The organism is Isoptericola aurantiacus (assembly GCF_044769875.1).
Classification (GTDB): Bacteria; Actinomycetota; Actinomycetes; order Actinomycetales; family Cellulomonadaceae; genus Isoptericola; species Isoptericola aurantiacus.
Genome location: NZ_JBJBAE010000001.1, coordinates 1,310,161 through 1,480,295 on the forward strand (window position 1 = coordinate 1,310,161; position 170,135 = coordinate 1,480,295).

157 protein-coding genes, 6 tRNA genes, 1 other RNA gene, 3 pseudogenes and 1 other annotated feature are annotated in these 170,135 nt (G+C 73.1%); of the genes and pseudogenes, 101 read left to right on the forward strand and 66 right to left on the reverse strand.

Annotation, left to right across the window (positions count from 1 at the left end; translation table 11 throughout):
• Positions 1–24 precede the first annotated feature (24 nt).
• A complete protein-coding gene (locus ACIQLL_RS05880) occupies positions 25–741 on the reverse strand; it encodes an O-methyltransferase (RefSeq protein ID WP_402464279.1) in 717 nt (238 codons plus the stop codon).
• Between the two features lie 15 nt (positions 742–756).
• Here ACIQLL_RS05880 and sigE point away from each other — a divergent pair, with 15 nt between their 5' ends.
• The 7 genes from sigE (at position 757) to ACIQLL_RS05915 (ending at position 6,910) form a co-directional block, all read left to right on the forward strand.
• Positions 757–1,317: an RNA polymerase sigma factor SigE gene (gene sigE / locus ACIQLL_RS05885; protein WP_402464281.1), complete on the forward strand. Its 561-nt coding sequence runs from the start codon at positions 757–759 to the stop codon at positions 1,315–1,317.
• Positions 1,314–2,195, forward strand: coding sequence for a zf-HC2 domain-containing protein (locus ACIQLL_RS05890; protein WP_402464283.1), 882 nt, complete (start codon positions 1,314–1,316; stop codon positions 2,193–2,195). Before sigE ends, ACIQLL_RS05890 begins: the two co-directional genes overlap by 4 nt.
• Complete coding sequence (locus tag ACIQLL_RS05895) at positions 2,192–3,643, forward strand: S1C family serine protease (protein WP_402464284.1); 1,452 nt, start codon at positions 2,192–2,194, stop codon at positions 3,641–3,643. The genes ACIQLL_RS05890 and ACIQLL_RS05895 overlap by 4 nt, the downstream gene beginning before the upstream one ends.
• 48 nt (positions 3,644–3,691) lie before the next feature.
• Positions 3,692–4,084 (forward strand): Sec-independent protein translocase family protein, encoded by a 393-nt coding sequence (locus ACIQLL_RS05900; protein ID WP_402464286.1) that lies wholly within the window; start codon positions 3,692–3,694, stop codon positions 4,082–4,084.
• Between the two features lie 73 nt (positions 4,085–4,157).
• The gene (gene trpS / locus ACIQLL_RS05905; protein ID WP_402464288.1) at positions 4,158–5,210 is read left to right on the forward strand and encodes a tryptophan--tRNA ligase; all 1,053 of its coding nucleotides are present in this window, start codon (positions 4,158–4,160) and stop codon (positions 5,208–5,210) included.
• A complete protein-coding gene (locus tag ACIQLL_RS05910; RefSeq protein WP_402464290.1) occupies positions 5,207–5,755 on the forward strand; it encodes a 2'-5' RNA ligase family protein in 549 nt (182 codons plus the stop codon). The genes trpS and ACIQLL_RS05910 overlap by 4 nt, the downstream gene beginning before the upstream one ends.
• A 117-nt stretch (positions 5,756–5,872) precedes the next feature.
• Positions 5,873–6,910, forward strand: a complete 1,038-nt coding sequence (locus ACIQLL_RS05915) for a YihY/virulence factor BrkB family protein (RefSeq protein WP_402464292.1) — start codon at positions 5,873–5,875, stop codon at positions 6,908–6,910.
• Positions 6,911–7,065: 155 nt separating this feature from the next.
• Here ACIQLL_RS05915 and ACIQLL_RS05920 read toward each other — a convergent pair whose 3' ends face one another.
• Genes ACIQLL_RS05920 through sdhC form a run of 4 tightly spaced genes read right to left on the reverse strand, consistent with a single transcriptional unit; the run spans position 7,066 to position 10,582 of the window.
• The gene (locus ACIQLL_RS05920) at positions 7,066–7,839 is read right to left on the reverse strand and encodes a succinate dehydrogenase iron-sulfur subunit (RefSeq protein ID WP_402464294.1); all 774 of its coding nucleotides are present in this window, start codon (positions 7,837–7,839) and stop codon (positions 7,066–7,068) included.
• On the reverse strand, positions 7,839–9,674 hold the full coding sequence (gene sdhA, locus ACIQLL_RS05925) for a succinate dehydrogenase flavoprotein subunit (protein ID WP_402464296.1): 1,836 nt from the start codon (positions 9,672–9,674) through the stop codon (positions 7,839–7,841). The genes ACIQLL_RS05920 and sdhA overlap by 1 nt, the downstream gene beginning before the upstream one ends.
• Before the next feature lie 57 nt (positions 9,675–9,731).
• A complete protein-coding gene (locus ACIQLL_RS05930; RefSeq protein ID WP_402464298.1) occupies positions 9,732–10,184 on the reverse strand; it encodes a succinate dehydrogenase hydrophobic membrane anchor subunit in 453 nt (150 codons plus the stop codon).
• Positions 10,184–10,582, reverse strand: a complete 399-nt coding sequence (gene sdhC, locus ACIQLL_RS05935; RefSeq protein WP_402464300.1) for a succinate dehydrogenase, cytochrome b556 subunit — start codon at positions 10,580–10,582, stop codon at positions 10,184–10,186. The genes ACIQLL_RS05930 and sdhC overlap by 1 nt, the downstream gene beginning before the upstream one ends.
• 154 nt (positions 10,583–10,736) lie before the next feature.
• On the opposite strand from sdhC, the gene ACIQLL_RS05940 reads away from it, so the two are divergent.
• The 15 genes from ACIQLL_RS05940 (at position 10,737) to ACIQLL_RS06010 (ending at position 26,365) form a co-directional block, all read left to right on the forward strand.
• Positions 10,737–11,855 carry a mannose-1-phosphate guanylyltransferase gene (locus tag ACIQLL_RS05940; protein ID WP_402464302.1) on the forward strand — a complete coding sequence of 373 codons (1,119 nt, stop codon included), beginning with the start codon at positions 10,737–10,739 and terminating at the stop codon, positions 11,853–11,855.
• Positions 11,852–13,072, forward strand: coding sequence for an amidohydrolase (locus tag ACIQLL_RS05945; RefSeq protein ID WP_402464304.1), 1,221 nt, complete (start codon positions 11,852–11,854; stop codon positions 13,070–13,072). The genes ACIQLL_RS05940 and ACIQLL_RS05945 overlap by 4 nt, the downstream gene beginning before the upstream one ends.
• 156 nt (positions 13,073–13,228) lie before the next feature.
• Positions 13,229–14,326, forward strand: a complete 1,098-nt coding sequence (locus ACIQLL_RS05950; protein WP_402464306.1) for a BMP family lipoprotein — start codon at positions 13,229–13,231, stop codon at positions 14,324–14,326.
• Between the two features lie 114 nt (positions 14,327–14,440).
• Positions 14,441–15,961 (forward strand): ABC transporter ATP-binding protein, encoded by a 1,521-nt coding sequence (locus ACIQLL_RS05955; RefSeq protein WP_402464308.1) that lies wholly within the window; start codon positions 14,441–14,443, stop codon positions 15,959–15,961.
• Positions 15,958–17,346 (forward strand): ABC transporter permease, encoded by a 1,389-nt coding sequence (locus tag ACIQLL_RS05960; RefSeq protein ID WP_402464310.1) that lies wholly within the window; start codon positions 15,958–15,960, stop codon positions 17,344–17,346. Before ACIQLL_RS05955 ends, ACIQLL_RS05960 begins: the two co-directional genes overlap by 4 nt.
• On the forward strand, positions 17,343–18,638 hold the full coding sequence (locus tag ACIQLL_RS05965) for an ABC transporter permease (RefSeq protein ID WP_402464312.1): 1,296 nt from the start codon (positions 17,343–17,345) through the stop codon (positions 18,636–18,638). The genes ACIQLL_RS05960 and ACIQLL_RS05965 overlap by 4 nt, the downstream gene beginning before the upstream one ends.
• A 3-nt stretch (positions 18,639–18,641) precedes the next feature.
• Complete coding sequence (locus tag ACIQLL_RS05970) at positions 18,642–19,040, forward strand: cytidine deaminase (protein WP_402464313.1); 399 nt, start codon at positions 18,642–18,644, stop codon at positions 19,038–19,040.
• The gene (locus ACIQLL_RS05975; RefSeq protein ID WP_402464315.1) at positions 19,037–20,329 is read left to right on the forward strand and encodes a thymidine phosphorylase; all 1,293 of its coding nucleotides are present in this window, start codon (positions 19,037–19,039) and stop codon (positions 20,327–20,329) included. The genes ACIQLL_RS05970 and ACIQLL_RS05975 overlap by 4 nt, the downstream gene beginning before the upstream one ends.
• A 4-nt stretch (positions 20,330–20,333) precedes the next feature.
• Entirely contained in the window at positions 20,334–21,176 is an 843-nt protein-coding gene (locus tag ACIQLL_RS05980; protein ID WP_402464316.1) for a hypothetical protein, read from the forward strand.
• Positions 21,173–21,406: a hypothetical protein gene (locus ACIQLL_RS05985; RefSeq protein ID WP_402464318.1), complete on the forward strand. Its 234-nt coding sequence runs from the start codon at positions 21,173–21,175 to the stop codon at positions 21,404–21,406. The genes ACIQLL_RS05980 and ACIQLL_RS05985 overlap by 4 nt, the downstream gene beginning before the upstream one ends.
• A 76-nt stretch (positions 21,407–21,482) precedes the next feature.
• The gene (locus ACIQLL_RS05990) at positions 21,483–22,586 is read left to right on the forward strand and encodes an adenosine deaminase (RefSeq protein WP_402464320.1); all 1,104 of its coding nucleotides are present in this window, start codon (positions 21,483–21,485) and stop codon (positions 22,584–22,586) included.
• Complete coding sequence (deoC, locus tag ACIQLL_RS05995) at positions 22,583–23,308, forward strand: deoxyribose-phosphate aldolase (RefSeq protein ID WP_402464322.1); 726 nt, start codon at positions 22,583–22,585, stop codon at positions 23,306–23,308. The genes ACIQLL_RS05990 and deoC overlap by 4 nt, the downstream gene beginning before the upstream one ends.
• Before the next feature lie 38 nt (positions 23,309–23,346).
• Positions 23,347–24,006: an ABC transporter ATP-binding protein gene (locus ACIQLL_RS06000; RefSeq protein WP_402464324.1), complete on the forward strand. Its 660-nt coding sequence runs from the start codon at positions 23,347–23,349 to the stop codon at positions 24,004–24,006.
• 23 nt (positions 24,007–24,029) lie between these two features.
• A complete protein-coding gene (locus ACIQLL_RS06005) occupies positions 24,030–25,511 on the forward strand; it encodes a hypothetical protein (protein ID WP_402464326.1) in 1,482 nt (493 codons plus the stop codon).
• Between the two features lie 47 nt (positions 25,512–25,558).
• Entirely contained in the window at positions 25,559–26,365 is an 807-nt protein-coding gene (locus ACIQLL_RS06010) for a siderophore-interacting protein (RefSeq protein ID WP_402464328.1), read from the forward strand.
• Between the two features lie 10 nt (positions 26,366–26,375).
• Here the strand turns inward: ACIQLL_RS06010 and ACIQLL_RS06015 are convergent, their stop codons facing one another.
• On the reverse strand, positions 26,376–28,142 hold the full coding sequence (locus tag ACIQLL_RS06015) for a phospho-sugar mutase (protein ID WP_402464330.1): 1,767 nt from the start codon (positions 28,140–28,142) through the stop codon (positions 26,376–26,378).
• Positions 28,143–28,152: 10 nt separating this feature from the next.
• On the reverse strand, positions 28,153–29,004 hold the full coding sequence (locus ACIQLL_RS06020; protein ID WP_402464332.1) for a purine-nucleoside phosphorylase: 852 nt from the start codon (positions 29,002–29,004) through the stop codon (positions 28,153–28,155).
• Between the two features lie 47 nt (positions 29,005–29,051).
• Between ACIQLL_RS06020 and ACIQLL_RS06025 the strand changes: the two genes are divergently transcribed.
• The gene (locus tag ACIQLL_RS06025; protein WP_402464334.1) at positions 29,052–30,518 is read left to right on the forward strand and encodes an NAD(P)H-quinone dehydrogenase; all 1,467 of its coding nucleotides are present in this window, start codon (positions 29,052–29,054) and stop codon (positions 30,516–30,518) included.
• A 6-nt stretch (positions 30,519–30,524) separates the two neighbouring features.
• On the opposite strand, the gene ACIQLL_RS06030 is transcribed toward ACIQLL_RS06025, so the two are convergent.
• The 4 genes from ACIQLL_RS06030 to ACIQLL_RS06045 form a co-directional block, all read right to left on the reverse strand.
• Positions 30,525–32,603 carry an endonuclease/exonuclease/phosphatase family protein gene (locus ACIQLL_RS06030; protein ID WP_402464336.1) on the reverse strand — a complete coding sequence of 693 codons (2,079 nt, stop codon included), beginning with the start codon at positions 32,601–32,603 and terminating at the stop codon, positions 30,525–30,527.
• Positions 32,600–33,115 carry an NUDIX domain-containing protein gene (locus ACIQLL_RS06035; protein ID WP_402464338.1) on the reverse strand — a complete coding sequence of 172 codons (516 nt, stop codon included), beginning with the start codon at positions 33,113–33,115 and terminating at the stop codon, positions 32,600–32,602. The genes ACIQLL_RS06030 and ACIQLL_RS06035 overlap by 4 nt, the downstream gene beginning before the upstream one ends.
• 6 nt (positions 33,116–33,121) lie before the next feature.
• The gene (locus tag ACIQLL_RS06040; RefSeq protein WP_449768905.1) at positions 33,122–34,930 is read right to left on the reverse strand and encodes an acetyl/propionyl/methylcrotonyl-CoA carboxylase subunit alpha; all 1,809 of its coding nucleotides are present in this window, start codon (positions 34,928–34,930) and stop codon (positions 33,122–33,124) included.
• A gap of 163 nt (positions 34,931–35,093) precedes the next feature.
• The gene (locus ACIQLL_RS06045) at positions 35,094–35,771 is read right to left on the reverse strand and encodes a Maf family protein (RefSeq protein WP_402464339.1); all 678 of its coding nucleotides are present in this window, start codon (positions 35,769–35,771) and stop codon (positions 35,094–35,096) included.
• 71 nt (positions 35,772–35,842) lie between these two features.
• On the opposite strand from ACIQLL_RS06045, the gene ACIQLL_RS06050 reads away from it, so the two are divergent.
• The gene (locus ACIQLL_RS06050) at positions 35,843–36,457 is read left to right on the forward strand and encodes a CG0192-related protein (protein ID WP_402464341.1); all 615 of its coding nucleotides are present in this window, start codon (positions 35,843–35,845) and stop codon (positions 36,455–36,457) included.
• On the opposite strand, the gene ACIQLL_RS06055 is transcribed toward ACIQLL_RS06050, so the two are convergent.
• The 7 genes from ACIQLL_RS06055 to ACIQLL_RS06085 all read right to left on the reverse strand — a co-directional run bounded on the left by ACIQLL_RS06055 (position 36,450) and on the right by ACIQLL_RS06085 (position 43,026).
• Positions 36,450–37,373 (reverse strand): AEC family transporter, encoded by a 924-nt coding sequence (locus ACIQLL_RS06055; protein WP_402464343.1) that lies wholly within the window; start codon positions 37,371–37,373, stop codon positions 36,450–36,452. The two genes, ACIQLL_RS06050 and ACIQLL_RS06055, sit on opposite strands and share 8 nt — an antisense overlap.
• 1 nt (position 37,374) lies before the next feature.
• Positions 37,375–39,120, reverse strand: a complete 1,746-nt coding sequence (locus tag ACIQLL_RS06060) for a DUF885 domain-containing protein (RefSeq protein ID WP_402464345.1) — start codon at positions 39,118–39,120, stop codon at positions 37,375–37,377.
• A gap of 111 nt (positions 39,121–39,231) precedes the next feature.
• Positions 39,232–39,963 carry a tyrosine-protein phosphatase gene (locus ACIQLL_RS06065; RefSeq protein WP_402464347.1) on the reverse strand — a complete coding sequence of 244 codons (732 nt, stop codon included), beginning with the start codon at positions 39,961–39,963 and terminating at the stop codon, positions 39,232–39,234.
• Between the two features lie 127 nt (positions 39,964–40,090).
• The gene (locus tag ACIQLL_RS06070) at positions 40,091–40,648 is read right to left on the reverse strand and encodes a hypothetical protein (RefSeq protein WP_402464348.1); all 558 of its coding nucleotides are present in this window, start codon (positions 40,646–40,648) and stop codon (positions 40,091–40,093) included.
• Entirely contained in the window at positions 40,645–40,884 is a 240-nt protein-coding gene (locus ACIQLL_RS06075; protein ID WP_402464350.1) for an acyl-CoA carboxylase epsilon subunit, read from the reverse strand. Before ACIQLL_RS06075 ends, ACIQLL_RS06070 begins: the two co-directional genes overlap by 4 nt.
• Positions 40,884–41,423: a hypothetical protein gene (locus tag ACIQLL_RS06080; RefSeq protein WP_402464352.1), complete on the reverse strand. Its 540-nt coding sequence runs from the start codon at positions 41,421–41,423 to the stop codon at positions 40,884–40,886. Before ACIQLL_RS06080 ends, ACIQLL_RS06075 begins: the two co-directional genes overlap by 1 nt.
• A 25-nt stretch (positions 41,424–41,448) precedes the next feature.
• Positions 41,449–43,026 (reverse strand): acyl-CoA carboxylase subunit beta, encoded by a 1,578-nt coding sequence (locus ACIQLL_RS06085; RefSeq protein ID WP_402464354.1) that lies wholly within the window; start codon positions 43,024–43,026, stop codon positions 41,449–41,451.
• A 113-nt stretch (positions 43,027–43,139) separates the two neighbouring features.
• Between ACIQLL_RS06085 and ACIQLL_RS06090 the strand changes: the two genes are divergently transcribed.
• Positions 43,140–43,988 carry a biotin--[acetyl-CoA-carboxylase] ligase gene (locus ACIQLL_RS06090; RefSeq protein WP_402464356.1) on the forward strand — a complete coding sequence of 283 codons (849 nt, stop codon included), beginning with the start codon at positions 43,140–43,142 and terminating at the stop codon, positions 43,986–43,988.
• Positions 43,989–44,034: 46 nt separating this feature from the next.
• A complete protein-coding gene (locus tag ACIQLL_RS06095) occupies positions 44,035–45,072 on the forward strand; it encodes an adenylate/guanylate cyclase domain-containing protein (RefSeq protein WP_402464358.1) in 1,038 nt (345 codons plus the stop codon).
• A gap of 78 nt (positions 45,073–45,150) precedes the next feature.
• Here ACIQLL_RS06095 and ACIQLL_RS06100 read toward each other — a convergent pair whose 3' ends face one another.
• Positions 45,151–45,945 carry an SOS response-associated peptidase gene (locus ACIQLL_RS06100; protein WP_402464360.1) on the reverse strand — a complete coding sequence of 265 codons (795 nt, stop codon included), beginning with the start codon at positions 45,943–45,945 and terminating at the stop codon, positions 45,151–45,153.
• 96 nt (positions 45,946–46,041) lie between these two features.
• Here ACIQLL_RS06100 and ACIQLL_RS06105 point away from each other — a divergent pair, with 96 nt between their 5' ends.
• Positions 46,042–47,271 (forward strand): multidrug effflux MFS transporter, encoded by a 1,230-nt coding sequence (locus ACIQLL_RS06105; RefSeq protein WP_402464362.1) that lies wholly within the window; start codon positions 46,042–46,044, stop codon positions 47,269–47,271.
• Between the two features lie 121 nt (positions 47,272–47,392).
• Here the strand turns inward: ACIQLL_RS06105 and ACIQLL_RS06110 are convergent, their stop codons facing one another.
• Complete coding sequence (locus tag ACIQLL_RS06110; RefSeq protein ID WP_402464364.1) at positions 47,393–51,013, reverse strand: LamG-like jellyroll fold domain-containing protein; 3,621 nt, start codon at positions 51,011–51,013, stop codon at positions 47,393–47,395.
• 229 nt (positions 51,014–51,242) lie between these two features.
• On the opposite strand from ACIQLL_RS06110, the gene ACIQLL_RS06115 reads away from it, so the two are divergent.
• Positions 51,243–52,529 carry an LCP family protein gene (locus tag ACIQLL_RS06115; RefSeq protein WP_402464366.1) on the forward strand — a complete coding sequence of 429 codons (1,287 nt, stop codon included), beginning with the start codon at positions 51,243–51,245 and terminating at the stop codon, positions 52,527–52,529.
• Between the two features lie 91 nt (positions 52,530–52,620).
• On the opposite strand, the gene ACIQLL_RS06120 is transcribed toward ACIQLL_RS06115, so the two are convergent.
• Positions 52,621–53,553 (reverse strand): LysR family transcriptional regulator ArgP, encoded by a 933-nt coding sequence (locus tag ACIQLL_RS06120; RefSeq protein ID WP_402464368.1) that lies wholly within the window; start codon positions 53,551–53,553, stop codon positions 52,621–52,623.
• A 73-nt stretch (positions 53,554–53,626) separates the two neighbouring features.
• Here ACIQLL_RS06120 and ACIQLL_RS06125 point away from each other — a divergent pair, with 73 nt between their 5' ends.
• Positions 53,627–54,244 (forward strand): LysE/ArgO family amino acid transporter, encoded by a 618-nt coding sequence (locus ACIQLL_RS06125; RefSeq protein WP_402464370.1) that lies wholly within the window; start codon positions 53,627–53,629, stop codon positions 54,242–54,244.
• A gap of 13 nt (positions 54,245–54,257) precedes the next feature.
• On the opposite strand, the gene ACIQLL_RS06130 is transcribed toward ACIQLL_RS06125, so the two are convergent.
• Positions 54,258–55,478 carry an aminotransferase class I/II-fold pyridoxal phosphate-dependent enzyme gene (locus tag ACIQLL_RS06130; protein WP_402464372.1) on the reverse strand — a complete coding sequence of 407 codons (1,221 nt, stop codon included), beginning with the start codon at positions 55,476–55,478 and terminating at the stop codon, positions 54,258–54,260.
• Between the two features lie 87 nt (positions 55,479–55,565).
• On the opposite strand from ACIQLL_RS06130, the gene ACIQLL_RS06135 reads away from it, so the two are divergent.
• The 4 genes from ACIQLL_RS06135 (at position 55,566) to ACIQLL_RS06150 (ending at position 58,954) form a co-directional block, all read left to right on the forward strand.
• Positions 55,566–56,162, forward strand: coding sequence for a GyrI-like domain-containing protein (locus ACIQLL_RS06135; RefSeq protein WP_402464374.1), 597 nt, complete (start codon positions 55,566–55,568; stop codon positions 56,160–56,162).
• Between the two features lie 65 nt (positions 56,163–56,227).
• Positions 56,228–57,649, forward strand: coding sequence for a ferredoxin reductase family protein (locus ACIQLL_RS06140; RefSeq protein ID WP_402464376.1), 1,422 nt, complete (start codon positions 56,228–56,230; stop codon positions 57,647–57,649).
• 4 nt (positions 57,650–57,653) lie between these two features.
• Positions 57,654–58,139, forward strand: coding sequence for an FMN-binding protein (locus ACIQLL_RS06145; RefSeq protein ID WP_402464378.1), 486 nt, complete (start codon positions 57,654–57,656; stop codon positions 58,137–58,139).
• Positions 58,136–58,954, forward strand: a complete 819-nt coding sequence (locus tag ACIQLL_RS06150) for an FAD:protein FMN transferase (protein WP_402464380.1) — start codon at positions 58,136–58,138, stop codon at positions 58,952–58,954. Before ACIQLL_RS06145 ends, ACIQLL_RS06150 begins: the two co-directional genes overlap by 4 nt.
• 36 nt (positions 58,955–58,990) lie before the next feature.
• Here the strand turns inward: ACIQLL_RS06150 and ACIQLL_RS06155 are convergent, their stop codons facing one another.
• A complete protein-coding gene (locus ACIQLL_RS06155) occupies positions 58,991–60,106 on the reverse strand; it encodes a pectinesterase family protein (RefSeq protein WP_402464382.1) in 1,116 nt (371 codons plus the stop codon).
• A gap of 381 nt (positions 60,107–60,487) precedes the next feature.
• Between ACIQLL_RS06155 and ACIQLL_RS06160 the strand changes: the two genes are divergently transcribed.
• From ACIQLL_RS06160 to ACIQLL_RS06175, 4 genes are all read left to right on the forward strand, one after another.
• Positions 60,488–60,766 carry a hypothetical protein gene (locus ACIQLL_RS06160; RefSeq protein ID WP_402464384.1) on the forward strand — a complete coding sequence of 93 codons (279 nt, stop codon included), beginning with the start codon at positions 60,488–60,490 and terminating at the stop codon, positions 60,764–60,766.
• Between the two features lie 483 nt (positions 60,767–61,249).
• On the forward strand, positions 61,250–61,492 hold the full coding sequence (locus ACIQLL_RS06165) for a helix-turn-helix transcriptional regulator (protein ID WP_402464386.1): 243 nt from the start codon (positions 61,250–61,252) through the stop codon (positions 61,490–61,492).
• A gap of 1,098 nt (positions 61,493–62,590) precedes the next feature.
• On the forward strand, positions 62,591–63,100 hold the full coding sequence (locus tag ACIQLL_RS06170; protein WP_402464640.1) for a helix-turn-helix domain-containing protein: 510 nt from the start codon (positions 62,591–62,593) through the stop codon (positions 63,098–63,100).
• A complete protein-coding gene (locus tag ACIQLL_RS06175) occupies positions 63,100–63,534 on the forward strand; it encodes a hypothetical protein (RefSeq protein ID WP_402464388.1) in 435 nt (144 codons plus the stop codon). The genes ACIQLL_RS06170 and ACIQLL_RS06175 overlap by 1 nt, the downstream gene beginning before the upstream one ends.
• Positions 63,535–63,646: 112 nt before the next feature.
• Here the strand turns inward: ACIQLL_RS06175 and ACIQLL_RS06180 are convergent, their stop codons facing one another.
• Together ACIQLL_RS06180 and ACIQLL_RS06185 are read right to left on the reverse strand one after the other, a co-directional pair.
• Positions 63,647–63,841, reverse strand: a complete 195-nt coding sequence (locus ACIQLL_RS06180; RefSeq protein WP_402464390.1) for a hypothetical protein — start codon at positions 63,839–63,841, stop codon at positions 63,647–63,649.
• 418 nt (positions 63,842–64,259) lie between these two features.
• Positions 64,260–64,862, reverse strand: coding sequence for a hypothetical protein (locus tag ACIQLL_RS06185; protein ID WP_402464391.1), 603 nt, complete (start codon positions 64,860–64,862; stop codon positions 64,260–64,262).
• Positions 64,863–65,272: 410 nt separating this feature from the next.
• On the opposite strand from ACIQLL_RS06185, the gene ACIQLL_RS06190 reads away from it, so the two are divergent.
• A complete protein-coding gene (locus ACIQLL_RS06190) occupies positions 65,273–66,088 on the forward strand; it encodes a TIR domain-containing protein (RefSeq protein ID WP_402464393.1) in 816 nt (271 codons plus the stop codon).
• Between the two features lie 222 nt (positions 66,089–66,310).
• Here ACIQLL_RS06190 and ACIQLL_RS06195 read toward each other — a convergent pair whose 3' ends face one another.
• Positions 66,311–67,345, reverse strand: coding sequence for a hypothetical protein (locus tag ACIQLL_RS06195; protein WP_402464395.1), 1,035 nt, complete (start codon positions 67,343–67,345; stop codon positions 66,311–66,313).
• 862 nt (positions 67,346–68,207) lie between these two features.
• Between ACIQLL_RS06195 and ACIQLL_RS06200 the strand changes: the two genes are divergently transcribed.
• The 12 genes and pseudogenes from ACIQLL_RS06200 (at position 68,208) to ACIQLL_RS06255 (ending at position 81,336) form a co-directional block, all read left to right on the forward strand.
• Positions 68,208–68,573 carry an ankyrin repeat domain-containing protein gene (locus ACIQLL_RS06200; RefSeq protein ID WP_402464397.1) on the forward strand — a complete coding sequence of 122 codons (366 nt, stop codon included), beginning with the start codon at positions 68,208–68,210 and terminating at the stop codon, positions 68,571–68,573.
• A gap of 22 nt (positions 68,574–68,595) precedes the next feature.
• Complete coding sequence (prfB, locus tag ACIQLL_RS06205; RefSeq protein WP_402464399.1) at positions 68,596–69,705, forward strand: peptide chain release factor 2; 1,110 nt, start codon at positions 68,596–68,598, stop codon at positions 69,703–69,705.
• 186 nt (positions 69,706–69,891) lie between these two features.
• Positions 69,892–70,569 (forward strand): annotated as a pseudogene (gene ftsE / locus ACIQLL_RS06210) (cell division ATP-binding protein FtsE); the annotation flags it as partial.
• A gap of 243 nt (positions 70,570–70,812) precedes the next feature.
• On the forward strand, positions 70,813–71,724 hold the full coding sequence (gene ftsX, locus ACIQLL_RS06215; RefSeq protein ID WP_402464401.1) for a permease-like cell division protein FtsX: 912 nt from the start codon (positions 70,813–70,815) through the stop codon (positions 71,722–71,724).
• 14 nt (positions 71,725–71,738) lie between these two features.
• Positions 71,739–73,241 carry a peptidoglycan DD-metalloendopeptidase family protein gene (locus ACIQLL_RS06220; RefSeq protein ID WP_402464642.1) on the forward strand — a complete coding sequence of 501 codons (1,503 nt, stop codon included), beginning with the start codon at positions 71,739–71,741 and terminating at the stop codon, positions 73,239–73,241.
• Positions 73,242–73,340: 99 nt separating this feature from the next.
• Positions 73,341–73,847 carry an SsrA-binding protein SmpB gene (gene smpB, locus ACIQLL_RS06225; protein WP_402464403.1) on the forward strand — a complete coding sequence of 169 codons (507 nt, stop codon included), beginning with the start codon at positions 73,341–73,343 and terminating at the stop codon, positions 73,845–73,847.
• 185 nt (positions 73,848–74,032) lie between these two features.
• Positions 74,033–74,401: a transfer-messenger RNA gene (gene ssrA, locus ACIQLL_RS06230) on the forward strand.
• A gap of 240 nt (positions 74,402–74,641) precedes the next feature.
• Positions 74,642–76,366, forward strand: a complete 1,725-nt coding sequence (locus ACIQLL_RS06235; RefSeq protein ID WP_402464405.1) for a BCCT family transporter — start codon at positions 74,642–74,644, stop codon at positions 76,364–76,366.
• 65 nt (positions 76,367–76,431) lie between these two features.
• Positions 76,432–78,186 carry a beta-N-acetylhexosaminidase gene (locus tag ACIQLL_RS06240; protein ID WP_402464407.1) on the forward strand — a complete coding sequence of 585 codons (1,755 nt, stop codon included), beginning with the start codon at positions 76,432–76,434 and terminating at the stop codon, positions 78,184–78,186.
• The gene (locus ACIQLL_RS06245) at positions 78,183–79,784 is read left to right on the forward strand and encodes an N-acyl-D-amino-acid deacylase family protein (protein WP_402464409.1); all 1,602 of its coding nucleotides are present in this window, start codon (positions 78,183–78,185) and stop codon (positions 79,782–79,784) included. Before ACIQLL_RS06240 ends, ACIQLL_RS06245 begins: the two co-directional genes overlap by 4 nt.
• Entirely contained in the window at positions 79,781–80,923 is a 1,143-nt protein-coding gene (locus tag ACIQLL_RS06250; protein WP_402464411.1) for an alanine racemase, read from the forward strand. Before ACIQLL_RS06245 ends, ACIQLL_RS06250 begins: the two co-directional genes overlap by 4 nt.
• Positions 80,924–80,931: 8 nt before the next feature.
• Positions 80,932–81,336 carry a RidA family protein gene (locus ACIQLL_RS06255; protein ID WP_402464413.1) on the forward strand — a complete coding sequence of 135 codons (405 nt, stop codon included), beginning with the start codon at positions 80,932–80,934 and terminating at the stop codon, positions 81,334–81,336.
• 11 nt (positions 81,337–81,347) lie between these two features.
• Here the strand turns inward: ACIQLL_RS06255 and ACIQLL_RS06260 are convergent, their stop codons facing one another.
• On the reverse strand, positions 81,348–82,352 hold the full coding sequence (locus ACIQLL_RS06260) for a DUF4349 domain-containing protein (protein ID WP_402464415.1): 1,005 nt from the start codon (positions 82,350–82,352) through the stop codon (positions 81,348–81,350).
• A 189-nt stretch (positions 82,353–82,541) separates the two neighbouring features.
• On the opposite strand from ACIQLL_RS06260, the gene ACIQLL_RS06265 reads away from it, so the two are divergent.
• The 10 genes from ACIQLL_RS06265 to ACIQLL_RS06310 all read left to right on the forward strand — a co-directional run bounded on the left by ACIQLL_RS06265 (position 82,542) and on the right by ACIQLL_RS06310 (position 93,211).
• Positions 82,542–83,696: an ROK family transcriptional regulator gene (locus ACIQLL_RS06265; RefSeq protein WP_402464417.1), complete on the forward strand. Its 1,155-nt coding sequence runs from the start codon at positions 82,542–82,544 to the stop codon at positions 83,694–83,696.
• 73 nt (positions 83,697–83,769) lie between these two features.
• Positions 83,770–85,119: an extracellular solute-binding protein gene (locus ACIQLL_RS06270; RefSeq protein WP_402464419.1), complete on the forward strand. Its 1,350-nt coding sequence runs from the start codon at positions 83,770–83,772 to the stop codon at positions 85,117–85,119.
• Positions 85,120–85,210: 91 nt separating this feature from the next.
• The gene (locus ACIQLL_RS06275; RefSeq protein ID WP_402464421.1) at positions 85,211–86,152 is read left to right on the forward strand and encodes a carbohydrate ABC transporter permease; all 942 of its coding nucleotides are present in this window, start codon (positions 85,211–85,213) and stop codon (positions 86,150–86,152) included.
• Positions 86,149–87,048: a carbohydrate ABC transporter permease gene (locus ACIQLL_RS06280; protein WP_402464423.1), complete on the forward strand. Its 900-nt coding sequence runs from the start codon at positions 86,149–86,151 to the stop codon at positions 87,046–87,048. The genes ACIQLL_RS06275 and ACIQLL_RS06280 overlap by 4 nt, the downstream gene beginning before the upstream one ends.
• A gap of 1 nt (position 87,049) precedes the next feature.
• Positions 87,050–88,048: an ROK family protein gene (locus ACIQLL_RS06285; RefSeq protein ID WP_402464425.1), complete on the forward strand. Its 999-nt coding sequence runs from the start codon at positions 87,050–87,052 to the stop codon at positions 88,046–88,048.
• Between the two features lie 73 nt (positions 88,049–88,121).
• Positions 88,122–89,438, forward strand: coding sequence for an extracellular solute-binding protein (locus ACIQLL_RS06290; RefSeq protein WP_402464427.1), 1,317 nt, complete (start codon positions 88,122–88,124; stop codon positions 89,436–89,438).
• Positions 89,439–89,474: 36 nt separating this feature from the next.
• Positions 89,475–90,257 (forward strand): glucosamine-6-phosphate deaminase, encoded by a 783-nt coding sequence (gene nagB, locus ACIQLL_RS06295; RefSeq protein WP_402464428.1) that lies wholly within the window; start codon positions 89,475–89,477, stop codon positions 90,255–90,257.
• A gap of 38 nt (positions 90,258–90,295) precedes the next feature.
• The gene (locus tag ACIQLL_RS06300) at positions 90,296–90,628 is read left to right on the forward strand and encodes a DUF3039 domain-containing protein (protein WP_402464430.1); all 333 of its coding nucleotides are present in this window, start codon (positions 90,296–90,298) and stop codon (positions 90,626–90,628) included.
• Positions 90,625–92,484 carry a DEAD/DEAH box helicase gene (locus ACIQLL_RS06305; protein WP_402464432.1) on the forward strand — a complete coding sequence of 620 codons (1,860 nt, stop codon included), beginning with the start codon at positions 90,625–90,627 and terminating at the stop codon, positions 92,482–92,484. The genes ACIQLL_RS06300 and ACIQLL_RS06305 overlap by 4 nt, the downstream gene beginning before the upstream one ends.
• A 58-nt stretch (positions 92,485–92,542) precedes the next feature.
• Complete coding sequence (locus ACIQLL_RS06310) at positions 92,543–93,211, forward strand: helix-turn-helix domain-containing protein (RefSeq protein ID WP_402464434.1); 669 nt, start codon at positions 92,543–92,545, stop codon at positions 93,209–93,211.
• Between the two features lie 15 nt (positions 93,212–93,226).
• Here ACIQLL_RS06310 and ACIQLL_RS06315 read toward each other — a convergent pair whose 3' ends face one another.
• Entirely contained in the window at positions 93,227–94,672 is a 1,446-nt protein-coding gene (locus ACIQLL_RS06315; protein ID WP_402464436.1) for a nicotinate phosphoribosyltransferase, read from the reverse strand.
• A gap of 92 nt (positions 94,673–94,764) precedes the next feature.
• Between ACIQLL_RS06315 and clpS the strand changes: the two genes are divergently transcribed.
• From clpS to ACIQLL_RS06340, 5 genes are all read left to right on the forward strand, one after another.
• A complete protein-coding gene (gene clpS / locus ACIQLL_RS06320) occupies positions 94,765–95,085 on the forward strand; it encodes an ATP-dependent Clp protease adapter ClpS (RefSeq protein ID WP_402464438.1) in 321 nt (106 codons plus the stop codon).
• Positions 95,082–95,762 (forward strand): DUF2017 family protein, encoded by a 681-nt coding sequence (locus ACIQLL_RS06325; protein ID WP_402464440.1) that lies wholly within the window; start codon positions 95,082–95,084, stop codon positions 95,760–95,762. The genes clpS and ACIQLL_RS06325 overlap by 4 nt, the downstream gene beginning before the upstream one ends.
• A 122-nt stretch (positions 95,763–95,884) precedes the next feature.
• Positions 95,885–96,688, forward strand: a complete 804-nt coding sequence (gene murI, locus ACIQLL_RS06330; protein ID WP_402464442.1) for a glutamate racemase — start codon at positions 95,885–95,887, stop codon at positions 96,686–96,688.
• Positions 96,685–97,494, forward strand: a complete 810-nt coding sequence (locus ACIQLL_RS06335) for an MBL fold metallo-hydrolase (RefSeq protein WP_402464444.1) — start codon at positions 96,685–96,687, stop codon at positions 97,492–97,494. The genes murI and ACIQLL_RS06335 overlap by 4 nt, the downstream gene beginning before the upstream one ends.
• Positions 97,491–97,886 (forward strand): DUF3054 domain-containing protein, encoded by a 396-nt coding sequence (locus ACIQLL_RS06340; protein ID WP_402464446.1) that lies wholly within the window; start codon positions 97,491–97,493, stop codon positions 97,884–97,886. The genes ACIQLL_RS06335 and ACIQLL_RS06340 overlap by 4 nt, the downstream gene beginning before the upstream one ends.
• A gap of 151 nt (positions 97,887–98,037) precedes the next feature.
• Here ACIQLL_RS06340 and rdgB read toward each other — a convergent pair whose 3' ends face one another.
• Genes rdgB through ACIQLL_RS06375 form a run of 7 tightly spaced genes read right to left on the reverse strand, consistent with a single transcriptional unit; the run spans position 98,038 to position 104,328 of the window.
• Complete coding sequence (gene rdgB / locus ACIQLL_RS06345; protein WP_402464644.1) at positions 98,038–98,706, reverse strand: RdgB/HAM1 family non-canonical purine NTP pyrophosphatase; 669 nt, start codon at positions 98,704–98,706, stop codon at positions 98,038–98,040.
• Positions 98,703–99,473, reverse strand: coding sequence for a ribonuclease PH (rph, locus tag ACIQLL_RS06350; protein WP_402464448.1), 771 nt, complete (start codon positions 99,471–99,473; stop codon positions 98,703–98,705). Before rph ends, rdgB begins: the two co-directional genes overlap by 4 nt.
• Before the next feature lie 51 nt (positions 99,474–99,524).
• Positions 99,525–100,355, reverse strand: coding sequence for a LytR/AlgR family response regulator transcription factor (locus tag ACIQLL_RS06355; RefSeq protein WP_402464450.1), 831 nt, complete (start codon positions 100,353–100,355; stop codon positions 99,525–99,527).
• Between the two features lie 5 nt (positions 100,356–100,360).
• Positions 100,361–101,695 carry a sensor histidine kinase gene (locus ACIQLL_RS06360; protein WP_402464452.1) on the reverse strand — a complete coding sequence of 445 codons (1,335 nt, stop codon included), beginning with the start codon at positions 101,693–101,695 and terminating at the stop codon, positions 100,361–100,363.
• Positions 101,682–103,382, reverse strand: coding sequence for a sodium/solute symporter (locus tag ACIQLL_RS06365; RefSeq protein WP_402464454.1), 1,701 nt, complete (start codon positions 103,380–103,382; stop codon positions 101,682–101,684). The genes ACIQLL_RS06360 and ACIQLL_RS06365 overlap by 14 nt, the downstream gene beginning before the upstream one ends.
• A complete protein-coding gene (locus ACIQLL_RS06370; RefSeq protein ID WP_402464455.1) occupies positions 103,379–103,804 on the reverse strand; it encodes a hypothetical protein in 426 nt (141 codons plus the stop codon). The genes ACIQLL_RS06365 and ACIQLL_RS06370 overlap by 4 nt, the downstream gene beginning before the upstream one ends.
• Positions 103,805–103,863: 59 nt before the next feature.
• Positions 103,864–104,328, reverse strand: coding sequence for a hypothetical protein (locus ACIQLL_RS06375; RefSeq protein WP_402464457.1), 465 nt, complete (start codon positions 104,326–104,328; stop codon positions 103,864–103,866).
• 298 nt (positions 104,329–104,626) lie between these two features.
• On the opposite strand from ACIQLL_RS06375, the gene ACIQLL_RS06380 reads away from it, so the two are divergent.
• Positions 104,627–104,953, forward strand: coding sequence for a DUF4212 domain-containing protein (locus ACIQLL_RS06380; protein WP_402464459.1), 327 nt, complete (start codon positions 104,627–104,629; stop codon positions 104,951–104,953).
• Entirely contained in the window at positions 104,950–106,629 is a 1,680-nt protein-coding gene (locus tag ACIQLL_RS06385) for a sodium:solute symporter family protein (protein WP_402464461.1), read from the forward strand. The genes ACIQLL_RS06380 and ACIQLL_RS06385 overlap by 4 nt, the downstream gene beginning before the upstream one ends.
• Positions 106,630–106,680: 51 nt before the next feature.
• On the opposite strand, the gene hpxO is transcribed toward ACIQLL_RS06385, so the two are convergent.
• Genes hpxO through uraD form a run of 3 tightly spaced genes read right to left on the reverse strand, consistent with a single transcriptional unit; the run spans position 106,681 to position 108,757 of the window.
• Positions 106,681–107,874, reverse strand: a complete 1,194-nt coding sequence (hpxO, locus tag ACIQLL_RS06390) for an FAD-dependent urate hydroxylase HpxO (protein WP_402464463.1) — start codon at positions 107,872–107,874, stop codon at positions 106,681–106,683.
• A 5-nt stretch (positions 107,875–107,879) separates the two neighbouring features.
• Positions 107,880–108,215: a hydroxyisourate hydrolase gene (gene uraH / locus ACIQLL_RS06395; RefSeq protein WP_402464465.1), complete on the reverse strand. Its 336-nt coding sequence runs from the start codon at positions 108,213–108,215 to the stop codon at positions 107,880–107,882.
• Positions 108,212–108,757: a 2-oxo-4-hydroxy-4-carboxy-5-ureidoimidazoline decarboxylase gene (gene uraD / locus ACIQLL_RS06400; RefSeq protein WP_402464467.1), complete on the reverse strand. Its 546-nt coding sequence runs from the start codon at positions 108,755–108,757 to the stop codon at positions 108,212–108,214. Before uraD ends, uraH begins: the two co-directional genes overlap by 4 nt.
• A 314-nt stretch (positions 108,758–109,071) precedes the next feature.
• On the opposite strand from uraD, the gene allB reads away from it, so the two are divergent.
• The 5 genes from allB to ACIQLL_RS06425 are packed head-to-tail and all read left to right on the forward strand — an operon-like array spanning position 109,072 to position 115,799.
• Positions 109,072–110,466 (forward strand): allantoinase AllB, encoded by a 1,395-nt coding sequence (gene allB, locus ACIQLL_RS06405; RefSeq protein WP_402464469.1) that lies wholly within the window; start codon positions 109,072–109,074, stop codon positions 110,464–110,466.
• 20 nt (positions 110,467–110,486) lie between these two features.
• Positions 110,487–111,629, forward strand: a complete 1,143-nt coding sequence (locus tag ACIQLL_RS06410; RefSeq protein WP_402464471.1) for an acetamidase/formamidase family protein — start codon at positions 110,487–110,489, stop codon at positions 111,627–111,629.
• Positions 111,626–113,257, forward strand: a complete 1,632-nt coding sequence (locus tag ACIQLL_RS06415) for an AtzH-like domain-containing protein (protein ID WP_402464473.1) — start codon at positions 111,626–111,628, stop codon at positions 113,255–113,257. Before ACIQLL_RS06410 ends, ACIQLL_RS06415 begins: the two co-directional genes overlap by 4 nt.
• Positions 113,254–114,486 carry a pyridoxal-phosphate-dependent aminotransferase family protein gene (locus tag ACIQLL_RS06420; RefSeq protein WP_402464475.1) on the forward strand — a complete coding sequence of 411 codons (1,233 nt, stop codon included), beginning with the start codon at positions 113,254–113,256 and terminating at the stop codon, positions 114,484–114,486. Before ACIQLL_RS06415 ends, ACIQLL_RS06420 begins: the two co-directional genes overlap by 4 nt.
• Positions 114,486–115,799, forward strand: coding sequence for a Zn-dependent hydrolase (locus tag ACIQLL_RS06425; protein ID WP_402464476.1), 1,314 nt, complete (start codon positions 114,486–114,488; stop codon positions 115,797–115,799). The genes ACIQLL_RS06420 and ACIQLL_RS06425 overlap by 1 nt, the downstream gene beginning before the upstream one ends.
• Before the next feature lie 66 nt (positions 115,800–115,865).
• On the opposite strand, the gene ACIQLL_RS06430 is transcribed toward ACIQLL_RS06425, so the two are convergent.
• The 5 genes from ACIQLL_RS06430 to ACIQLL_RS06450 all read right to left on the reverse strand — a co-directional run bounded on the left by ACIQLL_RS06430 (position 115,866) and on the right by ACIQLL_RS06450 (position 120,411).
• Entirely contained in the window at positions 115,866–116,669 is an 804-nt protein-coding gene (locus ACIQLL_RS06430) for an ABC transporter permease (protein ID WP_402464478.1), read from the reverse strand.
• Positions 116,666–117,475, reverse strand: coding sequence for an ABC transporter permease (locus tag ACIQLL_RS06435; RefSeq protein ID WP_402464480.1), 810 nt, complete (start codon positions 117,473–117,475; stop codon positions 116,666–116,668). The genes ACIQLL_RS06430 and ACIQLL_RS06435 overlap by 4 nt, the downstream gene beginning before the upstream one ends.
• Positions 117,475–118,323: an ABC transporter ATP-binding protein gene (locus tag ACIQLL_RS06440; protein WP_402464482.1), complete on the reverse strand. Its 849-nt coding sequence runs from the start codon at positions 118,321–118,323 to the stop codon at positions 117,475–117,477. The genes ACIQLL_RS06435 and ACIQLL_RS06440 overlap by 1 nt, the downstream gene beginning before the upstream one ends.
• A 6-nt stretch (positions 118,324–118,329) precedes the next feature.
• Positions 118,330–119,454, reverse strand: a complete 1,125-nt coding sequence (locus ACIQLL_RS06445; protein ID WP_402464484.1) for an ABC transporter substrate-binding protein — start codon at positions 119,452–119,454, stop codon at positions 118,330–118,332.
• Positions 119,455–119,829: 375 nt separating this feature from the next.
• Entirely contained in the window at positions 119,830–120,411 is a 582-nt protein-coding gene (locus tag ACIQLL_RS06450; RefSeq protein ID WP_402464486.1) for a TetR family transcriptional regulator, read from the reverse strand.
• Between the two features lie 83 nt (positions 120,412–120,494).
• Here ACIQLL_RS06450 and ACIQLL_RS06455 point away from each other — a divergent pair, with 83 nt between their 5' ends.
• The 4 genes and pseudogenes from ACIQLL_RS06455 to ACIQLL_RS06470 all read left to right on the forward strand — a co-directional run bounded on the left by ACIQLL_RS06455 (position 120,495) and on the right by ACIQLL_RS06470 (position 126,104).
• A complete protein-coding gene (locus ACIQLL_RS06455; protein WP_402464488.1) occupies positions 120,495–121,448 on the forward strand; it encodes an aldo/keto reductase in 954 nt (317 codons plus the stop codon).
• Between the two features lie 475 nt (positions 121,449–121,923).
• On the forward strand, positions 121,924–123,057 hold the full coding sequence (locus ACIQLL_RS06460) for an IS110 family RNA-guided transposase (protein ID WP_402464646.1): 1,134 nt from the start codon (positions 121,924–121,926) through the stop codon (positions 123,055–123,057).
• Between the two features lie 37 nt (positions 123,058–123,094).
• Positions 123,095–124,381 (forward strand): annotated as a pseudogene (locus tag ACIQLL_RS06465) (ISL3 family transposase).
• A 446-nt stretch (positions 124,382–124,827) separates the two neighbouring features.
• Positions 124,828–126,104: pseudogene (locus ACIQLL_RS06470) on the forward strand (IS3 family transposase).
• Positions 125,097–125,231: a sequence feature (AL1L pseudoknot), on the forward strand. Its footprint overlaps the pseudogene before it by 135 nt.
• Before the next feature lie 24 nt (positions 126,105–126,128).
• Here ACIQLL_RS06470 and ACIQLL_RS06475 read toward each other — a convergent pair.
• The 5 genes from ACIQLL_RS06475 to ACIQLL_RS06495 all read right to left on the reverse strand — a co-directional run bounded on the left by ACIQLL_RS06475 (position 126,129) and on the right by ACIQLL_RS06495 (position 132,688).
• On the reverse strand, positions 126,129–126,449 hold the full coding sequence (locus ACIQLL_RS06475; protein WP_402464490.1) for an Abi family protein: 321 nt from the start codon (positions 126,447–126,449) through the stop codon (positions 126,129–126,131).
• 143 nt (positions 126,450–126,592) lie between these two features.
• Positions 126,593–129,373: a molybdopterin-dependent oxidoreductase gene (locus ACIQLL_RS06480; protein WP_402464492.1), complete on the reverse strand. Its 2,781-nt coding sequence runs from the start codon at positions 129,371–129,373 to the stop codon at positions 126,593–126,595.
• The gene (locus ACIQLL_RS06485) at positions 129,370–130,212 is read right to left on the reverse strand and encodes an FAD binding domain-containing protein (RefSeq protein WP_402464494.1); all 843 of its coding nucleotides are present in this window, start codon (positions 130,210–130,212) and stop codon (positions 129,370–129,372) included. The genes ACIQLL_RS06480 and ACIQLL_RS06485 overlap by 4 nt, the downstream gene beginning before the upstream one ends.
• Positions 130,212–131,570 (reverse strand): 8-oxoguanine deaminase, encoded by a 1,359-nt coding sequence (locus ACIQLL_RS06490; protein ID WP_402464496.1) that lies wholly within the window; start codon positions 131,568–131,570, stop codon positions 130,212–130,214. Before ACIQLL_RS06490 ends, ACIQLL_RS06485 begins: the two co-directional genes overlap by 1 nt.
• On the reverse strand, positions 131,567–132,688 hold the full coding sequence (locus ACIQLL_RS06495) for an XdhC family protein (protein ID WP_402464498.1): 1,122 nt from the start codon (positions 132,686–132,688) through the stop codon (positions 131,567–131,569). Before ACIQLL_RS06495 ends, ACIQLL_RS06490 begins: the two co-directional genes overlap by 4 nt.
• Before the next feature lie 71 nt (positions 132,689–132,759).
• Here ACIQLL_RS06495 and ACIQLL_RS06500 point away from each other — a divergent pair, with 71 nt between their 5' ends.
• Genes ACIQLL_RS06500 through ACIQLL_RS06520 form a run of 5 tightly spaced genes read left to right on the forward strand, consistent with a single transcriptional unit; the run spans position 132,760 to position 136,706 of the window.
• The gene (locus ACIQLL_RS06500; protein WP_402464500.1) at positions 132,760–133,332 is read left to right on the forward strand and encodes a nucleotidyltransferase family protein; all 573 of its coding nucleotides are present in this window, start codon (positions 132,760–132,762) and stop codon (positions 133,330–133,332) included.
• Complete coding sequence (locus tag ACIQLL_RS06505; RefSeq protein ID WP_402464502.1) at positions 133,329–134,498, forward strand: protein kinase family protein; 1,170 nt, start codon at positions 133,329–133,331, stop codon at positions 134,496–134,498. Before ACIQLL_RS06500 ends, ACIQLL_RS06505 begins: the two co-directional genes overlap by 4 nt.
• The gene (locus tag ACIQLL_RS06510) at positions 134,458–134,646 is read left to right on the forward strand and encodes a hypothetical protein (protein WP_402464504.1); all 189 of its coding nucleotides are present in this window, start codon (positions 134,458–134,460) and stop codon (positions 134,644–134,646) included. Before ACIQLL_RS06505 ends, ACIQLL_RS06510 begins: the two co-directional genes overlap by 41 nt.
• Positions 134,643–135,026: a type II toxin-antitoxin system death-on-curing family toxin gene (locus ACIQLL_RS06515; protein WP_402464505.1), complete on the forward strand. Its 384-nt coding sequence runs from the start codon at positions 134,643–134,645 to the stop codon at positions 135,024–135,026. The genes ACIQLL_RS06510 and ACIQLL_RS06515 overlap by 4 nt, the downstream gene beginning before the upstream one ends.
• Positions 135,027–135,056: 30 nt before the next feature.
• Positions 135,057–136,706: an ABC-F family ATP-binding cassette domain-containing protein gene (locus ACIQLL_RS06520; RefSeq protein ID WP_402464507.1), complete on the forward strand. Its 1,650-nt coding sequence runs from the start codon at positions 135,057–135,059 to the stop codon at positions 136,704–136,706.
• 205 nt (positions 136,707–136,911) lie between these two features.
• Here the strand turns inward: ACIQLL_RS06520 and ACIQLL_RS06525 are convergent, their stop codons facing one another.
• On the reverse strand, positions 136,912–137,481 hold the full coding sequence (locus ACIQLL_RS06525) for an NUDIX hydrolase family protein (protein ID WP_402464509.1): 570 nt from the start codon (positions 137,479–137,481) through the stop codon (positions 136,912–136,914).
• 149 nt (positions 137,482–137,630) lie between these two features.
• Here ACIQLL_RS06525 and trxA point away from each other — a divergent pair, with 149 nt between their 5' ends.
• Positions 137,631–138,008, forward strand: coding sequence for a thioredoxin (gene trxA / locus ACIQLL_RS06530; RefSeq protein WP_402464511.1), 378 nt, complete (start codon positions 137,631–137,633; stop codon positions 138,006–138,008).
• A gap of 61 nt (positions 138,009–138,069) precedes the next feature.
• Here trxA and ACIQLL_RS06535 read toward each other — a convergent pair whose 3' ends face one another.
• The 4 genes from ACIQLL_RS06535 to ACIQLL_RS06550 all read right to left on the reverse strand — a co-directional run bounded on the left by ACIQLL_RS06535 (position 138,070) and on the right by ACIQLL_RS06550 (position 142,224).
• Entirely contained in the window at positions 138,070–141,018 is a 2,949-nt protein-coding gene (locus ACIQLL_RS06535; RefSeq protein WP_402464513.1) for a glycosyl hydrolase, read from the reverse strand.
• 174 nt (positions 141,019–141,192) lie between these two features.
• Positions 141,193–141,468, reverse strand: coding sequence for a hypothetical protein (locus ACIQLL_RS06540; RefSeq protein ID WP_402464515.1), 276 nt, complete (start codon positions 141,466–141,468; stop codon positions 141,193–141,195).
• A 162-nt stretch (positions 141,469–141,630) separates the two neighbouring features.
• A tRNA-Leu gene (locus tag ACIQLL_RS06545) sits at positions 141,631–141,715 on the reverse strand.
• Between the two features lie 29 nt (positions 141,716–141,744).
• Positions 141,745–142,224, reverse strand: a complete 480-nt coding sequence (locus ACIQLL_RS06550; protein WP_402464517.1) for a peroxiredoxin — start codon at positions 142,222–142,224, stop codon at positions 141,745–141,747.
• A gap of 91 nt (positions 142,225–142,315) precedes the next feature.
• Between ACIQLL_RS06550 and ACIQLL_RS06555 the strand changes: the two genes are divergently transcribed.
• The 6 genes from ACIQLL_RS06555 (at position 142,316) to trmB (ending at position 144,520) form a co-directional block, all read left to right on the forward strand.
• Positions 142,316–142,678, forward strand: coding sequence for a GroES family chaperonin (locus tag ACIQLL_RS06555; protein WP_402464519.1), 363 nt, complete (start codon positions 142,316–142,318; stop codon positions 142,676–142,678).
• 159 nt (positions 142,679–142,837) lie between these two features.
• Positions 142,838–142,910: transfer RNA gene (locus ACIQLL_RS06560), tRNA-Lys, on the forward strand.
• A gap of 57 nt (positions 142,911–142,967) precedes the next feature.
• Positions 142,968–143,040: transfer RNA gene (locus ACIQLL_RS06565), tRNA-Lys, on the forward strand.
• Between the two features lie 57 nt (positions 143,041–143,097).
• Positions 143,098–143,173, forward strand: a tRNA-Lys gene (locus tag ACIQLL_RS06570).
• Positions 143,174–143,283: 110 nt separating this feature from the next.
• Positions 143,284–143,691: a pilus assembly protein CpaE gene (locus ACIQLL_RS06575; protein WP_402464520.1), complete on the forward strand. Its 408-nt coding sequence runs from the start codon at positions 143,284–143,286 to the stop codon at positions 143,689–143,691.
• A 46-nt stretch (positions 143,692–143,737) separates the two neighbouring features.
• Complete coding sequence (gene trmB / locus ACIQLL_RS06580; RefSeq protein ID WP_402464522.1) at positions 143,738–144,520, forward strand: tRNA (guanosine(46)-N7)-methyltransferase TrmB; 783 nt, start codon at positions 143,738–143,740, stop codon at positions 144,518–144,520.
• An 11-nt stretch (positions 144,521–144,531) separates the two neighbouring features.
• Here trmB and ACIQLL_RS06585 read toward each other — a convergent pair whose 3' ends face one another.
• From ACIQLL_RS06585 to ACIQLL_RS06605, 5 genes are read right to left on the reverse strand one after another with little or no spacing between them, the layout of a single operon-like run.
• Positions 144,532–145,152: an energy-coupling factor transporter transmembrane component T family protein gene (locus tag ACIQLL_RS06585; RefSeq protein ID WP_402464524.1), complete on the reverse strand. Its 621-nt coding sequence runs from the start codon at positions 145,150–145,152 to the stop codon at positions 144,532–144,534.
• Between the two features lies 1 nt (position 145,153).
• Positions 145,154–145,837 (reverse strand): energy-coupling factor ABC transporter ATP-binding protein, encoded by a 684-nt coding sequence (locus ACIQLL_RS06590; protein WP_402464526.1) that lies wholly within the window; start codon positions 145,835–145,837, stop codon positions 145,154–145,156.
• Positions 145,834–146,952 (reverse strand): thiolase family protein, encoded by a 1,119-nt coding sequence (locus ACIQLL_RS06595; RefSeq protein ID WP_402464528.1) that lies wholly within the window; start codon positions 146,950–146,952, stop codon positions 145,834–145,836. Before ACIQLL_RS06595 ends, ACIQLL_RS06590 begins: the two co-directional genes overlap by 4 nt.
• Complete coding sequence (locus tag ACIQLL_RS06600) at positions 146,949–148,364, reverse strand: class I adenylate-forming enzyme family protein (protein WP_402464530.1); 1,416 nt, start codon at positions 148,362–148,364, stop codon at positions 146,949–146,951. Before ACIQLL_RS06600 ends, ACIQLL_RS06595 begins: the two co-directional genes overlap by 4 nt.
• Positions 148,365–148,366: 2 nt before the next feature.
• Positions 148,367–148,963 (reverse strand): biotin transporter BioY, encoded by a 597-nt coding sequence (locus tag ACIQLL_RS06605; RefSeq protein WP_402464532.1) that lies wholly within the window; start codon positions 148,961–148,963, stop codon positions 148,367–148,369.
• A gap of 217 nt (positions 148,964–149,180) precedes the next feature.
• Between ACIQLL_RS06605 and ACIQLL_RS06610 the strand changes: the two genes are divergently transcribed.
• Positions 149,181–150,668 carry a dihydrolipoyl dehydrogenase family protein gene (locus tag ACIQLL_RS06610; RefSeq protein WP_402464534.1) on the forward strand — a complete coding sequence of 496 codons (1,488 nt, stop codon included), beginning with the start codon at positions 149,181–149,183 and terminating at the stop codon, positions 150,666–150,668.
• 58 nt (positions 150,669–150,726) lie between these two features.
• Entirely contained in the window at positions 150,727–151,644 is a 918-nt protein-coding gene (locus tag ACIQLL_RS06615) for an ATP-grasp domain-containing protein (RefSeq protein ID WP_402464536.1), read from the forward strand.
• Between the two features lie 131 nt (positions 151,645–151,775).
• On the opposite strand, the gene ACIQLL_RS06620 is transcribed toward ACIQLL_RS06615, so the two are convergent.
• The 8 genes from ACIQLL_RS06620 to ACIQLL_RS06655 all read right to left on the reverse strand — a co-directional run bounded on the left by ACIQLL_RS06620 (position 151,776) and on the right by ACIQLL_RS06655 (position 156,790).
• Positions 151,776–152,690, reverse strand: a complete 915-nt coding sequence (locus ACIQLL_RS06620; protein WP_402464538.1) for an ABC transporter substrate-binding protein — start codon at positions 152,688–152,690, stop codon at positions 151,776–151,778.
• A 118-nt stretch (positions 152,691–152,808) separates the two neighbouring features.
• On the reverse strand, positions 152,809–153,546 hold the full coding sequence (locus ACIQLL_RS06625) for an ABC transporter permease (protein WP_402464540.1): 738 nt from the start codon (positions 153,544–153,546) through the stop codon (positions 152,809–152,811).
• Positions 153,546–154,187 (reverse strand): ABC transporter permease, encoded by a 642-nt coding sequence (locus tag ACIQLL_RS06630; protein WP_402464542.1) that lies wholly within the window; start codon positions 154,185–154,187, stop codon positions 153,546–153,548. Before ACIQLL_RS06630 ends, ACIQLL_RS06625 begins: the two co-directional genes overlap by 1 nt.
• Positions 154,184–155,005, reverse strand: coding sequence for an ABC transporter ATP-binding protein (locus ACIQLL_RS06635; protein ID WP_402464544.1), 822 nt, complete (start codon positions 155,003–155,005; stop codon positions 154,184–154,186). The genes ACIQLL_RS06630 and ACIQLL_RS06635 overlap by 4 nt, the downstream gene beginning before the upstream one ends.
• Before the next feature lie 128 nt (positions 155,006–155,133).
• The gene (locus ACIQLL_RS06640; protein ID WP_402464546.1) at positions 155,134–155,619 is read right to left on the reverse strand and encodes a GyrI-like domain-containing protein; all 486 of its coding nucleotides are present in this window, start codon (positions 155,617–155,619) and stop codon (positions 155,134–155,136) included.
• A 99-nt stretch (positions 155,620–155,718) separates the two neighbouring features.
• Positions 155,719–155,796, reverse strand: a tRNA-His gene (locus ACIQLL_RS06645).
• A gap of 72 nt (positions 155,797–155,868) precedes the next feature.
• Positions 155,869–156,507 carry an oligoribonuclease gene (gene orn / locus ACIQLL_RS06650; protein ID WP_402464548.1) on the reverse strand — a complete coding sequence of 213 codons (639 nt, stop codon included), beginning with the start codon at positions 156,505–156,507 and terminating at the stop codon, positions 155,869–155,871.
• 4 nt (positions 156,508–156,511) lie between these two features.
• Positions 156,512–156,790, reverse strand: coding sequence for a hypothetical protein (locus ACIQLL_RS06655; protein ID WP_402464550.1), 279 nt, complete (start codon positions 156,788–156,790; stop codon positions 156,512–156,514).
• A gap of 187 nt (positions 156,791–156,977) precedes the next feature.
• On the opposite strand from ACIQLL_RS06655, the gene ACIQLL_RS06660 reads away from it, so the two are divergent.
• From ACIQLL_RS06660 to ACIQLL_RS06710, 11 genes are all read left to right on the forward strand, one after another.
• The gene (locus ACIQLL_RS06660) at positions 156,978–158,174 is read left to right on the forward strand and encodes an MFS transporter (RefSeq protein WP_402464552.1); all 1,197 of its coding nucleotides are present in this window, start codon (positions 156,978–156,980) and stop codon (positions 158,172–158,174) included.
• A 15-nt stretch (positions 158,175–158,189) separates the two neighbouring features.
• Positions 158,190–158,262: transfer RNA gene (locus ACIQLL_RS06665), tRNA-Arg, on the forward strand.
• Positions 158,263–158,394: 132 nt separating this feature from the next.
• Positions 158,395–158,715: a DUF3467 domain-containing protein gene (locus tag ACIQLL_RS06670; RefSeq protein ID WP_402464554.1), complete on the forward strand. Its 321-nt coding sequence runs from the start codon at positions 158,395–158,397 to the stop codon at positions 158,713–158,715.
• A 73-nt stretch (positions 158,716–158,788) separates the two neighbouring features.
• Positions 158,789–160,441 carry a GTPase gene (locus tag ACIQLL_RS06675; RefSeq protein ID WP_402464556.1) on the forward strand — a complete coding sequence of 551 codons (1,653 nt, stop codon included), beginning with the start codon at positions 158,789–158,791 and terminating at the stop codon, positions 160,439–160,441.
• Positions 160,438–162,021 carry a GTPase gene (locus tag ACIQLL_RS06680; RefSeq protein WP_402464558.1) on the forward strand — a complete coding sequence of 528 codons (1,584 nt, stop codon included), beginning with the start codon at positions 160,438–160,440 and terminating at the stop codon, positions 162,019–162,021. The genes ACIQLL_RS06675 and ACIQLL_RS06680 overlap by 4 nt, the downstream gene beginning before the upstream one ends.
• Positions 162,022–162,074: 53 nt before the next feature.
• Positions 162,075–162,704 carry a single-stranded DNA-binding protein gene (locus ACIQLL_RS06685; RefSeq protein ID WP_402464560.1) on the forward strand — a complete coding sequence of 210 codons (630 nt, stop codon included), beginning with the start codon at positions 162,075–162,077 and terminating at the stop codon, positions 162,702–162,704.
• A 102-nt stretch (positions 162,705–162,806) separates the two neighbouring features.
• On the forward strand, positions 162,807–164,489 hold the full coding sequence (ettA, locus tag ACIQLL_RS06690; RefSeq protein WP_402464562.1) for an energy-dependent translational throttle protein EttA: 1,683 nt from the start codon (positions 162,807–162,809) through the stop codon (positions 164,487–164,489).
• A 132-nt stretch (positions 164,490–164,621) separates the two neighbouring features.
• A complete protein-coding gene (locus ACIQLL_RS06695; protein WP_402464564.1) occupies positions 164,622–165,572 on the forward strand; it encodes a phosphotransferase family protein in 951 nt (316 codons plus the stop codon).
• Between the two features lie 156 nt (positions 165,573–165,728).
• Complete coding sequence (locus tag ACIQLL_RS06700; RefSeq protein WP_402464566.1) at positions 165,729–167,807, forward strand: dynamin family protein; 2,079 nt, start codon at positions 165,729–165,731, stop codon at positions 167,805–167,807.
• Positions 167,804–169,489, forward strand: coding sequence for a GTPase (locus ACIQLL_RS06705; RefSeq protein ID WP_402464568.1), 1,686 nt, complete (start codon positions 167,804–167,806; stop codon positions 169,487–169,489). Before ACIQLL_RS06700 ends, ACIQLL_RS06705 begins: the two co-directional genes overlap by 4 nt.
• A 70-nt stretch (positions 169,490–169,559) precedes the next feature.
• Positions 169,560–170,060: an acyl-CoA thioesterase gene (locus ACIQLL_RS06710; protein WP_402464570.1), complete on the forward strand. Its 501-nt coding sequence runs from the start codon at positions 169,560–169,562 to the stop codon at positions 170,058–170,060.
• Positions 170,061–170,135 lie beyond the last annotated feature (75 nt).

Below are 170,135 nucleotides of genomic sequence, written 5' to 3' on the forward strand. Positions count from 1 at the left end.
CGCCGCTGCGAAGCGCCGGCGTCGCTACCGCCGCACGGCCAGCAGCACGCCGTCGCCGACGGGCACCATCGCCGGGACCAGCCTCTCGTCGCTGCGCACGGCCAGCGTGGTCTCCCGCACGAGCGACGTCGACTCGTCGCGCAGCGCCGGGTCCGCGACCCGGCCACCGAGCAGCGCGTCGGTGAGCGCCAGCATCCCGCCGGGACGCAGCAGCCGCACCGCCGCCTCGACGTAGGCGCCCAGGACCGCCGGCTCGCCCGAGACCACGACGAGGTCGTAGGCGCCGTCGGTGAGTCGGGGCAGGACGTCGAGCGCCGGGCGGGCGATCGTGCGGGTCCGGTGCGCCGGGACCCCGTCCTCGGCGAACGCCACCTTGGCGGCCCGCAGGTGGGCGGCGTCGGCGTCGATGGTGGTCAGGACCCCGTCGTCCGCCATGCCGCGCAGCAACCACAGGGACGCCACGGCGCTGCCGGTGCCGAGCTCGACGACGGCACGGGCCTGCAGCGCCGCCGCGACGGTGCGCAGCAGCGCACCGGTGGCGACCGACACCGCGGGGCTGCCGAGCTCCGCGCCCCGGGCCCGGGCACGCAGGAGCGTGTCGTCCTCGACGAGGAACGACTCGCTGAAGTCCCAGGCGGCTCGCGGTCCGTCGTGGGCACCGGTCCCGATGAAGATGGAGGCCCCCTTGATTGCTGCGCCGATCGTACGTGGGAACCCTTCAGGTCGCTCACACGTTCGCATGGGACGATGGCCGTGATGACCGAGACCTCCGCCCGCACCGAGACCGCCGCGCCCTGGGTGCCGCCCACCTGGGACGAGATCGTCCGGGAGCACTCCGCGCGCGTGTACCGGCTGGCGTACCGGCTCACGGGGGACAAGCAGGACGCCGAGGACCTCACGCAGGAGACGTTCCTGCGGGTGTTCCGCTCGCTGTCGAGCTACACGCCGGGCACGTTCGAGGGCTGGCTGCACCGCATCACCACCAACCTCTTCCTCGACCAGGTGCGCCGCAAGAAGCGCATCCGGTTCGAGGCGCTGGGCGAGGACGTGTCCCGCGTCGAGGCGACCGACGACCGTTCGCGCCCCGAGCGGGGTTTCGAGCACGCGCACCTGGACCACGACGTGCAGGCCGCCCTGGACGCCCTGCGTCCCGAGTACCGGGCGGCCGTGGTGCTGTGCGACATCGAGGGGCTCAGCTACGAGGAGATCGCGGTCACCCTGGGCATCAAGATCGGGACCGTGCGCTCCCGGATCCACCGTGCTCGTGCGCAGCTGCGTGACGCGCTTGAGCACCGGCGGGGCGAGGTGGGCCGGTGACCAGGCACCTCGGGGACTGGGTCAGCCCGCTGGCCGACGGCCAGCTGGGGCCGCAGGACACCGAGCGCGCGCTGGCGCACGTGGCTGCCTGCGCCGTCTGCGCCGCCGAGCTGGAGACGGCACGGGCGGCGCGCCGGCACCTGGCGGGTGCTCGCGACGTCGCTGCCGCTCCGGACCTCACCGAACGCCTCCTCGCGCTGTCGGCGACGATCCCGTCGGCCCAGGGCGATCCGCTGCGCGCCCCCGAACGGGACACCACGTGGTCCTCGCCGGAGGCGTGGCAGCCCACCCTCACCGGTGACGTCGCCGCGGCCGCGCGCCGTCGGCGCCGCCGCCGGGTCGCCCTGGTCGGGGTCGGGGGCGCCGGCGTCGTCGGCTGCGCCCTCTTCGTGCTCGGGCAGGCTCCGGTGGTCTCGCCCGACCCGTCCCGTGCGGCGGCCCTGACCACCCTCGCCTCCGACGCCAGCACCGGGACGGCCACGGTCTCCGGTCTCGACGCGGCCGGGTTCGTGGCGCCCTCGCAGCTCCCGGCAGGTTACGAGGTCGCCGCGGTGCGCACCGCGGACGACGTCGTCGAGATCGACCTGACCGGGCCGGACGGTCCCGTCGTCGTGCGGGAGCTGCGGGGCCGTCTGGGCGACGTCGGGGACGCCCACCTCGCCGTCGAGGGCCGCGACGGCCCCGTCGTCCTCACCCGCGACCCCTGGCACGTCGCCTGGCAGTCCGGGGACGTCGTCGTCGAGGTCACCACCGACGTGCCTCAGGACGTCCTGGTGGACGTGGTCGCGGCCTTCCCGGACCGTGCCTACGATGCCGGGGTCCTGCCCCGGATCACCCGGGGCTGGTCCACCGTGACAGGAGCGCTCGCCCACCCATGACGTCCCAGGACCCGACCGACCTCTTCGCCACCCCCGAACCGCCCGCCCGCCGACCGCAGGGGCCTCCGGCGGCCCCGCACACCGCTGCGGGCGCGGGGACGCCGCCGGTCGCACCACCACCGGGCCCGCCGTCCTCGGTCCCGCCGTCGGTGGACGGTCCGGCGGCGGACGGTCCGGCGGTGGACGCGAGGCCGGCGGCGAGGCCGACCGGGACGTACCCGGCCTACCCCGGGCCGTCGGCCTCCCCGGCGCCCTTCGCCTCGGTGCGACCCGGTCCGGTGCAGCACGGTCCGACGGACGCACCGTCGGGCCCGGGTTCCCCGACCGCGCGGTCGGGCGCCCGGGGCGGCGGCGCCCGGACCGCGCTGATCCTGGTGCTCGCCCTGGTCGCCGGTCTGGTCGGAGGCGTCGTCGGGAACCGGGTGTCCGACGGCGGGTCGCAGGACGCCCCTGTCGAGGCGGACCTGCCCGTCGCGCCGGACGGCCAGGGCGACGGCGCCGACCTGTCCCGGCCGGCGGGGTCCGTCGCCTCGATCGCGGCCGACGTGCTGCCCTCGGTGGTCTCCCTCGAGGTCGCCGGTGACGACGGAGCCGGCGCGACCGGCTCGGGGTTCGTACTGCGCGAGGACGGCTACGTCCTGACCAACGCTCACGTGGCCGGCGCCGGCGGTGACGACGGCGAGGTCGTCGTCGTCCTGTCCGACGGCAGCGAGCACCCCGGCGAGATCGTCGGACTGACCACGGACTACGACCTGGCCGTCGTCAAGATCGACGCCGACGGGCTCACGCCGCTCGTGCTGGGCGACTCGGACGACGTCGTGGTCGGGGACGAGGTCCTGGCCGTGGGCGCGCCGCTGGGCCTCGACTCCACCGTGACCTCCGGCATCGTGTCCGCGCTGCACCGACCCGTGCAGGCCGGGGACCAGGCGACCACCGCCTTCATCGACGCCATCCAGACCGACGCGGCGATCAACCCCGGCAACTCCGGCGGACCGCTCGTCGACGCCGACGGCCAGGTGGTCGGCATCAACTCGGCGATCGCCCAGGCCCCGGGCGCCATGCAGGCGACGGGCAGCATCGGCCTCGGGTTCGCGATCCCCGCGAACCAGGCACGGACCACCGCCGAACAGCTCATCGAGACCGGGACGGCGACGTATCCCGTGATCGGTGTCCTGCTCGACACCGGCTACGGCGGCGAGGGCGTCAAGGTCGCCGAGGACAGCCAGCAGGGCAACCCGCCGGTCACCCCGGACGGGCCGGCCGACCTGGCCGGGATCCGGGCCGGTGACGTCATCCTGGAGATCGACGGCCGGCCCGTCTCCCGCAGCGACGAGCTGATCGTGGCGATCCGGGCGCGGCAGCCGGGCGACGCCGTCACGTTGCGCGTGCGGTCCGGCGAGGAGGAGCGCGACGTGCGCGTGGTGCTCCAGGAGTCCTCGGGCACATGACCGGGGACCTGACCGTGGCCCCACCGGACGCGGGCTAGGCTGTCGGTCGTGGGTTTCTTCGGGATCAACGGCGGTGAGCTCGTCGTCATCGTCGTGCTGGCGCTCGTGCTGATCGGCCCCGAGCGCCTGCCGCGCTACGCCGCCCAGCTCGGCGCCCTCGTCCGCCACGGCAAGGGCTACCTGCGTGACGCGAAGGCGCGGGTCGACGCCGAGCTCGGCGACGAGCTGCGCGACGTCGACTGGCAGAAGCTCGACCCCCGCCAGTACGACCCGCGCCGCATCGTCAAGGAGGCCCTCCTCGACGACGACCCGGCGCCCCGCACGGCCCCACGGCCCCCGGGTGGGCCAGGTCAGGCTGCCACGGGTTCCGCCGCGGCGACGGCAGCGGCCACGCCGCCGGTACCCGGCGCGCCGGCGCCCTACGACGACGAGGCCACGTGAGACCGGACCTGCCGGGCGCCACCCGTCCGACGCCGTTTCCGCCGCACCCCACCGACCTGTCAGGATGAGCACCATGTCCGCCGCCACCGTCCCGGGCACGCCCACCGCGTCCCGCCCCCGCATCCTCTCGGGCATGCAGCCCACCGACACGTCGCTGCACCTGGGGAACTATCTCGGCGCGTTGACGCAGTGGGTCGCGCTGCAGGACGACTACGACGCCCTGTACTGCGTCGTCGACCTGCACGCCCTGACGGTCAACCCCGAGCCAGCCGCGCTGCGCGAGCGGACCCGTGCGACGGCGGCGCAGTACCTGGCCGGTGGCGTCGACCCGGCACGCTCGACCTTGTTCGTCCAGTCCCACGTGCCCGAGCACGCCGAGCTCGCCTGGCTGCTGAGCTGCCAGACGGGGTTCGGCGAGGCCGGGCGCATGACCCAGTTCAAGGACAAGTCCGCCAAGCAGGGCACCGAGGGCACCACGGTCGGTCTGTTCACCTACCCCGTGCTGATGGCGGCGGACATCCTGGTCTACGACGCGGCGCTGGTGCCCGTCGGTGAGGACCAGCGCCAGCACCTCGAGCTCACGCGTGACCTGGCCGTGCGGCTGAACGCCCGGTTCGGTGCCGGCACGGCCGTGGTGCCCGACGCCCACATCGTGTCCTCGACCGCCAAGATCCAGGACCTGCAGAACCCCGCGGCGAAGATGTCGAAGTCGAACGCGGGGGGCAAGGGCGTCATCTGGCTGCTCGAGGACCCGAAGAAGGCCGCCAAGGCCGTCAAGTCCGCCGTCACCGACGCCGACGAGTCCTACGCGGTGTACTTCGACCGCGAGAAGAAGCCGGGCATCTCGAACCTGCTGACGATCTTCTCCGCCGTGACCGGGCGGAGCGTCGACGACGTCGCGGCGGAGTACGACGGCCGGGGCTACGGCTACCTCAAGGTCGACCTGGCCGACGCCGTCGTGGCGTTCCTCGAGCCGTTCCAGGAGCGGGCCAACACCTACCTGGCGGACCCGGCGCAGCTCGACAAGGTGCTGGACGACGGCGCGGAACGTGCGCGGGAGATCGCGAGCGGGGTGCGTGCGCGGTACTTCGACCGGTTCGGCCTGCTGCCCCGGGGGACGCGGTGAACCTGCCGGCCCGTGGTCCCGAGCAGGTGCGCATCGGCATCGCGGTCGCCGTGCCGGAGCCGTACGCCTCGCGGCTCCAGCAGGCTCGCGCCGACGTCGGTGACCCGCTGGCCGAGGTGATCCCGCCGCACATCACCGTCATCGGCCCGACCGTCGTCGACGGTTCGCTGCTGCCGGCGGTCGCCGACCACCTGCAGAAGGTCGCGGCCGAGACGGCCCCCTTCCGGGTCCACCTGCGCGGCACCGCGACGTTCCGGCCGATCTCCCCGGTCGTGTTCGTGGCCCTGGCCGAGGGCATCGCGGAGTGCGAGCTCCTGGAGGAGCAGACGCGCTCCGGCGTCCTCGCCCAGCAGCTGCGGTTCAACTACCACCCGCACGTCACCGTCGCGCACGAGGTCTCGGAGCAGGCGATGGACCGGGCCTTCGAGGCGATGAGCGACTTCGAGGCCGTGTTCGAGGTCGACCGCATCTGGCAGTACGAGCACGGCGACGACGGCGTGTGGCGGCCCCAGCGGTCCTTCGAGCTGACGGGCACCCCGGGCTGAACCGCGCCGTACCGACGAGCGCACCCGTCGGTGAGCGCCCCGGCGACATCCTGCGGCCTGCGACGACCCCGAGCGGCGAGCCTGCCGACCAGGCCCTCCGCGGTTAGGGTCGGTGCCGTGGCCGGACGCGTCGATCGACTCCAGACCCTGGCGGTGCGCGTGGTCGGCTGGGTCAGGGACCGCCGCGAGGTGCGCGCCGTGCAGTGGTACATGGCACGCCGCGGCAACCTGCTCTCGGGTGGGATCTCCTACTCCGCGCTCTTCGCGATCGGCGCCGGCCTGACGATCGGGTTCACGATCTTCTCGGCCGTCCTGGGCAGCCGGGAAGAGCTCATGGACGAGGTGCTCCAGCAGATCGACCTGTGGCTGCCCGGCGTCGTCGGCACCGGCCCCGACAACCTGATCAGTCCGGAGGAGCTGTCGGACCAGCTCGTCGTCGACAACTTCTGGTCGACGACGACGATCATCGCCGCCGGCGTGCTGCTCTGGACGGCGATCAGCTTCATGGGCGCGCTGCGGCACTCGATCCGCTCGATGTTCGACGCCCCCGTCGTGGGCGTGAACCCGGTGATGGCCAAGGTCTGGCAGCTCGTCGGGTTCGTCATCCTCGGCGGCATGATCCTCGTGTCGGCGGCGGCCAGCATCCTGGCCACCACGGTGGAGACGCAGCTCGAGAACTGGTTCGGGGACTCCCAGGCCCTCGGCGAGCTTCTTCGCTTCGGCAGCCTGGGGGTCGCCGTCGTGCTCGACGCCGTCGTGGTGTACCTGATCGTCCGCGTCGTCGGGCAGGTGCGGCCACGGCGCACCCGCGACCTCGTGATCGGGTGCCTCCTGGCGGGGCTCGTCTCCGGTGCGCTGCGCTACGCCGGGACGTCGTTGGTGACCTCGAGCGTGTCGAGCAACATCGTGCTCGGCTCGTTCGTCACCATCGGCACGATCCTGGTGCTGGCCAACTTCCTGTCCCGGATGCTGCTCATGATCTGCGCCTGGATGTACGACCCGCCGCGCATGGACGAGGTCGCCCGGGCCGACGCCGAGCTCGTCGCGCTGCGTCACGAGCAGGAGGTCGACCGCCTCGTGCGCCAGGGGGCGGGGTCCGGACGCCCCTACAGCCCGGTGGTGCGCGGCATCCGGCGCGGCATCCACGCCTTCTGAGTGCTCAGCAGCGGGCGGTGGACCGGCGGGCCAGGGCGACGACGAAGCCCGGTGCCGAGACGCTGCGCACGGTCGTCATCCCCGAAGTGGAGCGCCCCCTGGGGCGCGTGAACGCGATCGTGCGCAGCGTCTCGGCACCGGGCCGGCTGTCAGACTCAGAAGGCGCGGGTGATCATCGCCCGCTTGACCTCCTGGATGGCCTTGGTCACCTCGATGCCGCGCGGGCAGGCCTCGGTGCAGTTGAAGGTCGTGCGGCAGCGCCACACACCCTCCTTGTCGTTGAGGATCTCCAGGCGCTGCGTGGCGCCCTCGTCGCGGGAGTCGAAGATGAACCGGTGCGCGTTGACGATCGCCGCCGGGCCGAAGTACTGCCCGTCGGTCCAGAACACCGGGCAGGACGACGTGCACGCGGCGCACAGGATGCACTTGGTCGTGTCGTCGAACCGGTCCCGGTCGGCCTGCGACTGGATGTTCTCGCGGCTGGGCTCGTTCCCGGAGGTGATGAGGAACGGCATGATCTCGCGGTAGGAGGCGAAGAACGGCTCCATGTCGACCACGAGGTCCTTGACCACGGGCAGGCCCTTGATGGGCTCCACGGTGATCGGCTTGTCCGGGTTGACGTCCTTCAGCAGCGTCTTGCAGGCCAGCCGGTTGCGTCCGTTGATCCGCACCGCGTCCGAGCCGCACACGCCGTGGGCGCAGGAGCGGCGGAACGTCAGGGACCCGTCCAGCTCCCACTTGATCTTGTGCAGGGCGTCGAGCACGCGGTCGGTCCCGTGCGCGGTGACGGTGTGCTCCTCCCAGTACGCCTCGGCGGAGACCTCCGGGTTGTACCGGCGGATCTTCATCGTGACGTCGAAGGTGGGGATCTCGCCCGCCGACGACTCGGTCGCGGCGGAGTCCGCCGACTTCTCAGCAACAGCAGTCATCAGTACTTCCGCTCCATCGGCTCGTAGCGCGTCTGGGTGACGGTCTTGGACCCGAGGACGACCTTGTAGTCCCCGAAGTCCTCGACGTGGTCGAAGTAGCCCTCGACGTGCCCGTCGGCGGCGTCGGGGGCCGACGTCGGACGGCGGTACGCCATCGTGTGCAGCATGTAGTTGGTGTCGTCGCGGTCGGGGTAGTCCTCGCGGTAGTGCCCACCACGGGACTCGCGCCGGTTGAGCGCGGCGACGACGGTGACCTCCGCGATGTCGAGCAGGAAGCCCAGCTCGATGGCCTCGAGGAGGTCGGTGTTGAACAGCGTGCCCTTGTCCTGGACGGAGACCTTGCGGTAGCGGCTCTGCAGCTCGCGGATGTCGGAGGCCGCCTGCTCGAGCGACTCCCGCGTCCGGAAGACCTGGGCGTTGGCGTCCATGGTCTCCTGCAGGGCCTTGCGCACCTCGGCGACCCGCTCACCCTCGGGGCGGTCACGCATCTCGGCGAGCTGGGCCTCGACCCGGGCGGTGGGAGCCTCCGGGATCGGCAGGTGCTGCTCGACCGTCTGCGCGTAGGCGGCGGCGGACCGGCCGGAGCGCTTGCCGAAGACGTTGATGTCCAGCAGCGAGTTGGTGCCCAGCCGGTTCGAGCCGTGCACCGACACGCAGGCGACCTCGCCGGCGGCGTAGAGGCCCTTGACGACGTTGTGCCCGTCGCGCAGGACCTCGCCCTTGATGTTCGTCGGGACGCCGCCCATGGCGTAGTGGGCCGTCGGGTAGACGGGGACCGGCTCGGTGTACGGCTCGATGCCGAGGTAGGTCCGGGCGAACTCGGTGATGTCCGGCAGCTTCGCGTCGATGTGCGCCGGCTCGAGGTGGGTCAGGTCGAGCAGGACGTAGTCCTTGTTCGGCCCGGCGCCACGGCCCTCGCGGACCTCGTTGGCCATCGAGCGGGCGACGATGTCGCGGGGGGCGAGGTCCTTGATGGTGGGGGCGTAGCGCTCCATGAAGCGCTCGCCGTCCGCGTTGCGCAGGATGCCGCCCTCGCCGCGGGCCGCCTCGGAGAGCAGGATGCCCAGGCCGGCCAGACCCGTGGGGTGGAACTGGAAGAACTCCATGTCCTCCAGCGGCAGGCCCCGCCGGTACGCCAGCGCCATGCCGTCGCCCGTGAGCGTGTGGGCGTTGGAGGTGGTCTTGAAGATCTTGCCCGCGCCGCCGGTGGCGAAGATGATCGCCTTGGCCCGGAACACGTGGATCTCGCCCGTCGCGAGATCGTAGGCGACGACGCCGGTGGCGTTGACCTCGGCACCGTCCTCGATGTCCTCGGTCGTCAGGTCGTGGTCCGTCAGGAGGTCCAGCACGTAGAACTCGTTGAAGAACTCGACGTCCTGCTTGACGCAGTTCTGGTACAGCGTCTGCAGGATCATGTGGCCGGTGCGGTCGGCGGCGTAGCACGCGCGGCGCACGGCGGCCTCACCGTGGTTGCGGGTGTGCCCGCCGAACCGGCGCTGGTCGATCCGGCCCTCCGGCGTGCGGTTGAACGGCAGTCCCATGCGCTCCAGGTCGAGCACCGCGTCGATGGCCTCCTTGGCCATGATCTCCGCGGCGTCCTGGTCGACGAGGTAGTCGCCGCCCTTGATCGTGTCGAAGGTGTGCCACTCCCAGTTGTCCTCCTCGACGTTCGCCAGGGCGGCGCACATGCCGCCCTGGGCGGCGCCGGTGTGGGAGCGCGTCGGGTAGAGCTTGGAGATGACCGCGGTGCGGGCCCCCTTCGAGGCCTCGAGCGCCGCGCGCATGCCGGCGCCGCCTGCGCCGACGATGACGACGTCGTACTGGTGGGTCTGCATCGGTTCCGATGCCTCCTGCGGGAGTGGTGGTTCAGCGGGCTGGGGGGAAGCGCGTGCTCAGGCCGTGCAGAACGACGCGAGAAGCTCGGCCGGGGCGTCCGGCGGGCACGGGTCGAACGTGAAGATGACCAGGGTGCCGAGCACCACGGTGATCGTGAACGCCAGGTAGAGCAGGCCCTTGAGCACGCCGCGGGTGACGTCCCGCTGGGCGTAGTCGTTGATGATCGTGCGCACGCCGTTGGTGCCGTGGATCATGGCGAGCCACAGCATCAGCAGGTCCCAGACCTGCCAGAGCGGGCTGGCCCACTTGCCGGCGACGAAGCCGAAGTCGATGGCGTGCACGCCGTCGCCCACCATGAGGTTCATCCACAGGTGGCCGAAGATCAGCACGACGAGCACGACGCCGGAGGCCCGCATGAAGACCCAGGAGTACAGCTCGTAGTTGCCGCGCGTCGTCCTGCGCCGCGCGTACGGCGAACGAGGGGTGGGGATCGCGGTCTGGGTGCTCATCAGTGGCCACCTCCGAAGACGTTCATCAGGTGACGGGGCAGGAACCCGGCCATGGTGACGACGAACAGGCCGATCACCACCCAGAGCATCACCCTGTGGTAGCGCGGGCCCTTCGCCCAGAAGTCCACCAGGACGATGCGCAGGCCGTTGAAGGCGTGGAAGACGATGGCGGCCACCAGGCCGGCCTCGCCCAGCCCCATGATCGGCGTCTGGTACGTGCCGATGACGGCGTTGTACGCCTCCGGGGAGACCCGCACGAGCGACGTGTCCAGCACGTGCACGAGCAGGAAGAAGAAGATGAGCACGCCGGTCACGCGGTGCGCGACCCACGACCACATGCCTTCACGGCCGCGGTAGAGCGTGCCAGCGGGAGCAGTCGGCACGGGGGGAGCCTCCATTGGCGGATTCGGGCGGGTTACGTGAAGTCACTGTAGTGACACCGGGTCGCGATCGGGTCACGGAGTGTCCGAAAACGGCATCTCTGCGCACTTTCTGTGATCGATTCCACAGGGGTCACGTCATCGCCGGCGGCTGCGTCACTATGCTGCCCCCATGCCTTCTGCAGCGATCGCCGGATTCCGTGCCGTCGTGCCCGCCGGCGGCGCGGGGACCCGCCTGTGGCCCGTGTCCCGGGCCGACGTCCCCAAGTTCCTGCACGACCTCACGGGTGCGGGGCGGTCGCTGCTGCAGGCCACCGCCGACCGCCTCGCCCCGTTGGCGGGGGACGACGGCCTGTGCGTCGTGACGGGTGCCCGGCACGTCGAGGCCGTGCGCGCCCAGCTGCCGGGTCTGGCGGCGGAGCAGGTGCTCGCCGAGCCGTCGCCGCGCGACTCGATGGCCGCCGTCGGGCTGGCCGCCGCGGTCCTCGAGCACCGCCACGGCGAGGTGGTGCTGGGCTCGTTCGCCGCCGACCAGGTGATCTCGGGCCAGGCGGAGTTCGAGCGGTCCGTGCGCGAGGCGGTCGAGGCGGCCCGGGCGGGGTACGTCGTCACCGTCGGGATCGCCGCGTCCCGGCCGTCGACGGCGTTCGGCTACGTCCACGGGGCCGAACCGCTCGGCGTGGCCGGGGCGCCGAGCGCGGTGCACGTGCGCGGATTCACCGAGAAGCCGGACGCCGCCACCGCCCGCACCTACCTGGCCTCGGGCGAGTACCGCTGGAACGCGGGGATCTTCGTCGCGAGCACGACCGTGCTGCTGGGTCATCTGGCCGAGCAGCGGCCTGCGCTGCACGACGGCCTGCGCCGGGTCGCGGCCGCCTGGGACACCCCGGACCGCGACCGTGTGCTGGCCGCGGAGTGGCCGGGTCTGGAGCGGATCGCCATCGACCACGCCGTGGCCGAGCCGGTGGCCGCGGCGGGTGGTGTCGCGATGGTCCCGGGATCCTTCGGCTGGGACGACGTCGGGGACTTCAACTCCCTGGCGGCGCTGCTCCCGGCCGACGACGACGCCGGGTCCAAGGTGCTGGGGGACGCCGCCGACGTGGTGCGGGTGCACAGCGCCGGGTCGGTCGTGGTCCCCGCCGGCGGACGCACCGTCACGTTGCTCGGCATCGACGACGTCGTCGTGGTCGACACCCCCGACGCCGTGCTGGTCACGACCCGAGCTCGTGCCCAGCAGGTGCGCAGCATGGTGGACGCCGTGCGCGAGCACGGGCGCGAGGACCTGCTGTGACGCCGCCGCCACGCGCGCCGCGCGCCGACGCCGCCGCGGGAGCCCGCCTGGACGAGCTCGTCGCGGACCTCGAGCCCGAGCTGGTCGCGGTCCGGCGTGACCTGCACGCCCACCCGGAGACGGCCCGGCAGGAGTTCCGCACGACGGCGGTCCTCGCCGACCGGCTGCGCGCGGCCGGGCTGCAGCCCCGGTTGCTCGAGGGCACCGGGCTGACCTGCGACGTCGGCCCGGACGTGCCGGGCCGCGGACGGGTCGCGCTGCGGGCCGACATCGACGCGCTCCCGCTGGACGACCTGTGCGGGTGCGACTTCGTCTCGACCACGCCGGGCGTGGCCCACGCCTGCGGGCACGACGTGCACGCCGCCGTCGTGCTCGGCGCCGGGCTCGCCCTGGCCCGGCTCGACGCCGAGGGGATGCTCGACGTCGGGGTGCGCCTGGTGTTCCAGCCCGCCGAGGAGACCATGCCCGGCGGTGCCCACGAGGTCATCGCGCAGGGTGTGCTCGACGGCGTCGAGCGGATCGCGGCCGTGCACGCCGAGCCGAAGCTCGACGTGGGCAGGGTCGGCACCCGCATCGGACCGATCACCTCGGCGTCCGACCTGGTGACGGTCACGCTGTCCTCCGGCGGGGGGCACACCTCCCGCCCCCACCTGACGGGCGACGTCGTCTACGCCCTCGGCCAGGTCATCACGCAGGTGCCGGCGGTGCTCGGCCGCCGGCTCGACCCGCGGTCGGGGGTCAACCTGACCTGGGGCGCCGTCGAGGCCGGGCACGCGCACAACGCCATCCCCGCCACCGGCGTGGCCCGAGGGACGCTGCGCTGCCTGGACGTGCGGGCGTGGGAGAAGGCCGGCCAGGTGCTGCACGACGCCGTCGGCCAGGTGGTGGCCCCCTACGACGTCGACGTGAGCGTCCACCACGTGCGTGGCGTGCCACCCGTCGACAACGACGCCGGCGTCACGGCGCTCCTCGAGTCCGCCGGGGCCGAGGTCCTCGGCGAGGACGGCGTGGTCCTGACCGAGCAGTCGCTCGGCGGCGAGGACTTCGCGTGGTACCTGACCAAGGTCCCGGGGGCGATGGCGCGCCTCGGGACGGCCACGCCGGGGGAGCGTCGCTATGACATCCATCAGGGCGAGCTGGTCGTCGACGAACGCTCGATCGGCATCGGTGCCCGGTTGCTCGGGCGGTTTGCCCTCGGTCGTCCGGAAGCGGTGTGACGCACCTCATTCCAGCGGTGTACCCATTCGATAACGACTCGGCCACGGCACCCCTCAGTGGCTGATACCTCCTCGCGGCATCGCTAGGCTGTCCATCTCTGATCGTGAGACGGGTTGCGACCCGGTCTCACCGAACCTCATCGACAGGAGTGACTGGTGAAGAGTGCGATCCGTCTCACCGCCCTCGCCGGCGTTGCGGCACTGACCTTGGCAGCATGCGGTACCGCCCCGGAGGAGGAGGGCACCGGAGGGACGGACACGGCCGAGAGCGAGGCCGTCGACTACACGCCGTGCATCGTCTCCGACCAGGGCGGGTTCGACGACAAGAGCTTCAACCAGCTCAGCTTCGAGGGCGCCCAGCAGGCCGCCGAGGAGATGGGTGTCGACCTCATCGACGTCCAGTCGCAGTCCGAGACCGACTTCCAGCCGAACCTGCAGTCGCTCGTGGACCAGGGCTGCGACGGCATCGTGTCCGTCGGGTTCGCCCTGTCCGCCGACACCGTGGAGTCCGCGAACGCCAACGAGGACATCAACTACTTCCTGGTCGACGACGCCGCGGACAACGACTTCGACGGCGAGACCGACGCGCCGAACATCAAGCCGCTGCTGTACAACACGGCCGAGGCCGCGTTCCTCGCCGGCTACCTCTCCGCGGGCTACTCCGAGGCCGGCAAGGTCGGCACCTTCGGCGGTGCGCCGTACCCGACCGTGACGATCTTCATGGACGGCTTCAAGCAGGGCGTCGAGTACTACAACCAGGCCAACGACGCGAAGGTCGAGCTCATCGGCTACAACGGCGGCGAGGACGGTGCCTTCACCGGCGAGTTCGTGGCCAACGAGACGGCCAAGACCACCGCCAAGAACATCCTCGACCAGGGCGTCGACGTGATCCTGCCGGTCGGCGGTCCGATCTACCAGTCCGCCATCGCGGCGATCGAGGACTCGGGCCGCGACGTCGCCCTCATCGGTGTCGACGCCGACTTCTACGAGAGCGACCCGACGACCCAGCCGTACGTGCTGACCTCCATCCTCAAGAAGATGGACGTCTCCACCTACGAGGCCGTGCTGGCCGCCGGCCAGGGCGAGTTCGACCCCGAGCCGTACATCGGCACCCTCGAGAACGAGGGCGTCGGCCTGGCCCCGCTGCACGACTTCGAGGACAAGGTCGACCCGGCGCTGATGACGGAGGTCGAGGACCTGCAGCAGCAGATCATCGACGGCGAGCTCGAGGTCACGTCCTACCTGGACCAGTGAGTCGCACCTGACGTCAACCCGCCGGCGCGGCGGGACACGGAGCTCACCGTGTCCCGCCGCGCCGTGCGCCCTAGGCTGATCCCCAGAACCGGACGGAAGGACGGACGGACCGCGATGAGGCTCGAGCTGCGCGGCATCACCAAGCGCTTCGGCGCGCTGGTGGCCAACGACCACATCGACCTCGTGGTCGAACCCGGTCAGATCCACTGCCTCCTCGGGGAGAACGGTGCGGGCAAGTCCACGTTGATGAACGTCCTGTACGGGCTGTACGACGCCGACGAGGGCGAGATCCTCCTCGACGGCGTCGTCCAGGACTTCGACGGTCCCGGCGACGCGATGTCGGCCGGCATCGGCATGGTCCACCAGCACTTCATGCTCGTGCCGGTGTTCACCGTGGCCGAGAACGTCATGCTCGGGCACGAGACCACGAGCGGCCCGGGCGTCCTCGACCTGTCCGCGGCGCGGGAGACCGTGCGCGGCACCGCCGACCGGTTCGGGTTCCACGTGGACCCGGATGCCTTGGTCGAGGACCTGCCGGTCGGCGTGCAGCAGCGCGTCGAGATCATCAAGGCGCTGAGCCGCGACGCGCAGGTGCTCGTGTTCGACGAGCCCACCGCGGTGCTGACCCCGCAGGAGACCGACGAGCTGATGGCGATCATGCGCCAGCTCAAGGACGAGGGCAAGGCCATCGTCTTCATCACCCACAAGCTCCGCGAGGTCCGCGAGGTGGCCGACCGCATCACCGTGGTCCGCCACGGCAAGGTCGTCGGGGAGGCCGACCCGACGGCCCCCGACAACGAGCTGGCCTCCCTCATGGTGGGTCGCGCCGTGCAGCTCACGGTCGACAAGGAGGCGCCGCGGCGCGGCGACAACGAGCTCGCGGTGGAGCACCTCGTGGTGGCCAACTCCGAGGGCCAGGTCGTGGTCGACGACGTGAGCTTCGCCGTGCGCGGCGGTGAGATCCTCGTCGTCGCCGGCGTCCAGGGCAACGGGCAGACGGAGCTCACCGAGGCTCTGATCGGGCTGCACCCGGACCTGACCGGCTCGATCCGGCTGGACGGGGCCGAGCTCCGCGGCCGCAGCGTCCGCCAGGTGCTCGACGCCGGCGTCGGGTTCGTCCCCGAGGACCGCAACACCGACGGCCTGGTCGGTGAGTTCTCCATCGCCGAGAACCTCATCCTCGACCGCACCGACGGGCCGCCGTTCGTGCGGGCCGGCAGCATGCAGCTCGGCGTCCGCGACGACTTCGCCCGGGAGCGGGTCGAGGAGTTCGACGTGCGCACCACCGGGATCGACCTGCCCGTGGGCCGGCTGTCCGGCGGCAACCAGCAGAAGGTCGTCCTGGCGCGCGAGCTCTCGCGTGACCTCCGCCTGCTGGTGGCGGCCCAGCCCACGCGCGGCGTCGACGTCGGGTCCATCGAGTTCATCCACAAGCGCATCGTGGCCACCCGCGACGCCGGCATCCCCGTCGTCGTGGTGTCGACCGAGCTCGACGAGGCGGTGGCGCTGGCCGACCGCATCCTGGTCATGTACCGCGGCCAGGTGGTCGGCATCGTCCCGGCCGACACGCCGCGCGACGTGCTCGGCCTGATGATGGCCGGCATCGCACCCGAGACCGAAGGAGAGGCCGCGTGAGCGACGCGCCGCGCCGGCACGACGCCGAGCGGAACGAGGACGACCCCACCGGGACCGACGCCGAGCGCGTGGACCCGCCCGTCGATCCCGGTTCGGACGAGGTCGATCCCGGGCTCGTCGAGGAGATCGAGCAGGAGGACGCCCGCGAGGCGCCGCCCGCCGTCGACGAGACCGGGGACCGCTGGCAGGACGCCTTCCGGCGGATCGCCGCGGGCGGCTGGGCGGTCTCCCTGGGCGCGATCCTCCTCGCCGTCATCGCAGGGTCCCTGATGATCGTCGTCACCGACGAGGCGGTGCAGGACGCCGCGAGCTACTTCTTCGCGCGGCCCGGCGACACGCTCGCGGCCGTGGGCCAGGCCGTCGGCGGTGCGTACTCCGCCCTGTTCCAGGGCGCGGTCTACAACTTCCGCGCCGACAGCTTCGCGGCAGGCATCCGCCCGCTGACCCAGACGCTGAACAACGCCACGCCGCTCATCGCGGCCGGCCTGGGTGTGGCGCTGGCGTTCAAGGCGGGCCTGCTGAACATCGGTGGCCAGGGGCAGATGCTCATGTCCGCCGCCGCGGCCGGCTGGGTCGGGTTCGGGGTGACGGGGGTGCCGTTCCCGATCCACCTGATCCTCGCGATCGTCGCCGGCGTCCTTGCCGGCGCGCTGTGGGCCGGGATCGCCGGTCTGCTCAAAGCACGCACCGGCGCGCACGAGGTGATCGTGACGATCATGCTCAACTACGTCGCCTACTACCTGCTGTCGTACTTCCTGGCGACGCCGGGTCTCATGCAGGCCCCGGGCTCGGCCAACCCCAAGACCCCGCCGACGCCGGAGTCCGCCCAGCTGCCGCCGCTGCTGGGGGACCGGTACACCCTGCACTGGGGCTTCGTCCTGGCGCTCGTGGCCGTCGCCGTCGTGTGGTGGATCCTCAACCGGTCCGCCGTCGGCTTCTCCTACCGCGCGGTCGGCGAGAACCCGCGCGCCGCCCGTGTCGCCGGCATCGACGTGCCCCGGTCCACCGTCTCGGTGATGCTCGTGGCCGGTGCCCTCGTGGGGCTGGCGGGAGTCACCCAGGTGCTCGGCACGGTGACGACCGGGTTCGGCGCGGACATCGACGCCGGGATCGGCTTCGACGCGATCACCGTTGCGCTGCTGGGCAACTCGAACCCGATCGGGGTGCTGGGCGCCGGCATCCTGTTCGGCGGCTTCAAGGCCGGTGGTTCGGCCATGCAGGCCGCCGAGGGGATCCCGATCGAGATCGTCCTGGTCGTGCAGTCCCTCATCGTGCTGTTCATCGCCGCGCCGCCGCTCGTGCGCGCGATCTTCCGGCTCCCGCAGCCGGGCAGCGGCCCCAGGAAGAAGCGGCCGCGCGCCGCCCGGAAGGAGGTGTCGGCATGAGCGCCCCCACCGTCGACAGCACCCCGGCGTCGACGCCGGCCGCACCCCGCACCGTGAGCTCGGTGACGTGGAAGACGCCGATCGCGCTCGGCGTCGTGCTCGCCCTGGACGTGCTGCTCCTGCTGCTGGCGCCGCACGAGGGCAGCGCCCGGTTCGCGCTGTCCACCCCCACGGACTTCTTCCAGTTCCCCGTCTACGTCATCCCGGGCATGGCCACGGCGTGGGTCTGCGCCGCCGTCGGCGCGGTGATGCTCGTGCTGTCCGTGCTGTCCACCCGGCGGGGGCGGCGCACCCCGCTGTGGGTGCCGTCGGTGTACGCCGCGGCGCTGCTGGTCGGCTTCCTGGCCTGGGCCGCGGCGGGCAGCCCGCGCGACCTGTCGGTGGTCGGCCTGCTCGGCGGCGCGCTCGTGCTGTCGGTGCCGCTGGTCTACGGCGCGCTGAGCGGCGTGATCGGCGAGCGGTCGGGCACGATCAACATCGCCATCGAGAGCCAGCTCCTGGCGGGCGCGTTCACCGCCGCCATCGCCGGGTCGCTGACGAACAGCCCCTGGGTCGGGCTCGTCGCCGCGATGGCCGCCGCGGCCCTGGTAGCGCTGGTGCTGGCCCTGTTCACCATCACCTACCGGGTCAACCAGATCATCGTCGGCGTCGTGCTCAACGTGCTGGTGATCGGCCTGACGAGCTTCTTCTACTCGCTCGTGCTCGTGCCGAACACCGAGTCCCTGAACTCGACGACCCGGTTCGACCGCATCCCGATCCCGTTCCTGGAGCGCATCCCGGTGATCGGCCCGGTGCTGTTCGACCAGACGATCATCGTCTACCTGATGTATCTCATCGTGCCCGGCGTCTGGTTCGGCCTGTTCCGCACCCGCTGGGGGCTGCGCCTGCGCGCGGTCGGCGAGCACCCGCGAGCGGCCGACACCGTCGGCGTCGGTGTCCTGCGCACGCGGTACCGGGCGCTGCTCGTGGCGGGCGCCATCGGCGGCATGGGCGGCGCCTTCTACACCGTGGTCTCGATCAACCAGTTCAACCGGGAGATGACCGCGGGCGCGGGGTTCATCGCCCTGGCGGCGATGATCTTCGGCAAGTGGAACCCCGTGCGGGCCGCGCTGGCCGGACTGCTGTTCGGCTTCGCGACCAACCTGCAGAACGTGCTCAGCGTGGTCGGTTCGCCGGTGCCCAGCCAGTTCATGCTGATGCTGCCGTACGTGGTCACGCTGTTCGCCGTGGCGGGGCTCGTCGGCCGGTCGAGGCCGCCGGCGGCGCTGGCCACCCCGTACACCAAGGAGTAGCGGGTGCCCGACGCCTCGATCGACTGGGACGCCCTGCGGCGGGCCGCCCGTGACGTCGGCCGCCACGCCTATGTGCCCTACTCGGGCTACGCCGTCGGGGCCGCCGCCTACGCGGACGACGGCCGGCTCCTCGTCGGCTGCAACGTGGAGAACGCCGCCTACGGCGTCACCCTGTGCGCGGAGTGCTCGCTGGTCTCGGCGCTCGTCACCGGCGGAGGCGGCCGGCTGACGGCCTTCACCTGCGTCGACGACCGAGGCGACGTGATCACGCCCTGCGGCCGCTGCCGTCAGCTCCTGTGGGAGCACGGCGGCGCCGACCTGCTCGTCGAGACCCCCCACGGGGTGATCCCGATGGAGCGGATGTTGCCGCAGGCCTTCGGACCGGAGAACCTGGACAGATGAGCGAACCGTTCGACGTCGTCGACGTCATCCGCACCAAACGTGACGACGCCCGGCTGTCCGCCGCCCAGATCGACTGGGTCGTGGACGCCTACACCCGCGGGGTGGTCGCCGAGGAGCAGATGTCGGCCCTGGCCATGGCGATCCTGCTCAACGGCATGCACCGCGGCGAGGTGGCGCGGTGGACGCAGGCGATGATCGCGTCCGGCGAGCGGATGGACTTCTCCGCGCTGTCGCGCCCGACGGCGGACAAGCACTCGACCGGGGGTGTGGGGGACAAGATCACCCTGCCGCTGGCGCCGCTCGTGGCCGTGTTCGGCGTCGCCGTCCCGCAGCTGTCCGGACGCGGGCTGGGGCACACGGGTGGCACGCTCGACAAGCTCGAGTCGATCCCCGGCTGGCGGGCCGCCCTGACCAACGCCGAGATGCTGGCCCAGCTCGAGGACGTCGGCGCCGTGATCTGCGCGGCGGGCGCCGGTCTCGCCCCCGCGGACAAGAAGCTCTACGCGCTGCGCGACGTCACGGGCACGGTCGAGGCGATCCCGCTCATCGCGAGCTCGATCATGTCGAAGAAGATCGCCGAGGGCACCGGCTCCCTGGTGCTCGATGTCAAGGTCGGCTCGGGCGCGTTCATGAAGGACCTCACGCAGGCCCGCGAGCTCGCACGCACCATGGTCGAGCTCGGTACCGACGCCGGGGTGCGGACGGTCGCGCTGCTCACCGACATGGCGACGCCGCTGGGACGCACCGCCGGGAACGCGCTCGAGGTGCGCGAGGCCGTCCAGGTGCTCGACGGCGGCGGCCCGGACGACGTCGTCGACCTCACCGTGGCGCTGGCCGTGGAGATGCTGGCCGCCGCGGGGCGCCCGGTGGACGAGGCCGAGGTCCGGGCGGCGTTGGCCGACGGCCGTGCGATGGAGGTGTGGCGTCGCATGATCGCCGCCCAGGGCGGTGACCCGGACGCCGAGCTGCCGCGGGCGCGGCACACCCAGGACGTGCTCGCCGACCGGTCCGGGGTCGTGACGCGGCTGGACGCCTACGCCGTGGGCGTGGCCGCCTGGCGGCTCGGGGCAGGAAGGTCGCGCCGCGAGGACCCGGTGCAGGCCGGTGCCGGCGTCGAGATCCACGCCCGTCCCGGTGAGCAGGTCGTCGCCGGTCAGCCGCTCCTGACCCTGCACACCGACACACCGGACCGGTTCGGGCGTGCGCTCGATGCGCTCGACGGCGCCTGGGACGTCGCCCCGGACGGCGTGCCGCGGCGTCGGCCGATCGTCCTGGACCGGATCCACTGAGCTCATGGTCCCCGCGGTGCGCCTGACCGACCTGCTCGCCGCGACGGGCCTGTTCGGTGGCGCACCGCCTCCGGCCCCTCCGGCCGGCCGGTACCGCACGCCCGCCGTCGGGCCCGAGCTGCTCGCCCGGATCGACGCGCTGCCCGCCCGCTCGGCCTCCTGGGTGCGCGACCCCCTGGACCGCTCCGGTCCGGCGTCGGGCGAGGTCCGCACGCTCCGGCTGCCCGGAGGCACTCCGGCCCGCCAGACCTCGCAGGTCACCTGCGGAGCCGCGGTCCTGACCGTGCTGAGGTACGCCGGGGACCCGGCATCGGCCCTGCGCCTGGCCACCGCGCCCGATCCGGCGGCCGCCTTCGCCGCCGACCAGGAGGCGGTCCACCGCGCCTCCACCCGGGGTCCCCGCGGCCTGCCCGGGTGGCCGACCCGGTTCGGGACCCCGCCGTGGGGCGCTGCGCGGGAGGCCCGCTACGGGCCGGTGGCCTACACCCACCGCGTGGTGGGGGCACCCGGGAGCGGGGCCGCACGGCGGGTGCTCGACGCCGCCCTGGCAGCCGCCGCTGCCGGCGTGCCCGTGCCCCTGTACTCCGGCGGCGACCTGGGCCGGGGTGTCCCGACGGCGGTCCCGCGGCACGTCGTGCTGCTCACCGCGGTGACCGGCACGGGAGGCGAGGCGGCCGCCCGGCTGTACGAGCCGTCGTCGGGCACGCTGCACGCGCTGTCCGCCGCGCTGCTGCGCGACGGCGTGGTGACGGCGGCGCGGACACGGGCGCTGGGCGGGTGGCCGCACCTGGTGTGGGCGATCCTGCCGCGCGGGCGCAGCGGCCAGGGCCCACCATGGCAGACATGAGCACCACACCCTCCGACTCCTGGCGCGACGCGGGCCTGGAGGCCCCTGACGACACCACGAGCCTCGTGGACGAGGCCGACCGGCCCCCGACCCCGCCCGGCCGGGGCGGCGAGGCCGAGGACTATCACCCGGGTCCGGCCCGGCCCGACCTGGACGGCACCGCCGACGAGGCGGACGTCGCGGAGCAGGCCGGCGAGGTCCCCGACGACGACCCCGACGACGCCGGGTGAGATCCGCAGGGACGACCCCCACGCGGGCGCGCCCGCCGTGTCGGCGCGAGCACCCCGGCGCCGGTAGGTTGGGGCCATGACGCAAGCCCTCCTGGACGAGATCCCCGACCTGCCCAAGGTGCTCCTGCACGACCATCTCGACGGCGGCCTGCGCCCGCAGACCGTGCTCGAGCTGTGCGACGCCGTCGGGCACGAGCTGCCCGCCGGGGACGCCGACGCCCTGGCCACCTGGTTCCGGGACGCCGCCGACTCCGGGTCGCTGCCTCGCTACCTGGAGACGTTCGACCACACCATCGCCGCCATGCAGACGCCGGAGGCCCTGGCCCGCGTCGCTCGCGAGGCCGTGCTGGACCTGGCCGCCGACGGCGTCGTCTACGCCGAGCAGCGGTGGGCCCCGGAGCAGCACCTGCAGCGGGGCATGTCGCTGCCAGAGACCGTCGAGGCGGTGCAGGCCGGCATCGATGCCGGTGTGCGTGAGGCGGCCCAGGAGGGTCGCACCATCCGCGTGGGCCAGCTCGTGACCGCCATGCGACACACCGACCGCTGGATCGAGATCGCCGAGCTGGCCGTCGCCTACCGCGACGCCGGCGTGGCCGGGTTCGACATCGCGGGACCGGAGGACGGTTTCGCCCCCGACCGGCACGCCGAGGTGTGGCGGTTCCTGGCCGAGCAGAACTTCCCCACCACGATCCACGCCGGGGAGGCGGCCGGGCTCGACTCGATCGCGCAGGCGGTGCACCTGGGCCAGGCCGACCGGCTCGGTCACGGCGTCCGCATCATGGAGGACGTCCTGCTGTCCGAGCACGACCGCACCGCGACGCTGGGGCCGCTGGCGAACTGGGTCCGCGACCACCAGATCGCCCTGGAGGTCTGCCCGGTGTCGAACCTGCAGACCGACGCCGCACCGGGCGTCACCTCGATCGCGGACCACCCGATCACGCGTCTCAAGGAGCTGGACTTCGCGGTCACGCTCAACACGGACAACCGGCTGATGTCCCGCACGTCGATGTCCCACGAGATGCGGCTGCTCGTGTCCGAGGCGGGCTGGACGATCGACGACCTTGCCGACGTCACCCTGACGGCCGCCTGGAGCGCGTTCGTGCACCACGACGAGCGGCGCGCGCTCGTCGACGATCTGATCCTGCCGGGCTACCAGAAGGTCGAGGGGGCCCTCCGATGAGCGAGCACCCGACGCCCGCCACCGCGGTCGAGCTGGCCCGGTACGTGGACCACACGCTGCTCAAGCCGGAGGCGACCGCCGCGGACGTCAGCGCGCTCGTGACGGAGGGTGCGGCCCTCGGGGTGTTCTCCGTGTGCGTCTCGCCGACGTTCGTGGCGCACGCCGTCGAGGCGGCCGGCGGTCGGCTCGCGGTGGCGACCGTGTGCGGCTTCCCGTCCGGCAAGCACGCGAGCGAGATCAAGGCCGCCGAGGCGGCGCGCTCCGTGCTGGACGGCGCCGACGAGGTCGACATGGTCATCGACGTCGGTGCCGCGAAGGCGGGCGGGTTCGACGTCGTCCAGGACGACATCGCGGCGGTCCGGGCCGCGGTCCCGGCCGACAAGATCCTCAAGGTCATCATCGAGTCCGCCGCCCTGACCGACACCGAGGTGGTCGCGGCCTGCCGTGCGGCCGAGGCGGCGGGCGCCGACTTCGTCAAGACCTCCACCGGTTTCCACCCGACCGGCGGTGCCTCGGTGCACGCCGTCGAGCTGATGGCCGCGACCGTCGGCGGACGGCTCGGCATCAAGGCGTCCGGGGGCGTGCGCACGCTGGCCGACGCCCAGGCGATGATCGCCGCGGGCGCCACCCGGCTGGGCCTGTCCGGTACCGGCGCGGTCCTGGCCGGGTTCGACGCCGACGGCGGGGCGGACACCACGGCGCCGGACGGCGGCTCGTACTGACGCGCAGGTCACGCCGCCGGGCCGGTAACGTCGGCGGCGTGACCTCGGAACCCGCCGGCGACGTCCTGGTCGACGCCGTCGCCGTCACCCGTACCTACGGCACGGTGCAGGTGCTGGCGCCCACGTCGGTGCGGCTGCGCGCCGGGCAGGGGGCCGCCGTCGTCGGGCCCAACGGTGCCGGCAAGTCGACGCTCCTGCGACTCGTCGCCGGTGCGGAGGCGCCGACGTCGGGCACCGCCACCGTGCTCGGCGCGCCGGCGGAACGGGCCCGGCGGCGGTACCGGGACCGGATCGCGCGGCTCCTCGGGCCGGTTCCCGCCTACCCCGACCTGACCGTGGCCGAGCACCTGCGGCTCGTCCAGGTCGCCTGGGCCGGCCGGTACCCGGGCCCCGAGGTCGACGAGGCGCTCGCCGCTGCGACGCTCGACCGGGTTCGCGACCAGTACCCCGCGGAGCTGTCCTCCGGCGAGACCCAGATGTTCGCCCTGGTGGCGACGCTGTACCGGCCCGCGTCGCTCGTGCTGCTCGACGAGCCGGAGCAGCGGCTCGACGCCCGGTGGCGCGAGGTCGCACGGGAGCTCGTGCTGGGCGCCCTGGACCAGGGACGTGCCGTGCTCGCCGCCACGCACGACCCGGGGCTGCGCGAGGTCCTCGCGGGTCGCGGCCCCGTCGTCGAGCTCGCGGAACCGCGCCGGTGACGGCGGCGGGCGCCGCGACGTCCGTGACCGTGATGCCCTATGCGCGGTGGCGTCGGTGGGTCCGTGCGCTGCGGACGTTCCGCGGACGACGGCGCGCCGCCGGGTCCGGTGACCCGAGCGAGCAGACGTACCTCGCCTACGGGTTCGTCCTGCTGGCCCTGATGTACGGACCGATCCTGTGGTCCGCGCTCTCGCAGGTCGCCGGGCCCCTCGGCCTCGTGGGCGGTTCCGCGGGCCGCGAGGACGCCGTCGCCCTCGGGGGCGTCGCCGTCGGCGCCGCAGGGCTGGCGGGCGTCCTCGGCGCGCGGTGGGGAGTGCCGCTGTGGGTCACCGCCGTCGACGGCACCTACGCGTTGTCGGGTGTCTGGGACCCGCGCACCGTCCTGTGGCGGCGCGTCGTGGTGCTCATCGTCGCGGCCGGGGCTGCGGCCGCCCTGGTCGGATCGGCGCTCGCGGCCGGCGGCGGCCCGGCGGGGGACCTGCTCGGGTGGGCGCTGTGCGCCGCGGGCACGGCGCAGCTGCCGCTGGCGCTCGCGGTGGCGGCGCAGGGCCCGCGGTGGCGGGCGGCGGCCCGGGGTGTCGCCGTGGTGACCGCCGTGCTCGCGGCGGCCGTCGCGATCGCCCCCGGCTCCCTGCCGGCCGCTGCGGTCGGCATCGTGCCGGTCCTCGCGGTGGTCCTGGCGGTGGTGTGCGGCGGTCTCCTGCTCGTCGTCCTGCCGAACCACCTCGACGTCGACGACGCCGTGGCGTCCTGGCAGAGGACGGTGCAGGCCGGTGCCGCGCTGGCCGGCGGCGACGCCGCGGGGGTGGGTGCCAGGCGTGGTCCGGCGTCGGGCTCTCGCCGCCGCGGCTCGTTCCCCGCGTGGCTCCTGCAGCGGGCACCGCTGGTGGCACGTGATCTGGTGGGCCTCGGGCGGAGGGTCGGTGCCCTGACCGGGTCGGTCCTCGGAGGCGCCCTGGGTGCGGCTCTGGTCGCCGTGGCGGCCGACGGCGGGCCCGGGACTGCGGCGGCGGCTGTCGGCGGCGGCGTGGTGCTGTACGCGGCCTCGGCCGTGTGGGCGGGCGGGCTGCGGGACATGGCGGAGCAGCGGGACCCGGCCGGTTTGCTGCCGGGCGGTCCGTGGCGGGCCGCGCTGGGTCATCTGGGCGTCCCCGCGGCCCTGGCGGTGGTGGTCGGAGCGCTCGGGCTCGGCGTTGCGGCCGCCGTCGTCCCGGTCGACGGCGCCACGGCGGTGGTCGTGGCCGCCGAGCTGCTCGCGGTGCTCGGGGTGCGGCCCTGGGTGGCGGGGGCGACGCAGGCACCGCCCGAGCTGTTCACCCCGATGTCCGGTCCGGGTGGGGACATGAGCATGGTGGTGGTCGGCGGGTGGTTCGTGCGCGGCTGGCTGGTGGTGGTCGGTGCGGCCTGGACGCTGGCCCGCCTCGGCGAGCCGGCCGTGCCGCTCGTCGTCGTCCTGGCGGTGTGGCTCGCGGTGACGGGCCTGCGTCGACTCGACCGGGCTTGACGGCGGACGGACCGACCACCGGGTCAAAGAGGTTAGCCTTACCTACGATGACTGAGACCACCGAGCGCCGCGGCGGCCCGCCCGCCGGCAAGCGCACCCCGAAGACCGCGACCATCACCGCCGTGCGGTGGGTGACCGACCACATGGTGCGCGTCACCGTCGCCGGCGGCGACGTGCCGACCGTCGACCCGACCGGGTTCACCGACCGCTACATCAAGCTCGTCCTCGGCCCGCCGCCGGTCCCCGACGCCCGCCCCGTGGTCCGTACCTACACGATCCGCGCGGTCCGGGACGGCGAGTGGGACATCGACCTCGTCGTCCACGGCGACGACGGGCTGGGAGGCCCCTGGGCGGCCCGCGTGCAGCCGGGCGAGCAGATCACCTTCCTGGGACCGGGCGGTGGCTACGCGCCGGACCCGGACGCGCCCTGGCACCTGCTGGTGGGCGACGACGCCGCGCTGCCGGCGATCGCGGCGGCGCTGGAGGCGCTGCCCGCCGGAACGACGGCGCACGCCTTCGTCGAGGTTCCCGGACCGGTGGACGAACAGGCGATCGCGACCGCCGCCGACGTCCGCCTCACCTGGGTCCACCGGGGGACCGGGGACCTGGCGGCGGCGGTCCAGTCCGCGCACGCCGCCGGTGAGCTGCCTGACGGCGTCCCCCAGGCGTTCCTGCACGGCGAGGCCTCCTGCGTGCGCGAGCTGCGCCGCTGGGCCCGCGCCGGGCTGGGGGTGCCCCGCGAGCTGCTGTCCGCCTCCGGCTACTGGCGGCGCGGGCACGACGACGAGGCCTGGCGTGCCGCCAAGAAGGACTGGAACGCCGCCGTCGAGCAGGACGACGCCGCCCTGGCCTGACGGCGCGACGTCAGAGCCCGAGGTGGCCGGCGAGCTCCTTCTTGAGGTCGTCGAGGCGTTCGTGCGCCGCGACCCGCGCGCGGCCGACGTCGAGAGCGGACGCCTCGGCACCCACCGCCGTCACCGTCTCCAGGTAGCACTTGACCTTCGGCTCGGTGCCCGAGGGTCGCACGATCACCCGCGTGTGGTCCTCGGCGAGCAGCAGGATCCCGTCGGTCGGCGGCAGGCCGTCGTACCCGTCGGCGAGGTCCACCACGGTGTGCACGGGAGAGCCGCCGAGCGACCGGGGCGGCGCGGACCGCAGCCGGGACATGGTCTCGGGGATCTGCGCCAGGTCGTCGAACCGTCCGGCGAGCTGGTCGGTCACGTACAGCCCGTGCGCGCGGGCGACGTCGTCCAGTCGATCGACGAGCGTGCGCCCGGACACCTTGAGCCGGGCCGCCATCGCGGCGACGACGACGGCGGCACTGATGCCGTCCTTGTCCCGGACGTGCTCGGGGTCCACGCAGTAGCCGAGCGCCTCCTCGTACCCGAACACCAGGCCGGGGGTGCGGGAGATCCACTTGAACCCCGTCAGGGTCGTCGCGTGGGACACGCCCGCGTCGGCCGCCACGCGAGCCAGCGCCCGCGAGGACACGACCGAGGAGGCGACCGTCGCCCCGGAGCCTGCGGTGGCCCGGGACACGGCATCGTCGCCCAGCAGCAGGCCCACCTCGTCGCCGTGCAGCATCCGCCAGCCGCTCGAGCGTGCGGTCTCGACCCCCAGGTGGGTGCCCTGGGTGACGTCGAGGACGGCCACCGCGCACCGGTCGGCGTCCGGGTCGTTGGCGATCACCAGGTCCGCGCCCACCGCGATGGCCAGCCCGAGGGCGAGGTCCATCGCCCCGGGCTCCTCCGGGTTGGGGAAGGACACCGAGGGGAAGTCGGGGTCGGGGGCCACCTGCTCCTCGACCGGCGTGACGTCGGTGAACCCGGCGTCGGCCAGGGCGCGGGCGAGCAGGCGCCCTCCGACGCCGTGCAGGGACGTCGTGACGATCTTCAGGTGCCCGGCCGCGACCGGGTCGGCGGGGCGCAGGGGCGCCAGCGTGCGCAGGTACGCCTCCACGACGTCGTCGCCCAGCACCGCCCATCCCTCGTCGCTGCGCGGCACCTGGTCCGCGGGGCCGACGGCGGCGATCTGCTCGGCGATGTGGGCGTCGTGCGGGGGCACGATCTGCGCACCCTGACCCGCGTCGGTGACCATCCGACCGCCCAGGTACACCTTGTACCCGTTGTCGGCAGCGGGGTTGTGGCTGGCAGTGACCATGACCCCGGCGTCGGCGGACAGGTGGCGCACCGCGAACGCGAGCACCGGCGTCGGCAGCGGGCGGGGGAGCATGAGCACCTCCGCACCGGCGGCGGCGAGCACGGCGCCCGTGTCGCGGGCGAAGTCGGCCGAGCGGTGTCGCGCGTCGTAGCCGACGACGACGCGTGGCCCGGACCCCGGGCCCAGGGTCTGGGTCAGGTGGGCGCCCAGCCCGGCCGCGGCGCGGATCACCACGGCGCGGTTCATCCGGTTCGGACCACCGGCCATGGTCCCGCGCAGCCCGGCGGTGCCGAACTGCAGGGTCCCCGCGAACCGGTCGGCCAGCTCGGCGAGCGCGGTCGGGTGGCGGCGGCCCTCGTCGGCCGTGGCGAAGCCGACGAGCCGGGTGAGCTCGTCGACGTCCGCGTCGTCGACGTCGTGCCGGATCCAGGTCTCCACCTGCTCGAGCAGCGTGGGCAGGTCGGTCGTCATCACGGCCTCCTCAGATCGACCGGGCGATCGTCGCGAGCAGCTCGCCGATCCGCGGGGCCGCCGCGGCGCCGGCCTCGAGGACCTCGGAGTGCGACAGGGGGTGCGGGCTGATCCCCGCCGCGAGGTTCGTCACCAGCGAGATCCCCAGCACCTCCATGCCGCAGTGCCGTGCCGCGATCGCCTCGAGCGTGGTCGACATGCCGACCAGGTCGGCGCCCATCAGGCCCGCCATCCGCACCTCGGCCGGCGTCTCGTAGTGAGGACCGGGGAACTGGGCGTACACGCCCTCGGGCAGCTCCGGGTCGACGGACCGCGCCACCTCGCGCAGCCGCGCGGAGTAGACCTCGGTGAGGTCGACGAACGTCGCGCCCTCCAGGGGTGAGGTCGCCGTGAGGTTGAGGTGGTCCTTGAGCAGCACCGGCTGGCCGGGGCGCCAGGCCATGTGCAGGCCGCCGCACCCGTTCGTGAGCACCACGGCGGTGCAGCCCGTCGCGGCGGCGGTCCGCACGCCGTGCGCGACCCGGCGCACCCCGCGACCCTCGTACAGGTGGGTGCGCCCGCCGATGACCAGCGCCTGGCGCGTCGAGCCGTCCGGGCGCTCGATGCGGATCGAGCGCGTCGTGGCGGCGTGCCCGACGACCGACGGACGGGTGAAGCCCGGGATCTCGTGGGTGGGGATCTCGGCGACCACGTCGCCCACGAGCTCGGCCGCACCGCCCCACCCCGAGCCGAGGACGAGAGCGATGTCGTGACCGGGCACCCCGGTCGCTCCGGCGATGTGCTCGGCCGCCGCGCGGGCGACGTCGAACGGGTCGGTGCTCGGGTCGTCCAGGTCCGGGACCGGAGAAGCTGCGGTACTCATGGTGCCGAGACTAGCCCGGCCCGCGGCACCCCGCCGGGGCTGCGACAATGGCTGCCGTGGCTGCCTCGACAACTCTTCCTGCCGGACCCAACCACTCCGTCGTCGTCGTGGGCGGCGGCCCCGGAGGCTACGAGGCCGCGCTGGTCGCGCGGCGAGCCGGAGCCGACGTCACCGTGGTCGAACGGCACGGGCTCGGCGGCGCCGCGGTCCTGACCGACGTCGTCCCGTCCAAGACGCTCATCGCCACCGCCGAGTGGCTCACCATCGCCGAGTCCGCGCCCGAGCTCGGCATCCGCACCGGCGGCGCGCCCGTCTCGCCGGGTGACGACCAGGGCGTGCGCCGCAGCCTCGTCGACCTGCAGGCGGTCAACACCCGGGTGCGGGCGCTGGCCGCGGCCCAGTCCGCCGACGTCCGGGGGCGCCTAGAGCGCGAGGGCGTCGGCATCGTCGTGGGCGAGGGGCGCCTGGACGGCCCCAGCCGGGTGGTGGTGACCCCGCCCGACGGCGGTGACGAGGTCACGCTGGACGCCGACATCGTGCTGCTCGCCACGGGCGCCACCCCGCGCACCCTGCCGACGGCGGCCCCGGACGGCGAGCGCATCCTCAGCTGGACGCAGCTCTACCACCTGGACGAGCTGCCCGAGCGGCTGATCGTCGTGGGCTCGGGCGTCACCGGCGCCGAGTTCGCCGGCGCCTACCAGGCGCTCGGGTCCGACGTCGTGCTGGTGTCCTCGCGCGACCGGGTGCTGCCCGGCGAGGACGAGGACGCCGCCGAGCTGCTCGAGGGTGTCTTCCGGTCCCGCGGGATGACCGTCATGTCCCGCTCCCGCGCCGCCGGGGCCGAGCGCACCGCCGACGGGGTGGCCGTCACCCTCACCGACGGGCGCGTCGTCGAGGGCTCGCACGTGCTCATCGCCGTCGGCGGCGTCCCCAACACCGAGGGCCTGGGTCTGGCCGAGGCCGGGATCGAGGTCTCCGACTCCGGCCACATCCAGGTCGACCGGGTCTCGCGGACCTCGGTGCGCGGCGTGTACGCCGCCGGGGACTGCACCGGTGTGCTGCCGCTTGCCTCGGTGGCCGCGCAGCAGGGGCGCGTGGCGATGGCGCACGCGCTGGGCGACGCCGTCGCCCCGCTCCGCCTCGGCGCGGTGGCCGCGAACATCTTCACCGCGCCGGAGATCGCGACCGTCGGGTACTCCGAGGAGGGTCTGCGCAGCAAGGGCTCGCGGTACGTGACCACGACGCTGCCGCTGGCGCGCAACCCGCGCGCCAAGATGCACGGCGTGCACGACGGGTTCGTCAAGCTGTTCGCCCACCCCGAGGCCGGTGTGGTGCTCGGCGGCGTCGTCGTCGGACCGCGGGCCAGCGAGCTGATCTTCCCGGTCACCCTGGCGGTCTCCCACCGGCTCACCGTGGACGACGTGGCCGAGGCCTTCACCGTCTACCCCTCGCTGTCCGGCACGATCGGCGAGGCGGCCCGGGTGCTGCACAACTCGGTGGCGCCGACCACGTAGCGGGCGCTACCCCGCGTCGAGGCGCACCGTGGCCAGGAGCGGGCGGTGGTCCGAGGCCACGACGTCGAGGATCTCGAACGACGTGAACGGCGTCGCGGGGGTCGCGAAGACCCAGTCGACCCGGTACCGCGGCGTCACCGCGGGTGAGGTCAGCGCGGCGGGATCGCCGACGTCGTCCTGCCCGCTGACCAGACCCTGGTCGGTGACGGCCGTGATCTCCTCCCACCCGGGCTCCGCGTTGAGGTCGCCGAGCAGGACGTAGGGGCCGTCGACCGGCTCGGCGTCGAAGATCGCCTCGAGCTGCTCCAGGCGGGTGCTGTGGTTCTGCTCGCGGTGCTGCAGGTGCGTGGTGACCAGACGGACCTGGCCCGCCGGGCTGCGGACGGTGGCGGCCAGCGCGGACCGATCCTGCGGTCCCTCACCGAACGGTAGCTCGATGCGCTGGACGTCGGTCACCTCGACGCGGTCGGGGTCCCACAGCAGCGCGTTGCCGAACTGACGGTCCGCGGCGGGGGACCAGGCCACCTCCCGGCCGGTGGTGCGGGCCAGGTACGTCAGCATGTCCGCGCCGCCGCCGAGGATCCAGCCGCGCGAGACCTCCTGCAGGGCCACCACCTCGGGGTCCGACTCCCGGATCACGGTGGCCAGCGTGTCCAGGCGCACCGACGGGTCGGAGCTCACCCCGTAGTGGACGTTCCAGGTCATCACCGACAGCTCGTCGTCCGGCCCCTCGGAGCCGGCGTGCACCGGCGCCAGCACCCCGAGCACGACGGCGACCCCGGCCAGACCGGCGACCGAACCCGTGAGCAGGGGGCCACCCGCCGTGACCGACGGCACCAGACGGCGGGCGCCGACGGCCGCCGGCAGCGCCACGAGCACCGCGGCCGCCACCGGCACGAGCCCACCGGGGAACGGCAGCGGGACGTCGAAGTCGAGCTGGTAGACCAGCAGCGGCAGGGCGGTGGTCAGGCCGACGACGGCGGCCGCCGCGGCGAGCCGCGCCCCGCTGAGCGGGCGGGCCGGCCGGGTCAACGTCCCCGCCAGGGAGCGCGCGCCGACGGCGGGCAGCAGGCTCGCCGTGATCAGCAGGACCAGCGCCCAGGCCAGCGGGGGGTCCTGCGGCCGGGGCACCGTGAGGAAGAGCAGCCAGATCCCGGCGACGAACGCGATCCCGCCGGTCAGGGGCCGGCCGAGCGGACGCAGCAGGGACAGCGACACCCCGGTGGCCAGCGCCGCCACGACGAGCCCGCAGGCCGCCAGGACGGGCGGGAGCCCGGTGGTCGAGGCCACGAGGGCGGGGTTGGCGAAGACCTGCACGCCCAGGGCGAGGAACGGACCCAGGACCCACAGCCCACGAGCGCTCGGGGCGGAGGGCAGGGCCCGCAGCCGCCAGGCGAACCACACCGCACCGGCGCCCAGCAGCGCGGGCGGGACCCAGCCCGTGGGACCGGGGCGCCAGAACGCGTCCCAGGTCCCGAGCAGCAGTCCGAGTGCTGCGGAGCCGAGCAGCCCGAAGGTGACACCGCGCGCCACCAGCAGACCGTGCGTCAGCGGTGCGCCGTCGACCGCGGCGCGTGGTGGTGCGGCCTCGTCCGTCACGCGCGACGGCACGGCGTCGTCCGCCGCGGGCCGCACGCCGTCCGCCGCGGGCCGGCCGTCGTCGGGAGCGCCGCCCGCCGCCCGCGGCCGGCCGACGCCGGCGGCGAAGGCCGCGACGAGGACCAGCACGCCGATCGCGAGCGCCACCGTGGAGAGCCCTCCGTAGTACCGCACCGCGCCCAGCTCGGGCGCCAGGGGGACCGCGGCGATCCGGACGCCGAGCACCTGCAGGGCCAGGCGCGCGGCCACCAGCAGCGCGACGGCGACCAGGACGACGCGCCCGGTGAGGCGACGCCCCGCGGAGAGGGCGGCGACCACGAGTGCCGGGGCCGCGTAGGTCACCAGGGCGGTGACCGCGGCGATCGCGACACCCTCGGAGAAGGCGCGGTCGAGCAGCGGGCCGCTCGCGCGCACCAGCTCGGCGGTCAGCGCGCTGACCAGGGCGAGCAGGAGCAGCAGGGAGCGGTCCTCGGACGCCGGCCTCACGGCGGCGACGCTATCGCGAACAGGTCGTCCAGGGCGGCGGCGAACGCGGGGTGCAGCGGCAGGCCGGCGATCTCGGCGACCGGGACCCAGCGCACCGCGATGCTCTCGGCGTCCGTGGCGGCGGGTTCGACGCCGGTGCCGGGGCGGACGTCGGCGACGACGGTGGTGTAGGACCAGCTGCCGTGGTCCAGGAGGTGCTCGCCGAGCACCCGCAGGTGGACCCGGTCGAGGCCCGCCTCCTCGGCGGCCTCGCGCTGCGCCCCGGCGACGGCCGACTCGCCGGGCGCCAGCGCACCGCCCGGGATGCCCCAGGTGCCGCCCTCGTGGGACCACGCGGCGCGGTGCTGCAGGACGACGGCGGTCACCGGACCGTCCGTCCGGCCGTCGGGGGCCGGCCCGCGACGCACGAGGAAGAGGCCCGCGGCGCCGTGGAGTCCCCAGTGCCGGTGGTCCCCGCAGCGCACCCAGCCGTCACCGGGGTGGCGGTGGTGCTGCGACGGCGTGGCCGGCACGCCGGATCAGGCGATCTCGCAGATGGCGGTGCCCGCCGAGACACCGGCACCGGGTGCCAGGTCGAGTCCGCTGACGGTCCCGGCACGGTGCGCGGTGATGGGCTGCTCCATCTTCATGGCCTCGAGCACGACGACGAGATCGCCCTCGGCCACCTCGTCGCCGTCGGACACGGCCACCTTGACGATGGTGCCCTGCATGGGGGAGGCCAGGGTGGCGCTGCTCGCGGCCGCACCGTTCCCAGACCGTGCGGCGCGGCGCGCCGGACGACGGCCCGCCTTCGCGGCGTTGGCGCTGCGGGCGCGGCCGGCGGCCATGCCGAGACCCGCCGGGAGCACCACCTCGAGGCGGCGCCCGCCGACCTCGACGACGACGCGCTCCGGCTCCTCGGCGGCCTCCGGCTCGGGTGCCGGGGCCGGGGCGGCCGGGGCGAGCCCCTGCAGCTCGTCGGCGAACTCGGTCTCGATCCAGCGGGTGTGCACCCCGAAGTCCGCCGCGCCCGCGTCCTCCCCGGCGGCCGGGACGAACGCCTCGGCCTCCAGCACGGCACGGTGGAACGGCACGACGGTCGGGATGCCGGCGATCTCGAGCTCGCGCAGGGCGCGCCGGGCCCGCTGCACGGCCTGGGTGCGCGAGGCTCCGGTGACGACCAGCTTGGCGATCATCGAGTCGAACAGACCGGAGATCGCGTCGCCCTCGACCACGCCGGTGTCGACCCGGACGCCGGGGCCCGAGGGCCAGTGCAGGGTGGACACCGTCCCGGGTGCGGGCAGGAACCCGGCGGCCGGGTCCTCGCCGTTGATGCGGAACTCGAACGAGTGCCCGCGCACGCTGGTGGCGTCGTAGCCGAGCTCCTCGCCCGCCGCGATGCGCAGCTGCTCCCGCACGAGGTCGATTCCCGTGACCTCCTCGGTCACCGGGTGCTCGACCTGCAGGCGGGTGTTGACCTCGAGGAAGGACAGCGTGCCGTCCTGCCCGACGAGGAACTCGCAGGTGCCGGCACCGACGTAGCCGGCCTCGGCCAGGATCGCCTTCGAGGCACGGTCGAGCTCGGTCTCCTGCTCGGCGGAGAGGAACGGTGCGGGGGCCTCCTCGACGAGCTTCTGGTGGCGCCGCTGCAGGGAGCAGTCACGTGTGGAGACCACCACGACGTTGCCGTGGGAGTCGGCCAGGCACTGGGTCTCGACGTGGCGCGGCCGGTCCAGGTAGCGCTCGACGAAGCACTCGCCCCGCCCGAAGGCAGCCACGGCCTCGCGCACCGCGGAGTCGTAGAGCTCGTCGATCTCGTCGTGGGTGCGGGCCACCTTGAGGCCGCGGCCGCCGCCACCGAAGGCGGCCTTGATGGCGATCGGCAGGCCGTGCTCGGCGGCGAAGTCGCGCACCTCGGAGGCGTTCGCGACGGGATCCTTGGTGCCGGGCACCAGCGGCGCGCCGGCGCGCTGGGCGATGTGGCGGGCACTGACCTTGTCGCCGAGCGACTCGATCGCGGCCGGCGGCGGGCCGATCCAGGTCAGGCCGGCGTCGATGACGGCCTGCGCGAAGCCGGCGTTCTCGGACAGGAAGCCGTAGCCGGGGTGGACGGCGTCGGCCCCGGAGCGCCGGGCGACGTCGAGCAGCTTGTCGACGTCGAGGTAGGTGTCGGCGGCGCGCGAGCCGTTCAGCGCGAACGCCTCGTCGGCGAGCTGGGCGTGCAGGGCCTGGCGGTCCGGGTCGGCGTACACCGCGACGGAGGCGATGCCGGCGTCGGCGCAGGCGCGGGCGATGCGGACGGCGATCTCGCCGCGGTTGGCGACGAGGACCTTCGTGATGGTGGGCACGGCTCACGGTAACGCGCCCCGGACCCCGCGCCGGTACTCGTGCGGGCCCCGCCGGGAAGTCTGTGCCCGCTGCCAACGCGGATCGGGGCCGTTTGTGCACATCCCACATGGACTCGGCGCGCAGGGCCCGCGGACGGGACGGATCTTGGCGGAATCGACAGGCTCAGCCCGCCGGGGTGCTCCCGCGCAGGGTGCGCCACGGCACGTCGATCTGGTCCAGCAGCTCGCGCAGCAGCGGCAGGCTGACGCCCACCACACCGTGCGGGTCGCCCTCGATCCCCTCGACGTACGGTCCGCCGAGGCCGTCGATCGTGAAGGCTCCCGCCACCTGCAGCGGCTCGCCGGTGGCGACGTAGGCGTCGATCTCGGCGTCGTCCAGGTCCGCGAACCGCACCGTGGTGGACGACGTCGCGCCGAGCGTCGCGCCCGTGCCGCCGTCGTCCGTCTCCCGCACGTCCACGACCCAGTGGCCGCTGTGCAGGACGCCGCTGCGCCCGCGCATCCGCCGCCAGCGATCCCGGGCCACATCCGCCGTGCCGGGCTTGCCGACGATCTCGCCGTCGATCTCCAGCATGGAGTCGCAGCCGAGCACCAGCGCCGAGGACGTCGCGCCGAGCGCCCCGTCGGGATCGTCCTCGAGCCGCCGGGCGACGGACTCGGCCTTGGCCTGGGCGAGGATCAGCACCGCGTCCGACGGCGCCAGGTCCGGGAAGCGGTCCCGGGCGTCCGCGAGCACGGCGTCCTCGTCGACGGCGCTGACGACCACCGTCGGTTCGACGCCGGCGCTGCGCAGCGTCGACAGGCGGGCGGGGGACCGGCTGGCCAGGACGAGGTGCACCACGGACCAGACTCTAGCCGCCGCGGGCGGGAGGTTCGTCGGCGGTCCTGGCGGCACGTGGTGGGATGGGTTCCATGGCCATCCTGCACCGGGCGACGATCGCACCGACCAAGGCGCAGCTCGTCGCGGACTGGTTGCCTCGCCAACCGTGGTTCGCGGGCCCGGCGGGCCCGGTGGTACCCGTGGCGGCTTACCGCTTCGACGACCCGGACGGCGTGGTCGGGATCGAGTCGCACGTGTTCGATGTCGCCGGGCGGGCGGTGCACGTCCCGCTCACCTATCGCGGTGCGCCGCTCCAGGGCGCCGAGCCCTGGCTGGTCGGCACCATGGAGCACTCGGTCCTGGGCACGCGGTGGGTCTACGACGCCGTCGGTGACCTCGTCTACCGCGCCGAGCTGGACCGGGTGATCCGCGAGGGCGACGGCCAGGTCGAGCTGTTCGTCGAGACCCTGGACGGCCCGCAGCGGCGGGAGCCCACCATGCACGTCCGGGGCAGCGGCGCCGACGGCGTCCCGGCCGACGCCGAGATCGTCGTCGTCCGCGACCTGACCGCGGCACCGGCACCTGCACCGTCCGCGGCCTCCGCACCGCCGTCGGGCGTGCTGACCGGTACCTGGCCCGGGCAGCCGTCGTCGGTCGTGCTGGCTCGTCTGGCCGTCGCCGGCCAGGGCGGTCCCGCCGTCAGGTGAGCACCGCCGCAGCGACGATCATCACCACCGGCGAGGCGAGCGTCGTGACGAGCACGGTGTCGCGCGCCAGCACCTCCCCGCGCCGGAAGCGCGCCGCGTAGTTGTAGATGTTCTGCGCCGTGGGCAGCGCGGCGAGCATCACCGCGGTGACCACCCCCTCGGCGTCGAGCCCGAACCCGAAGCGCGCCACCAGGTAGGCGACGGCAGGCATGAGGACGGACTTGAGAGCGGACGCGACCACCGCCGGCGCCCGGCCCTCGTCACCGCGCAGCGGCGTCGACCCGTGCAGCGACATGCCGAACGCGAGCAGGATCATCGGGATCGCGGCGCCCCCGAGGATCTCCAGGGGCGCGAGCACGACGTCGGGCACCGTGGCCCCGGTCAGGGAGACCGCGGCACCGGCCAGCGCACCGAGGATGATCGGGTTGCGCACCGGCTGGCTGAGCACGAACCCCACGGAGACGCGCCGCTCGCTCGTGGCCGAGTCGAGCAGGAGCAGCACCAGCGGGGAGACGACCAGCAGCTGCAGGCCGATCACCGGGACCACCGCCGTGGGGTCCCCGAGCACGTACACCGCCACCGGCAGGCCGATGTTGCCCGCGTTGACGTACCCGGACCCGAGAGCCCCGATGGTGGCCTCCGGGACCCGCAGGCGCCACCACGCGAGGTTCACGACCACGAACACCGCCGCGGTGAGAAGCGCCGCGACGAGCTGCACGAGCAGCGGAGCGCCGAGCAGGGAGCCGAGATCGGCGTCGGCGACCACCGTGAAGAGCAGGGCCGGGCTCGCGACGAAGAAGCCCACGCGGTTGAGCGCCTCCCGGGCGCCCGGGCCGCCGATGTGCAGCCGGGCGGCCACGTAGCCGGCGGCGATGACGACGCCGATGATGCTGAAGCCGGTGAGGACCCCCTGCACGTCAGGCGAGCGCGTCGCGCAGCACGTCGAGCCCGACCGACCCGAGACCCAGGGCGCGGGCGTGGAACGCGCGCAGGTCGAGCTCCTCGCCGCGGGCGCTCGCGAGCGCGCGGGCCTCCTCGCGGGCCTGCTCCCACAGACGCTGCCCGATCTTGTACGACGGCGCCTGGCCCGGCCAGCCCAGGTAGCGCTCCAGCTCGAAGCGCACGAACGCCTCGGGCATGTTCGCGTTGGCCTGCAGGAACGTCCACGCCTTGTCGGCGTCCCACGTCCCGCCGCCCCACTCCGGCGGGCAGTCCTTGCGCAGGTGGACCCCGAGGTCGAGCACCACGCGGGCAGCACGCAGCCGCTGGGCGTCCAGCATGCCGAAGCGGTCGCCCGGGTCGTCCAGATGACCGAGGTCGGCCATGAGCCGTTCGGCGTACAGGGCCCAGCCCTCGCCGTGGCCGGACACCCAGCAGGCCAGCCGGCGCCACGAGTTCAGCGTGTCGCGGGCGGAGACGGCGGCCGCGCACTGCAGGTGGTGGCCCGGCACGCCCTCGTGGTACACCGTCGTCTTCTCGCGCCAGGTGCTGAACTCGGTCTCGCCCGGGGGCACCGACCACCACATGCGGCCCGGGCGGGAGAAGTCGTCGCTGGGCGGTGTGTAGTAGATGCCACCGGTCTGCGTCGGGGCGATCCGGCACTCGATGGTGCGCACCGGTCCGTCGATGTCGAAGTGCGTCCCGGCCAGGTCCTCGACGGCCTGGTCGGCGGTGGTCTGCATCCAGGCGCGCAGGGCGTCGGTGCCCTCCAGCAGGCGGTCGGGGTCGGCGTCGAGGGCGGCGACGGCGTCGGCCACGGAGGCGTCCGGTCCGGCGATCTCGCGAGCGAGTGCCTCCTGCTCGGCCACGATCCGGGCGAGCTCGCCCAGGCCCCACTCGTAGGTCTCGTCGAGGTCGACGGCCGCCCCGAGGAACTCGCGGGAGTACCGCGCGTAGGCCTCGCGGCCGCAGGCATCGTCCGTGGGCGCCTGCGGAGCGAGCTCGGCCTCGAGGAAGTCGGCGAGCTCCCCGTAGGCCTGACGGGCTGCTGCGGCGCCCCGTTCGAGCTCGGCACGCACCAGGCTGCACGCCGAGGAGTCGTCGAGCACGCGAGCGGCCTCGTCGCCGCCGATGAGCACGGTGAAGGCCGACTCGTCGCCGGCCAGGTCTCGGGACTGCTCGACGGCGGCGCGCACCTGACGGATCGCGGCCACGCGTCCCCGCCCGGCGCTCCACGTCAGGGACTCGCGGTACCCGGACAGCGCGTCGGGGACAGCGTTGAGCCGGGCGGCGATGTTCTCCCACGCCTCGACCGTCCCGGTGGGCACGACGTCGAACAGGTCGCGCAGCTGTTGGACCGGGGACTCGATGTTGTTCAGGCTCGCCTGCGGGTCGCCGGCATCGTGCTGCTCGACGGCCAGTCCGACGCGCTCGCGCATGGCGGCCAGGGTGACCCGGTCGACGTCGTCCACGGGAGCCTCTCCGGACGCCTCCAGCTCGTCGAGGCGGCGCAGGAGGGCGCGGTCCAGGTCGGCGCGGGCGTCGTGACCGGCGGGGGAGTAGTCCGGGAGCTCGTGGTCGTGCCCGGGCAGGCCCATCATCGTCGCGGCGATCGGCTCGAGGGCCGCGGCGTCGCGGACGTAGGCGTCGGCGACGGCGTCCAGCGCGGTCGGCGTGCGGAGGCTCGTGCCGGTGGTGGTGGCGTCAGCGGAGTCGTGGGTCACGTCCCGAGGCTATCCCAGGGGCGGGAACCGCTTCCCTGGGTTCCGTCGGCCGTCGAGCGTCTCTGTTCGTGTCGCATCAACCCCTGATGCGACACGAACAGAGACGCTCGATCATGCGGTGTCGGCGGTCAGGAGGTCGCGCAGCCGGCGACGGTAGCTCGTGGAGAGCCCGATCACGTCGAAGGCCTCGTCCGCACGCGTCGCCGCGTCACGAACCAGGGGCTCGGCGCGTCGGAGCCATGCCTCCACCTGATCGGCCGACCATTGCTGTTGCCGGTCCGCGGTCGGTGCGTGGGACGGTCTGCCGGCCATCGCCCGGACCGACACGGCGTAGTCGGCGGCGACGTCGTCCGGGGCGACACCGGCGTGGCCCAGGAGCAGCGCGCTGATCATGCCGGTGCGGTCGCGGCCCGCGCTGCAGTGCACGAGGACGCCCGGGGCGGCATCAGCGACCGCCTCGAGGGCGGTGCGCACTAGCGTGGGAAGGATGCGCCAGTGGTGCGGCCAGTACTCCGGGGAGTCGAGGATCGGGAAGCAGACCCGACGGAACTCGGCGTCGTCGTGGTCCTCCGTGGGGGCGTGGACGACGTCGATGTCGTCGGTCGCGACGGGGTCGACGTCGGGATCACCCGGGCGGGTACCGATCTCGGCCGCGCACCGCAGGTCGACGACGGTGGTCAGGCCCCAGGAGCGCGCCGCCGACCAGCCGGAGCCGGTGAGCTGCTCGCGGCGAGGCCCCCGAGCGATCCGGCCCGGCACGGTCGCGCCGGTCCGGGACCTCGGTGTGGAGAAGCCGCCGAGATCGCGGGCGTTCGGGTAGCCGTCCCAGTCGAGGTCGCGCACCGCCACAACATAGCGACCGGTTGGGTGCGCTGAACGGCGTCGAGCGTCTCTGTTCGCGTCGCACCAGGGGATGATGCGGTGCGAACAGAGACGCTCGATCGACGGGGTGCGTTCCCCGGCGTGGGTGTCAGCGGGCCCGACGGCGCAGATCGTCCGCCCAGGCCCGGTGGTACCGCGCCACGACGACGTCGGAACCTGGCGCCCACCAGACGGCGACCGGGTCGTCGGGACGGGGGCCGGGGGCGTCGTCGGCGTCGACCATCAACGACCAGACCTCCTCCGCGGCCTCGTCGCCGCGCGGATAGGTGAGCAGGCCGCGGAGCATGACGCCACGCCCGACGGGCCGCTCGGAGACCGTGACCGACCCGGTCACCGAGCGCGCGTCGCGACGCAGGGCCTCGGCCGCGGCGGTCTCGTGCGCGATCCGCCGGTCGTCCCGGTAGCGCACCAACGTCGTCACGGCGGTCACCAGGAGGCCGGCCATCAGACCCAGCATGAGCCACATCTCGGCCTCGCCGGACGGCGCGCGCCACAGCCAGCGCACCACGTACACGCCGACCGTCAGCACGAGCGCCGGCACCCAGAGCCACCGGCGCAGCCACCCCGGACGCACCGGGTCGGGTACTGCTCCGAGCGGGGCCTCGACGTCGCGGGCCGAGTCGACCTGCTCCCACCGCACGCTCACGAGCGCAGGCTCCAGCGCCAGGCGTCGACGTTGTGGCGGCCCGCGCGGCCGCCGAAGCTGCGTGCCGTGGCCGCACCGCTGCCGCGCAGGGCCCGGGCGCGGTTCGTCCACTCGTCCACGGGGGCGACGTCGTCGGGCAGGTCCTCCTGCGTGCCGACCGCAGCCAGACCGGCTACGAGCGCCGCCACCTCGAGGTCGTCGGGGGCGCCGCGCACCACCCGCACCTGGGGATCCATCAGTCCTCGTCCTCCTCGTCACCGTCGTCACCGAAGCCCGGCGCCAGCCCGCGCGACGCGGCCCACTCCAGCACCTGGTAGCCGCCCTCGACCAGGCGTGCCGCCGCCTGCTCGCCCGCCTCGTCCAGCAGCTCGATCACGCCGTCGAGCGTCATGGACGCCCCGGCGGGCGGGTCGGCCACGACGAACCCGAGGTAGAACGCCTCGGCCGGGATCGTGCCGTCGGGAAGGTCCTTCTCCTCCGGTGCCTCAGGCACCGTGCCCGGCTCCCACACCGACGTCGTGAGGTCGGGGTGCATGCCGAGCGCGTCGTGCAGCGTGTCGAACACCGAGGCGTTGAGCGTGCCGACCCGGTGCTCCAGGGCCAGGATCCGGGGATCCTCGTCGGCCTCGGCCGCGCCGAACTCGGCCCGTACCCCGACGGCGGCGTCCACGTAGGAGTGCAGCGCCTCCGCCAAGGAGTCCACCGCGCGGTGCATCGGGTCGGGGTCCACGTCGCCGAGCGGTGCCGGGCCGTGGGTCGCGTCCTCGTGGCTCATCGGTCGATCTTCTCAGACGCCGGGTTCACAGCGGGATGTTGCCGTGCTTCTTCGGGGGCAGGCTCGCCCGCTTGGTCCGCAGGGCGCGCAGCGCGCGCACGACCTGCACCCGCGTCTCGGACGGCTTGATGACGGCGTCGACGTAGCCCCGCTCGGCGGCGTCCCACGGGTTGACGATGCGCTCGGTGTACTCGTCGGTCAGGCGCGTCCGCTCCGCCTCGACGTCGAGGCCGTCGTCGCCGGCGGCCTTCAGCGTCCGCCGGTGCAGGATGCTCACCGCGCCCGAGGCACCCATGACGGCGACCTGCGCGGTGGGCCAGGCGAGGTTCACGTCCGCGCCGAGCTGCTTGGAACCCATGACGATGTACGCCCCGCCGTAGGCCTTGCGCGTGATGACCGTGACGAGCGGTACGGTCGCCTCGGCGTAGGCGTAGATGAGCTTGGCACCGCGGCGGATGATGCCGTCGTGCTCCTGGCCGACGCCGGGCAGGAACCCCGGCACGTCCACGAACGTCAGCACGGGGATGTTGAAGGCGTCGCAGGTGCGCACGAACCGCGCGGCCTTCTCGGAGGCGGCGATGTCGAGCGTTCCCGCCATCGACAAGGGCTGGTTGGCGATGATGCCGACGCTCTGCCCCTCGACGTGGCCGAACCCGACGAGCACGTTGGGCGCGTACAGCGGCTGCACCTCGAGGAACGAGTCCGGGTCGAGCACCGCCTCGACGACGGCGCGCATGTCGTAGGGCTGGTTGTCGCTGTCGGGGACGATCGCGTCGAGGGCCTCGTCGTCCGGTGTGACCTCGAGCTCCGGCTCCTCCTCGGGCAGGAAGGTCGGGGCGTCCGACAGGTTGTTCTGCGGCAGGTAGCCGATCAGGTGCCGCGCGTAGTCGATCGCGTCGTCCTCGTCGTCGCCGAGGTAGTGCGCCACGCCGGAGGTCGTGTTGTGCGTGCGTCCGCCGCCCAGCGTCTCGAAGTCGACGTCCTCCCCGGTGACCGTCTTGATGACGTCGGGGCCGGTGATGAACATGTTCGAGGTCTTGTCGGCCATGACGATGAAGTCCGTCAGGGCGGGGGAGTAGACCGCCCCGCCGGCGCTCGGACCGAGGATGAGAGAGATCTGCGGGATCACGCCCGACGCCGCGACGTTGCGCCGGAACATCTCGGCGAACTGGGTCAGCGCGGCCACGCCCTCCTGGATCCGGGCGCCGCCGCCGTCGGAGATGCCGACGATCGGCACGCCGGTGCGCAGCGCGAGATCCTGCACCTTGGCGATCTTCTCGCCGTGCACCTCGCCGAGCGACCCGCCGAACACGGTGAAGTCCTGGGAGAACACGCACACCTGGCGGCCGTCGACCGTGCCGTGCCCGACGACGACGCCGTCGCCCGGCAGCCGCTTGGCGTCCATGCCGAAGTTGCGGCTGCGGTGGGTGGCCAGGGCGTCCAGCTCGACGAAGGATCCCTCGTCGAGCAGGGCCTCGATCCGCTCGCGCGCGGTCTTCTTGCCGCGGGCGTGCTGCTTGGTCCGGGCGGTCTCCTCGGGCTCCGTGATCGCGGCGGCGCGACGGCGCTCGAGCTCGGCGAGCTTGGCGGCAGTGGTGTTCACGCCTGCGACCCTAGTTGGTGGGAAGCGACGGATCGATGCGCGACGGGCCCGCTCGACCGTGGCGATCTTGTCGGTTCCGCACAAAGGGCACGCCGAGGGGCCACGATGGTCCCATGAGTCGCACACCCCTCGACGTGGCCGCGCTGCGCCCGGCGCTGCTGGCCCCGACCGGCCCGCTGGGCGCCGTCGACGTGGTCGACGCCGTCGCCTCGACGCACACCGAGATGGTCGCCCGCGCCCGCGCCGGCGCGGTGGCCTCGGCGGTGCTCGTCGCCGAGCACCAGCGGGCGGGGCGGGGCCGCGCGGGGCGCACCTGGCAGACGCCGCCGCGCGCCGCGCTCACGGCGTCATACCTCCTGCGCCCGCACGTCCCCGCGGGCAGCCTGGGGTGGTTGCCGCTGCTCGCGGGCCTGGCGGTGGTGCGGACCCTGGGCCCCGGCGGGGTGCGAGCACGCCTGAAGTGGCCGAACGACGTGCTGCTGCCGGCCCACGAGGCGGTCGAGGGACTCGGTCGGTACCGGAAGGTCGCCGGTGTGCTGGCCGAGGTGGTGCCCGACGGCGGTGCCGGGGACGGTCCCGGCGTGGTGCTGGGGGTGGGGCTCAACGTGGACCAGGCGGCCGAGGAGCTGCCGGTGCCGACGGCGACCTCCCTGCGGCTGGTGGGTGGCGCGGGCCTGGACCGCGGCGAGCTGCTGGTGGCGTTGACCGGCGAGCTCTTCGCCACCCTGGCGCGCTGGGAGGCGGCCGGTGGCGACGCCGAGGCCGCGGGCCTGGCCGGGGAGTACGCGGAGGTCTCGGCGACGCTCGGCACGCGGGTCCGGGTGGAACCGGCCGGCGGGGGCGACGCCGTCGTCGGCGAGGCGCTGCGGGTGGCCGACGACGGCGCCCTGGTCCTGGCCACGGCGGACGGCGAGCGGGTCGTCACCGCGGGCGACGTCCACCACCTGCGGCGCGAGGAGTAGCGGAACGTCCAGCCGGCTCCCAGGTGGTGCTGGCTACAGTGTGTCGGTGACCAGCGACACCTCCGGACCCGGATCCTCGGCGCAGCGTGAGGACACCGCACGCCTGATCGACGAGGCGATCCTCGGCGGCCCCCGCACCTACTCGTTCGACGACCTCGTCGCCGGGACGGGGATGTCGCCCGAGTTCGTGGAGAACTACTGGCGGTGGCTGGGTCTTCCGGTCACCCCGAGCTCCGAGGCCCGGTTCACGGCGGCGGACCTCGAGTCGTTGCGCGAGATCGGTGGCCTCATCGAGGAGGGCCAGCTGGACGAGCAGGCGCAGATGACGCTGGTGCGGTCGCTCGGCCACACCTCGGACCGTCTCGCCCTGTGGCAGGTCGAGGCGTTCGTGGAGCACCTGGGCCGCCGGTTCCGGCTCGACGACGTGAGCGCCCGCCTCGCCGCGCTCGACCGCATCCCCGGTTTCGCGGACGTCCTCGCGCGCCAGCTCGAGCACGCGTGGCGACGTCAGCTCGCCGCGCTCATGGGGCGGTTCGCCACGGAGTTCGCGGGCGCCGACGGCGCCGAGCCGGCGCCGGACCAGCTGCCGCTGCGGCGCGCGATCGGGTTCGCCGACATCGTCTCCTTCACCAAGCGCACCGCGGGCCTCGGGTCGCAGGAGCTGTCCGAGTACGTCCAGCGGTTCGAGGGGCGCGCCCGCGACGTCATCACCGAGGCCGGGGGACGGGTGGTCAAGACCATCGGCGACGCCGTGCTGTTCGTGGCCGACGACGTCACGACGGGCGCCGAGTGCGCCCTGGGTCTGGCGGCGCCGCACGCCACCGAGGAGGAGATCCCGGTCCGGGTGGGCTTCGTGTGGGGCCGGGTGCTGTCGCGGTTCGGTGACGTGTTCGGCCCGGACGTGAACCTGGCCTCGCGCATCTCCGAGCTGGCCGAGCCGTCGTCGGTGCTGGTGGACCCGCCCACGGCCGCGCTGCTGAGCTCGTCCGCGGGGTACGCCCTCACGGCGCAGGCGCCCCAGGCGGTGCAGGGCATCGGGGAGATCACGCCGGTCCGGCTGCAGCGCGCCTACACCGGGGCGTAGCAGGCACAGCGGGCGCAACGGGCACGGTGCGGCGGCCCCGCAGCGAGCAACGGTGGGACGTCCCGGTGCACCGGGACGTCAGTCGGCCGTGCCGGCGTGCACGACATCGGGGTCGCGGGGGTCGGGGTCCGGCTCGAGCAGCGACGGGTCGTCGTTGCGGACGTTGCCCACCGCGGCGCGCACCGGCCGGGTCGCCATCGGCACCGGTCCGCCGGTGAGCAGCGTGTGCGCCTCCTGCGCGCCGACGGCCGGGTCGAGCCAGCGGTCCCAGGCCTCGCGGGGGAGCGCCACCGGCATGCGGTCGTGGATCGGCTCGAGCCCGCCGCCGGCCGCGGTCGTGAGGATCGTCGTCGACACCAGCCACCGGTCCGGGTCGTCGTCGCCGCGGCTGCGGTCGCGCCAGAACTCGTACAGGCCGGCGAAGGCCGCCACGCCGCCGTCGTCCGGGTGGATCCAGTACGCCTGCTTCGGCGGGGTGCGCGTGCCGGCGGGGGACTCCAGCCGGCGCCACTCGTAGTAGCCGTCCGCCGGCACGAGGCAGCGCCGCACGGCCAGCGGCTTGGCGAACGCGGACTTGTCGAGCACCGTCTCCGTGCGGGCGTTGATCATGCGGGCCCCGATGCCCGGGTCCTTCGCCCAGGACGGCACGAGCCCCCACCGGGCGAGCTGCATCGAGCGGGTGATCTCCCCGGGGACGGTGCCGCCGTCGGCCGTCCGTTCCCGGCGCGGCCGTTCGACGACGATCCGGACGTCGTCGGTCGGGGCCACGTTCCAACGTGGGCCCAGCACGCGGGCGTCCTCGGCGATCTCGGCGATCGCCAGGTCGTCCGCGAGGTCCTGGGAGTCGGTGAACGACGCGTACCTGCCGCACATGCCCCCATCTTCCCCGACGCCACCGACACGGGCGGTGAGGCGCGTCACCGAGAATCCCCGTGGCCGCCGTCGTATCGATTCGATACGATGTCCGCCATGCCCGAGAACTCCGCCGCACCCCCGCGCGCCCGCTCCTCGTCCCGCTGGGTCGTCATGCTCGGCGCGCTCGCGGCGATCCCGGCGTTCACGGTCGACATGTACCTGCCCTCGCTGCCCGAGGTCGCCGCGGACCTCGGTTCCGGAGCCTCGTTCGCCGCGCTGTCGGTCTCGATCATGCTCGTGGGCGGCGCCGCGGGCCAGCTCGTCATCGGGCCGCTGTCCGACCGGTACGGACGCCGTCGGCCCCTGATGGTCGGCCTGGCCATGCACGTCGTCACCTCGCTGCTGTGCGCCGTCGCCCCGAACATGGCCGTCCTGGTCGGCCTGCGGCTCCTGCAGGGGTTCTTCAACGCCGCCTGCGGCGTCGCCGCGATGGCGATCGTGCGGGACCGGTTCGTCGGGTCCGAGGCGGCGCGCATCCTGTCGCGTCTCATGCTCATCATCGGCATCGCGCCGCTGCTGGCCCCCACCTTCGGCTCGGCGGTGGCCGAGCTCGCCTCGTGGCGCTGGGTGTTCGGGTTCCTCGCGATCCTCGGGGTGACGATGGGCTTCGTCGTGTGGCGCTTCCTGCCCGAGACCCACCCCGTGGAACGGCGAGCGACCGGCGGGGCCCGCTCGGTGGTGGGGGGCTACGGTCACCTCCTGCGGGACCGGCACTTCATGGCCCTCGCGCTCCTGCCCGGACTCGGCATGGCGGTGCTCATGAGCTACGTCGTGACCTCACCCTTCGTCTTCCAGGAGGTCTACGGGCTCAGCCACGGGCAGTTCTCCCTGCTGTTCGCCCTCAACGGGGTCGGCCTGGTGGCCTCCGCCCAGCTCAACGCCGCGCTCGTGCGGCGCGTGGCGCCCATCCGGATCCTGCGCACCGCGCTCGTGCTCCAAGGATTCTTCGCCGTGGTGCTCCTGGTCGTGGCGGTCACCGGAGCCGGTGGGCTCGTGGGGCTGCTCGTCGCGCTGTGGTGCGTGCTCGCGTTCACCGGGCTCGTCCCCGCCAACGCGTCGGCCATCGCGCTGTCGCGGCACGGGGAGCGGGCCGGCACCGCCGCCGCCGTCATCGGCGCGGTGCAGTCCGGGGTGGCCGGCATCGTCTCCCCGCTCGCCGGGGCGCTCGGCGGAGGCGCCGTCGCGATGACGTCCGTGATGCTCGGGGCATGGATCTGCGCCGTCGCCGTGCTCGGGCTGGCCACGCCGGCCTACCGGCGCGGGGGATGGGTGCAGCTCGCCTGACGGCCGTCGGACCCCCGCCGGGGCGCCCGATCCCGCCCGCGACCCGCGGCGACCGTCGACACGAGGGCCGCCGTCCCGCAGGACGGCGGCCCTCGTGGTCGCAGCGAGAGGGCGGCCCCGCTCAGCCGCAGGTCCGGCCGTCGTAGGCCGCGGTCACCTCCTGCGGATCGGCGTCACGGAACGTCGTCGTGACGGTGACCTCACCGGCCGCCACCTCCGACGACCGCACGGGAAGCGTGCGCACGGCGTCGCGACCGGGCTTGACCTGGCCGAAGGACCTCCGGCCGAAGTCGGACTCGACGCGGATCTTCGCCTTCTCCTCGGCGCCGTTGGTCACCCGCACCTCCAGGAACGCGCGGTGCGCCACGCACCGGGTCTGCACGGTGACCTCCGTGCTGGACTCCGGACCCGACTCACCCGCCATCACGGCGGCGACCTCGTCCGCGTCCAGCGCACGGTCGAAGGTGCGCACGTCGTCGATCGAGCCCGGCCAGAAGTCGACCGGGTCCCCGCTCCACTGGCCGCGGCCGATCGTCAGCGGGCCGGTGGCGTCGAAGCCGCCGCACACGGACGACTCGCCCACCTGCTCCCCGTTGACGTACAGCGTGAGGGTCCTGGCCTCGGCGTCCCGGACACCGGTGACGTGGTACCACTGCCCGAGCACGGGGTCGACGTCCGAGATCGCCCGCGGCTCGCCGTCGTAGGAGAAGGCGAACTGGCCGTCCCGGTTGGCCTGGAGGAAGAACGCGCTCGTGCCGTTCGACGTCTCCTGGCCCAGGATCGTCCCCCAGTACGTGTCCGGCAGCCGGTCCAGGGACACCCAGGCCGAGACGGTGTAGCTCGCCTGCGTGTCGACCACGGCGTCCTCGGTGGCGGCGAACCCGTCGACGCCGTCGAGGTGCAGCGCGGTGGCCGCACCGTCGCGGCCGTCGGCGAACGCCGCCCCGCCGGACAGCGTGGCGGTGGCGCCGCCCACGCCGTCGGACGCCGTCGCGCCCGCACCCTCGTCGAAGGACCACCAGCCGGTCCCGGTCAGGCCGGGCGTGCCGTCCGGCACCTGGGACGTGCCGGCTCTCGCGGCCGCGACGACGCGCTCGTTGACGTCCCGGACCGCCGCCTCGTCCATCTTCTGCACGCTGCGGTCGTAGGTCCAGAACCCGTTCATCTCCCCCTCGACGTCGGAGATCTCGGTGTAGACCGAGCCCGAGAGGTAGCACTGCGCCGGCCGGATCAGCCGTTCGGTGTTGTCCACGTACGCGGCGGTGAGCGCGTCGCGGTCGGCCTCCTCGCCGTAGGGGTTGACCGAGCCGCCCGGCCACATGTGGCCCGGGACCGTCAGCGACAGCCCGCCGTGCTCGCCGTCGATCGCGGCGCGGGTGGCGTCGGGCTTCGGCGTGGCCGGCCCCTGGTAGGCGTGGTGGTCGATGATGTCACCCGCCCCCGAGTCACCCTTGGAGGCGCAGCAGTTCACCCCGGAGTGCCCGTCGACCAGCCGGGAGGGATCCTGGTCGGCCACGTCGTTCACGATGCGCCGGGTCTCGTCGAGGTCCCACTCGCCCCAGCCCTCGTTGAACACGACCCAGCCGATGATCGACGGGAACGAGCGGTGCTCGTCGACGATCTCGGAGATCTCCTCCTCCCAGAAGTCCCGCGACGCGGGGCGCGTGTCACCGTTGGCGAACCAGCCCGAGGGCATGTCCTGCCACACCATGAGACCCATCTCGTCGGCCATCGCGTAGAAGACGTCCGGCTCGACCTTGATGTGCTTGCGCACCGTGTTGAACCCGAGGTCCTTGTGGGACTGCAGGTCCTGGGCGAACGCCTCGTACGACGCGGGCGTGTAGACGCCGTCGGGCCAGTAGCCCTGGTCGAGCGTCGACAGCAGGAACGTGGTCTCGCCGTTGAGCAGGACCCGGTTGACCCCGTCGACCTCGTCGACCTCGATCGAGCGCATGCCGACGTAGTGCTCGGCGGTGTCGGTCGCGCCGGCGTCGGTGAGCTCGACGTCGACGTCGTAGAGGTACGGGTCGTCCGGGGTCCACAGGTGGGCGTCCGGGACCGGCAGCTCGAGCTCGCTGTTGGCAGGGCCGGTCACGCTCCCCACCTCGGTGCCGTCGGCGTCGCGGGCGGTCAGGGTGACCTCCGCGCCGTCGGAGGCCGTGGCCGACTCGACGGTGACGTCCACGGCGGACGCGTCCAGGTCCGGCACGGAGGTGACCTGGTCGATCGCGGCCACGGGGACCGGCTCCATCCACACCGTCTGCCAGATGCCGGAGGTCGGGGTGTAGAAGATGCCACCCGGGTTCAGGGTCTGCTTGCCGACCGCCTGGTTGGACCCGTCTGTGACGTCGGTGACGCCCACGACGATCTCGTGCTCGCCGGCGCCGTCCAGGGCGTCGGTGACGTCGAACGCGAACCCGTCGTAGCCGCCACGGTGCGTGCCGACCTCGGTGCCGTCGACCCAGACCGTGGTCTCGTAGTCCACCGCGCCGAAGTTGAGCCGCAGCCGGTTGTCCGCGCCGACGTCCCAGTCCGCCGGGACCTCGATCGTGCGCCGGTAGAACATGTGCTGGTCCCACCGCTCGATGCCGGACAGGGCGGACTCGACGGCGTACGGCACCACGATCTGCTCGTCGTAGCTCGCGTCGGCCGGGGTGTCGCCGGCCTGGGCCGCGGTGTAGTCCCAGTAGCCGTTGAGGTTCTCCCAGTCGTCGCGCACGAGCTGGGGCCGCGGGTACTCCGGCAGCGGGTTCGCCGGGTCGAAGTCGTCCGCCCACGGGGTGGTGATGCGGAACTCCGAGTCGTTGGTCACCGGCAGGAAGAGCTCGCCGACGTCCTCCCCGCCCACGGCGAGCGCGCCCTCGCCGTCGTAGGACAGTCGGGCGGTGGCGTCCCGGTCGATCGCCGCGTCGAAGGTGGCGGTGAGGTCGGAGCCGTCGGCGCCGAGCGAGTCGAGCGGCCACGACTGCCCGTCGACGACGAGGTCGAGGTGGTCGGCGAGGCCCGCGGTCCCGGTCACCGTGTCCTGGAACGCGACCGTCAGGTCGGTGCCCGCGGACGAGATGGCGGCCTCGGCCGGGAAGACCTCGAACCCGTCGGGGAGGCCGAACGCCTCGTCGGGCACGATCTGCCTCGGCTGGGACGGGCTGGACCAGCGCAGGTACATGTTGGCCCCGCCGGTGGCCTGGAACATCTCCATCCGGAAGGTGTGGGCCGTGCCGGCCTCGAGAGCGACGGGGGTCGACGTCTGCTCGACGTCCCAGTCGTTCACCCAGTGGTCGATGACGAGCTGGTCGTCGATCCACAGGCGCATGCCGTTGTCGCCCGTCGCGGCGAAGGTGTACTCCTCGCTGAACTCCGGGGTGATGGTGCCCGTCCAGCGGGCTGCGGTCTGCTCACCCTGGCCGGTGAGGGACTGGAACACCGGCACCAGGTTGGTGAACTCGATGCGCGGGTCCACGATCGTCGCCCGCCGGTTCGCCTCGTCGAGCGCCCAGCCGGAGCCCTCGCTGGTCACGAAGTAGTCCCCGCGCAGGCCGGTGCGGTCGTCAGGGACGGCTGCGGTGACGGGGGCGGCGGTGACGGAGGCGGCGGTCGTGCCGGCCGTGCCGATAGCGCTGTCAGTGGTAGCGCTCGCGGCTCCGGCCGTGCCGAGCACCAGGGCGGCGGCCAGGCCGAGGGCGACGGTGCGGTCGCGGCGGGTTCCGTTCGGGGGGTCAAGTGACGGCTTCGTCGTTGACATCAACTCTCCTCGTCGAGGTTCAGCGGCCCCGCCCCGGCCCGTCCGCAGGGATGCGGGAAGGCCCCCGGCCGCGTCGGTGCGGCGGGGTCGGTGCCACACGGACAGCCAACATGTTCCCGGTAACAATTGCAAGAGCAGCAGGTCGTGGGCAGGTCGTGTCGAGGCTGGAACGCGCCGGTCCCGACCCGCCTCGAGGGCATCTTCGCGGGAGTCGGCTTAGGGTGAAGGTGTGGAAAGCGCCAATCCCCGGCATGCGGGACCCCGGGCCGGGCATCCGGTCGTGCGCTGGGTCGCGCTCGTCCTCACCGGTGCCCTGAGCTTCGTCGGTGTCGGCGCGGTCGCCGCCTACGTCGACCTGCGGTCGCAGATCGAGGTGTCCGACGTCGACGCCCTCCTGGGCCGGGACCGCACGCCGGACGTGCAGGCCGAGGCCGACGACCCCGAGGAGCAGCCGGAGGACCCGACGGACCCGTTCGCCGGGGACTCGCTCAACATCCTGGTCATGGGCACCGACTTCCGCGACGAGGCCAACGCCGAGATCGCCGGGGACGGGGAGGAGTTCCACTCCGACTCCACGCTGCTGGTCCACGTCAGCGGTGACCGGTCCCGGATCGAGGCGGTGTCCATCCCGCGCGACTCGCTCGTGGACATCCCGTCCTGCCCCCGCCCGGACGGCAGCTCGACGGCTGCCCAGTACGGGGCGATGTTCAACACGGCCTTCGCGCTGGGGGGCGGGCCCGAGCAGGACGTCACCGGCGCTGCCGCGTGCACGATCCTGACCGTCGAGTCCCTGACCGGCCTGAGCATCGACGACCACGTGGTCGTCAAGATGACCGGCGTGGTGGACATCGTCGACGCGCTCGGCGGGGTGACCATGTGCCTGCCCGAGCCCGTGATCGGGGACTCCCGCTACAGCGACCTCGACCTGGACGCCGGCGAGCAGGTCCTCGACGGCCCGACGTCGATCCAGTTCCTGCGGGTCCGCAAGGGCGAGGGCATGGGACTGGAGTACGGCAGCGACCTCAAGCGCATCGAGCGCCAGCAGGCGTTCGTCGACTCCATGCTGCGTGAGGTGCTCGCGCAGAACGTCATCACCGACACGCCCAAGCTGTACCGCATGGTGCGTGCCTCCCTGCGGGCGGTCTCGACCAGCCCCGACCTGGCCAGCCCGGCCGCGCTCGCCGGTCTCGCCTGGAGCGTGCGCGACGTCGACCCGTCCAACATCACCTTCGAGTCCGTCCCCGTCATCGACGCTCCGTCGGATGCCAACCGGGTGGTGTGGACCGCGGAGGCCGACGAGATCTGGGAGCGGCTCGCCGCCGACGAGCCGCTCGTGGACGGTCCGTCGCCGGAGCCCTCGCCCTCGACCAGCCAGGGCTCCGGGTCCGGTGGCGGCTCCGGGAAGTCCGGCGGCAAGGAGTCGCAGAACGGCTCCGGGGGGAAGGACACCGACGCCGGCGACGCCGAGCCGACGCCGTCGCCCAGCGCGTCGACGCTGCCCGGGGTCTGCGCCTGACCCGAGAGGCCCGCGCCGGGACGGGAGGTCGCCGGGTCTGCCGGGAGCCCGGGTTGCCGGTCAGACCTGGTCATGACCGGTCAGGGACTGGTCAGACCTGCGGCAGCGTGCGCCGGGCGTGCTCGCGCAGCGTCGCGGCGACCCGGTCCAGGACTGTCGAGCGCAGGCGCCACTGCTGCAGGTACAGCGGCACGTCCACGGTCGCCTCGTCGAGGGGGACGACGTCGCCCCGTGCGTCCGCGAGGACGTCGAACCGTGCGCCGGGCCGGGGGAGCGGTCCCCACATCCCCCAGCCCAGTCCGTGGCGGACGGCCGCCAGGAAGTCCGCCGTGGACGGGACGTGGTGCCGCGGCGGATCGGGCACCTCCGCGTCCGCGGCCTGGGCGACGCGCCGCAGCCAGGCGTCCTGCAGGCCGTCCGCGCGGTCGAAGACCACGACCGGTGCCGCGGCCAGCGCCTCCGGGGTGACCCCCTCGGGGAACCAGCGTGCGGCGAACTCCCGCCTGGCCCGTGGCTGATAGCGCGTCATGCCGAGCGGGACCGACGTGCATCCCTGGACCGGATCGCGCTGGGAGGTGACGGCAGCCATGACCGCTCCGGCGGGCAGCTGGTCCACGGTGCGGTCCTGGTCGGCCAGGTGCAGGTCGAATGTCACGCCGTCGACGGCGGCCAGCGCCGGTACCAGCCACGTGGCGAGCGAGTCGGCGTTGACGGCGATCGGGACGGTGACGGGACGCGCGGCGCCGGTGCGGCCGTCGTCGTCCTCGGCCGGACCGATCTCCGCTGCCGCCTCCGCGCCGAGCAGGTCCACCTGGCGGGCCAACCGGAGCAGCGTGCGCCCGGGGTCCGTCGGGCCGACGGGCCGGGTGCGCCGCACCAGCACGGTGCCCGCCGCGTTCTCCAGCGCGCGCACGCGCTGGCTCACCGCCGACGGCGTGATGTGCAGCGTGCGGGCTGCGGACTCGAACGATCCTTCCGCCACCACGGCCGCGAGGGCGGCGAGCTGCCCCGACTCCCATCTCATACCTGAGTTGTACTTCATCAGGCGAAGAAACTGTAGATGGACTTCATCGCGAGGCCCACCTAGCGTCGCCACCGTGCTCACCCTCCTCGCCGGCCTCGGCCTCGGGCTGTCCCTCATCGTGGCCATCGGCGCGCAGAACGCGTTCGTCCTGCGTCAGGGCGTGCGGCGGGAGCACGTCGGCGTCGTGGTCACCGTCTGCGCCGCCTCCGACGCCGTCCTCTACGCCGCCGGCGCCGCCGGGCTCGGCGCCCTCGTCGAGCGCCACCCCGGCGTGGTGACCGTCGCCCGGTGGGCGGGCGCCGTCGTGGTCCTCGGCTACGGGGCGCTCGCCGCCCGGCGCGCGTGGCGCGGTCACGAGGAGCTGACCGCGGCCCGCGACGGCGAGGTCGCCGACGCCGGACGCCGGCTGCGGCCCGTGCTGCTCACCGCGCTCGCCCTGACCTGGCTCAACCCCCACGTCTACCTCGACACCGTGGTGCTGCAGGGCACGATCGCCGCCTCCTACGGCGACGACCGGTGGTGGTTCACCGCCGGGGCGATGCTCGCCAGCGTGCTGTGGTTCGCCGGGCTCGGGTACGGGGCGCGGCTGCTGGCGCCGCTGCTGCGGCGGCCCGGGGCCTGGCGGGTGGTCGACGGCGTGATCGCGCTCGTCATGGTGGCCGTGGCCGTCTCGCTGGTCACCGGTGGGTGAACGGACCGCGGTCCTACCCCGTCGCCGTCCGGAGTCCGGCCAACCGTGCCACGGCCTCGTGCAGCACCTCGGCACGCTTGACGAACGTGAACCGCACCCGCGAGCGTGACGCCGCGGCCGCCGTCGACCCCGGTGTGCAGAACGCCGACACCGGCACGCCGACCACCCCGGCCAGCTCCGGCAGCCGCAGGCACAGCTCGTGGCCGTCGGCCAGGCCGAGCCGATCGACGTACGCCGCGCCGTCGGCCACGACGAAGTACGTGCCGCGCGGCACCACGACCGAGAACCCGGCGCGCTCCAGCCCCTCGCACAGCAGGTCGCGGCGCGCGGCCAGCGAGGCCGCCAGCGCCCGCGGTGTCTCGTCGTCGTCCAGCGCCCGGGCGATCGCCGGCTGGAACGCCGAGCCGGAGGTGTACGTCATGAACTGCTTGAGGGTGCGCACCGCCGTGACCAGCTCGGCCGGACCGTGCAACCACCCCACCTTCCAGCCCGTCAGGCTGAAGGTCTTGCCGGAGCTCGACACCGTCAGCGTCCGCTCGGCCATCCCGGGCAGGGTGGCCAGCGGGACGTGCACCGCGTCGTCGAACACGAGGTGCTCGTAGACCTCGTCCGTCAGGACCACGACGTCGCGCTCGCGGGCCACGGCGGCGATCTGCTCCAGCTCTACGCGTGTCAGCACGGTGCCGGTGGGGTTGTGCGGGGTGTTGACCAGGATCATCGCCGTGCGGTCGCTCGCGGCGGCGCGCAGCGCGGCGGCGTCCAGACGCAGGTCGGCCGTGAGCGGCACGGGGACATGCGTGGCCCCGGCCATCGCGATCGCCGCGGCGTGGGAGTCGTAGAACGGCTCGAGGGTGATGACCTCGTCACCCGGTCCGGTGAGCGCCAGGATCGCGGCGGTCAGCGCCTCGGTGGCGCCGGTGGTGACCAGCACCTCGGTGTCCGGGTCGACGTCCAGGCCGTAGTGCCGGTGCTGGTGGCGGGCGACGGCGGTCCGCAGCTCGGGCACGCCGTCGCCGGGCGCGTACTGGTTGCGACCCGCGTCGATCGCCTCCTTGGCGGCCTCCTTGACGTAGTCGGGACCGTCGACGTCGGGGAAGCCCTGGCCCAGGTTGATCGCGCCCGAGCAGTTCGCGAGCACCGTCATCTCGGCGAAGATCGTCTGCCCGACGGCGCCGTCGGGTGCGAGCAGGCCGGTCGCGGCCGCGACGTTGCGCCAGCGAGGTTCGGACGTCATGGGCCGACCCTACCGAGCACGGCCGCGCCCGCCGGGCGCGCCGGCGCCCGCGGGCCGGCGTCGTCGGGAGCGGGCATCCTGGGACGCATGGCCTCCGTGGACCTCAAGTCGACCTACCGCGAGCTGTACTCCGCGCCGCGGGACCCGGAGCTCGTCACGGTTCCGCCGCGGCCCTACCTGCTGGTCGACGGCGCGGGCGACCCGGCGGGCCCGGCCTACGCCGAGGCGGTCGCCACGCTGTACCCGTTGGCGTACGCCCTGCGCGCCGCGATCCGCGACGCCACGGGGACGGCCTACACCGTGATGCCCCTCGAGGGGCTGTGGTGGGCCGAGGAGATCGAACGGTTCCGCGAGCTGCCGCGCTCGGCATGGCGGTGGACGCTGATGATCAGCCTGCCCGACGACGTCGCGCAGGTCGACGCCGTCGACGTCGTCGCGCGCACGACGACGGCACGCGACCTGCCGGCGTCCGTGCGGCTCGAACCGTACGGCGACGGCGAGGCGGCGCAGGTGCTGCACCGCGGCCCCTACGCCGACGAGGCGCCGACCGTGGACGCGCTGCACGCGTTCGTCACCGCGTCCGGGAGGCAGCTGGCCGGCACGCACCACGAGATCTACCTGTCCGACCCGCGGCGCGTGGCGCCGGAGCGGATGCGCACGATCCTGCGGCAGCCGGTGGCGTGAGCTTTCCCAGGGATCTCGCAGGTCCGCTGCAGGGTGGTCCCTGGTAGGGCGGTCACGCTGGGACCATGACGACGACCGCACCGTCCGCGCCGGCCCACCGGCCCGCACGCGCCGGGACCCGCCGAGGAGCCGCCACCACGACGCGGCCGCGGCGCGACGCCCGGGTGCGGGCCGCGTCCGGCGCCGCCCTCTGGGCCGCCCTGCTCGGTGTCACCTGGATGTGGGTCGCCGACGGGGGGATCCAGGCGTTCTCGAGCTGGGACGGTGCCCTCACCTCGCTGGGCCGGATCACCGGCCTGGCCTCGGCGGCGCTGCTGCTCGCCCAGGTCCTGCTCATGGCCCGCGTGCCGGTGCTGGAGGCGGCGTTCGGGCGTGACCGGCTCGTGGCGATCCATCGGCTCGTGGGGCTGTGGTCCTTCGACCTGCTCGTGGCTCACGTCGTGCTCATCACCTGGGGCTACGCGGCGGGCAGCGTCACGGCCTGGCCGGGCACCTTCTGGGAGCTGACGTGGCAGTACCCCGGCATGCTGCTCGCCGTGGCCGGCACCGCCGCTCTCGTCATGGTGGTGGTCACGAGCGTGCGGGCCGCCCGCCGCCGGCTCCGGTACGAGTCGTGGCACCTGCTGCACCTGTACGGCTACCTGGGGGCGGCGCTCGCGCTGCCGCACCAGCTGTGGACCGGCGAGCAGTTCCTCGCACGCCCCGCCGTGACGGCGCTGTGGTGGACCGTCTGGGCCCTCGTGCTCGTCGCGGTGCTCGTGTGGCGCCTCGGACTGCCGCTGTGGCGCACGTGGCGCCACCAGGTCCGGGTGGCGGGGGTGGTGCGCGAAGGACCCGACGTCGTCTCCGTGCACCTCACCGGGCGGGACCTCGACCGGCTCGCCGTGGCCGGGCAGTTCCTGGTGTGGCGCTTCCTCGGTCGATCCGGCTGGACCCGTGGCAAGCCGTACTCGGTCTCGGCGGACCCGACGCCAGGCTCGTTGCGGGTGACGGTGGCCGCCGTGGGACCCGGCAGCGGCGGGCTGGCCTTGCTGCGTCCGGGCAGCCGGGTGCTCGTCGAGGGTGCCTACGGTCGGCTCACGGCGCGCGTCCGCTCCCGCCGCAAGGTCGCCCTGCTCGGCGCGGGGTCCGGCGTCGCGCCGCTGCGGGCGCTCGCGGAGGGTCTCGTCTACGCGCCGGGCGACGCCGTCCTCGTCGAACGGTTCCGCGAGCAGCCCCTCTTCGCGGACGAGCTCGACCACCTGGCGGCGACGCGCGGGCTCGCCGTGGTGCGGCTGCCCGGGAGGCGGCGGTCGGAGGGCTCGTGGGTCGGACCCGGGTTCGCCGGCGACGACGACGCGCGGGTGCTGGGCGGATGGATCCCCGACGTCGCGGAGCGCGACCTGTACGTGTGCGGACCGCCCGGCTGGACGGACGCCGTCCGCCGGGCCGCCCTCGCTGCCGGCGTGCCCGCCGCGCAGATCCACAGCGAGAACTTCGGATGGTGACGCGATGAGAAGGATCCTGCTCTGGGCGCTGTCGACCGTGACGGTCGTGGTGCTGCTGCTGGGATACCGCACCTCGACCGACCCGACGGCGCTCGGTGGGACGTCCGTGGTGGTGCAGCAGGCGGGCGACGGCGGCGTGACCTCGGGCGGGTCGTCGGACGGTTCGTCGTCGGACGGCTCCGGCGGTGGCGGGTCGTCGGACGCGACGACGGGCACGACGACGGTGACCGGGGACGTGGTGCAGACCCGGTGGGGACCGGTCCAGGTCGAGATCACCGTCGCCGACGGCACGATCACCGCCGTGGACGTGCCGGTGTACCCGTCCGAGAACCCGAAGGACCAGCAGATCAACTCCTACGCCGTCCCGGAGCTGGTCCAGGAGACCCTGGACGCGCAGAGCGCGGGCATCGACATGGTCAGCGGCGCGACCGTCACGAGCGAGGGCTACGTCCGCTCCCTGCAGAGCGCGCTGGACGAGGCGGGGCTGTGAGCACGGCGGTGGTGCGGCGGGTGGTGCACCTCATGGGCATGCCGGTCAGCCTCGCGCTGCGGGGGCGCGGCGCCGCGGGGGAGGAGGCCGACGACGCCTGGCAGCGTGTGGTCGCCGAGCTGCGGCAGGTGGACCGGACGTTCAGCACCTATCGCCCCGACTCCGTGGTCAGTCGGCTGGGGCGCGGTGCGATCACCGAGGCCGACCTGCCGGCGGAGGTCCACGAGGTGCTGGCGCTGGCCGAGGCGGCTCGGAGGGTGTCCGGTGGTGCGTTCGACCCCCGGCACCGCACCGCGGACGGCCGCGACGTGCTCGACCCCAGCGGTGTGGTCAAGGGCTGGGCCGTCGAACGTGCCGCGCGGCACCTGCGTGCGCTCGACGGGACGGACTTCTGCCTCGCGGCCGGCGGCGACATGGTCTGCCACGTGGCCGGCGACGGCCCCCCGTGGCGGGTGGGCGTGGAGGACCCGCACGCCACGGCGCGGCTGGTCGCCACGGTCCCGGTCCGGCGCGGCGCCGTCGCGACGTCGGGGTTCGCACACCGCGGCGCGCACGTGGTCGACGCCCGCACGGGGCGCACGCCCACGGCGCTGGCGTCGGTGACCGTCGTCGGGCCGAGCCTGACCGCCGCCGACGTCGCCGCGACCAGCGCTCTGGCGCTCGGGGCGGACGGTCCGGGCTGGCTGCGCTCGCGGGGCGGGCTCGCAGGCGTCGTGGTCTGGGCGGACGGTCGGGCGGAGGTGCTGGGTCGCGGCACCGGTGACCTCGTCGCGGTGCGGCAGCGGGACGTCGACGGCCGCCGGCCCGCACCGTGAGGGCGCGGACCGGCGGCCGTGGCGTGGTCGGGGACGTCAGCAGCGTCCGCGCTCGTGCTGCGGTGCCCAGCCGTCGTCGCCGGCGAGGTAGTCGACGACCTGGTGGTCGCGGGCCTCGGCCCGCGTGAGCTGCGGCCGGTCGGCGTTGACGCGGGCCCCCGGGCCGACGTTGCGGTACTCGGCGTTGCTGCCCTCGAACCAGTCGTAGCCCGACATGGTGGTCCAGGGGTCGTCCTTGACGTGGCGACCCAGCCAGGACTGGCGCACGACGACGCGCGGGTCGTTGTCGGGGGCGCTGCTCGGGTGCCACGGGCGGCCCAGGTAGTAGCTGTCGGCCGCGGCGTCGGTGGTGAACCGGGAGCCCACCACGAGGAAGCCGTGCTCGAAGGTCGAGGAGGTGCTGGGGGCGAACACGTACCCGCTGGGGTCGGAGTCGCGGTCCAGCGCCTTGATGGTCGAGTCCTCGATGACGGCGGTGGCGCGGCCGAAGATGAAGTCGACGTCGCCCTCGACGTAGCTGTCGCGCACGTAGACGCGGGCGGGGACGTCCGCCGACGGGCTGTCGAGGTAGAGGGTGTCCTGGTTGCCCAGGAACCGGACGTCGTCGAACACGATCTTGTCGGCGCGGGTCTTGACGGCCACGGCCTGGTGGCTGGAGAACTCGGGGTGGGCCGCCTCGTCGAAGGCGTTCTCGAAGGTCACGGCGGTCGCGTGGAACTCGGCGCCGGACACCGTGACGGTCGCCGAGCCGGTGGTGCCCCACGTCCCGCCGCCGGGCTTGGGCGTGCCGGCCGCGCGGTCGTCGGTGATCACGACGTCGGCCGGGTCGCCGGTCGCGCCGACGAACGACAGGCGGGGGTGGGCGGCGTCGACGTCGACGCGTCCCTGGTAGACGCCCGGCTCGATGCGGATCTCGACGCGCTCGGCGGAGTCGATGGGTGCCAGGTCCACGGCCTCCTGGATCGTGGTGGCGTCGCCCGAGCCGTCCGGGGCGACGACGATCTGCGCGACCTCGTGGTGGTCGTGGTGGCCGTGGTGGCCCCGGGCCTGGGCGGGCGCGGCCAGGGCCAGACCGGTGGCGACGCTCGCGACGACGGCGACGGTGCGGGTCGTGGCGGGGTGCCGGAGGGCACGGCGGGGGAGTGCGGGCATCGTTGCCTCCTGTGTCGACGGTGACAGAGACGAGAAACCGGTTTCTCGCTCGGGGTGCCACGCTGCCACAGATCGCCGCCGCGGGCAACGGATCGGGGGCGTCGAGGCTGGTCCGGGAGGTGTGGCAGCGCCGGATCGTCCATCATGCGGGCACCTGGTGTGATCTGCCTCGCGTCGCTCGCGACGAGGGCCGCGCGTCCGGGGCCGCAGGAGCCGCGGCCTGACCGCCCTCCGGCGCCGGTCGCGGGTGCTGCCGTCCGGGAGACGCCTCCCCGTGGTCCGGGTTGTCCACAGGGTGGGCACGGGGGCCGGTCGGACTTCGCTACTCTCGGCGGCGCCTGATGGAAGGTCCGGATCGTCCCCGACGGAGAGGTTCAGCCGGTGGCCATCGACGTCCTCGCGCGCGACGACGCCGCGAGCATCCTCGCCCACGAGGTCCGCGAGCTGGTGCGGCGCCGTGGGATCGACCCCGTGACCGACCGGCGGGGGCTCGAGCGGTTGGTGAGCGACGCCGTCGCGGACTACGCCGAGCGGGCCTCGGCCGGGCTCGTTCCGGTGCTGCCGGACCCGGCAGCGGTCTCGCGGTCCCTCGCCGACGAGCTCGGCGGCCTCGGTCCCTTGCAGGTCTACCTCGACGACCCGGAGATCGAGGAGATCTAGATCAAACCGGCATCGACGCGTCAGCCCTCGAAGTCATCGACGAGTACCTGGACGCGCACGAGGACTGTCACTACACCAAGGTCATCGCCACCACCGACCGCAAGCTCGAGACCCACGCATACGACTCCGAGACCGACGAGTGCCGCTGGGTCCGCCTCGACGACGTGACCGACCTCAAGCCGCACCCCAGGCTGGCTGCGAGCTGGCCCGAGGTGCGGAAGCTGCTGGAGCGGGCCGCTACACCGAGTCGCTGAGGAGTCGATCTCGCCCCCCGTTTGTCCGACACTGCGGGTTCGTGCACTTGCGGCGCTCGACGATGGGATTCGGGTCAGCAACGCTTCCCTCCCCACGGACCTTGATGACGCGTACCGGGGAGCCGCAGGTCTTGCAGGGTTCGATGCCACTCATGACCTGACGCTACCGCTGAGGGAATCTGCCACCCCGTCACGACGCGCGTCCCGGTCGTATTGGCAGACTGCTCCCGTGACGACGAAGCGGTTCCTCGACCTGAAGCAAGTGTCCGACGAGTTGGCGGTCACCAAGGCACAGGTCTATACGATCCTCAAGAACGGCGACCTGCCCGCGATCCAGGTCGGCCCGAAGCGAGTGTGGCGGATCGAGCGGGTCAAGCTCGAGGAGTACATCGAGCGCCAGTACGCCGCCACACGAGAGGCTGTCGAGGGCGGCGACGTCCAGGGCGAGATCCCTGAAGACACTGAGGACTGATGCCGTACCCGTCGCGGCCGGTGCTCGAGGTGCTGCCGCAGTTCCGGGGTGACCTCAAGAATGGGTACAGCCGGCGAGCTGACGGGACGCACTCACACTGCCGTTCGACGCAGTCTCGACCGGACGGCGTACCCCACGGCGGGGTAGGGGAGCGTGCTCGTTGCGCTAGGGTCCTAGCATGAGTTCGAACAAGCGTTCGACCGGTCGCTGAGGGATCGAGCGTGTGCCCATGCGGACTTCGCCTCCGAGGTACCTCCGGAGGCCCGCCGAGAGACTCCCAGTCGTCCTTCTGAGCCTGTACCCGTGACGGCATGGATCACGACGGGCGGGGGCGCGTTCCACGCTGACGGCGAAGCGATCGCGTGGACCCCGCGAGCCGTCTACGTACGCTACGCCGACCCGGCTGGGCGCGAGGGCGGCGATCTAGCGCTCCTGGCGACCGGCGAACCGATGCTGACCTGTGGACACGCATCGTCCGTCGCGCTCGATCGCGCTACGATGCCAAGACTCAGCGTCGAACATGGAGCGTGGTACATTCATGAGTGAACCATCCGCGATCGCGGAGTGTGAGTGCGGGCGCTGCGCGGAGGCGGATGGCCGATCTCGACGGATTGAAGATGCGTTCGACGGCGATGGAGGGCAACAGGCCTATGACTACCTGCGTTCTCTCGAAAATTCGAAGAATAAGCGGAAGCGTCAGCGGTACTCCGATCTCACCTACCGGTTCGCAGTGTACTCCCGCACCGGGGAGCTAGAAGTACCCCGCGAACTGCGAGCACTCAACGATTCGATTTCCGAGATTAAGACCTCGGAGGATCGAATGCTCTTTTTTCAGACCGTCGAGTGTGCACGCGAGAAGGGGATGACTGCTCGTCTGACTCACGGGTTCGAGAAGCGGCTCGGGAAAACTCGCGAAGGCAAAATACCTGCGGGCCAAATAAGGCACGCTGAATGGGTTCAAAAATCCGACATCGAATATTCACAATCCAAGGAGGGTTAGCGATGAGTTACGAAAGATTGGCGAGCACTGAAGAAGGCTCGCGCGCTCTCGCGAAATCCTCCTTGCGTAGCCGGATGCTCGGCATCTTGCACCGCGCTATGGATGAGAGCGATATCTCTCAGTCCGAGTTGGCCCGGCGTCTAGGCGTTCGGAAATCTGCCGTTCACCGCACTTTGAACGGGAACGGCAATCTGAGAGTGGACACAATCGCGGAAGCGCTCGCGGCTCTTGGCTATGAGTTGCATGTTAGTGCCTGTGATCGCGGCGAAATAATGTCCGCAATGAGTGACAATAGAGAGCCGCGATGCTATACGTGGTTGCCCGGGCAGGTCAGCCGTAGTCCGGAAACGCACGTGCCTGCATTCCATAGTCTTATGCACAGGGCAACTTACACAGTTGACGTCTTGGGTTCCACCGGCCCGAGCGAAGACGAAGTTGTAATGTTCTCGGTTTCAGATCCGCGCCACCACCTCTCAGGCCCCGCGGCCCTTAAGGTCACTGAGCCGGGCAAATCAGAACCTGTTGATTGGGCGAAGCCTCAAGAGCGTTCCGTGGTCGCTGGTCGGCCCGCTTTCGGGGCACGAAGCTTTACTCGGACAGTTGGCTGATGGCTACTGATATGCAACCGTCTGAAAGGCAGGACGTCTTCAAGCGCTTCGATCTGATCGAACTCTGCGGGCAGATGCAGACCAATAGGCGGACGAAGTCGTCGACTGTTGAGGTCCAGCTCGAGGGTCTTCGTCACGCGGATAACGACGATGCGCTAAACCTGCGAGCTGTCGCGACTATGAAGGGCGAGGATCCCGACACAGGGGAGGCCTTTGAGATCTACGAAGGTTCTGCTCAGTATTTCCTAATCGTCAATCCAAACGGTCGCGACCTCACAGACGACGAGTTGGTGGTGCTGGTTTGGCCGAGTCTGCGTACTGTGCTCACTAGCCACGCAAAGATGCTTGGAGCGCGGTCCTTCAAAGTTCCATTCGCCATCGAGCCCGAGGTTTCACCGGGTTCGGCAGATTCAGTGGCCGCGCCCGCCGAGTAATTGCGAGTCAGGCCGCCTGCCCGCTGACCAACTCGGGCACGGTCACCTCGAACTGGGCTGCGATGCCGGCGAGGAAGTCGGCCTTGAACGGCCTGACACGGACAGGCGCTGTCTATAGCCGCTCGTCGGGCAAGCTCGTCACCCACTCGACGAGTTCGTTGTGAAGTACGACTGGCCTGGTACCGATGTAGTGCGTGGCGAGGTCACCGTTGGCGATGGCCTCGCGGATCTTGGTTTCGCCGATGCCGACCACGAGTGCGGCGCGGGGGACAGAGTGACTCACGGGCTTGATGCGGTACTCGCTCACACTAGGGAGGGTCCCGAGTCCGCAGAAAGTCCGCAAGAGGGCCGGTACAGGCTGGATCTCGCCAGCATCGGCCAGCGCCAGAGCCGCTAGATTTTAACGGTTCTGGCGTTTGTCGTATGCAGCCGATCCTCGGGGGATAGTTCTGGATCAACAAGCCGGGTCCGGTTGACTAGGGACCGCCTGATACATTTTACCGCAATCGCGACAACTACCGCCTCCGGATGCTGCTCGCTGGCAGAGGACTCGCATTCTGATCCACACCAGATCGGCGAAGAGCCGGTATCGCTGGCGGTGCCGCTGGTGAACCTGTTCAGTTCCGGGCTCTTGGCACGTGACCGGAGTGGAGCCTCCGCTTGAGACCAGGATCGCTCGCGCAGGTTCGTCGGCGCCGATCCCACTGCCGGTGCGTCGACCGTTCTTACGTCTGCCGGCGCTTCCCGAAGAGAACTGTCGCTGAGATTCCGGCAGCTTCCTGGAAGGCCGCCGCGAGCATCCCGAATAAACCTTCCCGGAATCCGTCGGCCATACTTGCTTGGGCAAGTTCGATGTCGGTGTCAACGAGGGGTGTCATCGAAGGTCGATCAGGTTGCCCATCGACAAGACAGGTAAAGGAAATGCGCTGTTTCCTCGGGAGATGAAATGGTGCTATTACGACCTCGGTGCCCACTTCGTCAAGTTCAGGCCCGGACCCTTGCTCATCTAGCGCGACCACGACGCGGGAACCGATGTCGATCCGGGCCGGTAGCCCGTCGTGGAAGTTGGCAGAAGTAATGTCGCGGGGCCCAGTGTTGGTCAGTGAGATCGTAGCGAGCCACGGTTCTGCCAGGAGCACACCACGATGCGTGATGCTGACCCCAGCGGGGGTTCCAGCGTTGACCATTCGACTGACGTCGACGCGGTAGACGAGGCGGCCTCGCCGACTGCCCCACGCCCGCGCAGCCAGGATGGTCGCAAGGATCGCAACGGCTGCGAGCGCGATCCCGACGAAGGCCCACCCATCCCAGGCGAGGAAGTCTTTCATGCTGGCAGTATGCACGCATTCATCGTGCGGGTGCGCTATCTGGGGTCCTAGATCGGCAAACCCAGGCGGTCCCGTCCTCGTGTCCGAACACCATGCCGCGCGGGAGAGGCCGAAGCGCCGCTCGCCCCGGGCGTCGGGAATTGGGCGTCGGCGTGTGACGAATTCGGGCATCTCGGGCGCGCCTGCGCGCGCGGCAGGGCTCGAGGACCTGCTGAGTCAAGAACAGGTGCGCACTGCTGGCCCTGCCACGCCGAGCCGGAAACGCGCTCCTTCAGCGGTCCGGATGGCGACGAGGCATGGACCGCTCCGCCGTAGACCTGCGCGTGGGCCCGTTAACTCGGGATTCGCTAGGTCACACGCTCCCTTGGCGGTGGTCCTGTTCCTAAACCGTAGGCGACGACGGTGTGCCGGTGTCCGAGGCGATTGCTAGGCTCGATTGCATGGATGTTCCTCGGAAGCTCGCAGCGCTCGACGAGCAGATCGCAGCCGCAAGGAGTGGCGACCCCGTCGATTTCATCCGTTGGAGGACGAGCACCGAGATGGTGCTTCGGACGGTGATGGGCGAGGAGTCTCCTCACCTGGACCAGTTCAAGAGGGTTCGCTATAGCCCTCAGGTCTGGTCGCCTGGTATGGATACCAGCCGCTATCGCCCTGCTGGAGTGCGGAAAGGAGTCGCGATCCTGGAGGCAGCGAAGGGGGAACTGGAACTGCGAGCGGAGCTGGAGGACGTCGTCGTTCAGGGCGCTGAGACTCAGCATCAGAGGGAGGCCGCTGAAGAACGGGGCCGTGTCTTCATCGTCCACGGGCATGACGGCGAGCGGAAGCACGAGCTGGCGCGGCTCGTGCAGGCGCTGACCGGCACCGTCCCGGTCATCCTCCACGAGCAACCCAACGGCGGTAGGACTCTCCTGGAAAAGTTGGAGGGGTATGCCGCGTCCGTTGGGTTTGCGGTTGCTCTGCTTACCGCTGACGATGTTGGCAGGGCGAAGAATGCCAAGGAGGACTTGCCGCGCGCGCGACAGAACGTCTTGCTCGAGGCCGGGTACTTCGCGGGACGGCTCGGCCGTGCGCGCGTTGTCCTCCTGTATGAGAGGGGAGTTGAGTTGCCTAGCGACCTCCACGGCCTCGCTTACCTGTCCCTGGACGATGCCTGGAAGCAGAAGCTCGCTCATGAGATGGCGAGCCAGGGGATGCCTGTCGACTGGGCCGAGCTCGCAGGGCTCTAGGCGTCGATTCTCCGAAACGCCTCGTGGCGTCCTTAGGCACGAGCCTTCTGGTCAGAAGGCTTCGCGAACCTCGGTATGGCACAAGCGCGCAGGCAGCGGGGGAGGGGGGCTCGGCTCGATGAAGGGGCACCTGGCCGCCGGCGGACTCACCCCTGAACCCCCCTCAACTGCGAAGAGCCCCACATCCCGCACCTCGCTAACCGGCGAGCCACTGCCCCTACCCTAGAGACCGCCGCGTGGGTCGTCCGTTAGTGAGCCAGGGGGAAAAGCGATCCAATCAGGGGCAGTCGGGCCGATTCCGAATACTCGCCATCCTATCGTGGGAAGGAAGCAGAGTGTCAGAATCTTCGCATCTACGCTTCGGAATTCTCCGGTTTGAACTGGCACTCGCGCGTCGTCGTCGCGGATTAGTCGGGCCCATGCGACGAACGGTGCTGGGTACCATATGTGAGCGGCCAGTCCGTAGGCGGAAAGTTCCTCGCCCATTTCCGCGACTGCTGCGTCGGTCAAGACCTCCCAGCCGTTAGCGGTTGGAGAGAGGAGCGGTGCTATGTCCTCTACTGTAGGTTTTTTCCCTTTCGAGGTCAGGGCGTCCAGGAAGGCGAGGACAATGGGTAAAGGGTTGAAATGGTTGTCGAGCTCCCCAAGTTGCGCCTCGTTGCCGTCGGAGATGTCTCGGAATTCGATACGCTTGGATTTGCTTGCAACGCTAAGCTTTCCGTCGTATGCGCGATGCCAGCGCTCACCCTGACTGTCAGTGAAAAAAAGTTCGGTAGTGGGGTGCATCCCTAGTGTCGATGCAAGTCGCGCGTGGGCAAGCAGGCCAACCGTTATGTCCCACGTTCGTTTGTGGCCGGCTGGCAAGACTGGGATCGGGGCCGGAGCGGCCAGCGGGCCGATTGGCACGGGTGGGTCGGAAACGGCGACTATCACCCGAACGTTGAAGACTGGTTCCGCGCTCTGATTTGCGATCTGCAAACTGGCCCGCTGAATGTAATGACTAGCGTCATCGGACGGCTCGGGGTTCACGTCGACCGTGGAGGCCACGAGCGAGGCTACGGCGCGGCGTGCGTCGTCGGCCCGTGACTGACGCTCCAGTTTCAGTCCGCGCTCGGCGCGACGAGCGCGGACTGTCTCCACGACCGCAACTCCGACCGCAACTAGGACCGCGAGGAGCGTACCGAGCGATGCAGCGGCATCCCACCACGGTGCTCCGAAGAGAGTCAGTACGTCGTCGTTCTCGACCGATGCGATCACGCGCCTACGCTAGCCAATTCTCACGGAGAGGTGTCTTCGGCAGACCGCGTGAGGTGATCGGCGCGATGGCGCGTTGACCTGCGGGTTGGTCCCGGGAGTGGGCTCGGCAGCAGCAGGGTCTCAGGACCAGGATGCAAGTCGCCAAACACACATACCGGACGCCCGGGAGCCCGCCTGATCGCCGATCGTGCCACCCTCGACGTGCCCGCACACACCCTGGCCACCGTGGCGCGCTGGATCACCGCGCACCGCCGCGCCCGCGACATCCGCCCGTGGCACCGGGCTGCGACCGCCAGAGTCCAGGCGTTGCTGGTGCTGCGCTGGTTCAAGGAAGGCGCGCGCTGACCGGACTTCGGTCCATCGCCGAACGCGGCAACGCCCTGCTCAAGAAGACCTGGCCCGCCCTGCAGACGATCACCCTCGACCCCAAAACGCCTCACCCAGATCACGGCCGCCGACCTCGTCCTGCTCCACCTCCAGCGGGGAACCCAACGATCACACTGGTGAGAACACCTCTGTAAGCTGCCGATGAGAAGTTGTGCATGTCCCCTCCTTCCCCGGTCCCTTCGCCACCCCCAAGGTCGTTGAGTGAGCACCTGGCGGGACAACCGCCGTCGACGGCGCCCGGGCTGCGAGACGTGCAGGTGGTCGAGGCGGTCGCACCGGACGGACGCAGCGCGCGCGTGACCCTCGTCGCCCGGTCGCACCCGCCGTTGGTGCGGTGGTTCACCGACACCTTCGGCGGCGGGTTCACCGTGACCGCGACGGCTACCGCTCGGGCGGGGTAGCACGCGCCGGCCGGGGAGACAGGTCGCAGGGCCGCCGGGCCCGGCCGCCGGGCCGTGCGGGTAGGTTCGACGGCATGACCGACAAGCTCCCCGTCGACCTGGACCAGATGTTCGACCTCGCTCGCGCCGGCGAGCCCCTGCTGCTGGAGTTCGTCGACGCCGGTGTCCCGGCCGACCACGCCGACGCCCAGGGCAACACGCTGCTCATGCTGGCGGCCTACCACGGGCACGCCGACCTGGTGACGGGGCTGGCCGAGCGCGGTGCCGACGTCAACCGCCTCAACGAGCGGGGCCAGTCGCCCCTGGCCGGTGCCGTCTTCAAGGACTCGCCCGCCGTCATCGGCGCCCTGCTCGTGGCCGGTGCGGACCTCGACGCCGGCAGCCCCAGCGCGCGGGCCACCGCCCAGATGTTCGGTCGCACGCTGCCCGGCCAGTTCTGAGCGGCAGGTAGGCTAGAAGATTGTGGCAACCATCGACTTCCCCGCCGAGATCAAGGGGCTCCGCTCCACCCTCGATTCGATCGAGTCGGTGAGCGACCCCGCCGCGCTGGAGGCGAAGATCGCCCGGCTCTCCGAGGAGGCGTCCGCGCCCGGCCTCTGGGACGACCAGGACAACGCCCAGAAGGTCACCTCCGCCCTGTCCCACGCCCAGGACGAGCTGGGCCGGGTGCAGCGGTTCGCCCGCCGCATCGACGACGTCGAGACGCTCGTCGAGCTCGGCCAGGAGATGGACGACCCGGACTCGCTGACCGAGGCCGAGGCGGAGATCGAGGGGATCCGCAAGGAGCTGGCGGCGCTCGAGGTCCGCACGCTGCTCAGCGGCGAGTACGACGCCCGGGAGGCCGTCGTCACCGTCCGCGCCGGCGCCGGCGGCGTCGACGCCGCGGACTTCGCCGAGATGCTGATGCGCATGTACCTGCGCTGGGCCGAGCGGCACGGCTACCCGGCCAAGGTCATGGACACCTCCTACGCCGAGGAGGCCGGCCTGAAGTCGGCGACGTTCGAGGTCAACGCCCCCTACGCCTTCGGCAACCTGTCCGTCGAGGCCGGGACGCACCGTCTGGTGCGTATCTCGCCGTTCGACAACCAGGGCCGCCGGCAGACGTCGTTCGCCGCGGTCGAGGTCATCCCGCTCATCGAGCAGACCGACTCGATCGAGATCCCCGAGAACGAGCTCAAGATCGACGTCTTCCGCTCGTCGGGTCCCGGCGGGCAGTCGGTGAACACCACGGACTCCGCCGTCCGCATGACGCACCTCCCCACGGGCACCGTCGTGTCGATGCAGAACGAGAAGTCGCAGATCCAGAACCGCGCCGCTGCCCTGCGCGTCATGCAGTCGCGCCTGCTGCTGATCCGTCAGCAGGAGGAGGCCGCGAAGAAGAAGGAGCTCGCGGGCGACATCAAGGCGAGCTGGGGCGACCAGATGCGCTCCTACGTGCTGCACCCGTACCAGATGGTCAAGGACCTGCGCACCGAGCAGGAGTCCGGGAACACCCAGGCCGTGTTCGACGGCGCGATCGACGAGTTCATCGAGGCCGGCATCCGCTGGCGTCGCCAGGGCGACTCCGACTGAGTCGACCGCGCCGGCAGGCCTCGGCGCGGGGCTTTCCGGACATCCGCGACAGATTGCGCTGGGCAACAGGTTCGACCCCGCGCCCTCCCGGCGTGTCGCCCCGCGACGAGCCTGTGACGCCGTGCGACTCTCGGTGGGCAGGCGGGCATCCTCCGTCACCGGTGCCTGCCCGGGGGAGGTCATGTCGTGATCCGGTTCGAGAACGTCTCGAAGGTCTACGCCAGGGGGGCGCGACCTGCGCTCGACGAGGTCTCGGTGAACGTCGAGCGCGGCGAGTTCGTGTTCCTCGTCGGCGCCTCGGGCTCCGGCAAGTCGACGTTCCTGCGGCTCGTGCTGCGTGAGGAGCGGCCCACCGGCGGTCGCGTCTACGTGGCCGGCCGGGACCTGACCCGCCTGTCCGCCTGGCGTGTGCCCGCGCTGCGACGCGGCATCGGCATGGTCTTCCAGGACTTCCGCCTGCTGCCGAACAAGTCGGTGTACGAGAACGTCGCGTTCGCCCTGCAGGTCATCGGCCGGCCGCGCCACGTCATCCGCAGCACCGTGCCGGAGGTGCTCGAGTGGGTGGGCCTGGACGGCAAGGAGAAGCGCCGCCCTCACGAGCTCTCCGGCGGCGAGCAGCAGCGCGTCGCCATCGCCCGCGCGTTCGTCAACCGCCCGCAGATCCTGCTCGCCGACGAGCCCACCGGCAACCTCGACCCCACCACGTCGCTCGGCATCATGCGGCTGCTGGACCGCATCAACCGCACCGGCACCACGGTGGTCATGGCCACGCACGACGACGAGATCGTCAACGAGATGCGCCGTCGCGTCGTCGAGCTCTCCACCGGGCACGTCGTGCGCGACGAGGCCGACGCCGTCTACGGCCGCCGCGAGGAGATCCTGCCGTCCGTCGGACCCATGGCCGTGCTCGACGCCCCCGGACGAGGGGTACCCGCCCGCCGCATCACGGTCCGCCCGGAACCCGGCGACGTCGCTGCCGAACGGGCCGCGGCCGAGGCCGCCGAGAGCTCCGCCGCCGAGGACTTTGCCGAGGAGCCGACCTCCGCCCCCCTGGAACGCACCGACGTGATGTCCGGCGCGCCGTCGGGCGACGAGGAGGCCTGAGCCGTGCGCCTCCAGTTCGTCCTGACCGAGGTCCTCCACGGGCTGCGCCGCAATGCCACGATGGTCGTCTCGGTGGTTCTCGTGACGTTCGTGTCCCTGACCTTCGTCGGCGCCGCCGGGCTGCTGCAGGCCCAGGTCACCAAGCTCAAGGGCGACTGGTACGACCTCGTGGAGGTCTCGGTCTTCCTGTGCCCGGAGGGCTCCACGGTGCCGTCCTGCGCCGACGGCGAGGCCACGGAGGACCAGATCGCCGCCGTCGAGCAGGTCATCGACACCGAGCTCGGCGACGTGGTGTCCACCACCTACTTCGAGTCCACTCAGGAGGCGTTCGAGGCCTTCACCGACCGCTATCCCGACGGCTACCAGGGCACCCAGCTCACCGAGGACGACATGCAGGCGTCGTTCCGGCTCAAGCTCTCCGACCCCGAGCAGTACCAGGTGGTCGACGACGTGCTGTCCGGTCGCGCCGGCGTCGAGGTGGTCGAGGACCAGCGCGCCGCGTTCGAGCCCCTGTTCGTCGCGCTGAACCGCGCCTCGATCGTCGCCGTGGGCCTCGCCGGGGTCATGCTGCTCGCCGCGGCGCTCCTCATCACCACCACGATCCGGCTCTCCGCCGTGTCGAGACGCCGGGAAACAGGCATCATGCGTCTCGTGGGTGCCTCGTCCGTGTTCGTGCAGCTCCCCTTCATGCTGGAGGGTGCCATCGCCGCGCTCGTCGGGGCGGTGCTCGCCGTCGTCGGGCTGTGGCTGGCCGTGCAGTACCTCGTCGCCGACTGGCTCGCCCGGTCGGTCGACTGGGTCGACTACGTCACCACGGCCGACGTCCTGGCGATCGCGCCGCTGCTGCTCGTCGTCGCCGTGGCGCTCGCCGGGGTGTCCTCCGCCGTCACGCTCTACCGTTCCTCGAGGGTGTGATCGCCGTGGCCACCATGTCCCCGTCCGTCCCGCGCGCCGTCCGACTGCGCCGGTTGCTCGGCGCCGTCGTCGTGGGCCTGCTCGTCGTCGGACCGACGTCGCCCCCGGCGGCAGCCGACCAGCTCGACGACCAGCGTGCCGCCGCGGAGGCGAAGCAGCAGGAGAAGCGCGACGAGCGTCAGGACCTGCAGCACGAGCTGGAGGACACGAACGACAAGTTCGCGCAGGCGGTGCTGGACCTCAACGAGGTCGAGGGTCGTCTGCCGGTGGCCCAGGCCGAGCTGGCCGAGGCCCAGGCCGAGCTGGCCGAGGCGCGCCGCAAGGCCGAGGTGCTCGCCCAGCGGCTGGCCGACGCCCAGGACGAGGAGAAGAGCGTCGCGAAGCAGGTCGCCGAGGGTGAGGGCAAGGCCGACGAGGCCCGGGCGGACGTCGTGGCGATGGCCCGCGAGGCCTACCGGCGAGGCGACGACGTGACGACGCTCGGACTGGTCACGGGGGCGCAGTCCACCGAGGACTTCCTCGAGGACCTGGCGGTGACGTCCTCGGCGGCGCGCAGCAGCTCCCGCGCGGTGACCGATCTGCAGGAGGCCGAGACGGTCGCGCGCAACCAGGCCGCGCGCCTGCAGGCGATCCGCGAGACCATCGCCGACCTCAAGGCCGAGGCCGACGCGAACGTCGTCGTCGCCGAGAAGGCCGAGCAGGAGGCCGCCGACCGCAAGGCGGAGGTGGAACGCCTCATCGCCGAGCAGAAGCGTCTCAAGGCCTCGATCGCGGAGCAGCGGGACGAGACGATCGCCGAGCTCGAGGAGAACGAGGAGGAGCGGGCCACGCTCGAGGGCCAGCTCAAGAAGATCATCGCGAAGCAGGCCGAACGCGACCGGCGGCTCGAGGAGGAGCGCAAGCGGCGTGAGGCCGAGGAGGCCGCCCGGCTCAAGGCCGAGCAGGAGGCCGCGCAGCGCCGGGCCGAGGCGCAGGCCGAGAAGGATGCTGCGCAGGGTGGATCCGGTGGGGGCGGAGGCTCCGGCAGCAGCGGGTCCGGCTCCGGAGGCGGCTCGAGCTCCGGCGGCGGAGGCGGTTCGGGCGGCTCGTCGGGCGGCGGGTCCTCCACGTCCGGGCCGTTCCTGGGGTGGCCCACGAACTACCACGTCGTCACCAGCAGCTACGGCATGCGGTACCTGGAGATGTACGGCTACTGGCGCCTGCACGCCGGGACCGACATCCGCACCTACTGCGGCACGCCGATCTACGCGGCGCAGAGCGGGTACGTCGAGCAGGCGTACTACGGGTCGAACCCGGGCAACAACGTGCTGATCAACCACGGCACCCACAACGGTGACAACGTCATGTCGCGCTACCTGCACCTGTCCCGGGACACCGTCTACGTCGGCCAGAAGGTCTCGAAGGGCCAGATCATCGGGTACTCGGGCAGCACCGGCTCCTCCGGGGCCTGCCACCTGCACTTCGAGGTCTACGTCAACGGCAGCACGACCGACCCGATGGGCGGCTGGCTGAACTGAGTGGGCCTGCGCGGACGCCCTCGGCGAAATCGCCTGGACCGCCGACGTCGGCCACGTATCCTGGGACGTCGCGATCCCGCGCACCCGGAAGGAGGAGCCGTGTCCACCAAGGCCAAGGGCGCCAAGAAGAAGAAGCAGGACGCCGACCCGCGCCAGCTCGTGGCGAACAACAAGAAGGCACGCCACGACTACGTGATCGAGGACGTCCTGGAGGCCGGGCTCGTCCTGTCCGGGACGGAGGTCAAGGCGCTGCGGATGGGACGCGCCTCCTTGCTGGAGGCCTATGTCGCCGTCGACCACGACGAGGCATGGCTGGAGAACGCCCACATCCCGGAGTACTTCCAGGGCACGTGGAACAACCACCGGCCCCGACGCCGCCGCAAGCTGCTGCTGCACCGCGAGGAGATCGACCGGCTGGGGGTCAAGTCCCGCGAGAAGGGGCACACGATCGTCCCGCTCCGCCTGTACTTCCTGGACGGTCGCGCCAAGGTGGAGATCGCCCTGGCGCGAGGCAAGAAGGAGTTCGACAAGCGCCAGACCCTGCGCGAGAAGCAGGACATGCGTGAGGCGCAGCGCGCCATGCGCCGCCAGGAGCTGCTCGGCTGAGGCGTGACCGGGGTGCGACGCCGCGCTCGGTGTCGCCCCGCGACGGTCCCGTGCCGGCGGGTGCCCGGTGCGTCGGAAATATCCGTGCGGCCGACGTCGTTGATCCCGTAGGATGGAACGGTCCGGTCGCGAGGCGGTGCTCCCGTCGAGGGGTCGGGCAGCGCAGGACCTTTGACAACACCACAGGGGCTGATCGGTTTCGACGGTGGTCGTGATTCCAGGAGAAGCGGGCCGAGGATGCAGGCTCATCTCGTTAACGACTTGCCTGCAAACCTATAGGTGCCGATAACAAGCGCACCGACTTCGCCCTCGCCGCCTGAGCGAGCCTCGAAGTCCGTGAGCCCGGGATTGCTCTCGACCCGGTAGCTCACGTCATCTAGAGAGCCACTGCTCGCAGTCCTCGTCGCCGGGACTGCGGGGACTCTCAGGCGACTGAGCCCGTCCGCACCTCGTCTGCATGAGTGCGGGGGCTGAGAAAAGCGCAGCAGACTGCGCCCGGAGAAGTCCTGGAACAGCGTCACCGGACCCGGGTTCGATTCCCGGCAGCTCCACCTGTGTCAAGGCCCGGACGGCTTCCGCCGTCCGGGCCTTCGTCGTGCCCGGACGTTCGCCCTGGCGCCCGGGCTCCCGGGCCGGGACGTGCGCCGGGGACCCGAGCCTCCTCCGTGACGGCTCGGGATGCGACGCGCGGAGAACTTGCGAATGCTGGACATCCGGGCCGGTACTGGCGATCGTGGAACACCTGGCTCGAAGACGCGTCACGACCGGTTGCTACAGCGAAGAGGGGTTCTGCCATGGCCGACCGAGGACTGGATGCCCTGGCGAAACGCCTGGGACTACGGACCGACCCGACGATCTTCTTCGTCTCCGCCGGGCTCATGGTGCTCTTCCTCATCATGCTGCTGATCTTCCCGACGCCGATCGGGTCGGCGTTCGGCAACGCGCGGGAGTGGATCGTCACCAACCTGGGGTGGTTCTTCATCATCGGGGTGACGATCTGGCTGGTGTTCCTGATCTGGGTCGCGCTGAGCCGTTACGGGCACCTCCGGCTCGGGCCCGACGACGCCCGCCCCGAGTACGGGAACCTGTCGTGGTTCGCCATGCTGTTCGCGGGCGGTATCGGCACGGTGCTGATGTTCTGGGGCGTGGCCGAGCCGATCTCGCACTTCGGTTCGCCCCCGTTCGCCGGGGTGGAGCCCTATTCCGCCCAGGCGGCCGAGGACGCGATGTCCGTCTCCCTGTACGACCTGGGCCTGCACACCTGGACGATCTTCACGCTGCCCGGGCTCGCCTTCGGGTACTTCGTCTACCGGCACGACCTCCCGCTGCGCGTGAGCTCGGTGTTCTACCCCTTCCTCAAGGAGCGCATCTACGGTCCGATCGGCAAGACGATCGACATCTTCGCGGTGCTCGGCACGCTCTTCGGGCTGGCCGTCTCGCTCGGCCTGGGCACCTCGCAGATCGGTGCCGGCATCAACCACCTCCTGCCCGACGTCGAGAACAGCACGCTGCTGCAGGTCGGCATCATCACCGTGCTCACCGCCGTGGCGGTCACCTCGATCGTCGCGGGCCTGGACAAGGGCGTGAAGCGGCTGTCGAACATCAACATCCTCATGGCCGTCGGCCTGATGATCTTCATCCTCATCTCCGGCGACACGGTGTTCCTCCTGCGCCAGATCCCGCAGAGCATCGGCGTCTACCTGCAGGACCTGACCGGCCTGGCCTTCTGGAACGACGCGATGTCGCCGTTCACCAAGGACGGCGGCTGGGGCTGGCAGGGTGACTGGACGGTCTTCTACTGGGCCTGGACGGTGACGTGGGCCCCGTTCATGGGCGTGTTCCTGGCCCGGATCTCCAAGGGCCGCACCATCCGCCAGTTCGTCGGCGGCGTGCTCCTCGCGCCGACGCTGTTCACGGTCGTGTGGTTCGTCGTCTTCGGGTGGTCGGCGATGGAGCTCGACGGCATCGGCGGGTCGGGCGGCGTGATCTCCGAGGCGGTGTCGCAGGACGTCGCCCTGGCGATGTTCACCTTCTTCGAGCAGTTCCCGGCCGCCACGCTGGTCTCCGGGATCGCCGTGGTGGTCGTCGCCCTGTTCTTCGCCACCTCGTCCGACTCGGCGTCGTTGGTGGTCGACATGCTCTGCGTGGGGACGGCCGACGCCGGTCCCGTGCGCCAGCGGGTCTTCTGGGGGGTGAGCGAGGGCGCCCTGGCCGCGTCGCTGATCATCCTCGGCGGGGTCACCGGCGCGAAGGGGCTCGAGGCGTTGCAGCAGGTGATCACCGTGATCGGGCTGCCGATCTTCATCCTCGTGTTCATCATGATGCTCAGCATGATCAAGGCGATGTCCACGGAACGGCGGGCGGCGATCGAGGCCCAGTTCGCCGGCGTGCTCGCCAAACGGGACCGTGCCGAACGGCGGGGCCGACCGAAGGTGGCGGGCCGGGGCCGGAACCGGGAGGCCGACGAGGAGCCGCTGGTCCCGGTCGAGGAGTCCGACTCCACCACCGGCACCGCCTGAGCTCGCCCGGAGCCGGGGGAGCGGGATTGTGAGGATTGCTTCCCAATGGCCGTTAGGGTGACGGTGTGCCGCACGACACACCGTCGACGCCGACGGACCTCACCGTTCCCGCTCCCTCGGCCGCCACGCTCCGCGCGGGGCAGGTCCGGATCCTCCACGGCGCCCGGGTGGCGTCCCACCCCGACCTGCGGCCCGCCGCCCGGTGGTGGCGGCGTGTCACCGAGGAGGCGTTCGGCCTCGACCTCCTGGCCGTGGACGCGGATGCCGCGCGCGGCGCGCAGGTCCGCCTCGACCTGGACGCCGCGCTGCCCGCCGGCGGGTACCGCCTCACCGTCGGTGACGGCGTCGTGCACGTCGCGGCCGCCGACCTGCCCGGCGCGCACGCCGCCGTCCAGACCCTGCGCCAGCTGGCCGGCGCCCAGGCCTTCCGCCGGGCCGGCGTGCCCGGTGTGCCGCTGGTGCTGCCGCACCTGACGCTGTCCGACGCCCCGGCCCACGGCTGGCGCGGGGTGCTGCTGGACGTGGCCCGGCACTTCCTGCCGAAGGCCGACGTGCTCCGGTTCGTGGACCTGGCCGCCGCGCACCACCTCGACGTCCTGCAGCTCCACCTCACCGACGACCAGGGCTGGCGCATGGAGTCGAGCCGGTACCCGCGCCTGCACGAGGTCGGCTCGTGGCGAGCGGGGTCGACGGTGGGCACCTGGCGCACCGGGACGTCCGACGACCGTCCCCACGGCGGCTGGTACACCCACGAGGACCTGCGGGAGATCGTCGCGTACGCCCGCGACCGGGGCCTGACGGTGGTCCCCGAGATCGACGTGCCGGGTCACGTGCAGGCCGTGCTGGCGGCCTACCCGCACCTGGCGGCGCGCGCGGGGGAGCACCACGTCTCGACCACCTGGGGCATCAGTGACGACGTGCTCGACCCCTCGCCGGAGGCGGTCGCCTTCTTCACAGCCGTCCTGGACGAGGTCTGCGACGTCTTCGACGCCCCGTTCGTGGCGCTCGGCGGCGACGAGGTGCCCACCACCGCCTGGCAGGAGCGCGCGGACATCGTGCGGCGGGCGGCCGGCCTGGGCCTGACGCACGCCGACGGCACCGGGGACGTGGCCCGCCTGCACGGCTGGTTCCTCGCCCGGCTCGCCGACCACCTGCGCGCCCGCGGCCGCCGCGCCGTCGTCTGGGACGAGGCGTTCGGCTCCGACCTGCCGGCCGACGCCGTCGTGCTCTGCTGGCGCGGGCACACCGTCGCGCTGGACGCGATGGCGGCCGGGCACGACGTCGTCCTGGCGCCCGAGCAGGAGGTCTACCTGGACCATCGCGCCGCCGACGGCGTCGACGAGCCCGTGCCGGTGGGGTTCGTGCGCACCACCGCCGACGTCTTCGCGTTCGAGCCGCTGCCTGCCGCCGTCCGGCCCGCCCGCCCGGAGCTGCCCGCCGACCTCCCCGGCCGGCTGCTCGGCGCCCAGGCGCAGGTGTGGACCGAGCACCTCGACTCGGCGCGCCGCGTCGACTACGCAGCCTTCCCCCGGTTGGCGGCGTTCGCCGAGGCCGTCTGGACCACGGACCCGGCATCCCGTGCCCCGGGCGGCCCCGCGTCCGCCGCGTTCCTCGAGCGGCTCGAGCGGGCGCACCTGCCGCGCCTGGCCGCCGCCGGGGTCGAGTTCCGGCCCCCGGACGGCCCGCACCCGTGGCAGCGGCGCCCGGGGGTGGCGGGTCACCCCCGGGACCTGGCGGCGGAACGCGCCGCCGCGGGGTGGGACGGCCTCGGGGGCTGGACGCCCGACCGTGCGGGCGCGGAACCGGAGGCCGCCCCGTGACCCGGCGCGGCGTCGACGTCGTGCGGGGCGTCCTGCTCCCGCTGCCTGACGGCGGCCTCTCCGCCCCGCACGACCTGCACCTGGCCGCGGGCCGGGTCCGCGACGTGGCGCCGTCGTCGGGCGCTCCCGAGGGGCGCGTGCTGGACGGCGGCGGCCGGGTGGCGCTGCCCGGGTTCGTCGACGCCCACGTCCACGCGGGGGGCGCGGTGCTCGACCCCGCGGTGCAGCTGGCCCTGCTGCGTCAGGGCGTCACCGCGATCGTCACCGGGGCGGACGGGGTCGGCTACGCCCCGTCGGACCGGGCGGCCTACGACTGGGCGTGCGGCTACTTCGCGGGGATCGACGGGGACCACCCGCGGTTCTCGGGCGGGAGCACGGCCGACCTGCTCGCCACCTACGACGGCGCCGCAGCGGTCAACGTGGCCACGCTGGTGCCGCACGGCACGCTGCGCCGGCTCGTGGTCGGCACCGCGCAGCGCCCGGCGACCGACGCCGAGACCGCGCGGCTCGTGGCGCTCGCCCGGCAGGCGTTCGCGGACGGCGCCGTCGGTCTGTCCACCGGGCTGGAGTACGTGCCGGCGGCGTGGGCCGCCGAGCCCGAGCTGGTGGCCCTCACGTCGGTGGCCGCCGAGCACGGCCTGCCGCACGTGTCGCACATGCGCGGGTACGAGGCGGACGCCGTCCCGGCGCTGACCGAGCTGGTCCGCCTGGCGGCCGCCTCCGGCGCGGCGACGCACGTGTCCCACCTGCACGGCCCGGCCGCGCAGATCACCGCCGTCCTCGACGACGCCCGGGCCGCCGGCCACGACGTCACCTTCGACTCCTACCCGTACCTGCGCGGCTGCTCCCTCCTGGCGATGGTGGCGCTGCCCACCTGGCTCCCGCTCGCGGACCCGGACGCGACGATCGCGGCGCTGGACGCGCCGTCGTCCGCCCGGCGGCTGCGCGCCCACCTGGCCGGCCTGGCGGACCTCTGGCCGCGCGTCACCCTGGCCTGGGTGCCCGGCCTGGAGGCCGACGACGGCGAGGTGGCCGGCCGGCGTCTCGAGGAGATCGCCGCGCGGTGGCGGGTGCCGTCCGCCGAGGCGGCCCTGCGGATCCTGCGTGCCTCGCGCCTGCGGGCGTCCTGCGTGTTCGACCAGCCGCCGACGAGCGGTGCCCCGGACGTCCGGACGCTGGCGAACCACCCTGCGCACCTGGCCGGCTCCGACGCGATCTACCAGCCGGTGGGGCCGGACACCGCGACCGGCCGCCCGCACCCGCGCGGCTGGGGCGCCTTTGCCCGGTGCCTGGCCGAGCACGTGCGGGCCGCGGGGGACTGGACGTGGCACGACGCCGTGCAGCACCTCTCGGCCCGCGCCGCGCGCCGCTTCCGGCTGGCCGACCGCGGGCGGCTCGACGCCAGGGCGGTCGCCGACGTCGTCCTGCTCGACCCGGACACGGTGGCCGACCGCGCCACGTATGCCACCCCGCGCACGCCGGCCGACGGGATCGACGACGTCCTGGTGGCCGGTGTCCCCGTGCTCGCGGCCGGCGAGCTCACCGGCGCCCGGCCCGGCCGGGCGCTGCGCCCCACGCACCGCGACGGAGGATCATGAGGATCGACGACCCCGGCCTGACCTGGCCGCTGCTCACGCTCGACGACGCCGCCGTGCGCCACAACGTCGCGACCGTCGCGGCCGTCGTGGCTGCCCACGGCGCCGAGCACGCCCCGCACGTGAAGACCCACATGTCTCCCGGGCTGTGGGAGCGGCAGCGGGACGCGGGGGCCTGGGGCGCGACGGTGGCCACGCCGGCGCAGCTGCGCACCGCCGTCGGGTGGGGAGCTGCGCGCTTGCTCCTCGCCAACGAGCTGGTGGACCCGCGCGACGCCGCGTGGCTGCGCGGCACCCTCGACGCCGGTGAGGTGGGCGAGGTCTGGGTCTACGTCGACTCCGACCGCGGCGTCGAGGTGCTGCGCGCGGCGTTCGACGGGGCCGCGCACCACCGGCTCGGTGTTCTCGTCGAGCTCGGCGTGCCCGGCGGGCGCACAGGGGTACGGCGGGTGGACGAGGTGGGCCGGCTCGCCCGGGCCGTGACGGGCGCCGGGCTGCGGCTCGTCGGCGTCGCCGGGTACGAGGGACCGGTCGCGCACTCCACCGACTCCGCCGCCCGCGTGGCCGTCGCGCGCTGGTGCGACCGGCTGCGGGAGGCGGGGCACGCCGTCGCGGACCTGGTCGACGGACCGGTGGTGCTGTCCGCCGGCGGGAGCGCCTTCGCCGACGTCGTGCTGCGCGAGCTCACCGCCGCGCCCGGAGCCCGCGTCGTGGTCCGCTCCGGCGCCTACGTGACCCACGACCACGGGCACTACCGCCGCGCCGACCCCTGGACGCGCCTCGGTGCCGCACCGCTGCGACCGGCGATCACCGTCCACGCGGCCGTGCTCTCCGCTCCCGAGCCCGGTCTGGCGGTCTGCGGCCTGGGGCGTCGCGACGTGTCCTTCGACCTGGACCTGCCCGTGCCGCTGACCGTCCGCCCTCTCGACGCCGCGGGCCGGCTCGGGCCGGCCCGCCCTGCCGACGCCGTCGTCACCGCCCTGGACGACCAGCACGCCTACCTGCGCACCGAGCGGCCGCTCGCGCCGGGTGAGGTCGTGGCGTTCGGCGTCTCGCACCCGTGCACCACCCTCGACAAGTACCGCACCGGGCTGCTCACCGACGGCGACGTCGTCGTGGGCAACCTGACCTTCGATCTGTGAGGACCCCGATGACCAGGACAGCGATCAGCACCCCCGACGCCCCGGCCCCCGCGCACACCTTCGGGCAGGGGGTGCGCCAGGGGCCCTTCGTGCAGGTCTCCGGGCAGGGGCCGGTGGACCCGGCCACCGGGGAGTACCTGCACCCGGGCGACGTCACCGCCCAGACCACGCGGACGCTGCAGAACGTGCGGGCGATCGTCGAGGCCGCCGGGGCGCGGTTCGACGACGTGGTGATGCTGCGGGTCTACCTGACGCAGCGCGAGGACTTCGCCGCGATGAACGACGCCTACGGTGCGTTCGTCGCCGAGCACTGCCCCTCGGGCGTGCTGCCGAGCCGGACCACGGTGATGGTCGGGCTGCCACGGCCGGAGATGCTGGTGGAGATCGACGCCTTCGCGATCGTCGAAGGCTGACCGCAGGCCCGTCAGCCCATCAGCGCGGGTTCCCTCTCGGCGCCCCGGGCCGGGGGAGCGGGCGGTCCGTCCGGTCCGTCGCCGCGGCCGTCGTCGTCCCCGTCGGAGCCCTCCGCACCCGACGCTCCCGCACCGCTGCGGCGGCGCCGTCGGAGCCACCGGACGACGAGGTAGGCGACGGCGGCGAGGGCGAGCCACGGCAGGAGCACGCCGAGCACGAGCACGAGGGTCTGCACGGTGGCGGACAGGGCGCTCCACCCGGTGGCGAGGCCGTCGAGGAATCCGCTGGACGGGGCGGTCACCGGCGCGGTCTCGGGCGTGATGTCGACGTGGATCGTGGACATGGCGACCTGGTCGCTGAGGGCCTCGCGCTGGGCGACGAGCGAGTCGAGCTCCGCCTGCCGGTCCGCGAGCTCGCGCTCCACCTGGAGCAGGTCCTCGGTCGAGCCCGCCGAGGCGAGGAGCTCGGTGAGCCGGTCGGTCGAGGTGGTGAGCGCCGAGATGCGGGCGTCGAGGTTCTGCCCCTGGCTGGTGACGTCGTCCTTGGAGATCTCGACCCGCTGGACGGTCGCGAGGTCGCCGAGGGCATCGACGGCGTTCGTGGTCCGGTCCGCCGGGATGCGCACGATCGCCGAGGCGGCGCCGGGGTCGTCGTCGGTGCCGGGGGTCTCGGTGAGCTGCTCGACGCGGCCGCCGACCTGCTCCACCATCCGCACGAGCTCGGTCGCCGTGCCGGCCGGGTCCGCGGAGGTGAGCTCGACGTAGCCGGTCACGACGACCTCGCGGTCGACGACGGCGGTCGGTTCGTCCACCACCGCGCCGTCGCCGCCGGCCTCCTCGGTCAGCGGCGCGCCCTCGTCCGCGGCTCCGTCCGCAGCCGGGTCGGCGGCGCCCGCGGAGGACATGTCGGCCTCACCGGAGGCGCCATCGTCCGCGGAGCACGCGGCCAGGCCCAGGGTGAGGACGAGGGCGGCGGTGGCGGTCGCTGCGCGTCGGAGCAGGGAGCGGTGCGGCATGGATCCGACTGTAGAGCCCTGACCTGCCCCGATGCGGGCCGAGCGCGGGATCGTGATGCGACCGTGGCGAGACCGTGACCTGGCGGGCCCGCCGCGGGCGCGCGGCCGGGCGACGACGGGATAACGATGAGATAACGAAGGATGACGAACGATAGACAGGGAGTCTGTAAGGACGCTCTACTAACAAACATGACCACGACGACGACGCGCACCAGCCGACGGGGACTGGGTGGCGGTCTGCGAGCCACCTCCAAGGTGCTTCCCGAGCACGCTCGGGCGCACAACCGGTCACTGGTCCTGCAGCACCTCTTCCACGAGGGTCCCACCTCCCGCGCCGGCCTGGCACGGGCCACCGGCCTCACCCGGGTCACCGTCTCCGACCTCGTCGGTGTCCTCCTGGCCGAGGGGCTCGTCGAGGAGCTCGGCACCCAGCCCGGCCGCCGGGTCGGCAAGCCGGCGATCCTCGTGGGGATGCGTACCGACGCCTACCAGATCGTGGCGCTCGACCTGTCCGACGACGCCGTGCTGCGCGGCGCCGTCCTCACGCTCACCGGGGAGGCCGTCGAGCGCCAGTCGCTCGAGGCGGCCGGTCGTCGGGGCGACGACCTCGTCGACCTCATCACCCGGTTCGCGCGGCGCCTCGTGGCGTCGGCCACCCGCCCGGTCATCGGCGTGGGCGTCGGCTCGCCCGGCGTCGTCGACCCCTCCGGCCGGGTCGTGGAGGCCCCCAACGTCGAGTGGTCCGAGCTGCCGCTCGCCGCGACCCTCACCGACCGCCTCGGCCTGCCCGTCCACGTCGCCAACGACGCCAACTCCGCGGCCCTGGCCGAGTACACCTACGGCGGGGCGAACGGCTCCATGCTGGTGCTCACGGTCGGGCAGGGAGTCGGCGCCGGCGTCATGGTCGACGGCGCCCGCGTCCACGGCGCGGGCGACGCCGCCGGCGAGCTCGGCCACGTCACCGCGGTCGACGCCGGTGGCGAGCTCTGCGCCTGCGGCCGCCGCGGGTGCCTCGAGACCGTGCTGTCCGCACCCGCGCTGCGCCGCGCCGTCGACGGGCTCGACGGCCCCGAGGCCGACGCCGCGCTGGCCGAGGTCGGCCGGACGCTCGGCAAGACGCTCGCCCCCGTGGTGAGCGCCCTCAACCTCGGCGAGGTCATCCTCGCCGGACCCGCCGACCTGCTCGGCGGACCGCTGCGCGAGGCGGCCCTCGCGACCGTCGTCGAACGCACCATGCCGGCCACCTCGGCCGGCCTGGACCTGCGCATGGCCTCCCTGGACGACGACGTCGTCCTGGCCGGGGCGGCCGTGCTGGTCCTCGGCGCGCAGCTCGGCGTCTCCTGACCCACCACCTGTTCCCCACCCGCCGGGCGGTCCTGGAACCGCCGCCCGGAAACCATCGAGAGGAAGTACCCCAGTGAAGAGGACACGACTCGTCGCCGCGACCGCGGTGTCGGCGATCACGATGGCGATGGCGCTGACCGCCTGCTCGTCGGACGACCCCGCCGCCGAGGGCAGCGACGACACCACGACGGAGGAGTCCGCCGAGGTCGAGCCCGCCGACATCACCCTGTGGGTCGCCGGCGGCGACACACCCGACGAGCTGCGCGACTACCTCGTCGACACCTTCGAGGCGGAGAACGAGGGCTCGACCCTCACGATCGAGGAGCAGGACTGGACCGACCTGGTCCCCAAGCTCACCACGGCGCTGCCCGACGCCGAGAACACCCCGGACGTCGTCGAGATCGGCAACACGCAGTCGCCGACCTTCACCAACGCCGGTGCGTTCCGCGAGATCTCGCCGGAGCTGTACGAGGAGCTCGGCGGGGACAACCTGCTGCAGTCCTTCGTCGAGGCCGGCTCCGTCGACGGCACCGTCTACGCGCTGCCCTACTACTTCGGGTCCCGGTACATGTTCTACCGTCCGGACGTCTGGAAGAAGGCCGGCGTCGAGGTCCCCGAGACCCTGCCGGAGTTCACGGACGCGGTCGCGCAGCTGAAGACCGACGACATGTCCGGGTTCGCGATGGGCGGCCAGGACTGGCGCAACGGCATCTCCTGGGTCTTCGCCAACGACGGCGAGCTCGCCGTCAAGGAGGGCGACGAGTGGACCTCCACCCTGTCGGACCCGAACACGGTCGCCGGCCTGGAGATGTGGCAGGAGGTCTACCAGACCTCGTCGAACCTGCCGTCCACCGAGAAGGACGTCGCGTACTGGGACTTCCTGAACGACGCCGAGAAGGGTGGCGCCCCCGAGGCCGCCACCATCATGGCGCCGGGCTGGGCCCGCTGGTCGATCGGTGACCTCGTCGAGAACGACGAGGGCGAGAAGGTCCGCGACGGCATGGTCGACGACTCGAAGTACGACATCTTCGCCCTGCCGGGCATGGACGGCGGCCTCGCCCCCGTCTTCGCCGGTGGCTCGAACATGGCCGTCTCGGCGCAGTCCCAGCACCCGGAGCTGGCCGAGAACCTGCTGCGCGTCATCTACTCGGACGAGTACCAGACGATGCTCGCCGAGAACGGGCTCGGCCCGGCCAACTCCGAGTTCACCTCGGTCATGGAGACGGACAAGTTCGGTGAGGTGACGGTCGCCACCGCCGCCGAGTCGAAGCTGACCCCGGCCGCCCCCGGCTGGGCCGCCGTCGAGGGCGCCCTCGTCTACGAGGAGCTCTTCCAGAAGATCGCCGACGGAGGTGACGTGGCCGCGCTCGCCGCCGAGTACGACGAGACGATCACGCCGATGCTCAACGGCCAGGCCGGCTGACGGTCCGCACCGTCAGCACGACCGACTGAACCGACGGGCGGGGTGGCCGCAAGCCACCCCGCCCGTCCCATGACCCGGGAAGGAGGACCGCATGACCACGACCACCGGCACGAGTGCAGGACCGACAGGCATCGCGATCCGTCGTCGGCGCAAGCCGGCCACCCCCTACGTCCTGCTCGTCCCCGCCGTGGTGGCCCTCCTCATCGGTCTCGGGTACCCCGTCTACTGGCAGGTCGTCACCTCGCTGCAGGAGTACGGCCTCATGCAGCAGTTCGGCGCACCGCCGACGTTCGTGGGCCTGGACAACTACGCCCGCATCTTCACCGACCCCGAGGTGTGGGCGGTCGTGGCCAAGTCCATCGCCTTCTGCCTCGTCAACGCCGTCCTCACCGTCGGCATCGGCCTCGGGCTCGCGGTGCTCATGCGCGCCGTGCACGGCTGGGTGCGCATCACGATGCAGATCACGCTGCTGCTGGCCTGGGCGACTCCGCTCGTGGCCGCCGTCACCGTCTTCCGGTGGCTGTTCGACTACCGCACCGGCGTCGTCAACTGGATCCTCGTCCAGGTGGGCGCCGACGGCATGGACGGCTACAGCTGGCTCAGCCACGTCTGGACGTTCTTCATGGTGGCGTCGTTCGTCGTGATCTGGATGTCCGTCCCGTTCGTCGCGATGTCGATCTACGCCGGGCTCACGCAGGTCTCCGAGGAGGTCCTCGAGGCCGCCCGGATCGACGGCGCCGGCCCGCGCCAGATCCTGTGGCTGATCATCATGCCGCTGGTGCGTCCGGTCATCGCCATCGTGCTGCTGCTGCAGATCATCTGGGACCTGCGGGTGTTCGCCCAGATCCGCCTGCTGCAGGACGCCGGTGCGCCGATCTCGGAGACGAACCTGCTCGGCAACTACATCTACGAGCTCGGCGTCGGCAGCCAGGACTTCGCCGGTGCCGCCGCGGTCTCGCTGTTCGTCCTGGTGCTCACCATGGTGCTCGCCGGGCCGTACGTGCGCTATCTCATGAAGGAGGACGCGGCATGAGCGCCGTCCTGACTCCCGCCGCCACCGCGGCTCCGGCGGACCGGACGCCCCTGCGGCGCCGGAGGATCCGGCCGGGCAAGGTCCTGCTCAGCGCGCTCGGCCTCGTGCTGGCCGCCGTCTGGGTCTTCCCCGTGTACTGGATGATGCTCTCGGCCGTGACGCCGGACGCGATCCTCGGCGGGTCCACCCCGCACTTCCTGCCGGTGAACTTCACGATGACCAACCTGTCCTCGGTGGTGACCGACTCCGGGTTCCTCAACGCCCTGGGCATGAGCCTCGCGGTCACGTGTCTCACCATCGTGCTGGTCCTCGCGTTCGCGTTCCTCGCCGCGCTGGCCATCAGCCGCTGGCGCTTCCGCGGCCGCACCGGCTTCATCCTGGCCGTGCTGTTCATCCAGATGCTCCCGGCCGAGGGTCTGTTCATCGCCCAGTACAAGATGATGTCCAGCCTGGGCCTCCTGAACCAGGTCATCGGCATCTCCGTGCTCTACGTCGCGATGCTCGTGCCGTTCACGGTCTGGATGCTGCGAGGGTTCGTCGCCGGGGTGCCGATCGAGCTGGAGGAGGCCGCGATGGTCGACGGCCTCTCCCGTCCCAAGGCCTTCCTGCGGATCACGTTCCCGCTGCTCGCACCGGGTCTCATCGCCTCGGGCGTGTACGCGTTCCTGCAGGCGTGGAACGAGTTCACCACCGCCCTGGTGATCCTGCCCGCGGAGTCCGCCCAGACCCTGCCGATCTGGTTGCGCAGCTTCCTGTCGGCGTCGGCCAACCGCGGCATCAACTGGGCCGAGGTGATGGCCGCCTCGACGCTCATCGCCGTCCCGGTGATCATCTTCTTCCTGTTCGTGCAGGGGCGGATGACGTCGGGTCTGGTCTCGGGAGCGGTGAAGGGCTGACGTGAGCACCATCGCAGAGGCGACGCCGGCGGCGTCGCCCGGCCCCAGCGTGGGCCTGGACATCGGGGGCACCAAGACCCTGGCCGTGCTGCTCGACGGCGACGGCGAGGTCCGCGCCCAGGCGCGACTCGCCACCCGCAAGGGCCCGCACGGCGTCGTCGACGGCGCCGCGCAGGCCGTGGAGGGCGTCGCCCGGCAGGCCGGCGTGCCGCTGGAGGAGATCACCGGCGTGGGCGTGGGCGTGCCGGGACTGGTGGCCTCGTCCGCCGGCACGGTGCGGCACGCGGTCAACCTCGACCTCGACGGCGACCCCCTCGAGCTGGCGACCCTGCTGTCGGCGCGGCTCGGCGGCGTGGGCGTGGGCGTCGAGAACGACCTCAACGTGGCCGCGGTCGGCGCCGCCCACCTGGTCGAGGCGGCCGAGCCCGACGAGCGGCCCACCGACCTCGCCTTCCTGGCCCTCGGCACCGGCCTGGCCGCCGGCATCGTGCTGGACGGTCGCCTGCGGCGGGGGAGCTCGGGGGCCGCGGGGGAGATCGGGCACGTGCCCGTGGACCCGCTCGGTCCGCCGTGCGCCTGCGGGCAGCGCGGGTGCCTGGAGCTGTACGCCTCCGGGTCCGCCGTGAACGCCCTGTGGCCGACCGTCACCGGCCGGCCCGCCCCGGTCGAGCTGTTCGAGGCGGCCGCGGCCGGCGACCCCGAGGCGGTCGCGGCCCGGGACACCTACGCCCGTGCGGTCGCCGCCGCGGTGCGGTTGCTCGTGCTGACGGTCGACGTGCGTCACGTCGTCCTCGGCGGCGGGGTCTCCCAGCTCGGGCAGCCGCTGCTCGACGCCGTCCGCGACGCCCTGACCGACGAGTCGGCGGCCTCCGGGTTCCTGCGCTCGCTCGACCTGCCCGGACGGGTCCGGCTCGCCCCCGGCCGGGTACCGGTGGGCGCGGTCGGCGCCGCCGTCGTCGGGCGCGGGCACGCCCGGCGCGTCCGCGACCTGACCGCCTGACGCACCCCGATCGACCCCTCGGCGTCGTCGCCACCCCGGACGCCGCCGGACCGACCGAGAGGATTCCCACCCCGTGAACCCCCGACGGACCGCCGCCGCGCTCGCCGCCACCCTGGTGATCGCGCCGGCCCTGACCGCCTGCGGACCCGACGAGGTCGTGCCCGAGCAGTCGGACGACATCGTGCTCTGGCTGGTCGGCACCGACACCGGTGACGACCTGCGCGAGTACCTCCTGCAGACCTTCTCCGAGCGCAACCCCGGTGCCACGCTGACCATCGAGCAGAAGGAGTGGGGCACGCTCGTCGACGACCTCGACGAGGCGCTGGTCGACCCGGCGCTGACCCCCGACGTCGTCGAGATCGGCAACACCCAGGCGCCGACCTTCACCAACGCCGGCGACTTCCGGGCGATCTCGCCCGAGCTGTACGCCGAGCTGGGCGGCGAGGACCTGCTGCAGTCCTTCGTCGAGGCCGGGTCCGTGGACGACACGGTGTACGCGCTGCCCTACTACTTCGGGTCCCGCTACGTGTTCTACCGCAAGGACGTCTGGGACGAGGCGGGCGTCGAGGTGCCCCGCACGCTGGACGAGTTCGGCGAGGCCGTCAAGACGCTGCACTCGGAGCGGATGGCCGGCATCGCGATGGGCGGCCAGGACTGGCGCAACGGCATCTCCTGGGTGTTCGCCCACGGCGGCGAGCTCGCCGTCAAGGAGGACGGGACCTGGGTCTCCACGCTGTCCGACCCCCGCACCATCGAGGGGCTGGAGGCGTGGCAGGACGTCTTCGTCAACGCCACCTACCTGCCGGTGACCGAGGCCGACGTCGCCTACTGGGACTTCATCAACGACGGCGTCGAGTCCGACCGCCCCGCGGCGGCCACCATGATGGCTCCGTCCTGGGCCCGCTGGTCGATCGGCGACATGACCGAGAACGACGAGGGCGTCGAGGTGCGCGACGGCATGGCGGACTCGAGCCGGTTCGACATCTTCGCCCTGCCCGGGGTCGACGGCGGGGTGGCCCCGGTGTTCGCCGGGGGCTCGAACATGGCGGTCTCGGCGCTCACGCGCAACGTCGGCCTGTCCGAGGACCTGCTGCGCATCGTCTACTCCGACGAGTACCAGACGATGCTCGCCGAGTCGGGCCTCGGTCCGGCCAACACGACGTTCACCGACCTGATGACAGGGGACAAGTTCGGGCGCACGCTGGTGGCGACGGCCGAGGCGTCCCAGCTGACGCCGGCCGCCCCGGGGTGGGCCGAGATCGAGTCGCGCAAGATCTACGAGGACCTCTTCAAGGAGATCGCGCGCGGCGGCAGCGTGCCGGCCGTGGCCCAGAAGTACGACGCGATCATCACGCCGCTGCTCGACGGCGACGTGGACACCGAGGACTGACCGCGCCGCGGCGCGCCGACGAGAAGGGAGACCTCCGTGGAGGTCGTCATCGCTCCCGCCGAGGAGCTGGCGGTGCTGGCCGCCGACGCGATCGAGGCGCTGCTGCAGCAGCGACCGGAGTCGGTGCTCGGGCTGGCCACCGGCTCGAGCCCGCTGAAGGTGTACGACGAGCTGGCCCGCCGCCACGAGCAGGACGGGCTCTCGTTCGCCCGCGCCACCGGGTTCATGCTCGACGAGTACGTCGGGCTGGCGGCCGACCACCCCGAGCGGTACCGCAACGTCATCGCCACCGAGATCGCCGACCGGGTCGCCTGGCCCGCCGAGCGCGTCCAGGGCCCCGACGGCCTGGCCGCCGACCTGCCCGCGGCGTGCGCGGCCTACGAGGACGCGATCGCCGCGGCAGGCGGGGTGGACCTGCAGATCCTCGGGATCGGCACCGACGGGCACATCGCCTTCAACGAGCCCGGCTCGTCGCTGGCCTCGCGGACCCGGATCAAGACCCTGACCAAGCAGACCCGCGAGGACAACGCCCGGTTCTTCGACGGCGACGTGGACAAGGTGCCCACCCACTGCCTGACCCAGGGCCTGGGCACCATCATGGAGGCCCGTCACCTGGTGCTGCTGGCCACCGGCCGGCACAAGGCCGAGGCGGTCCACCAGCTCGTCGAGGGACCCGTCTCGGCCCTGTGGCCCGCCACCGTGATGCAGCTGCACCCCCACGCCACCGTCCTGGTCGACGAGGCCGCGGCCTCCCGCCTGCAGCTCGCCGACTACTACCGCCAGACCTACTCCTCCAAGCCCGACTGGCAGGGCCTGTAGACGGCGGGTGTCGGTGGCCGCCCCGTAGGATGGAGCCCATGAGCGAGCCCCTCTCCACCCCTCCCTCGGAGCCTGGCGCGGCACCCTCGCGCGACACCGGCGCGGGTACCGGCGTCCTGGAGCGCCCCGACACCCGCGAGCAGGCGGCTGAACCGGGTGACCACGAGCGCTTCGCGCACTACGTGCGCAAGGAGAAGATCATGCAGTCGGCGATGTCCGGCAAGCCCGTGATCGCGCTCTGCGGCAAGGTCTGGGTGCCGGGCCGCGACCCGTCGAAGTTCCCGGTCTGCCCGGTCTGCAAGGAGATCTACGACGGACTGCGGGAGCCGCAGGACGGCGACTCCGGCGACGGCGGCGAATCCGGCACGTGAGCGCGGCGCCGATCCCCGAGTCCGAGTCCCTCGACCTCTTCGAAGCATCCGCCGAGCCGGTCAAGCCGCTGCCGCAGTCACCGTCGGTCTCGGCGGCCTCCCAGCTCAGCCCGGCCTTCCCCCGGCGTGCGCCGTGGGGGACGGCGTCGAACCTGCGTGCCTGGCAGGCCGAGGCGCTGGAGCTCTACCACTCCCGGTCGCCACGGGACTTCCTGGCCGTCGCGACGCCCGGTGCCGGCAAGACGACCTTCGCGCTGCGCGTGGCCACCGAGCTGCTGGACGCCGGGGTGGTCCGCCGGGTGACCGTCGTCGCGCCCACGGAGCACCTCAAGCACCAGTGGGCCGACGCCGCCGCGCGCGTCGGCATCCGCATCGACCCGTCGTTCAAGAACGCCCAGGGCAAGCACGGCGCGCACTACGACGGTGTCGCGCTCACGTACGCCCAGGTGGCGGCGAAGCCCGCGCTGCACCGGGCACGGACCCAGGCCGCCCGGACGCTCGTCATCCTGGACGAGGTGCACCACGGCGGGGACGCCCTGAGCTGGGGCGACGCCGTGCGGGACGCCTTCGAGGACGCCACCCGGCGCCTGGCCCTGACCGGTACGCCGTTCCGCTCGGACACCGCCTCGATCCCGTTCGTCACCTACGAGCCGGACGCCGAGGGCATCCGGCGCTCGAAGGCGGACTACAGCTACGGGTACGGCGACGCGCTGCGCGACCACGTCGTGCGTCCGGTGCTGTTCATGACCTACTCGGGGGAGATGCGCTGGCGCACGCGCGCCGGTGACGAGGTCAGCGCTCGTCTCGGCGAGGACATGACCAAGGACATGCACGCCCAGGCCTGGCGCACCGCGCTGGACCCGAACGGCGAGTGGATCCCCTCCGTGCTGGCGGCGGCGGACAAGCGGCTCACCGAGGTCCGCCGCGCCGTGCCCGACGCCGGCGGCCTGGTCATCGCCTCCGACCAGACCGACGCCCGCGCCTACGCCGGGCATCTGGCGCGCGTCACCGGGCAGAGCCCCACCGTCGTCCTGAGCGACGACGACGGCGCGAGCGCCCGCATCGACGAGTTCGCGGCCGGCAGCCAGCGCTGGATGGTGGCCGTCCGGATGGTCTCCGAGGGTGTCGACGTGCCGCGGCTGGCCGTCGGCGTGTACGCCACGAGCACCTCCACCCCGTTGTTCTTCGCCCAGGCGGTGGGCCGGTTCGTGCGCGCCCGCAAGCGGGGCGAGACGGCGTCGATCTTCGTGCCGAGCGTGCCACTGCTCCTGGGGCTGGCCAACGAGCTGGAGGCGGAGCGGGACCATGCGCTCGACCGGCCGCGGACCGCCGAGGAGCAGGGGATCGAGTACGACCCCGAGGCGGCGCTCCTCGCGGCGGCCAACCGTGAGGAGAAGGCGTCGGGCGAGCTGACCGGGTCCTTCGAGGCGTTGGACGCCCAGGCGTCGTTCGACCGCGTCCTGTTCGACGGCGGCGAGTTCGGCACGGGCGGGGACATCGGCTCCGAGGCCGAGCAGGACTTCCTCGGCATCCCCGGGCTCCTGGACGCCGACCAGGTGACCACGCTGCTGCGGCAGCGTCAGGCCGCGCAGGCGAGCGGCCGGTCCGGCGGCGGGGCCACGGCGAGCGAGCAGGCGCTGGAGGCCTCCGAGCAGGAGCACCGCCGTGCTGCTGCGCTGCGCAAGGAGCTGTCGAAGCTGGTCTCGGCGTGGGCGCGCAAGGCCGGGCGGCCGCACGGCGCCGTGCACACCGAGCTGCGACGCCGGTGCGGCGGGCCCGAGGTGCCGCTCGCCACGGCCGAGCAGCTCACCGCACGCGTGGAGATGGTGCGCGGCTGGTTCGTCGGCAAGCGCTGAGCGGTGCCCTGCCGCGGCGTGCCACCTAGGATGTCGGCACCGACGTGGGAGGAGACCCGTGGACCGAGGATCGCTGCCTGACCAGATCGGCCCGCGGCTGCGCAGGCTGCGGACGACGACGGGCCGGTCGCTCGGGTCGGTGGCCAAGGAGATGGGCATCTCCTCGAGCGCGCTGTCCCAGATGGAGACGGGCGTGATGAAGCCGTCGGTGAACCGGCTGGTGGAGTTCGTCGGCGTCCTGGGCCTGCCCGTGTCGGCGATCTTCGACGACCACGGCTTCTTCGTCCCGACGATCGACGAGGACGCGTCCGCGGTGGCCGAGCCCGTGCCCGGGGTGCTGGTCACGCACGCCGCCGACTCCGAGCCCGCGCAGCTGAGCCAGGGAGTCACGTACCGGCGGCTGTCGCCGGCGCCGCTGCCCGGCGTGGACTGGTTCGAGTCGACCTACCCGCCCGGCTCGTCGTCGAGCATCGACGGCGCCATGCTCGTCCACGCGGGCTACGAGAGCGGGTACGTGATCCGCGGCGAGCTCACCTTCGAGTTCTCCGAGGGCCCGGTCCGCCTCGGCGCCGGCAGCTCGTTGTCGTTCCGGGCGACGCGGCCGCACCGCGTCCTCAACGACACCGACGACGTCGCGGTCGCGGCGTGGCTCACGCTCACGGACGCTCCGGCGTCGGGCGACGCGCCGTCGGGCGACGCGCCGTCGGGCGACGCGCCGTCGACCTGAGGTCGCCGGAGGGCTTCACCCGAGGGTGAGCTCGACCGTGGGGATCGCCGGGTCGCCGGACGACAGCCGCCGGGCTCCCCGCGGCAGCTCGCCCCGGGAGGTGCGGTGCCGCTCGGCGGCGTTGGCGACCCCGTAGGCGCCGACCCAGCGGGAGTCGACGGCGCCGTCGGTGACGAGCGGGACGTGCAGCGAGCGCAGCCTGCCGTCCCCGGCGCCGTCGTCCCCCTCGGGTTCCCACGCCAGGACGTCCTCGTCGGGTCCGGTGGCGAGCACCTCCTCGACGGCGCGCCCGTCGGCGTCGAGCCGGCGCGCCGCCGCCTTGCGCCCGCCCCTGCTCGACTTGCGGGTCGAGGCCTTCGCCACCGGTTGCATGACGCCGTCGGCGTCGGAGCGCGCCACCAGCTTGTAGACCATGCCGCAGGTCGGGGCTCCGGATCCGGTCACGACGGAGGTGCCGACGCCGTAGACGTCGACGGGCGCGGCCGCGAGCCCGGCGATGGCGTACTCGTCGAGGTCGGAGCTGACGACGATGCGGGTGCCGGTCGCGCCGAGGTCGTCGAGCTGGGCGCGCACCTCCACGGCCAGCGCCCCCAGGTCGCCCGAGTCCAGCCGGACGGCGCCGAGCCCGGTGCCGGCGGCCCGGACGGCGCGTTCGACGCCGCGGCGGACGTCGTAGGTGTCCACCAGCAGCGTGGTGCCGGGGCCGTGCGCGGCGACCTGGGAGGCGAAGGCCGCCTCCTCGTCGTCGTGCAGCAGCATGAAGGAGTGCGCGGCCGTGCCGATGGTGTCCAGGCCGTAGCGGAAGCCGGCCTCCAGGTTGCTGGTCCCGGCGAACCCGGCCACGGCGGCCGCCCGGGCCGCGGCGACCCCCGCCTGCTCGTGGGCGCGGCGGGCACCCATCTCCAGGCACGGACGGTCGACGGCGGCGCTCGTCATCCGCGAGGCGGCCGACGCGACCGCGGAGTCGTGGTTGAGGATGGACAGCACGAGCGTCTCGAGGAGCACGGCCTCGGCGAACGTGCCCTCCACCTGCAGCACCGGGGAGCCGGGGAAGAAGGTCTCGCCCTCGGCGTACCCGGTGACCGTGCCGGTGAACCGGTAGCCGCGCAGGAAGTCGAGCGTGACGTCGTCGACGACGCCGTGCTGCGCGAGGAACGCGAGCTCGGTGTCGCCGAACCGGAAGGCGGGCAGCGCCTCCAGCACCCGGCCCGTCCCGGCCAGCACGCCGTAGCGGCGCCCCGGCGGGAGCCGCCGGGTGAAGACCTCGAAGACGCAGTGGCGGTGGGCGGTGCCGTCGGCCAGCGCCGCCTGCAGCATCGTCAGCTCGTAGCGGTCGGTCAGCAGCGACAGCGACGGGCGCAGCGTGGGCAACGGGGCCGCGGGCAGGGAGTGCGGTGCGGTCAGCAGGTGGGCTGCCGTCGGGTTCGACGGAGCGCCGTCGCTCCGGTGCTCGGCGGTCATGACCCTACGGTAGGGCTCCGGGGTCGACCGGGCGAGTCCCGCCGTGCTGTGCGACGCTGCCCGATCCGTGACCCTGCACCTAGGCTGGTGCCGTGGCGACCACGAGCTCGGCGACCCAGGAGGACACCCGGACGCAGGAGGTGTCCCGGCTCGCCGACCCCTGGATCACGATCGTCTGGAACGACCCGGTCAACCTCATGAGCTATGTCTCCTACGTCTTCGAGAGCTACTTCGGCTACTCCGCGTCGAAGGCCCGCAAGCTCATGCTGCAGGTGCACCACGACGGTCGGGCGGTGGTCTCCACCGGCCCGCGGGAGCGGATGGAGGTCGACGTGCAGGCCATGCACGGGTTCGGGCTGTGGGCGACGCTGCAGCGCGCGGACGAGCCGGGTGGGGCGGGGGAGGCGTCATGACGCCCTTCCGTGCGACACCCGCCGGATTCGTGGCGACGTGGGAGCCGGTGGAACGGGAGGTCCTGGCCCGGGTGGCCCGGGACGTCGCCGGCCTGCTGCGCGCCGACTCCGGCCTGCCGGACGACGCGACGGAGGCCGACGTCGCGTTCACCGGGGTGGCCCGCGTCCCGCGCGACCCGGCGGTGCAGCGGCTGCTGCCCGACGCGCACCGCGAGGACGCCGACGTCGCCGCCGAGTTCCGGCACCTGACCCAGACGGACCTCGCCGCGGGCAAGGTGGGGCGGCTCGAGGCGTTCGCCGACGCCGTGGACCCCGCCGACGCCGACGTGCTGCCCGCCGACCCGGAGGGCGAGGGACAGGTGCTGGTGCCCCGCGACGGCGCGCAGGACTTCGCCGGTGCGCTGACCGACGTGCGGCTCGTGCTCGGTGAGCGGCTCGGTCTGGACGACGACGCCGACGTCGAGCTGCTGCACCACCACGTGCTGGCCGGCGTGGTGCCCGACGACGGGTCGGACGGCGGCGCTGCCGGCGCGGACGACGGCACGGGCGGTGCGCAGGACGCCCTGGACGCCGAGCAGCGCTTCTACTGGGGCGGCGTGTTCGTCGCCGCCGGGTTCGCCCAGGAGTCCCTCATGGACGAGATGCTCGCCGAGCTGCGCGCGCGCCGCACCGACTGAACCGGCGCCTGCGCCACGGGACGGCACCAGCGGGCACGGCGGCGTGCGTTGTGGCGCTCACCACGCGTGTCGCCGATCACCGCACCCGGTGGCGAGGGCCTCGCGCCGCTAGGCTGCCAGCCGTGAACGACGCCCCCATCGGGATCTTCGACAGCGGGGTGGGCGGTCTGACGGTCGCCCGCTCGGTGCTCGACCAGCTCCCGCACGAGCAGCTGCACTACATCGGCGACACGGCGAACAGCCCGTACGGGCCCAAGCCGCTCGCCGCCGTCCGCGCGATGGCGTTGTCGGTCATGGACCAGCTCGTCGACGACGGCGTCAAGATGCTGGTCATCGCCTGCAACTCCGCCTCGGCGGTGGCGCTGCGGGACGCCCGCGAGCGGTACACCGTGCGCCGCGGCATCCCCGTGGTCGAGGTGATCCTGCCGGCCGCGCGCCGCGCCGTCGTCGCCTCCCGCTCGGGTCGGATCGGCGTCATCGGGACGAAGGCGACGGTGGACTCCCTGGCCTACGACGACGCGTTCGCCGTGACGCCCGGCCTGCAGCTCACGAGCCAGGCGTGCCCGGAGTTCGTCCGGCTCGTGGAGGAGGGCACGACGTCGGGCCCCGAGGCCCTCGACATCGCCGCGGAATACCTCGCCCCCGTGCGGGCCGCCGGCGTCGACACCCTGGTGCTGGGCTGCACGCACTACCCGTTGCTGACGGGCCCGATCTCCTACGTCATGGGGCAGGACGTCACGCTGGTGTCCTCGGCGGAGGAGACGGCGAACGACGTGTACCGCAAGCTCGTGGAGCACGACCTGGAACGGCCGCCGGACGCCCCTGCGCCCGTGCACCGGTTCGCCACGACGGGGCGCCCGGAGCAGTTCGAGCAGCTCGCCCGGCGGTTCCTGGGGCCCGAGGTCAACCTGGTGGAGGCGGCATGAGGCTGACGACCGTCGGCGTCGCCGGCTCGCTGCCCGGGCCGGACTCACCCGCCTCCTGCTACCTCGTGCAGGCCCACGACGGGGAGCGGGACTGGCACGTGGTGCTCGACCTCGGCTCCGGAGCGCTCGGGCCCCTGCAACGGCACGTCGACCCCCTCGACCTCGACGCGGTCGCGCTGTCCCACCTGCACCCCGACCACTGCGCGGACCTGACGGGCCTGTACGTCTACCTGCGCTACCACCCCGAGCGCGGGTCGCACCGCACCGGCGTCGCCCGGCAGCTGCCGGTGCACGGCCCGTCGACCACGCGGGAGCGCGCCGCGGCGATGTACGGGCTGGAGCCGGACGAGACGATGGACGCCGAGTACGCGTTCCGCACGTGGCGGCCCGACGGGCCGGCGGTGCAGGTCGGCCCGCTGACCCTGGAGCCCTTCGCGGTGAACCACCCGGTCGAGGCCTACGGCGTCCGGGTGACCGGCCCGTCGACGCAGCGACCGGGCGAGAGCGCGACGCTGGTCTTCTCCGGGGACACCGACGCGTGCGAGACGCTCGTCGAGGCCTCCCGCGGCGTCGACCTGCTGCTGTGCGAGGCGGCGTTCCTGGAGGGTCGGGACGACGAGGTCGCGCCCGGGATCCACCTGACGGGTCGGCGGGCAGGTCGCCTGGCTGCGCAGGCCGGGGCGGCCCGGCTGGTGCTCACGCACCTGACGGCGTGGACGGATCCGCAGGACACGCTGGCCGAGGCGCGTGCCGAGTACGACGGACCGGCCGAGGTGGCCGTCGCGGGCGGGACGTACACGCTGTGACCGCGGCCCGCTCGCTCGTCCGTGCGCCCGTGTGGCCGGCCGTCGTGTGCGACCTGGTCTGCGTCCTGGCGTTCACGCTCGTCGGCACGGCCAGTCACGAGTCCGGCGGGTCGCCGGGCCACGTGCTGGCCGTCGCCGCGCCGTTCGTCGTCGGACTCGCGGTGGGCTGGCTCGCGGCCCGGGCCTGGCGTGCGCCCGCGCAGGCGTGGCCGACGGGGGTGGCGGTGTGGTTCGCCACCGTCGCACTCGGTCTCCTGCTGCGACCCCTGCTGGGCGGTGGCCTCGCCTGGTCCTTCGCGCTGGTGACGGCCGTGTTCCTCGGCGCCACGATGCTCGGGTGGCGGCTGCTCGCGGCCGTGGCCCGGCGCCGCGTCGCGCCGCCGTCCGCCTGAGCACCCTGCCGACGGCGCCACCCGCCGAGCGAACCCGCTGTCGAGCGAACCTCGGCGGCCCGGCCGCCCGACGGTTGTGGGTATGAAATCGACGGGTCCGGACGTCGTCCGGGCCGTCGATTTCATACCCACAACCGTGGGGTGGGGTGGGTCAGAGCGCGGCGGAGATCGCCGGCGCCAACGCCCGGAAGGCCTTGCCCCGGTGGCTGATCGCGTTCTTCTCGGCCGGGGACAGCTCGGCCGACGTCCGCGTCCCGGCGCTGCCGTCCGGTGCCGGCGCCTGCTCGGCCGGGACGAGGATCGGGTCGTAGCCGAACCCGTTCTCTCCCCGCGGCTCCGCGACGAGCACCCCGGGCATCTCACCCAGGGTCACCTCCTCGCGCCCGTCGGGCGTCACCAGCGCGGCCGCGCAGACGAACGCCGCGCCCCGGTGCTGCGGGCGCACGTCCCCGAGCTGGGCGAGCAGCAGCCCGAGGTTGGCGACGTCGTCACCGTGCCGACCCGCCCAGCGGGCCGAGAAGATCCCCGGCGCCCCGCCCAGGACGTCCACGCTGAGCCCCGAGTCGTCGGCCACGGCGGGCAGTCCCGTCGCGGCGGCCAGCGCCCGGGCCTTGATCAGCGCGTTCTCGGCGAAGGTCACGCCGTCCTCGACGGGTTCGGGCGTGCCCAGGTCGCCCGCGGTGACCACGGCGCCGTCGGCCAGACCGTCCAGGCCCGGCTGCTCGCGCAGGATCGCGAGCAGCTCGACGAGCTTCTTGCGGTTGTGCGTCGCCAGCACGAGCCGGGCGCCGGCGGGCACGACGACGGCGGGCACGCTCAGAGCTCCTCGGCCAGCGCGGCGAGCTGGACCGAGGTCAGCTCCCGCGTGCCGGCCACGGCCAGGTCGAGCAGCGCGTCGAGCTCGGCGCGGTCGAACGGCGCCCCCTCGGCCGTGCCCTGGACCTCGACGAACGCGCCCTGCCCGGTGGTGACCACGTTCATGTCGGTCTCGGCGCGCACGTCCTCGACGTACGGCAGGTCGAGCACGGGCACGCCGTCGACGATGCCGACGCTCACGGCCGCCACCGAGTCGGTGAGCACCTGCTTGCCTCCCGTGACGTGCCCGTGGCGGGCGCCCCAGGCCAGCGCGTCGGCGAGCGCCACGTAGGCCCCGGTGATGGCGGCGGTGCGGGTGCCGCCGTCGGCCTGCAGCACGTCGCAGTCCAGCACGATCGTGTTCTCGCCCAGCGCGGTCACGTCGACGACGGCGCGCAGCGCGCGCCCGATGAGCCGGGAGATCTCGTGCGTGCGCCCGCCGATCTTGCCCTTGACGGACTCGCGCTGGCTGCGCTCGTTCGTGGCGCGGGGGAGCATCGCGTACTCGGCGGTGACCCAGCCCTCGCCGGAGCCCTTCTTCCAGCGCGGGACGCCCGAGGTGAAGGAGGCGGTGCACAGCACCCGGGTCTTGCCGAACTCCACGAGCACGGAGCCCTCGGCGTTCTCGCTCCAGCCGCGGGTGATGGTCACGGGGCGGAGCTGGTCGGGGGTGCGGCCGTCGGCGCGCACGGCGACGTCGGAGGAGGTGCCTGCAGGGGTGGGCGAAGTCATGGCGCCAGACTATCGGCCGGGTGCGCCCTCGACCGAGCGGCGGCGGGCGCCCTACATCCCGAACCGGCGGCGCAGCTCGCGGGCGTGCCGCCGGGAGACCTCGACCCGTGACCGCTGCCGGTCGGACATGACGACCACCAGGGAGCCCTGGAAGTCCGGCACCAGCTCGCGCACGTGGTCGAGGTTGACCAGGTAGGACCGGTGCGCCCGGAAGAAGTGCCCGCGCAGCCGCCGCTCGAGCTCGTTGAGGGACATCGTCACCAGCAGCCGTTCGTCGGCGAGCTTGAGGTAGGAGTAGCCGCGCGCGGCGCTCGCGTAGACGATCGAGGCGCCGTCGACCAGCACGGTGCGCCCATCCTTCTGCACCGGGATGCGGACCAGGAGGTCGCCGTCGGCGGGGGGCGGGCTGCCCGCCGACGCGCTGCTCGCAGGTGGCCCCGCCGCGCGCGACGGCGGCGACGCACCGTCCTCGCCCGGGTGGTGCGCCGCCGTCGGGCCGGTCCCGCCGCCCTCCGGCACGTCGGGACCCAGCGCGCGCGCCAGGGCACGGCGCAGCCGCTCGGCGTCGAACGGCTTGAGCAGGTAGTCCGCGGCCGCGAGGTCGAACGCGTCCACGGCGTGGTCGGGGTAGGCCGTGGTGAAGATGACCTGGGGCGGGCGGGCCCGATCGCGCAGCGCTGCCGCCACGTCCAGCCCGGACCCGCCGGGCATGCGCACGTCGAGCAGCACCAGGTCGTAGTCCAGCGAGCCCAGCAGCAGCAGGGCCTCCTCGCCGTTGGTCGCCTCGCCGACCACCTGCACCTGACCGTCCTGCTCCAGCAGGAAGCGCAGCTCGGCCCGGGCCGGGGCCTCGTCGTCCACGATCAGTGCCTTGGGTCGCACAGCGGTCACCTTAGCGGGATCCGCAGGTCCACCGTGGTGCCCTTGCCCGGGGTGGAGGCCACGTCGAACGTGTAGCGATCCCCGAACAGGGCGTCCAGGCGCTGGGAGATGTTCCACAGGCCCACGCCGGTGTGCCGGGACTCGGCGGCGGGCAGCCCGGGACGCCGCCCGGCCAGCAGCCGGGCCAGCACGTCGGGCGCCATGCCGACGCCGTCGTCCGACACCCGGATGGAGGTGGTGCGGGTCAACGGGTCGACGCGCGCACGCAGGTGGATCGTGCCGCCCGCCACGGCGTCCGCGACCCCGTGCTTGACCGCGTTCTCCACCAGGGGCTGGATCACGAGCACCGGCACCCGGGAGGTGAGCACCTGCGGGTCGATGTCGTAGCGCACGCGCAGCCTGTCCCCGAACCGGGCCTGCTCCAGGGACAGGTAGGTCCGCACGAAGAAGTACTCCTGGCTGAACTCCGCGAAGTGCCCGTCCTGGCGCACCGCGTACCGGAAGAAGTCGCTCAGGCGCAGCAGGAGCTGGCGCGACTCCTCGGGGTCGGTGCGCGACTTCGAGGCGATGGTGTTGAGGATGTTGAACAGGAAGTGGGGGTTGATCTGCGCCCGCAGGGCGTCGAGCCGGGCGTCGGCGGCGAGGTGGCGCTCGCGGTCCATCTCCGCCAGCTCCAGGTGCAGGGAGAGCATGGAGGCCATGTCGTCGACCAGGACGCGTGGCGCCGGTTCGTCGTGCGTGCGGTAGACCTTCAGGGTGCCGACCACGCGGTCGGCGACGGCGAGCGGTGCGACGACGGCGGTGCGCAGCGGGCAGTCCGGCTCGGGGCAGCCGATGCCGTCGCGGGCGTGCATGACCACGGTGCGGCCCTTGTCGAGCGCGAGCCGCGAGACGCGTGTCTGCAGCGCGCCCCCGACCCGGTGGTGGTCGGCGCCCGGTCCGACGAACGCGAGCACCTGCTCGGTGTCCGTGATGGCGATCGCGTCCCCGCCCAGCAGCGGGCGCAGGAGCTGGGCGGTCCGGCGGGCGGCGTCGCGCGTCAGGCCGTTGCGCAGCGGCACGGACCGGCCCGCCGCCGCGATCGTCAGCCCCTCGCGCACACCCCGCGGGTCCCGGGGGCGGCGTCGCGGGCGCGGTGCCGGACCGCGGCGGGGTGCGACGGCGCGCGGGCCGCGCAGCGCCGAGGGGTAGCCCAGGACGACGACGGTGCTCACCACGACGCCGGCGAGGATCGTGGCCGGCGCCTCCAGCGCCGGGGTGACGAGCACCTGGGTGACCAGGTAGACCAGCCCCCAGGCGGCGGTCAGCGCCCCGGCCAGCAGCCGGCTACCCCCGTGCACGGCGGATCCAGGAGCTCGGGCCGCGGCGCCGGTGCTCGGCCACCATCAGCCGGGCGAGGCGTTCGGTGCGCCGGTCGGCCGCGGTGCCGTGCATGATCAGCCAGGACCGCTCGACGTCCCCGGGCGGCCGGGTGCGCCGCGAGACGAGCACCGCGACGGTGACGGCCACCGGCGCGGCGAGCAGGGTCGGGGTGACCAGCACCTCGCGCAGCAGCCCGCCGGAGGCGATGCTGCCGACCACGAACAGGGCCACGGCGACCACGACGCCGGTGAGCATCCCGGCCACCGCGCCGGCCGCCGTCGTGCGCCGCCACCAGATCGCCAGGATGAACACCGGGGTCAGGGCCGAGCCGGCGACGGCGAACGCCCACGTGACCATCGTGGCCACGATGGAGGGGGTGGCCGCCGCGAAGGTCTCCGGGCGCATCGCGAGCCCGAGCCCCGCCGCCGCGCAGGCGGTGGCCAGGGTCGTGACCCGTCCGGCGAGCACCGCCTGGCGCTGGGTGGCGCGCGGGTTGATGTGCCGTTCGTAGACGTCGTGCCCCCAGGAGGCGGCGGCGGCCAGGAGCAACCCCGCGATCGTGGACAGCACGGCGACGAGCGCCCCGGCGGCCACGACGCCGAGCCCGGTGTCCCCGCCGTAGATGCGTCCGAGCACGGGCAGGGCGTGCTCGGGCACCTGCAGCACGCCGTCGACGGTGAGGTCGGCCAGCCAGGGCCGGCCGGCCACGGCGCCCGGGATGAGCTCGCGAGCAGCGGTGCCGAGCATGACGGCCAGGGAGTAGAAGATGCCGGCCAGCGCGAGCACCCAGACCGTCGTGGTGCGGGCCGCCGTGCCGGTGGGGGCGGTGAAGTAGCGGTTCATGACGTGCGGCAGCCCCGCGGTCCCCATCGCGAGGGTGACGATGAGCGCGAACTGCCCCAGGCCCCCGTACCGGGCCCCGGGTTCGCCGAACACGGCGGGTTCCCCGGGACGCAGCGCGCTCTCCTCGGGGCTCAGTCCCTCGCTGCCGGCCGGGTTGTCGAGCGGGACCGAGGAGATGTGCTGGACGGCGTCGCCGTAGTGGAACCCTTCGGCGACCACGGTGGCGGCGAGCCAGATCAGCGCGCCGAGCAGCAGCAGGAACTGCACGGCCTGGGTCCACGTGGTGCCGCGCATGCCGCTGAACGCCACCAGGACGGTGACCGCCGCCGTCGAGACGACGATGCCGGTCGCGTACGGGTCGAGCCCCGCGATCCCCGACCCGACGAGCAGCTCCCAGGTGATGCCGGACCCGACGGTCTGCGGCAGCAGGTAGGACAGGATGACGAGCTGGACGACGCCGACCGCCACGAGCCGCACCGTCTCCGAGCCGAGCCGCCGGCCGAGGAAGTCCGGGATGGAGAACTCGCCGAACCGGCGCAGGGGAGCGGCGACGAAGAGCAGCACCGGGACGAACCCGGCCGCGAACCCCACGGCGTACCACGCGCCGTCGAGCCCGGTGGCGTAGACCGCCGCGGCCACGCCGAGGAACGACGCCGCCGAGAAGTAGTCGCCGCAGATCGCCCAGGCGTTGGTCGCCACGCCCACCCGGCGGCCCGCCAGGTAGAAGTCGACGGTCGAGGCACCGCGGGGACGCATCACGACCGCCACGGTCGCCACGACGGCGAGTGCGGCGGCGAGCACGACCGTGCTCGCCCCGGTCACGCGCGGCCTCCGGGCCCGGGGCCGTCGTCGAGGCGGAAGGTGTCGGTCGGGTGCGGGCCGGCGAACGGGTCGCCGCCGACCCGCCCGTCGTCGAACGACGCGTCGGCGACGGCGTCACCGAACGGGTCGTCGTCCGCCCGGGTCCCGAGCATGCGGTGCTCGACGGCGGACGACAGGCTCGCCGCGGCCACGCCCAGGACGGTGAAGAAGACGTAGAGACCGAAGGCGGCGACGAGGAACCCGGGGCTCATGCCCCCGACCAGGCGCGACCTCGACCACCAGTCGAGGGTCAGGGAGAGCACGGGGAAGGCCGCGACCGCGAGCAGGAAGACGACGAAGTAGCCGACGGCGACGCGCCGCAGCGTGCGGAAGGTGGCGTCCACCTCCGCCGGGGTGTCGCTCGCGTCGACGCCGTCGTCCATGACGGAGCACACTACGGAGCGGCGGCACCCGGGGGAAGACCCCGGTGCATCGCCGCCGGTCACGCTCCCGGGGCCGTGGCCGGGGTGCGCAGCAGACGCACCCCGGTGGCCAGCAGGACGACGGCGCCGCCGGTGACCATGACCAGCCCGATGCCCGGCATCGCCTGCCCCCACGAGCCGGTCTCACCGCTGATCTGCGCCAGGCGGACGAGCTGCCAGACCGCGACGAACCCGGCGCCGGTCCCGGCGACCAGGCTGTGGGAGATCGCGACCCAGCGGCGCGGGAGGACGGCACCGGCCACGGCGACGAACCCGGCGCACAGGGTCCACAGGCCCGGGCCGGCCGTGCCGCCGAGGTTGCCCAGAGGAGTGATCACCCAGGGCATGAGGCTGCCGACGATCACCATGAGCGCGCCGACCAGCATGCCGATGCTGCCCGGGTGCAGGACGCGGGTCCGCCGTGCCGGGGCGCGGCCACCCGCGCGGAGCAGGTTGCCGAGTGCTGAGCTCGTCGTCGAGGCCATGGACCGACTGTAGGTGCCGGTGCGCGGATCCGGGCCGGCGGGTCGGCGAGCGGCCGGGACCGTCCCGCGAGCGGTCGGTGTGCGCCGGCGAGCGGTCCCCACCGCGCCCGCCGCCGGTCGCGGGGGCGGGACGACCGTTCGCGAGACGGTCCCCGCCGTCGGACGGGCAAGCCTTGTGACCAGCGACGACGGCGCGGTTCGCTCGACCCGTACGGGTGCCGGACCGGTCCCGTGCGGCTGGTTCCGGACGTGCCCCGAGCGACGGTGCTCGGGGTGTACGCGACGAAGGGAGCGTCCGATGAGTGAGACCGCGCCAGGGAGCGCGCCAGACCCGAGTCCTCCGCCCGGAGGCAACGGCTGGCGTCAGGAGTACTGGAGGAAGAACGTCCGGCTGATGGTGGTGCTGCTGGCCATCTGGTTCCTGGTCTCGTTCGTCTGCGGGATCCTGCTGATCGAGCAGCTCAACACGATCGAGATCCTCGGCTTCCCGCTCGGGCTGTGGTTCGCGCAGCAGGGCTCCATCTACACCTTCATCATCCTGATCCTGGTGTACACGCTGCGCATGGACCGGCTCGACGACGAGTACGGCGTGGCCGAGCGTGACGACGAGGGGAAGCGGCTGTGAGCGACATCCAGATCTGGACCCTCGTCTTCGTGGGCCTGACCTTCGCGACGTACATCTACATCGCGTGGCGCAGCCGGGTGAAGGAGACCAAGGGCTTCTACGTGGCCGGCCAGGGCATCCCGGCCGTCGCCAACGGTGCGGCCGTCGCGGCGGACTGGATGTCCGCGGCGTCGTTCATCTCCATGGCGGGCCTCATCGCCTTCATGGGGTCGGACGGCTCGGTCTACCTCATGGGCTGGACGGGCGGCTACGTGCTGCTCGCCCTGCTGCTGGCGCCGTACCTGCGCAAGTGGGGCAAGTTCACCGTGCCGGAGTTCGTCGGCGACCGGTACTCCGAGTACGTCCGCCTCATCGCGGCCGTCGCGGCGATCATCGTGTCGTTCACGTACGTCGTCGGGCAGATGCGCGGCGGCGGCATCGTCTTCAGCCGGTTCCTCAACCTCTCGATCGAGGGCGGGGTGGCCGTCGCGGCCGTCATCATCTTCCTGTACGCCGTGCTCGGCGGCATGAAGGGCATCACCTGGACCCAGGTGGCGCAGTACTCGGTGATGATCGTCGCCTACCTCATCCCGGCGTGGACCATCGCGCAGAAGGTGACCGGCTTCCCGGTCCCGCAGGTCACGTTCGGCCAGATCCTGGCCGAGCTGGACGCCCTGAGCGAGCAGTTCGGGCTCTCGGCCTACACCGAGGCGTTCGCGGTCCGCCCGCAGCTCGACGTGTTCCTGGTGACCATGTCGCTGATGATCGGTACGGCGGGCCTGCCGCACGTCATCATCCGCTTCTACACGACCCGCACGGTGCGCGGGGCGCGATTCTCCGCGTTCTGGGCGCTGATCTTCATCGGCCTGCTGTACACGACGGCACCCGCCGTCGGGGCGTTCACCAAGCTGAACCTCATGCAGTCGGTCGACGGCGTGGCGGTCGCCTCGCTGCCCGCCTGGGTGAACAACTGGGCCGCCACCGGTCTGGTGACGGTCAGCGAGTCCGCCCAGACGATCACCTCGCTCAGCAACGACCCGGAGTCCGGGGCGGACCTCATCGTCAACAACGACATCCTCGTGCTGGCGACCCCCGAGATCGCCGGCCTGCCGGCGCCGATCGTGGGGCTGGTGGCCGCAGGAGGTCTGGCCGCGGCGATGTCGACGGCGGCGGGTCTGCTGCTGGTCATCTCCTCCTCGGTCTCCCACGACCTGTACTTCCGGGTCGTCAAGAAGGAGGCCTCGGAGTCGCAGCGGCTGCTCGTCGGCCGCATCGCGATGGGGCTGGCCGTGGTCGTGGCGATCTACGGCGGCATCAACCCGCCCGCGTACGTCGCCCAGGTGGTCGCGTTCGCCTTCGGGTTGGCGGCCTCGACGTTCTTCCCGATCCTCGTGCTGGGGATCTTCTGGAAACGCGCCAACGCGGTCGGTGCGGCGTCGGGAATGATCGCCGGCCTGGCGTTCACCGGGACGTACATGATCTACACGCTCGACGTGTTCGGCACGTCTGCGCACGAGTTCATCTGGGGGATCTCGCCGGAGGGTATCGGTGCGCTGGGCGCCCTGGTGAACCTGATCGTCACGATCGTGGTGTCGAACCTGACGAGGCCGCCGACGGAGCACGTCCAGGAGATGGTCGAGCAGCTGCGCTACCCGGCGCAGCGTCAGGTGGCCGTGAAGGAGGCCGACGCCGAGTAGCGCTACTGACGGGTGGCGGCGCACTCCGGGTGAGGAGAGCGCCGCCACCCGTCAGAGCGTCCCGACGCCGAGGTTCACGGGGCTGCCGGTGATGTTGCCGACGATGCCCCGGATGATCCCGCTGCCGTCGGCGCCGCGCAGGCTGTCGTACCAGGCGGCGGTCCTCGCGGCGTCGTACCCGTGCGTCTCGTCGCCGCGGGCCCGGGCGCGCAGCACCAGCTCGCCGGCCCGCTCGCTGCGGGCGGCGGCGTACCGTCGCAGCGAGTCCTCGACGCTCACGGTGTTCGTGGCGAGGCTGATGGCGAGCGCGAACGTGTCCTCCAGCGCCAGGCAGGCGCCCTGGCCGATGTCGGGTGCGGTGTTGTGCGCGGCGTCGCCGAGGAGCGCCACCCGGCCGCGGGTCCACGTGTGGAACGGGTCGATGTCCCAGATCTCCACCCGGTTGAGCGACCGCTGCGGGTCGATCGCCGCCAGCAGCGCCTGGACCCCGGGCGCCCAGCCGGCGAACGCCTCCTCCAGGGGGGCCGTGCCGTCGGTGGGCCCGTACGGCAGCCCGGCGGGCTGCGGCACGTCGAACCAGAAGTAGAAGCGGCCGTCGGCCACGGGCATGACGGCGGCGCGCTTGCCCTCGGCGACGTACGTCGTCCACTGGTTCTTCGGCCCGACGGCGGTGTCCGCGGCGATCAGCCCGTTGAAGTTGGTGTAGCCCGAGTAGGTGCGCTCGATGCGTGGTCCGTCCTCGTCCGCCCCGGTGACGTGGTCCCGGGTGATCGAGCGGGCGCCGTCGGCCCCGAGCAGGAGGTCGGCGGTGTCGGTGGACCCGTCGGCGAAGGTCGCGGTGACCTGCTCGCCGTCGTCGGCCACGGCGACCATCTGCTTGCCGAGGTGGATGTTCGCCGTGCCGAACGTCTCCATGAGCAGGCGCTGCAGGTCGGCCCGGGCCACCGGATAGGGCCGCTGCCCGGTGGCCGCGGTGACGGGTGCCAGGCTGAACCGGCACATCTCGGCACCGGTGTGCCCGTCGAGGTAGGCCATGTCCTCCATGGCGCCGCCGAGCGCGGCGACCTGCTCGCCGAGGCCGAGCCAGTTGAGGACCTTGACCCCGTTGGACCACAGGGACAACGCGGCGCCCACCGGCTTGTTCTCGCGCATGCGGTCGTAGACGACGACGTCGTGCCCCAGCCGTTGCAGGGCGATCGCGGCGCTCGTCCCGCCGACGCCCGCACCGATGACGATGATCCGCACGGCGATCAGCTCCCGCGGTAGGTCGAGTAGGCGAACGGGCTCAGCAGGAGCGGCACGTGGTGATGAGGGCTCGTGCCGTCGTCGGCGACCTCGACGACGAAGGTCACCGTGACCACGGGGTAGAAGGTCTCCGTGCCCTGCGCGGCGAAGTAAGCCCCGGTGGCGAAGGTCAGGGTGTACCGCCCGGCCGGCAGCAGGTCGGGGCCCAGGGCCGCGCGGCCGTCGTCGTCGGTGGTGCCGGTGGCCATGGACGCGCCGCCGGCGTCCGTCAGCTCGACGGCGACGCCCGTCGCCGGGACCCCGGCGGTGGTGTCCAGCACGTGGGTCGTCAGATGGCTCATGGGGCCGTCCCCTTCGTCGTCGCCGTCACGTCGCCGTCGTCCGCGTCGTCCGTGACCGTGTCCCGCAGGCGCAGGAGCGCGATCTGGGCGAGCTGCTCGCAGGCCTCGGCGGTCTCGGTGTCCTCGTCGTGGCCCAGGCGGCGCTCGAGCTCGGCGAGCATCTCGACCGGCGAGCGTCCGGCGGCCCGGACGAGGAAGACGCGCCCGAAGCGCTCCTCGTAGGTGCGGTTGCCGGCCGCGATGCGCGCCGCGACGGCGTCGTCGGCTGCTGCCATGCTCGCCTGCTCGCGGCGCGAGGCGGCGGCCTCCGGCCCGGTGCCCGTCGGCCGGTCGCCGATCCGGGGGTGGTGGGCCAGCGCCGCGTCGAGCTCGGCCCGGCCCCACCGGGCCGCCAGCTGCGCGGCCCGCTCCGTCAGCACGGACGTGGACCGGTAGGGCCGCCCGGCGACCAGGGCGTCGACCCAGGTCGGCACGGCGGCCCACACGGTCACGACCGACCGGGCCGACGGCGGGTCGAGGGTGTCGAAGTGATCGATGTGCACGGGGCTCCTCTCGTCCGGCGAACGTACGTCGCCGAGGCTGCGCGGTCGTTTCGGGAGGATGACGACGGCGTGACCGCGTCGGTCCCCTGCGGTGCGGCGCGTCCGCTGCGCCGGTCCGTGCACCCCGTCGGAGCGACCTCGCCGTCGAGGTGTTACCCGGACGAAACCCGCTCGATGGTGTTAAGCAATAACTTGACGGCACGATGGCCCGGAGCCGGGCGCGGGAGGCGTCCCGGTGGTCTCGTCGCAACCGTCAGGAGTACGCCCATGGCAGTGAACCCGGCCGACGGCACGTCCGTCACGGGAGGAGCCCCATGACCCGGCGGTCGGTTCTCCGGGCCGGCAGTGCATTCGTCGACGGTTCCTTCCGACCGGCGGCCGTCGTCGTCGAGGACGGCCGCATCGCCGCCGTCGTCGGCCGGGACGATCCCGTGCCCGACGCCGAGGAGATCGCGGTGGCCGACGACGCGGTGCTGCTGCCCGGCCTGGTCGACTCGCACGTCCACGTCAACGAACCCGGCCGGACCGAGTGGGAGGGGTTCGCCTCGGCCACGGCCGCCGCGGCCGCCGGCGGCGTCACCACCATCGTCGACATGCCGCTGAACTCCCTGCCGCCCACGACGACGCCCGAGGCGCTGGCGGTCAAGCAGACGGCGGCCGCCGGCTCGACGCACGTGGACGTCGGCTTCTGGGGCGGGGCCGTCCCGGAGAACCTCGGTGCGCTGGACGGGCTGCACGACGCCGGGGTGTACGGGTTCAAGTGCTTCCTGTCGCCGTCCGGGGTCGACGAGTTCGGGTACCTCGACCCGGTGCGGCTCGAGGCGGCGATGCAGGAGGTCGCGCGGCTGGGTTCCCGGCTGATCGTGCACGCCGAGGACCCGGAGCTGATCCACGCCGACGGCGCGCTCGGGCGGCGGTACGAGGCGTTCCTGCGCTCGCGGCCACCGGCGAGCGAGGCGTCCGCGGTCCGGGCGGTCGTCGAGGCCGCCCGGCGCACGGGGGCCCGCGCGCACGTCGTGCACCTCAGCGACGGCGGGTCCCTGCCGGTGATCCGGGCCGCCCGGGCCGACGGCGTCGACCTGACCGTCGAGACCTGCCCGCACTACCTGACGATCACGGCCGAGGAGATCCCCGACGGGGCCGCGGAGTTCAAGTGCTGTCCGCCGATCCGCGGCGCGGCGAACCGTGACCTGCTGTGGGAGGGGCTCCTGGACGGGACGATCGACGCCGTCGTCAGCGACCACTCGCCCTCCACGGTCGACCTCAAGCGATCCGGCGACGGCGACTTCGGGCTGGCGTGGGGCGGCATCGCCGGCCTGCAGGTCGGGCTGTCGGCGGTGTGGACCGAGGCGCGCTCCCGCGGTGTGGCGCTGGAGACACTCGTCCCCCTGTTCACCACGGGGCCGGCCGCCGTCGCCGGTCTCGAGGGCCTCGGCGTCATCGCACCCGGCGCGGACGCGCACCTGGTCGAGCTCGGCGTCGACGACCCGTTCCCGGTCGACGCGCGTGCGCTGCTGCACAAGAATCCGATCACGGCCTACGACCACCGCACCCTGAAGGGCCGGGTGCGCCGGACCTGGCTGCGCGGCGACGTCGTGCACGACACGACCGGTGCTGCTCCGGACGCGGCCGCACGCCCACCGGCCGGCCGGCTGCTGTCCGCACCGACGGGTGCCCGGCCGGCCGCCGCGACGGGCGGCCGCCCGTGACCACCGCACCGGAGGAGACCATGCGAACGTCCGTGCCGATCCTGCAGCCGGGGCACGGCGACCTGCCCGGCGACCACTACCTCGGCGCCGGTCCCGGCACGGTGCTGTGGGGCAGGCTGCCGTGCCGCACCGACCCGGCGGTCCTCACCGTCGACGACGGCGCGTCCGTCACGGTCGACACGGTCAGCCACGAGGGCCTGCTCGAGGACCAGGGCAAGGACCCGGTCGCCTACTTCACCGGCCACGGGGTGCCGCGCGAGGAGATCCTCGACGACGCCGTCGCCATCGCCGCGCAGCTCGCGCACGCGCCCGACGTCGACGGCCCGCACGTCGTCACCGGGCCCGTCCGGGTCACGGGCGCCGCCCCCGGCGACCTGCTGCGGATCACCGTCGAGAGGCTGGTGCCGCGCGTGCCCTACGGCGTCATCTCCAACCGGCACGGCAAGGGTGCCCTGGCGGGCGAGCTGCCCCGCACCGAGGGCAACGTCAGCGTCTTCTGCCCCGTGGCCGAGCGGGACGGCGGGCTCGTCGGCACGCTCCCGGTCGCCGAGGGCGGTCCGCGGGCCGTCGAGTTCCCGCTGGCGCCGTTCCTGGGGACCATGGGCGTGGCCGTGGCCGACGACGAGCGCCCGCACTCGGTGCCGCCCGGACCGCACGGCGGCAACATCGACATCAACCTGCTCACCGAGGGCTCGGAGCTCTACCTGCCCGTCCAGGTCGACGGCGCGCTCGTCTACGTCGGCGACCCCCACTTCGCCCAGGGGGACGGGGAGGTGGCGCTCACCGCGCTCGAGGCGTCCCTGCGCGCCACGCTGCGGTTCGACGTCGTGCCCCGTGCGGAGGCGCTCGCCGCGTTCGGCGAGGTGTCCGGGCCTCTGGTGCGGGCCGGCGGCTACCTGGTGCCCACGGGGCTCGACCCCGACCTCGGCGAGGCGATGCGCCGGGCCGTGCGTGCCGCCATCGCGTTGCTGCGGGCCCGGTGGGGGCTGGACGAGCACCTCGCCTACGCCTACCTGAGCGCGGCGACCGACTTCGACATCTCCCAGGTGGTGGACGTCGTCTGCGGCGTCCACGCCCGTGTCCGCGAGGCCGACTTCGCCCGGGTGCCCACGGCGGGCCGCGTGCCGCCCGGTGGCACGACGGCGGACGGGAGCGCGGGATGAGCGCCGTCCAGGGTGCCGACGCGGTGCCGCCCGACCTGCTCGAGGCGTTCACACGCTACGAGGCCGCGATCGTCGCGAACGACCTCGACACCCTCGACGCGTCGTTCGCACCGGGGGAGTCGACGCTGCGCGGCGACGCCGCCGGGCTGCTGGTCGGCCACGAGGCGATCTCGGCGTTCCGCGGCACCCGCGGTGGCGTCCCGCCGCGCCGGATCGAACGGATCGAGCACCGCGAGCTCGGCCCCGACGTCGCCCTGCTGGTCTCCGTCTCGCGCTACGCGACCGGCGGCACCGGCCTGCAGACCCAGGTGTGGCAGCGCCTCGGGGGCACCTGGCTCATCACCGCGGCCCACGTGACGCCGCGGCCGGCCGCGCTCGACCGGTCGATCTGGCGGACCGTCGGCACGCCGTTCCTCCAGGGTGCCTGGGAGGGCCCGCTGGCGGGCCTCACGGTGGCGGTCAAGGACCTGTTCGCGATCCAGGGCTACCGCATCGGCGCCGGCAACCCGACCTACCTGGACGGGGCCCGCCGCGAGTCGTCCACCGCGCCCGCGGTCTCGGACCTGCTGCGGGGCGGGGCGTCCCTGCGCGGCATCGCCCGGACGGACGAGCTGGCCTATTCCATCGCCGGCGACAACGCCCACTACGGCACCCCACCCAACGGCGCGCTGCCCGGCGCGCTGCCGGGAGGTTCGTCGAGCGGGCCGGCGTCGGCCGTGGCCACCGGGCAGGCCGAGGTGGCGCTCGCGACCGACACCGCCGGGTCGGTCCGGGTGCCCGCCTCGTACCAGGGGCTGTGGGGTCTGCGCACGACGCACGGCCTGGTGCCCCGGCAGGGGATGCTGCCGCTGGCCCAGTCGTTCGACACGGTGGGGTGGCTCACCCGCGACGGCGACACGCTCCAGCGGGTGGCCGACTGGTGCCTGAGCTACGACGGCTCGGAGTCCACCGAGAGCGTCTACGGCGAGTCCGGGCGCGACCTGCCCTGGCGGTTCGCCGTGCCCTCCGAGCTGCTCGCCGTGGTCGAGCCCGACACCCGGGAGGCGTTCGACGGGTTCCTGGCGGCGCTCGCAGCCCGTCCCGACGCCCCCCGGGTCGACCAGGTCTCGATCGGCGACCCCGAGGAGATCCTGGCGGCGTTCCGCACCGTCCAGGGCGCCGAGGCCTGGCGCAACGACGGGGCGTGGGTCCAGGAGCACCCCGGTGCCCTGGGTCCCGCGGTCGCGGCACGGTTCCGGGCCGCGGCGCGGGTGACGGCGCAGGACGAGGCTGCGGCACGGTCCGCCCTGGCCCCGCTGGGTGAGCGGGTGCGGGGGCTCGTCGCCGACGCCGTGCTGCTCCTGCCCACCGTCCCCGGACCGGCGCCGCTGCGGACCAGCGGCGGCGAACGGGTCGACGCCGTACGGACCGCCACGCTGCAGCTCACCGCCCCGGCCGCCGTCGCGGGGCTGCCCGCCCTGTCGGCGCCCCTGCTCACCGTCGGCTCGCTGCTCGGCCCCGCGCCCGTCGGCGTGTGCCTGGTGGCCCGCGCCGACACCGACATCGCTCTCGTCCGCCTGGCGCGCCGGCTCGCCCGCGTCGCCGACCCGGACCACGCCGCCGCCCCGACCGGAGGAACGACCGCATGACCGGCACCACCCTGCCCGGACCGATCGACCCGCCCGCCCGCCTGCTCATGGGCCCCGGCCCCGTCTCGGCCTACCCGAGCGTGCTGCGCGCGATGTCGGCGCCGCTGGTGGGCCAGTACGACCCGTTCATGACCACCTCGATGGCCGAGACCCAGGAGCTCTACCGGCAGGTCTGGGGGACGGTGAACGAGGCCACGGTGCTGATCGACGGCACGTCGCGCGCCGGGATCGAGGCCGCGATCCTCTCGCTCGTGCGTCCGGGGGAACGCGTGCTCGTACCGGTGTTCGGCCGGTTCGGGCTGCTGCTCGCCGAGATCGCCGAGCGGGCGATGGCCGAGGTGCACACGATCGAGGTGCCGTGGGGGCAGGTGGTCCCGGTCTCGCTGATCGAGCAGGCGATCCGGAGGGTACGGCCCACCCTGCTCGCTCTGGTGCAGGGGGACACGTCGACCACGATGAACCAGCCCCTGGAGGAGGTCGGGGCGCTCTGCGAGAAGCACGGGGTGCTGTTCTACGCCGACGCCACCGCCTCGCTCGGGGGGAACGCGTTCGAGGCCGACGCCTGGGGGCTCGACGCCGCCACCGCGGGCCTGCAGAAGTGCCTCGGCGGGCCGTCCGGCTCGGCGCCGCTCACGCTCTCGGAGCGCGCCGTGGAGGTGGTGCGCTCCCGCCGGCGGGTCGAGGCCGGCATCCGTGAGCCTGACGACCCCGATGCCAGCGACTTCGTGCGCTCGAACTACTTCGACCTCGGCATGATTCTCGACTACTGGGGGCCGCGGCGGCTCAACCACCACACCGAGGCCACCTCGATGCTGTACGCGGCGCGCGAGTGCGCGCGCGTGATCCTGGCCGAGGGGCGCGACGCCGTCGTCGAGCGGCACCGCCTGGCCGGCGACGCCATGCTCGCCGGCGTGCGAGGGCTGGGGCTGGAGGTGTTCGGCGACGTCGCCCACAAGATGCACAACGTGGTCGCCGTGGAGATCCCCGACGGCGTGCCCGGTGACGCCGCGCGCGCCGCGCTGCTGACGGACTTCGGCATCGAGATCGGCACGTCGTTCGGCCCGTTGCACGGGCGGGTGTGGCGCATCGGGACCATGGGATACAACGCCCGCCAGGACGCCGTGCTGACCACGCTGGCCGCCCTCGAGGCGGTCCTGCGCCGGTTCGGCTGCGCCGTCCCGCCCGGGGGTGGGACCGAGGCCGCCGCCGACGTCTACCGGGGCGCCTGATGGCGCTGCTGCAGACGGACCCCGGGGCGGTGGCCGCGGCGGCACGGCGCGTGATGGCCCGCTGCGACGAGCTCGCCCGGGTCAGCGCCGCCGAGAGCGGTATCGAGCGCGTCTACCTGTCACCGGAGCACGCCCGCGTGAACCGGCTCGCGGCGCAGTGGATGCGCGAGACGGGGATGAGCACCCGCACCGACGCGGCCGGCAACCAGATCGGTCGGCTCGAGCGGACGACGGCGTCCGGCACTCCCGACCTCGACGCGCCCGCGCTGGTCATCGGATCCCACCTCGACACCGTGCCGGACGCGGGTCGCTACGACGGGATCGTCGGCGTCCTCATGGGGCTCGAGGTGGTGCGGATGCTGCGTGTGCCGGCGCCCGACGGCGACGGGTGGCGTGCCCCGCTGCCCTTCGCGCTCGAGGTGGTGGCGTTCTCGGACGAGGAGGGCACCCGGTTCGGCAAGGCGTTGCTGGGCTCGTCCGCCGTCGCCGGGACGTGGGACCCCGACTGGTGGTCGTTGGCGGACGGCGACGGCGTCACCCTGCGCGAGGCGTTCGTCGAGTTCGGGCTCGACCCCGGACGTATCGGGGAGGCGGCACGCCGCCCCGAGGAGCTGGCGGGCTATCTCGAGGCGCACATCGAACAGGGACCCGAGCTCGACGAGCGGGGCGAGTCCCTCGCCGTCGTGTCCTCGATCGCGTCGGCCCGGCGGTTCCAGCTCGTCGTGGAGGGCGAGGCGCGGCACGCCGGCGGCACCCCGTACGAGCGGCGGCGTGACGCGCTGCTCGGTGCCAGCGAGGCGGCGCTCGCGGTCGAGCGTCTCTGCCGGGCCGAGCACCACATGATCGGTACCGTCGGTCGGCTCGAGACCTACCCCGGCGCGGTGAACGTGGTCCCCGGCGAGGCCCACCTCAGCCTGGACCTGCGCGGCGAGCTGGACGGTGAGCGGGACCGGGTGTGGGGTGCGATCGAGCGGGAGCTCGACGTGATCATGGGACGCCGGGGGCTGCGCTGGCACTCCCGCGAGGTGCACTCGGCCCCGGCCGTCTTCTGCGCGCCGCTGCTGCAGGACGTCGTGCGGGCGGGCATCGTCTCGACGCTCGACCGCGGCGTCGACGACCCGGCCACGATCTTCAGCCGGGCGGGCCACGACGCGATGGCGATCGGGTCCGTGACGGACGTCGGCATGCTGTTCCTGCGCAATCCCGACGGCGTCAGTCACCACCCCGACGAGGACGTCTCCGCCGGTGACGTGGCCGTCGGGACCCGGGCGCTGGCGGAGTCGGTGCTGCAGCTCGCGGCCGACAGAGGCTGAGCGGCTCGCCGTCCCGAGGCCCGACGCCGGCCGGGCACCGTGCGTGGTGCCCGGCCGAACGGCGCCTCAGCGCTGGGCGGACGTCATGGCCATGCGGGTCAGCACCACGTTCTCGATCACCTGGACCACGTTGTAGAGCAGCAGGGTGACGACGGTGATCAGCGCCACCGAGGCCCACAGGTCGTCGAACCGGGCGCCGGCCGTGAACTTCACGATGGACCCGCCGATGCCGGTACCCGTGGACAGCCACTCGGCGAGCAGCGCCCCGGTGACCGCACCCGGGACCGACACCCGGGCCGCGGCGAACAGCGACGGCAGGGCGCCGGGGATGTTCACCTTGCGCATCGCGGTCAGGCGGGTGCCGCCGTAGACGTGCACCAGGTCGAGGCTCTGCACGCTCGCGCGGTTCAGCCCGAACAGGATCGACGCCAGCGCCGGGAACAGCACCACGATCGAGCCGATGACCGCCACCGACGCCTGGGTGCCGCGGCCGGTGATGAGGATGATCACCGGCGCGATGGACACCAGGGGGATCGCGCGCAGCAGCAGGGCGAGCGGCATGACGCCGGCCTCGACCGTCCGCGACAGGGAGAACAGGACGGCCAGCAGGCCGGCGACGGCCATGCCGACCACGAACCCGAGGGCGGCGTCCTGCAGGGTCTGCGCCAGCAGCGGGGTCAGCCCGGTCCGGTTCGCCGCCGCCTCCGGCCCGGAGACGAGGAACTCCCACACGTCGGCGGGGCCCTTGGCGACGTACGGCGACATCCCGGTGAGGTTGACCACGGCCCACCACAGGGCGAGCACGATCACCACCGTCAGCAGGGCGTCGAGGGCGGCCCGGCCCACCGGGCGCCAGGAGACGGCGTTCATGACGCGCTCCGTCCTGCCACCCACGGCGTGGCCAGTCGCGAGAGAAGGCCGACGACGCCGTAACCGATCAGGGCGACAGCCGCCGTCAGCAGGAACACGGCCCACACGCGGGCCGAGTCGAGCTCGCCCTGCAGGCGGATCAGGGTGATCCCGACGCCCTGGTCGATCCCGCCCATGTACTCGCCGAGCACCGCGCCGAGGAACGCGGACGGCACGGCGATCTGCAGGGCGTTGAGGATGGCCGGGGTCGCGGCGATGAGCCGCACCTTGCGCAGCTGGGTGAAGCGGCTGCCCCCGTAGACGCGCACGACGTCGAGGCTCGCGGAGTCGGCCGACTTGAAGCCGAGCAGGGCACCGACCACGGTCGTGAAGAACACGGCCAGCGCCGCGAGGAAGATGGCGGTGGCACTCGGCTCGCCGGGGCGGGGTGCACCACCGAGGACCACGATCGCGATACCTCCGACCGCCACGACCGGCAGGCAGTAGCTGACCACGGCGATCTGCGTGACGACCGTCTCGATGCGCGGAGCCAGGAGCACGGTGGCGGCGAGCAGCAGGGCGATGCCGTTGCCCCAGGCGAACCCGATGAGCGCCTCGGTGATGGTCACCGAGAACACGGGCCGGTACGCGGCGAGGCCGTCCGAGGCGATCGTGGCGAACACGACCCACGGCGAGGGCACCGGCGTGAACGTCGTCCCGGGCGGCGGCTGGAAGATCGTGGCGGAGAAGACCCACCAGGCGCCGACGAGCGCGACCGCGCCGATCACCCCGGCGAGCCAGGTGGGGATGCGGGAACGGCGGGACATCAGGCCTCCGCCGCCGCGCCGTGCGTCCCGAACAGGATCTCCGAGGCCCGGTCGACCAGCGCGTGGAACTCCGGGGTCCGCATCATCTCGGGCGTGCGCGGCCGGGGGAGGTCGACCTCGATGATCTCCTTGATCCGTCCGGGGCGAGCCGACATCACGGCGACCCGGTCGGAGAGGAAGATCGCCTCCGAGATGCCGTGCGTCACCAGCAGCGTGGTGGCGGGCTTCTCGGTCCAGATGCGCAGCAGCTCCAGGTTGAGGCTCTGGCGCGTCATGTCGTCCAGCGCGCCGAACGGCTCGTCGAGGAGCAGCACGGACGGCTTGAGGGCCAGGGCACGGGCGATGGAGACCCGTTGGCGCATGCCGCCCGAGAGCTGGGCGGGCTTCGCCTTCTCGAACCCGGTCAGCCCGACGAGCTCGATGAGCTCGTCCACGTACGGCTTGTCGACCTTGCGGCCGGCGACCTCGAAGACGAGACGGATGTTGGTCAGCACGCTGCGCCACGGCAGCAGCGCGTGGTCCTGGAACGCGATGCCGAGCTCGCTGTCCCGGCGGAGCTGCGCGGGCGTCTTGCCGTCGACGAAGACCTCGCCGGCGGTGGGGTGCTCGAGGTCGGCGAGCACGCGCAGGATCGTCGACTTGCCGCACCCCGAGGGACCGAGGAGAGCCAGGAAGGAGCCCTTGTCGGTGTGCAGGTGGGCGTCCTGCAGCGCGGTCACGGTCTGGCGCCGCCCGGTCTGGAACGTCTTGGTCAGTCCGTCGATGTGGATGCCGGTGCCCCCCGGTGCTGCCGCAGCATCCTGCGGCAGCACCGGGGGGCGGGCACCCGACGTGGTGTCGTGGCTCATGGGTCCCTACGGCAGGTAGTCGACGAGCTCGGGCTGCTCGGCGTAGATCTCGTCGATCAGGGTGGTGTCGAAGAGGTCCTCGACGCTCACGTCCCAGCCGGCGGCGGCGAGGGAGTCGACGGTCTGCTGCTTGAGCTCGTCCGAGATGGTGAACAGGCCGTTCGCCTCGGTCTCCTCGGTGGAGATGAGCTCCTTCTCGGCCTCCAGGCCCATCGCCGTCTTCTCCGGGTCGAGCGCGCCGAACACGGCCTCCAGGCCGTCCTCGGACTCGGCGGCCGCGGCGTTGTAGTGGTCCTCGACCAGCGCGACCGTGTCGTCGGTCGGCTCGGTGAAGACGTCGGACCAGCCCTTGATCTCGGCGGTGAGGAACGCCTTGAGCAGGTCGGCGTTCTCCGCCAGGTACTGGTCGGTGACGCTGAAGGTCTCGGCCACGTAGGGCACACCGTTCTCGGCGTAGGCGAGGTTCGTGACGTCGTAGCCGGCGAGTTCGACGGTCAGCGCCTCGTTGGTGAGGTAGGCCATGAATCCGTCGACCTCCTCGTTCATCAGGGGCGTCGGGTCGAAGTCGACGGGGACGACCGTGACCTCGCTCTCGTCGATGCCGTTGGCGTTGAGCAGGGCGGCGAACACCGAGGCGTTGGAGTCCTGCACGCCGATCGTCTTGCCCACCAGGTCCTGCGGCGAGGAGATGTCCGCGCCGTCGGCCAGGGAGAGGATCGTGAAGGGGTTCTTCTGGAACGTGGCGCCGATGATCTTCAGGGGCGCCTCCTGCTCGGCGATCGCGGCACCGATCGAGGCGGCGTCGCTGAGGGCCACGTCCACCGTGCCGGACAGGAGCTTCGCGACGCCGGTGTCGGGACCGGAGATGCCGATGACGTCGTCGAACCCGGCCTCGTCGTAGTAGCCGTTCTCCTCGGCGTAGAACTCGCCGGCGAACTCCTCGTTCTTGATCCAGGAGTACTGCACGCTGATCTCGCCGTGGGACGCCGCCTCCGCGGACCCGTCGGAAGCGTCGGCCGGGCTCTCGGTCTCGCCGCTGCCGCAGGCGCCGAGGGCGAGCGCGGACGCGGCGACCGCCGCGGCGACGGCGCCGGCACGCGCTCGTCGGGAATGTGTGCTGTGGACTGCCATGGGTGGGACTCCGCTCGACCTCTACCGATAGGAACGAACGGCAACGTAGCCAGCCGACGTTTCGCCCCGAGGGTGCCGGCGTTTCCGAGCGGTTAAGCCATCACTTCACCCGCCGGCGTCGGGCACGTCGCCGAAGCAGGTACCGATGGTTGCCCTAAGAGGCCGACGACCAGAGCTGAAGCGGCTCAACGCAGTTGAGGGTGTAGCGCTGGCTGCCTGAGCCGGCTTGCGATCTCGCCCCGGGCACGGTGTTGCTAACCGTCGACATGTATGACGACGCGGTGCCTGGCTCAAGAACCGGGGAAGAAGTCCACCTGCTTCCCTTGCCGGTGGGCTGCCCTTCTAGCCGGCCGTCGGTGTGCAGGCGCCGCCGGGTCAGCGCAGAGCGGCCATCGCCTGGTCGAAGAGGTTGCTGAGTGGGACGGCACGATCGAGCGCTACCCACTCACTGAAAGCGACGTCGAGGCAGGCGAACGTACCCTGCACCACCACCTGGGCGGGCAGGCGGCCGCCAGCCCGGTCACGCAGGATGTCCTCGAACATCCGACCCCAGGCGAGATGCTTCTCGAGGTGGCGAGCTCGCAGCGTCGGCGCGCTCATCACGACCCGCATCGTAATCAACCCGAGCTCGGTGTCTACATCGCGCACCAGACGTTCGAGGGCGCCGCGGAGGGCCGTCCAGGGGTCCTCGTCCGCAGGACGGGCGGCGAGGGTCGCGGCGATCTCCAGGCCGTAGGGGATGGGGTCGCCGAGGACCGCATCCTCCTTACTGGCGAAGTACCGGAAGAAGCTGCGCGGTGAGATCCCGACGTGCTGTGCGACCTCGTCGACAGTGGTGGCGTCAAACCCGCGCTCGTCGAAGAGACGCACTGCCGACTCGGCGACCTGGGAGCGCACCACATCACGCGCGGCACGGCGCAGATCGGCCCGCTTCGTTTCCGTCGTCGCCTCACCCACATGACGAGCATACGCTGCACCAAGTGGCAGAGACTGCCACGAAAGGCGTACGATGACATTACCAAACCGGAAGGAAGATCGTCATGCAGCAGCGCACCCTCGGTCAGCAGGGCCTGACCGTCTCCGCCATCGGCTACGGCGCGATGGGTACGGCCTTCGGCTACGGCCCGTCGGACGACACCGCGTCGATCTCGGCGATCCGCAGGGCTCACGAGCTCGGGGTCACGCACTTCGATACCGCAGAGATGTACGGCTGGGGTGAGGGCGAGAGGCTCCTCGGTGAGGCGCTCGCGCCGTTCCGCGACGAGGTCACGATCGCGACGAAGTTCGGGTTCACCGCCGGCGACGGCATGAACTTCGGCGTCGACTCCCGCCCCGAACACATCCGGGAGGTCGTCGACAACAGCCTCCGCAACCTGCGCACAGACTCCATCGACCTGCTCTACCAGCACATGCCCGACCCGAACGTGCCGATCGAGGACATCGTCGGGACGATGAAGGAACTCGTCCAGGCAGGCAAGGTCAAGTACCTCGGCCTGTCCAACTCCGACGAAGACACCATCCGCCGCGGCCACGCCGTCCACCCGATCTCTGCGGAACAGTTCGAGTACTCGATCTTCGCCCGGAACGACGTCGCCCCCCTCCTGCCCGTCCTCGACGAGCTCGGCATCGGCCTCGTCGCCTACTCGCCGCTCGCGCGCGGGTTCCTCTCCGGCGCCGTGCAAAAGCCGGAGAACTACGGCGAGGGCGACATGCGGTCCCATCTCGCCTGGTGGAAGCCCGAGAACTTCGACACCAACATCGCCAAGGTGCAGCAGCTGACCGACCTCGCCGAGAGCAAGGGCGCCACCCTGGCGCAGCTGTCCCTGGCATGGCTGCTGGCACAGAGGGACGACATCGTCCCGATCCCCGGCTCCCGCAACGCCGACCGCGTCGCGCAGAACATCGCCGCCGCAGACGTCGCGCTCTCCATCGATGACCTCGCACGGATCGACGAAATCGCCCCCGATGGCGGTCAGGGAGGACGGATGGGCTAACCACATACCGACACCCAGAAGGTGACGGGACGGACGGTTTCGGCTTCAGGGCCGGAAGGTCTTCGGAAAGTCCCGGTCATTCTCATAGCCGGGACTTTCTGGCCTCATCTGCGTTGAGCCGCGATCCCTTGAGCTCGGGTGTTCGGCGGGTGACTGGGGGTCCAACGCCACCCATCCAGAAGACCTCGACGTGCCTGACTGTAGGGCTTCAGGTGGCTGGTCTGGGACCTGCTGCTGAGGATGGTTCCGGCCGTCCTGTCGAGATGTGACTCCGTATATGACTGGCCTCGTTCGCGAGTGCCTTGGTAGCGACGTGTCCGCCTCGGCGGGATGGCCGGCGCCGTCCTCGGCCCACCTCGGTGGCCTGATCAGAAGGCTGTCCAACACCTGCGTTCGCGCGGGCGTCGTGACTCATTCACAGTCCTGCCCCGTCGTGACTCCCGCCCGGGCCAGCGCCGGCCGTTGCGGCCGGACCATGTCCCGGAAGAGGAAGGCCCCGACCGCTGTGACCATCGTCGCGCACACGCGCCCATTCGTCATCGGCGTGGACACTCACGCCCGCAACCACGCCCTGTCGATCCTGGCGACACCTCATGGCGAGAGCGTCGATGAGGCCGAGTTCCCCGCGACCCGCACGGGGATGGCCCGTGCGCTTGAGTGGGTAGGACGCCGCACAGGCGGAGACCTCGAGGCCCTGTGGGTGATCGAGTGCTCCGCCTCCTACGGCGCGCAACTGGCACGCGCCGTCACGAAGGCGGGCTACCAGGTCGTCGAAGCCGCGCGGATGAGCGCGAAGGCCAATCACGGTATCGGCAAGTCCGACCCTCTGGATGCGCGACGTGTCGCGGCTTCGGTTCTCCCGCTGCGGGCTGACCAGTTGCGCTACCTGCGCAAGGACGACGGCGTGCGAGCTGCTCTGCGGGTTCTCCTGGCCGCGCGCGACCACATGACCGCCGAACGGACCGGAACTATCAACGCTCTGATCGCCCTGCTGCGCGTGCTCGACCTGGGCATCGATGCCCGCAAGCCATTGACCGGCAAGCAGGTGATCGAGGTCTCCAAGTGGCATCCGCGTTCGGAAGCGACCGAGATGTTCATCGCTCGCGCCGAGGCGGTGCGACTGGCCAAGCGCGTCCTCGACCTCGATCAGGAACTTGCCGAGAAGGTCAAGACGACCACGTCGCTGCTCAAACAGAGCGCGGCGCGAGTACTGCTCGACAAGCCCGGGATCGGCCCCGTGACCGCATCCGTGGCGATGGCGGCATGGTCGCACGACGGACGCATGCACTCGGAGGCAGCGTTCGCCTCTCTCGCTGGCGTCAGCCCGATCCCGGCGTCCTCTGGCAACACCGTCCGCCACCGCCTCAACCGCGGCGGCGACAGACGGCTGAACAAGGCCCTGCACATGGCAGTCATCGTGCGCATGACCCACGACGTGGAGACGAAGGCCTATGTCGAGCGAAGACTGGCCGAAGGACTCACGCGGCGGGAGATCCGTCGAATCCTCAAGCGCTATCTCGCCCGGCAGATCCACCGCGCCCTCACTGCCGCGAGCAGGGCCGACGAGGCAGCCGACATGACGCTCTCCTCCGGGCCCATCGTGGCTTGACAGACATAGAAGGGTCGCTACCTTCGTTGCCCCTGACTTGACGACCATCGCGCGCCTGGACGAGCTCGGCCTCGTCGTGGTCGGGCAACATCTGGAGCCTGACCGAGCGGTGCTCGAGTGCCGCGTCGTCGCCCGCGATGACGACGCGTTCTGCCGCGGGTGCGGCGCTGAGGCCACGCCGCGAGGGACGGTGACCCGACGGCTGGCGCACGAGCCCTTCGGGTGGCGGCCGACGACGCTGCTGGTCCGGGTGCGCCGCTATCGCTGCGCGGGCTGCGCCCGGGTGTGGCGTCAGGACACCTCGGCGGCGGCGGAGCCGAGGGCGAAGTTGTCGCGGGCGGCGGTGCGCTGGGCCCTGGTCGGGCTCGTCGTTCAGCACCTGACCGTGGCGCGGGTTGCCGAGGCCCTCGCGGTGTCGTGGCACACCGCGAACGACGCCGTCTTGGCCGAGGGACGCCGCCTGCTGATCGACGATCCGGCTCGGTTCGACGGCGTCACCACTGTCGGCGTCGACGAGCACGTGTGGCGGCACACCCGCCGCGGGGACAAGTACGTGACCGTGGTCATCGACCTGACCCCGATCCGCGACGGCACCGGTCCGGCCCGCCTGCTCGACATGGTCGAAGGGCGCTCCAAGAGTGCGTTCAAGTCCTGGCTCACCACCCGTCCGAAGACCTGGCGCGATCAGGTGGAGGTCGTCGCGATGGACGGGTTCACCGGGTTCAAGACCGCTGCGGCCGAAGAGCTGCCCGACGCGACCGCCGTGATGGACCCGTTCCACGTCGTGCCACTCGCCGGTGACGCCCTGGACCGCTGCCGCCGCCGAGTCCAGCTCGACTTGCACGGCCACCGCGGCCGCGCCAAAGACCCCTTGTATCGCGCGCGGCGGACCCTGCACACCGGCGCCGGCCTGCTGACCGACAAGCAGAAGACCCGGCTGGAAGCGCTGTTCGCCACCGAGGAACACGTGCCCGTCGAGGCGACCTGGGGCATCTACTAGCGCGTGATCACCGCCTACCGCCACCCCGACCGCGCCCAGGGCCGTGCGCTGATGAGCGCCGTCATCGACTCCCTGAGCCGCGGCGTTCCGGCGGCACTGAGCGAGCTCGTCACCCTCGGGCGGACGTTGACCAAGCGCGCCACCGACGTGCTCGCGTTCTTCGACCTGCCCGGCACCAGCAACGGACCGACCGAGGCAATCAACGGGCGCCTCGAACACCTGCGCGGATCCGCCCTCGGCTTCCGCAACCTCAACCACTACATCGCCCGCTCGCTCCTGGAAGCCGGAGGCTTCAGACCCCTGCTACACCCTCAACTGCGTTGAGCCGCTGAAGCTCGTCCCAGCGGTCGGGAATACCCATTGACGCTTCGCCGACGGAGTCCGATGCGGGGAGCTGCTGGACGAGGTCGACGAGTCGTCTGTCCGATCTGCTTCGGGCTCGGCGTGCCCGGCGCGTACTGGAGCTTCTGGTTGAAGAGGCGTGCATGATGCGCAGCGACGTTGCGGGTGTAGTCCAGCTGGTCATGAGCTTCTTCGTCGGACTCAAGCGTCAGGGCCTGTCAGCATATACTGACGGCCCTGATCCACGCTGCGAGGCGCAACTTGCTTCTACTTCTGAGGCTCCGGCCCCGAGTCGAACGCCTGTTCCTGGGGCTTGGTGCCCTTCGTCCGGCGCGGCAACCGAACGTATCCGATCACCCCGACCGTGGTGAAGCGCCCCAGGTTTCATGCCGTTCCTTTCTGAGTCGACAGTCAGGAAGGATGGGCCCGTGCCCAAGAAGATTGATCCGCAGGTGAAGGCCCGGGCGGTGCGTCTGGTGACCGAGCACCGTGGGGAGTACCCGTCGTTGACCGCGGCGTGCGAGGCGGTGGCCCGCCAGACCGGGCTGAGCGTGGAGACCGTGCGCCGCTCGGTGCGCCAGGCGCAGGTCGATTCCGGCGACCGCCCGGGGACCACGAGCGAGGAGTCCGAGGAGATCAAACGGCTGCGGGCGGAGAACCGCCGGTTGCGGGAGGACGTGGCGATCTTGAAGGCCGCGACGTCTTTCTTCGTGGGGGAGCTCGACCCCCGCGGCCGATGATCCGCGCGTTCATCGACGAGATGCGCGCTCAGGGGCACGCGGTCGAGTCGGTCTGTCGGGTCTTGCGTGAGCAGGGCTGTCAGATCGCCGCGCGCACCTACCGGGTCTGGAAGCAACAGGGCCGCCCGGTGGCGGCCCGCACGATCAGCGACGCGATCGTCCTGGACGCCGTGCGCGACGTCGCGTGGACTTGGGATGGTGGGCGACGTCGGCTGACTCCGGAGGGCTTGTACGGGCGCCGCAAGATGGGCGCCTACATCCGCCGGCACAAGGTGGCGGGCGCCTCGCGGGGTGCGGTCGACCGCGCGATGCGGCAGCTGGGTCTGTCCGGGGTCCGGCGCGACAAGGGGATCCGCACGACGGTGCCGGCCAAGGACGGCAAGCGGGCCGGTGACCTCCTCGACCGTGACTTCACTGCCAGTGAACCCAACACGAAGTGGGTCGGCGACTTCACCTACGTGCGCACCTGGGCCGGATGGGTCTACGTCGCGTTCATCGTCGACTGCTACGCCCAGAAGATCGTGGGCTGGCACGCCGCGACGGCCAAGGACGTCCAGCTCGTCGAGGCCCCGCTGCGGATGGCGATCTGGCAACGCGACCGCGAGGGCACCCCGGTTCCCGGCGGGCTGATCTGCCACAGCGATGCCGGCAGCCAGTAGACATCGATCCACTACACCGAGCGTCTCGAGCTCGAGGGCATCAGCCCGTCGATCGGGTCCGTCGGCGACGCATACGACAACGCCCTGATGGAGACGATCAACGGCCTCTACAAGGCCGAATGCATCCGCACGACCGTGTTCCACGACGGCCCCTACAAGACCATCGCGGACGTCGAGTACGCGACCGCCGGCTGGGTCGACTGGTACAACAACCGGCGCCTGCACGGCACCCTCGGCATGAACACCCCGACCGAGTTCGAGACCGCCCACTACGCTGCTCTCACCGAGCAGGTTCAACCCGCATAGGAGCGGCATGGAACCTGGGGCGCTTCACGTTTTCGAGAGCCTCGCCGGCAGGAGTGCAAGTCCGTGATCGGTCGGGAGTTCAGGGGCGACGAAGTCGATGAGTTCCGCGGCGTGATCGATGCGGGTTCCGGGTTTGTCGTCGCTCAGGACCTGCAGTCCTGATCCGTCCTCGGTGCTACGCCATTCGGAACGACGAAAGGGGTACAGGTAGCCCGTGAGTCGGTAGTAGCCCACGGACCGCAGCAGAGCGGCTGTGCGAGCCTCGGGGTGAACGTCGACCCCGCGGGAGGCAAGCCGGGCGACCTGCTCGTCGACCGAGAGCCACGGCTTCGTGTACGCGACCATGCGTCTCCTGGCAAAAAAGAAAATCAGCCCGAGCCGTGAGGCGAGCGGGCTGATCTTGATGGGTCAACTCTAGAGCATTCCGAGCCGCATGGCTAGACCGTCGTGTGGCAGCGTTCGGTCTGACCTGCGGGATCGCCAGAGCGTCACCCCTCCTGCGCCAGCCGCCACACGCGCTCGCGGGTGAACGGCTGACGGAACGGCCGCCGTCCCAGCGCCCGGGCGATCGCGTTGCCGACGGCGGGCGCCACCGGGTTGTACGGCGACTCGCTCATCGACTTCGCGCCGAACGGCCCGATCGTGTCGAAGGTGTCGGCGAAGTACACCTCCGTGTCGGGGACGTCGGCCGACTGCGGGACGCGGTAGGTGCGGAACGCCGGGTTCGTCACGGCCCCGCGGTCGTCGACCAGCACCTCCTCGTACAGCGCGCTGCCGAGCCCCTGGGCCGCGCCGCCCTCGACCTGGCCGCGGCACTGCGCCGGGTTCATGACGAACCCGGCGTCCGCGGCCTGCACCGACTGCAGCACGCGCACCGAGCCGGTCTCCTCCTCGACGGCGACCCGCACCGCGTGCACGTTGAAGGCCAGGCTCCGCTCCTTGCCGTCGTCGCTGCCGTGGGTCGTCAGCTCGCGGCTCTCCGGGTCCCCGGCGGCGCTCACGATCTCGTCGAAGCCCACGAGCCGTTCGCCCACCCGCACGCCGGCCGCGACGAGCTCCGCCCGCGGAGCGGCGCCTCCCGCCGGGGTACCGCCGTCGGACACCTGCCGGGCGACGTCGATCATCAGGCCGCGCAGCGCCGTGCAGGCGCGCGCCAACGCCTTGCCGGCCACGACCGTGCCCGCCGACGCGAACGCGCCCGTGTCGTGGTCCACCAGATCGGTGTCCGAGGCCCGCAGCACGATCCGGTCCGGCGTCGCCGCCAGGGTCGAGGCGGCGATCTGCCGGTGCACGGTGCTCGTGCCGTTGCCGAACTCGGCCGTCCCGACCGACAGCGCGAACGTGCCGTCCGGGCGCAGCGACGCGGCTGCGTGCGCGTGGTGGCCGCCCGGTGCCGCCCCCGCGATGAACGCGATCGCCATGCCCTCGCCGACCCGCCACCCGGGCGGGGCCTCGACGCCGTTGCCGCGCCGCAGCGCGTCCTGGGCGAGGTCGAGGCACTGGTCCAGCCCGTAGCTGCCCCACCGCAGGTCCGGCTCGGGCTCGTCGTCGACCGTGAGCAACGGGTCCCCGTCGCGCACCGCGTTGCGGCGGCGCAGCTCGAACGGGTCGATCCCGAGCCGCTGCGCGAGCATGTCCATCGCCGACTCCACGCCGAGGATCACCTGCCCCAGCCCGTACCCGCGGAACGCCCCCGACGGCACCGCGTTCGTGTACACGGACTCGGCGTCCACGCGCTTGACCGGGCAGCGGTAGACGTTGATCGACTCCGACACCGAGTGGAACAGCACCCCGATGCCGTGGTTGCCGTACGCGCCGGTGTTGCTCAGCACGTCCACCTTCAGGGCCGTCAGCGTCCCGTCCGTCGTCGCGCCGAGCGAGACCTCCACCCGGAACGGATGGCGCAGCGCCGCCCGCCGGAACTCGTCGGTGCGGGAGAACTCGTAGGACACCGGGCGGCCGGTGGTGAGCACGGCGAGCGCCACGATGTCCTCGACGAACATCTCCTGCTTGCCGCCGAACCCGCCGCCCACCCGCGCGGCGTGCACGCGCACGCGGTCGCGGGGCAGGTCGAAGACGTGGGCGAGCTCGTTGCGGGTGAGGAACGGTACCTGGGTGCTGGAGCGGATGACGAGCCGGCCGTCGTCGTCGAGCCGGCCGAGCGCGCCGTGCGTCTCGAGCTGGGCGTGCGCCACCCGCCCGGTCTGCCACGCCCCGCCGACGGTGACGGCGCTCGCGGCGAGCGCCGCGTCGACGTCGCCGCCGATGCCGGCGTGCAGGCTGCCGAGCACGTTGGGGCGCTCGGGGTCGGCCTGGACGGCGACCGGCCGGTCGGGGTGGACCACCGGGGCGCCCGGCTGCCGAGCCTCCTCGGCGTCGAGCACGAACGGCAGCGGCTCGTAGGTCACGTCGATCAGCCGGAGCGCGGCGTCGGCGATCTCGGCGGTCTCGGCGATGACGGCGGCGACGCGCTGCCCGACGAACCGGACCGTGTCGTCGAGCACCCGGGTGTCGTCGGGGTCGTCGGTGCGGTGCTCGTGGCGGGCGGTGGAGAACCGTCTCGCGGGGGCGTCGGCGTGGGTGAGGACGGCGACGACGCCGGGCAGCGTGCGGGCGGCGGCGGTGTCGATCGCGGTGATGCGGGCGTGCGCGTGCGGCGAGCCGAGGACGCGCAGCACGAGCGTGCCGGCGGCCTCCGGGGTGTCGAAGGTGTACGGCTCCAGGCCCTGGACCACGCGCCGGGCGGGTTCGGGGGAGACCGAGCGTCCGACCCCGGCCGGTGTGTCGCCGTCGTCCGTCGCGTGCCGCGGGGTCGAGCCCGCCGCGGTCGGTGCGCCGTCGTCGAGGACCTTGCGGATCGCCGCGCGGATCGGGCGGTAGCCGGTGCAGCGGCACAGCGAGCCCTTGAGCCGCCGGTCGAGGTCGGGCAGGTCGTCGGCGGTCAGGCAGGAGGCGGTGACGCTCATCCCGGGGGTGCAGAACCCGCACTGGAAGCCGAACTCCTCGATGAGCGCCTCCTGCACCGGGTGCAGGTCGTCGCCGGGGGCGAGGCCCGCTGCCGTGGTGACCTGGGCGCCCTCGGCGCGCGGGGCCGGCACGATGCACGAGTGCACGGGCTTGCCGTCCAGCAGCACCGCGCAGGCCCCGCAGTCGCCCGCGTCGCACCCCTTCTTGACCTCGGTGTGCCCGTGCTCGCGCAGCAGGGTGCGCAGGCACTGCCCGGGGCGCGGGTCGGTGTCGTGGCCGCTCCCGTTGACGTGAATCTTCATGCGGGGTCCTCCGGGTCGCCGGCGAGATCCCGGCGCAGCCGTTCGGCGAGGACGACGCTCACGCCGCGCCGCCAGTCGGCCGCGCCGAGCGAGTCGGTGTACCAGCCGTCGAGGTCGCCGACGGCGGCCGCGAGCGTGGCGGCGTCGGGCAGCGCGGCGAACCGCAGCACGGCGGGTCGCTCGACGGCGGCGGTGACCACGACGACGCACGTGCCGTCGGCGTCGCGGCGGCCCGAGACGACGGCGCCGGAGCGGCCGAGCTCGGCCAGGGCGATCTTGTGCAGCCCGGCGCGCGAGCGCAGGGCGCTCGCGGGCAGCTCGATCGCGCGCAGCACCTCGCCGTGGCGCAGCGCGGTCTCGCCGGGCCCGGTGACCAGGTCCGCGACGGGCAGGTGGCGCGTGCCGCCGTCGGGCGTCCACACCTCGGCGACGCCGTCGAGCGCGACGGCCAGGGAGACCATCGCGGCGGCGGGGAAGGCCCGGCAGACGTTGCCGCCGACGGTGGCCGTGTTCCAGATCTTGAAGGAGGCCAGCAGCGCGTCGGCGGCGTCGGGGATCATCGCGACCGCGGACCAGTCCGACGGGACGGGATCGGCGCCGCGGCCCTCGGCCCAGCCGCGCAGGGTCGCGATGGTGCAGGTCGCCGCGATGCGCAGGCCGTCGGCGCTCACCTCGAGGTCGGGCCAGCCGAGCGTGGTGAGGTCCACGAACCCGGTGGTGCCGGGCTGCGGCTCGCTCATCAGCCAGGTGCCCCCGCCGAGGAAGACCTCGCCGGGGTCCAGCACGAGGTCGGCGCGCGTGCGGGCGGTGCGGAAGCCGGTGACGGACGTGACGTCCATCAGAGCCGCTCGGCGAGCTCGCGCGAGGCCAGGGTCACCTCGTGGGCGAGCTTGCGCTCGTCGGTGGTGGTCAGCGTCGCGTCCTCGACGACGGCGCGCCCGGCGACGTACAGCCGCTTCAGGGGCGGCAGCGCGCCGAGCCCGAGCGCGGCGACGGGGTCGAGGATGCCGGCGTGCTCGACGCCGTCGACCTGCCAGACGGCGACGTCGGCGAGCTTGCCGACCTCGAGCGAGCCGATCTCGTCGCCCCGCCCCAGGACCCGCGCGCCCCCCATCGTGGCGGCCCGCAGCCCGTCGCGGACGCTCATCGAGTCCGCGCCGGTGCGCAGCCGGTTCATGAGCACCGACTCGCGGATCTCGACGCCGAGCTGACCCGACTCGTTGGAGGCGGCGCCGTCGACGCCGAGCCCCACCGCCACCCCGGCGTCCAGCAGGGCACGCACGGGCGCGATGCCTGCGGCGAGCCGTCCGTTCGACGACGGGCAGTGCGCCACGCCGGTGCCGGTGGCGGCGTACCGCTCGATCGCGGGGGCGTCGAGGTGCACGCAGTGCGCCATCCAGACGTCGGGGCCGAGCCAGCCCTGGTCCTCCAGGTACTGCGTCGGGCTGGTGCCGAAGTGCTCGAGGCAGTAGGCGTCCTCCTCGGCGGTCTCCGAGGCGTGGGTGTGCAGGCGCACGTCGAGCGAGCGGGCCAGCGTGGCGGCCTCGCGCAGCAGGTCGGCGGTCACGGAGAACGGTGAGCACGGGGCGATCGCGACGCGCACCATCGCGTCGCGCGAAGCGTCGTGGTACCTCTCGACGGCCTCGGCCGACGCCGCGAGGGCCGCGTCCGTGGTCTCGACGGCGAAGTCCGGCGGCAGACCGCCCTGGGAGGCGCCCAGGTCCATGGACCCGCGGGTGGCGTGCAGGCGGAGGCCGACGCGGGACGCCGCCTCGACGATCCCGCCGACGATGTCGCCCGAGCCCTGCGGGAACACGTAGTGGTGGTCGCCCACGGTGGTGCAGCCCGACCGTGCGAGGACCGCCATCGCGCCGGCCGCCCCGGTGCTGGTCAGGTCGGCGTCGATCCGGGACCACAGCGGGTACAGCGCGGTGAGCCAGTCGAACAGGATCGAGTCCTGGGCGTATCCGCGGGTGAGCCACTGGTACAGGTGGTGGTGGGTGTTGACCAGGCCCGGCGTGACCAGGCAGCCGGTCGCGTCGACGACGTCGGCACCGGCACGCAGGTGCTCCGGCGCGCGGCCCGCTCCCACGGCCACGATCTCACCGCCGTCGAGGACGACGTGCCCGGCGGTGTGCTCGGTGCCGGTGGCGTCGACGGTGGCGACGTGGCCGTTCTCGATGAGGGTGCGGGTCATGGTCGGGTGCCTCCGGGTCGGGCGAGGGACTGCGTGGGCGGCGCCGGGCACGCCGTGGCTCTGGCATGGGGCACGACGGCGGAGCCCCGGTGGATCGGGCCGCTCGCCTCGCGCAGGGCGTGGCCGGAGCCGCCGTGCCGTGAGGCGACGATCTCGGCCAGGACCGACAGCGCCGTCTCCTCGGGGGTCGAGCCCCCCAGGTCGAGCCCGAGAGGGGAGTGCAGTCGGGCGAGGTCGACGTCGTCCACACCGGCGTCGCGCAACCGCGCGGCACGGTGGGCGACGGTGGCCCGGGCGCCCATCGCTCCGACGAAGCCCACCGGCATCGACAGGGCCTGGTGGATCGCGGGGACGTCGAGCCGCTCGTCGTGCGTGAGCACGCATACGGCCGTGCGGGCGTCGGTCTCGTGCGCGGCCAGCCCGGCGAGGTACTCGTGGGGGAGCGCGACGACGAGCTCGTCGGCCGCGGGGAACCGCTCGCGGGTGACGAGCGTAGCCCACGGGTCGCACACGGTCACCGCGAAGCCCGCCGCGGCACCGACGTGGCACAGCGCGGCGGCGTGCTCACCGGCGCCGAGGACGATCAGGCGTGCGCGCGGTGCGCGCTGCAGGACCAGCAGGTCCGCGCCGTCGTGCGCACCGGGCAGGAGCCGGGTCTCGCGGTCGGCGAGGCAGGCCGTGGTGGCGGCGTCCAGCGTGGTCGCGTCCACGGTCAGGCCGGTGTGCGGGCCGGTCGTGACGACCGCGAGGACGGCGGGCCTGTCGGCAGCCGCGCCCTCCAGCGCCCGCATCGTGATCGCGTCGGCCGGGTCGAGGCGCTGGGCGAGGACGTCGACCTGCCCGCCGCAGGCCAGGCCCGCGGCGTGGGCGGCGGCGTCGTCGAACCCGAACCGGGCCGACTGCGGACGCCCGGTGGCGAGCGCCGCGTGGGCGAGCACCACGGCATCGGCCTCGACGCAGCCGCCCGAGATCGAGCCGAGCACCGCGCCGTCGCCGGTGACCGCCATCGCGGCGCCGACACCCCGCGGCGCGCTGCTGGCGACACGGGTCACGGTCACCACGGCGACCGGTGATCCCGACCGGGCCAGAGGCAGCAGGTCGCGGGCGATCTCAAGCATGGGCTGAAGTGTGCCGGGGGGATGTTTCGCGCGGGCTACGCTGCGATGACGCCGCAGCGAAGGGAGTGGCCGTGCGCACGACAGGGCTGGTCCTGGCCGCAGGAGCGGGGTCGCGGTTCGGCGGACCCAAGGGGCTCGCACGCACGACGGCGGGCGAACCGTGGGTGCAGCGGGCCGTGCGGATGCTCGTCGCGGCCGGGTGCGACGAGGTGCTGGTCGCCGTCGGCGCGCGGGGAGCGGACGTGGCCGCGCTGGTCCCGCCGTCGGCCCGCGTGGTGGTGGTCGACGACTGGGCCGACGGGCTCGCGGCGACCCTGCGGGCCGGGCTCGACGCCGTGGTTCCGAGCGACGCCGAGGCGTTGGTCGTGACGCCCGTCGACACCCCCGACGCGCCGCCCGAGGCCGTGCGGCGCGTGCTGCGGCGAGCCGGCGGGGAGCGTGCGCCGTCGGACGTCCTCGCGCGTGCGGTCTACGCCGGTCGGCCCGGCCACCCTGTGCTGCTGGGCCGCGCCCACTGGGCCGGGGTCCGGGAGACCCTGGCCGGCGATGCCGGTGCCGGGCGCTACCTCGCCGCGCACGGGGCGGTCGAGGTCGAGTGCGGCGACCTGTGGTCCGGTGCCGACGTGGACCACGGCCCGCGGTGACGACCGCGGACCTGCGCGACCGCGCTCGGCGAGCCGACTACGGCGTCGTGTCGACGGCGCTCTCGCGGTGCAGCGACCGGGAGCTGCGTGAGCTCGTGGAGGCGGCCGTCCCGGTCGGGGCCGGGATCGGTGGGCAGACCCTGCGGATGGAGGTCGACGGTGTCCCCGTCTTCGTCAAGCAGGTGCGACTGACCGACCTGGAACGGCAGCCGGAGAACGTCGGTTCGACCGCGAACCTGTTCGGCCTGCCGATGTCCTGCCACCTTGGCGTCGGCAGCATCGGCAGCTCCGGGTTCGGTGCGTGGCGCGAGCTGGCCGTGCATGCCCTCACCACCGTTTGGGTGCTCGCGGGGGACCACGACTCGTTCCCCCTGACCTACCACTGGCGCGTGCTGACGGACTCCGGCCGACCGCTGCCCGACGAGCTGGCAGACGTGGACCGCGCCGTCGCCTACTGGGGTGGCGGCGGTGCCGTCCGGCGCCGGATCGAGGCGCTGCGCGAGTCGACGGCGAGCCTGACGTTGTTCCTGGAGTACCTCCCGCAGACCCTGCACGACTGGTTCGGGCAGCAGGTCGCGGCGGGTGGCGCGGACGCCGAGCAGGCGTGCGCGATGGTCGAACGCGAGCTGGAGGCCGGCGTCGCGTTCTTGGGCTCTCACGGCCTGCTGCACCTCGACGCACACTTCGAGAACATCCTCACCGACGGCGATCGGTTGTACTTCGCCGACTACGGCCTGGCGGTCTCGTCCGGGTTCGACCTCGCCCCGGACGAGGTGGGTTTCGTCGATCGGTTCCGCGGCTACGACCGGGCTTACGCCGCAACGTGCCTCGTGAACTGGTTGGTCGTCGAGCTGTTCGGGTACGGCCCGGACCGGCGACGGGCGTTCGTGGACGACTGCGCGGCCGGGGAGCTGCCGTACGGGGTCCCACCCGGTGTCGCGGCGGTCCTGCGTCGCCACGCAGCGGTCGCGGCGGAGACCGGCAGCTTCTTCCGTCGATTCCGGCACGAGAGCCGGGCGACGCCCTACCCCGCCGAGGCGAAGTGCGATTCCTTCGACGATGACCTGTCGTCGGGCGCTGACGCGGACCGGCCCGTCGCCGCCGTCGAACGGTATACTCCGAGGTATGACGATGACCACGATCAAGGTGCCGGCCGCGGTGCGTGACCGGCTGCGCGAGCGTGCCGAGGCGCAGGGGATCAGTCAGGGCGAGGCGCTGGCCCGCCTTCTCGACGCCACGCCCGCCCCGGACATCGAGTCGTTCCTCGACGACGTCACCGAGCGGTGGGGACCGCTCCTGGACCGCCTCGCGTGACGGGGCTGCCCACGCAGGCCGACACCCTGGCGATCTGTCGGCGGTTCGGATGGCAGGAGCGCGAGCCGGGCGCCCTGGTCCACGCGTTGTCCCGGCCCGCCGGCGTCCGTTTCGGCGTCGAGCTGTACCCGGGAGTGCATGCCAAGGCCGCCGCCCTGATGGACACCGTCAACCGGCTGCATCCCTTGGTCGACGGCAACGAGCGCCTGTCCTGGATCCTCGTCCTGCGGACGTATCGACTGGCGGGTCTTCACCTGGGGGCCGGTGACGACGAGGCGGAGTCGTTCGTCCTGACCGTCGCGGGTCCGCACCTGCCGGTGGAGCAGATCGCGGAGTGGCTCGCGAGCCACTCCCGTCCGGGTGCATCGATCACAGGCTGAGGCACCGAGGAATCCACCTAGGCTGTTCCGGTGCATCTCGTGGCCACCGACCTCGCCTTCGCCTACCCGGGCCGGCCCGTCCTGCAGGACGCGCAGGTCCGGGTGTCGGACGGCGTCCGGCTCGGTGTGGTGGGGGAGAACGGGTCCGGCAAGTCGACGCTGCTGCACCTGCTCGCCGGGGACCTGACGCCCTCGGCCGGTGAGGTGCGCCGTGCAGGGAGCATCGCGCTCGTCACGCAGGAGCTCCATGTGACCCCCGGGCGGACGGTCGGCGACCTCGTCGAGGACACGCTCGCCCACCTGCGCGCGCTGGTCACCGAGCTGGAGGCCGTGGCCGCCGGGTTCGACCACGACGGCGGTGACCTGGCCGAGCTGTCCGACGTGCTCGCACGGGTGGAGCACCTCGCCGCCTGGGACGCGGACCGGCGCGTCGACGAGGCGCTGAGCCGGCTCGGTGCGGTGCGCGACCTGACCCGGCCGCTGGAGACCCTCTCGGTGGGGCAGCGCTACCGGGTCCGGCTGGCCTGCCACCTGGCCGAGCGGGCCGACCTGCTGCTCCTGGACGAGCCGACGAACCACCTCGACGACTCCGGCGTCGCCTACCTGACCGAGACGCTGCAGTCCTGGCGCGGCGGCGTCGTGCTCGTCAGCCACGACCGCGAGCTGCTCGACGACGTCGCCACCGCGGTCTACGACCTCGATCCCTCGATGGACGGGCCACCGGTGCTCTACGGGCAGCCGGGCTACCACTCCTACCGGTTGAACAAGGCGCAGATGCTGGCCCGCTGGCGTCAGCGGTACCGCACCGAGCAGGAGCGGCGGGCGGCGCTCGAGTTCCGTCTGGACCGCTCCTACGAGGGGCTCTCCGACGAGTGGCGCCCGCCCAAGGGCTCGCAGAAGCACCGCTGCGGCACCCGTGCGCGCATCCACGTCAAGGCCGCCGACCGGCTGGTGGAGCAGCTCAAGGCCGAGGCCGTGGACGTCCCACCGCCCCCGCAGGAGCTCGCGTTCCCCGACCTGCCGTCGATGTCACCGGGGTGGGACGCGGCCGACGCCCTGGTGGAGCTGCGTTCGCCCCGGGTCGAGGCCCCGGACGGTGCCGTGCGGGTCGACCTGCCCGGCACCCGGCTGGCCGTCCCGCCGTCGGGCCGGCTGCTCGTGACCGGCGCCAACGGCACCGGCAAGTCGACGCTCCTCGGGGCGCTGTGCGGCACGCTGCCCCTGGCACGCGGGAGCCGCACGCTGCGCGAGGGCGTGCGCATCGGCGTCGTCGGGCAGGAGGGGCGGGTGCCCGACGACGGCCCCGACGCGGCGCGGTCCGGTTTCGACGCGTACGCGGCCGAGGCGCTCGAGCTGCTGTCGCGCGGCGAGCTGGACCCCGACCACCTCGTGCCCGTCGCCGCCCTGGGCCTGCTGAGCGAGGCCGAGCTGGAGCGGCCTCTGCGCGAGCTGAGCGTGGGGCAGCGGCGCCGGTTCGACGTCGCGCTCGCCCTGTTGCACGCGCCGCACCTGCTGGTGCTCGACGAGCCGACGAACCACCTGTCCGTCGACCTGGTGGACGCCCTCACGCTCGCGCTGCAGCGCACGTCCGCGGCCGTCGTCGTCGCCACCCATGACCGGCGCATGCGGGCCGACCTGGCCGACTGGCACCACCTCGACCTCCAGGACCCCGCGACGTAGGCAACGTCACCGCGAGGTAGGCCACGGGGGGCCCAGGTAGGCAACTCTCTCGCGACATAGGCAACCTGGCCGCGCCGTCGGGCGTGAGGCAGCGCTACCTCGTGCCGATGTCGCCTACCCCGACGCGAGCGTGCCTACCTCGACGCGAGCGTGCCTACCTCGACGCGAGCGTGCCTACACCGCGGTGAGGTTGCCTACCTCGCGATCAGTCGAGTCGGCCCACATGTGCCATCGCCTGGCGCACCAGGGTGCCCTGACCGTTGACCATCTCGGCCTGCACGGTGTCGCTGCACGCCTCCTCGGGGGTGAGCCAGGCCAGGTCGAGCGCGTTCTGCTGCGGCCGGCAGTCCCCGTTGACCGGCACCACGTAGGCCAGCGAGATCGCGTGCTGTCGCGGGTCGTGGAACGGGGTGATGCCCGGCGTGGGGAAGTACTCCGCCACCGTGAACGGCTGGGGCGAGGCGGGGACCTGCGGCAGCGCGACCGGCCCGAGGTCCTTCTCGATGTGGCGCAGCAGCGCGTCGCGCACCCGCTCGTGGTAGAGCACGCGGCCCGTGACCAGGGCGCGGGTCATGGTGCCGAGCGGCGTGGCCCGCAGCAGTAGGCCGACCTCGACGACGTCGCCCGACTCGTCCACGTGCACGGGGATCGCGTCGACGTACACCAGCGGCAGCTGGGCGCGCACGGCGGCGATGTCCTCGGCGCTCAGCCAGCCGGCCGGTCCGGGCTCCGGACCGCGGTCGTCGTCAGGGGGGAACTCGGCGGTGTCGGTCACCCCTCGTTTCTACCAGCCCCGGTGCGGTGCGGCCGACCCGGGTGCCGGGTCCGTGTCCCACCTGCACCGACGCCGCGCTCGCGGGTCCCTGGAATACGGGGAGCCCCGGTGACGCTGTGCGAGGTGGACAACCCACGAGAGGACTTCACATGGCTACCGTCGAGCTCACCGACGACACCTTCGAGCAGACGATCACCGACAACGACATCGTGCTGGTGGACTTCTGGGCCTCCTGGTGCGGACCGTGCCGCCAGTTCGCCCCCGTGTTCGAGGCGTCCAGCGAGCAGAACGCCGACGTCGTGCACGCCAAGATCGACACCGAGGCGCAGCAGCAGATCGCGTCCGCCGCCGGCGTGACCGCGATCCCGACGCTCATGGCGTTCCGCGAGGGCGTCCTGGTCTTCAACCAGGCAGGTGCCCTGCCGGCGCCGCAGCTCAAGCAGGTCGTCGACGCGGTCAAGGACCTGGACATGGACGAGGTCCGCGCGCAGATCGCGGCCTCCCAGGACGGCCAGCAGCAGGCCTGAACACCCTCCGACGACGGCCGCACCGGGACTCCGGTGCGGCCGTCGTCGTGCCCGGGTGGCGTCACTCGAACGGCAGGGTCACCGACGACGACGCCCCGCCGGTCAGGCTCGGTGTGCCGCTGCCCAGCACGCTCCACACCTCGACCCGGACGGTGCCGCCGTCCAGGTCGCCGAGATCGCCGGCGGTCGTGACCGGCCTGCCCTGCGCGGTGTACGCCTCGTCACCCGGCACGGGGTCGGTGGCGAAGTAGGCGTACGTCTCGACGCGGTCGACGGTGCCGTCCCCGGTCAGGTCGTAGCTGACACGCGTCTGGACGGCCAGGCCGACGGTGCTCCCGCCGTCCACGGCCAGCGAGAACGCCGTGTCGGCGCCGGTGTACGACGCCGTCAGCCCGGTCGCGGTGAAGGTGGCCGGCAGGTGCGGGGTCCCGTCCCGGTTCCGCCCCTCGGCGGAGGCGAGCTCGATCCTCCGGTCGCCGCCGCCCCCGCCGGTCAGGGCGCCGTCGGGGCCCAGGAACAGCTCGGCGGCGAAGCCGGGACCGCCCGTCGGGTCGGGGGACGGGTCCGGGGACGGCGTCGGGCACACCGGCGCGCTGGGGTCCGGGCTCGGGTCCGGGTCGTCGGTCGGCTCGTCCGTCGGGTCCGGCGACGGCGTGGGGTCGGGCGACGGCGTCGGCCCGCCCGGTGCACCGCCGCCGGACCACTCGTGCGCGCCCACCGCGACCGTGCGCCCTGCCGGCACGTCCACCGCCGTCCCGTCGGAGAACGTCACGGTGACCGGTGCCGAGGTGACGTTGGCCGCCACGTACGTCAGCCCGTCGTCGCCGTCGAACGCGGCCGCGAGCGGGTGGTCGGCGTGCACCTGGGTGGCGAGCGTCCCGAGGGCGGCCAGGTTCGTCACCCAGTGGTAGGTGTGAGCCCGGGACTCGCCCTCCTCCGGGGTGTAGGACCTGCCGTCGAGCAGGTCCAGCGCCCGTGGGGCGTCGCCGAGCGCGAGGTAGCTCCACAGGATGTCCTGCCACACCGTCGGGGGTCCGCCCAGGACCGACTCGAGGTGGGCGTAGGAGGACCGCACCGTCTCCGGCGAGGTGCCGAGGTAGAGGTGCGAGCCGGTGATCGGCAGCGTGTTGATGCCCTGGATCTTCTCGGGTTCGGCGGTGAACCACGTGGAGTACGCCCCGCCGTCGCCCCAGACCATGCCCACGACGGGATGCTCGAACTCCTCGGGATAGGCGGTGCCGTCGACGTCGAACCAGTAGCGCTGGATGGCCGCGGCCTGCGTGGCGTACAGGTAGACGCCGGCGTCGCGCACGGCCGTGTCACCGGTGGCCTCGCCCCACTGCACGACGGCGCCGGCGAAGTTCATGCCCTCGGAGCTGGACTCCTGGTTGTTCCCCGCGGCGAACGCCCCGTGGCCCGACGCCCAGTCGTGCCCGGCGTAGACGTCGAAGTCGCGCAGGTACGGGAACCGGTCGTCGTCACGGTCGTAGCCGTCGGCGTCCCGGATCAGCAGGTCCACCATCGGCCCGTAGTCGGCCGCCCACTGCGGGTCGAACCGGGCCAGCGTCGCCGCGGCGGCGACGAAGTAGCCGTAGTGGAAGTGGTGGTCGTTGAGCTCGGTGTCCGAGCCGTAGGAGCCGGCGTGGCCCACGAGCGTGCCCCAGTCGGCGTCGTAGGCGAAGACCTGCTCGGTCGTGCCCGGCGTGGCGGTGAACCAGTCGGTGAGCACGTCACGGACGGCGGCGAGGGCGGCGTCGCGCTGTGCGGTGCGGCCGAGCTGGTCGGCGATCTCCACGATGCGGGTGGCGCGTCCGAGCGCCTTGCCGGTCCAGTACGTGTCGGCCTCGCGCTGGTCGAGGGGGTCGTCGATCTCGTCGAGCAGCGCCTCGAGCCGGTCGCGACCCGCGCCCGTCGCCGTCGCCACGGCCGGGATCTCCGGCAGCACGCCGCCGTACGGGGTCGCGGTGGTGAACCGCGAGACTCCCGTCAGGACGGCCATGTCCCCCCGCGGCGAGGTGTACGTGGCCCCGTCGGGGTCGCCCGAGGTGAGGTAGGCGCTCTGGTGCGGGTACAGCGCCGCCACCGTGCCGCCGTCGTCGGCTCCCGGCCAGGGCGTGGTCTCGAACCGGTAGGTCGTGAGGACCTGGGAGGCCGCGGCGTCGTAGGTGTAGTCGGCGCGGGTGCCGGTCACCGGCGACCGGGCGGCGTCGGTGTACGCCGCGACGAGGCCGTCGCGCGCACCGGACCCGACGTCGGGCAGCAGCGCGACGGCGAAGCGTTTGGCCGGCGCGGTGAACGAGGTGCCGGAGCGCGTCCAGGAGACGTCCTCGGGCACGACGGCGAGGTAGTCGGCGCCGCCGACGGTGAGGCCGACGCGACCTGGCTCGTCGAGCCAGACGTCGGGCGAGCCGTTCAGGGTCAGCAGGGCGTCGCCGCCGGTGGCCCGGAACCAGGCCACGGGCAACCCGTGGCCGATGGTCGCGCGCAGCGACCGCACGCCGTCGTCCCACGCGGGCGTGACGGTCCAGTCGGTCCAGCCGGCGACGGCTACGTGCGGGGCGTCCAGACCGACGACGCCGGCGCGCAGGTCCTCGGCGTACTCGTAGTGGTACTCGGAGACTCCGGACCCGTTCCCGCTGACGGTGGCCTGCGTCGTGTACGAGATCCCGAGCCCGCCGGCCGAGGGCAGGTACGAGGCCGGGTGGGCGTGCAGCGGGGCGCTGAACGAGCAGTCGAAGACCTTGTAGGCCAGCGACGTCCACCAGTCGTTGGTGGGCAGCGGCGTCGGTGGCGCGTCGTCGGTCACGAACGCGCGGGGGTCGGCCTCGACGGCGTCGCACCCCTGCGGTGCGGGGCCGACGGCGTCGGTGGTGTAGCTCCCGGCGCCGACGTCCACGACGTCGGCGGTGGCCGGGGGAGCGGTGGCGGCCGTGGCGCCGCCGACCAGCAGGGCGAGGGCTGCGACGCGGGCGGTACGCCGTCGTCGGGCCGGGTCGTTCGTGAACGTCATCGTTCGTCACCTCGGATCAGCCGCTCCTGCGCGTGCCCGTCCGCGGCCCCCTTGTCGGCGTCGTTGCCGGCCGCGGGTCGGGCTCGTGAGAGCGATCCCACCACGGTACGCCGATGGGTGACACGTGCAACCTGGTGTGGTGGCGGCGGGGACACGTCCGGTCCGCTCGACCGCTCACCTGGTCCGACGCGCCTCGTGCTGCCACTCGTCGCGGTAGTCGGGGTGGTCGGCGAAGTCGGCGGCGCGCTCGCGCATCAGGCCCTCCGCGAGCGCCTCCTCGGTCGGCCCGAACAGCCCGCGCTCGTACCGGTCGGCCGTGTCGTGCAGCTCGCGCAGCCGGGTGACCTCGTCGGCGTCGAGCACGTGCCGGGGTCGGCCGGCGCGGTGGCGTCCGTCGTGGGCCAGCAGCTCTCTGACGCGCGCCTTGACGAAGGCTGCCAACGAGGTCATGAGGCCCGTCCTTTCGCACCCCACGGCGGCTCGCGACCCGCGCGACCCGTCGTGTTCGACGATACGCCTCGCCGTGCCCGCCGTCACGGGATTTCGCGGGTCACGGGAGACGAGGACGGGGCCGCCCGGACGGCGTCGTCGACCCGACGTGGCGTCGCCGCGTGGTGCGCGAGGTGGGACTCGAACCCACACGTCCGAAGACACCAGGACCTAAACCTGGCGCGTCTGCCAGTTCCGCCACTCGCGCGTGGCCACCCGCATCCTACGGTGCGCCGCTCAGGCGTCGAGCCCGAGCTTCGTGCGCAGCCGCGCCACGTGCCCGGTCGCCTTGACGTTGTACTGGGCGAGCTCGACGGTGCCGTCGGCGCCGACCACGACGGTGGAGCGGATCACGCCGACGGAGGTGCGCCCGTAGTTCCTCTTCTCGCCCCAGGCCCCGTAGGCCTCGAGGACCTCGTGCTCCGGGTCGGAGGCGAGCGGGAACGTCAGGCCGTCCCGCTCGACGAACGAGGCGAGCCGGGCGGGCTCGTCCGGCGAGATGCCGACGACGGCGTACCCGGCGCCCTGCAGCGCGTCCAGCGAGTCGCGGAAGTCGCAAGCCTCCTTGGTGCACCCCGGCGTCATCGCGGCGGGGTAGAAGTACACGACCACGCCCCGTTCGGCGCCCTCGCGCAGGCCGGCCAGCGAGAGGCTGCCGCCGTCGGACGTGGTCAGGGTGAAGTCGGGGGCGGTGTCGCCGACGGCGAGACGGGTCACGGGTGCTCCTCGTGCGGGGGATCGGGCCGGGACGAGCCTATCGGGCGGCCCGGGGGCGGGACGACGGCGGTTCTCGCGTAGCGTGGGGCGCGTGAGCCCCGCAGCATCCAGCACCACGACGACGGACGACGGCACGCTTGAGCCGCTGCCGATCCGCATGCTCCACGACCGTGTCCTGGTGGACCCCGAGGTCGACTCCGCCGAGCGGCAGTCCTCGGCCGGCCTGGTCATCCCTGCCACCGCGACGGGACCCAAGCGACTCGCCTGGGCGCGCGTCGTCGCCCGGGGGGAGCACGTGCGGCAGGTGGCTGTCGGCGACCGGGTGCTCTACGACCCGGAGGAGCGCGCCGAGGTCGAGCTCGGCGGCACCGACTACGTGCTGCTCCGCGAACGTGACGTGCACGCGGTGGCCGAGCGCGCGGACCCTCAGGGGACCACCGGCCTGTACCTCTGACGGGTGCCGGCGTGTGCCGTGCCGCCGTGTGCCGTGCCGGCACCGCGACCGCCGCCTCCGAGACCGCCGGTCGGTGCCCTGTCGTGCAGGTCACAGCCCTCCGGAGGCGTTCGGGGTACCGGTCCGCGGCTCTCGCCTGGTAATGTTTCACACCGCTACGCGCCATTAGCTCAATTGGCAGAGCAGCTGACTCTTAATCAGCGGGTTTGGGGTTCGAGTCCCTGATGGCGCACCGGCAACGACCTGCTGTCGGCACCGCTTCGGCGGTGCTGGAGTCGGTCCGCGCTACGCGCCATTAGCTCAATTGGCAGAGCAGCTGACTCTTAATCAGCGGGTTTGGGGTTCGAGTCCCTGATGGCGCACCGGCAACGACCTGCTGTCGGCACCGCTTCGGCGGTGCTGGAGTCGGTCCGCGCTACGCGCCATTAGCTCAATTGGCAGAGCAGCTGACTCTTAATCAGCGGGTTTGGGGTTCGAGTCCCTGATGGCGCACCACCCGAGGCCTTCGTCGCAGCGACGGGGGCCTCGCTGCGTCCTCCGGCCGGCACGGGTGGGCCGGTCGGCGCCCGGTTGGCGCCGAGCGCCCCGCGCGGCACGATGGATCGATGATCTCCACCGAGCTCGCCTCCCGGTTGCGCGAGGCAGGACTGTCCTGGAACCCGGCCGACGGCGACCGCTTCCGGATCGACTCCCCGCAGCTCGCCGAGGAGGTCTTCACCGTCTCGGCGCTGGTGGTGGAGACCCACCACTACGACACGGGCACCGTGCTGGGCTTCAACGGCACCACCGAGTGGGCCCTGGACTCGGTGGAGATCTCCGACACGCTCTGGCTGCCCCGGGAGGACCAGCTGCGTGACCTGCTCGGCGGGACCTTCCGGTCGCTGCGGCACGACGACGGCGCGTACGCGGTGGAGGTCGAGCTCCTGGGTGAGCGCCGCGTCTTCGAGGGACCGGACCCCGCCGAGGCCTACGGCGAGGCGCTCCTGGCGCTCGTCGAGCTGGCCGCGCACTGACCTCGGCGAGGATCCTCGGGCGCTCTGCGCGCCGTACCCTGGTGCGGTGCCCGAGACCTCGCCGACCCGCCCTCCGGTCGACCCCGCCCGCCGCCGCCGGACCGTCAGCTTCGTGCGGCGCACCGAACGGCTCACGGCCGGTCAGCAACGCGCCTGGGACACCCGTCGGCACCAGTATCTCGTCGACGTCCCCAGGGAGCACCGCGAGCTGTCCGTGCACCCGGACTGGCGGTTCGACGCGGCGGCAGAGTTCGGTCGTACCGCGCCCGTCGTCCTCGAGATCGGCACCGGGCTGGGGGAGTGCATCGTCCACGCCGCGGCCACGCACCCCGAGCGGGACCACGTCGCCGTCGAGGTCTACACCCCCGGGGTGGCCCAGGTGATCGTGCGGGCGGGGCACGCGGGCGCCGACCCGGGCGACGCCGGCGGCGCGCCGGGCCAGGAGCTGACCAACCTGCGGATCATGCAGGTCGACGCCGCCGAGCTGCTGCGCCACGGGCTGCCCGCGGGCTCGCTGGACGAGCTCTGGGTGTTCTTCCCCGACCCGTGGCCCAAGCAGAAGCATCACAAGCGCCGGCTGGTGACCCCGCAGTTCGCCGCGCTGGTGGCCCGGGTGCTGCGCCCGGGCGGTCGGTGGCGACTGGCCACCGACTGGGCCGAGTACGGCGAGGTCATGTTGCAGGTCGGTGACGCCTCCGAGGAGTTCCGCAACGCGCACGGCCAGGGCGGCCGGGCGCCGCGGTTCGACGGACGCGTCATGACCAGCTTCGAGCGCAAGGGCCTCGCCGCCGGCAGGTCGGTGACCGACCTGGAGTTCGTGCGGGTCTGAGGCTCGCGGGCTCAGTCGTCCAGGCCGCGGGCCTGCAGGGCTTCGCCGAGGGCGTCCGCCCGGCGCAGCGCACCCACCACCAGCGGCACCGCGAAGGCGCGCACGTCGTGCTCGCGTCCCCGTGCCCGCTGGGCGTCGCGCACCTGGCCGGCCAGCGCCGTGAGGACCGGCACCGAGCGCAACGTCAGCGCCAGCACCAGGGCGGCGCGGTCGGCGTCGAACCACCGCCCCAGCGGCCGCATGGCCCGCTCGAGCGCGGCGAGCACCTCGGAGGTCGGTGTGGTCACCGTGACCAGTCCGGCGAGCGCCACGAGCACCACGAGCCGGGTGCCCAGCACGGCGGCGTCCAGCGGGCCCAGCAACCACCACTGCACCACCAGCAAGCACGGCACGAACCAGCGCAGAGGCCGCACCTGCGCCCACAGCACCCGGGGGCCGCACCCCGCCAGGGCGTACAGCAGACCGAGGCCGACGACGGCGGCTCCCACCCCGAGCGGCGAGCGCACCGCGAGCAGCCCGAGCGAGCAGGCGCACAGCGCCAGGAGCTTCCAACCGGCGCCGCACCGGTGCACCACTGATCCGGCAGCCTGCGCGGGGGCCCCGCCGACGGCGGCGTGCGGCCTGCCGGGCATCTCAGGCTCCCATCAGGGCGCGGTAGGCGGGTACCGCCACCGTCGGCACGTCGTCGACCACGACGCGGCCCTCGTCGACCACCAGCACCCGGTCGAACCCGGACACCAGGTCGAGGTCGTGGGTGACGAGCACCAGCTGCTGGTCCAGTGCGGCCAGCCGCCTGGCGATCGCGCGGGTGTTGCGCAGGTCGAGCAGCGTGGTCGGTTCGTCGGCGACGACCAGGTCGGGGGCGGTGACCAGCACGCTGACCAGTGCGAGGAGCTGCTTCTGCCCGCCGGAGAGCAGGTGTGCCGGATGGTCGGCGTGGTCGGCGAGCCCGTGCCGGTGCAGCTCCGCGGCCACCCTGTCGCGGACCTGTGCGGGGGTCAGGCCCGAGCGGCGCAGGGAGTAGGCGACGTCCTCGGCGACCGTCGGCATGACGATCTGCGCGTCGGGATCGGTGAACACGAAGCCGACGCGACGGCGCACGTCGCGGCCCCGGCGCCGGGTGTCCAGGCCGTCCACGAGCACCCGGCCCGACGTCGGGACCACCAGCCCGTTGAGGAGCCGCGCCAGGGTCGACTTGCCCGAGCCGTTGGCCCCGATCACCGCCACCCGCTCCTGCGACAGGCGCAGCGACACCCCGCGCAGCACGTCCCGGCCCTCGCGCCGCACGTGCACGTCCTCCAGCACCACCGTGGTCATCGGACCACCTCGACCAGGACGGCCACGCCCAGCCCGCCGGTGGCCGCGGACGCCGCGACGCCGAGGGTCCCCGCCGGCGCCCCGCCGTGGACCAGGCGTGCGAACAGCCGGACCAGACAGATCGCCCCGCTCGCGCCGAAGGGATGTCCCAGCGCCAGCGTGCTGCCGTCGGGGCACCACCGGGCGTCGCTGGCCGGGTCGACGCCGAGCTGCTCGCTGACGGCCAGCGCTTGCACGGCGAAGGCCTCCACCATCTCGAACGCGGCCACGTCCCGCGTCGTCGCCCCGGCACGCCCGAGCACCGTGCGCACCGCCGTCACGGGGGCGAGCAGGGGCATCGCCGGGTCTCCCGCACACGTGGCCGCCGAGCGGACCCGGAGTCCCGGGACGCCGTCGGGGACGAGCGCGACGGCCGCCGCACCGTCGGCGGCAGGAGCCGCGGACGCTGCCGTGACCGATCCCGCGGGGCCGAACGCACCCGGCAGGCGCGCCAGCACGGCGTCGGACAGCGTGCGGGCGTGCTCGTCGCGACGCAGGGTGCCGGCCGGGACGATCTCGCGGACGAAGCGACCTGCCCGGTGCGCTGCGAGCGCCCGCCGGTGCGCGAGGACGGCGTGCTCGTGCTGACGGCTCCGGGAGATCCCGTGGGTGCGCGCGAGCCGGTCGGCGGCCTCGCCCGCCTCGGGGTCCGCCCAGGGCGGAGGAGCGAACGAGGCGCGGTCGTAGGGCGCCGTCCCGTGGGCGCGGGCGGGTGCCCGGGTGGCGCTCTCCACCCCGCCGGCCAGGACGAGCCCGGCCTGTCCGGCGTCGATCAGTGCGGCGCCGACGGCGACGGCCGCCAGGCCGGAGGCGCACTGGCGGTCGACGGTCAGCCCGGGCACGTCGACGCCCAGGCCTGCCAGGGCGGCGCGGCGCGCGACGTTCCCGCCGTGCCCGGCCGCATTGCCCAGGACGACCTCAGGAGCGCCGGGACGTGGCGGCAGGCAGCCGACGGAGGCGGCGTCCTGCGCGGTGGCGACGAGGACGGCGGCGGCCAGGGCGGTCTCGTCGAGGTGCGCGTGCCCGTGGCCCGCCGTCCCGACGGCGGTTCGCCGAGCCGCCACCACGACGCTCACCGCAGCACCGTCAGCTCTCCGGCCTCGGCCTCGGGGTCGGTCCCGGCGACGAGCGCACCGAGCGCGGCTCGCGCGAGCTTGCCGTCCGCGGTACGGGGCAGCGTGTCGAGGCGGTACCAGCGGCGGGGCCGTTGGGCCGGTGCGAGGGACGACCGCCCCACGCGCTCCAGGTGGGCACGCAGCCCGGGGCGGTCGTCGGCCTCGACGACGGCCACCACGACGGCGCCCAGCCGGCGGTGCGGCGCTCCGACGACGACGGCGTCGCGCACCCCGGGCACGGGGCGCAGCGCGGCCTCGACGTCCTCGGGCACCACGGTGGCGCCGGCGGTGAGGATCGCGCCGTCGCCGCGGCCCCGCAGCAGCAGCGGGCCGGGTGCGGCGGCGTCGTCCGGCACCTCGGCGAGGTCGCCGACGGTGCACCAGCCGTCCTGGGTGCGCAGCGGTCCGCTGGCGTCGGCGAGGTAGCCCTGCGACGTCCACGGGGAGCGGACCCAGACCTGCCCCAGCCGGGTACCGGGCTGGGGGCGCACCTCGACCTCGACCTCGGGGAACGGCCGCATGCCGGTGCCGGTGTCGATGGTGACGAAGCTCAGCTCGACGGCACCGTAGTAGGCCACGAGGGTCAGCCCGTGCGCGGCGGCCCGGGTCCGCTGGGCGGGGTCCAGGGCGGCGCCGCCGACGACGGCGGTGCGCAGCCGCGAAGGCGTGCCCGCGTCGAGGGAGTCCAGCACGTCGTCGAGCCGGGAGGGGACCAGGTGGACGACGTCGGCGTCGGCGAGCGCCGCCGTCGTGGCGGGCCGTCCGGGTACCAGGTGGGCGCAGGCGCCGGAGGCGAGGGCGTGGACCGCGGCGAAGCAGTGCAGCGAGCTGGCCAGCGGTCCGGTGACGAGCACGGTGTCACCGGGCCGGATCCCGGTCAGTCGCGAGACGTGGTCGAAAGACCGGGTCCAGGACGCGCGGGTGCGCACGACGGCGCGAGGGCGGCCGGTGCTGCCGGAGGAGAAGCCCGCCCAGGCGGGCCGGTCGTCGTCGGGTGGCGGGCCCGGGTCGGCGTGCGGTTCCGCCCCGGACCCGGCAGGGCCACGGGGCAGAGGCGCGTGCACGACGGCGGCCGGCTCGAGGGCGCGCAGCACCTCGGCGCGGTGGGCGACCGACCAGCCGGTGTCGCCGACCAGCCCGACGGCGCCGACGTGGTCGGCGGCGAGCAGGGCCACGAGGGTGTCGAGCGGGTCGGCCAGGCTGACGGCGACCAGGTCGCCCGGCCGGGTGCCGGTGGCGGCCAGGTGGGTGGCGCCGGCACGCAGGTCGGCGGCGAGCTCGCCGAACGTACGGGTGCGCTCGCCGCAGCGCAGGGCGGGCCGTCCGGCGGCAGGGCCGGCCGCGTGCCGCAGGACGTGGTGGGCGACCGGCACGCTCAGCCCTCCCGGCCGCGGTGCCGCAGGGCGGCCGGGTAGGAGCGCGCCACGCCCACGGTGATCGCGGCGCAGGCCAGGGCCTTGAGCAGGTCGCCGGGCAGGAACACCGCGGACAGCGCGGCGGTCTGGGCCAGGGGGAGGCCGGTGACCAGCGCCTGGACGGGCAGGCCGACCGCGTAGACGGCGGCGATGCCCCCGACGACCGCGGCGCCCAGCACGCCGAGGAACGTGACCCGGCGCAGACGCTCGACGAGCAGCCCGGTCACGTACGCCCCGGCGACGAACCCGACGAGGTATCCGGCGGACGGTCCGGCGAACGCTCCCAGCCCGCCCCGGCCGCCGGCGAGCAGGGGCAGGCCCGCGGCGACGAGGGCGAGGAACGTCACCACGGCCAGGGCGCCGCGCCGCGCGCCGAGGATCGCGCCGGCGAGCATGACGCCGAGGGTCTGCAGCGTGACGGGTACGGCGTTGCCGAACAGGCTGATCGATCCCGGCAGGCCGAGCACGGCGATCAGGGCGGCGAACGTCGCGACGCGCGCGGCGTCGCCGGCGTGCAGCCGCGCGTGCGGGTGGTCGGTGGTGGCGGTGTCGGTCACGCTGCTCCTCGGTGGTCGGGTCGCGGGTACCACTGTGCCCGCCGGCCGGCCGACGGGCGCCCGTCCGGTGCGCCACCGGGCGGGCGGCGTCGTGCACGGATCGCACAAGCGGTTGCGGGAATCACCAAGGTCGCCGCGCCGCGATGGGGGAAGCCTCCAAGGACGTGACCGTTCCACTCGTGCTGCAGGATCGGCCGCGGCGCGACACCATGCCCGCATGGAGCAGACGTACGACGTGATCGTCATCGGTGCGGGGCCCGTCGGGGAGAACGCGGCGGGCCGCGCGGCAGCCACGGGGCTCTCGGTCGCGGTGGTCGAGGCCGAGCTGGTGGGCGGGGAGTGCTCGTACTGGGCGTGCATCCCGTCGAAGACCCTGCTGCGCCCCGGCGCCGTGCGGCAGGCGGCGGCCGAGACGCCGGGGGTCGCCGACCCGGGGCCGGTGGACGCCCCGGCGGTGCTGGCGTGGCGGGACCAGATGACGGGGGAGGGCGACGACTCCGGGCAGGAGTCCTGGCTCGACTCGGCAGGCATCGCCCTGGTGCGCGGTCACGGCCGACTCGTGGGCGAGCGGACCGTGGAGGTCACCCCGGCGCGGACGGTCGACGACGACGCCCCCGGCGAGGTGCACGTGCTGCGGGCGCGCTGCGCGGTCGTGGTGTCGACCGGCAGCGAGGTCGTCGTGCCCCCCGTACCCGGTCTGGCGGAGGCGAACCCGTGGACCTCGCGGGAGGCGACGTCCGCGGAGTCGGTGCCCGAGTCGTTGGTGGTCCTCGGCGGTGGGGTCGTCGGGTGCGAGATGGCCACCGTCTACGCCGACCTCGGCAGCCGGGTGACGCTGCTCGCGCGTTCCGGCCTGCTGGGCGGGGCGGAGCCGTTCGCCGGCCGGGCGGTCGCGGAGTCGCTGCGGGACGCCGGCGTGACGGTCCGGATCGGCGTCGAGGCGCAGGAGGTCTCCCGGCCCGAGCCGGGCGGGCCCGTCACCGTCGCCGTCTCCGGTGACGACGGCCCGGCGCAGGTGAGCGCCGCCGAGCTGCTCGTGGCCACCGGCCGACGCCCGCGCACCGGCGACGTCGGGCTCGACAGCGTCGGGCTGACGCCGGGCGAGCCGCTGGAGATCGACGACACCACGGCCGTCGCCGGGGTGGCCCCCGACCCGCAGGGTCGCCCGTGGCTCTACGCCTGCGGCGACGTCACCGGCCGGGTGGCGACCACCCACCAGGGCAAGTACCAGGCGCGGGTGGCCGGCGACGTCGTGGCCACCCGCTACGGACCGGGCGACGACCCGTCCGCGGACGTGCCGGCGTCGGGCACCGGGGAGTGGAGCCGCTACGCGGCGCGCGCCGACCACGGGGCGCAGACCCAGGCGGTCTTCACCCGGCCGCAGGTGGCCTGGGTGGGACCCACCGAGCGTGCGGCCCGGGCCGCCGGGCTGCCCGTGCGGGCGGTGGCCTACGACCTGTCGGCGGTCGCGGGAGCCGGCGTGACCTCGCCGGACTACACGGGCCGGGTCCAGGCGCTCGTCGACACCGACCGCGAGGTGCTCGTGGGCGTGACGTTCGTCGGTCCGGACGCCGGTGAGATGCTGCACGCCGCGACGATCGCCGTCGTGGGCGAGGTGCCGCTGGACCGTCTGTGGCACGCCGTGCCCGCGTTCCCCACGGTCAGCGAGGTCTGGTTGCGGCTGCTGGAGGAGTACGGGCTGTGAACCCGCCCACCTGGCGGGCGGACGCCCCGGCGAAACATGCTCGGGCTAGGCTCGGGGCGTGACCTCCACGACGAAGCGAGTCGGACTCGCCACCTGCTCCGTCCTGCCCGACCTCGACGCGGACGACCGTCCGATCGTCCCCGCCCTGGCCGCCCGCGGCGTCACCGCCGAGCCCGTGGTGTGGGACGACCCGGACGTCGACTGGTCCGCCTACGACCTGGTGGTGGTGCGCTCCACCTACGACTACTCGCCGCGACGCGACGAGTTCATCGAGTGGGCACGTCGGGTGCCGCGCCTGGCCAACGCCGCCGACGTCATCGCCTGGAACACCGACAAGACCTACCTGCAGGCGCTCGACGACGCCGGGGTCCCCGTCATCCCGACGATCTGGCTGGACCCCGAGCGGCACCTGTCCAAGCGGGCCATCCACACGCGGATGCCGGCCTTCGGCGACTTCGTCGTCAAGCCCGTGGTCTCCGCGGGTGCCCAGGACACGGGCCGCTACCAGCCCGTGAGCGCGGAGTCGCGCGCGCTGGCGATCGAGCACGCCAAGGAGCTGCTCGACGGCGGTCGTTCCATCATGATCCAGCCCTACGTCACGTCCGTGGACACCGAGGGCGAGACCTGCCTGATCTTCGTCGAGGGCGAGATGCGGCACGCCGTGCGCAAGAACGCCCTGCTGACCGGGCCGAGCCGGCCGACCCAGGGTCTGTACCGCAAGGAGCAGATGCGCCCGGTCGAGGCGACGCCGGCGCAGATCGACGTCGCACGCCGGGCGCTCGCCGTCGCGCACGAGCGTCTCGGGGTGACCGAGCCGTTCCTGTACGCGCGGGTCGACCTGGTCGGCGGCGGCGAGGGCGACTCCCCGGTGGTCATCGAGCTGGAGCTCACCGAGCCGTCGCTGTGGCTCAAGCACGCGGGTGAGGCCGGCACGGTGGAGAAGCTCGCCGACGCGATCGTCGCGCGAATCGCCTGACCCCACCTCCACGGGGTAGGCCCACCCCGCGAGATAGGCCACCACCCCGCGAGGTAGGCGACCAACCGGCGAGGTAGGCCTACCTCGCCGGGATCGTGCCTACCCCGCGGGCCGGAGCGTTGCGGGGGTGGTCAGGACAGGCCGTTCTCGCTCAGCCAGTCGGCGGCGATGTCCTCGCTGGAACGCTTGTCCTCGGTGGACTGCACGTTGAGATCCACCAGTCCCTCGGGGGTCAGGGCAGCGCTGACGGGGTTGATCACGTCCGCGACCTCGTCGGCCACGTCGGCGCTGACCAGGGGGACCACGTTCGAGGCGAGGAACAGGCCCTCCGGGTCCTCCAGGGTGACGAGGTCCTCGGTCTGGATGCGCGGGTCCGCGCTGAAGACGTTGGCCACGTCGACGGTCCCGGCCACGAGGTCCTGGACGGTGGTGTCACCCGTGGCCTCGAAGGAGACGTCGACGCCGTAGACGTCCGCCAGGCCCTGCGGGCCGTAGGGGCGCTTCTCGAGCTCGGCGGGACCGCCGACGGTCAGGCCGTCCATGCCTGCGAGGTCCGCGATGCTGGACAGGCCGTTGGCCTCGGCGAACTCGGCCGTGACGTTGTAGGAGTCCTGGTCCGTGGCAGGGGACTGGTCCAGCACCGCCAGGGTGTCCGGCAGCTGCTCCTGCAGCGCGGCGTAGACGTCGTCGGCGGAGGTCGCCGTCGTCTCCGGGTCGTAGTACTGCAGCAGGTTTCCGGTGTACTCGGGGAAGACCTGCACCTCGCCGGTCTCCAGCGCCGGCATGTACGCGTCGCGCTGGCCGATGGAGAAGTTCCGCTCCACCGTGAACCCGCCCGCCTCGAGCGCCTGGGCGTAGATCTCCGCGATGATCTCGTTGGAGTAGTACGCCTGGGAGCCGACGACGATCGTGTCGGAGGACATGGTCTCGCCGTCGTCGCCGGCGTCCTGCTCCAGCGGGTCGGAGTCGCCGCCGCACGCGCTCAGGGTGAGCAGGGCTGCTGCGGCGCCCGCCACGAGGGCGGTGGTGCGTCGGGTGGTGCGCATGGGTGTGTGCCTCTCTGCGGGTGTCTCTCCGCGGCCGGGCGGCCGGCGGACAGGGACGTGGCCAGGCTGCTGACCGGTGGCTGGCCCAGTCAAGCACGCGATGCCCGGTTCGTCCTGGTCAGGTGCTCGGTGCGTCCCGCCGGACCGGGCGCCGTCGACGGCGGGTGGGGGCGTCGTCCTGGTCCCGCCCGGCGGTCACGCCGCGGGGCACCACGGCGCGCTCGACCAGCGCGAAGGCGAGGTCGAGGACGACGGCGAGCGCGACGATGACCAGCGCGGCACCGAGGATCTGGGCGAAGTCGCGGATCTGGATGCCCTGGACGATGTAGAAGCCGAGGCCCCAGCTGCCGACGTAGCCGGCGAGCGTCACCGTGGCCACGACCTGGAGCGTCGCCGAGCGCAACCCGCCGATCAGCAGCGGCAGCCCGAGCGGCACCTCGACCTTGCCCAGCACCTGGGCGGAGGTCATGCCCACCGACCGGGCGCCGTCGACGACCCGTCGTTCGACCGCCTCCACGCCGGAGTACGCGCCCGCCAGGATCGGGGGGATCGCGAGCAGCACGAACGCCGTCGTGGACGCTCCGACCTTGTGCGTCACGCCGAAGACGAGCACCAGCAGCAGCACCAGGCCGAAGGACGGCACCGCGCGGGCGGCCCCGGACAGGGCGACGGCGACCTCGCGCCCGCGGCCCGTGTGCCCGATGAGCCAGCCGGTCGGGACGGCGATCGCCGCCGCGATCACCACCGAGGCGAACGTGAACGCCAGGTGGGTCCAGATCGCCTCGGGCAGGGGCAGCGAACCGGTCAGCCGGTCGGGGGAGAAGATCCACGCGAAGGCGTCGGAGAAGAGGTCCATCACGCCGCCTTCCGCCGGGTCCAGGGCATGAGCCAGCGGCCCGCGAGCACCAGCAGCCAGTCCACCAGCAGCGCGATCACCACGACGGCGACGACGCCGGCGAGGATCTCGGCGACGATCTGGCGCTGGTAGCCGTTGGTGAAGAGGTAGCCGAGGTTGTCGATGCCGATGAGGATCCCGACCGTGCACAGCGAGATCGTCGAGACCGCCGTGACCCGCAGCCCGGCGAGCACGACAGGCCCCGCCAGCGGCAGGTCGACCTGCCAGAAACGCCGCCAGGTGCCGTACCCGACGGCCACGGCCGACTGCCGCACGGTGGGCGACACCGACGCCAGCGCATCGGCCACGAACCGGGTCATGATCGCCACCGCGTAGATCGTCAACGCGATGATCAGGTTGACCTCCGACAGGAAGCTGATGCCCAGCAGCGGGGGGAGCAGCGCGAACAGGGCGAGCGACGGGATCGTGTAGAGCAGCCCGACGACGGTCAGGAGCAGCCCCCGGGTCAGCGTGAAGCGGAAGGCGAGCCACCCCGCCGGGATCGACAGGACGAATCCCAGCACGATGGGCAGCGCGCTCTGGCGCAGGTGCTCCACGGTGAGGCGTCCGATGAGGTCGAGGTTGTCGACGACCCAGGTCATGCGCCGTCCTCGACGAGCACGCCCTGGGTCCGGCCGCTGGTGTCGACCAGCACGGTGCCGCGCTCGGTGGTCTTGGTGTGCAGCGCCCGCGTGCCCCGTTCGGTGCCGATGAAGCTCGCCACGAAGTCGGTGGCCGGGTGCTCGATGATCTCGCTCGGGGAACCGATCTGCGCGACCTGGGCGCTCTTCTCGAGGATCACGACCTGGTCGCCCAGCAGGAACGCCTCGTCGATGTCGTGGGTGACGAACACGACCGTCTTGTTGAGCTCCTGCTGCAGGCGCAGCGTCTCGTTCTGCAGCTCGGCGCGCACGATCGGGTCGACGGCGCCGAAGGGTTCGTCCATGAGCAGGATGTTGGGGTCGGCGGCCAGCGCGCGGGCCACCCCGACCCGTTGCTGCTGCCCGCCGGAGAGCTGGCTCGGGTAGCGCTCGGCGAGCGTCGGGTCGAGCCCCACGACGTCGAGCACCTCCATCGCCCGTTCACGGGCCTGCCGCTTCGGCGTGCCCTCGAGGCGCAGCACCGTGGTCACGTTGTCCACGACCCGGTGGTGGGGGAGCAGCCCGCCGTTCTGCAGGACGTAGCCGATGCTGCGCCGCAGCCGCACGGGGTCGCGGTCGGCGATCGGTTCGCCGTCGATCTCGATGCTGCCGGACGTCGGCTCGACCATTCGGTTGATCATGCGCAGCAGCGTCGTCTTGCCGCTCCCGGAGGACCCGACGAGCACGGTGGTGCGGTGCGGGGGCACGACGAGGTCGAAGTCCGCGACCGCGTCGGTGCCGTCCGGGTAGGTCTTGGTGACCGATCGGAACTCGATCATGGGTGGCTGTCTCCCGACGTCGCTGGTGTCCGGCGTCCTAGCCGACCACAGCATGGCGGTCTGCGCGAGGGAACCCGCCGGTGGGGCACCGGACGGACCGCCCGGTGCCCCCGGCCCGTCGGGTGCGGCTACTCGACGAGCTGCGCGCCGACGAGGGTCTCGTTGCGTGCCGGGTCGCCGTCGGGCGACGGTTCGGTGAGGTACTGCTCCCAGGCGACCTCGCCCGCCGTCAGTCCCTGCGCCGCGATCCAGCGGTAGAGGTGGTCGTAGGCCGCGGGGAGCCGGCCGTAGTCGCCTCGCACGAGCAGGGTGGCGGTGGGCCCCGGCGCGAGCGTCTCGCCCGCGACGCCCTCAGCGTCGCCGCCGGCCTCGAAGGGCTCCGCCACGGGGACGGCGACTCCGATGTCGAGCGTCTCGCCGGGCGTGCCGTGCAGGACGCCGAGCGGCGGTGCGACCGGCCCGATCCCTCGGCGCTCCAGGGCCGCGAAGATGAGGGGGAACGCGCGGTCGAAGAGCGCCGGGACGTCGGCCATGGCGACCCGTTCTCGCACGACGGCCAGATGCTGGGCGTCCGCGGCGACGACGGTCGGCTCGGGGAACGACGGGTCGGTCATGATCTGTCTCCTCGCGTCGGTGCGGTGGGGACCACCGTATCGAGGGGAGGTGACACAGACAGGGAGACGGCCCCGGCGCGAAGCGCCGAGACCGTCTCGTGGGGGTGGCTAACCGGGCTTGAACCGGCGACCTCCTGGACCACAACCAGGCGCTCTACCGACTGAGCTATAGCCACCATGGCCGTCGTCCGTCCGGCGTGCCGGACGAGCGCTGCGGCCGTCGAAAAGTGTACATGCTCCGTGCCGCGATCAGGACATCGGGGCACGTGGGGTGACCGAGGTCTCCTTGATGCGCGCGGCGACGGCCCGGGCCGTCTTCGAGTCGGGTCCGGGCTGCGGCACGAGCAGCGCCTCGCGGTAGTACCGCAGCTCGTCGATCGACTCCAGGATGTCGGCCAGCGCACGGTGCCCCCCCTCCTTGGGCGGGGACGCGAAGTACACGCGCGGGTACCACCGGCGCGCGAGCTCCTTGATCGAGGACACGTCCACGATCCGGTAGTGCAGGTGCCCGGTGAGCTCGGGCATGTCCCGTTCCAGGAACATCTTGTCGGTGCCCACGGAGTTGCCGGCCAGGGGCGCCTTGCCGGGGTCCGGCACGTGCTCGCGGACGTAGGCGAGGACGCGGGCCTCGGCGTCGGCCAGCGTGGTGCCGGCCTCCAGCTCGGTGAGCAGCCCGGACGTCGTGTGCATCGCGCGCACGAAGTCGTTCATCTGCTCCACCGCCTCGGCGGGAGGGCGGACGACGACGTCGACGCCGTCGCCGAGCACGTTCAGCTCGGAGTCGGTGACCACGGCGGCGACCTCGACCAGGGCGTCGGCGTGCACGTCCAGGCCGGTCATCTCGCAGTCGATCCACACGATGCGGTCGTTCGGGTTGCTCGGGCTCACGCCCTCAGCCTACGGTCCGGGCCGTCCGGGTCCGGTGCTCGGCCGGGCGCGGGCGTGGCGTCCAGCCGTGCTGAGGCTGCGGGTGCCGCGGCACCGGCGTCCGGGCACGCAGGAGGGCGACGACGTCGCCCCACCAGCCGTGCCGCGGGTCCAGGTGCTGCGCGGGGTGCGTGCCCGCGGCGTTCGCCGCACGGACGCGCCGGACGAGCCGGGCGCGTTCCGCGTCGGCCAGTCGCTCCTCGTGGAGCGCCTGGTAGACGGTCATGGCTTCCAGGGGGTGCATGGGAGTGGTCCTTCGTGACGTGGGTTTCTCGGGTTGATCGGTCCGGGCCGGGGACCCCCGACCGTCCGGCGTGCTGCCGGACGGACGCCACCGCGGTGTGCTTCGAGCATGCCGTGTCCCACCTCGGTGGTGCACGGCTTTTATGCCAGGAGGGAACGGCCGCCGCCGCGCCACGTACCGTGTGGCCGTGACTTCACCCGCTGCGGCGCTGCGCACCCCGACGTTCCGCGTCCTGACCGCCGGCTGGGCACTGACGAACTTCGCGGACTCGGTGCTGGTCCTCATCCTCGCGGTGTGGGTCACCGACCTGACCGGCAGCGCCGCGCTCGGCGGCGCCACCTTCGCGGCGCTCGGCGTCCCGGCGCTCGCGGCGCCGCTGCTGGGCCGGCTCGCGGACCGGGTCTCCCGCCGTCGGATGCTCGTGTGGACCTACCTCGGCGGTGGTCTCGTGCTGGTGCCGCTGCTCTTCGTGACGCAGGCCGGGCACGTCGGGGTCGTCTACGTCGTCACGGTGCTGTACGCGACCGTGGCCTACGTGACGGCGGCCTGCCAGTCCGGTCTGCTCAAGGACCTGCTGCCTGACGAGGCGCTGGGGCACGCGAACGGCCGCCTGGCGGCGATCGACCAGGTCTTCCGCATCGCCATGCCCGTCCTGGGCGCCGCCGTCTACGCCTGGAGCGGTCCCGCGCCGCTGGTGCTCGCGGCGATCGCCGCGTTCGGCGTCTCGGCGCTCGTCTTCGCCGGCGTGCGGCTGGCGGAGTCGTCGCCCGACGACGAGGCGCCGGCGGGGTTCCGGGCCGACGCCTCGGAGGGTTTCCGGTACCTGTTCTCGACGCCGCCGCTGGCGGGGATGACGACGGCGATCCTGTGGGCGATGGCGGCGGTCGGGCTGGTGAACGCCGTCGCTTTCGCGATCCTCGACCACCTGGGGCTGTCCGCGGCGCTGCTCGGGCCGCTCACCGCGCTGCAGGGCGTCGCGGGGCTGGCGGCCGGTCTGCTGGCCGGCCGGCTCATGCTGCGGCTGGGGCGTCCGCGGGTCTTCGCGCTGGGCCTGCTCGGGCTCGCCGTCGGCCTCGTGCCGCTCCTCGGGTCGTGGGTCGTGCCCGCGGTGCTCGGCATGGGCGTGGTCGGGTTCACCGTCACCAGCGCCGTCATCGCCTACGTCACCGAGCGGCAGGTGCTCACCCCGGCACGCCTGCAGGGCCGGGTCGGCGCCGCCAGCCACGTGGTCCTCAACCTGCCCGGGGTCCTGGTGACCCTGGCCGGTGCCGCGGCGCTCGCCGTCGTCGACCACCGGGTGCTCGTGGCGGTCAACGTCGCCGTGTGCCTGGTGTGCGGACTGTTCGCGCTGCGGCTGCGTGCTCCGGCGACGTCCCCGGACTGACTACGATGGGTCCGCGCCTCCGTAGCTCAACGGATAGAGCAACGGCCTTCTAATCCGTAGGTTGCAGGTTCGAGTCCTGCCGGGGGCACCGTGGCACCGTCGCGGTCCGTTGCCGGCCCGACGTCGCGACGGCCGGGGGCGTGGTCCGTCGGGAGCGACGTCGGGGGTGTCGTCCGGCGGTACGGTCGGGGGGACACCGACCGACTGCGAGAGGACCGTCATGGCGAGCTCCGAGCTCAAGCTCCAGGTCGACCTGCCCAGCGAGCACGAGACGGGGGTGCCCGCGGACTTCGCCTCGGTGTGGCACACGTCGGCGTCGTTCGTCCTGGACTTCGTCGCCGCGAAGTCCCCGGCGAAGGCCGCCGTGGACAAGGACACCGGCACCCAGAGCGGCGGTCGGGTGATGCCGGCGCGGGTCGTGTCCCGGGTGCGCATCCCGCCGCAGCAGGTCTTCGAGCTGGCGCGAGCGCTCACCCAGCAGCTGGACGCGTGGGAGCGGGAGACCGGGCGCAAGGCCGACGGTTCGGGCCCGCGGGACTGACGAGCCGAGATCGGTACCGTCCCGACCGGCGCGCGCGTTTGGCACGGACCGCCGGGCACGCCAGGATGACCCCGTGACTTCCTCCACGCGCGCCAACCGCTTCCTGCGCGGGCGGCCCGACGCCGAGGCGGCCGAGGAGCTCGGCCTCACCGTGCACGACGTCGCACGGGACCTGCGCCGCGACGTCGCCGAGGTGCGCCTTCCGCTGCCGATCGACGGCGCCGAGGAGGCACGTGGTTCACGGGACCGGCTGCTCGCCCAGCTCGACGAGCACCTGCTGCCGCGGCTGGCCGAGCTGAGCTCTCCCGCCGTGGTGGTCGTGGCCGGGTCGACGGGAGCCGGCAAGTCCACCCTGTACAACTCGTTGCTCGGCGAGGAGGTCTCGCAGGCCGGCGTGCTGCGACCCACGACGCGCGAGCCGGTCCTGGCCTTCAACCCGGCCGACGCCGACGTCGTCGCCGAGGGTCCGGCCACCGAGCTCAGCCGCGTGGTGCACCACGCGGGGGTGCCGCGGGGAACGGCCCTGCTGGACGCCCCCGACCTCGACTCGTTCGTGCAGGCGAACCGCTCGACGGCGCAACAGCTGCTGGAGGGCGCGGACCTGTGGCTGTTCGTCACGACCGCCTCGCGCTACGGCGACGCCCTCCCGTGGCAGGCGCTCGCGCGCGCCACCGAGCGGGGGGCGTCCGTGGCGATGGTGCTCAACCGCGTGCCGACCGCGGACCTGGCCACCATCCGCGGCGACCTCATGGCGCGGCTGCGCGCCCACGGCATGACGGACACGCCGTTGTTCGTGGTGCCCGACGTGGGCCCGCACGAGGGCCTGCTGGACGACGAGGTCGTCGCGCCGGTGCGCCGGTGGCTGCACATGCTGGCCGGACCGGACCGGTCCCGCGCCGTCGTCGTCCGTACGCTCAAGGGTTCCCTGGGTGCGCTGCCGGGATGGGTGACGTCGTTGGCCGACGCGGTGGAGAACCAGGCGACGGCGACGACGGCGTTGCGGCGGGCCGTCGACGCCGAGCTCCCGGCGGCCGAGAAGCTGGCCCGCGACTCCGTGGCGGCGGGGGTGGTGGCCGGCGCCTCGGTGGAGGCGCGCTGGCGCGAGCTGTCCGGGACGGCCGGGGTCGACCGGGTCAAGGTCAAGGACGGCCGCGCCCGCAGCACCCGGCGTGCCGGGCGCGCCCGGTCGCAGGCTCTCGAGGTGCTGCGCGACGACGTCGCCGGAGCGGCGACCCGGACGCTCACGGCGGCGGGTGCGCGGGTGGGCGAACGGCTGCGCGCCGTGCTCGCCGGACCGGCGGCGCCCCCGGGGGGCGAGCACGTCCTGCCGGACCCCGACGAACGGGTGGCCGCTCGCGACCGTGCCGTGCCCCGGGCCGTGCAGGAGTGGGTCGCGGGTGCCGACACCCGTGTCACGACGTTGCTGGGCGGGGCGGACGACCGCGTCCTCGCGGCGGGGAAGGCCTTCGGCGAGCGCGGGCTGGCGGCGCTGCTGCTGGCCGGCGCGGCCGGCAGCGGGGACGCCCTCCGGTTGCTCGACCGTTGCGTCGGCACGACGGCGGCCACCGAGGTCGAGGCGCTGCGCGACGACCTGGCCGACCGGGCCGCCGCCGTCGTCGACGACGAGGTGAGCGCGGTGCGCGACCTGCTGGACTCCCCGGACCTCGCCGACGACGCGGCCGTGGCGTTGCGTCTGCGGCTCGCCGAGCTGAGGAGGCTCACATGACGACCTCGCACGACGCCACCGTGCGGGCCCGCACCGAGGACCTCGCCGAGGCGCTCGCGCTGGCCGGCGCGCGACTCGACGGGGTGACCGCGCAGCGCGTCAGCACCGCGGTGGAGGGGGTCCGCCAGCGCCTCGCGCTGGGGGTGGACCACACGGTCGTCGCGTTCGCCGGCGGTACCGGATCGGGCAAGTCGAGCCTGTTCAACAAGATCTCGCGTCTCACGTTCGCCGACGTCGGGGTCAAGCGGCCCACGACGGCGCGGGTGACGGCGTGCTCCTGGTCGGACGAGTCCGAACCGCTGCTCGACTGGATCGGCGTCGACCGGGAACGTCGCATCACCCACAGCGAGGACCTGGAGGGCGACGGCGCGCAGGCGCTCCAGGGCCTGGTGCTGCTCGACCTGCCCGACCACGACTCCGTGGAGCCGGCGCACCGCGAGGTCGTGGACCGGGTCCTGCCGCTGGTGGACCTGCTGGTGTGGGTCGTGGACCCGCAGAAGTACGCCGACGACGCCCTGCACTCCGGCTACCTCCGCGAGCAGGTGGGCTCGGAGTCCTCGATGGTGGTGGTGCTCAACCAGGTCGACGCGGTGCCCGACACCCAGCGCGACAACCTGGTCGAGGACCTGGGACGGCTGCTGGCCGACGACGGCCTGGACGGTGTGCACGTGCAGCCGGCCTCCGCGCGGACCGGGGAGGGGATCTCCGCCGTGCGGGAGATCCTGGAGGAGGCGTGCGGGCGGCGCTCGGTCGCGGCCGGACGGGCGGCGGCCGAGCTCGACGGCGCGGCGCGTGCCCTGCTGAGCCAGACCCCGTCGGACGTGCCGTGGCAGCTCGACGCCGCCGTGGACCGTGAGCTGGAACCGGTGGTCGAGGCAACGGGCCTCGACGCCGTGGCGAGCCAGGTCGGGGCCGCGGTGCGCAACGGTTACGGCATGCCCGAGCTGCCCGTCCCGGACCGGGACGCGATCGCCCTGTCCCGTGCGCGCTGGCTGACCCGCGCGGGAGCCGCGCTGCGGCCGGGGTGGCAGCGGTCTCTCGCGGAGTCGACGGCGGGAGCGGACCGGCTGCGGTCGGCGGTGACGGCCGCGCTGCGCGACGTCGACCTCGACGTGCGTGGACCGTCGTCGTCCCGAGCGCTGTGGCGCGCGTCCTGGGTCTGCGCCGGGCTGGGCGTCGTGCTGGGAGTCCTCGGCGTCCTGGCTCTGACGGATGTGCTCCCGCTCGACGGGCCGTGGGACCTGGTGGTGACCGTCGGCGGCGTGGTGCTCCTGGTCGTGGCGGCGGTGCTCGCGGTCACCCGGGTGGTCATGCGGCGTCGACTGGCGGGGCAGCGCACGGCTGCCGTGGCCGCGGCCGGCCGGGCCGGGATCCGCGAGGTCCTGGTCGAGCTGTTGGGCGAGCCCACCCGGCGCGTGCTGACCGAGCACCGTCGGGTGCGTGAGCTGGCGACGTCGGCGCGTGAGATGCCGGCGTCACGACCGCTGACCGGGGCCGTACAGATTCCCACCGTCGCCGAGATCAGCGCGCCGTCCACAGGCCCGGCCGACGGTGAGGACAGAGCCACCGCGTCCACCTGAGCCTGGTGCCGAGCGGCCGGCAGGGAGCCGGCCACCGGACCTGAGGAGGACGCATGAGCCAGGCCACCGTGACCGTGACGGGGTACGTCGGGACGACCCCGCCCCTGCACCTGTCGGCGAGCGCCGTGCCGTGGACGAGCTTCCGGGTGGCCAGCACCCGGCGGGTGCGCGACCCGCAGTCGGGGGAGTGGCACGACGGTCGCACGACGTGGTTCACCGTCAAGGCCTTCGGGCGGGCGGCACGCACCGTGTCCACGTCGCTCGTCCAGGGGCAGCCCGTCGTGGTGACCGGGCGGCTGTCGTCCGAGGAGTGGGTCGACCGCGACGGGCGTGACCGCGTCGCCCTGGTGGTGGAGGCCGACGCCGTCGGGCCGGACGCGACGCGAGGGCTGACGAGCTACGCCAAGGTCGTGCTGGACGACGCCGCCGACGCCTCCGGGCGGCAGGGCGTGTCGCCGGACGCGTGGAACGTGCCGACGGTGCCCACCGACCCCCGCGACCTCACGGGACCGGAGGGTGCGGCGCCGGGTGCCCCCGAGGGGGACCCGGACGAGTCCTCCGGGTCCGACGGTCTCGTGGACGCCGGCGCGGACGACGCCGACCTGGACGGCACCGACCTGGACGACGCGCTGACGGGTGCTCCGCGCGGTACCGCCGAGGATCCGGCGCTCGTCGGCCCCTGAGCGCGGCGGGTCGCGTAGGCTGGGGGACCGGCTGCACGCCGGTCCTCCGCCGTGCCAGCCGGTATCCCACAGACAGCGCGATCGAACGGTGGAAACGAGCCAGTGGCTGAGTTCATCTACTCCATGTACAAGGCGCGCAAGGCGCACGGTGACAAGGTCATCCTCGACGACGTGTCGCTGAACTTCTACCCCGGAGCCAAGATCGGCGTCGTCGGCCCCAACGGAGCCGGCAAGTCGACGATCCTGAAGATCATGGCCGGGCTCGACCAGCCGTCGAACGGCGAGGCGCGGCTGTCCCCGGGCTACAGCGTGGGGATCCTGCAGCAGGAGCCGCCGCTCAACGAGGACAAGACCGTCCTCGGCAACGTGGAGGAGGCGGTCGGGCCGATCAAGGCCAAGGTCGACCGTTTCAACGAGATCTCGGCGCTCATGGCCGAGCCCGACGCCGACTTCGACGCGCTGATGGGGGAGATGGGCGAGCTGCAGGAGGCCATCGACGCGGCCGACGCCTGGGACCTGGACTCCCAGCTGGAGCAGGCGATGGACGCGCTGCGCTGCCCGCCGCCGGACGCCGACGTCACCGTGCTGTCCGGCGGTGAGCGCCGCCGCGTCGCGCTGTGCAAGCTGCTGCTGGAGAAGCCCGACCTGCTGCTGCTCGACGAGCCCACGAACCACCTGGACGCCGAGTCGGTGCTGTGGCTCGAGCAGCACCTGGCGACCTACCCGGGCGCCGTGCTCGCCGTCACTCACGACCGGTACTTCCTCGACCACGTGGCGCAGTGGATCTGCGAGGTCGACCGCGGCCGCCTGTACCCGTACGAGGGCAACTACTCGACGTACCTCGAGAAGAAGCAGGCCCGCCTGGAGGTCCAGGGCAAGAAGGACGCCAAGCTCTCCAAGCGCCTCAAGGAGGAGCTCGACTGGGTGCGCTCGAACGCCAAGGGCCGCCAGACGAAGTCCAAGGCGCGCCTGGCCCGCTACGAGGAGATGGCGGCCGAGGCGGAGCGCACCAAGAAGCTCGACTTCGAGGAGATCCAGATCCCGGCCGGTCCCCGACTGGGCAGCCTGGTCCTGGAGGCCGAGAAGCTGGAGAAGGGCTTCGACGACCGTCGGCTCATCGACGGGCTCTCGTTCACGCTGCCGCGCAACGGCATCGTCGGCGTCATCGGGCCGAACGGCGTCGGCAAGACGACCCTGTTCAAGACCATCGTCGGCATGGAGCCGCTCGACGGCGGCGAGCTGAAGGTCGGCGACTCGGTGAAGATCTCCTACGTGGACCAGTCCCGCGGCGGCATCGACCCGGAGAAGTCGCTGTGGGAGGTCGTCTCCGACGGGCTGGACTTCATCCAGGTCGGCAACGTCGAGATCCCCTCGCGCGCCTACGTGGCCTCGTTCGGCTTCAAGGGTGCGGACCAGCAGAAGAAGGCCGGCGTGCTCTCGGGTGGTGAGCGCAACCGGCTGAACCTCGCGCTGACCCTCAAGCAGGGCGGCAACCTGCTCCTGCTCGACGAGCCGACGAACGACCTCGACGTCGAGACGCTCGGTTCGCTGGAGAACGCGCTGCTGGAGTTCCCGGGCTGCGCCGTCGTGGTCTCCCACGACCGGTGGTTCCTCGACCGGGTGGCCACCCACATCCTCGCCTACGAGGGCACCGACGAGGACCCGGCCAACTGGTACTGGTTCGAGGGCAACTTCGCGTCCTACGAGGAGAACAAGGTCGAGCGGCTCGGCGCCGACGCGGCGCGTCCGCACCGGGTGACGTACCGCCGTCTCACGCGCGACTGAACCTCCGTCGCCGCCGTCGTGGGCGGAGGTCCCGGACCGGGACGCGCACCTCGTGCGTTCTGCGGGCCTGGACCTCCGCCCACGACCATTTTCGCTCGACGTGGGGCGCCCCGGACGGGCATCGTTCGTCGCATGACCGAGCTCACGACGCGCGCACGACCGATCTGGCCGGACCTGCCCGGGGCCGTCCGGGCTGCCGTGGAGTCCCGCCTCGGCGGGACGGTGACGTCCTGGTCGAGCCGCGACGGCGGCTACTCGCCCGGGCTCGCGTCTGTGCTGACGACCGCCGCCGGCCCGGTGTTCGTCAAGGCCGTCGGCGCCGGCCACGAGGTGGCCGCACGGATGTACCGCCGCGAGGCGGAGCGTCTCGCGCTGCTGCCGGCCGGCCCCCCGGCGCCCCGGCTGTGCTGGGTGATCGAGGTCGACGCCGCGGGGGAGCTCGCCGAGCCGTGGGTCGTGCTGGCCACCGAGGCCCTCGACGGCCGGCCGCCCCGGACGCCGCTGCGCGGGGACGAGCTCGACGCGCTCGTGCGCCTGAGCCGGGAGATCAGCGCCGTCGAGGTGCCCGACGGGGTGCTGCCCGCGATGGTGGAGGAGCTGCCGATGGACCGTACCGCGGCCCTCGCCGACGAGCGCCCCGCCGGACTGGCGGGCTACGACCCGTGGTTCGCCGCGCACCTCGACGAGCTGGCGGCGGTCGAGGGGTCGGTGAGCGACGCGATCGCCGGGAGCGTGCTGCAGCACGGCGACCTGCGCGCCGACAACGCCGTGCTCACCGGCGCGGGTGCGGTGGCGGTCGACTGGCCGTTCGCCGCACGCGGTGCGGCCTTCTGCGACCTGGTCGGCATGCTTCCCGCGGTGCACGCGGAGGGTGGTCCGCCGCCCTCCGCCGTCCTGGCGCGGCACCCGCTGCCGTCTGGGACGGACGACGAGGCCGTGACCGCCTACCTCGTGGCACTCACCGGATACTTCCTGCACGCCTCGCTGCAGCCGGACCCGCCCGGCATCCCGCACGTGCGGGCCTTCCAGCGGGCGCAGGCCGAGGTGTGCATCGCCTGGTTGCGCGACAGGCTCCCCCGCTGAACCCTGGCCGGCGTTGGCACCCCCACCGCTGCGGGCGTGAAATCTCCAGGTCGCCCGGGGTGCCCGCCTGGAGATTTCATACCCACAGCGGACGAGAGGCGACACGGGCGCGGCCGGGTCCCTGCACCGAACGTCCGAAGTGTGCAGACTGGGCACATGACCGAGACCGGCGCGCCCGACGAACCCGTCGACCCGTCGACTCCGGGCAACGGCGCCGACGCCGGGGAACGACCTCCCGCGGGCGGCGACGACATCGTCTCCGCCAACTCGGCGCTCTCACCGGATTCCGGAACGGCGGCGCTGCTCGACTCCCTCGACACGCTGCGGGCCCGGCTCGGCGCCCTCCGGCTGCCGTTGGAGACGCCGGGCGTCCACCACGCCCGTACGGTCCTGGCCCGCGCGACCGACCAGCTCGACGACTACCTGCTGCCCCGCCTGCGGGCCGAGCGTGCACCGCTGCTCGTGGTCGTCGGCGGGTCGACGGGCGCGGGCAAGTCGACGCTCGTCAACTCGCTGCTCGGTGAGCAGGCCAGCACGCCCGGGGTGCTGCGGCCCACCACCCGGTCCCCGGTGCTGGTCCACCACCCCCTGGACGCCCGCTGGTTCTCCGGGGACCGCATCCTGCCGGGGCTGGCGCGGACCGCGACCCACGGTGCCCATGCCGCAGCCCCGGGCGCGGTGGGCACCGGGGCCGCGGCCCGGTCCCTGCGTCTGGTGGCCAGCGGCAACCTGCCGCAGGGCCTGGCACTCCTCGACGCCCCCGACGTCGACTCGGTCGAGGAGGCCAACCGCGAGCTCGCCGGCCAGCTGCTCGGCGCCGCGGACCTGTGGCTGTTCGTCACGACCGCCGCCCGGTACGCCGACGCCGTGCCGTGGGAGCTGCTCACCACCGCTGCCGCGCGGCGCGCCGAGGTCGCCCTGGTCCTGGACCGGGTGGATCCGGGCACCGAGGAGGTGGCGGCCGACCTGCGGCGCCTCATGACCGACCACGGGCTGGACGACGCCGTGCTCTTCGTCGTCCCGGAGACGCCCGGCAGCGGTGCGGGGGCGATGACCGACGGGCTCCTGCCCGAGGACGCCGTCGGCGAGCTCGCGACGTGGCTCTCGGGCCTGGGAGGCGACCCCGACTCCCGCGCGCGCGTCATCGCGGCGACACGTGACGGCGTCGTCGACGACCTGGTGCGACGGACGAACGACCTCGCCGCCGCCGCGGACGCCCAGCGTGCCGCCGACACCCGGCTGCGCGAGGCCGTGGAGCGTCATCACGCCGAGGCGCTGCGCCAGGTCGACGCCGCGACGTCGGACGGCGCGCTGCTGCGCGGGGAGGTGCTGGCCCGGTGGCAGGACTTCATCGGCACCGGCGAGTTCTTCCGAGCCGTCGAGGCCGGCGTCGGCAAGGCGCGCGACGCCGTGGCACGGTTCTTCCGGGGAAGGCCGAAGGACGCGCCGCACGTCGAGCAGGCGATCGCGCACGGGCTGGAGTCGGTCCTGCTGGACGCGGCCGAGCAGGCGGCCGAACGGACCTACGACGACTGGCGCGGCGACGCCGCGGGGGCGGCGCTGCTCGACGGCCTCGAGCTGTCCCGCACCGCGGCGGGGCTGCGTCCGGAGGTCGCCGAGACCATCCGCGGCTGGCAGGGCGACGTGCTCGCGCTGGTCCGCGAGCAGGGGGAGAGCAAGCGGGGCACCGCCCGGGCGCTGTCGTTCGGCGTCAACGCGCTCGGCGTGAGCCTCATGGTCGTCGTCTTCGCCTCGACCGCCGGCCTGAGCGGGCTCGAGGTCGGCATCGCCGGCGGCACCGCCGTCGTCGCGCAGAAGCTGCTGGAGGCCGTGTTCGGGGACGACGCCGTGCGTCGGCTGGCGGCGCAGGCCAAGGAGCGGCTGACGGCGCGGGCGGACGCGGTGCTGCGAGGGCAGTCCGCCCGCTACACGTCTCAGCTCGACGCCCTGGGTACGGACGACTCGCGCGGCGACCGCCTGCGGGCAGCGGCCGGCGCCGTCGAGCAGGCCGCACGGGCCGAGCGCGCGTCGCGGCCACGGTCGGCCGACGGCCTGACCCGGCCGTGGAGCGGCGGCCTGCTGCGCGGTGCGGGCACGTTCCGCCCGCCGACCGTGCCCGACGGCGTGCCGACGGTATCGGGCGCCCAGGCCGCGGCCGCGGCGCCCACCGACGAGGGGACGCCCTCCCGCCGCGCGCCGTTCTGGCGCCGGTGGCGACGAAAGGACCAGGGATGAAGCCGGACCTCGCCACCCGTACCGATGCCCTGGAACGGGCGGTCGGGGCGGGGCAGGGACGACTCGACCCCGATCTGGTCGATGCCGCGCGGGGAGTCGTCGAGCGGACACGGGAGCGCGGCGGTCTGAGCGCGGAGCACACGGTGGCCGCGCTGGCCGGGGCGACGGGGTCGGGCAAGTCCAGCGTGCTCAACGCCGTCGCGGGCGCCGAGCTGGCCGAGCCGGGCGTGCAGCGCCCGACGACGGCGCACGCCCTGGCCGCGGTGTGGGGCGAGGGCGCCGACGAGCTGCTCGACTGGCTCGACGTGCCGCGCCGCCACGAGGTGGAGCCGACGGCCGGGACGGAGTCCGAGGGGTCATCCCGAGGCCTGCTGCGGCGCTCGCGGCCCCCGGCGGGCATCGCGACCGGGCTGGTCCTGCTCGATCTGCCCGACCACGACTCGGTGGTGGTCGAGCACCGGGTGCGCGCCGAACGGCTGGTGGAGCGGGCGGACCTGCTGGTCTGGGTCGTGGATCCCCAGAAGTACGCCGACGCCGCGTTGCACGAGCGCTACCTGCGCCCGCTGGCCGGACGTGCCGACGTCGTCGTCGTCGCGTTGAACCAGGTGGACCGGCTGGATGCGGACGAGGCCGAGGCGGTGCTGGCCGACCTGCGCCGCCTGGTGGTCGACGACGGCCTGGCCGGTGCCCGGGTGCTGGCCGTCTCGGCGCGCACGGGACAGGGCATGGATCGGCTGCAGGGTCTGCTCGCCGAGGCCGCCCGGCGGCGGGAGGCCGCCACGGCGCGGCTGGTGGCGGACACGCGGGCGGTCGCCCGGGACGTCGTCGCGGCCTGCGGTCAGGCGCCCGCCGTCCGGGGAGCCGACCGGGCGCACGGCGGGCTGGTCGACGCTCTCGAGGACGCGGCCGGGGTGACGACGGTGGTCGACGCCGTGCGCAGCGGGGCGAAGCGCGACGCGCGTCTCGCCACGGGGTGGCCGGTCACCCGGTGGATCACCCGGCTGCGCAAGGACCCGCTGCGTCGGCTCGGCCTGCGCAGCGACCAGGTGCGGGTGCCGCCCGACCGGCCGGACCTCGCCCGGACCTCGCTGCCGCAGACGCGTCCGAGCGTCCGCGCGGCGACGGGCTCGGCCGTGCGCTCCTACGTCGACCAGGTGACCGCCGGGGCCCCGGACGCGTGGGTCCTGGCGGCGCGAGGGCGGGGGACCGCGGCGATCGACCGCCTGCCGGACGCGTTGGACCAGGCGGTGGCCGCCACCCGCCTGGAGCAGGAACGTCGCCCGCTGTGGTGGCGCGCCGTCGGCGGGTTGCAGTGGCTGCTGCTCGCCGCCACGGTCGTGGGTCTGGCGTGGCTGGGGGTGAGCGCGCTGCTGGCCTACTTCCAGCTGCCGCCGCTGCTCGTACCGGACCTGACGATCGATCTGACGCGCTGGGGAGGCGGCACGTTCGACGTCCCCTGGCCCACCGTCCTGGCTGTCGGCGGGGTCGTGGCCGGGCTGGTGCTCGCACTGCTGTCCCGCGGCGCGGGTGCGATCGGTGCCCGACGCCGGTCGGCGCGGGTGCGGCGGCAGCTGCGGGAGTCGGTGGCCGCCGTGGCGGTCGCCGAGGTCCGCGAGCCGGTCGCCGCCGAGATGGCGGCGCTGGCCGACTGCCGGGAGGCGGCGACGACCGCCGCGGCGTGAGACACGGCGTGAGACGCTGCGCGGCGGGCGAGGGCCCGGGGCGTGTGCGGCGGCGTGCGACGATGCGTGCATGACTCGTCTGCACGTCCCGGTCTCGCTGCGGTGGTCCGATCTCGACGCCTACCAGCACGTGAACAACGTGGCGATGTTCCGGCTCCTGGAGGACGCCCGCATCACCGCGTTCTGGCGCCACCCCGAGGCGGAGGACCCGTGGCCGACGGCGATCCTGGACACCGGTCCGCACGCGACGTCGCACACGCTGGTGGCCGGTCAGCAGATCGAGTACCTGCGTCCGCTGGAGTTCACGCGGGACCCGGTGCGCATCGAGATGTGGATCGGCGCGATCGGCGGGGCCTCGCTCGAGGTCTGCTACGAGGTGTACGACGGCGCGCCCGGCGGGTTTGCGCGCACGGGACCGCCGTCGGGTCTGGAGCCGTACACCCGGGCCGTCACCACGATCGTGGTGCTCGACGCCGCGGCGGGGCGACCGCGGCGTCTGTCGGCCGAGGAACGAGCCGTGTTCGAGGAGTTCGCCGGGGACCCGATCGTGTTCCGGCGCCGCCGCCGCTGATCACTCGTTGTGGGCATGAAATTGACGACCTCGGGTCGACCCGAGGTCGTCAATTTCATGCCCACAACGAGTGAT

Coding starts and splice junctions, on each gene's coding strand:
- ACIQLL_RS05880 (WP_402464279.1), bottom strand. CDS start 741: ATGCGAACGTGTGAGCGACCTGAAGGGTTCCCACGTACGATCGGCGCA.
- sigE (WP_402464281.1), top strand. CDS start 757: ATGACCGAGACCTCCGCCCGCACCGAGACCGCCGCGCCCTGGGTGCCG.
- ACIQLL_RS05895 (WP_402464284.1), top strand. CDS start 2,192: ATGACGTCCCAGGACCCGACCGACCTCTTCGCCACCCCCGAACCGCCC.
- trpS (WP_402464288.1), top strand. CDS start 4,158: ATGTCCGCCGCCACCGTCCCGGGCACGCCCACCGCGTCCCGCCCCCGC.
- ACIQLL_RS05920 (WP_402464294.1), bottom strand. CDS start 7,839: ATGACTGCTGTTGCTGAGAAGTCGGCGGACTCCGCCGCGACCGAGTCG.
- sdhA (WP_402464296.1), bottom strand. CDS start 9,674: ATGCAGACCCACCAGTACGACGTCGTCATCGTCGGCGCAGGCGGCGCC.
- ACIQLL_RS05930 (WP_402464298.1), bottom strand. CDS start 10,184: ATGAGCACCCAGACCGCGATCCCCACCCCTCGTTCGCCGTACGCGCGG.
- sdhC (WP_402464300.1), bottom strand. CDS start 10,582: ATGGAGGCTCCCCCCGTGCCGACTGCTCCCGCTGGCACGCTCTACCGC.
- ACIQLL_RS05940 (WP_402464302.1), top strand. CDS start 10,737: ATGCCTTCTGCAGCGATCGCCGGATTCCGTGCCGTCGTGCCCGCCGGC.
- ACIQLL_RS05955 (WP_402464308.1), top strand. CDS start 14,441: ATGAGGCTCGAGCTGCGCGGCATCACCAAGCGCTTCGGCGCGCTGGTG.
- ACIQLL_RS05965 (WP_402464312.1), top strand. CDS start 17,343: ATGAGCGCCCCCACCGTCGACAGCACCCCGGCGTCGACGCCGGCCGCA.
- ACIQLL_RS05975 (WP_402464315.1), top strand. CDS start 19,037: ATGAGCGAACCGTTCGACGTCGTCGACGTCATCCGCACCAAACGTGAC.
- ACIQLL_RS05980 (WP_402464316.1), top strand. CDS start 20,334: ATGGTCCCCGCGGTGCGCCTGACCGACCTGCTCGCCGCGACGGGCCTG.
- ACIQLL_RS05985 (WP_402464318.1), top strand. CDS start 21,173: ATGAGCACCACACCCTCCGACTCCTGGCGCGACGCGGGCCTGGAGGCC.
- ACIQLL_RS05990 (WP_402464320.1), top strand. CDS start 21,483: ATGACGCAAGCCCTCCTGGACGAGATCCCCGACCTGCCCAAGGTGCTC.
- deoC (WP_402464322.1), top strand. CDS start 22,583: ATGAGCGAGCACCCGACGCCCGCCACCGCGGTCGAGCTGGCCCGGTAC.
- ACIQLL_RS06010 (WP_402464328.1), top strand. CDS start 25,559: ATGACTGAGACCACCGAGCGCCGCGGCGGCCCGCCCGCCGGCAAGCGC.
- ACIQLL_RS06015 (WP_402464330.1), bottom strand. CDS start 28,142: ATGACGACCGACCTGCCCACGCTGCTCGAGCAGGTGGAGACCTGGATC.
- ACIQLL_RS06020 (WP_402464332.1), bottom strand. CDS start 29,004: ATGAGTACCGCAGCTTCTCCGGTCCCGGACCTGGACGACCCGAGCACC.
- ACIQLL_RS06025 (WP_402464334.1), top strand. CDS start 29,052: ATGGCTGCCGTGGCTGCCTCGACAACTCTTCCTGCCGGACCCAACCAC.
- ACIQLL_RS06050 (WP_402464341.1), top strand. CDS start 35,843: ATGGCCATCCTGCACCGGGCGACGATCGCACCGACCAAGGCGCAGCTC.
- ACIQLL_RS06075 (WP_402464350.1), bottom strand. CDS start 40,884: ATGGATCCCCAGGTGCGGGTGGTGCGCGGCGCCCCCGACGACCTCGAG.
- ACIQLL_RS06080 (WP_402464352.1), bottom strand. CDS start 41,423: ATGAGCCACGAGGACGCGACCCACGGCCCGGCACCGCTCGGCGACGTG.
- ACIQLL_RS06090 (WP_402464356.1), top strand. CDS start 43,140: ATGAGTCGCACACCCCTCGACGTGGCCGCGCTGCGCCCGGCGCTGCTG.
- ACIQLL_RS06100 (WP_402464360.1), bottom strand. CDS start 45,945: ATGTGCGGCAGGTACGCGTCGTTCACCGACTCCCAGGACCTCGCGGAC.
- ACIQLL_RS06105 (WP_402464362.1), top strand. CDS start 46,042: ATGCCCGAGAACTCCGCCGCACCCCCGCGCGCCCGCTCCTCGTCCCGC.
- ACIQLL_RS06110 (WP_402464364.1), bottom strand. CDS start 51,013: ATGTCAACGACGAAGCCGTCACTTGACCCCCCGAACGGAACCCGCCGC.
- ACIQLL_RS06120 (WP_402464368.1), bottom strand. CDS start 53,553: ATGAGATGGGAGTCGGGGCAGCTCGCCGCCCTCGCGGCCGTGGTGGCG.
- ACIQLL_RS06130 (WP_402464372.1), bottom strand. CDS start 55,478: ATGACGTCCGAACCTCGCTGGCGCAACGTCGCGGCCGCGACCGGCCTG.
- ACIQLL_RS06135 (WP_402464374.1), top strand. CDS start 55,566: ATGGCCTCCGTGGACCTCAAGTCGACCTACCGCGAGCTGTACTCCGCG.
- ACIQLL_RS06140 (WP_402464376.1), top strand. CDS start 56,228: ATGACGACGACCGCACCGTCCGCGCCGGCCCACCGGCCCGCACGCGCC.
- ACIQLL_RS06145 (WP_402464378.1), top strand. CDS start 57,654: ATGAGAAGGATCCTGCTCTGGGCGCTGTCGACCGTGACGGTCGTGGTG.
- ACIQLL_RS06155 (WP_402464382.1), bottom strand. CDS start 60,106: ATGCCCGCACTCCCCCGCCGTGCCCTCCGGCACCCCGCCACGACCCGC.
- ACIQLL_RS06170 (WP_402464640.1), top strand. CDS start 62,591: ATGGATGAGAGCGATATCTCTCAGTCCGAGTTGGCCCGGCGTCTAGGC.
- ACIQLL_RS06175 (WP_402464388.1), top strand. CDS start 63,100: ATGGCTACTGATATGCAACCGTCTGAAAGGCAGGACGTCTTCAAGCGC.
- ACIQLL_RS06185 (WP_402464391.1), bottom strand. CDS start 64,862: ATGAAAGACTTCCTCGCCTGGGATGGGTGGGCCTTCGTCGGGATCGCG.
- ACIQLL_RS06200 (WP_402464397.1), top strand. CDS start 68,208: ATGACCGACAAGCTCCCCGTCGACCTGGACCAGATGTTCGACCTCGCT.
- ACIQLL_RS06220 (WP_402464642.1), top strand. CDS start 71,739: ATGTCCCCGTCCGTCCCGCGCGCCGTCCGACTGCGCCGGTTGCTCGGC.
- ACIQLL_RS06235 (WP_402464405.1), top strand. CDS start 74,642: ATGGCCGACCGAGGACTGGATGCCCTGGCGAAACGCCTGGGACTACGG.
- ACIQLL_RS06250 (WP_402464411.1), top strand. CDS start 79,781: ATGAGGATCGACGACCCCGGCCTGACCTGGCCGCTGCTCACGCTCGAC.
- ACIQLL_RS06255 (WP_402464413.1), top strand. CDS start 80,932: ATGACCAGGACAGCGATCAGCACCCCCGACGCCCCGGCCCCCGCGCAC.
- ACIQLL_RS06260 (WP_402464415.1), bottom strand. CDS start 82,352: ATGCCGCACCGCTCCCTGCTCCGACGCGCAGCGACCGCCACCGCCGCC.
- ACIQLL_RS06265 (WP_402464417.1), top strand. CDS start 82,542: ATGACCACGACGACGACGCGCACCAGCCGACGGGGACTGGGTGGCGGT.
- ACIQLL_RS06275 (WP_402464421.1), top strand. CDS start 85,211: ATGACCACGACCACCGGCACGAGTGCAGGACCGACAGGCATCGCGATC.
- ACIQLL_RS06280 (WP_402464423.1), top strand. CDS start 86,149: ATGAGCGCCGTCCTGACTCCCGCCGCCACCGCGGCTCCGGCGGACCGG.
- ACIQLL_RS06300 (WP_402464430.1), top strand. CDS start 90,296: ATGAGCGAGCCCCTCTCCACCCCTCCCTCGGAGCCTGGCGCGGCACCC.
- ACIQLL_RS06315 (WP_402464436.1), bottom strand. CDS start 94,672: ATGACCGCCGAGCACCGGAGCGACGGCGCTCCGTCGAACCCGACGGCA.
- ACIQLL_RS06325 (WP_402464440.1), top strand. CDS start 95,082: ATGACGCCCTTCCGTGCGACACCCGCCGGATTCGTGGCGACGTGGGAG.
- ACIQLL_RS06335 (WP_402464444.1), top strand. CDS start 96,685: ATGAGGCTGACGACCGTCGGCGTCGCCGGCTCGCTGCCCGGGCCGGAC.
- rph (WP_402464448.1), bottom strand. CDS start 99,473: ATGACTTCGCCCACCCCTGCAGGCACCTCCTCCGACGTCGCCGTGCGC.
- ACIQLL_RS06370 (WP_402464455.1), bottom strand. CDS start 103,804: ATGGACGACGGCGTCGACGCGAGCGACACCCCGGCGGAGGTGGACGCC.
- ACIQLL_RS06375 (WP_402464457.1), bottom strand. CDS start 104,328: ATGGCCTCGACGACGAGCTCAGCACTCGGCAACCTGCTCCGCGCGGGT.
- ACIQLL_RS06380 (WP_402464459.1), top strand. CDS start 104,627: ATGAGTGAGACCGCGCCAGGGAGCGCGCCAGACCCGAGTCCTCCGCCC.
- uraH (WP_402464465.1), bottom strand. CDS start 108,215: ATGAGCCATCTGACGACCCACGTGCTGGACACCACCGCCGGGGTCCCG.
- allB (WP_402464469.1), top strand. CDS start 109,072: ATGACCCGGCGGTCGGTTCTCCGGGCCGGCAGTGCATTCGTCGACGGT.
- ACIQLL_RS06410 (WP_402464471.1), top strand. CDS start 110,487: ATGCGAACGTCCGTGCCGATCCTGCAGCCGGGGCACGGCGACCTGCCC.
- ACIQLL_RS06415 (WP_402464473.1), top strand. CDS start 111,626: ATGAGCGCCGTCCAGGGTGCCGACGCGGTGCCGCCCGACCTGCTCGAG.
- ACIQLL_RS06420 (WP_402464475.1), top strand. CDS start 113,254: ATGACCGGCACCACCCTGCCCGGACCGATCGACCCGCCCGCCCGCCTG.
- ACIQLL_RS06425 (WP_402464476.1), top strand. CDS start 114,486: ATGGCGCTGCTGCAGACGGACCCCGGGGCGGTGGCCGCGGCGGCACGG.
- ACIQLL_RS06430 (WP_402464478.1), bottom strand. CDS start 116,669: ATGAACGCCGTCTCCTGGCGCCCGGTGGGCCGGGCCGCCCTCGACGCC.
- ACIQLL_RS06435 (WP_402464480.1), bottom strand. CDS start 117,475: ATGTCCCGCCGTTCCCGCATCCCCACCTGGCTCGCCGGGGTGATCGGC.
- ACIQLL_RS06440 (WP_402464482.1), bottom strand. CDS start 118,323: ATGAGCCACGACACCACGTCGGGTGCCCGCCCCCCGGTGCTGCCGCAG.
- ACIQLL_RS06445 (WP_402464484.1), bottom strand. CDS start 119,454: ATGGCAGTCCACAGCACACATTCCCGACGAGCGCGTGCCGGCGCCGTC.
- ACIQLL_RS06455 (WP_402464488.1), top strand. CDS start 120,495: ATGCAGCAGCGCACCCTCGGTCAGCAGGGCCTGACCGTCTCCGCCATC.
- ACIQLL_RS06460 (WP_402464646.1), top strand. CDS start 121,924: ATGTCCCGGAAGAGGAAGGCCCCGACCGCTGTGACCATCGTCGCGCAC.
- ACIQLL_RS06475 (WP_402464490.1), bottom strand. CDS start 126,449: ATGGTCGCGTACACGAAGCCGTGGCTCTCGGTCGACGAGCAGGTCGCC.
- ACIQLL_RS06480 (WP_402464492.1), bottom strand. CDS start 129,373: ATGAAGATTCACGTCAACGGGAGCGGCCACGACACCGACCCGCGCCCC.
- ACIQLL_RS06485 (WP_402464494.1), bottom strand. CDS start 130,212: ATGGACGTCACGTCCGTCACCGGCTTCCGCACCGCCCGCACGCGCGCC.
- ACIQLL_RS06490 (WP_402464496.1), bottom strand. CDS start 131,570: ATGACCCGCACCCTCATCGAGAACGGCCACGTCGCCACCGTCGACGCC.
- ACIQLL_RS06495 (WP_402464498.1), bottom strand. CDS start 132,688: ATGCTTGAGATCGCCCGCGACCTGCTGCCTCTGGCCCGGTCGGGATCA.
- ACIQLL_RS06510 (WP_402464504.1), top strand. CDS start 134,458: ATGACGATGACCACGATCAAGGTGCCGGCCGCGGTGCGTGACCGGCTG.
- trxA (WP_402464511.1), top strand. CDS start 137,631: ATGGCTACCGTCGAGCTCACCGACGACACCTTCGAGCAGACGATCACC.
- ACIQLL_RS06535 (WP_402464513.1), bottom strand. CDS start 141,018: ATGACGTTCACGAACGACCCGGCCCGACGACGGCGTACCGCCCGCGTC.
- ACIQLL_RS06540 (WP_402464515.1), bottom strand. CDS start 141,468: ATGACCTCGTTGGCAGCCTTCGTCAAGGCGCGCGTCAGAGAGCTGCTG.
- ACIQLL_RS06575 (WP_402464520.1), top strand. CDS start 143,284: ATGATCTCCACCGAGCTCGCCTCCCGGTTGCGCGAGGCAGGACTGTCC.
- ACIQLL_RS06585 (WP_402464524.1), bottom strand. CDS start 145,152: ATGCCCGGCAGGCCGCACGCCGCCGTCGGCGGGGCCCCCGCGCAGGCT.
- ACIQLL_RS06590 (WP_402464526.1), bottom strand. CDS start 145,837: ATGACCACGGTGGTGCTGGAGGACGTGCACGTGCGGCGCGAGGGCCGG.
- ACIQLL_RS06610 (WP_402464534.1), top strand. CDS start 149,181: ATGGAGCAGACGTACGACGTGATCGTCATCGGTGCGGGGCCCGTCGGG.
- ACIQLL_RS06620 (WP_402464538.1), bottom strand. CDS start 152,690: ATGCGCACCACCCGACGCACCACCGCCCTCGTGGCGGGCGCCGCAGCA.
- ACIQLL_RS06625 (WP_402464540.1), bottom strand. CDS start 153,546: ATGGACCTCTTCTCCGACGCCTTCGCGTGGATCTTCTCCCCCGACCGG.
- ACIQLL_RS06630 (WP_402464542.1), bottom strand. CDS start 154,187: ATGACCTGGGTCGTCGACAACCTCGACCTCATCGGACGCCTCACCGTG.
- ACIQLL_RS06635 (WP_402464544.1), bottom strand. CDS start 155,005: ATGATCGAGTTCCGATCGGTCACCAAGACCTACCCGGACGGCACCGAC.
- ACIQLL_RS06640 (WP_402464546.1), bottom strand. CDS start 155,619: ATGACCGACCCGTCGTTCCCCGAGCCGACCGTCGTCGCCGCGGACGCC.
- ACIQLL_RS06655 (WP_402464550.1), bottom strand. CDS start 156,790: ATGCACCCCCTGGAAGCCATGACCGTCTACCAGGCGCTCCACGAGGAG.
- ACIQLL_RS06670 (WP_402464554.1), top strand. CDS start 158,395: ATGGCGAGCTCCGAGCTCAAGCTCCAGGTCGACCTGCCCAGCGAGCAC.
- ACIQLL_RS06680 (WP_402464558.1), top strand. CDS start 160,438: ATGACGACCTCGCACGACGCCACCGTGCGGGCCCGCACCGAGGACCTC.
- ACIQLL_RS06685 (WP_402464560.1), top strand. CDS start 162,075: ATGAGCCAGGCCACCGTGACCGTGACGGGGTACGTCGGGACGACCCCG.
- ACIQLL_RS06695 (WP_402464564.1), top strand. CDS start 164,622: ATGACCGAGCTCACGACGCGCGCACGACCGATCTGGCCGGACCTGCCC.
- ACIQLL_RS06700 (WP_402464566.1), top strand. CDS start 165,729: ATGACCGAGACCGGCGCGCCCGACGAACCCGTCGACCCGTCGACTCCG.
- ACIQLL_RS06705 (WP_402464568.1), top strand. CDS start 167,804: ATGAAGCCGGACCTCGCCACCCGTACCGATGCCCTGGAACGGGCGGTC.
- ACIQLL_RS06710 (WP_402464570.1), top strand. CDS start 169,560: ATGACTCGTCTGCACGTCCCGGTCTCGCTGCGGTGGTCCGATCTCGAC.